This window comes from Marivita sp. S6314 (genome assembly GCF_023015985.1).
In the GTDB taxonomy this organism is placed as follows: Bacteria; Pseudomonadota; Alphaproteobacteria; order Rhodobacterales; family Rhodobacteraceae; genus Marivita.
The window spans coordinates 115,343-339,457 of record NZ_JALKAO010000002.1 but is presented as its reverse complement, the minus strand read 5'-3'; the positions used below and the strand labels follow the sequence as shown (position 1 = coordinate 339,457).

Genomic DNA, 224,115 nt, shown 5'->3' with positions numbered 1-224,115 from the left:
CCTTGTTCGCCGACCTGGGTCACGTTCCCCCAGATCACATCCTCAACCGCGTGGCCCTCAAGCCCGTTGCGATCCTTCACCGCGTCCAGCACCTGTGCGGACAGGCGCACGCTGGTCACTTCATGCAGGCTGCCGTCTTTGCGGCCCTTGCCGCGCGGCGTGCGCACCGCGTCATAGATATAAGCTTCGGTCATTGTGCTCTCCGTCTCAGGCCCGATCCGCAGGGGATCCGGGCATCAGGTCATAAGGGTGTTTCCAGCCGGGTGTCGCTTCGATGTTCGACAGCCAGCGGTCGATATTGGGCCAGTCCGCGCGGTCGAAACCGAACGGTTCGGGATAGAACAGGTATCCGCAACACGAAATGTCGGCATTGGTGATCCCGTCCCCGACAATCCAGTCGCGCCCTTCAAGATGCGCGTCCAGAACCGAATAGGCTGCTTTGAGCCGCCCTTGCATGAAGCCGATCACCTCGACCGGGCGTTTGTCTTCGGGCAGGAAATTCATCAGAAACCGCGTCATGCCGGCCTGAGACGACAGCTTGTGGTTGTCCCAGAACACCCAGCGCATCACCTCGCGCGCCTCTTCCGGTGTCGCGCCGCCAAATTTGCCGGATTTCTCACTGACATACATCTGGATCACACCCGATTGTGTCAGCGTTTCGTCGCCATCCACCAGCACCGGTGCTTCGCCCATCGGGTTGATGTTGGTGCGATACTCCGCACTGCGCGTCTCTCCGCCGAAGAAATCCACCTTCACAGGGGCCCAGTCGAGCCCGCTCAGTTCCAAGGCCAGCGCCGCCTTGTAGGCATTGCCCGACTCGCCAAAGCAATAGAGTTGAATGGTCATAGGGGGGTCCTTTGTGATGAACGGGGCAGGGGGCCAGCATCCTCGGCCTGCGGCCTCACCCCCGCGGTATTTGTCAAACAGAGACGATAAGCGCGCGTCCCGTGCTTCTTTGGTTCAAAAATACCTCCGCCGGAGGCTCCCTCAGATGCCACACGCGGTGCCGTCAGACACATCACAGCGCCCTCGCAATCAGTTCTTTCATGATCTCGTTGGTGCCGCCGTAGATCCGCTGCACGCGGGCGTCGGCCCACATTTCGGCAACCGCGTATTCCTGCATGTAGCCGTAGCCGCCGTGCAATTGCACGCACTCGTCCAGCACCTCGCCTTGCGTGTCCGACAGCCAGTATTTCGCCATGGCGGCCTTTTCGACGGTCAGTTCGCCGCGCAGGTGTTCTTCCATACAATTGTCCAGAAACGCACGCGCCACGGTGGTCTTGGTCTGGCATTCCGCCAGCTTGAACCGGGTGTTCTGAAACTGCGTCAGTGGCCCACCAAAGGCCTCGCGTTCCTTGCAATAGGCGATCGTGCGCGCGACAGCGCCTTCCATCGCGCCCACCGCGCCGCAGCCGATGATCAGCCGTTCCTGCGGCAGCTGCTGCATCATCTGGTAGAAGCCCTTGCCTTCCTCCCCGCCCAGAAGGTTCTCCGGTGCGATCTCCACATTGTCGAAGAACAGCTCCGACGTGTCCGCCGCGTGGCAGCCGATCTTCTCAAGGTTGCGCCCACGCTGGAAGCCCTCTGCGCCATCGGTTTCCACGACGACCAAAGACGTTCCTTTTGATCCTTGGGCGGGATCCGTCTTGGCCGCCACGATAATCAGGTTCGCGTGCTGGCCGTTGGTGATAAACGTCTTTTGCCCCGACAAACGGTAGGCGTTGCCGTCCTTCACCGCGCGCGTCTTGATGCCTTGCACATCCGATCCGGCGGCGGGTTCCGTCATCGCCAAAGCGCCAACCAACTCGCCCGTCACCATCTTGGGCAGCCAGCGCTGTTTCTGATCTTCGGTGCCGTATTCGAGGATGTAATGCGCCACGATGCCGGAATGAATGCCGTGGCCCCAGCTTGCCAGATTGGCGCGGCCCGCTTCCATCAGGATCACCGCTTCATGGCCGAAATCGCCGCCAGCGCCGCCATATTCCGCTGGCACGGACGGGCAGAGCAACCCAAGCTCCCCGGCCTGCTGCCAGGTCTCGCGGTCCATCTGACCCTGCTTGCGCCACTTGTCATACAAAGGCTGCCACTCGGTCTCGATGAACTTCGCCGTCATCTCGGCAAGCATCTCGTGCTCGTCGGTCATCCAGTTTGATCGCATGGCTCCCCCCAAATCCCGCATTATCGTTTTCGCGCCTCCAACTCGCTGTTGAACAGGCGCAGCCGGTGTCCCAGCGCCTCGGAATCCGTGACGCTGTCGAAGTTTTCGAACAGGAAGGACAGCGCTTCCCCTTCGTCCAGACCCGCCTCGTCGGCAAACCGTTTGAGGCGACGATAGCCATCCTCGGTCATCGCGGCCGGAAATCGGCGGGTCAGGCGAAAGCGTTTGGGCATCTGTCCTCCCGGACCTTAGAAGTTGGCCGCCTCCAGCGCCATCACGGACTCGGCCCCGGTCTCGATGCGCGCGAGGTGCATCTTGGTGGCGGGCAATTGGCGTGCCATGTAGTAGCGCCCGGTGGCCAGCTTTGTCTCGTAGAACGCCACGTCGGATGCGCCGTCTTTCAATGCCTTCGACGCCGCAAGACCCATCCGTGCCCACATGTAGCCAAGGCAGACATGGCCGAACATGTGCATGAAATCATACGACCCCGCCAGCGCGTTGTTCGGGTTCTTCATGCCGTTCTGCATGAAATACATCGCCGCCGCCTGCAGGTCTTTCGACGCTGCTTTCAAAGGCTCAAGGAAGTCGCGGTCAAACGCCTCGTCCTGGCCTTTGTTGTCCGACGCAAACGTCTTGATCATGTCGAAGAACGCCATGACATGTTTGCCGCCATCCTGCGCCAGTTTGCGACCCACAAGGTCCAACGCCTGAATGCCGTTTGCACCTTCGTAGATCATCGCAATTCGTGCGTCGCGGGCGAACTGGGACATGCCCCATTCTTCGATGTAACCGTGGCCGCCATAGACCTGCTGGGCGTTCACTGCCATCTCGAAGCCCTTATCGGTCTGGAAGCCCTTGATGATCGGGGTCAGCAGGGAAATCAGGCCGTCGGCGTCCTTGTCCGAGTTCTTGTGCGCCCGGTCGATCAGGTACGCGCCCCAATAGGTGAACGCGCGCGCGCCTTCGGTAAAGGACTTCTGATCCATCAGGTTGCGGCGGATATCCGGGTGCACGATGATCGGATCGGCGGCCTTGTCGGGCGCCTGAGCGCCAGTCACGTCGCGGCCCTGCAAACGATCATTCGCATAGGCCACGGCGTTCTGGTAGGCCACTTCGGCCTGCGCATAGCCCTGAAGGCCCACGCCCAGACGCGCTTCGTTCATCATGGTGAACATGGCGCGCATGCCTTTGTGCATCTCACCCACCAGATATCCGGTCGCCTCGTCATAGTTCATCACGCAGGTCGAATTGCCGTGGATGCCCATCTTTTCTTCGATCTTGCCGACAGACACGCCATTGCGTTCACCCAGGGACCCGTCTTCGTTGACAAGGAACTTCGGCACGATGAAGAGCGACACGCCCTTGATGCCGTCCGGCCCGCCGGGGATTTTTGCCAGGACAAGGTGAATGATATTGTCCGCCATGTCGTGATCGCCGGCCGAGATGAAGATCTTCTGACCTGTCACCTTGTAGCTGCCATCGTCCTGCGGCACGGCCTTGGTGCGCATGAGGCCCAGATCGGTGCCGCAATGCGGCTCGGTCAGGTTCATTGTGCCGGTCCACTCGCAGGTGGTCATCTTCGGCAGATAGGTCTGCTTCTGTTCGTCCGAGCCATGAAAGTAGATCGCTGAATACGCGCCATGCGTCAGGCCCTGATACATGTTGAACGCCATGTTGGACGACACGAATGGTTCCTGCGCCGCCGTGTGCATCACGTAAGGCAGGCCCTGACCACCATATTCCGGATCGCAATCCAGCGCGGTCCAGCCGCCGTCGCGCATCTGGTCAAACGCTTCCTTGAAGCCGGTCGGCGTGCGCACAACGCCGTTTTCCAGAACGCACCCTTCGGTATCGCCCACCGCGTTCAGCGGCATAAGCACTTCGGAGGCCAGCTTGCCCGCTTCCTCGATCACCGCGCCGGTGAAGTCGCGGTCCAACTCTTCATAGCCGGGGATATCCTGCTTTGATGCTTCCAGAACATCGTGCAGGATAAACTGCATGTCTTTCACGGGTGCGGTATAACTTGGCATGTTGGGTCTCTCCTAAAACCGAATGGCTTATTCAGCCGCCTTTTTGGTCTGATCCATCGACGCGAGCATCTTCTCGCCCCAACGCATCTGTTCTTTGAGTTCTTCAATCGCCTGGTTCAGCTCGTCGCGCTGGTTTTCCATCTCGGTCAGGCGCTGTTTGGCGATTTCGTAGGTGCGGGCCAGCTGCGTCTGCTGCTGATCGCCCATGTGATAGAGGTCCAGAAGCTGGCGAATCTCCTCAAGGCTGAAGCCAAAACGCTTGCCGCGCAGGATCAGCTTGAGCCGCGCGCGATCGCGCTTGGTGAACAGTCGCTTCTGGCCGTCCCGGATCGGGAACAGCAATTCCTTCGATTCGTAAAAACGCAATGTGCGTGGTGTGACGTTATAGGCGTCGCACATTTCGCGGATCGTCATGATGCGGTCATCAGTCATTCTCGTTTCCTCAGTTCGGTGCCGTCATGACATCGAAATGCGAAGGCTGGGGCTTTCATACAATGGGAATTTACGTTGACGTAACTCAGACGCCACGTCACTTTTTCGTTGACGTAAGATCATTCCACGTCAGGTGCGGGGCAGCGAAACTATCTTTCAAAGCGCTTTGAGGGGCGTTCACATATTCGGTATGGAATATCTTACCCGGAATCGGTGTATCCGGGGTTAATCACTCTGCTGTGTCTGAAAGCCGCTTCAAAGCCTCAGGCCCGGGCGTTGACGAAGCTTCAGTTGCCCAGGCTTGCAGCGGTATCGTCGCGCAGTTGCCGAAGCTCTGAAATCGCCTCGTCCAACTGTGCGCGCTGCTCGTCCAGTTCGGCCAATTGTCGATCGGCCAGTTCGATCCAGGCCTGCATCTGGGCTTCGGTGCCTTCATGTTCGTAGATCAGAAGCCACTGCCGGATGTCTTCAAGCTGGAACCCGAACTTGCGTCCGCGCAGGATCAGCGTCATGCGCGCAACTTCCTTTGGCCCGTACCAGCGCGAACGGCCATCCCGCTCGGGCTGCAAAAGCTCGATATATTCGTAATACCGCAACGTGCGCGGCGTCACATCGAACTTCGCGCACATTTCCTTGAAGCTGAGCTTTTGGTCGCTCATCCCGATCTCCTCGCCTTGGGTTGACCATAGGGTCACCTCCGGGGATCGGCAAGTCGGCTCCCGCTCATGCGGCGCACACCCTCCAGCAGATCGTCGGAAAGATGCGCGCCATGTAAAACCGAGATGTCACCGGTCGTTTCCAGCACCACGGCGCGCACCTCGTGGAACGCCAGAACGTTCGCTTCGCGCAACTTCGTGATCAGGTCCGTCCGCGCAACGCGCGTTTTCGCCAAAGCGACCTCATCAATGGTCCCGTTTTCCATGAGAAGAACCGGATCGTTCTGCATCAGGCGACGCGCGCGCGGTGACACCCGACGCGCCATCTGCAATCCAACCTGAGCCCCCATCAGACCGGCAATCGCCGCGTTCGCCGTCAGAAAGGCCGACAGGTCAGACGCCTGACCGGCCCCGGCCAACAGCGACCCGGTGGCCACTGTGACCACGAAATCAAACGATGTCATCTTCGAAAAAGACCGTAAGCCCACCACGCGCACGAGCAGAATGACCCAGATCAACGCGACCGCGGACAGGCTGACGGCTTTCAGAACCGTCCATGTCATATCTTCAATCATGTAAGGTCCCTTCAGGTGATGCCCGCGCATTGCGGTTGAAGGGGAAACGTCTGCGACCACCGCTGGTTCCCCAATGGCTCCGGGCCTCTGGCCTTCGCGCGCTGGCAGGCGTAAGCCTAGGGCGCAGTGCAGGAGCCACCATGACCGCGAACAAAGCCCAGATCGCCAAACAGTTCATTGCCTTTCTTCCCCATGCCAAGGCGCTGGGGATGGAAATCGTCGAGATCGGTGATGGCTCGGCAGAGATCACCATGCCCTATGCCGACCATCTGGTTGGCGATCCGAAAACCGGTGTGATCCATGGCGGGGCCGTGTCAGCACTCATGGACACCTGCGGCGGCGCCGCAGTGATGTCCCATCCGGATGCGCCCGCAGGCACCGCCACCATCGACCTGCGCATTGACTATATGCGCGGCGCGACCCCGGGGCAGGCGATCACCGCCAAGGCGCATGTGTATCACATAACCCGGACGGTTGCGTTTGTCCGGGCCACGGCCTGCGACGAAGACACGGATCGCCCTGTTGCCTCGGCCACAGGTGCCTTTACCGTGGAGGGCCGCTGACATGGCCCGCAAAACGCCCGAACCCGTCCAGATCGTCAAGCAGCGCCGCGATGCAGCCCTCACCGCGCTGGTGAGCGGTGTGCCCTATATCACCTTCATGGGCATCAGCTTTGACCGCAGAGGCGATGAGGTGACCGCGATCCTGCCCTTTGCCGAGAAACTGATCGGCAATCCGACCCTGCCCGCGATCCATGGCGGCGTGACCGCGGCGTTTCTTGAAGTAACAGCCGTGATCACTCTCAGCTGGGCCTATATCTGGGAAGACCTTGAAAGCGGCGCGCTGGATGTCGAAGCGCTGGCGGCCGGGGATCTGCCCCGATTGCCCAAGACCATTGATTTCACCGTCGACTACCTGCGATCCGGCCTGCCGCGCGACGCCTATGCACGTGCGACCATCACCCGCGCCGGACGCCGTTATGCGTCGGTCCAAGCCGAAGCCTGGCAGGACAACCGGGACCGCCCCTTTGCACAGGCCACGGCGCATTTTCTCATGCCGCGGAATGACTGACACAGCCGACGCGCGGTCCGGGATCACCAATCGACGAGTCCTCAGGATCGCGCTGCCGATTGTGCTGTCCAACGTCACCATCCCGATCCTCGGGGCGGTGGACACGGGTGTGATTGGCCAGATGGGCGAAGCCGCCCCGATTGGCGCGGTGGGGCTGGGGGCCATTGTCCTGTCGGCGCTCTACTGGGTGTTCGGCTTTCTGCGGATGGGCACCACCGGGCTGGCGGCGCAGGCGAAAGGGCAGGGCGATCACGCCGAGGTCGCCGCGATCCTGACCCGCGTGCTGATGATCGGCGTTGTCGCCGGAGTGGCGATCATTCTGCTGCAAGGACCGCTGATCTGGGCCGCTCTGTCGCTCGCACCGGGAAGTGCGGCCGTTGAAACGTTGGCGGCGCAGTATATGGCCATCCGGGTCTGGTCTGCGCCTGCGGCCATTGCGGTGCTGGGCATCACCGGCTGGCTGATCGCGCAGGAACGCACCCGCGCAGTGCTTGTGCTGCAAGTGGGGATGAATGGTGTCAACGTGGTGCTCAGCATCTGGTTTGTGCTGGGTCTGGACCTTGGCGTTGCCGGGGTGGCTTTTGCGACCGTGCTGGCCGAATGGGCGGGCCTCGCCATGGGGCTCGTCTTGTGCCGCGCCGCCTTTGCCGGGCCGGGCTGGCGCTCCTGGCATCGCGTGTTCGACCGGATCAAGCTGGTCCGCATGGCGCGGGTCAATTCCGACATCCTGATCCGGTCCCTGCTGCTGGAAGGGATGTTCCTGTCGTTCATGTTTCTGGCTGCGGATTTCGGCGATGTCACGCTGGCGGCCAACCAGATCCTGCTGCAATTCCTGCACGTCACCGCCTACGCGCTCGACGGGTTCGCGTTTTCCGCAGAAACGCTGGTGGGGCAGGCGGTGGGCGCACGAGCGCTGCCCACGCTCAGGCGGGCCACGCGGGTTGTCAGCCTCTGGGGGCTCGCAACAGCGGTCCTGCTGGCGGTTGGGATCTGGGCGCTGGGTCCGCAGGTCATCACGGTGATGACAACGAACGCCGATGTGCAATCCGCCGCCACCAGCTTTTTGCCCTGGCTGATCGTCACCCCGGTCGTGGCGCTGGCGTCGTTCATGTTTGATGGCATCTTCGTCGGGGCCACACGCACCGCTGACATGCGCAACATGATGATCGTCTCGGCGGTGATCTACGCCTGTGCTGTTGTGGCTCTGGTGCCGACATGGGGCAATCATGGCCTCTGGGCTGCTTTGACCATTTCGTTCCTGGCGCGCGGGGCAACGCTCGCGCTACGCTATCCGGCGTTGGAACGCTCTGTCAGCCGTTAACCGGGTCTTCACCTTGTTCTGCGACTGTGCCGCCATGCCTGGACTGCCCGACCACCTGACACCCGAAAAATGGCTCACCCAGATGCTGACCTCGGCAGAAGCGCGAAAGGGCGGTGTCGTCAAGCGCCAGATCCGCGATGTCGAACGGCTTGTCGGGTATGACGCGTTTATCCATGCGGTTCAGGCACGGGGATTTCAGGCGGTCCGCAATGGCCGCCACTATGTTGTGTTCTGCAACGACCAACCGATCCGCCGGGTGCGATAGAAGCGGCTTCGAAGCCGCTTGCCCAAGCGCCTTCGAAGGCGCTTCCCCTTGCCCCGACCGCCACACCTCGCTACCTGTGTCGCGTTCGATAGATGAGGCGCGCGATGAACGATCTTTTTAACTCTTTTATGACTGGTCCCGACGAAAAGGGCCGCTTTGGGATTTTCGGGGGGCGGTTCGTCTCTGAAACCCTGATGCCGCTCATTCTCGAACTGGAAGAGCAATATGAACGCGCCAAGACCGATGACAGCTTCTGGGAGGAAATGAACTTCCTCTGGAAGCATTATGTCGGCCGCCCCAGCCCGCTTTACCACGCCGAACGCCTGACCGACCATCTGGGCGGCGCGAAAGTCTACATGAAGCGCGATGAGCTGAACCACACCGGCGCGCACAAGATCAACAACGTTCTGGGCCAGATCATCCTCGCCCGCCGCATGGGCAAGACCCGCATCATCGCCGAAACCGGCGCGGGTCAGCACGGCGTGGCCACTGCCACCGTCTGCGCCAAGTTCGGCTTGAAATGCGTGGTCTACATGGGCGCGCATGATGTCGAACGCCAGCAACCCAACGTGTTCCGCATGAAACTGCTCGGTGCTGAGGTGATCCCGGTGACCTCCGGGCGCGGCACGCTCAAGGACGCGATGAATGACGCCCTGCGCGACTGGGTCACCAATGTGCGCGACACGTTCTATTGCATCGGCACAGTGGCCGGTCCGCACCCGTACCCGGCGATGGTCCGCGATTTCCAGTCGATCATCGGCAAGGAAGCTAAGGAACAGATGATGGAGGCCGAGGGCCGCAACCCAGACACCATCATCGCGGCCATCGGCGGTGGCTCGAACGCGATGGGCCTCTTCTATCCGTTCCTCGACGACAAGGAGGTCAACATCATCGGCGTCGAAGCCGGCGGCAAAGGTGTGAACGCCAAGATGGAGCATTGCGCGTCCCTCACCGGCGGCCGCCCCGGCGTGCTGCACGGCAACCGCACTTATCTGTTGCAGGACGACGACGGTCAAATCCTCGAAGGCTATTCCATCTCTGCGGGCCTCGATTACCCCGGCATCGGCCCCGAGCATTCCTGGCTGCACGAAATCGGCCGCGCGCAATACGTTGCCATCACCGACAAGGAAGCACTTGAGGCGTTCCAGCTCTGCTGTGCCACCGAGGGCATTATCCCGGCGCTTGAGCCGTCCCACGCCTTGGCCCACGTGATGAAGATCGCCCCCGATCTGCCCAAGGACCACATCATCTGCATGAATATGTGCGGTCGCGGCGACAAAGACATCTATTCGGTCGCGCGCCATTTGGGAATCGATATGGGCGAAGAAGGCCGCTGACGCCTAAACGTCTGTTTTCGATCAAGGGGCTGAGCACGGCGGACATCGCGGCGTTGCGCAACACGTCCGAAGGCACTGTGAAAGCACAGACCAACGCGATTTATCGCAAGGCGAACGTGTCAGGGCGCCCGCAGCTATTAAGCCTGTTCATTGATGAGTTGATGTCGGACGCATTGCCCGTTGCGGGCGCCAATGTCGCGCCCCGGATCGACAAGGCATCCTGAGCGGGCTTACTTGCCCGATGCCGTGATGTTGTGTTCCTCCAACACGTCCAGCGGCACAATTTCCAGCGCGCGCTTATGCGTCGCCTCAAGGTTCACCTTGGGTGCGCAGCCTTCGTCATGGGCTTGCAGGAACCGCCCGGCGCACAGGCACCAGCTATCGCCGGGCTTCAGCCCCGGAAAGCGGAACTGGGGCATGGGGGTGCTCAGGTCATTGCCGACATATTTGGAAAACGCGAGGAACTCTGCCGTCATTACGGCACACACGGTATGGCTGCCCTGATCGGCGGCACAGGTGTTGCAATGCCCGTCGCGGAAGAACCCGGTCAAAGGGTCGGACGAGCAATGGGCCAATGCGCCGCCCAATACGTTAACGGATTCGTCTTGTTCCATGGTGTGATCTCCTGTTGCACCGCAACTTAGGTGGGATCGCCCTGCCAATCCACCCAACGGCCATGGAAATCGGCACGTCCCAGTGCAATGTAACGATCCCCGGGCCAAACCCGTGCAGTCAAAGCGGCCCCGCGTGTGCCGTCATCGGCTTCCATGCGCAGCCATGCCAACGGGGTCACTGCGGTGGCCCGCGCGCCTGCCGCCTCGATCAAAGCGGTGCCTTTGGCCTGCCGTTCTGCCGGAAAGTACTGCCAAGCGATTGTGTGGGTGATCAGATGCGTCCGGCCCGCCGGTGCGGTCGCAAGACGCCGTTCCAGCCAGTCCACCGCATCGCCGCGATCCACAGCCGCCGCGCTTGCCGCGAGGGCCGCTTCGGTCAACGCAAGGCGGTCTGGCTGGTCGGCCCAAAGATAGGCCCGCAATCGCAGCGCATCCGCCGGATCACGCGGGTTGAGCGGGTTCAGATCGACACCGCGTCGGTCCTGCATGGTAAAGCCAGTCAGCTTAGGCAAGGGGCCGGACCAGTCCGGCGTGAGTGTCAGGGCAGGGGTGTCTGGCCCCAACCGCCCCTGCGCTGTCTCTAACGCGTATTGGTCGAACATCAGGTTCAACCCACCACTTGCCCCCAGTTCGGACAAGTGGATCTCCGGCACCCGGGTCATGGCGACAATCGCATGCGTGCCCGCGATCAGGGCGGCACTCCGGCGCACTTCGTTAGTCTGCGGTGGTGAGGTGATCCAGTTGCGCAGGAACGGGCTATGCGTTTGCAACGCGTCGGACAGTGCTGCTTGCAACGCTGCATCAGACACCGCGTTCGGCGGATAGGCGGCGATCAACGCGGCGTCCTGCCCGGTGAGCACGAGCGCATGTAACCCCGATGCAAGGCGCAGCGGCAGGGAATGTCCCTTTGGCCCAATGTCGCCCTGATAGGCCTGAATATCCGCGTCCAGATCAGACCCATGTGGCCAGACCTGCGCCAGCAACGGCAACATCCGCGCCATGAAGGGCGATCCCAGAGCCGCGCAATGACCCGCCTGCGCCATCAACGCAATGGCGAGGCTCACCGAAACTTGTCCATCAGCTTCTGCATCGCGCTGCGTGTGTCCGGTTCGGGGTCAGCCTTGGGCGCAGATTTCGGCAGGTCCGCCTTTTCCGTCTTGGGTTTGGTCGTCGAAGACCGGGGCGGGTTCACCCGCAACGCAACCGCGTTCATGAACTTGCCAGTGTCGCCATCCGCCAGATGTGCAGCGCCATCCGAAATCCCGCGCAGCAGGTCGTCCAGCCACTCCGCATCCGCCTTGGGAAAATCGTTGAGCACATATCCCGCGACCTTGTCCTTGTGTCCCGGATGCCCGATGCCCAGCCGCACGCGCCCATAGGCCTCACCGATATGCCCGTGGATCGACCGCAGCCCATTATGCCCGGCATGCCCGCCGCCCTGTTTCACGCGGCATTTGCCGGGGGCGAGGTCCAGCTCATCGTGGAACACGGTCACATCGCCGGGGACGAGTTTGTAAAACTGCATCGCCGCCTGAACCGACTGGCCGGACCTGTTCATAAAGGTCTCGGGCTTGAGCAGCAGCACCTTGTCAGACCCAAGACGCCCTTCGGTCACCTGTCCCTGAAACTTGGCTTTCCACGATCCAAACCCGTGATCCGACGCGATCTCGTCCAGCGCCATGAACCCGATATTGTGCCGGTTCTTGGCGTATTTCGCACCGGGATTGCCGAGGCCTACAAAGAGTTTCATCGTGCTCTGCCTTTGTCGTTTCGGCCTCTTTAGGCGAAACTTCTGACAAGCGCAAAATCGGGAACTGCTACACCGCCGCGCCCAAGGCCAGAGCCACACCCGCCGAGACCAGCAAAACCCATCCAATCGCCATGCGCACCCGCAAGAGCAACACCGCCGCCACGGCGATCAGCACCAGCGCCTGCCATTGCACCATCGCAGCTTCGGGCCACCAAAGCCGAACCACGCCGATCCGCGTTTCGGTCACGGTTGCGAACACCACATGCAGCGCGAACCACAGCGACAGGTTCAGGATGACGCCGACCACCGCCGCCGTGATCGCCTTTAGCGCGGCGTTCAGGCGGGGCTGGGCCGCGATCCAGTCCAAGTATGGCGCGCCTGCGAAAATCCACAGAAAGCAGGGCACAAACGTCACCCAGAGTGTGACCATCCCACCTGCAAAGGCCAGCCTGTATCCGCCTTCGCGGAAGGCCGCGAGATAGCCGACGAACTGCGTGACAAGGATCAACGGCCCCGGCGTTGTTTCGGCAAGCCCCAGGCCGTCCATCATCTCGGTCGCGGTCAGCCAACCGAAATCAACCACGACATCCTGCGCCATGTAGGCCAGCACCGCATAGGCCCCGCCAAAGGTCACAACCGCGAGTTTGGAAAAGAACAATCCGATGGCGGTCAGGATCGACCCGCCGACCAGCGCGTCAAGGATCAGCACAGGCAATCCCCAGATCACCAGACCGATCAGCACAGTCATCAGCGTGCGCCCTGACGACACGGCCACAACCGGTGTCGGCGCGTCATCGTCCAGTGAAGCCAGGGACATCGCGCCGATGGCCCCTGCGGCCAAAACGATCAGCGGAAAGGGCACGTCAAAAAAGAAGATCCCGACAAAGGCCAGCCCCGCCAGCGCCCAATGCGCGCGCCCGATCAGCGCGCGGTTTGAGACCTTCAGCAAGGCCTCGATCACGATGACCACGGCCACCGCCTGCACGCCCAGAAACAGCGTATCGACCAGCGGCACATCGCCATAGGTCACGTAAAGCGTCGCCAGCGCAAAGATCACCGCCGCCCCGGGCAGCACAAACAGCAGCCCGGCGATCAAACCACCAAGGATCCCGTGCAGCCGCCATCCCGCATAGGTGGCCAATTGCATCGCCTCGGGTCCGGGCAAGAGCATACAGAAGCTAAGCGCGTTCAGATATTGCTTTTCGCTCAACCAAGCCCGCTCATCCACCAGCACCCGGTGCATCAGGGCAATCTGCGCCGCAGGGCCGCCAAAGGACAGCAGGCCGATTTTCAGAAAGACGGCGAAAAGCTGTGACAGCGGAACGTTCATCCCGCACCGCTCGGTGTTGGCCATGTGTGCGTTTCGGATGTCGCGTCGCGGGCCCAGCGGTAAAACGCGTCGTAAAGGCCCAGACCCGCCTCAAGCTGCGCAAGATCATCGCGGTACATGCGTGACAAGCCCAAAGATACCGCCAGCAGCCCTGCCGCTTCGGGCGCAAGGTCGTGCCGATTTGTGTCAGCACCGCGAACAAGGGTGGCAAGCCTGTCCAACGCGTCGAATGACAGGCCAAACTCGTCCAGCATCGTGTCAAAGGTGCACCTGTCTCCCCGATGGCTCCAGAACACGTCTTCCACGTCAAATGGCGTGGCGTCGAATTTCTCGGCGACCACCATCACCTGCGACGGTTCGACAAACAGGAATTGTGCGTGCGGATCGACGAACCGCCGGATCAACCAGGGACAGGCGATGCGGTCCACCTTGGGCCGGTGCCGCGTGACCCAAAGCGTTTCACCCTGCGCGTTAGGTTTTGGCAGTTTCGACGCCGTCACCATCGGCAACCCGGCATCCCGCCATCCGAATTGACCGCCCTGCAGCGTTTCGGCCGTGATCCCGCGCGCGCGCAGCAGCGCCGCAGCACCTTGGCTGATCTTGAACCCCTTCTGGCAATAAAGAACGGCGCTTCGCCCTGCCAAGACCGGTAAAAGGGCGTCGGTGTCACGATAGTGGTGCCGAACCGCTCCGGGGATCGGGCGGGGATCGCCGGCAAAATCCTCATCCGTGCGGACGTCGATCAGCACAGGCGCGTTGGGCGTTCCGATCAGTCGGACAAGCTGGGCAGGGGTGATTTCAGTTGGTGAGGCCATGGCGGCATCCTTCCCGGGAAACAGGTTATCAGGATGCGGGTCTTGGGCTGTCGCCTCACGAGGCGTCCGCGGCCCCATGCCTGTGTACGTGCCAGATGGCAGCCAACCAAGTCAAGCCAGCGGTCTATCCGCAGGATTGGCTGTTGCGGCGCGCGGTGTCAAAAATCCAGTCGGGTTTGTAGCCGAAATGCCCGGTCAGATTGCTGTGCCGCGTCCAGCCGTCAAACTCACCGTCATCGTCGATATCGACCTGCGCCAACTGCTCTGTCATGTCGCCGATCCGCGCGGCATTGGCATAGTCGATCTTTGGCGGCACCTTGAGCGCCTTGCCGCCCTTACACTGCGTGGCCTGCAGCAGGTCAGACGCGGATGAGCCTTTGTCCCGGCGCACCACCGCGTCACCGTCACAGGCAAAGCGGCGGGTCGCAAAGATATCGAAGGTGCGGTCTTCGGGCACGACATACCGTTCGCCCGGACGCCAGAACCCGATATCGGTGTCGGCAAACATGTTTTGCACATTGGTGTCCAGAGGCAGGCCATGGGTGCAGCCGCCGCCCGACCGGGGGGTGCCGAACCATTCGCGATCCACCTGGTTCTGGAACAGGTGCCAGTCCCCGGACCGGTGAAGCGCGCTGGAGCGGGAAAACGACCGCGAGGCCGAAATCCAGGAATAGTCGATCAGCCCGGCCTCTTTCAAAATCTGATGGGCATGCCCGCTGCCATAGGCCCCGGTTTTGTACCCGGCGGCATCCATCCGGTCCTTGATCACGCGGAAATAAGCGACCATGGCATTGATCGTGTCGCGGTCATTTTCGGTAAAGTTGAAATCCACCCCGAAATAGATCGCTGTACCACGCGGCTGGCCGACCGCCTGCGCCTGTTCGATGGCGGCGGTAACATCCAGTCGGGCTTCCTCGGTCACGCTGCGGGCGGCTCCGGTCCAGTTGCAATTGGCATCCGGCAGCGCCTTGCCGTCGCGGTTCTGGCCGCGAAACTTGTTGGGCGTGTTGCTGTAATACTGATAGATCGACAGAACCGCGAACCCCTTGGCAAAGATCTGTGCCAATTCGCTGCCCTGGTCGCGGGGCAGGCCCTGATTGATCATCTTCTTTTGCGTCAGCCCGTATTCCGGCTGATCACATCGGGCATAGTAGCGCCCGATCACCGTCACACCGCGCTCTTTCAACCGGTCCAGATAGGGGCGGGTATCATAGGCCGTGTCGATGATGGCCACGCGGGTGTCGGATTGGGCGCTGACCGCAGATGCAAGACACCCAAGGACGGCCATCACAAATACAAAAAACGGGTGCGACATGGCGGGCATCTCGGACACAATGGGACATATAAAAACGTCCCATCAGCATAGCAGAGGTTCGGCGCAGATCAGAGAAAAACCTGAGGTGGTGTCATCACTGGTCCCGCGCAACGGCGTAAAACAGATGCGCCAATGTTCCGACGACGGCAAAGGCGATCAGTCCCAACGCCCGTTCGTAGAGCCCGTCGACAGAGGTCGGCAGAAAGAAGAACACCGGCGCTGACAGGCACCACAGGACCGACAAGACGATCAGGGCGCGGCCGTGCGCAGGGCTGACCTGTCGGGCTCCGTGCGCCATCAGGGCAGGGGCCGCTGCCATCAGCAGTCCCAGCGCATAGACAAGGTAGCGATGGATCACCACGCCGTCCTGATCGCTGTCGCCGTATTCATTGCGTGCGCCGACCAAGAAGACGATCAGTCCCAATATGGCGAACGCGACAAGACCCGCGCTCCAGCCGGTGCCGCCCAGATGGTGATGCGCGGCCAGAAGAGCGATCGCGATCAAGGACGCGGAAAAAGCGTAGATCCCGATATCAACGATGTATTCGTACTTGCCGGCCCCAAGATCGCTGATCGTGTCGGCGATCCAGTCGTGATCCGGAACAATCCAGTCCGCAATCAGAATGGACAGACCGAAGATCACACAGCCCAGAACCGCGTATCCCGCAAGAGCGCGCATCAGTCGGGGCTGTTGTGTGGCGCGGTGCGGGTGTGTCTGAGGGTGCTGCATACCCGGTCAACGCCTGTCGTGCCGATTGGTTCACATTTTGCATCCGCGAATCAAAAACGGCCCCGCCCGAGGGGGCGAGGCCGTTCGAACCAGTCGGTCCGGCGATGATCAGTCTTCGGACTGTTCGATGGCCGGAACTTCATCTGCCTCGGTTTCGTCTTCATCTTCGTTGTCAGACGACCGCAGGCCGGATGGCGCAGAGATGTTGCCGATCACGAAGTCACGGTCGATGGTTGGCTTCGACCCGCTTGGCAGCGTAATGCTGGAAATGGTGATCGTGTCGCCGATGTCGAGGCCGGTCAGATCCACTGTCAGCTTCTCGGGGATGTCACCTGCGGTCACAACCAATTCCACTTCGGGACGCACAACCGTGAGAACACCGCCGCGCTTGATGCCGGGGGCTGCGTCTTCGTTCAGGAATTCAACCGGGATGAACAGGTTGACCTTGGACGTCCGGCGCAGGCGCATGAAGTCCACGTGTGTCGGAAGGTCCTTGACGACGTCGCGCTGCACATCGCGGCAGATCACACGCACATCGTCGTGGCCCTCGACCTTCATGTTGAACAGGGTCGACTTGAAGCGGCCTTTGCGCAGGCGCTTGAGCAGTTCGTTGAACGGGATGTTGATCGGCAGCGGATCGTTGTCGCCACCAAATACAATGCCCGGAACCATGCCATCGCGGCGTGCCTGACGAGCGGCGCCCTTGCCTGTCCCCGTCCGTTCCGTAGCTACGAGATCAGGAATCTCTCCAGCCATGATATATCTCCAAATTGTAAGGGCGGGATGCCTCCAAGGCTGTCACCCCGCGTGAAGGCGCCCGCGTAGACCGGATTGGCGTGCGGGGCAAGGCATTTGAACACCGTTTTGACAGGTTTTCTGCGGTTTGTGCACTGGACGATGCCAAAGTCCCGTGGCAATGGCCCGATATGGAGCTTTTACGCGATCTTCACCTGAGCCGTGGCCCCGCCGCCGCCTTTGCCGCCGTGGGCCTGTTCTGGGGCGCGTTTGCCGCCATGGTGCCGGAACTGAAGCCACAGGTGGGGCTGTCGGACGGGCAGTTCGGTCTTGCCCTTCTGGTCGCCTCTGGCGGGGCGGTGATGGCGATGTGGCTGGCCCCTCTGGCGGAACGGGCGCTGGGAGCGCGGGTGCTGACGGTGCTGGCCGCGCTGTTGGCGATGGCCACGATGATGCCCGGGCATACCCAGACAGGGTTGGCATTTACCGCAGCCATGCTTGCCGTGACGATGGCCACTGGCACGCTCGATGTGGCGATGAATGCCCGGGTGAGCGTGCTTGAAGCGCGCGAGAAGCGCAGTTTGATGAACCTCAACCACGCGGTGTTTTCGATTGCTTACGCGGTCTGCGCAATCTGTACCGGACTTGCCCGCGAAGCCGGTTTTGGCCCTGCCGCGATCCTGACCTGCGTGTCCGTTGCGATCGCGGCGCTGATCCTGCAAATCGCGGCGGCGCCGGTGGCGGACCCGGACCCGCAGGACGGCGACGGTGATGCCGCCCCGCTGCCGTGGTCGTTGCTGTTGCCCGGCGGGTTGATCATCCTGATTGCTTTTATGTCCGAACAGGCGACCGAAGGCTGGTCGGCGCTGCACCTTGAACGCAACCTTGGGGCCGGGGCCGCACAGGGCGCGATTGGCCCGGCGATCCTTGGGATCACGATGGCGATTGGACGCTTGGCAGGACAGGTTGTCGCCAACCGGGTCTCTGAACCTGTCGTGATCCGCTGGACCGCTGCCACTGCCGGGATCGGCGCCATCATCGCGGCCACTGCGCCAACGCTCTGGATCGCGTATCTGGGCTTTGCCATTATCGGCCTTGGCGTGTCGGTCGTGGCCCCGATGGCCTATGCGTGGATCGGGCGCATGGTGCCCAACAGCCACCGCAGCCACGCTATCTCGCGCATTTCGGTTGTGGGCTACACCGGGTTCTTCATCGGCCCGCCGATGATGGGCTTTTTGTCCGAAGGCTTCGGCCTCTGGGCGTCGTTCCTGACCATCGGCCTGATCCTGTTTGTCGTGCCGCTGGTGCTGGTGCCGGTTTTGTCGCGAAGGGCCACCGCCTGAGGCGTCATTTGTGACACAAAACACACGCTAGCCTTATGTCAAGAGCAGGTCTTTCGAGACTGAGGTAAATTTCATTTTTTTGAGACACCGGATTTCCCGGTTTTGTCACCAGTAATCTTGGGATGCTCAGATTAGTTTGAAGAGCATTGGCACCAGAAAAAGAAAGGAAGCTGACCGATGGCAAAACATGATGATGACAACCACGCAAATCAGATGAACCCCAATAATGATGCCTACTGGGAAAGCCGGGGTTACGATGATCGTCCTGACGACTGGGATGACCACCGTGACGAGCAAGACGATCTTTATTTCCATCCTTGATAGCAAGGTGGCGATTGGCTTCGGCATAAATTGATACCTATAGGGCTGACTGATCAGTCAGCCCTCGATGTAAAGAGGTCATAAACGGCTTGGGAGGGTCTCTCTGGAATGCCACCGATCTTTTTGATCGACCGTGCAGAATTGACCGTCAGAAGGACAAATCGTAGTCCGAGCTCGCGCTGTTCAAGCTCGGCCCTCCATTTTCCTTTCTCATTTATGTTCGTGTCCTGGCAAAGAGATCGCAGGCAAGTGCGCGCCGTGGCAAACGATGGAATCTGGTCGCCGTTGCGATACCTGCGCGGATTGCGAAGTAGATTTCTCTGGTCCTGTTCTGACTGTGCTTCGGCATTTCGATTTGGCTTCACGAAGCCGTCCAAGAGCAATCTATCTTTGGTATATCCTGTCCGGGTCTCAATCCGATCAAGCCAATGGGAGAAAGACCTGAGTGGATTGACGCGGCCTTGATCAGCCGCAAACAGCTCGGCCAAGCTGTCGCGCGTGGCTTCGACGGAGTGGTCATTTTCAAGCAGGAAAACGGTAGCAATCAATAATGCTCCGAATGCGGCCAGTTCGACCTGTGCGATATCCTCTTTCCCTTCTTCGATCAGCACGGCCATCTCGTCGAGGAAGCGGCTTTGGGCGAGTCCTGCTGATGGATGTTGCCTGAAATTCTTCAAAGTAAGGGCGAAAGCTTGAATCCCGCCGTTCCGGTAGACCTGGTGCAGCTGTAGGGACTTCTGGACGAGCCCTTCAAGAAGATTGCGGGTGGCTCTACGCTTCTTTGGCAGGTTCTTTGCCAGAAAGCTCCAAAAGACTAATGCGCTCTGCCAGTCAAAGCCGTCCTTGTTGTAGGGCGCATCACGGTGCGGCGATTCCAAAGATAGTTTATCAAAATCCATGTGGAACGCAGCATCGTTTGGACGCCATTTTGAAATAATAGCTACAAACAACTTTTCGATCCGCACGGAAGAAACACTTTTCCCGCACCGCAAATCCATCAAGATTTTGTGCTCGGTGACGTGCGTTTCCCTGTCATGGGTCGCCTTGTCCATAAGCAAGGCGCCGAGTGATTTATGACCGACCCAATTCGGAAGGACGTCTAAGTCTGGAAGCAACATGAGACCTCTATTAGCCATGGTCATTACGCAACGAAAACGGACCCCATAGCCGCCTGCAATTTTTGCGAAAAGGTCAGCGCACCTGAAGCAAAGTATAGGTTTATTATCGACATTCCAACAATGTGAATTCACCTGATCTGTGTTGTTTCTGGCGCAGCAAATGGCCGGCTTGCCGGGCTGCACTGCAGCATGAAAACCGTGCAGTGAATGGCAGTTTCTGGGAACGCGCCGGGACTCCTTCTCTTGTGACCGCAAGTGCAGTTTCGTGCGCACATCGCTTCTCCACGGCAACGACGACCGAACTTATGATTTTCCGCTCATTAACGGTCGATGATCCATGCCGCACCACACAAAAGCTTTTGAGCGGGAAGGGTCACTCCTATGCCGCGACACACGACGTTGACACCCTCTCACATGCCGGAAGGCTGACCATGAGAGACCGGTCTGAACAGGCTCTGGCAACCCCGGAGTACAGGTCGCCCGTTTAATCGGGGACGATGAGAGAACGGTCAGCACCACGAGCGGCGCCACTTCTTTCCATGAATTCCACGGGTCCAGCGACCTGATGCCAAATAACCCCGACCGGATCAGATCCGGTGCGGGGCGTTTGGCGTTGTCAATTGGCCCAATCGCCGGAAAAGCCTTTGGGGATCATCAGGATGTCGCGGTCCACGCTGTTGATGTCGGTGCGTCCGCACAGCCCCATGGATTTTTCCAATTCGCCATGGATCACGTTCAGTGCGTCAGTCACCCCCTGCTGTCCATTGGCCCCCAGACCATACACGTAAGCCCGTCCAATATAGGTGCCTTTTGCGCCCATCGCGGTTGCCTTGAGCACGTCCTGACCCGACCGGATCCCGCTGTCGAGATGCACCTCGATCTTGTCGCCCACCACATCCATGATCGGCTCCAAGGCCCGGATCGAGGACAGCGCACCGTCAAGCTGCCGCCCGCCATGGTTCGACACCACGATGGCATCTGCGCCCACGTTCAATGCCTCAAGCGCGTCGCGTGGGTCCATGATGCCCTTGATGATCAGCGGGCCGTCCCACATCTTGCGAAACTCGCGGATGCGGTCCCAGTTGAGCGACTGGTCAAACGCCTCGGCGGTCCAGGTGCTGAGCGAGGAGGGGTCTTTCACCCCTTTCGCGTGGCCCACGATATTGCCGAAGAACCGGCGTTTCGTTTGCAGCATGCCAAGGCCCCACTGCACCTTGGTCATCATGTTGGCAACCGAGGCCGGGGTCAGCTTGGGTGGGGCGGACAGGCCGTTTTTCAGGTCCTTGTGCCGCTGGCCCAGCAATTGCAGATCGACGGTGATGATCGCGGCGGAACACTTGGCGTCCTTGGCGCGGTCAAACAGGCGTTGCATGAAATCGTCGTCTTTCAGCGTATAGACCTGCATCCAGAACGGTTTTGTCGTGTTCTCGGCGACGTCTTCGATCGAACAGATCGACATGGTCGACAGGCTGTAGGGCACACCGAATGCCTCGGCGGCCTTTGCGGCTTTGATCTCACCGTCGAAATGCTGCATGCCAGTCAGCCCAACCGGGGCCAGGGCCACCGGCATCGCCACGTCCTGACCGATCATCTTGGTTGCGGTTTTGCGGCCTTCCATGTCGATCGCCACGCGTTGGCGCAGGTAGATCTTGTCAAAGTCCGACGAGTTCTCGCGGAAGGTCTGTTCCGTCCAGCTGCCCGACTCTGTGTAGTCAAAGAACATCTTCGGCACGCGGCGTTTGTAGATGCGGCGAAGGTCTTCGATTTCGGTGATCACGGACATGGTCAGGCCTTTCGGTCATATTGGTTAGTTTTCTTTACCAATGTGCGAAATTTGATGCAACGCGTCATTTTGGACTTGATTGGTTCGATATCGCACTAAATAGTCCGATATCGAGCCAATGGAGATTCATATGACCCTGTCCCGACGCAAGACACTTGGATTGATTGGTGGTGGTACGCTTGTTGCTGCGGCCTCTGGATTTGGGGTGTTCGCCAACACCCGCACCCCGACCAAGGCGCTCGCGCCCTGGGATATGGCGGGCGATTATGCAGATGCGCGGATGCGCGCCATGTCCTACGCGCTGCTGGCACCGAACCCGCATAACCGCCAACCCTGGGAGGCCGAACTGATCGGGGACGATACTGTCGCCATCTGGCGCGACCCAGACCGCAACCTGCCGGTCACCGACCCCTTCGCGCGGCAATTGACGATTGGCATGGGCTGCTTTCTGGACCTGATGCGCATGGCGGCAGGGGAAGACGGGTACGGCATCGAACAGACGCTTTTCCCGCAGGGCGAAGACGGCCCGGTTGCGATCTGTCGCTTTGTGCCGGGGGCCGGGGCACCCGATCCGCTCTTTGCCCATGTGATGGCGCGGCGGTCGCACAAAGAGGCGTTTGACGGCACCGAGGTCGGGCCCGACGCGCAGGCCGTCCTTGCGCCGTTCGCGCAGGTGTTCGCAGGCACAGATGAGGCCCGTGCCCTGCGCACCCTGGCCGAGGAAGCCTGGTTGATCGAAGCCAGCACCCAGGAGGCCTGGCAGGAAAGCATTGACCTCTTGCGGATCGGCAAGGCCGAGATCAACGCACAGCCTGACGGTATTGATGCGGGCGGAACCCAGTTGGAGCTGCTTGCGGCGGCGGGAATTTTCACCCGGGACGCGGCCTCTGACCTGAACAACCCGGGGTCACGAAGCGCGATCGAAGAGACGCGCAACGCGATTGCGACAGCGCCCGCGATGATCGTTCAGACCACGCCATCGAACAGCCGCGAAGACCAGATCGCGGCCGGGGCCACCTGGTTGCAATTGAACCTTGCCGCCACCGGGGCCGGGCTCGCGGTGCGACCGGTCAGCCAAGCGTTGCAGGAATATCCGGAAATGGCCACCGTCTACACCGCGATGCAGTCCACATACGCGCCGGACGGCGGGACGGTTCAAATGCTGGGACTTCTGGGCTACGCTCCGCGCACGCCCCGCACGCCGCGGTGGCCGATTGATGCCCGGATGAGGTCCAAACCCAAGAATGCCTGACGACCAGCCAGACGCCCTCACGGGTCTCTACTTTCAACTGTTCAACGAGATCGGCATCATCAGCCAGCTAAGCCGCGCCCTGTTCGAGGCGCGGCTGCCCGATGGTCTGCTGTTGCCGCATTTCACCGTTGTGAACCACTTGATCCGGGTGAAGGATGGCCAGACGCCGTTGACCCTCGCGCGGGCGTTTCAGGTGCCCAAGACGTCGATGACCCATACGCTGGCCGGGCTGGAAAAGCGCGGGCTGATCGAAATGCGCGCCAATCCCGACGACGCGCGCAGCAAGCAGGTCTGGCTGACAGAGGCGGGGCGCGCGTTTCGGGAAACGGCGATTGCGGGTCTCGCCCCGGAGATAGGGGATCTGTCGGACACGCTGCCGGAAGAGGAGGTGCGGGAGGTGGTCGCGCGTCTGGAGGCATTGCGCAAACGGCTGGACGCGGCGCGGGACTGAGGCGGCTGTTTCGGAGGTTTGCGCTGGTCGATGCGGTGACGCATCGACATCTTTCCGTCGACGGAAAGACGCGCCTCGTGATCGTCAGGTGAACCTGACCTCCAGCCCCTTGAGCAAGGGGGTGTCGAATGTGGTTCGCCACGTCTGGCCCACCGCAATCGGGCGCGCGTCGGTCAATGTGCCGGTGGTCACCACCTCACCCGGCTGGATCGGACCTGCGCCGGGCATGCGGTCGATCTGGCGGACGAGGTATTGCAGGGCGGTCAACGGCCCCCCCAACACATCGCTGCCGGACCCCTGATGCAGTTCCTCTGGCCCGGTCATGGTGAGCGCACAGCGGGCCAGCGCGTCCAGCCGGTCCGGCGTCGGCTCCATCCGGTCGCCGACCCACAGCGCCCCGTGCATGGCGCAAGCGGCCACGCTGTCGGGTGCGGAAAACCGCCAGTCGGGATAGAGCGACATGACAATCTCGATCCCATGCGCCACCCAGTCCACGCAGTCCGCGATTGCCGTCAGATCCATGTCGGGGTCGGGCGTTTTCTTGAAGCCGAAGACGATCTCGGGCTCGATCCGGGGCTCTGGTACGGCGGGCAGGGGGATCACGCCGTCTGCCGGGATATCGTGAACGGTGTTGGTATACATCCAACCCCAGACGGGCGCATCGACGTTGTAGATCGGCCAGATCGCCCGGTTGGTGAACCCGATCTTGCGCCCTGCGACCACATCGCCATCGTGTACACGCAGCGCATGAAGATCCGCGGCAATACGATAGCCGTCATCCAGCGTCAGGCCGGGCCGCATGCCGTCGGTCAGCGGCGGCACCTGGGTGATGCCGCGCAACGCGCTGTAGAGCACGTCGGCTGGATCGGTGTCAGGCACGGTGCGCGCCGTCAGCAAGGGATTTCACAAAGGCCAACACATCGGCCACGGGTTTGCCGTCGGCCAGTTCCGACACGATGGCCGACCCGACAACGCAGCCATCGGCCACGCTGGCAATGGATTGTGACGCGTCGGGTGTCTTGATGCCAAAGCCCACGATCACCGGCAGGTCCGTTTGCGACTTGATCCGCGCGACCTCTGGACCGACATCCGCTGCCTGTGCCTCGGCGGCACCAGTGATGCCCGTGATCGACACGTAATACACAAAGCCGGAGGTGTTTTCCAAAACCTTGGGAAGGCGTTTATTGTCGGTTGTCGGCGTGGCCAGACGGATAAAGTTCAGCCCCGCAGCCTGCGCCGGGATGCACAGCTCGTCATCCTCTTCGGGGGGCAGATCGACGATGATCAACCCGTCAATGCCCGCCTCTTTGGCTTGCTCCAGAAACCTGTCGACGCCGCGCGAATAGATCGGGTTGTAATAGCCCATCAAAACGATGGGCGTCGTGTCGTCATCCTGACGGAAGCGGCGCGCCAGGTCCAATGTGCGATCCAGCGTCATGCCCGCGTCAAGCGCACGCTGACCGGCTAGCTGAATGGTGCTGCCATCCGCCATCGGATCGGTGAAGGGCAGGCCCAGTTCGATCACATCGACTCCGGCGTCGGGCAGGCCCTTGAGCAGCTCCAGCGAGGTGTCGAAATCCGGATCACCGGCCATCACATAAGCCACAAACGCTTTCTGGCCTGCGTCACGCAGCGCGGCGAATTTGGCATCGATCCGGGTCATGTCTGTCTCCTCACTCAGGTTCGGCCCGGATTGCCTGACGTCAGGCGGAAAATCAATGGCGCACACCGGGGAAATAGCCGACAGGTTTTGATGCGTGTCAAAGAATGCTGCGCCTGCATGGTTTAAAGTCACCGCAATCACACACCTTTTTGGGAGCCTTTCATGACCGCCAGACCCGCCGCTGTTGCCTCGAACGCCAACGCAGAGCTTAAAGACATCCCCGCCCCCCAGCGGGCGGTTGCCGCAGAAGACGTGCGTCGCGCGTTCGAGACGGGTAAGTATCCCTACAGCAAACGCATGGGCCGTCGCGCCTACGAGGCCGAGAAGGCCGCGTTGCAGGCCGAATTGCTGAAGGTTCAGCTTTGGGCGCAAGAGACCGGGCAGAAATTCGTGATGCTGTTTGAAGGGCGCGATGCCGCGGGCAAGGGCGGCACGATCAAGCGCTTTACCGAACACCTGAACCCGCGTGCCGCGCGCGTCGTTGCGCTGAACAAACCCACCGATGAAGAGCGCGGCCAGTGGTATTACCAGCGCTATATTCAGCACCTGCCGACATCGGGGGAAATGGTGCTGTACGACCGGTCCTGGTACAACCGCGCGGGTGTGGAACGGGTGATGGGGTTTTGCGAACCCGGCGAATACCTTGAGTTCATGCGCCAGACGCCGGATTTCGAACGCATGCTGACCCGATCGGGCATCCGGCTTTACAAATACTGGTTCTCGGTCACCCAGGAAGAACAAAAACGCCGCTTTGCCAGCCGCGAAACAGACCCTCTTAAACAGTGGAAGCTGTCGCCGATTGACAAGGCCAGCCTGTCGAAATGGGACGATTACACCGAGGCCAAGGAAGCGATGTTCTTTTACACCGACACTGCGGATGCGCCTTGGACCATCGTGAAATCGAACGACAAGAAACGCGCGCGCCTGAATTGCATGAAGCATTTCCTGTCCACGCTGGATTACCCCGGCAAGGATTTCGACATCGCGCAGGCACCCGATCCGTTGATCGTGAATGGGGCCGGTCACGTGATCAGCAGTTCGGACCACATCCTTGGGACCTCGCTGCACCCTGGACAGCGCAAGGCTTAGTCCAAGTGCACCACGACCCCCGGAAGAACCCAGTACAAGACCCGTCCGGGGGTCGTCGCGAAATCTGCCATCGATCAAATATGTCGACCTGTCGTGTGCGACGCGCTAGGGTAGCGCAGCTTTACGCAGCGTCAATCTTTTGGCGCACGGGGTGCCGCGTGAGGCAGGAGCAATAGTGCTGAGACCTGAGCGCCCGTATGGGGACGACCGATGGCATTCAGATTGCTCGCGGAACGGAAGAGAACCGCATTCCACCTTGCAGAGCAAATGCTCTATTTGCAGCTTGCCGATGGAACCTTTGGCACGCGCAGGCGCAGGTCCCGGACAAACTGGAACACCGTTCATCGAAATACGTTGATCAACGTGGTCGGGACCGCGCACCATTTTGATGGTCCGGTCACGAACAGCACGACCTTTGGTGGCCAAACTGCGCGCGCGCTCAAGAAACAACAGCGTGCGGACGACGCCTATCTGTTGATCAACACGATCTACCTGACCTGTAAGTACGAAGTTGACGAAGATATCGTTCCGATCCTGAAATTGTCCAAAGCGGTCAATCAGGTTGGAAGCCGTGGGATGAAATTCTGGTCTCCGGGGATGGGGTTGGGCGATGTGTGCAACACTGCTTTTGGCGAAGTGATCGGGGCTGTGACCGGTGGCACAAACGATATGCTGATTATCGGGGGAAGTGCGGCACCCGGCGGGACATATGGTGCGGTGGCCGATTTGATGAAAAAGACCGGCGGCAGTGTCGGGGCGTTGAAAGACATCGGAACAGGCCAAAGCACGGGCATCACGGGATTGTTGGACGTGCTGTCTCCGATCAGAACCGAAATCACGTCGGAGCAGCAGTTTATCGCGATAAGACGGTGCAATCTCATTCTGACGGGTGGTCGAGGGAATTCCGGCAGAATGCGGGCCAGCGCGACATGTAATGTCCATGTCGGCCCGACATCTCGGGCGCTGGCTCTGGCGGTAACCGACAGCGACGATCCGTTGCGCAATCGCACGAACTATATCACCAACCCGTTTTCCGATGATCCAACGTTCGTTCCGAACCAAAGGGTCAGGATCGAGCGCGCGGGGCTGCCAACCGGCTATTGGATCAATGAACAAATGTTCCATGCGCGCCTGTCAAACGGACGGCATGGGTGGGTCAAGCATTCGGATACAGAGAAAACCGGCGATGATCGCAATTTTCTTGTGTCCCAAACGCCGCCACCGGCATTCAATTTCACCCGCGCAAGCACGCGCGTGCAGGAGGCCTTTGAATCCGCAACCCGCCCCAGTTCTAAGGCGGCCGACAGTGATGACGGGTTCAGCGACCTGTTCAGCGGAAGCACCGAGAGCCTGTCTGCCGGTTCTTTTTCCGACAGCTACAGCGCGTCGTCGAGCGACAGTGCCCGATAGGAATAAAGACAGCGTGTCGCGAAACAGATATTTCCGGAACAGCGCTGGTTTGGCCCCCTGTCGTCCTTGCTTTGTGATCTGACGCGACTTACCTGCACACGTGATGAAACAGTTTGTCTTTGCCCTGACCTTAGGATGTCTGGCCGCACCGCTTGGCGCGCATCCGCATATTTTTGTCGACACGGCGCTGCGGTTCGAAGTCAATGACGCGTCCGAGGTGACGGGTGTTACGGTCACCTGGACCTATGATGATTTCTTCACCCTGCTGATTTTCGAGGATATGGGGCTCGATCCGGACGGGGACGCAGTGCTGACCGAGGCGGAACTGGAGCAGCTGTTCGGGTTCGATCTGGTCGAATGGCCGCCCGGGTTCGAGGGTGATCTCTACGTCTATTCGAACGGCACCAAGATCGAGATGCCGCGCCCGCGCCCGATCGGGATTGCGGTCGAGGACGGGCTGATCACCGCGACCCATTTCCGCAAGATCCCGCCGGTGCCGGTTGAGGGGCTGACGGTTCAACAATATGACCCGACCTATTACGTGGCCTATGATGTGTCGCAGGGGGTGAGCTTCACCAATCCCGAGTGCAGCGCCACGGTCACGGACCCGGATGTGGCCGCCGCACAGGCGGTGATCGAGGAAGAGGTCAATGGCAACATGGAAGACATCTTCAACGAGATGAAGGTCGGGGTGCATTTTTCCGACCGGATCGAGATGACATGCGCGTCGGCCTCCAACTAGCCGCACTTGGCATTGTTGGACTGGCCGTCTGGCTGTGGATGTTCGATGGCGCGTTCTGGCTTGAACGCTGGGCCGCCGAAGGTCAGCGCGCGGCGCAAAACGGCATGGCGCGCGGGTTGCGGGCGCTGCGGGCGCAAGAGCCGGGTGCGCTTCTGACATTGATGGCGGTGTGCTTTGGCTACGGGTTCTTTCACGCCGTCGGGCCGGGGCATGGCAAGCTGCTGATCAGCGGCTATGGCGTGGCCAAGCGGGTGGCGCTGACACGGTTGTCGGTGCTGGCGGTGTTGTCGAGCCTTGCGCAGGCGGGAACGGCGATTGTGCTGGTCTATGGCGGGGTGTGGCTGTTCGGGCTTGGCCGCGAGGCGATGGTGGGGGCGGCAGAAGACTGGTTCGCGCCGGTCAGCTATGCCGCCATCGGTGCAATCGGAGTCTGGCTGGCGCTTCGGGGGGCGGTGAAACTCTGGACTTTGCGAAAGGCACCGGCCGAGGCGCATCACGACCACGATCACGACCACGATCACGCGGACGGCGTCTGTTCGTCCTGCGGTCATGCGCATGGGCCAACCCCGGACCAGGCGGCGCATATCCGGTCGCTGCGCGATGCGCTGATGCTGATCGGGGCGATTGCGATCCGCCCCTGCACCGGCGCGCTGTTCCTACTGATCCTTGCCATTCGTATGGATATCGATCTGGCGGGGATCCTTGGCACGCTGGCGATGGGGCTGGGCACGGCCAGCGTTACCGTGGCGGCGGCGGTGGCGTCCGTGACGTTCCGTGAAGGCACGATGGCGCGGCTTGCCGGGGGGCCGCAGGCGGTGCGGGTGATGGGGCTGATCGAAACCGGCGCGGGTCTCATTATTGCAACCCTTGCAGCGCAATTCCTGATGCGGGCGCTTTGACCGGCGCGGGGGGGGGTAAATTCCCTTGCCCCGGCATTTTGCCAGCGCTAAGCGGGTTTCATGCACACAACTGTGATGTCATATCCGGCCCATGTCAGGGCCGTTCTTGTGCTTGGCATGCCGCTTGTCGGCGGCCACCTGGCACAGATGGCCATTGGCCTGACCGATACCATCATGGTCGGCTGGTACGGGGCCGAGGCGCTGGCCACGGTGACGCTGGCCAACACGCTGTTCTTCACGGTGTTCCTGGTGGGTGCGGGCTTTGCCATGGCGGTGATGCCGATGGTGGCCAAGTATCAGGCCGAAGGCGACGACCAGAAAGTGCGACGGTCGACCCGCATGGGGGTCTGGCTGTCCGCGATGTACTGCGTCGGGGTGTTCCCGCTGATGTGGTGGTCGGACGCGGTGTTGCAGGCGCTGGGCCAAACGCCCGAGATTTCGGGCGACGCGCAGATCTATCTGCGCGTTCTGGCGTTCGGCGTTCTTCCGGCGCTGATCACCATGACGCTGAAAAGCTACCTTGCGGCGCTGGAAAAAACCCAGGTGGTGTTCTGGGTGACCGTGGTGGCGGTGCCGTTCAATGCGGTGGCGAATTACGCGTTGATCTTTGGCAATTTCGGCTTTCCGGAACTGGGGCTGAAGGGGGCGGCGATTGCGTCGCTCAGCACCCATATCTTTTCCTGCGCCGTGGTGATCGGGTATATTTCGGTCTTTGTCACGCAACACGCGCTGTTCCAGCGGTTGTGGAAATCCGACCCCGACATGCTGTCCGAGGTGTTCCGGCTGGGCTGGCCCATCGGGTTGACCCTGCTGTCCGAGACCGGCCTGTTTGCCGCGTCAGCCATCATGATGGGCTGGCTGGGCACGGTGCCGCTGGCGGCGCATGGCATCGCAATCCAGTTGGCGTCGCTGACCTTCATGCTGCATCTGGGCCTGTCCAACGCGGCCACAGTGCGCGCAGGCAATGCGCTGGGGCGCAAGGACGTGTCGCATCTGGTGCGCGGGGGGATCGTGGCGCTGGTCATGTCTGTGCTGATCGCACTGGTCACCGTGGTGATTTTCGTGGCCTTTCCCGAGGCGCTGATTTCCATTTTCCTCGATCCCGATGATCCGGCACGGCCACAGATCATCGTGGTGGGTGTGGTTCTGTTGATCATCGCCGCGGTGTTTCAGCTCATGGACGGGGCGCAGGTGATTGCGCTGGGCTTGCTGCGCGGGGTGCAGGACACGCGCATGCCGATGGTCTGGGCGGCTGTGTCCTATTTCGGGGTCGGATTGCCCGCCGCCTATATCTTCGGGTTTGTCCTGAACTGGGGCGGACCGGGCATCTGGGGCGGGCTGGTGCTGGGCCTCGCGGTTGCTGCGGTGTTGCTCAACCATCGGTTCTGGGCGCTGATTGTGCCGGGGGTGGCGCGGCGCGTGGGCGAGTCCGCGTCCTGAGCGTACGCCGCCTTGCGGCGCTCGCCGCGAGCGCATAGAAGCAGCCCGAATTTGCGCGCTCAGGAGGCGGAGAGATGGGTTTCAAAGTTGGTATCGTGGGCTTGCCCAATGTCGGGAAATCGACGCTGTTCAATGCGCTGACCAAGACCGCTGCCGCGCAGGCGGCGAATTTTCCGTTCTGCACGATTGAACCCAATGTCGGCGATGTGGCGGTGCCCGATGACCGGCTCGATAAGTTGGCCGCGATTGCGGCGTCCAAGCAGATCATCCCGACGCGCATCACCTTCGTCGATATCGCGGGCCTCGTGAAAGGCGCCTCCAAAGGCGAAGGCCTTGGCAACCAGTTCCTGGCCAATATCCGCGAGGTGGACGCGATTGCCCATGTGCTGCGCTGCTTTGAAGACGGCGATGTGGTACATGTCGATGGTCGGGTTGACCCTGTGGCCGATGCCGAAACCATCGAAACCGAACTGATGCTGGCCGATATCGAAAGCCTTGAGAAGCGTCTGCAGAACATCGTCCGCAAGGTCCGTGGCGGTGACAAGGACGCGGTGCAGCAGGAGCGCCTCATGCGCGCGGCGATGGCTGCGCTTGAGGATGGCAAACCCGCGCGCGTGGTCGAGGTGGATGACGAAGACCGCAAGGCGTGGGACATGCTGCAACTGCTGACCACCAAGCCGGTGCTTTATGTGTGCAACGTGTCTGAAAGTGACGCGGCAGAGGGCAACGCAATGTCCAATGCGGTGGGCGAGATGGCCGCCGCGCAGGGCAACAGCCATGTCGTGATCTCGGCACAGATCGAGGAAGAGATCAGCCAGCTGGACGCCGAAGAGGCGCAGGAATTCCTGTCGGAAATGGGCCTCGAAGAACCCGGTCTCGACCGCGTGATCAAGGCGGGCTACGCATTGCTGCAGTTGGAAACCTATTTCACCGTTGGCCCGAAAGAGGCCCGCGCCTGGACCATTACCAAAGGCACTCTGGCCCCGCAGGCGGCGGGCGTCATTCACGGGGACTTTGAAAAGGGTTTCATCCGCGCCGAAACCATCGCCTATGACGATTACATCACCTTGGGCGGTGAAAACCCGGCCAAGGAGGCGGGCAAAATGCGGGCCGAAGGCAAGGGCTACACCGTCAAAGACGGCGACGTGTTGCACTTCCTGTTCAACACCTAAGGCTTTGTGCGGCGTCAGACCCCGAACACCATCACCGCGATGGGCACCGGGGACACGGCGACGGCAATGGCGATAAAGGTCTGAACCGGGGCGAAGATACCGCTCATCCCGGCCATCATCATGATCCCGCCGCCGCCGCCGATGATCGCATTGCCGGGCGTGTTCACCAGCACGGCCAAGGCAATGTAGCGATGCTGCAGGGCAAGGCTGACCGTCTTTGGCGGAGATCCGTCCAATAGCAGCGCCAGTCGGTCTTTCGGGGGCAGGGCGGCGGCGCGTGTGATCAGGTCTGCCGCCTTGCGCATCCGCAAAAGAGACAACAGCCACGCCAAGGTTGTCCCGGGCAACAGCCGCCCCAAAAGAAAAGCCAGCATCATCGCAAGTACCGTGGCGGCATAGATCAAGGGCGCAATCGCCGCGCCGAACACGGTCAGCATCGCGATTCCGATCTCGGCCCCCGGCACAAAGGGCAGCGCCAGCAAACCAATATAGGCGACCGCGCCCAGCATCAGCAGGCGGTGCACCTGCTTTTCGTTGTTGGGCATGAGCGTCAGGTTCAGCGCCTCTTTCAGAGCATGCGCGCCCCAGGTGGCCAGAATGACAATGATCAACAACGCCGCAATGCGCAGGGCGATGGCCCCGGCCGGCATCGGGTGTCCGGGCGTCACCCGGAGACTGAACCGTCAGTCGCAGGCAGACGTGTGCCCTGTGCCATGCCGGTGATCTGATGCGTCCAGTACCATCGCCGCGTGGTCCAGCTCATCTCGACCGTGACCGCGTCGCCGATCACCTGTCCATGCCACACCACCCGGTGCGGTGCAGTGGGGCAGGTGGCGACGGTGGTGAAATGGATCACGTCGCCCTCGACCCAGGTCTGGTAGTCCGAAAACCCGAAGTCGCAGTATTTCTGGCAATCCATCGACATGAATGCGCCGTCCTTGAACACCAGCGTATCGGTTTCTCCCTCGGCCCCGTTGTCGAGCGTCGCCTGAATGAAAAACGATGCGCCATCCAGATCACGCCCCGGCTCCCACGCCACCTCGGGCACGGCCATGTCGGGAATGTCTTCGTTCATGACAGACACAGCAGCGGCCCCCGTTCCCAAGGTAATGCAGGCAATGGCAGCGGCTTGGGTAATCGGCGTCATAAAGATCGCTCCAGCATCGGAAAGACGATGTAATGCCTTAAGACTAGCGCAATTGCCGGCACAGGCATAGCAAAGACGTGCGCGGAGTGCTGAGCTTGTCCGGTCAAGCCCGGTTTTCAGGCGGAAAATGTCGTGCATTCCATGTGATTTGGCCTTGTCCCCGCTTTCACACGCCCTTAAACGGGTCGACGGAGACGTGGCCGAGTGGTCGAAGGCGCTCCCCTGCTAAGGGAGTAGGCGGGAAACCGTCTCGAGGGTTCGAATCCCTTCGTCTCCGCCACCTCACATTTTTCGTGGGTTTGAATGGGTCGCCGTGGGCGGCCTTTTTCCCTTGTTTGCAGGGGCTTGATGTTCTCCGTCGTTTGTCTTGAGTTTATTTCGATGTTGTCTATATCTGTTTCTTGAGTGGTACGGAGTGTGGTATTTTTGGAATGGCTCTGTCAGGCAAGCTGACCAAGAAGCTGGTTGAGAACCTGGGCGCTGGGCGTCATGGCGATGGCAACGGGCTGTACTTGGTTGTCGATCCGTCTGGCGCGCGACGCTGGATTGTTCGGGTGGTGGTCAAGGGCCAGAAGAACAGGAACGGCGCACCGCTTCGTACGGACTTCGGATTGGGTGGCGCTGACATAGTAACATTGAATCAGGCCCGAGAGCGTGCGTTGGAGTATCGCCGTATGGCCAAGCAGGGGCTGAACCCCCGTTTCAACGCACGGCAGGAAATACCGACATTCGCGGAGGTTGCTCAGCAGGTGCACATTGAGCGGATGCCAACCTGGAAGAACGCCAAACATGGTCAGCAGTGGATCAACACCTTGCGCGACTATGCCTTCCCCAAGATCGGGCGGATGCCGGTTGACAGCGTTGGACAACCCGAAGTGATGATGTGCCTCGCCCCTGTCTGGACGGAAAAGCATGAAACGGCGAAGCGACTGGCGCAAAGGATCAAAACGGTGCTCGATGTGGCGCGATCCAAAGGGTTTCGGTCCGGTGAAAATCCGGTCACGGCGATCAAGGACGCCGCCGTGCTTCCCAAGGTCAAAGCCAAGCCTAAGCATCACAAGGCGATGCACTGGAAAGATGTGCCCGCGTTCTATGCTGATCTGAAGGCTCGAAACGCGATGGCCGCCAAGGCGCTGATGTTCACTTGCCTCACGGGGTCGCGAACCGGGGAAGTCTTGGGCATGCGCTGGGCGGAGATAAACTTTGAAGAGCGGCTTTGGACGTGCCCGGCAGAGCGCATGAAAACAAGCGAGGTCCACCGCGTCCCGCTGACGGAGGAAATGCTTGGCATCATCGAGCCGTTGAAGGCAATGAAGTCGGAGTATGTCTTCGAAGGTCAGAAACGGCACAAGCCACTGTCAAACATGTCGATGCTGATGCTGTTGCGCAGGATGCAGGTCGAGGGCGTTACCGTTCATGGTTTCCGTTCGACATTTCGGGATTGGGCAGCTGAGGTGGCAGATGTGCCGCGTGAAGTTGCGGAAAAGAGCCTGGCACATTCGGTCGGCTCCGATGTCGAGCGGGCGTATGCGCGGTCGGATTTGCTGGAAAAACGGCGAGACCTGATGGAGCACTGGTCCTCGTTTGTTGCTTCCGGCAGCGGGAGTGGACTTCAGTGAGCCATAAGGTGGCCGTCAACGAGATCGAATTGAAGTTCATCGAGCTATTTCGTGTCGCCTTGAGTGTTCCGAAGCATGAGGAAAGGCTCGCAGCAATCCGATACGTAAGACACGAAGTGATCGCATCCCGTTTGCATGAGATCAACAAGAAGCCCGGGCCTGACTGGGTTCACGATGAGAACAACCGAGAGCTTGTCGCGTGGGTCGCGGCAACTGCTGGAGAACGTGAGGAGGCGATTTACGAATTCAGCCGGGTTTGCCAGGCTTATGACGTCAGATTCGAGCGCCCTCTCAACGTCGCAGAACAGGTCGGGAAAATGATTTGTTTATCGATCCACGATGGCAAGTTCGAAGGTGTTCAAACGCCTGGTGGTATCCTCTATCAGGTCAGCAAGCAGGGAAGAGAGCACGGAATTTCCGGTGCAAGAGACAAGGATGTCGTTCGGAAGGCTTGGCGCGATTACCGTGGTGTCGTTCATTTGGGGATGGCCCTAGACTACTGTGAAGAGCGTTCCACGCCTCCTGAAGATGTCTTTAGGGTTGCTGAGAACTACAGGAGAATGCTGTCACTAACGTGCCCGAAAGGAGCAAAAAAGCCTTATGTTGAGGCGGAGAGACAAGTTTGTTTTTCATATGAATCAGATATTTATGGTCCCCGATTGTTAAATCGGGGACTGCCCCTCACTGTCAAAGACTGACCATTTGTGCCCTGCAACTGAATGCAGCGGAGTAAAAACAAATGGCGTCCAAAACCTTTGATGATGACCGCAACTATGTCTTGGGCGATCCCGAGCTGGGTCTGATCGGAAGCCGCGAGAAATTGGCCCAATGGCGGCACAGGCGCAAAGGTCCGCCGTTCTACAAGCTTGGTCGCAAGATTGTCTACCGAGGCGCCGACTTGAACGCGTGGCTTGCTAAGAACCGTACGGAGCCCGAAAACGGCTGACCGCTTCAAACGGCCAACATTTTTCTCGCTCTGCCAGTACTTCTCCCGATCTGGATTTCTTGCCATGTCACGCGCGTACAAAGGTGTCCGCCTGAAGAAGAACCGCGTCTACACGGTCCCAGAACTAATGGACGCATTTAAGGTAAGCAAAAACACGGTTTCGAACTGGGTGACCACTGGATTGCGCCCATCCGATGACAACTGCCCGTACGTTTTCCGGGGTGCAGTTGTAATGACCTATCACGCTGAGCGCCGGGCGCGGCCGCGCCTTCAACTGCGCTTAGGCGAGTTCAAATGCAGCTCCTGCAAGATGGCGGTTTTCCCCAGCGAGTACACCGTTGATCCAGTGCCAACCAAGAGCGGTGCGCCGTTTATTCGAGGCACTTGTCCAGAGTGTGACCCAGCCCCCTGATCCGGGCCGTTCAGGTGTAGAATCCGTTCCTGTTTCTTTCTGTTGATATGGTTGCGGTCAAGGCCTGCTGAGCGGAGCCCTTGCGTAGCTCAAGCGAGGCGGGCCGGGTGGCACGGTTGAGATTGGCGAAGACCGCCGGAGCTAGTCCGCCAAGCGATGTGTGTGGTCGTTCTGTATTGTAATCGATCCTCCATGTTTCAATGATCTTGCGTGCCTCTGCGAGGTTGCCGAAGATATGTTCATTCAAGCATTCATCCCGAAGCCTGCCGTTGAACGACTCGACAAAGGCGTTCTGCATGGGCTTCCCTGGCGCGATGTAATGCCAACCGACACCCGTTTCCTGACACCATCTCAGCACGGCATGAGATGTCATTTCCGTGCCATTGTCGGAGACGATCATGTCAGGCTGACCGCGCTGTCGCATCAGGTCATCCAGTTCACGCGTCATCCTCGCGCCGGACAAAGAACGATCCACGACAGTTGCCAGTGCCTCTCGCGTGCAGTCATCCACGATGCACAAGACACGGAACCGCTGGCCGTCTGCAAAAGCGTCCGAAACGAAGTCTAATGACCAACGCTGATTAGCTCGATCCGGCACCAGGATGGGTCTGCGCGTGCCCAGAGCCCGCTTGCGAGAGCGCCTGCGCCGCACAGCTAGCCCTTCTTCGCGGTAGAGCCGGAACAACTTCTTATGGTTCACTGCAAAGCCCTCCCTGGCCAGCAAGATGCCAAGCCGCCGATACCCAAACCGGCGGCGCTCGTTTGCCAATTCACGCAATCGCTTCCGTAGGACGTCATCGCCCTGCTCCTGCTTTTGATATTGAAAGACCGATCGATGCAGATCCGCCAACTCGCACGCCCGACGCTCGGACAAACCGTGCCGATCCATCACGTCCGACACGGCTCGCCTTTTTACATCGGGCGTCAGTAGTTTTTTGTTGCGAGATCCTTCAGTGCGGCGTTGTCCAGCATCGCATCTGCCAGCATCCGCTTCAGACGATTGTTCTCGTCCTCAAGCGCCCGCAACTTCTTGGCATCCGACACGTTCATCCCGCCGAATTTCGCCTTGTACTTATAGAAAGTCGCATCGCTGATCCCGTACTTTCGGCACAGCTCCTGCGCTTTCACGCCAGCCTCATACTCTTTGATCATCCCAATGATTTGTTCGTCGCTAAATCTGCGTTTCATAGTCCATCCTTTTCTTGGATGGATTACTAGCACCTCAATGGCCTGAATTCAGGGGGCTGGGTCAATACCCTTTCACTGCGTTGGAGATTGCCGCTTCGGTTGATGAGGAGCAGGTGGCGGATATCTTCGTTCGCATCAAAAGCGAAGGCGTGAAGCTTAACCAAGCCGATTTCATTCTGACTCTTCTTTCGGTGTTTTGGGAGGACGGACGCCGAGAGCTTGAGCAGTTCTGCCGCGCCTCACGTGCTGTTTCTTCTGCTGCGAACAAGGCGTCGCCATTCAACCATTTCATTCAACCAGATCCGGACCAGTTACTCCGTGTGGCGGTTGCTTATGGATTTGGAAGCGGTCGCTTGAAGAGCGTCTATCAGGTTCTCAGGGGCAAAGACCCTGACAGCGGGAAATACAGCTCTGAGCGTAGAGACGCGCAGTTTGAAATTCTGAAAGGCGCTCAGGACAACGCCCTGAATCCAACTTACTGGCACCAGTTTCTAAGTGCGCTTGTCGGTGCAGGCTTCCGAAGCAAGGAGATGATCTCCTCAAACAATGCCCTTCTGTTCTCTTATGCTTTTTACCTCATGGGACGTGTGCGCTATCAAGTCCCGGAACACGTCCTGCAAAAGACGATCGGCCGTTGGTTCTTCGCGTCCTCCCTGACTGGCCGCTACACGTCTTCGCCCGAGACGATCCTCGATGCCGATCTGGCGCGCTTCCGTGCGGTCAAGGACGGCGAGACGTTCCTGTCTATCCTTGACGGCATTCTAAGCAGTGAGCTCACGAATGACTTCTGGGAAATCAGCCTTCCTGCGAACCTTGACAGCTCATCTGCCCGCAACCCTGAACTCTTTGCCTATGTAGCCGCGCAGAACAAGCATGGCGCTCCAGTTCTCTTCTCCCACAAGAGCGTGCGCGACCTGATTGACCCTGCAATCCAGTCGAAGAAGAAGGCGCTAGAACGCCACCATCTGTTCCACCGCGCCTATCTTGAGCGCAACGGCATCACGGAGCGACGCGCCATCAACCAGATGGCCAACTATGCTCTTTTGGAGTGGCCGGACAATCTCGAAATTAGCGACGATGATCCGAAGGACTATGTTCCTGAGGTTGCGAAACGCTTCAGCCAGAAAGATTGGAACGCGATGCACGAATACCATGCTCTTCCTGAGGGCTGGGAAAACATGAACTATGACGATTTTCTCGATGCACGCCGCAAGCTTATGGCAAGCATTATTCGCCGTGGGTATGAAAAGCTTCTATGAATCTATTAGCGTGCAGAAATCAAGAAATTTGCACGCTCGCGGACGTTCGCTGCGTGGCGCATGAACTCACACAATGCGGGACAGAGTGAACTTTCGCCACAACTGCGCCAATGACCGGTTTGGGAGATTGGCGCAGAGCGGTTCAAGTTTGATCGACGCTAGACCGGAGCTTCTTTTGCCCCCGTCATAAACGCAACCGCGTCCGACATTGTGTAGTCTTTCGGGTCGATCACGCACAGACGTTTGCCAAGACGGTGAACGTGGATGCGATCAGCAACTTCGAACACGTGCGGCATGTTATGGCTGATCAGAATGATTGGAATGCCACGTGAGCGGACATCAAGGATCAGTTCCAGCACGCGGCGGGATTCCTTGACGCCAAGCGCCGCTGTGGGCTCGTCCAAGATAATCACCTTGGATCCGAATGCGGCCGCTCGCGCCACCGCCACACCTTGCCGTTGGCCACCCGATAGCGTCTCGACCGCTTGGTTGATGTTCTGGATCGTCATCAGGCCCAGCTCTGACAATTTGTCACGCGCGACCTTTTCCATTTTCGGGCGATCCAGCTGACGGAGCCATTTGCCACGAAAGCCGGGTTTGCGGATTTCGCGCCCCATGAACATGTTGTCAGCGATGGACAAGGCGGGCGACATGGCAAGGGTCTGGTAGACAGTCTCTATCCCCTCTTTGCGGGCATCAATAGGTGACGTGAAGTGCACCGGTTTGCCTTCAAGAAAAACTTCGCCTTCGTCGGGGATGACGGCCCCGGATACAGCTTTGATCAAAGAGGACTTACCCGCACCGTTGTCGCCGATCACCGCCAGAATTTCACCGGGGTAGAGATCGAAATCGCAGTGGTCGAGGGCTGTGACTTTGCCATAACGCTTAACCAAGCCACGGCCTTTGAGGACGGGTTCAATCGACCCATTGGCGATATTTTCCATCAAAGTCATGCTGAGACCTTTCTGATCCACTGATCTACTGCGACGGCACCAATGATGAGTGCGCCGATAAGGAGGAATGTCCATTGCGCGTCCGCACCTGCAAGGCGAAGGCCAAGAGTGAAGACACCAACGATGAGGGCACCAAATAACGGCCCCATGATCGACCCGCGCCCACCGAAGAGTGAGATACCGCCGATCACGACAGCCGTGATGCTTTCGATGTTAAGCAGTTGACCAGAGGTCGGGCTGACAGAACCGATGCGGCCAATGAGGGCCCAGCCTGCGATGGCACAGATGAAACCTGTGACGGCATAGACAGAGATCAGCGTGAATCTGACGTTCACACCCGAAAGCTGAGCTGCTTCGGGGTCATCGCCCACCGCATAGATGTGGCGGCCCCAAGCGGTGTGTTTGAGGGCATAGGCAAAGAAGGCAAAGATCAGGACCATTGCGATCACGCCATAGGTGAATGTCGCACCGCCCCTTCCATCCGCGCCTGCGCCGACTTTGAATGTCGTCCCCAGGAACTGAAGCAAGGGCGCATTTTCCTCGATGTCCTGCGCACGGATCGTTTCGTTAGCAGAATAGAGGAAATTTGCAGCCAGAACGATCTGCCACATGCCGAGGGTGACAATGAAAGGGGGGAGCTTCATCACCGCCACGAGCCAGCCGTTGAACATTCCGATCAACGTCCCGAACGTCAAGCCAATCACAACGGCGATTTCAACAGGAATCCCGTAGCGGAACGTGAACTGCCCCATGATGACGCTGGACAGGACCGCGACAGCACCGACGCTGAGATCGATACCAGCGGTGAGGATGACAAGGCTTTGAGCTGCAGCAACGATGCCGACGATCTGCACTTGTTGAAGGATCAGTGTCAGCGCGAAGGGAGAGAGGAACCTCGATCCTAACAAAAGCGCGAACAGGATAATTGAGACAAGGAGGACGAACAGCGGCACAAGCGCAGGGTTCACATGCAAGGCGTGTTGCAACTTGGCCAGAAAGCCTTTGCGTTCGCTGAACGAAGCAACTGTGTCTGCTGCAGATGGCTTGATGGCGGCTTCAAAATCGTCGGCGTTGCCAGACATTGTTCGATCCCCTCGTGGTGAATTGGATATCATGCAGGATCATATCCCACTTTGGAAAAGGGGCGGGAAGAACACCCGCCCCTTGTAGTGCACCCAAGATAAGATGCGGGAGGTTGGATTTAGCCCCAGCAGAGTTCTGTGCCTTCGGCAACAGAGATGCTTTCAACACCGTCAGCTGGCTGGTCGGTGACCAAGGCAACGCCGGTGTCAAAGAAGTCCTTGCCAGGGGTGTTCTCAGGCAATGTGCCATCTGCGGCGTATGCTGCAATTGCTTCGATACCAAGGGCCGCCATGCGCAGTGGATACTGCTGGGACGTCGCGCCAATCACACCGTCAGCGATGTTCTGAACACCAGGGCAACCGCCATCGACGGATACGATCAGAACATCGTCTTCACGACCAATGGAACGTAGGGCTTCATAGGCACCCGCTGCGGCCGGTTCGTTGATTGTGTAAACGACGTTGATTTCTGGATCGACGGCGAGCAGGTTCTCCATCGCAGTGCGCCCGCCTTCTTCGTTACCGGCTGTTACGTCGTTACCAATGATGCGCGGATCTGTTTCATCGCCCCACTTGTTCGGGTCGCCCAGATCAATGCCGAAGCCTTGCAGGAAACCTTGGTCACGCAGAACACCAACGGTTGGCTGGGACACCGCAAGATCGAGCATTGCGATCTTTGCGTTTGCAGCGTCGTCACCAAGTGTTGCCGCAGCCCACTGACCAATCAATTCACCAGCCAAGAAGTTGTCAGTCGCGAACGTCGCGTCGGCCGCATCAATCGGGTCGAGCGGCGTGTCGAGCGCAATGACCAACAGGCCAGCTTCGCGGGCCTGTGTTACAGCGCCAACAATAGAAGATGTGTCGGACGCAGTGAGCAGAATACCGGATGCACCGTCCAGAATGCATGTCTCAATCGCGGCCACTTGCGTTTCGTGGTCCCCATCGACCTGACCCGCAAAGGAACGCAGCGTGATGCCCGCTTCAGCGGCCGCTGCTTCTGCGCCTTCACGCATTTTGACGAAGAATGGGTTCGTGTCAGTTTTGGTGATCAAACACGCAGAAACAGCGTGGCCGTCAGCCATAGCGGAACCAGCGGATGTAATGGCAGCAAGAGCAGTGCCGATGAGCAACTTTTTCATGATGTCCTCCCAGACAATTGGTGTGTCAGAGCCTCCACCCCGACGTTTATGCGACCGGCAATTCCCCATCGCTTGACCCTAGGTGACGTGATTCTCGTTCACCTGTCAATTAATTAGTTAAGTTTTTTTATTAATTTGTTTACCTGCATTATATGGCTGTTATGGTGCAAGTCATGGAAGATGGACTCATCAGATCAATCAGCACCGGCCTAAGCCAGAAGGGCGTTCGCGATCACAACGAACGGCTTCTGCTATCGCTGTTGCAGCGCAATGGTCCGATGCCGGGAAGCGATCTCTCCAAGCTGGCCGCGCTATCTCCGCCCACGGTCTCAAGCATTCTTCGACGCCTTGAAGGTGAAGGGATTCTTGAACGCGGGGACCCTGTACGTGGCAAGGTCGGCAAGCCGTCGATCCCGATGCGATTGGCATCGAATGGCGTGTTCTCATTTGGCCTCAAGATCGGGCGAAGATCGACTGATCTGGTACTGATTGATTTGAACGGCGAGTTGCGTGAAGAACGGCAGCTTACCTACCCCGTTCCTGTTCCCGCCGACATTTTTGCATTCCTTGAGGACGGCGTCCGCAGCATCACGGAAGCGATGGACCCCGAGCATGCGGAGCGCATTTGCGGCATCGGGATCGCGGCCCCGTTTGAGATGTGGAACTGGCCAGACCCAGCCATGGACATGTCGGCAGCAATCGCACCTTGGGAAAGCATCGATCTAAGGGCAGAAGCGCAGTCACGAACACAACTTCCGGTGCTCCTACTGAACGACGCAACCGCCGCCTGTCAGGCCGAACACACCTACGGTCGCGGCAAAGAATTTCGGGACTATGCCTATTTCTTTATCGGCGCGTTCATTGGCGGTGGAATTGTTCTGAACAACTCCGTCTTTGAAGGACGCCAAGGCAATGCAGGCGCACTTGGATCACTGCGTAGCATTGGCCCCCACGGTGAAAGTATGCAGCTGGTCGATATGGCATCGATCCATCAATTAGAATTGAGGCTTCGCGAGGTCGATCTCGATCCACAGCAATTGTGGTCTGACCCCGATAGCTGGCACAACTTAGCACGCTACGTTGATCCATGGCTGGGCCAGACTGCCCAGGAATTGGCCAAGGCCGCACTGTCCACGTGTTCTGTCATCGACTTTGAAGCCATCCTCATCGACGGTGCCTTCCCTGCCAGCGTCCGCGACGATCTTGTCAGCCGCGTCCGCCGATACGTCGTGACACAAGACACCCGTGGCCTGATCCAACCGCGCATTGAAGGCGGAAGCATTGGTGGCAAGGCTCGTGCAATCGGAGCCGCCACGCGACCTATCGGTGCCCAATTCATGATGCAGTCAAGTGTTGGTATGACGGCCTGATCGGAAAGACATTGCAGAAGCAGCCATCTGTGCACCGTGCAGCATCCGTTAATGTGGGCTCGTTCCCCCAATTCGCTGCGCAGGGCACGAACGGCCGCCGTCGGATATGAGTCAAGTAAGCTCGATCCTCATTGGCTTTTCCTGCGTCGCAACGTTGCCATTTTTTGCACGCAACTTATGCACGCAGTAAGTGCCTGATATGAAAGAGACGGCTTAGGCGTGCAAAATTCGTGATTGTTGCACGGTTGGCTAAAGGCCGCCGTTCAAATAGATCGCGGCGAATTCGGGCAGAGAGCCCGAAACGACTAATGCTGCACTTTGCATGAATGTCTGATTACGAGTTTGAGTACATAGTCATTCGTCCGTTTCATTGCCTGCGGCAACGGCTCTTTCATGAATCGTTTCGTACGCCGCAATCACGAGGGACCTGAGCCACTTGCCGCCCGGGTCCTGCGATAGGCGCGCGCTCCAAAAAAAGCGGAAGGTTATATCAGGAAGATCAACCGGCGGGCGTTTGGCAAGAAGACCGTAGGTTCGCGTGTCTTCGACCATGAAGAGTTGAGCGGACGTTCCCAACATGTTTGTCCGTGCCAGGAGCGGTGCAACACCGGAAAACTCAGGAAGATGCGCTCCGATACGGCGCTCCATACCGTCGCGGGCAACCCGGTCTTCGACGGTTTGGCGCGCCGCATTAGACATGCCCACCATGACATGCGGCCAGTCGAGCCATGCCTGCTTGTTCCAGTTTTCAGCCGCTGGATGTCCTCTGCGCATGTAGGTGTAGCGTTCAAGGGTTGGCATTTTCTGTTCCATCAGCCCTTCTGGCAGGGGTTTGTCCGCGCCAAGCAGCGCAAGGTCGATCTCCTCATCGGCCACGGCATCGTACAGATGCGGGCCAAGGTTAACCCATTCCAGTGACACGCCGGGAGCTGCCTGATTGATCCGCGCGAAAACCTCGGCGATTAGCGCCGTGATCGCGGGCACGGCAATCCGGAACGTGCGGGTGCTGGTCGCTGGATCGAAGGGTTCAGGAGGCGTCACCACACGTTGGATTGAACGCAGGATCGGCCTGACATCCTCGATCAAGGTTTCGGCAAAGGGCGATGGCTGCATCTTGCCCCCGACCTTCACCATGAGCGGGTCACCCACCTGTTCTCGGAGACGTGCGAGGGCATGACTGACAGCCGAGGGCGTCTTGTTCAGCCTTTCCGCGGCTTTAGCGACAGAGCCCTCGTCCATCAGCGCCTCGAAGGTCACAAGCAGATTGAGATCGAGCCGGTGGAGGGGTGTCATGCCATTGTCTCCTCCCCCAGACGCGCGGTCACGAGCGCTGTCGCGTCTTCGTGCGCGACCCGGTAGGCATCCAGAACGATTTCTCTGATCCATACGAGTGCCGGGTCATTGGCCATACGTGACGACCAGAAGAACCGGACGTGAAACGGGTCCATGCGCATGAGTGGCCTTAGTGGTACAAGCCCGTAGGTTTCCATAACCGATGCCATAACTACTGGCGGCAATGTCACGATCAAATCACTCTCCGCAACCAATGGCCCGACAGCTGAAAACTCGGAAATGCGGGCGGCAATGCGCCGCTCGGTGCCTGGTTTGGGCGCGACTTCATCCACGGGGCTGCGAATGTCCGTGGCGACCGAGGCCACCTTGATATGCCCGTGACGATACCACGCCTCTTCCCCCCAATCCGCAATTGCGGGATGCCCATTTCGGATGAAGGAAATAAACTCCATCGGCGGCATTTCCGCCCAATCCAATCCATCGGGAAGCCGCCGCTCACCGCCGAGATGCTCCAGATCGATATGGCCCTCGGATACTGCCGCATAGACCTCTGTTGGGGTCTGAAGCCAGTCAATGTTTATCTTGGGTGCAGCCAACTGCACGTTGTTCATGACCGTGGACAAAACCGTCGCCGAAATCGGACAGGCAATACGGAACGTGCGTGCGGTGGAGGCCGGATCGAACGGTTCGGGCAACCGCAGCACCCGCTTGATACTGTTCAGGATGGGCCGCACGTCGTCGATCAGTTGCAAAGCGAAAGGGCTCGCCTGCATCTTTCCACCGACCTTCACCATAAGCGGATCGCCCACCTGATCGCGCAGTCGAGCAAGAGCATGACTGACCGCGGACGGTGTCTTGTTCAGTTTGACGGCCGCGCCCGCGACGCTGCTCTCCACCATGAGCGCCTCAAACACGACCAATAAATTCAGGTCGATTTTATGCAGCTGAATTTCGTTCATGACGGCTGAAATCGTTTCGTTAGGGTTCCGCTGCGTCACAGTGAATACTTTTGTTATCGAAACCACAAACAAAGAGGACACGAAAACGATGTTTTACAAGAGTTTTAAAACCGTAGGTCGCAGCACGGCGGCTGCTATCCTGGCCGTCGGACTATCCGCACCGGCCTTTGCAGAGGACAGGGTCGAAGCCGTCTCTGACGCCTTCTATGGCTTGCTGAATGAAATGATGGTCGGCATACCCGTTGCAGACCGGATCGCGCCACTCTGGCTTGATGCGGCGGGCGTAACAGCCATGCACCCCATCGGCGGCCGGGATGCCGGTCTGGAGGCCCTATCGGGTGCCTTTGACGGCGTGGCCAGCTTGGCCACCGGTGGCGATATTCGCATCGACGATCAGGCCATCGCTGTCTTCGGCGACACCGCCATCGAGACCGGGGTGGAGCGGGGCCGCGCCGTGCTGTCGGGCGAGGAGATCGCGCTCGAATACCGCGTGACCAACGTCTACTTGCGCACCGAGGACGGTTGGCGCATGGTGCACCACCACACTGACCTCTCCACACCGATCATCGACCTGCTCGCCCGCCTCGACGGCTGAGCCAAACCGGCGGCGACGCCGAACCTTCCCAACAAACCTAAACCGCAGACCGTAGGGCACTGTTCCGCGACCGGGAGAGGCATGTCCCACGGCCTGCATTCAGAAAGGAAAAAACCATGTCTCTCAAAGTCATCGGATCGGGCTTCGGCCGCACCGGAACCATGTCCACCAAACTCGCCCTCGAACAGCTCGGCTTCGGTCCTTGCCACCACATGACCGAAGTCATGGGAAATCCAGAACAGCCCGCCTTCTGGAAAGCACATGTGGATGGTGTGGAACTGGATTGGGCGGAGGTGTTCGCCGAATACACCAGCCAGGTCGATTTCCCAGGTGCGGCCGTCTGGCATGAGCTGTCAGTCGCTTTTCCTGACGCGAAGGTCATTCATACCGAACGCCCTGAAGAAGACTGGTGGGCCAGTTACTCGGCGACCATCGGGAAATTTTTCGAACTCCGTGAGAGCTTGCCCTTGCCGTCGCCGGTCGCGGCCATCTTCGAAACCATGGACAAACTGCTGATCCAGAGGGTCATGGGAGGCCTCGACAAAAACAGCGCTATTTCGGCCTATCGACGCAACAACGAAAAGGTTCGCGCGACCATCCCGGCAGACCGTTTGCTCATCTTCACACCGTCGGACGGTTGGGGTCCGCTTTGCGCATTCCTCGGCGTCGAGGAGCCGGAAGGAGACTTCCCGCGCAGCAACGCGCGCGACGAGTTTTGGGCACATTTTGGAGGAGAGCCGGTCACAGCATAGGACCGCTGCACCATCTGATACCTGCCATTCGTCCGGGTAAGGCGAGTGGCAGGTTTGTCCCGCATTGTGTGAGTTCGTAGGGCGCGAAATGAACGGCAGTTTGTGCAGTCTACGCGCAACCGTAAATAATCAAGACTTATGCACACCTTTCTGGAACCAATGATATCAATCGCTTGGAGCGTGCAGAAATCGCGTTCATAATGCCTGCATGACTTCTATCGGCTACGCGCGCATTTCCACTTCCGGCCAGACCCTCGATGCTCAGCTTGAACAGCTTGGCGCGGCAGGGTGCGATCCCGTGTTCAAAGAGACGATGAGTGGGGTGCGGAGCGATCGACCCGAGCTGAGGAAAGCCTTGGCCACGCTCTCCGAGGGGGATGTGCTGGTTATCACGCGCCTTGATCGGTTGGCCAGGTCAACACGCGATCTTCTGGATATCGTCCACGAGATCGAAACCAAGGGCGCGAAGTTGAAGGCGCTGACGGATTCATGGGCGGACACCACCACGCCCACCGGTAAACTCATTCTCACCGTCCTGGGCGGTCTTGCAGAATTCGAGCGATCCTTGATTGCCGAACGTACTGCCGAGGGCCGCGAACGTGCCAGACGGGCAGGGCGCAGGCTAGGCAGACCTCCAAAGCTTTCTCAGTATCAGCGCGAAGCGGTTCTCAAGATGCGCCGTGAGGGACAGGATAATGCCGAGATTGCGCGTGTTCTCGGGGTGTCCCGCCCGACGATCTCCCGCATCAAGTAACTTCAGCGCCGCTGATCCCCTGACTTTTGAATAGCTTCTTCGTGTCCGCTTTGCGGGGCGATTTTCTCCTGTTCTCGCCAAGAGTTTTGAGCGCGCCAGTCACGGCCTTCTTCTGGGCATCCATGGCAGACCCCCTCAGCCCTCGCAACGGCATACGCCGTCTTTTCGCTTTGCCCGCCCCTTCGGGGTGCAAGGGCTGTTTGGTCCTGCCTCACCGGTCGCCATCAGGCCGCGACAGTCGCGGCTTTCAAACGGCGAAAGGAAAAAGCTCATGGCCCGCAAGACACAGAAATTCGATATCCATCAGGAGATCACCACCCGCATCGTCGATGCGATCGAAACCGCCGGAGACTTCCGGCTTCCCTGGATCACGAACAAAGGCGGCAGCTTCGAGCGTCCTGTCAACATTGCATCCAAGAACCCCTACAACGGCATCAATGTCCTGAGCCTTTGGGTGTCCGCCCTGGCCTGCGAGTTTCCTTCCAATGTCTGGGGCACGTATCGCCAGTGGCAAGAGAAAGGCTGCCAGGTGCGCAAAGGCGAAAAATCCTCGCTCGTCGTCTTCTACAAGACCTTTGAAGTCGAAGACGTGAATGAAGAAACCGGTGAAGCTGAGGCAGGTGAGCGCATGATGGCTCGCGCCAGCCGCGTCTTCAACGCCGCCCAGGTGGAAGGTTTCGAAGTGGTGGTCGAAGAGCTTCCAGAAGAACCGACATTCGACTCGATCCAACGCGCGGAGGACTTCGCGCGCACCACGGGCGCACAGATCGAAGAGGGGGGCGATAAGGCATGTTTCATCCCGTCTCTGGACGTGATCCGCATGCCCGAGCGTCGTCGCTTCACGGGCACCGAAACCACAACCCCGGCCGAGGGCTTCTATTCAACACTTGCGCACGAGCTGGTGCATTGGTCGGGCGCTGAAAAGCGGCTCGCCCGCGATCTTTCAGGGCGCTTTGGCGATGAATCTTACGCGATGGAAGAGCTCATCGCCGAGCTCGGTGCCGCATTCATCTGCGCCGATCTCGGGATTACACCCGAGCCGCGTGACGACCATGCCTGCTACATCAAGAACGGGCTGCGCGTCCTGAAGAACGACAAGAAAGCGATCTTCAGCGCCGCCGCCAAGGCATCCCAGGCATCGACCTGGCTCCTCGCTCACGAGGACGGTGCGGCGTGAGCCGCACCTATTCCATCCCGCCCTTGTCCTTCATGAAAGGCGCTTTGCATGCAAGCCGCCGCGCCGTTCTTGAAAGGGCGCTTCGACCCCTCTGGGGTGTAAGGCAGATACCGGGGAAAAACGTGTCAGAACCTCTGGGGTTTTGCCCAGGGTTTGTGACACGTCTAAGTCATTGATTTCAGGAGAGCAGGGCAGGGTGGTCAGAACCCACCGTTTCTGGCAAACCGCCTTTCCTCGTCATTCGTTTCAAAGGCTATAGCCTTTGATTACGTTGCAAGCCATCATCAACGTAGTTGGCAGGTAAAAGCGGGATCGAGGATTGAAAGAGTTTATCGAAGCTACAATGCGCTGTGCAACAATGCCGGAGCAGTGGGACTACGCACTGGATGAGTTCAATGCCGCCTTTGGTATTTCCGCGTCATGCATGTTTTCCATTCACGAGTTCGAGGACAATCGCGCAGATTTTACGTGGAGCAAGTTTTTCCGAAACAAGCATCACGACGGAGTAGAAGCATTCATGCAGGCAGGGGCAGACGCGGATGATCGTCCTGCCTACGAGAATCTGTTCAGGTTGCAGCCTCAGCAGTTTTACGAGGAAATGGTCACCTTCGGGGTCGACACATATGATGACTTGCCGCCATCAAAGGTTCGAAACCTGACCGAAGGTTGGGGTTTCGTGATGCGTACCGCCGCTGCAGTGAATGCAACGGGCCCTTGGATTGATACCCTGCTATGCCAACACAGAGATCAGGATGAGTGGCAAAAACTGCTGAGGAATCGCAATGCTCAGATCGCCTTGCCGATCTTGGCGAACAGTCTCTCCCTTGGCCGCACGATCAGGGCACTACGCTCCCGATTCAACGCAGCCCTGGCCGTTTTGGATGCATTAGGACTCGGTGTGTTTCTAGTCGATGCAAAGCACAGCGTCATTGACCTGAACAAAGCCGCTGAGTGCATTTTGGATGCAGCAGACGGCATTCGCCTAAGCCCTAAACGTCAGCTCCTTCTCAGCAGTCCGGAAGCAGAGCAGAAACTGCGCACGCTGGTCGATGGGGCAAATGGCTTGTTGAACGGTGAAGTCGGACAGCTTGAGACCGTGATGGCAGTGCGCAAGCAGTCGGGCCGATACGACTACCTGCTGTCCGTACAACCGCTGAACGATGCAGAGGCTGAGTTGGAGGTCGGTCTGCGCTGCGCCTTCGTGACGATTATCGACCCGGCACGACATGGTTCATTGTCGATCGAGGGCCTACAGGCTTTGGGCCAATTGACAACCTCGGAGGCCGATGTCGTGCGCCTTTTGGTCAAAGGATACCGATTGAGTGAGGTCGCTGAGAGACGGGATGTCAGCATCAATACAGTAAAAACGCAGCTGAAAGACATCGTTCAAAAGCTGCGATGCTCGACCCAGAGTGACGTTATCCGCTTGGCAGCGGCAACTAGAATTCCGATGCGCGATCACCCGAACGGGTGATCATTCGCATGAGCGATCGCAATATGGTTCGCCCGTAGTCTTCTCTAGGAATCGAAGCTCATAACAACGAATAATGCCAAACGCGGAACTTCTTTGAATACATAATGAAAAAACAGATTGAAAATTTAAACTTGTCGCGCCGCGCGTTTTTCCCGACACTAGGAGTCGCTACTGTCTCGTTAGCATCTTGCCAAATAACTGAGACAACAAGCATGAATTCTACCTCGCAATCCCCCCCTAGACAGCGGCAGTCTTTGAGAAGGATTTCAGAAGCACCATTACCCAAAACACTAACTACCCAAACGCAAGGTTTCACACCACAGTTTGCAGATGGCAGCAACAATACTCCTCAATTAATCGAAATTGGTTACTCCTTGCACTGTGGAGGTACACGAGAATGGCTGCGCAATAATGGGAAAAAACTTGCATCCGACTTGAGATCAGGCAGAAAAGCAGCACTATTCTCTCATGTGGTCCGGTCTGAAACCGAATTATCGGTGGGAATAGAAGTGATGCGTGTTGGGCAAGAAAGATATCCCGAAGCAGTTTACGCAGCTTTCGGATTAATCCTAGCATTGAATAGACCTGTAAGCGCTCAAGAAATGCGTCAGTTTTTACGAGATTCTGGCTTTGGCGCTGCGCGAGGATTTTCTGAGCAGAATGCCGAGGTAGCACTTATAGGAGTGCTGAAGGCTTATCATGATGGACTAGGCAAAAGAAGTACGCCGATAATTTTAAACTCACAGGTAGGGTAATTATGAAGAAAAGAGTTGCAGTTCTTATGCTATTTTCCGCACTCGTTTCACCAAAAACTGCTTTGGCAATCAATTGCAACTTGTCTGATCCCGACGGTATAGCGCGTAGCTTTGGCTACAATCTGGCGGTTGGCGCGATCAAAGGAGCCGTTCTAGGGGGAATAGCTGCAGCGGCAACTTTTGCACTTATTCCTTCAACTGGTCTTGCCTTCACTGTCTTTGCAGGAGTAACTTTATATACTGGTGTATGGCCTGCGATGCGCTCGAACGTTTCTAACTCAATGGATTTTCTCGATGCTGCAGTTAATAATTTCTAGTAGACTACAGACGCTTTTTTTCGCAACCTTCGTCTCGTTGAATGCAAATTTTGCATATGCGCAAAGCACATTTGGACTCTGCGATACTCCTTCAGTAGAAGATTTTAACGCCAAGGCTCCAATTTCCTCATCAAAAGATAGAATTTCTAATATTGCAAAAGCTAAGTTTAGGCAGCTTAGTGGCGCACCGCGCATAACGAACACAGCCTTTAAAGAAGCGCAATCTAGGGCAAATCGTGGATCAATATCAATCTCTGCTGGTGATCTTTTGACTTCTGTTGGAGAAGGCGCATCTGTATTTAATGAATCGCGCCCAACCTCTTCTTCAAATACTCAGCCGCAATCCACTGGCCGAGCTCAAAATTGCGAATGTGATAGCGGCGATTTGCGTGATTGTTCATATGAGCTTTCAGGTATTCAAGAGCCAATCTGCTATTGAGGTTATAATATGAGAAGTATGATTTTTTTTACTATGGGCTCAGTTATGTTGACAGCTTGTTCTGAGGCTGGATGGGAGGGTTATGGTCCACGTAATCAGGGTGCAATCGGCAGAGCCTACGGATACTCAGATCGTAAAATCTCTGAGAATACCTTCTACGTAGACTACGTTGAAGCACCAGGATTTGCCACGGATGCTAGAGAGAAAGCGAAACGTCGTGCAACGGAGCTCTGCATCGAAAGTGGTTTTGTTCGTGCTGAATTTACGCCTCAGTTTCAGAATCAAGGCGATCTTATAATGGCATATGGAAATGCCACATGCCTTTCTTCTGGCGATCAAGTGATACAACTCACAGAAAAACAGCGAATTGAGCGTCGAATTCGCGAAATAGATGCAGAAATTGCATCATATAATACGTCAATTGCAGCCTCCAATGATGGACAAGCAATTTTTATTGATCCGACCCTGCGCACAATCGATGCTATCACTTCAGGTCTGTTTTCTAGAAGCGATCAGAATAATATAGCAAAACTACAGGCAGAACGTGCTCAATTGGTGAGTAGACTTCAATCTTTGTAGACTGACGTTGCTCGTCCTGATTATTGTGCGAAGGTTCGCTAAGAATCTGATATTGCAGTAATTTGTTTTCGCATAGCGAGATATTATATTCCGTGCCCGGTTAACAGGCCGTTAGGCCCCGGGCATCGCCAGACCGCCCGACAGGGCTGGCGATTTGGCTGGGCTTGGTGCTTGGAAAATTCGGAAGATGTCTTGGCTGCAATAAAGCGCTGTCGAACAGGTGTTGGGTCGCCATCCCGCGGTCTGGCGCTCCCCTTTCGATTACCCATCTACATACCATAAAACGTGTGTGGATGCCCCGTTTACTGTGAGTGAATTCAAAGTCTTGGAACGCCTGATCGGGTGCAGTCATGTGTCCGGCCTCTGGTGTGCCGCGACATGCACGGCGGGCCCTTATGGAGATGCGAGGCGCGGGCCCCAATCACATTAACGGGCTCGAAGGCCGCCGTTTTATCCTGGTTTTCCCGCTGCCGATCTCATGATCGTCGTGTTCCGTAACTTGTCCTTCGTCCTCTCAGTCCTGCCGGTATCCTGACTGCGCCGACTTAGGCGGCAGCCCGAATGTCGTAGTCGCATCTTTTGGTGAGCATTGCCCAAAGCTGTCGCGCCATCCGATTGGCCAGGGCAACGGCCACCACCATGCGTGGTCTTCTCGCAAGCATACGGCCGAGCCAGGGATCATCGCAATGGCCTTTGCGTTCGCTTGCACTGATGACGGACATCGCGCCGATGATCAGGAGTTTTCGCACGTCGCGCTGACCCATTTTCGTGATCCGCCCAAGCCGCTCCTTGCCGCCTGTTGAATGTTGTCGCGGCACCAATCCAAGCCAGGCGGCAAAATCCCGACCTTTGCGGAAATTCTCCGTCGGGGGACAAAAGGCTTGAATGGCCATCGCTGACATGGGGCCGATACCTGGCATGGTTTGCATGCGCCGAGCCTTTTCATTCCGCAGCGCCCCTTTCTTGATCTTCACATCGAGCGCAGCAACCTCCGTATCGACACTCTCGATCTGGCGCAGATACGCCTGCACGGTATTCGCGACGCCAGAGGGCGCTGCGTCCAATTCGACCCGGCAGCGTGATGCGAAGGCGTGCCCGTTGCGACGCTGCTGGGGCAAGATGATCCCGTATTCTGCCAGATGGGCACGTACCGCATTGATCAATTGAGTGCGTTGCCGCACGAAAAGTTCGCGCGTGCGAACGAGCACCGCCTGCGCTTGCTGGTCTTCGTCCTTCACGGCGACCGTTCGGATCGACGGCCGGGAGGTCGCTTCAGCAATCGCCTCTGCGTCAATGGCATCGTTCTTGTACCGCTTTACAAACGGTTTGACGTAAAGCGGTGGGATCAAGCGCACGTCATGACCGGCAGCGCGGGCCATGCGGCCCCAGTGGTGAGCCGAGCTGCACGCTTCCATGGCAACGATGCAAGGCGGCAGGTCTGACAGCATTTTCTCGAATTGCGGCCGGGTCAGTTTCTTCCTGAATATAACATAACCATCATTACACGTGCCACAGGCCGCGAACGTCCGCTTGGCCAAATCCACGCCCAAAATATGAAGCTCCGACATTGGTTTCCCTCCTTCTTTCTCAACCGATTCCATTATGAACCGGCAGGAGGGGCATCCAATCCATCGCATTATGGTTCAAGTATCGCTGTAGCCGCAAAGCTAAAATGTCACCCATGAGCAATTCAGGAATGTCACTCTGCCCTCAAAAATCAATGAGGGTGAGCGGACATGGGATGGGTGATTATGAGCGCGCGCGAGTTGAACCGCGTGGAGGTGCTGGCGCAGGTCGATGATGGTCGGCTGACGGTTGATAATGCAGTGAACATGTTAGACCTGACGCGTCGGCAGATTTTCCGACTGTTGAAGCGGTATCGTCAGGATGGCGCATCGGCAATCCGGCATAAGGCGCGCGGCAAGCCTCCGAACAACCGCATCCACAAAGCGAAGCGCGACTATGCTCTAAGCCTCATCAAAGAGGATTACGCGGATTTCGGGCCGACATTGGCTGCTGAGATGCTGGCCGAACATCATGGGCTCAAGGTGTCGCGCAAGACATTGCGCAAATGGATGGTCGAGGACGGGATTTGGTTGTCACGCAAGCAGCGACGCACATTTCACCAGCCGCGTTTGCGCCGGGAGTGCTTTGGTGAGTTGATCCAAATCGACGGCTCAGATCACAGATGGTTCGAAGATCGGGGTAACCCCTGCACCCTGCTCGTCTTCATTGACGATGCGACAAGCACATTGATGGAACTGCGCTTCGTAAATTCCGAGAGCACCTTCAGTTACTTCGAAGCCTTGGAAAGTTATCTGTTGAAGCATGGCCGCCCGGTCGCGTTCTACAGCGACAAACACACCGTCTTCCGCGTTCCAAAACCGAACGAGCACATGACCGGCATGATCCAATTCGGACGCGCCCTGGCTGAGCTGAACATCGAGATCATCTGTGCCAACAGTTCTCAGGCCAAAGGGCGTGTCGAACGCGCGAACCGAACGTTGCAGGACAGGTTGGTCAAGGAACTGCGCATTGCGGGTATCACCAACATGGAAGATGGCAACGCATTCCTGGTGGGCTTCGTTGAACGCTATAACGCGAAGTTTGCAAGGGCACCCGCCAAGCCAGATAACCTGCATCGCGCTTTGAACATCGAGCCGGATCGCCTCGCGGAAGTCTTTTGTCTGCGCGACAAACGCTATGTCACCAAGGATTTGACGCTGAAGTACGACCGCAAGCGCATCCGGCTGGAGGTCAACAACCTGACGCGCGGTCTCGTCGGCAAGTACGTGGACGTGTACGAGATGCCAGACGGGCGTATTCAGGTCCGCGCCAAAGGCGTCGCCGTGCCCTGTAGCATCTTCGACCCGCATCAGCAGCGGGTCACCCACGCAGCGATCACAGAGAACAAACACCTCAGCGCTGTGCTGGCGCATATCAAGAACGAGCAGGAGAAAGCCGCGTCTCCGCCGAAGGTCAAACCAATCAGCGCGAAGAATAATTACAAAAAGACTGGGCGTCGGAACACGGGCTGGAACACACTGGCTGACCGCAAACGCATCGCCGAACGCAAAGCCAGCCAGGGCTGCGATAGCTGAGGTCTCCGCCCTGTCAGGCTTTGCTCCCGTCATCGCCCTTGGTGACACTTCTACTTTGCGGACCGGGTGACATTTCTACTTGGTTGCAACATATCGCTCACATCGTGCCAATCTCGAAGCCAGGCAAGTCGTTCATGCGGTGTGGTGCATTGTGTGGTATGAAATTCTCATTTGAGTATAGATGCTCTATATAACAAATAATTACGAGAAATATTCGTAGGACTTCGTCTCCGCCATTATTCTGATGTCCTCAAAAGTGTATTACCCCTCGGCGCGCGGGCTCTGCTGATTCCCCTCAGCGACATCCGCGATGCGCTGCTGGGTAGGCGCAAAAAACCCCGCGCATTTGGGATGCGCGGGGTGTTCGGGCACGGTGGCTTAAATCTTGGCCAAAATGCGATCGATCGTGTCGCGGACGTCGTCCTTGGTTTCGCCCAGTTTTTGCTGAAGCTTTCCGATCAACTGTTCCCGGTCCCCCTTGGCTTCTTCGATGTCGTCATCGGTCAGGTCGCCGTAGGATTCGCGCAGTTGGCCTTTGATTTCTGTCCATTTGCCGTCAATGCGATCTTGGTCCATGACATGTCTCCTTTTGAGTTACGTGGGATTCGAATTGCGTTAGTTCGATGCGATGTCTTCGTCTTCGGTTGGCGGTGTGATCTCGACGGACGGAACAGTCACAGTGACCTCTTCTTCGGTGACGGTCACATCGCCCATTTCCGCGTCGAATTCCGGCAATTGGCCGCCTTCGATGTTGACCTCTGGCAGTTCGGCCTGCTGGGTCTGGTCGATGTCGATCATGTACACGCCAAAGGCGACGGCGATGGCGGCGATAACGGCTGCGATGGCAATTCCGATTTTCATAACAAGTCTCCTTCTTCTGACAGACAAACCCGTTTGAGGTGCGTGGGGTTCCCGGAATTTCTTGAAAACCCCGACATTTTGATTTGGCGCTGCACGCGCGTGGGGGTCAGGCGTCGCTGCGTGCGTCGCCCAGATTGTCGGCCTTGTATGCGCCGCGTTCGCCAAGCGGGCGGTGTGCGCCGATGGTGCTGTCGCGGGCGGTTTGGGCTTCGAGTTCGGCATCCAGAAGAGCCCCGAGAAGCACAACGAAGGCGGACAGCCACAGCCATGTGAGCAGCACGATCACGCCGCCCAGGGCGCCGAAGGTTTCGTTATAAGTGCCAAAGGACTGCACATAGGTGCTGAACGCGATGCTGCCTGCGACCCATAGCAGACAGGCGATCACGGCCCCCGGTGTCAGCCAGCGCCATTTGGCGGCGCGTCGGTCCGGGCCGTAGCGATACAGGACGGCGATACAGGCGACGCCGACACAGAACATCAGCGGCCAGCGTCCCAGCAGGATCAGGTCGGACAGGAACGGCGTCACACCGACAAAGGCGGCTATGGCGGGCAGGATGGCGACGACACCCAGGGCAAGGATCAGCGAGCCAAGCGTGAATGCGGTCAGGCCGAGGGTCAGCGCCTTGAGCTTGAGAAAACCGCGGTCCTCGTGTTCTTCATAGACGATGTTCAGCCCGGAAATCATGTTGGCGATGGCCTTGGAGGCCGAGTACAGCGCGAGCGCCAGCGCAAACAGGGCGGCAAATCCAAGCGCGGTTTCGTCGGCGGACGCTACGTCCCGCATTTGGCCGAGGATGATGTCCTGTGCGGCGTTGGGCAGCACGGCGGCAAATTCGGACGAGTTTTCTACGATCACGTTGCGTTCCATGAACAATCCCGCCAAGGCGACGCCGGATGTGATGGCCGGAAACAGCGAGAGGAGGCCGTAAAAGGCGATCCCGGCGGCGATCAGGCCAAGGTTGGCGGTGCCTTGCCTGTTCCAGATGCGCATGGCGACGTCCAGAAGGCCCTTGGCTGGAATCTCGGATGGTCGCGTGGCGGTGCGTCCACGGGTCATGGTGCTCTCCCTGTTGCAACGTCGGTTTGGGAGGTAACCGATGACGGGCCGGTTTGGTTCCGGCGGCGCGCATGGGAGTGCGTGCTGGCCCAGCCGGATTTGGCGGGTGATTTACACCATATCCTCGGTCACGCCGGGCAAGGGTTGGGCGAGATCTGCGTGGTTTTGCAGATCGTGTGGCACGAGGAACCCGGTGCGGTTTTCGGGGCGGACCACGCCGTTTCGGGAGATGCTGCTCTGCCAGTGTTGCTGCAAGGACGTGATCGACAACGCGTCGGGGGACAGGGGGTCGAACCACCAATGCTGGCAGAGCTTGTGGCGGGTATGGGCCACGCGCTCCGGGTCCGTCGTGTCAATTGCTGCCTCGGTGTCCCAGCGCAGGGAGCGGCCGTTGAGATTGCCGGACCCGATCATCGCATAGGTGTCGTCAACAACCAGCACTTTGTTATGGACGTGGATCGTCGGCGAGCCGCAAAGCGTCAGCGCGCTGGTGCGATCCGCAAGCACCGGACGCACCGGTGTTGTCAGCGTCAGGCGATCGCCAAATCCGTTTCGGATGGTCTCAAGCGCGGTGTTCTGCAGGGCCATGCCGTAGCGCGTGTCGAGACCGTCATTGTCTTCGATCGTTAACGCCTCGGGCAGGGCGGGCAGAATGATAATCGCACGCAGGTCGGGCGTTTTCTGTGCCGCCTCGGCCAGCGCTTCGGCAATCGGGGTCGAGCGTACGTATTGGGTTTCGATGTGGATCAGGTGCCGGGCCTGGGCAAAGGCTTTGAGATGCGCGTCTTCGATCTCGGTCAGGACCGAGCGTGGCGACAGGAACGGGAACTGGATGCGCCGCGGTGTGGACAGGGTGCGTTTGAGATGGCGCGCAGCGGAGGGGGGCTGTTTGCCGGTACAGGCCTGCGCAAATGTCTTGAGGTGCGCGCGCGCTTCGGCCACTTCGGGGCCGCGCATGAGGACTTGCACGTCCGACCAGGTTTCCGTTGCCGGAAGATCGTGGTCTTTCGTGTCCCAGCGCCGTTCATTCAGATCAAGCCCGCCGATATACAGAAGATCATTGTCGATCACCGCCAGTTTCTGATGGTGGGTGACCGTGTTCATTCCGGGCAGATCGTCAGACCGCAGGCGGACAGCCTGACGTTCCAGTTCCTGTGGCGACAGATCGGCCAGCGCGGCGTTCCGGCGTTTCAGCACATTGGGCAGAAAGGTCAGCCACGGCAGGCCGCCCGCCTTGGCGGCGTGCATGTCGGCGGTCACGGACACGCGGCCCGGCGTATCGCGGGTGACTTCGGCCAGCGCCACGCCCTGGCGCACGGTCATCCAGGCCAGTTCGTGCAGCGCGGTGCCGACCACGGGGTCGAAATCGCTGACCGTCAGTTCAAAATGCACACCTTTGGACACCACATGGGCCAGCAGATCGAACCAATCGTCACCCACGGCGCGAGCCTCGGCAGAGCGCAGCTTGGTGCGCATGTCGAAGATGCGAAACCCGGCGACGATTTCGGATTTCGCGTTGAGAATCGCCTTTTCAAACGCGGGCCACGCCTCTTCGGCTGTCACGAGAACTTCGAAATCATGCGGCATCGGCGTCACTTTCGAAATTTCGGCGCTCGAAGGTGATTTCGAACACGAACTGGTCGCCGCGCACGCCCGAATGCGCGGTGCCGTCCAACTGGCGAATAAAGGCCTTGAGCAGTTGCGAGCCAAGCCCGTCGCCGGGGCCATCTGGCTGGATCGCGTCCGGGTCGCCAACGGGGTTGGTGATCATCAATCGCGCGACGTTGTTGCCGTGCTCTTCAAGAACCACGCGCACCGGATCGGCCCCTTCGGCGGACGATGAATACTTGAATGCGTTGGTCAGGGCTTCGGCGATCATCATCGACAACGGCACGGCCTGATCGGGATAGAGCGGGAACGAGACCAGATCGGTCTCGACCTCCATCTGGTGATCCGGGATCAGGTTCGACGCATCCGCAACAACGGTGTTGATCAGATCCTCACTGTCAATCGTGGTGACATCCGTCGTCGTATAAAGGGTTCGGTGCAGCATTGCGAGCCCGCGCACGCGCTGTTGAAGGCCCGACAAGAGCTGTTTTGCCTCGGTGGTGGTGGCCCGCCGCATCTGCATGTTCATGATCGACGCGATCAGTTGCAGGTTGTTCTTGACCCGGTGGTGGACCTCTCTCAGCAACACCTCCTTGTCGCGCAGATCGGTTTCCTGCCGTGCTTCTGCCTCGGACAGGATCAGCGTCATGCGGTTAAACGCGCGCTGGGCTTCTTCGAATTCCTGCGGTGGATTGTCTAGATCAAGCGGCGTGGGTTCGCGCGTGCCCAAGGCGAACTGCCGCATCCCAGAGCGCAGTTCACGCAAATGCCGCAGAACAAGATGTTGAACGCCAAGAACTGCTACGCCCAGACCGGTGAGCCACATCAACGCGGGGAACAGGATCGGTACGATCGACGAAAGTCCGTTGCTGCCTCCGAACGTCGGGCTGACGGGCCAGCTTCCCACCAGGAACAGCGTGTCTTCCACCAAGGGTGCAACGGCAAAGAGCCTGTCGCGCCCGTCCCTCGACTTGGATCGGAACGTCTCACCCGTCCTTAAAGCGAGGTCTTTCAGATCCATGTTTGCAGGCAGATACCCATCGTTGTCATCAGAGCCCAGCGTCGCGGCGATCAGATCGCCTTCGGAGTTAAAGGACGCCACCTTGAGACCCATCATTTCGGTCCCCGCGGTCTCTAGCGCCAGGGTGTGCGGGATCGAAATCGACACGCGCCCCAGAAGGCCGGCAGGCCCCTGCACCGGCTGGGATACGATCACAACCGGTCGTCCTGTCACCGCTCCCTGTAAGTTGACTTCGACAAAGGGCCCTTCGCGTTGGATCGCTGTCTCGAAATCCGGCATTTGCGACAGGTCGATGGGCGCCCCGTTCGTGCTGCAGGTCATGATGCCATTGCGGGGCAGGAACCCGGCAAAGATGTATATCGGACTGGATCTGACCATGTTTTGCATCGCGGCATTACATTGCGTGTCGTCCAGTGACGTCACGATGCTGGCCAGGCTTTCGGCGGCGCCGAGCGCCTGCTGAACAAGGCGGCGTTCCTGATCCGCGGCTTCCTTGGTCTGTGCCAGCAGCGCAGCGCGAGACACCGCTTCGGCCTCTTGCACAACCACGCGGGTTTGCCAGATGGAGATTAACCCAAGCGGCAGCAAGGCCAGTGTCATAAGTAACACCAGCCTTGTGATCAGACGTTTGGGCAAAAACTGCGCGATGGTCATAGAGTTAGGGTCAAGCGACGTTTTTTTGTGCTGCAACAATGCCTGCGGTGACGCTGTCGGTCATTTCAATCGCATCGTCTTCGTCGATGGACATCAGTTCGGCCAGACGCGCCCGTGCACGGTTTACCCGGCTTTTGATGGTGCCCACGGCCACGCCGCAGGTTTCGGCAGCTTCTTCATAGGAAAACCCGGCCGCGCCAACCAGCACCAGCGCTTCGCGTTGTTCGTCGTTCAATTTGTCAAATGCGGTGTTGAAATCGCGCATTTGCAGACGTCCGTCATGGTCGGGTTTCTGGGCCACGGCTTCGGACATCACACCATCTACATCCGCCACTTCGCGACGCGCCTTGCGGTGGTGCGAATAATAGGTGTTGCGCACGATTGTGAACAACCACGCACGCATGTTGGTGCCCGGTTCAAAACTTTCGATTTTCGTCCAGGCCTTGACCAGTGCGTCCTGCACCATGTCATCGGCCAACGCGGAATTGCGGGTCAGGCTCATGGCGAATGCGCGCATGGCCCCCAGATGCTCGACCAGCTCATCGCGGGGTTCAATCGTCATTGCGGGACTCCTGCGACGCTTTCGACTTTTCGGCGTTACGAAGCTGGGCCAGAAGATCGGTGAACCGATCCGGCACTTCTTCGCGGCTGACCTCATCGAAGGCGCGCTTTAAATTTGCCTCTATATCGTCTGAGAAACTTGATCTTGATTTATGTTGGTTCATTTTTCTCACGTGAAAACTGTTGTCGACTTGGAACCTAACGCGGTTTTGTGCGTTTGGTTCCCGATGTGGGAAAAAAAATTCGAGGGAGTTCCAATCATGACTATCACCGGATCCGCTGAGATCTCAGATCGCATCGGCGAAAACCTTCCGTACCTGCGCCGCTACGCGCGCGCGCTGACGGGTTCGCAGGACGAAGGGGACCGCTATGCCATCCTGACACTCGAGGCGATCCTCGCCGATCTGAGCCTGTTCGAAGAGGGCCTGTCGCCGCGCGTGGCACTGTACAAGGTGTTTCAGAGCATCTGGTCGACCAGCGGTGGCCAGTTCGAACCGGAAGAGGGCGGCGTGAGAAATCGCGCGTACAAGCATCTTGCCGGTCTGACGCGGGACACGCGCGAGGCGCTGTTGCTGCACACGATTGAAGAGCTGTCGCATGACGATGTGGCCACCGTTATGGGCCGGTCCGTCGAGGAAGTGCGCGAACTTGTGGATGTCGCCTACAAGGAAATGGCGAAATCCGTTTCGGGCAAAGTGATGATTATCGAAGACGAAGCGATCATTGCCATGGACCTTGAAGCCATTGTCGGAGAGATGGGCCATCAGGTCACCGGCGTGGCGCGGACGGAAACCGACGCATTGGAGCTGTTCGAGAAGGAAACGCCGCATCTGATCCTGTCCGATATCCAGTTGGCCGACAATTCAAGCGGTGTGGACGCGGTGAACAAGATCCTGACGGATGCGCCGGATATTCCGGTGATTTTCATCACCGCCTTCCCGGAACGCCTGTTGACGGGCGAGGGGCCGGAACCCGCGTTCCTGATTTCCAAGCCGTACACCGAGGATCAGGTCCGCTCGGCTGTCAGCCAAGCGATGTTCTTTTCGTCAACCGAGACATTGAAGGTATAAAGTAAAAAGGGGCAGTGTTCGCTGCCCCTTAAATTGCGAACAGTGGTTCGATCTGGACACCTGTGACTTCTCTGAGGACATGGGTTTTCCCGATTAATCAGCAATAATCACAGAGCTGCGCCCGACTCTGGGTGGGCGCGGGGCTGGTCGCCTCGCGCCAAAGGCGTTCCGTTCCGTTATGCCGCCAGTTTGGCCGTCGGCATGCCGCCATTGGACGCATAATCGACGCGCACGGACACAAGCGTCGGCCCTTCAGCCGTCAGGCCCGAGCGCAGCAGTTCCTGTACCTCCTCAAGCGTCGCGGCATGGGCATGTGTCCAGCCAAAGGACGACGCCAGTTTTGACCAAACCGGATTGTTGAAACTGAACTCCGGATGCGCGTCCTCCTGATGTTCATCAATCAGACCGTACCCGCCATCTTCCCAGACCATCACCGTCAGGCGTAGGCCCAGCCGCGCGGCGGTTTCCATTTCCTGAATGTTCATCATCACATCGCCGTCGCCACAGATCGCCAACACGCGGCCCTGGTCCTGAAGCCGTGCGGCGGCGATGGCTCCGGGCAGGGCGAGGCCCATTCCGGCAAGCCCATTGGGCACGATCACCTGTCCCGCGCGTTTCGCGATCACCTGTCGGGCGATCCAGAGCTTGTGCAGGCCAACGCCGGACAGCACCGTGTCTTCCGCGCGGATGGTGTTCGAAATCGCGGCGCACAGATCATGCGGCGACACCGCGCCGTCACGCGACGATCCGGCGGTCCGCGACAGGTGGCGGCGCATTCCGTCGCGCACGGCTTCGAAGGTTGGGCAGGGATCCCATGTGATGTCGTCCAGAGTGTCGGCCAGGACATCAAGTGCCTGCGTCAGATCCCCCACGGCTTCGGCGGCGATGTGCCATCCGCTGTCGAGCGGCGCAGGGGTCAGGGAGAGGGCGACAACGGGTGTGTCGCCTTGGGTCAGGTTGGATGTCGCGTATTCGATCGGGTCAAAGCCGACGGTGACAATCAGGTCCGCGGCTTCAAGCGCCAGATCGATGATGTCGTCCTCGGGCTGGCCCACGGTGAACAGCGTTTGCGGGTGATCGGGTGCAAGAATACCCTTGGTCATAAAGGTTGTGGCCAGTGGCATGGCGGTTGCATCCACAAAGCGTCGCACGGCGTCGACGGCGTCGCCGCGCAGGACACCGGCCCCTGCGATCAGAACGGGCCGTTTTGCGCGGCGCATCTGGTCGCTTACGGCTGACAGGCTGTCCTGATGAGGCCGGCCAAACCGTTGCGGTGTCGCGGGAATGATCGGTGCATCTGTCGTTTCCGCCGCCACATCTTCGGGCAGGCACAGATGCACGGCACCGGGTTTTTCGTGGGTGGCACGGCGCACGGCCTCGGCGGTTGAGGCGGGAATGTCATCGGCGGTGATCAGCGTGCGGCTGAACTTGGTCACGGGCGCAAACAGCGCTTCGAGATCAATGACCTGATGGCTTTCGCGTTTGAGCCGCCCGCGTGCGGCCTGACCTGCGATGGCGATCAGGGGGACGTGATCAAGATGGGCATCGGCCACACCTGTCACCAGATTGGTCGCCCCCGGTCCCAGCGTCGCCAGACAAACCGCAGGTGTGCCGCTGATGCGACCATGCACAGAGGCCATGAAGGCCGCCGCCTGTTCGTGGCGACACAGGACAAAGTCCAGATCGCTGTCGTGGATGGCGGTCATGAGATCGGTGGTTTCTTCGCCGGGAACACCAAAAACGGTGGTGATGCCTTGGGCGGATAAAGCTTCAAGAAGGGCTGCAGCGCCGGTGCGGGACTGGGTCATATGAATCCTGTGATTAAAGAATGCCTTGGGCGACGATGGCTTTTGCCAAACGTCGGTAGCCTGCAATATTGGCCCCGGTGACATAGTCGATCCGGTCCCCATTGCGGCCTTCCTCGGCAACACGTGTGTGAATGTCGGTCATGATGGATTGCAGGGCCGAGTCGACGGTGTCGGCGTCCATGAACCTGCGGTGGCTGTTCTGGCTCATTTCGAGACCGCTGACGGCGACCCCGCCTGCATTGGCGGCCTTGCCGGGGATATGAAGGATATCCGCCTCGCGCAGCGCGGTTGCGGCGTCATCGGTGAGCGGCATGTTCGCGCCTTCGGCAAGACAGAGGCATCCCCCGTCGATCAGGGTTTGCGCCATGTCGCCATCCAGTTCGTTCTGCGTGGCGCAGGGCAGGGCGATGTCGGGTTCGGTGTCCCACGGCGTCGCGCCGGGTTTGAACGTCGCGCAATAGGCGGCGGGTGGGGTATCAATTCCCGCGCCTTGTGCCTTTTGCGCCTGAACCCATTGCACGGCGTCGTGGGACAGCCCGTCTTCGCAAATCAAGGCACCCGAAGTATCGGACAGGGCGACCACCCGTGCGCCCAGATCAATCGCCTTGATCGCCGCATGCGTGGCCACGTTGCCTTTTCCGGAAATGGCCACGCGTTTGCCGTCGAACGATGTGTTTTGTTCGGCCAGAGCGTGTTGGGTGAAATACACCACGCCAAAACCTGTCGCTTCGACCCGCATCTCGGATCCGCCATAAGACAGACCTTTGCCGGTTAACGCGCCGCCGTAAATCCCGGCCTGTTCGCGCCATGCGCCGAACAGGTAGCCGATTTCGCGCGGGCCTACGTTGATGTCGCCTGCAGGCACATCGCGGTCAGGTCCGATGAAGGGGGCAAGTTTGCGCATGAAGGCCTGGCAAAACCGCATGATTTCGGCCTCGGACCGGCCCGTTGGATCAAAGTCGGACCCCCCTTTCGCGCCGCCGAGCGGCAGGCCGGTCAGCGCGTTCTTGAAGCATTGCTCAAAGGCAAGGAACCGCAGGATGTCTTCGTTGACCGACGGATGAAAGCGAAGCCCGCCTTTGTAGGGTCCGATGGCCTGCGAACCCTGAACGCGCCAGCCCCGGTTGACCTGCACCTCGCCATTGGCGTCTTCCCAAGCGACGCGGAACGACACGATCTGGTCCGGATCAACAAGCCGGCGCAGCACGCGGGCCGCAGCAAAATCGGCGTTGTTCTTTTCAACGGTCAGTACAGCCCGGGCAATATCTTCGACGGCTTGCACAAGGTTGGGATGGCTGTCGGTATCAAAGGGAAGGTCACTTAGAAAGGCGTGGGTCAGCGCGTCGCGGCGGTTCATGAAAGCTCCTTTAAAACGTCAAAACGCCGGAGCGATGGCGCTCCGGCGTATGAAAAGTTGATATTGTTTAGGGTGAGCGTCCGCGCAGGGCGCGTACCACCATCGCGACGATAAAGAGCACGATGAAGATAAAGAACAGGATTTGCGCGATGCCTGCAGATGCAGACGCAATGCCGCCAAATCCAAAGAGGGCCGCAATCAAGGCGACGACCAGAAACAGAATTGCCCAGTAAAGCATGTGTTTTCTCCGTCAAGTGTTTCGATTGACCGAACAACGTGGGTGGAGGGTAAAGGTTCCAAGGAACTTTTTCGGTGTGCTGCGTGTTGGGCAGTCAAATCACACACGCAGGAGGCTACAATGTCGAATACGATTACCCACTCTCAGCCCGACACCACAAACAATGGCGCTGGCAAAGAGGCGCTGCGCGACAAGGCCGAAAAATTCGTTGAAGCTGCTACCGATGCCGTCGGCACAACAACCGAACAGGCGCGTGTTCATAGCGAGAAGGCCATGGAAGAGGCGCAACATGCGATTGAAACCGTCCAGGACAGCGCAATCGCCGCCGTTCGGAAAAACCCGACTGCGGCGCTTATCGGGGCTGTTGGGGTTGGCGTCCTGCTGGGAATGGCACTTCGCGGGCGGGATTAAACCGAGCTTAAGTGCGCGTGTCTGAATGCCAGTTGCAAATCGTCCAAGGTGAAGGGTCTGCTTAGCTTGAGGGCGGTGTCCACGACGCCGCCCACATCCGCATTGTCGATCAGAACCACAGCGGCACCAGATGCGTTGCAGGCTGAGATACACGCTTCGGTCTCGCCGCGGGTCAGGGACCTCCCGATGATCACCAGACGCGGACGCACCTCTCCCTCGGTCATCAGCGTCACCAACGATCCCGATTTCCGCAGCAGAAGCGACGGACCGTGACCGTTGGCGTTCGCCATATCCGCCATGTCCATGCCTTCAATGGGGCTGTCGGTCAAAATGACGATTTGCGCATCTTCCAGCCAGAAACTGTCAGTCATGAGTTACTCCTGCTTGTGCAGCACCTTCTCATGTCCGGTAGTTTGGTTCATTAAACTGTGACATAGCGAAACGGAAAACATGACAATTAAATGTGACAATTGCCCACTCCGCGCGCTTCCAATGTTCGATGATGTAACGAAAGAGGAGCTTGCGTTCCTGCAGCGGTTCAAGACCGGCGAACTGGTGGCCGAACCCAAGTCGGAGATCCTGGCAGAGGGCGCGTCTTCGGCACAGCTTTATACCGTTTTGAGCGGCATGGGGGTGCGGTACAAGTCGGTGCCTGACGGGGATCGGCAGGTCGTGGGTTTTGTCTTGCCGGGGGATTTCGTCGGGCTGCAAAGCGGCGTGATGGGCGAAATGCAGCACACGGTTGAATCGACCACGCTCATGACGCTGTGCGTCTTCAACAGGTCCGAGCTTTGGTCGCTGTTCAAATCGCAGCCCGCGCGGGCGTTTGATCTCACACATCTGGCAGCGACTGAAGAGCATTTGCTGGGTGAAGCGCTGACCGCCGTGGGGCAGTTGGAGGCAATTGGCAAGATCGCATGGCTGTTGCACCGGTTTTTTGCCCGGCTGACAGCATTGCGTCTGGCACGGAACGATGGGGTTCCCTTGCCGTACAGACAACAGGATTTCGCCGATGCGCTGGGGTTGTCGCTTGTGCATACCAACAAGACATTGGGCAAGCTGCGCGATGACGGCGTCGCGGATTGGACGGATGGTCGCCTGATCGTGCCGAAACCTGCTGAGCTGGCGCGTCTGGCACAGATTGGTCCGGATACGAAGCCATTGCCACGACCGCTGATCTAGGGCGCGGTCGGGCAGGTCAAAGGGACGAAATCCGCCTTGGCCGCAAAGGTCCCGGGAACCAATACACCTCTGCCCGCGTTAAAGTGGAAACGTAAGGAGGTGGCTATGACCCGCTTGGACGACATGCGAAAAACCGAAAACCTTCAACGGCTTGTCGACACTTTAATTGATGTGGGCGAAGGCTATGACGTCATGCTGTCGCGTGGTGACGCGGATCTGCGCAAGCATGTGAAACCCATTGCCGACCTGCATGCCGAACATCTGGTCGCGCTGAAGGACGCCATGTCCGCGCGCGGTGACGCGCCCGATACATCGGGGACCGCGATGGGGGCCGTGCATAAAACGGTTGTCAGCTTTCGTGACATGATTGGTGGGCTTGATGACGATGTTCTGGATGCGGTCCAGCGCGGTGAACAGCGCGTACTATCGGCCTATGATGACGCGCTCGAAGACCTTCGTCAGGACGATCCGACTTCCGATCTGATCGCCAAACAGCGCCAGGCGCTGTCGAAAGAAATCAAGGCGCTTGACGCTGCAGCCTGAAAACAGGAGTTCACGATGACCAAGACAACGATCAGCGATCACGCCCGCACCGCCGCAGACACGGCGAAAGAGCAGGCGAAAACCGTGGTGCAGGACACCGCAGAGGACATTCAGGACCGCGTGCTGGACGAAACGCAGCAAACCGCTGACGCGGCGCAGAACGCGGCCGACACGTTTGACCAGGGGTCCTTGCAGGCCATTGCCTTGGGGCAGTTGGCGCAGGGTCTTGAGGGGTTTTCACAATCGCTTCAGGAGCGGTCCATCGAAGGTTTGGCCGATGATGTCGCCGTCTTCGCACGGAACAACCCGCTGTTGTTCCTCGGAGGGGCTGCACTGGCCGGTTTTGCCGCCGCCCGTTTCCTGAAGGCATCGCCGCGTCACGTCGACCGCGACGATGATCCGTGGATGAACCACCTCTCCGGGACCGAGGGGGTATAAACATGACCCATCACACCGACCCCAATCTGACACAAGCACCGAACCTTGTGCGCGAATTTCTGGCGCATTTGCGCGGATTGTTTGTCACGGAAGCGCGCATCGCCAAGGAAGAACTGTCGGAGGCGGTGAGCCGTGCCGGCACCGGGGCCGTCTATCTGGCCATTGCGTTGCTGTTCGCGCTTGTCGCGTTCCATGCCCTGGCACTGACCGGCGTTCTGGCGCTGGCTGCGCTGGGCATCCCAATGGTGTGGGCGGCACTTGCCACCAGCGTGCTGGTTCTGATCGTTGCGGCGATCTTTGCATTTGCCGGCTCGCGCTGTCTGAAGAAAAGCGCGCTGGCTCCGAAACGGACCCTGGCGCATCTGCGCTCTGACCTGTCATCTTTTGAGGAGGCGACCCGTGTCTAAGAATCTGAAATCCCTTGAAAATCAAGCTGATCACCACCGCACGCAGGCTCATTCCGCGCTTGCCGGGCTGCTGAGCGCCTTTGCGCCAGCCAAGCTTGGCAACCAGGCGGTCGAACGCGCTGCAGGTGCAACCGATGATCTGGCGCAGACTGCGCTGCATCATGCAAAAGCAAACCCTGCGGGACTGGCGCTGATGGGGGTCGGGGCTGCGCTGATCGCGTTGAACCGTCCGAAGCCGAAACCGCAGGCGGTACATGGCAGCGAAGCAGACCGCATTGCGCGGGCGGATGCGCAGCTTCAGGCCAAGGCCCGTGTGAGGGCAGGCGCGTCGCCGCAATCGGCGTCGAAAATGCGCAAGATGCTGGACGCAGGCCTTGATCAACTGCCACCCGAAGCGCGCAAACGCGTGATGGACGCACGGCTTCAGGCCATTGATGCGCAGGAAAAAGTAGAACGCGAGGCGCGCAAGCTGGCGGCGCAGGCCAAGGATGCACATAATGCGCAGCCCTTTGTCACCGCGCTGGCCGCTGCCGGTGTCGGCGCCCTGATCGGGAGCTTGCTGCCATCAACCCGAACCGAGGGTGCGATGCTTGGTGCGAAACGCGACCAGTTGATGCGGTCCGCCGAAGCGGCGCTGCGGTCCGAGATCGCCGACCTCGAGGCGCGCAGCAAGGCTGCTGTCGCCGCCGCTGCCGAGGAAGGGCGCGACGCCTTTACCGTGGATCGAGCGACCGCCTGATGCAACGTACACCATCCTCTCCGGTGGGTGTGGGCTGGTCATTGCTGGTGATCGCAATCATTGCCAGTGTTGCCGCCCTGAAGCTGGCCAAAACGCTGCTTGCGCCCATCGTCTTGGGGTTGGTGATTGCGGTGGTTCTTGCCCCCTTGATCAAAAAGCTTAGCCGCATTGGCATTCCGGTTGTCGTCAGCGCGTTTTCCGCGTTGGTGATGTCCGGCGTGCTGATCGCGGTTCTGTTGCTGGCCCTTGGGCCGGTGATTTCGGAACTGATTGATCAGGTCCCGCGCATCCAATGGGAATTGCGGGGTTGGCTGCAAGAGCTGATGATCCGGTTCCGGGGGACCGAGGCACTTGGGCAGAATATTGGGGAATCTCTGGGACTTGAGGGGGGCGATGCGGTGGAATCCGCGATGCCAAGCGTGATTGACGCTTTGTGGATGGCCCCTAACTTTATGGCGCAATTGCTGGTCTTTGGCGGGACGCTGTTTTTCTTTCTGCTGACACGCGACGACATTTACGCGTTGGCCGAACACAACACACCTGCGTTGCGTCAGGCGGACCGCGCTGTGTCGCATTACTTCGTGACGATCACCGCGATCAACGCGGGGTTGGGGTTGGCCGTCTTCGGTGTCATGTCGCTGATTGGCTTGTCCAACCCGGTTCTTTGGGGCGCAGCGGCGTTTCTGTTGAACTTTGTGTTGTACCTGGGACCCATTTCGCTGATCGCCGCGCTTGCGGTGGCAGGGTTGATCCAGTTCAACGGCGCGATGTCTTTGGTGCCGCCGTTCCTGTATTTCCTGCTCAACCTGACCGAGGCGCAGTTTGTGACCCCGTCGCTTGTGGGGCAACGGTTGCGGATCAATCCGCTTTGCGTGTTCCTGAGCATTCTGTTCGGACTGTGGCTGTGGGGGCCGACCGGTGGGATCGTGTCGCTGCCGGTGCTGGTTTGGGTGACGGCGCTGACCACGGCGCTGCGGGATACGTCGCCAGATGTGCCGGATACCACACTGAAAGCCGCCTGAGGTCGGAACCATTCCTGCACCCCGCGCGTTCTGCTGTGAACCACGTCACAGGAGACCTACATGCACGCCGTTCACGGCTTTGCCCCGCTGCCCCGCCCCAACACCCAATCTGGCGAGCCAAGACGTACCGGTGTTGAGGTCGAGTTCTCGGGGCTGACCATGGAAGACACCTGTCGCACCATCACGGATCACCTTGGGGGTGACGTGGTGGCGCAGGACGCATTTCTTGTTTCGATCAAGGACACAGAAATCGGCACCATCACCGTCGAACTGGATACGCCCGCGCGGCATGCCAGCGACAATCGGTTGGTGAAAAAGGGTCTGGAAATCGCCCAGGCTGTTGTGCCGCTGGAGATCATATCAGAGCCGCTTGAATTATCCGGGCTTGAGACCTTCAACACCGTGATCGGAGTATTGCGGCGGGCCGGTGCCGCAGGATCGCGGTCGGGTGCGCTGTTGGGGTTTGGTGTGCATCTGAACCCCGAAGCAGTTGACCCGAATGGCGCATTCACCGTCGCCACCTTGCGCGCCTATGCGCTTCTTGAGCCGTATCTGCGCCATATCGAAGATCTGGACCTGACGCGGCGCGCCTTGCCCTTCGTGCAACCGTGGCCGGATGCGTTTGTGTCTGATCTCGTGGCGAGCCCTGCAACGTCGCTGAGTGACCTGTTCCCGCTGATGGCGGGGCATCTGACAACGCGCAATCATGGGTTGGATGTGTTTCCACTGCTCAAGCATGTCGATGAAGCGCGGTTTGCGGCCAGCTTTCCGGACGACAAGACCAGTGCGCGACCAACTTTTCACTTTCGTCTGCCGGATTGCCGGATTGACGAACCCGATTGGGACCTGACCCAACCCTGGGCGCTGTGGCATCTGGTGGAAACTGTGGCCGATACGCCCGACCTTTTGAACGATCTGAGCACGGCTTGGTCTGAACGACGGGCCCGCTTCTGGCGGAGCGATGACTGGATCACAGACGTTGCCGCCCTTCTTGAAAAACATAATCTGGGAGAAGCTGCATGAGCCGCCCTCTAATTGGCGTCAGCGTGTCGAAACGCACTGGCTGGCGTGTCTTTCCATTGATCGCGTTCAACGTCTGGATCACCGGCGGTCGGGCCGTCCGGTGGGACGCAACCCGCGACTTTGATCTTGACGCGGTGGACGGTGTGATCATCGGCGGCGGCGATGATGTCGGGCCTGAGCTGTATGGCGGCAAGCTTGGGATCTCCGCGCGGCTTGATCCCGCACGCGACCGGTTCGAGATGACGCTGGCGGAAAGCGCGCTTGGCCAGAACATCCCCGTGCTTGGCATTTGCCGGGGATCGCAGATGCTGAACGTGGCCCTGGGGGGCACGCTGGATCAGGACGCGTGGACCACGTTTTCCGCTGCGCGCAAGATCACCACGATCCTGCCCAAGCGCGAGATCTGTATCGAGGAAAATACCCGGCTTGCGCAGCTGAGCGGCGAAGCCCCGATGATGGTCAACGCGCTGCATTCACAGGCGGTCAACGTCTTGGGCCACGGGCTGCGCGTCGCCGCGCGGGACACGCATGGCATGATCCAGGCCATCGAACGGGTGCGCGATCCTTTTGCGCTGGGCGTGCAGTGGCACCCCGAACATCTGTTTTATGCCCATCGACAGCGCGCCATCTTTCGCGCGCTGGTCAATGCGGCGCGTGCCTATGCCAATGACAGGCAGCAGCTGCGCGCCGCCTGTGCGGATGCGCAATACGCCTAGCCGGATTGGGTGTGGACGGGGTTCAGCCCCGTCCGCCGCGCACACCAGAAGGCCCCACCGACGGCAAACAGGTTGGCAAGCACCGCTGCCCCCAGAATGCCCGGATATCCAAAGAGCATCAAACCGGCCCATGCCATTGGCACGTACACCGCAAAGATCCGTGCAAGGCTTAGCCCAACCGAGTAACCCGCTTTCGAGCGCGCGTTCATCGCAGCGTTGGCGGTGACAAGGATGCCGTAGCCAAACAGGCTCCACCCGACGATGGACAGATATTGCGACGCATATGTGCGGGCGTCTTCGCTTTCGATGAAAACCCCGGCCAGCGGGTCGGCAAAGGCTGTGAGAAGCACGGCAAGAACGATGCCGTAGCCCCCGCAGAAAATCCATGCGTCCCGCATCCCGGCACGGGCGCGGTCTTTCTTGTCGGCCCCCCAGTTTTGTCCGACCACCGGACCGATGCCCGACGACAGCGCGAACAGCGGTACAAGCGCCACGGACTGGACCCGGGTGGCGGCGCCAAATCCTGCAACCGCCGCATCGCCCAGTGTGGCCACGGCCGCCGTCACCAGCGACATGCCCGCAGGGTTGATCGCGTTGGAAAACGCGGCCGGCACGCCGACGGTGAGAACCTGTTTCACAGAGCCGAGCAGCCCCGACAGCTTGTTGGGACAGCGGGTCAGGACGCCGGTGTGATAGGCATATCCAATCGCCGCCACAGCACCGAATGCGCGTCCGATGGCGGTGGCGATTGCCGCGCCCTGGGTGCCCAGGTCAAAGGTAAAGATCATCAGCGGGTTCAGCGCGATATTGATCACGGCGGCCAGCACCATGATGGCCGCCGAGGTGGCCCCGTCGCCATGCGCACGGAACGCCGCGTTGGTGACCATCATCAGCACAAGAAATGGAAATGACAGCGCCCAGAATGGTGCATAGGACTTGGCTTCGGTCAGGGCGGCATCGCTTGCGCCCATCAGGCCGAAAATCGTCCCGGCCAGTACCCAGAATGCCAGCGCGACCAGAATGGCCAGACACAGGCCCAGACCCAAGGCGTGCAAGGCAAGCCGGGCCGCGTCGTCATCGTCGGCCCCTTCGCCAATAGTTTGGCTGACCGCGGCATTGGCACCGGCAGACAGGCCGATGGACAGCGACGTGATCGCGGTGGTGACAGGGTAGACAAACCCGATTGCCGCCAGCGGCGCTTCGCCAAGCTGGCCAAGGAAATACGCGTCCGCCAGGCCAACGCTGAGCACCGCAAGGATGCCAAAGGACATCGGGGCAGACACCCGCGCCAACGCGCGCCAGACGGGGCCTTGTGTCAAATCTTTCTGAGCCAAAACACATCTCGATCTATGAAACAACAAAACGGGGCCGCCTGATGGCGACCCCGGACGTGGGAAGAGGGTGGGGTTAGGATGCGAAGCTCGGCATGGATTCGAGCTCTTCTTTGGAGACGTCGACATAGACGCGCATTTCGTCACCATCTTCGGCCTGTTTGATTTTCAGACTGTCGAAGGACACAAGCACGTCCTTTTCGCCGACCCCGAGAAAGCCGCCAACCCCCAGAACGGCGCCTTCAAGTGTGCCGGATTGCGAAATCACCACGTTGTCGACTTCGCCGATCCATGTGTTGTTGGCATCGTAAAGCGGCATGCCGGTCAGCTCTTCTGCGGTGAATTGCGCATCGGTCTCGGTCCAGCCGTCCATTGCCAGATTGCTGGCATCAAACTCTGCCATATCCCAGGTTTCATCCATCGAAAGCGGGGCAGGCGGGGTCGAAGCCGCATCGGCAGAGGCGGTGACCTCGGCATCGGTTTGCGATGACATCACGGCGGTGTTCGTTGCCGTCTCGTCGGATGCTGCAAAAGCTGTGCCAGCGGTAAAGGCAAGGGCGGCGGTCGTGATCAAAAGTGGTTTCATCGTGTCCTCCGTATTGTTGCGTTTCGCGTCGTCCGTGACGCGCTGTGCAGTGCTAATGCGCAACCGGTCGCTGCGGTTCCCGGCAGGCTCATGAAATTTTTGTTGGAACAATTTTTGTCCTGCGGGTGTTGGGCTGTCAGATAACGAAAGGAAAGTTCATGTCTGCTGAGACAACGAATATCGACAAACAAGCCAAGCGCCATCGCCCGGCATTGTGGGGCATGGGCCTTGCTGCCACCGCTGTCGCGCTCTTGTTTATCGCGTTCCTTTTTTCCGTTGGAACGCCCGAAGATGACGTGAAGCAGGCGATCACACCCGAACAGACCGGAGATTGACCATGGATGTCTTTACAGTTGTGCCGACGCTGTTTCTTTTGACCGCAAGCGGCGTGATCATCTTTGCGCTTTGGAGCAAAGAGCGCACCGAACGCCGCCGTCAAGACGAGACAGCGCCGAAAAGCACCCTTGCCGCAGATGGACCAGATACCCGCTGAGATCGTCCCTCATATCAGCGATCCGGGGGCAACCCCGGCGAAGCCACTGCGGTCCTGCCACCGCAGTGGCTTTTTGATTCAAGGAGACCCAAATGACCCGCATTGCCACAGCTTTCGTTCTTTCTTTAATCGCCAGTTCTGCCTTGGCCGAGGTGGACTGGAAACTTGAGATGCAGTTGGAGCAGTACTTTGAACAGGTCAACATGACCGCCCTGCCGGAACCTGCACGGGAAAAGGCGTGGGATGTGCTGACGGAAGAGGCGTCTTATGAACAGACATTCTTCCGTCTGCATTCGCTTCTGGATCGGCACGACGCGCTGGTGCATGTCGATATGCACGGAGCGACCCATGCCCAGATCGCCGACAATCGTTAATCCTCGACCTCTGGCTTGATCTGCGCCCAGGCAAGCACGGTAAAGATCACGGTGCCCCCGACCACGTTGCCCAACAGCACGGGAAGGAAAAACCCGAACAGCGCTTGCGGGGCAGAGATCAGGCCCTGAACCGCCAGAAAGGCCATTTCGACGGATCCCGCAACAATATGGGTGAAATCGCCAAGCGCGATCAGCCACGTGAACAGAACGATGATCGCCACCTGGTTATGTTCGCTCCCGGGCAACATCCAGACCAAAGCGGCAATCAGCACACCCGCCGGAATACCGCGCAGGAACCCTTCCATCGCGGGCATGCCGGTGGCGTGATACGACAGATCGGTAAACGCGCTGCGCACATCGTCGGCGAGCACGGGGCCGTAGGCAAAGAATGCCGCCACGGCGAATGCGCCGATTACATTTGCAATCAGAACTATCCCCCACAGCCGCGCGGTGCGTCCGAATGCGGACCGGGTGGGGTGGATCATCACCGGAACAACGGTGGTGATCGTGTTTTCTGTAAACAGTTGCATGCGGCCAAGAATGACGAGCAGAAACCCAAAGGTATATCCCGCGTTTTCAACGATATAGCGCCAGTCTGCATCGGGCAGGTAGGCGCGTAACACCGCTTCGCCCAGGACCGAAAAGGAAATCAGGATACCTGCGGCGATACCGGAATACCACAGCGCGCGCATCGGGCGCTCCAGTTCTTCCTCGCCGCTGCGGCGGATGGCCTCGAACATCAATCGCGGCGACAGATGTGCGGCCTCTTCAACCGCGTGCTCCTCTTCACGTTTTTCGATCAGATCGGGGCTTTGGGGGTTGGACATCGGGTGCTCCATTAAACTGTGACATACCAATGCGCGGGTCTGTGAATGGTTCCTCGTGCGGGAACCGAAAGCGGTGTCGTGCGTTTGGCTGCATGGAACAGATCACCAGTGTACTTGCGACATACCTTCCCGAAGAAATGGCCACACAGATCGCCGGATGGTGGCAGGCCCTATTGGCCGCTACACCGCGCGTTGTCATCGCGATTGTGGTCATTGCGCTGACGGCGGTGGTTGTCTTGGGGGCGCGCGCCGCGATTGGCAGCCTTGCGTCCCGGGCCAGATTGCGGCGCAACCTGATCGAGGTGCTGCAGCTTTTGGCGAGCACGATTTTGTGGCTTGCCGGGGCCTTGATTGCGCTGACCATCGTGTTCCCAAGCATCACGCCGGGGCGCGCCCTGACCACGCTTGGCTTGGGTTCGGTCGCCATCGGATTCGCGTTCAAGGACACGTTTGAGAACTTTCTTGCCGGTATCTTGCTGCTGCTGCGCGAGCCTTTTGCACTGGGCGATCATATCGAATGTGACGGGGCCGAGGGGAAGGTGGAGGCCATCACCATCCGCGATACCCATATCCGTCAGACCGACGGTCAGCTTGTCGTCGTGCCCAATGCGCAGCTCTTCCACAACGCCGTGACCGTGCGCACCGACAGGGAACTGCGCCGGGCCGAGATTATCTGCGGTGTGGCCTATAGCGAAGACGTGGATCATGCGCGTGACGTGATCGCCAAGGCGGTGCGGGAGGTCGACATGGTGCGGGACGATGTGCGCGATGTCGAAGTATTTGCCAAAGCCTTTGGCGCAAGTTCGATCGATTTCCAGATCACGTGGTGGACCGGGTCGCAGCCTGTCGATATCCGCGCGAGCCGCGATCAGGTGGTTGCGGCGATCAAACGCGCGCTCGACGACGAAGGCATTGAAATTCCATTCCCGTACCGCACCCTGACCGTGAACGAACCCGTGCCAGTGCGCGCCGTGCAAGATAACGGCTGACCCATGGTCACGCGACCGGCCGAGGGCCAGGGCTACGATACACTGTTGCTGCGCGCGCGTCCCAAGGTGGTCGCGGTTACGCTGGCGAAGCATGGCGGGCTGACGCTGCTGCTGTTCGGCCCGCCGATGGTCTGGGCCATATTCGAAGCCGGTTGGTCCTTGGCGACGGCATTGGCGGTCGCGGCGTTTGTCGGCGTTGTACCGATGGCGCTGGTGTGGCGACAGCCATTGTCCAAGGACCTGCGACAGGTCGAGGCCATGGTGTCGTTCGCGCTGGTGTTTTTGCTGGCCGCCTTGTTGTCCATTCCGGCGTTCCTTGTTCTGGACATGCCACTTGCCGCTGCCGCGTTCGAGGGGATGAGCGCCATCACCACAACCGGTCTGTCCGTTGCCGCCGACCCGGATGCGTGGCCTTTTGCGGGGCACGTCTTGCGCGCCTGGATGCAGTGGTGCGGCGGGTTGGCCATGGCGACGGCTGTGCTTGCGCTGGTGCTTGGCCCCGGTCCGGCATCGCGCAGGTTGGGGCAGGCGGGCATTGATCAGGGCGACCGGATCGCCTCAACCCGCAAACAGGCGCGACAATTGCTTGCCGCCTATGTCGGTCTGAGCCTTGCCGGTGCTGCGATCCTTGCGATGACAGCGCCGCGTTGGAGCGAGGGTATTGTGCTGGCACTGGCCGCCGTCTCTACCGGAGGCTTCGCGCCGCGCTCCGATTCATTGGCGGGTTACACGACGCTGACGCAAACCCTTGTCATCTTTTTTTCGGTTCTTGGGGCCATGTCCCTTTTGACCTTGGCGCTGCTGTCCAAGGGTGATGCCAAAGGCGCGTGGGCGTTGGGGTCGGTCCAACGGGTCACGCGGGCCTGCGTCGGTGTCTCTGTGCTCTATGCGGTCTGGCTGTGGGGTACCGGGGCCGACGCGATCTGGCCAAAGGTTCTGGACTTGCTGAGCGGGCTGAGCACCGCCGGGTTTTCCACCGGGGCGATGCCGGTGGCGGGTCCGGTGCTTGTGCTGTTCCTTGTGGTGATGATCATGGGGGGCGACGAAGGATCAACCGCCGGGGGCCTCAAGCTTGCGCGGATTGGCCTGATTGCCCGGGGTGCCCGACATGCCTTGGCCTTGCCACGGCTGCCGGACAAGACCGTGGCGCCGCTGCGCATGGAGGGCCGTCCCGTAACGGACCGCCGCCTGATCGCGCTTCTGGCCTTGGTTTCGCTTTATGCCACCACGGCCGTGATTGTGTGGACCTGGATGCTGGCACACGGCTATGCTGCGGGGCCTGCGCTGTTTGACACGGTTTCCGCGCTGTCGACGGTTGGTCTGTCAGCCGGCGTGGTCGGGGCCGACATGCCGGTCGATCTAATGGTTTTGCTGACACTGGCCATGTGGCTTGGCCGGCTGGAATTCATTGCTGTGCTGGTGCTGATTTTGCCCCGCACCTGGCATCACCCGAAAAAGGATTAAACCATGCGTATCGTCATTGTTGGCGGATCGAAATTCGGCACCGCCACTGCAGAACAGCTGATCGAGCACGGCCACGAGGTTGTCATCATAGACCGCGACCGTGCGCGGCTGGAACGGCTTTCGGAAACGCTTGATTGCGGCATGATTGAAGGGGACGGCACATCCCCAAGCGTTTTGCGGGATGCGCAGGCGGGTGATGACGATGTTCTGATCGCCCTGACCAATGCGTCGGACGACAACATCCTTGCGGCACTTGTGGGCCGGTCGGTCGGCTTTGGCCGGGTCATCCCGCAGATCATTTCACCGGAGTTGATGGAGGTCTGCACAGAGCTTGACCTGACCGATACCATCACGCCGCACGCCACCGTCGCGCGCAGCCTGTGCCGCGCGTTGGAGGACAAGGCAGAGGTGTCCGAGACGCTGAACCTGTCGCGGGAACTGCGGCTGAAGCGGCTTGTTGTGCCGGAGGATTGGACCGGGTCAGGGCTTGGTGATCTTGAACTGCCGACCTCCTGCAAAGCCATCGCCCGCATTCGGGACGATACCGAAGTGCTGGTGTCACAAGACACAAACCTGTCCAGCGGTGATGAGCTTTTGATTGCGGTCGAGACAGATGCGATCGGGGCGCTGGAAAAGATTTTTGACACCGGGAACCTTTGACCCGCTGGCGCGTTAACACCGCAACACAGGAGCATGTTATGCCGAAAGATCATGGCCCCAGCATCAAGGACGACGCCACGTACGAGGCGCTGCGCGACGATGGGTACAGCAAGACCAAGGCTGCACGTATCGCAAACGCGCAAGCCAGTGATGACCAGAACCCATCGGAAAAGGGCGGCAAGGCGGACGCTTACGAAGACTGGACCAAGGATGATCTCTATGACCGCGCCAAGGAACTGGATATCGACGGTCGGTCAGACATGACCAAAGACGAATTGATCAGCGCGTTGAGGTCGCAATGACAGCGATTTCCATAGGCGATCACGTGAAGTGGGAGTGGGGCGACGGGACCGGAACCGGGAAAGTGACCCAGATCTACACGCAGAAGATTACAAAAACCATCAAGGGCACCGATGTGACGCGCGATGCCAGCGATGAGGAACCCGCCTATCTGATTGAACAAGACGATGGCGACACTGTGCTCAAGAGCTGCACCGAAATCGAGCAAGCCTGAGCAGAACCGTAGGAGGTTATCATGGGAATTGAAGTTACAGGAATTGGCGGGCTGATCCTGCTCGCATTGAACATCTGGGCGTTGGTGTCGATCATCGGCTCTGGCGCGTCGACAGGGGCCAAGGTTGGCTGGTCTTTGCTGGTGCTGATCCTGCCATTGCTTGGGTTCATCATCTGGCTGGTCGCCGGTCCCCGGTCGAAATCGGCACGCGCCTAAAATTCAGGACACCCAATGCGAAGCCCGCTTTTCGAAGCGGGCTTTTTTGTGCGCCTGATCGGCAGAGGCCTAACACGCTATGGTGTAAGCGGGTTTGCCGCTGACAGAAGGATGGGCTGGCCGTGCGGCGTGTTGCGCGCGGCCTCTTGCCATTGCGCGGTGACGGATCGAATGACCGCGCCCTCGGCCATGCCCTTGGTCTCCAGCAGGATCGTCAACGCGTCAGACCAGATGTGCCAATACACATCCGCGCCCTGGGTCTGCACCATTGGGCCGAATACCTCGGACCATTCGACCCAGGTGAAATGTCCGGCCTCGTTCAGTGCGACGGTGAGCGCGAAAAGCTGGGCTTGCCAGGGTTCCTCGAACGGGGCGTCAGGCGTGGTCAAGATACGGCTCCCATGCGTCGATACTGACGGTCAGCGTTGGATCGGCGTCGTCGCCATATAGTTCCTGGGCGGTGAACCGCACGGTGTAGAGCGGACACGGCTGTTCGCCTTTGAAATGCGCGTTGGTGTCGGGATAAACATGCGCGCCATGCAAGGCGGTGACAACGCCTGTGCGTTCTCTGGCATAGCTGGGCAGCCGGGTATGGCCCGCCGGTTGGTGATTGCGGGTGCGCACCCTGTCGCCGACCTTGAACAGCGGGGCAGGACCGGGGCGGTCTGACGGTCCACCCGCCTTGAGCACCTGCGGCACGGCCTGCGGGGCAAGACACCGATCCGCCCGGTGGCCCGGTTTGAGTGCTTGACCCGTGGCAAGTTCTTCGCGGGTGAGTTCACCGGCGTTTTCCAATAGAGTTTCCAGCGCGGTCATCCAGATCTTGTAGTAGCTTGATCCGTAATACACCGCCGGTGGCAGGCTTTCGCGGGCATGGCGCGACGCGTCGATGTTCCAATACCCCAGCGCGCCCGCCGCAAGGGTCAGCCCAAGTGCCCGGCGTTCCCAATCGGCGTGAAAGCGGATGTGTTCCTCTTCTGCGACCACTGGGCCAAAGCCGTGGCGACCACCGACATCTTGCGGGCCGTTCATGTGGCACCGGGCCGTTTTGCGACGCCGCAGCCGATCATGCTGTCGCGTGTCACAAGGTCGGCCAGCGCGGCGGCATTCAGACCCTCGGTTCCGGCGGGCCGTTCGGGGATCACGAGGTAGCGCAGTTCGGCGGTCGAGTCCCAGACCTGGATTTGCGTGTCGGGTGCAAGCGTCACACCGAATTCCGCCAGAACCGCGCGTGGCTCGCGCACGGCGCGGGCGCGGTAATCGGGAGCTTTGTACCACGCCGGGGGCAGGCCCAGAACCGGCCACGGATAGCAGGAACACAGGGTACACACGACAAGATTGTGGGTCTCGGGCGTGTTGAACACCGCGTGCATGTGTTCGCCCTGTCGGCCTTCGAATCCCATCGACGCGATTGCCTCAGTGGCGTCGCGGCGCAGCCAGTCGGCAAAATCCGGATCGCTCCAGGCTTTGGCGACGACGGACGCGCCGTTTCTGGGGCCGACCTTGTTTTCGTAAGTGTCGATGATGGCATCCACGGCTGCCGGATCGATCAAGCCTTTTTCGACCAGAACCGTTTCAAGCGCGCGGACCCGCGCGGTCATTTCGTCAAGTTCGTTGTCGTGGTCGTGGTGATCGTGCATGGGCGGCCTCGCTTTGGGTCAGTATGCGCGCAGCAATTGTGAACGCAAGGCGGCTGATGGGGTGGGGCGTCAGGCGGGCACCGCGTCACCTGAGGGTGGCGCGATGACCGTGTCACGCGCCATTTCGCGCAGGTGGCATCCCAGCATCATCAGCGCGGGCCACAAAAGATAGGCTTCGATTTCGATGTTTTCGCCAAAGGACAGCAAAAGCATCGTCATCAGCAGCCCCAGGGGCAGCCGTCCGCGCGGGTGATGCACGGCGTCGATCAGAACCACGATCAGATGCGCCACGAAGGGGATCAGGAACGCCAGGAACCCAACCAGCCCTTTCACGAACAACAACCCGTACCACGTGTGATGACTGCCGATGGGCATGTATTCGACGATATGCGCGCCGGGTTTGACGGTGCCATGTCCGAACCAGAACGCATCCGATTGCCAGCGGTCATAGGCGATGCGCTGCAACGTTTCGCGCACGCGGGTGCTGTCGGCGCGGGCGGATTTGAACCCCTGAATGCCCGCTTTGCCCAGATCCAAGGCGGTGGTGCCCCAGATCGCGGCACTTGAGGCGATGGCAGACACCGCCATCCACGCCCAGGTCCGCGCGATCAGCGGCAGCATCCTTGGGCCCAATGTGCAGGCCACCAGCCCGACCAGCCCCATGCGGGATTTCGAGGCAAGGATCATCAATACCCCCGCGGCCAGCCCGGCGGCCATCCATCCGCGGTGTTTTTCTTCCAGCGCAAAGAGCACCATGATCACGCCAAGCAGGGCTGCAAAGGGCGACCAGGGTGCAAAGAACTGCCAGCGCGGTGTCCAGCTTGCCGGGTCAAAGGTGAACAGGTAGACCGAAAAATACTCGGGGCCCGGGCCGCCAACCGCCTTGAGCGGCGAGGTGAAGATGCGTTCGGGCAGACCGACATAGGGCGCGACCAGAAGCAGCGGCGCGATGATCAGGGTCCAGAGGCCCACGATACATTGCGCGCGGATCAGCACGTCGCGCCGGATCGGAAGAACCGCGCCAATTAAAGGAAACAGCGCCAGAAGCGCCCAGCCCTTGGCCCAGCCGATGCTTGATTTTATGGTCTTTTTCGCACCCAGGCCCCAGTCCAGATGACCGGCCCAAAGCGCGATGAGCATCACCGCCATCCCGGCAAACCACAGCCAGATCAATCCGGGCACCGGCCCAGTCGCGCGCAAATCCTGCCGGATGGCGGGCCCTAGATAGAGCGACAGCGCCGCCAACCCCGCGAGGACCCATGCCAGGATCGGGCCCACCACGTATAGCGCTCCGATGGCATATAGAGGCCACGTCCAGATCAGCGTCGTCCAGACGATCTTTTCGGCGGGATTGGCAGGTGTGACGGTCATTCCGAGCGACCTTTGCCCGGTGCGATCAGCCGCGAGATGATGGGTTGGCGCACCCATGCGAGTGTCAGGCCGATCAACAGCATCAGCGTTGCGGCGATCCCTGCGGCGATCGCCAGCTTGCGGCGCGGTGACGAGGGGCTGTCGGGGCGGGAGGGGTCTTCGAGCACCTGAATAAGCGGGTAAGAGGCATAGACATCGGTTTTCGTCGATTCAGCGCGCGCGATGGCTGAGGCAAAGATCGCCTCGGCCACGGCAAAATCGCGCTGTTTGTCTTCCAGCTCGGCTGCGATCACGGCCAGTTTGCGCAGGCGACTGTCTTCGTCGGCGACCTGTTTTGACATGGCGTGATATTGCTGCTGCAGGCCGGTGCGCGTTGCGCTTTCGCGGACCAGTTCGCTTAGCAGCGTGGCGCGTTGGCCTTCGGGCGCGCGGTCCAGCGCGCGAACGTGGTCTTCGCTCAAACCGGTCACCTCGATCGCGCGGGCAATGGCGGCGCGTTGGCTGTTGTCATGCGCGTCGTGCGCGGCGAGCCGGATCGGGTGTTGTGCGCCATAGGTGGCCTTGGCCTGCGCGAGATCAGCGGCGTGGATCGCAACCTCCTCAAGCAGGGACAGGTATTGCGCATCGGCGTAAAGTTTCAGGGTCACGGCTGCGGAGTTCGGCGGCAGTCCAAGCGCAGTTTCCAGCGCGCGGACCTTGTTGTCTTGCTGGGCCACGTCGGCTTGCAAGACGCGCAAGTCCTGCATCCTTTGGTCATGCGCCGCCACCTGATCGCGATATTGATCGGCAGACAACAGCCCGCTGCGCGCTTGCAGGTCCGATATCTCGCTGCGCGTTTTCTGAACCGATGCGGTGTATTCCTTGATCGCGCCTGTGCCGCTGGCCTGACGCGTGTCGATCTCATCAGCGCGCAGGGCATCAATTTCCTGAAAAAACGCGGTTAAAAGGGCGTCACTGTAGCTTTGGGCGGTCTCGGGACTGCGGGATTTCACCTCGATATGCATCAGGCTGGTTTGGTCCACCAAGGTGATCCGTGGCTGGCCCAGCGATTTTCTGTCCACCCCAAGGGATTTGGCGGCAGCATCCAAAATGCGATCCGCCCCCAGAAGCCGTTTGTAGGTTTCGGTGGGGCTGACCGAGCCGTTGGAAAAGGCGGAGTTGGCAAAAGACGATGCCTGACCGATGTCGCTTAGATTGACAGACGCGGACGCGCCGGACCCGGGAAGGATCAGTGACGCCGAAGACGTGTATTGCAATGGGGCCGTGGTCAGATAGCCGACGATGGGCGCCCACAACCCGCTGGCCGCGAGCAGAAAAATGGCAAGATAGCGGGGCAGGCGGCCCAGATCCGAAAGGCGTCCGCCCACCAGCAGGCGTTTGAACCCCAGCCTGCGCAGCGGTGTGCGATGAATGCGCAGCCAACCCAGACGAGACCGGGTCTGGGGGGCGTTTGGAAGTGTCTGTGCATCAAACATGCGTAAATCCCTTGCTTTGAAAGGGGTTTACGCCGCCGTTTATTGGTGGTCATCCGCGCGCTTGGTTAGGATCAATCGCATTCGGGTGACGGCCTATCCCAACGGATAGGATCAGAACAATCCCGCCTCGCGGGCGATCAAGGCGGCCTGCGTACGGTTGCTTGCACCAACCTTGCGGTAGAGTGTTTTGACGTGCAGCTTGATCGTGGGTTCGGACAAATCCAGATCGCGCGCGATCTCTTTGTTGGACTTGCCTTCGGTCAACCCCTTGAGCACCTGACGTTCGCGTTCCGTCAGTTTTTGCGCCAGCGGGTGTTTGTCTTCGGCGGTTTCAGCCGTCATGAAACCGGCGGGCAGGTATTGTTCGCCCATCGCCATGAACTTGATCGCATTGACCAGCGATTTTGCCGGCAGGGTTTTCGGCACAAAGCCAGCCGCCCCCAGTTCAAGCGCTTTTTCCGCCAGAATGCGCGACGCCTCACCGGTGATCAACGCAACGTGCGCAGCGTTGTCCATCGCGATGGCCTTTTGCAGCCCGTCCAGTCCGTTCATGCCGGGCATGTTGAGATCCAGCAGAACGAGATCGAACGGACCGTCGGTTTTGATCTTGGCCTCGGCTGTCGCAAAGTCCGGTGCGGTGGTCACGTCAATGCCGCCATCGGTTTCGATAAAGGCCACGAGCGTGTCCAGAATCAGTTCGTGATCATCCGCAATCAGTACTTTCATTTGGCACCTCCAATGCGCCAGCCACCCACACGCGCCCATACTTAGCGGTCTGGTCCGGGACGCGAAAGTCCCACAATGGGACAGGCGGTCCTATCCGTTGGAATAGGCGCGGTGCCAATCGCGCCGGGTCTGCCTCCCGATTGGCACAATCGTCAGCCGAAAGCTCCTGAACCTGTCCCGACGCCCGTCTGCCGCGATGGCGTATTTGCTGTCACACCTGTTGGCAGAAAACGACCACAAGCTGCTGGATATCACGACATGAAATTCGAACCGACCCAGACGATGCTGCAAGATGCGCACCCTGCCGATCTTGTTACACCCGCCCTGCCAACCCTGCGCGTTCTTGGCCTGCCTTTGGTGAATGCCAAGCCGAACACAGTGATCGACGCGATGCTGACATCGCCGCGCAAGACCGTCAGTTTCTTCAACGCCCATTGCGCCAACACGCGGGCCGCGTCCCGCGCCTATGCAGCCGCGCTCACGCGCTCTGACTACGTGCTGCCCGACGGGATCGGGATCGAGCTGGCGGCCAAGATGACCGGCCAGCGGCTTGTCGCCAATCTCAACGGAACGGATCTGGTCCCGCAGATGTTGCGCGCCGCGGCGTCGCGCGGATTGTCGGTGTTCCTTCTGGGGGGCAAGCCCGGTGTTGCCAATGCCGCCGCCCAGCGGTTGTGCATGGACATTCCCGGCCTGCGCATTGTTGGAACCCGTGATGGGTTTGAAGAGGCGGAACGCACGGTTGATGTGATCGCGGATATCAATGCCTCCGGCGCCGACATCGTTCTTGTGGCAATGGGCGTTCCGCGCCAGGAGCTTTGGATTGATGCGCACCGCGATCTGATCGCATCCCGTCTCGTCATGGGGGTGGGCGCGTTGTTTGATTTCCTCGCAGGCGAAGTGCGCCGCGCGCCGAAATTCGTCCGGTCCTGCCGGATGGAATGGGGCTGGCGGCTTGCGATGGAGCCCCGCCGGATGGCGCGTCGCTACCTGATTGGCAACGTCACGTTCCTTGCACGCAGCGCGCGTCATGCCTTTGCGACCCGTGACCGGACGCGGGTGAAACAGCGGGCGCTGGACCTTGCCATCTCGGTCAGCGCCATCGCGGTGCTCGCACTGCCGATGCTGGCGGTTGCGGCGCTGGTCAAGCTCGACAGTCGCGGGCCGGTCCTGTTCAAGCAGACGCGGATCGGCAAGAACGGTCAGCCGTTCCCGGTCTATAAATTCCGGTCGATGTACATGGATGCCGAAGCACGTCGTGCAGCGTTGCTGGCGACGTCGGACCGGGAAGGTGTATGTTTCAAGTCGAAAAGCGATCCGCGGATCACCCGGGTCGGCAAGATCCTGCGCCGGTTGTCGCTTGATGAGCTTCCGCAGATCCTGAACGTGATCAAGGGCGAGATGTCGATCGTCGGTCCCCGTCCGGCCTTGCCCGAGGAAGTCGCGGCTTATCCAGAACACGCGCTGGAACGGCTGGCGGCCAATCCCGGCATCACCGGCCTGTGGCAGGTCTCGGGCCGGGCCAATATCGGCTTCGACAAAATGATCGACCTTGACGTGGCCTATGTGCGGTCCCGCTCGGTTCTGCTCGACCTCATCCTGATTGCTTTAACCTTCCGCGCGGTCGTGTCTGGCCGTGGCGCTTACTGATCCCCTTTCGAAAGGACACTGACATGAAACCCGTTCGCAAAGCCGTCTTCCCTGTTGCCGGTCTTGGCACCCGCTTTTTGCCCGCCACCAAATCCGTTCCAAAGGAAATGCTGCCCCTGGTGGACCGGCCCCTGATCCAATACGCCGTCGACGAAGCGCGCGCGGCAGGGATCGAGGAATTCATCTTCGTCACTTCGCCCGGAAAATCGGCGCTTGAAAACTACTTTGGCGCGCTGCCCGCATTGGAACGCACGCTCGAAGAAAAGGGCAAAGATGATATCCTGTCCGCATTGCGCGGGTCCAAGCTGCCCGAAGCGTCCTACAGCTTTGTGCGCCAGGACGAAGCGCGTGGTCTGGGGCATGCGGTGTCACTGGCCCGGCGGCTGGTGGGCGATGAACCCTTTGCCGTGATCCTGCCCGATGACGTGATCCGTGCGCGCCAACCGGCGCTGGCGCAGATGGTGACGGCATTCGAACAGTCGCGGGGTCACATGGTGGCGACCGAGGCCGTGCCAACCGAGAAACTGTCGTCCTACGGTGTGGTTGACATCAAGTCCCAGACTGGCCGTGTGCAATCGCTGAAAGGGCTAGTCGAAAAACCAAGCCCGGCGCGTGCGCCGTCCCGGTCCGGCATCGTGGGGCGCTATATCCTTGAAGCCAGCATCTTTGACTGGCTGTCCTCGTTGGCGCCGGGGTCGGGTGGAGAGATCCAGTTGACCGACGCGATTGCCGCCGATCTGGGGCGCACGGGCGTCAATGGGTTTGCCTTCGAAGGCGAACGGTTCGATTGCGGCTCGGTACAGGGGTTCGTGCAGGCGACAGTGGCCTTCGCACTGGATCGTCCAGATCTGGGCGCAGAGCTGCAGAACTTCGTCACCGCGCGCACGGCACCGCTGCAAAAGGCGGCGTGACCCGGAGGCCTATCCTTTCGGATAGGTCGCTATCCTCATGCCCGTATTCCCTTGAACGCGGACCGCGCGCATAAGGGTCACAACACTCTCACGGAGGACGATATGCGAAAATTCATTGGTCTCGTTGCATGCCTTTACACGCTTTTCGTTGGCGCAGTCTGGGCCGACCCTCTCTCCCCGCCCACGGGGGACGTCGTTTTGACGGTCTCCGGGCAGGTCGGTGTCACCAATCAGGATGGTGCGGCTGTATTTGATATGGATATGCTCAAGGTCATGCCCGCAGGCACATATCAGACCAGCACCATTTGGACCGAAGGCGAAAAGACATTTGTGGGCGTCCCGCTCAAGGCCTTGCTTGAGGCCGTCGATGCGGATGGCAAAACCGTGCTGGCCAGTGCCATCAATGACTACACGGTCGAGATCCCGGTTGAAACGGTGACGGAGTCCGCTCCCTTGATCGCCTACGAAATGGACGGGGCCGCAATGTCCCGCCGCCAGAAAGGGCCGCTTTGGATCGTCTACCCCTATGACAGCGACCCGGCATTCCGGGCCGAGGTGATCTACTCGCGCAGCATTTGGCAACTCGACAGGATCGAAATCGCCGAATAGCGTCCGGGGTCGGAGACCCGAACAACAAGGGGCCGCAGACGATGGCCAAGTCTTCTGGGTACAAACGCAAACGCCGGTGGGTCGCAGGACTCATCGGCTTTGGCCTGTTTGCGACATTTGTTGTGACGCTGTTTCTGGGGCGCGAGGTCATGCTGGACCTTGAACAACAACGCTCAGCGAGTTCGGACAACGTGCAATGGACGTTGACACAGGTCGAGGTGGAATACCTGTCCTTTCTCAATGCGGCAGAGCATATCGCGCATGCGGGGATTGACCCTGAAACGCGGGCTGATGATCTGAATGCGCTGCGCTTGCAGTTCGACGTGTTCTACAGCCGCATCGACACGCTGCGCCAATCGCAGCTGTTCGCCAATCTTCGGCAAGACCTTGCATTTGCAGAACCTTTGGGATGGGTCACCGGGTATCTTGACCAGACGATCCCGCTTATTGATGGGCCTGACGCGGTTTTGGCGGCTGAGGCCGAAACCCTTTGGCAGCAGGCCGACGCCCTGAACGAAGATGTCAGGGCGCTGTCGGTGTCGGGCCTGTCGTACTTTGCCCGTCTGTCCGATGCGCGCCGTTTGGAAACCAGCGACACGCTGGCACGGTTGGCCATTCTGACGTTCGCCTTGTTCCTCGCCCTGGCCGCGCTGAGCGTTTACCTGCTTTACATCAACCGGATCATCCAGAAACGCAGCAGCCAATTGCGGCAATCAAACCACCGGATCAATACGATCCTTTCAGCGTCGCTGGACGCGGTGATCGTGGTGAATTCCAAAGGTCATGTGATTGAGTTCAACGCCGCGGCGGTGTCGATTTTCGGGTATGATGTCGAAGAGGTTCGGGGCAAGCCAATCGGGGATCTGATCGTGCCGGACCATTTGCGGGACGCGCATAATACGGGCATGGAGCGCATGCAGCGCGGCGGGGACCGTCATGTTGTGGGCAAGGGGCGGGTTCAGCTTGAGGCGATGCGCGCAAATGGCGATATTTTTCCGGTGGAACTGGTGCTGCAATCGGCCTTTGACGGCGACGCAGAGATTGTCATCGGGTTCATCCGGGACACTTCGCATCGCGTGAAGGCCGAACAGGAACTGATTTCGGCCCGCGACCGGGCGCTTGCGGGCGAAAAGGCCAAGGCGGATTTTCTGACGGTGATGAGCCACGAAATCCGCACCCCGCTGAACGGGTTGTTGGGAAACCTGTCGCTTCTCAAAAATTCGCGGCTGACCAAGGAACAGTCCCGATTTGTCCATAACATGGGCATCTCGGGCAATGTGTTGCTGAAACACGTGGATTCCGTGCTGGATATCGCGCGTTTCGAGGCGGGCAAACTTTCCATTGTCGCACAGCCTTTTGATCTGAACACGGTGCTGCAGGATCTGGTTGACGGTCAAAGCGGGCACGCTGCATCGCGCGGAACGGTTATCGAATGGCAATGGCTTGGTCCGGTGAAACCGTGGGTCTCTGCCGACAAACAGCGGTTGGAGCAAATCCTGCTGAACCTTGTCGGGAATGCGATCAAATTCACTGAAAACGGGCGCGTGACTCTGGAAGTCGAAGTGTCCGAGAAGGTCGCGGCGCACACCTTTATGTATGAGTTCCGCATCATCGACACCGGTGTCGGGATTGCCGAGGCTGATATCGAGCGGGTGTTTGACGACTTCCACACCCATGACGCATCCATCGGGCGCAAGACCGAAGGCACAGGTCTGGGCCTTGGCATCGCGCGTCGGTTTGCCGATGCCATGGGCGGGGAACTGGGGGTCGAAAGCGAACTGGGGGAGGGCAGTGTTTTCTGGGTGCGCCTTCCGTTCAAACAGGTTGCCGCGCTGGAAGACCACGATGCTGGTCAGGATGTATCGACCGATCAGGCGGCGCTTGATCTCTTGGTGGTCGAAGACAACGAGATCAATCTCGAAGTCATTTGCAACATGCTGGAACTGGACGGGCATTCCGTGACAACGGCACAGAATGGCAAGGCGGGTGTAGACGCCGCGCAGGCCCGCCGGTTTGACGCCATCCTGATGGATATCAGCATGCCGGTCATGGATGGCCCAACAGCCACGCGCAATATTCGGGCGGGGGATGGCCCGTCGCGGGACGTGCCGATCCTGGCGGTGTCTGCCAACGTGCTGCCCGATGCGGTGGATGGGTTCAGGGCGGCGGGTATGGATGCCTTTGTCGGCAAGCCGATTTCAATCGACGCGCTGCGGCAGGCGCTGGCCGAGGTCACGCATCGGTCCGGGCCTCGCACTGGGACCACCATGCCGGTGTCCGAACGGGCTGTAATGCGTCAGAACCTTGGGGACGCGGCCTATGACCGGTTGCAATCGCGCTTCCTGAAAGAGGCAGAGGCCCTTGTCCATGGTCTGGACGCGCGTTTGCAGGACGCGGACCTCGGGTCGCTTGCCGCAGAGGCGCACAAGGTTGCGGGCAGTGCGGCGGTGTTTGACGCGCTGGCGTTCCGCGACGCGTTGATCGCTGTTGAGACGACGGCAAAGACCGGCGACCGGGACGCGCTGCGCGACGTGGTTCACCGTCTGCAGGCGGTTTGGGACAGTACCAAATCGACCATCGATTCCTGAACACGTCCCTGCATGGGAAAGTGGCGGCACACCCGCCGCGCCTTTCCGGATTGATCTGCTATCCCTTGGGATAGGTCGCTCTCCTAACTGGGGCCCAAACTGTCCGGAGGCGCAGGCGACGCGGATCGCGGTGGAGCATAGAACAGGCGGCGAAACCGACCTCACCGCTTGGACCCGACATGATCGCCTTTGCCAGACCTTCAGAATTCACAGCTCAGCTGATTGCCTATGCGGCGTCGGAAGCTGCCGCAAAAGCATCGCGCCTGTTGGTGGTAATCGCCGTCGCCCGCACGATGAGCCCCGAGGCCATTGGCATCGCGGCTGCTGCGTTGGCGTCGGGGGATATCCTGAAGGCGCTGACAGAAAACGGCGTTGGCCAGAAGATCATTTCTGCCAGTGATGACGCGCTGGAGCGCACATGTGCCACAGCGCGCCGGATCTTCTTTGCGTGGTGTGGCGGGCTGTTTGTACTGCAATGCCTGATCGCCGCCGCGCTGGCCTTTTTCGGCAATCCGATGCTGGGCGCGCTGCTGGCGCTTCTGGCGCTTGAATACCTGTTCATGCCGGCCGGTCTTGTGCAGGCGGCGCTGGCGATGCGCGAAGGCAAGCTGCGCCAGACCGCAGCGATTGCCGGAGGGCAGGTGGTTGGGGCCAATGCGCTGACCGTCGTGCTTGCGCTGGTCTGGCCATCGCCGTTGACCCTTGTGCTGCCGCGCGTTCTGTCGGCCCCGATCTGGCTGGTCCTGATGCGCAGGCTGCGCCCCTGGACACCTGTGGCCACGGCTGGACATGCCCCGATCCGACCCTTTGTCACCTATGGCTGGGCGGTGCTTGGCACAGAGATGGTCAAGGTGTTGCGGTTGCAGTCCGACAAGCTGATTGTCGGCGCGCTTCTGGGGGCGGAAAGCCTGGGCATCTACTTCATGGCCTTCAACGCGGGTCTGGGTCTGGCCACCTCGTTTACCCAGGCGTTCTCCGTGGTCCTTTTTCCGCACCTGTGTGCGTCCGGAAACCGCGATGAAGCGGTGCGCCAGTCGCTTGGTGTCTCTCTCTTGATGCTCACGCCGTTGGTTGTGGCGCAGGCGGTTCTTGCGCCGATCTATGTGCCGCTTTTGCTGGGGCCGGAATGGACCGACGTGGCGCATGTGGTGTCGATCCTGTGCCTTGCCGCGCTGCCCACGGTGATCTGGTCGGCAACCGCAGGCTGGCTGCGCAGCGAAGGTCGGCCGCAGCAGGAGCTTTTGGTCAGTGCCATTCTGGCGGCCGCCCTCGCGATCAATACAACGCTGCTTGCGCCGTTTGGGCTGACCGCGATTGCCATCGGCTACCTGTGTGTGTCGACGCTGATCATGCTGTCCGCGGCCCTTGTCATGCTGCCGAAATCAACCGTCCCTCAAACCGTGGAGCTTTGAAATGCCAAGGTTTTCAATCATCCTGCCCTTTTACAACGCCGCCCAAACGCTTCAGGCAACGCTGGACGCCCTTCAGGCGCAACGCTTTGACGATTGGGAAGCGATCTGTGTTGATGACGGATCAACCGATGCGTCCGCAGAGATCGTGGCCCGCATGGCCCAAAGCGACCCACGGTTTCGGCAGATGTCCAATCCGGGTAAGGGGCCAAGTGACGCCCGTAACCATGCAGCAGACCTTGCGCGCGCCGATCTTCTGGCCTTTTGCGATGCGGATGATCTTTGGCACCCCGAAAAGCTGGCGCAGATGGCACAGCATTTCGACAGGGCCAGCACCGATGCCGCCTATGGGCAGATCCGGTTTTTCCAGGACCAGCCCGGCGATTGCCCCACTGTGTCGCAGGTGCGGCCCGATGCTCTGACGATCCTTGATCTGCTGTCGGAAAACCCGGTCTGTACGATGTCCAACCTCGTGGTTCGGCGTGATGCCTTTCTTGAGGTGGGCGCGTTTGATCCGTCTTTGGTCCATAACGAAGATCTGGACCTGCTGATCCGACTGGTCGGGCACGGCAAACGGATCATCGGACTGGACGCGCTGCAGGTCTGGTACCGGACCAGCGCGACGGGCCTGTCCTCTGATCTGCACGCGATGCGTCGTGGGCGCGATCAGGCGATTGCCACCGCCGCCCGGTTCGGCGTGACCCCAACACCCAAAGCAGAGGCCGTCTACATGCGGTATCTGGCCCGCCGCGCGTTGCGGCTTGACGCGCCCAAGGCGGCCGCCTGGGGATACACCCGCGAAGGGGTGCGCCACAGCGCATCCGGGTTCCTGTTTCCGCTGCGCCGGGGTGCTGCGACGGCTGCGGCCTCTGCTGTCGCGCTGGTTCTTCCCTCTTCTTTCCGCCGCGCGTTGTTCGCGCGCTGATCTGCTCTGACCCAAGGATTGTCCGATGCCTACCGCTTCTGTTGTTGTCCCTGCTTTCAATGTTGCCAAGACACTGCCTGCCACGCTTGAGGCGCTTCTGGCGCAAAGCTTTGAGGATATGGAGATCATTATCGTCGATGACGGATCAACCGATGACACCGCACAGATCGCGGCGCAATTTGCCAGTTCACCGCGCATTCGCGTTGTGACACAGGCCAACCGGGGTCTGGCAGGAGCCCGCAACACCGGCATTGCCGCCGCGCGGGGGATCTATGTCGGGTTCTGCGATGCCGATGATCTGTGGGTGCCGCACAAACTTGCCACGCATGTTGCCCATCTTGAGTGCGCACCGGATGTGGGGATCAGCTATTCGGGCTCCGAACTGGTCGATGACGATGGACAGCCGACGGGTGTGTCCCAGCGTCCGGCGTTGCAGGGCATCACTGCCGCCCGTGTGTTCAAGCGCAATCCGATTGGCAACGGTTCGGCAGCGGTGTTCCGCAAGGCGGCGCTGGACGCGATCGCGTATCGCCCAGGCTTTGAGACCCAGCGCAACTGGGTGTTTGATGAAACCTTTCGTCAATCCGAAGATATCGAATGCTGGATGCGGCTGGCCCTGACGACCGATTGGCTGTTCGAAGGCGTGCCCGGCCTGCTGACGCAATACCGCGTCAACGCGGGTGGTCTGTCGGCCGCCCTGGACCGTCAATTGGCAAGCTGGGAACGTATGGTGACCAAGCTGCGCCCGCTGCATCCGACCTTTTTTGACCAACACGAAGATGCGGCGCGGGCCTACCAGTACCGCTATCTTGCGCGTCGTGCGGTCAGCAGCCGTGACGGCAAAAACGCATGGGCACTGGCGACCCGCGCCTGCGTCACGTCGCGCCGACCATTGATCGAAGAACCCCTGAAGACCATCGTGACCCTTGCCGCCTCTGCCGTGCTCAAGGCGCTTGGTCCTGCTCCCATCTCATACGCGTCGCGTCTGCTCGCGCGCTAATCCTGCTGTTCGAAAGGCTTTCCCATGACCACTCAGAAAATTGTCCATCTTGTCGACGATACCACCGCAGGCGGCGTGATGCGCATGCTTGACCACCTGCTTGGCCTGCCGGGCCTGGCGGACGCCGCGGATCAACAGGTGATGCGGGTCAACCGCACAGCCTTGTCCTTTGGCCGGATTGATGCAGATGTGATCGTGTCTCATCTGACGCTAAGCTGGCGCGGGCTGCCAGCGCTGGTCACGCTTCGCGCGATGCACCCATCCGCCCGGATCCTGCATATCGAACACAGCTACACCCGCGCGTTCACCGCGTTGAACGTGTCTGCCAAGCGGCGGTTTTTCGCGATGTTGCGCGTGGGCTATGCGCTGTTTGATCAGGTGATTGCGGTCAGCCATACGCAGGCCAACTGGTTGCAGGAACGGCGTCTGGTCAACACAGCCGCGCTGCGTGTGATTCAGCCTGAAGTTGACCTGACTGATTTTCGCGCCTTGCCAGCCCCCACAGGGACGGCGCGTGTGATTGGTGCCGTCGGGCGGCTCGACCGGCAGAAAGGCTTTGATGTTCTGATCAAGGCGTTCCGCGACACCAAACAGATGGATGCACGGTTGCTGATCTTCGGCGACGGGGAAGAAAAGGCGGCGCTGCAGGCCTTGGCTGGCGACGACACGCGCATCGAGTTTCGCGGTCATTGCACCGATCCGATCGCGGCCTTTGCAGAGGTTGATATCGTGGCGATCCCGTCCCGCTGGGAAGCCTTCGGGATCGTTGCCCGCGAAGCGCTTGCGGCGCAACGCACTGTCCTGATGGCCGATACGGACGGTTTGCGGGACATGTCGCACGGAACGGTTGTCAACGGTTTGCAGATCAAATCATGGATCACGGCGATGGAGGACGCGTTGGGCAAGCAATTCAGTGCGCCGACCCCAGCGGAGGCTGTTTATGACGGTATGGATTACGCAACCAAGTGGAAAGACGTGTTCTTCAACGACGGCACACCGGCGCCGTCAGGGGCGGTTGCATCCTTTGTCGCCAACCATCAACGCGCCGCTGTCTGACCGGGCGGTGTGCGTCCGACCTCACGAAACGTTGCGGCGCTTTGGCAAGAGTGCGACATGTGATGGGTGCCAACTTCAAAGGGGCGATCCATGACCGATCTGACAACACGCAGAGCACGCGCCGAAGACATCAGCCAAGCCGCTGGTCAACACGCGCTTGCGTTTTTTCGCAACCTCTCGGATCTGGAGGTTTCGAAGAAAGGTCGGCAGGACTGGGTCAGCGAGGCCGATAAATCCGTCGAAGTGTTTATTCGGGACGCGCTGGCCGATGCATTTCCCGAAGACGGGATCTACGGCGAAGAACATGCGCCAAAGCAAGGCACAAGCGGCTTTGATTGGGTGATTGATCCCATCGACGGGACCACGAATTTCGTAAACGGCATTCCGAGCTGGACAATTGTTCTGGCAGGCGTGGCGCAGTCGCAAACCCAGATCGGCGTCATTCATGACCCGCTTGTGGGGGAAACCTACGCGGCAACGCGCGGGCAGGGCGCGCTGTTGAACGGTGCGCCGATGGCCGTGAATACCAGCACGGAACTGGCGTCGGGAACGGTGGCGGTTGGCTATTCCAACCGGGTAGAGGCGCGCAATGTCCTGCCCGTGATCGAGGCCTTGATCGACCGGGGCGCGATGTTCCACCGCAACGCGTCAGGCGCGTTGTCGCTGGCCTATGTCGCGGCGGGGCGGTTGCTGGGCTACATGGAAGAGCACATGAACGCGTGGGATTGTCTGGCCGGTCAGCTGTTGATCGCAGAGGCGGGCGGCGTGGTGGAAGACCAGGACGCGCAAGAGATGATCGCGCAAGGGGGACGCGTGCTTGTTGGCGCGCCGCAGGTGTTTGACGCATTGAAGGGCATCGCGGATGCGGCCTGGGGGGCTGGACCCTCAGCCGATTGATTGCCACGCGTGCAAGGGGGCAAAGGTCGAGCGATCCGCAATCCAGTAATGCCCCTGATGCGGTTGGTCGTGCATCCGGTCGATGCGGGTGCCCGAAAGGTGGCAATACAAAAGCGTTCCCACCGCCCCATGGGACACGATCAGTATGTCGCCCGGCCCTTGCGTTTTGCAAAGCGTGGTGACGGCCAGGACAATCCGCGCCTGCGCGGCGCGTGCGGTTTCCCAACCTTCGAAGCTTTGATCCGGCTGCGCGAAAAACGCGTCGGCGGCGGTTTCGAAGTGATCCGGTGGTAAAAAGCCGGTGGCGCTGCGATCATTTTCCCCAAGCTTCGGATCGGTTTGAACATCCACCCCCAAAGCCGAGGACAGGATCGCGGCGGTGTCCTGCGCCTTGCGTTCCGCGCTGGACCAGATGTGCGCGACGTCGCGCAGAACCTCTGATCGGGCAAAAGCCTGTGCGCGGGCGATTCCGCGCTGGCTGAGCGCCCATTGGGTGACCGGGACATCCGGGTCAACGGCAACCTCTGGATGCGTCACAAAGATCAGGCGGGCCATAGGTGGCTATTCCGGCAAGAGTACCGGGCCCTTGGCGGCGAATGACATGTGAATGTCCGACCCGACCTCAAGCGGCTCATCCACATTGTCCTGCACCGCGAAGACCTGACCGAACCCGCCTTCCAGCGTATATTCCATGCGCACGCCCACATAAGTCGCCTTGGCAATCCGCGCGGGAATGCCGGGGCCGTTCGCGATCACGATGCGCGACGGGCGCACCGCAAGGGTGGCGGGGCCAATCGGCAACCCACGCGAGGGCAGGGTGTGCGTGAACCCTTCGATGCTGATCGTGGCCTGGTCGCCGTTGATCTCTGTGATCTCGCAGGTGATCAGATTTGCTTCGCCGATGAAGTCGGCGACAAAGGTGTCGGCGGGTTCGTCATAAAGCGCCCGGGGTGTGCCGATCTGCGCGATAGAGGCGTTGCGCATGACCACGATTTCGTCTGACACGGCCAGCGCCTCTTCCTGATCGTGGGTGACGTAGACGACGGTGAGGCCAAGGTCTTGCTGAATCGCCCGGATGTCTTCGCGGACCTGACGGCGCAGTTTCGCGTCGAGGTTGGACAGCGGTTCATCGAAGAGGAGCACCTGCGGTTCAAGCACCAGCGCACGGGCGACGGCGACGCGTTGTTGTTGGCCGCCGGACAATTCGCTGGGCAAGCGGGCGTCGAACCCTTTGAGGCCGACAAGGTCCAGCCCATGCAAGGCCCGCGCGCGCGCCTCGTCTTTCTTGAAGCCCGAAAACGTCAATCCGTACATCACGTTTTCCAGCACCGACATATGCGGGAACAGCGCGTAGGACTGGAACACCATCGACACGTCGCGGTCGGTGGCGGGCAGTTTGGTCACGTCCTGATCGCCGATCAGTATGCGACCGGAACTGGCCATCTCAAGCCCGGCGATCATCCGCAGCGTCGTCGTCTTGCCGCAGCCCGACGGACCCAACAGCGTGACCAGCTTGCCAGCGCCGACATGCAGGTCGATGTTGTCGACGGCAACCACGTCTTTGCCGAAGACTTTCGAGACACCGTCGAACCGGACGGGGGCCGCTTTTGAGCCGATCTTGGGGGCGCTCATGTTGATCTCCCTGTTCCGATTTGAGTGCGTCGTCCGATCTGAACCCGTCCGACAAGGAATTGCAGCAAGCCCACCACGCTGAGCATCACGAAGATCAGCGTCGTCGAATAGGCGATGGCGAGGCCATAGTCGTTATTCTCGACCCGCCCGATGATGTAGCTCGTTGCCATGTCGTATTCTGCCGAGACGAGGAAGATCACGGCAGAAATCGCCGTCATCGCGCGGACAAAGCTGTAGACGAGGGCTGCGAGGATCGCGGGGCGCAGCAGCGGCAGGATCACCCGGCGGAAAGTCTGCCACGAGTTTGCTCCGAGGGTGAGCGACGACTCGTCCAGTGACTTGTCGAGTTGGCTCATGCTCGCGATCCCTGCCCGCACACCCACCGGCATGTTGCGGAAGATGAAGCTGACGACAAGGATGATGCCCGTGCCGGTGATCTCAATCGGTGGGACGTTAAAGGCGAGGATATAGCTGACACCGATCACGGTGCCGGGGATGGCGAAGGACAGCATGGTGCCGAACTCGAACGCATTCTTGCCCGCAAAGCTTTGTCGGGTCAGCAGGTAGGCCGTGACCAGACCCACAGCCGCCGTCAACGGTGCTGCGATGGCCGCGATGGTGATGGTCGTCCAGAAGCTGTCCCACGCGGCGCCGGTCCAGCGGATTCCTTCTTCCTCAAAACGGACGCTGAAGGCGGTGACGTAGTGCTTGAAGGTGAGCGAATTGTTCACGCCCCAGAGTTCAACAACGCTGCCATAGATGATCATGCAGTAGACCACAGCGGTGAAAAACGCCCAGCCGATGGCGATGACGAGCACCGGGATCGACAGGCCCTTGGGCATCAGCGGATGCACACCCGCATCGCCTTTGCCGGACACGGTGGTGTAGCTTTTCTTCCCCAGCCAGACGCGCTGGGCGTAAAAGGCAGAGAGGGTGAAGAACAACAGCACCATCGCCAGCACAGCGGCGCGGCTTTGGTCATATTGTGCGCCGACGATGGCAAAGAAAATCTCGGTGGACAGCACGTCGAAATTTCCGCCCAGCACAAGCGGGTTGCCAAAGTCAGCCATGCTTTCGATGAAGCCCAACAGAAAGGCATTGGCCAAACCGGGCCGCATCAGGGGCAGGGACACGGTGCGGAAGGTTTGCCAGCGGTTCGCGCGCAGCGTTTGGGAGGCTTCCTCCATCGACGGGGACACGCCTTCGACCACACCTATGAGGACGAGGAAGGCGATGGGGGTGAAGGCCAGCGTTTGGGCGATCAGGACACCCGGCATTCCGTAAAGCCAGCGGGTGGGTTGCACGCCGAACAGGTCGGCGATGAAGACAGTGACTGTGCCAGAGAGGCCAAAGAGCAGGATCAGCGCGAGGCCGATGACGAAGGGCGGCGTGATGATCGGCAGAACCGTCAGCGCGCGCATCGCTTTTTTATAGCGGAACCCCGAACGGGTGACGGCCAGCGCAAAGGCGAGGCCCAGAACGGTGGTGATGAACCCGACGCAGATGGCAAGGAACAGCGAATTCCACGCTGCACCACAGCGGCCACCGGACAAGCAGCCGAGGCCCCAGAGGCGGTCGTCAAAGAATTTGGAAACAAATACGCCAACCGAATAAGAGCCATCTTCAGTGACAAAGGCGGCAAACAGCATCTTGGCGATGGGGAAGAATACGAATGCCGTGACAATGGTGATCACACCGCCAATGGCGCTGACGACAAACACGTCGCCATTCACAGCCCCGCGCGCGGCGATGCCTTGGGTGAGCAGGAACAGGAAGGCGGAGGCGACCAGCATGGCACCGTAGCCCATGCCGAACTGGCGGTCTCCGAGATCGCCGAAGACGGCCTTCATCCAGTCGTAGTTGAAGCCGCGAATGCCGATGGAAAAGCCCTGGATGATCAGCCAGCCAAAACCCAACGCGCCTGCAAGCACCAGCATCCGCGCGTAGAGCGGATCAGATTTGACTTTGCGCAATACGAGCAAAGGCAGGATCAGCGGGATCAAAAGCGGGGCCAGCCACAGCTTTTCCCCCTGCATGATCAGGAACAGGGCAGGGGCGTAATCGCTGTCAAACGGGTAGCCGTCAAACAGCCATTGAAACGACCACAAACCGTCCTCCACCCCGTACCAGGGCAGAAGACAGTAACCGACCCATCCGGCCACGACCCAGAAGGTCAAGACCGGATGAGACGTTGAGTCCTGGCTGGATCCGCGCACAGGTTACTGCGGCAGGACCGAGACTTCTTCGTCCCACTTCTGCAGCAGACGCTTGCGTTCGTCGGACGATCCGTACTTTTTGAAATCGTAGTCGATCAGCTTGATCGTGCTCATGTCAGGTGCAGACGGGGATGTTTCGGCACCCTTGTTCGATGGCACCTGGAACGCGTTCACTTGCAGGGCAAGGTTCTGTGCCTCAGCCGACAAGGCCCAATCGTAGAACTGCTTGGCCTCATCCAGATTGCGCGCGCCGTCGATGATGGACATAGAGCCGATCTCGTAACCGGTGCCTTCGCAGGGCGCGACCACCTTGATCGGGAAGCCAGACACCGCTTGCGCCACAGCGTCGTGCATGAAGACGATGCCGATAGTGTTCTCACCACGACCCGCTGCCTTGATCGGGGCAGAGCCTGACTTTGTGTACTGGTTGATATTGGCGTGCAGGCCTTTCATGAATTCAAAGCCTTCGTCTTCGCCAAAGATCTGCACCATGGAGGCCAACGTGGTGTAGGCCGTGCCCGAGGAATTCGGGTTCGCCATTTGCACATGGCCTTTGTATTCCGGCTTGAGCAGGTCTTTCCAGCAGGATGGTTCCGGCAAGTTGTTGGCCGCAACGAGGTCTGTGTTGTAGCCATAGCCCAAAGCGCCCGAATAGATGCCGATGGTCTTGTTGCCCGCGCTTTCCGCCTGGCTGATCGCCCACGGATGCAGTTGATCGCGCATCGGCGAGACGTATTCCATCGTCAGGCCTTCCTCGGCTGCTTGCAGGTGCGGGTCCCCGGTGCCGCCCCACCAGACATCGCCACGCGGGTTCGAGGATTCGGCGCGGATTTGCGCAAAGGTTTCGCCCGAGGATTTGCGAGTCATGCTGACATCGATGCCGGTGGCGTCCTGAAAGCTGTTGGCCATCAACTGGCACCAGTCTTCCTGCGCGCTGCAATAGAACGTCAGTTTGTCGGCCTGCGCCGCCGTCATGGATGCGCCAAGCGCAAGTGCTGACGATAGAAGCGTTGTTGTAAGTTTTTTCATGGTGTCCTCCCTAGGTGTCTGTCTTTGCTCGACATTGCCGATCCGGCCAATTCCCTGTGCCTCATGTCATCGCCGTAATCCGGTGGCGCATGGGGTTCTGTTTGGCTCTTGTGTCTAAGTCGTAGCCGATCTTTTGCGGCGCGGTCACCAAAAGAGTTCTCTGGCCGAGCCGAATAGTCGGGGTGGTGACCCGGATGTGGCGGGGTGCCCGGTCAATCATGCGGCGGGGCCTTTCGCGATCCGCCGCGTCCGCACGCAACAGCACGCAGTACCCAGCAGGTTTAGCAGCCTGTCCTTGCGCAGATGATGGGGTTTTTCGTCGTGCACCGGTCGCATCAATCCTTGTCTTGCCCCAAGCATCACCACCAATCCGAGGCATAAGCAACAAAATTAGTTGCAATACAGGTGGAAAAGCCACAATCCTTGCTCAAACTTGTTGCCATCGGAACAAATGCCAAAAGACAAGCTGCGCAAATTTCAGGATCCGGACGGGTCGCGGCGGCTCAAGAAATCTGACCGGCGTCGGCAGATTCTTCTTGAGCTGAAGCTGAGCCCGCATGTCCGGATCAGTGAGATGTCGAAGCGGTTTGGCGTGTCGACCGAAACAATCCGGCGCGATATGGATTCCTTGGCTGAAGACGGGTTTATCAACCGGGCCCATGGTGGCGCGTCGGCGCCGTCACAGGGCCATTACCCCAGCCTTGACGAACGGGTGAACGCCCGCACGCGCGAACGCGAGCGGATCGGGCTGGCTGGGGCGCGCCTGATCAATGCGGGCGAAACCGTGATGATCGATTCGGGGGCGACCACGATCCAGATGGCGCGGTCACTGGCCTATCTCGAAACGCCCTGCACCGTGGTGACCAATTCGATTCCCGTTGCGATGACGCTGGGCCACGGGGTGTGTGACGTGTTGCTGTGCCCCGGCCAGTACCTACCCGCCGAATCCGCCGTGATCGGCACCGAAACGCTTGAGTTCCTGTCGCGGTTTTATGTCGATCACGCGATCATCGGCGCGTCCGGTCTGACCGAAGAAGGCCCCTGCGAGTCAGTGACCGGCTTTGCGGCGGTCAAGCGGGTCATGCTGCGTCGGGCGTCGCACCGGCATCTGCTGATCGATTCTGAGAAGTTCGGCAAAAAAGGACTTGCGAGCGTGAGCGCACTGGAAGACCTTACAACGATCATCGTGGATCAAAAGCCAAGCGGCGCTTTGCTGGCGGCACTGGACGTATCGAACGTAACCCTGGAGACCGCCGACTGACATTCACACGACTGTAACACGGACCATCCAATAAAATGGCGAAAACGCCGTATCACCCGGGAGGAAAGACCAATGAAAATCAATTCGAAACTTGTGCTGAGCGCGTCTGTTGCAGCGTTTATGGCCTTTGGGGGCGCAGCCTCTGCGCAGGATTGCCCGCGCGGCGATCTGGACGAACGCTATTGCGACGTCGACGGCGATCTTGTGGCCGATATCCCAACGGATGCGTCCGAACTGGTCGATCCGGACACACTGGTGTTTGCCTACACCCCGGTGGAAGACCCGGCCGTTTACGCCGCGGCTTGGGCAGATTTCATTGACCACCTGTCGGAAAAAACCGGCAAGGATGTTGTGTTCTTCCCCGTGCAAAGTAACGCAGCCCAGATTGAAGCGATGCGGTCGGGGCGTCTGCATGTTGCGGGCTTCAACACAGGATCCAACCCGCTGGCCGTGAACTGTGCGGGGTTCCGTCCATTCGCGTTGATGGCGGCGACCGATGGCAGCTTTGGCTACGAGATGGAGATCATCACCTATCCGGGCTCTGGTATCGAAAAGGTCGAAGACATCAAGGGCGGACAGATGGCGTTTACCTCGCCGACATCGAATTCAGGTTTCAAGGCACCGTCCGCGATCCTGAAAAGCGAATACGGGATGGAAGCAGAGGTTGATTTTGAACCGGTCTTTTCCGGCAAGCACGACAACTCGATCCTGGGTGTTGCGAACAAGGACTACCCGGCAGCGGCCATCGCGAATTCGGTTCTGCACCGCATGACCTCGCGGGACGTTGTGTCCGAGGACCAGATCGTTTCGATCTACACCTCGCAGACCTTCCCGACGACGGGCTATGGCACGGCACACAATCTGACGCCGGAATTGCAGGAACAGATCCGTGATGCGTTCATCAACTTCCCATGGGAAGGCACGTCGCTTGAGGAAGAATTCTCGAAGTCCAACGAAGGTCAGTTCCTTCCGATGAACTACAAGGAATTCTGGGCGGTGATCCGGCAGATCGATTCTGCCAATGGCGTCAGCTACGCCTGCGAATAATCGCGTTGTTCTGAAACGACAGGCCCTGCACGGGGCCTGTCACCCACCCTTACGAGGGGCATGATATGCTGCGCCTAAACAAGCTGGTTAAGACCTATAAAACAGGTGACCAGGCCCTGAAATCCATCGATCTCGAAGTGCCGAAAGGCCAGGTTCTGGCTCTGATCGGCCCGTCGGGGGCCGGGAAATCGACGCTGATCCGGTGCATTAACCGGTTGGTTGAACCCACCGGGGGCGCGATCCTGCTGGATGATGTGGACCTGTCGAAGCTCAGTTCCGGCGCATTGCGCAAAGCCCGGCGCGAAATGGGCATGATCTTTCAGGAATATGCGTTGGTCGAACGGCTGACGGTGATGGAAAACGTGCTGTCGGGGCGACTGGGCTATGTCGGCTTCTGGCGGTCCTTCCTGCGGCGATACCCGCAATCGGACGTGGACGAGGCGTTTCGCCTGCTGGACCGTGTGGGTCTGTTGCACATGGCCGACAAGCGCGCGGACGAATTGTCCGGCGGGCAACGTCAGCGGGTCGGTATTTGCCGGGCGCTGATCCAGAACCCCAAGCTGTTGCTGGTGGATGAGCCCACCGCATCGCTTGATCCAAAAACATCGCGCCAGATCATGCGCCTGATCACCGAGCTGTGTCAGGAGCGCGGACTGGCGGCGATCATCAACATTCATGACGTGGCGCTGGCGCAGATGTTCGTGCCCCGCGTTGTCGGCCTGCGCTTTGGTGAGATCGTCTATGACGGTCTGCCCACAGGTCTGACACCAGACAAACTGACCGAGATTTACGGCGAGGAAGACTGGGAAGCCACGATCGAGAAGATCGAAGACGAAGACGATATCGAGGCCGCGGAATGAGCCATCGTGAACTGGACGATATGTTGGGCACGAAATGGCGCAAGCCGAGTTTCGTCCCGAACCCGACCCTGCGCTGGACCCTGATCATCGGGTTCGTCGCGTATCTGATCGCCTCTTTCATGACGATCGATGTGAACTGGTCCCGGGTCTATGAAGGCCTTGATCGGGGCGCACAGTTTGTCCTTGCCTTCACCAAGCCGGATTTCGTGTCGCGGGCTGGTGACATCTGGGGCGGGCTTTTGGAAAGCATCGTGATGACGGTGGCCGCATCGGTTGTGGGGATCCTGATCTCGATCCCCATTGGTCTTGGTGCGGCGCGTAACATCGCGCCTTTGCCCGTCTATATGATCTGCCGGGGCATTGTTGCGGTCAGTCGCGCGTTGCAGGAAATCATCGTGGCGATCCTGTTGGTTGCGATCTTCGGGTTTGGCCCCCTGGCCGGTTTCCTGACGCTGTCGTTCGCGACCATCGGCTTTTTGTCGAAACTGTTGGCCGAAGATATCGAGTCCATGGACAAGGTTCAGGCCGAGGCCATCAAGGCGTCGGGCGCCAAATGGATGCAGTGGATCAATTACGGTGTGCAGCCGCAGGTCATGCCGCGTCTGGTGGGGTTGTCCATGTACCGGATCGACATCAACTTCCGCGAGAGCGCAATCCTGGGTCTTGTCGGGGCGGGGGGCATCGGCGCGACGCTCAATACCGCCTTTGACCGCTACGAGTACGACACCGCAGCGGCGATCCTGCTTTTGATCATCGGCATCGTTATGGCGCTTGAATACCTGTCTGGTGTCATCAGGGCGAGGGTTCAGTAATGCCGATCATTGAACGAGACGAAGGCATCAACTGGCGCCGTCGCACCCCACGCGAAAGCCTTGTGCGCTGGTTTGGCTGGCTTTTGGGGCTGGCAGTGTTTCTGGTGTGCTGGCAGCGGATTTCGGAATCGACCACGTGGTTCTTTGTCTGGGATGCCCCGCGCATTGCCGAAGACATCTGGACCCGGGCGACACCGCCGCGCTGGGAATACATCACGCAACTGGGACGCCCCATCTGGGACACGCTGAACATCGCCACATTGGGCACGATCATCGCGTTGTTTCTTGCAGTTCCCGTGGCATTCCTGGCCGCGCGCAACACAACGCCGTCGGCCTTGTTCATCCGGCCCATTGCACTGTTGATTATCGTGTCTACACGGTCGATCAATTCGCTGATCTGGGCGCTGCTGTTGATTGCCATCATCGGGCCGGGTGTGTTTGCCGGGGTCATCGCGATTGCGATCCGCTCTATCGGGTTCTGTGCGAAGCTGCTTTACGAGGCGATCGAGGAAATCGACGAAAGCCAGGTCGAGGCGATCACCGCAACCGGCGCGTCCCGCTGGCAGGTCATGGCGTATGGCATTGTCCCGCAGATCATGCCCGCCTTTGCCGGCATCGCGGTGTTCCGCTGGGACATCAATATTCGGGAATCTACCGTGCTGGGCCTTGTCGGGGCCGGCGGGATTGGGTTGCAATTGTCCGCCTCACTTAACGTGCTGGCATGGCCGCAAGTCAGCTTGATCCTGCTTGTCATTCTTGCCGCCGTGGTGCTCAGCGAATGGGTTTCTGCAAAAGTGCGGGGTGCCATCATTTGATCTCGATGACGGTCGATCAGGCGTTTGCCGAGTATGAAGCGGTCCGGGACGTTTTGCCGGACGTTGCGTCTGCGCGGGCCGAGCCGGTCTATCGCGAGACGCTGGCCGACCTGAGCGATGAATTCGATGTATTTCTGCTGGATGCCTTTGGCGTTCTGAACATTGGCGAACGCGCCATTCCCGATGTTCAAGGCCGGGTCGAAGACCTGATCGCGGCGGGCAAAACGGTGCTTGTGGTGTCGAACGCGGCAAGCGTTCCGTTGTCGTCGCTGGTGACCAAGTACCGCCGCCTTGGCTATCCCTTTGGTCCGGTCGATATCGTCACCAGCCGCCAATCGCTGACCACGGCGCTGGGCACGCAGGACGACCGGCTATGGGGCGTCATGGGCGGAGATGCCGACGGGTTGGAGGACTTGGGCCCGGTGCGCACGATTCAGTTGCTGGATGATCCCGATGCCTATCACGCGGCAGAGGGGTTCCTGCTGATCGGCAGCGCGACATGGACCGAAGATCGGCAAGCCCGGCTTGAAGCAGCACTGGCCGCGCAGCCACGGCCCGTTCTGGTGGGCAATCCGGACATCGTCGCGCCCCGCGAGACGGGATTTTCGGTTGAACCGGGGTATTTCGCGCACCGGTTGGCCAAGACGACGCCTGTGTCGCCGCAGTTTTTTGGCAAGCCTTACCCCAATATCTACGATCTCGCGTTCGCCCGTCTGGGCGACGTGGACAAATCCCGCGTTGTCATGGTGGGCGACAGCCTGCACACTGATATTCTGGGCGCGCATGCGGCAGGAATCGCGTCTGCGCTGATCGCCGGGTACGGGTTTTTTGCCGAAAGCGATGTTCCAAGCGCCATCAAGGCCTCTGGAATTGCGCCAAGTTACGTTTTGACACGTCCCTGAGGTGCCCGATGGATCAAGGCATGTGCAGGGGGCGGATCAACTGGTCGAAAGGGTTTGAAAACGATGCAAGTCCGACCAACTCTATCGTGGACGCCTCGCGCGGCCACATATCACGGGCACCACTTGCCCGACATCAACAGCGCCCGGCAAAAAGGGCGCATGGGAGGAAACATGAAAAAAACGTTGATTGCAGGGCTGGCCCTGTCCAGCACGGTTCTCACACCTATTGCGGCCTCGGCTGCAACCGAGGTGCAATTCTGGCACGCCTTCACCGGTCGTCTGGGCGAATTGGTGGCGGCACAGGTCGAAGAGTTCAACGCCAGCCAAAGCGACTATACCGTCGTTCAAAGCCACAAGGGCAACTACTCCGAAACGCTCAACGCAGGGATCGCCGCGTTCCGCGCCGGTGAACAGCCGCATATCCTGATGGTGTTCGAGGTTGGCACCGCAACGATGATGGCGGCCCAAGGCGCGACGAAGCCGGTGTTCGAAGTGATGGCCGAAAGCGGCGCGACCTTTGATCCGGATGCCTATATCGGATCGGTCAAGGGGTATTACACCACCACAGATGGCGAGATGCTGTCACTGCCGTTCAACTCATCCACACCGGTGCTGTGGGTGAACCGCGACGCGATGCAAGCGGCCGGCGTGGACCCGGACTCCGACCTGTCGACATGGCAGAATGTCGGTGCGGTTCTGGATCAGCTCAAGGCCGGTGGCGAGGAATGCCCGCTGGTGACTGCATGGCAAAGCTGGATTCACCTTGAGAACTTCTCGGCCTACCACGATGTGCCATTTGCATCGCAGGACAACGGGTTTGCCGGTCTCGATACCGAACTGATGCTGAACGGCGAAGCACAGGTCGCGCATCTGACGGCGATGGGCGAATGGGCGCAGGACGGCAAGTTCATCTATACCGGTCGTCGCAACGAAGGCGGTGCCAACTTCCGCGCGGGCGAATGCGCGCTCTTCACCGAAAGCTCGGCAGGCTATGCCGGGATCAAGGCCGAAGCAGAGTTCGACTTTGACGTACGCCCGCTGCCCTACTGGGAAGGCGTCGGCAACGCGCCGCAAAACACCATCATCGGTGGCGCGTCGCTCTGGGTTCTCGAAGGGCATGAGGCCGAAGAGTACAAAGGTGTTGGCGAATTCCTGGCCTTCCTGTCTTCCTCGGACGTGCAGGCGAAATGGCACCAGGACACCGGGTATCTGCCGATCACCACAGCGGCGGGCGAGGCTACGCGCGCGTCCGGGTTCTACGATGAAAACCCCGGGACAGACATCGCCGTGATCCAGATGACGGCGAAGGAGCCGACGGCAAACTCCAAAGGCCTGCGCCTTGGATCGTTCGACCAGATCCGCGGCATCATTGATGAAGAGCTGGAAGCAATCTGGGCCGGTGACAAGACAGCCCAGGAAGCGATGGACAGCGCGAAAGAGCGCGGCGATGCGTTGCTGCGCCGGTTCGAAAGCGCCAATCGCTGATCAAAACATCGGGGGCGACGGTTAGCTGTCGCCCTCATCTGCCAAACGCGACATCATTCTATCCAGATGGTCCTGACCGCCATGGAAAATCCCCAGAACACGCAGCACCTTTGCCGTGTCGTCCAGCGCAAACCAATAAATCGCGCGGTCGATGGTGACGTGCCGATAGGTGTGGCCTTTGACAACATGGCGCGTACCGATGTGTGGGGCCTTGAGAAGGCGTTCGCGGTTCACATAGATGTTGCCCACACGTTCATTCGCACGGTTGAACGCACCTTCAAACGGGTCCCCGAACCCCAGATAGCTGTTCAACAGATGATCAAAAATTGCATCGAGGTCAGATGTGACGGCCGCAGCGTCATCAAGCGTCCAGGCCATACTGCCTGCGTTTTTCTGCAATCATCTCATCAAACGCCTTCTGCGACTCCTCGGCGTTCAGGAACGGGCCTTTCTCGCGCTCGGCCAGCATGTCGAAGAAGCCGTCTTTCCACTCCTGATACTCTTCATCCTCGCGCCGCTTCGCCTCAAGCGCTTGCTGGATCACGGCAGATGTCGACGACGCGCGGCCTTCCTCGACCTGTTTGCGGGCGTATTCGGCTTGTTGATCGGTCAGCGAAATGGACAGTTTGACAGTCATGGCATGTCTCCTTGCGTATATGGTACGACCGGGTAGCACCAATTTCAAGGATGCAATCTGATGGACAAACGTGTCACGTTCAAAGGATGGTGGCTGCCGCTGCTGTTGATCGCGCCGCAGGTTGTGATCTCGGCTGTGTTCTTTTTCTACCCGGCGGGGCAGGCGATCTGGCAGTCGCTGTTTATCCCTGATCCGTTTGGCCTGTCCTCGCAATTTGTGGGACTCGGCAATTTCGAATTCCTGCTGGGTGACCCGTTCTACCGCGCGTCATTTGTCACGACGGCGGTGTTTTCGATCCTTGTGACGCTGTGTTCGATGATCCCGGCCTTGTTCCTTGCGGTCATTGCGGACCGGCTGATCAAGGGATCAGGTGTCTACCGCACTATGCTGATCTGGCCCTACGCGGTCGCCCCGGCCGTCGCGGGCGTGCTGTGGCTTTTCATGTTCAACACCCGCGTTGGGGTGATCTCGTGGTATCTGGGCCAGTTCGGCTATGACTGGAACCACGTCTTGAACGGGGGGGAGGCGATGGGGCTTGTCGTGGTCGCGTCTGCCTGGGGGCGGATCAGCTACAACTTCCTGTTCTTCTTTGCCGCCCTTCAGGCCGTCCCGCGTTCGGTGATCGAAGCCGCCGCCATTGACGGCGCGCGGTTCTGGCGGCGCTTCTTCACGATCGTATTGCCGCTGCTGTCACCAACCACGTTCTTCCTGCTGGTCGTGAACATCGTTTACGCGTTCTTTGAAACCTTTGGCGTGATCCATACGATCACCGCAGGGGGGCCGCAGCAAAGCACCACGATCCTGGTCTACAAGGTGTTTTCAGACGGCTTTGTTGGCCAGGACCTTGGCTCGTCCTCGGCACAGTCGGTGATCCTCTTGGTGGTTGTCGGACTGCTGACGGTGATCCAGTTCAAATACCTTGAAAAGCGGGTGCATTACTGATGGCGCGCGAAACACATGGCATGGTCGAAAAGCGCGGCGCGGGGCTGTGGTTGACGCATGTCTTCATGATCCTTGGCGTGCTGGTGATCTTCTTTCCGATCTGGCTGGCCTTTGTGGCGTCCACCGTGACCCAGCCCGAGATTGTGCGCCCGCCGATGCCGCTCTGGCCGGGCGATCAGTTCTGGGAGAATTATTCCGCTGCGCTGTTTTCGGGCGTGAACGTGCCTGTGGCCACAATGCTGTTCAACAGCCTTGTGATGGCCATCGGCATCGCGGTGGGCAAGATCATCATCTCGCTGCTATCCGCCTTTGCCATTGTCTATTTCAAATTCCCGTTCCGCACGGCGTTTTTCTGGATGATATTCCTGACGCTGATGCTGCCGGTCGAAGTGCGGATCGTGCCCACGTTCGAAGTGGTCGCAGGGTTCGGGATGCTCAACAGCTATCAGGGCCTCATCCTGCCTCTCATCGCGTCTGCTACAGCGACGTTCCTGTTCCGGCAGTTCTTCCTGACCATCCCCGATGAGCTGGCCGAGGCGGCGCGGGTCGACGGTGCGAAACCGATGCGGTTTTTCTGGGACATCGTTGTTCCGATGAGTCGCACGAACATCGCAGCGCTTTTCGTGATCCTGTTCATCTACGGCTGGAACCAGTATCTCTGGCCGCTGCTGATCACGACCGACCCCGAGATGAACACCATCGTCATGGGCATCAAGCAGATGTTCCCGTCGGGGGATGATGTGGCAGATTGGCCGGTGATCATGGCGACCTCGATCCTGGCGATGATCCCGCCGGTGATCGTGGTCATTTCGATGCAACGGCTGTTCATTCGCGGCCTCGTAGACAGCGAGAAATAGGTTATGGCGACAGTTGCTTTGCAGGGCGTGAAGAAAAGCTTTGGGCCCACGGATGTGATCCACGGGATCGACGTGAATATCGCAGATGGCGAGTTTATCGTCATCGTCGGCCCGTCTGGCTGTGGCAAGTCCACACTGTTGCGGATGGTGGCGGGGTTGGAAACGGTCACGGCAGGTGACGTTCTGATCGGTGGCACCCGTGCCAATGACAAGGAACCGATGGACCGCGATATCGCGATGGTGTTCCAGAATTATGCGCTTTATCCGCATATGAGCGTGCGTCAGAACATGGGCTACGGGCTCAAGATTGCGGGACTTCCGAAAGACGAAATCAACGCAAAGGTCCAGAACGCGGCCAAGCTGTTGCAACTGGATGCTCTGCTCGACCGCAAACCCCGTGAATTGTCAGGTGGTCAGCGCCAGCGTGTCGCCATGGGCCGCGCCATTGTGCGCGAACCGGCGGTGTTTCTGTTCGACGAACCGCTGTCGAACCTCGACGCCAAGCTGCGGGTCCAGATGCGGCTTGAGATCAAGCAACTGCAATCCGAGCTGGGGATCACATCGCTCTATGTGACACATGATCAGGTCGAAGCGATGACCATGGCGGACCGCATGATCGTGATGAATGGTGGGATTGCGGAGCAGATCGGGACACCGCTTGAGGTCTATGAGACCCCGCAAACCTTGTTTGCGGCGCAGTTCATCGGAAGCCCGGCCATGAATATTCTTGATGCAGAGCTGCGCGATGGGCAGGTGCAGATTGCCGGTACGCCGATAGCACAGGCCTCTGGCCCGGACGGACCTGTCAAACTCGGGATCAGACCCGAACACATGGACGTAGATCCCGACGGCCCGATCAAGGTGACTGTTCACCTAACCGAACCCTTGGGGGCCAACACGCTGTTGCACGGCAAGATCGCGGGCAGCCCGGATCAGTTCACCATCAGTCTACCGGGTGTGCATCCGCTTGAGCGTGTGGGTGGGGAGCGGAATTTCCGTGTTCAGGACGGGCAGGCGCATGTGTTTGATCCGGTGACCGGACGCCGCAAGGCCTGAGGATTGGACTAGAGAGCCCATTCCACCGGAAGCCAGCTGATCAGCGTGACAAAGGCACGTTCCAAGAACGTTGTGTTTGGCTCTTTGTGATGAATTCTGATCTCACCGGTATTCAGCGTTTCCTCCCACTGGATGTTGCCGTCCGGACCGACCGTGACTGCATATACGGTATTGCGATCGTCCATTGACCGCGCAAGTGCTGTTGCAATTGTCGGGCTTTCGATCAGAAAGCCCATCTCGGTATTCAGTTGTGCCGATCTCGGGTCAAAGTTGAACGACCCGATGAAAATCCGCTCTTCGTCAATGGCAAAGGTCTTGGCATGCAAGCTGGATTGCGACCCTGTCAGCATCTGGGCCAGCGTCGTATCCGAGTCGAGCTGTTGTTGAGAGCGCAGTTCGAAGACCTCCACACCCGCGCGCACCATTTGATCGCGATACCCCATCCACGCGCCGTGAACGGGCATCACATCATTGGCCGCCATAGAATTGGTCATCAGACGAGTTCGAATGCCGTTTTGCGCATAGCCTTCAAACATGGCCGCGCCCTTTTTTCCAGGGATCAGGTAGGCTGAAATCACATCAACACTTTTGACCGGCGTGGTGAGCAAAGCGGGCAGGCGTCCAATCAGAAGGTCATCGTTGCCCGCATCGCCTAACCCTTTGGACGGATCGTCGCTCACCAAGGTGACATCCGTCCATTCAAGACTGGCCGTGCCATCCAAAAGGCTGGACATCAGAGGCGAGGATTTGATTGTTGCGATATAGCCCGACCCCCGCGCGCCGGCACGTGCCGCTTTTGCAGCGGTGGCGAGTTCGTCAAGGCCCGAGGTGGATGCAGGAAGCACGTCCTTGGCCGCATAAGAGGACCCACTGGTCCAATAGGCGTCGAAGTTTTCAGACACGTCTACGGCGGCCTGACCCACTGCTAAAACATCAAGGTCAATAAAGGTGACACCGTCGCCATAGGCAAAGTAGATGTCGCCGATATTGCGCCCGCCAATGATTGTCGCCGCACCATCGACGGTCATGGATTTGTTGTGCATCCGCCGGTTCAGGCGGAAGAAGTCAAATCCGTAAGACAGCAATTTCGGTTTGCGCAGCGTGAATGGGTTGAAGATGCGGATGTCCATGTTTGGCAGCGTGTTCAACTCCGCCAACACGGAATCCAGCCCCGGAATGCCGTTGTCGTCCAGCAGCATCCGTACCCGCACGCCACGTTCTGCCGCTGCGCGCAATTCATCCAGCAACAGCCAGCCCGTCGTGTCCGTTTGCCAGATGTAATACTGGACATCGATGCTTTGCTCGGCGGCGCGCGCCAGAAGGATGCGTGCGGCCAGCGCGTCGCGCCCGTCAAACAACGGCACAACGCCGCTGTGCCCGTCATGCTCAGCGATCATCCCAAGCGTGGCATTGCCCAGAGACGTGTCGGCACTCAGCGGAATCGCAGATGCGCTGTTGTCAGATGGCAGGTCCGGAAGCGGATTCAAAATGCGCAGCGTGACAATCGCAAGGGTGGCAACGATGGTCAGGACAAGCAGAAGCCGAACAAAGCGCACAGGGATTTCCTTCGGTCCGGGCAAAAGAAGCCAAAGGATGCACGTGATCCCGGACCAGCGCAAGATCGGCGGCCGTGCTTTAGGGATGGCGCTTCTTCGGGTAACCTCCCTATCATCCAAAGCAGCCAGCGGGCGTCTGTCGGACCGGCCCGCATTTTAGGAGGTCTGCGTGACTGTAACCCTGTCCGTCCTTGCGCTTTTGGCGCTACAGGTGCTTGCCGTTTTGTGTGCCTGGCGCGCCATTCAGGGCGCGCGCACGCCGCAAGGGGCCGTGGGCTGGGTGGTGGCGCTTCTGGCGGCCCCTTATGTCAGTGTCCTGATCTACCTGTTTCTGGGCCACCACCGGTACCATGCGTATCTGGTGTCACGCCGTTCAAGTGCGCGCGTTATTGATGCGGTCAAACAGTTTGCATTGGCGCGCGGTCCGTCGATCCGGCCCAGCGTGAATACGGAACCCTTTGAGAAGATTGCAGCACTACCGGTTGTTGGGGGCAATGCCCTGATCCCGCTGATCGACGGGGCCGAGACCTTTGGCGCGATTTTCGACGCCATTGATCAGGCGGAACGTTATGTGCTGGTTCAGTTTTTCATCGTGCACAATGACAGGATCGGTCAAAGCTTCTGTGACAAACTGAGTGCCGCCGCGCAGCGGGGTGTGACGGTTCGGTTTATGACCGACGCGGTGGGCAGTAAGGGGCTGAGCCACTCGTTCTATCAAACCCTGCGCGCGGCCGGGGTCCAGGTGGCTGACCCGCGCCCGAAACACCGGTTTGCATTGAATTTCCGCAATCACCGCAAGACGGTGATCGTGGACGGGGTCGTTGGCTTTACCGGCGGTTTGAATGTTGGCGACGAATATATGGGGCGCGATCCGACGTTCGGGGCGTGGCGCGACACCCATGTGAAACTGGTGGGGCCGGTCGTTTCGCAGTTGCAACTGGCCTATCTTGAGGATTGGCACTGGTCGACCGCAGAGCAGATCGCATCAGAGCTGAACTGGGACGCGCCCCTGTCGGACGCGGACATGGCCGGGTTGGTGGTGCCAACAGGACCGGGGGACGAGTTAGAGACCGGCGGGCTGTTCTTCTTTTCGGCCATCGCAGCGGCACAGGAGCGGATCTGGATCGCCTCGCCCTATTGCGTGCCGGACACCGATATCCTCAGCGCGCTGAAACATGCCGCCCTAAGCGGGAAAGACGTGCGCCTGTTGGTGCCCGACGTGATTGACCATTACATCCCCTGGCTGGCGGCGTTTGCCTATTTCGACGAGCTGCGCGAAGCCGGGGTGCAGATCTGGCGGTACACCGAAGGGTTCATGCACCAAAAGGTGGTCTTGGTGGACGATACCTTTGCGGCGATCGGCACGTCGAACCTCGACAACCGGTCCTTCCGGCTGAATTTCGAAGTGATGGCGGTCGGGTTTGACACCGCATTCACCGCGCAGGTGGCCGGGTTTCTGGAACAGGATTTCGCGCGCGCGCATTTGCTTGAAAAGGACTTGTCTGAACAACCCTTGCGCATCCGCGTCGGGGCACCAATCTCGCGGCTTTTTGCGCCTCTCTTGTGATGTTGGAGGCCGTATCCAGACCGTGGACGTTGCGGTGTTGCGGGTGATTTGATGCCGGTGGGTTTGGCTCGGGGAATTGGTGAGAAATGAACGGATTGCGACACAACTGTGCCTCTATGTCGACCCCGGCGCGCGGGATCTTGTCATGGCAGGCAACGTCCTGCGGTGTGGGGTGGGCCCTGATGGTCGGTCTGTGGCTCACGATGGCCCCGGACGGTGGCTGGGCCGCTTCTGACGACACCCAACGCGGTGTCAGCTATTTGACGCAGCGCGACCGGTCAGGTTCACCCGATCCCGAGACATTCTACAACGGTGAACGCGGGGCCGAAATTGCCGCCGGGTTTTGCGCGATCGAGGACCAAAGCCTTGATTTTCTGTCTTCGGTGGCGGAAGCGGCGCCATTCCGCATTCCCGACGAAATCCTCAAGCTGCATTCGGTGCAGGAAAGCGATGTGCGTACCGTGTTTGACGGGCTGGTTGCGTCCAGTGCGGGCGCGGCCCCGACGCTTTATACTCACGGGTTTTTCATTGACTTCGAAAAAGGCTGCCGCCGCGCCACGGTTTTTCAGGAAAATGCGAACCTGGTGGGCCGGTTCTTGTGGTTCAGCTGGCCATCGAACGGGGAGCTGACAAATTACACCCACGACGAAGCCGATCTGCACTGGAGCGTGCCCGATCTTGCCAACGCCATTGCAAGACTGGATGCGACCTTCGGCAAGGGCCAGTTCAACATCGCCGGTCACAGTATGGGCGGGCGCGGCATGGCGCTTGCGCTGTATGACGTGGCGGTCCGGCATCCGGATGTGCGTGTGGGGCATGTTGCCCTGCTGGCACCCGATATCGACTTTGGGTTGTTCGCGCGCCTTGTGCCGCGGATCCGACCCATCGTCAAAAGCCTGACCATCTATGTCGCAGAGGCGGATCGCCCGTTGGCCCTGTCAGAACAGGTGCATGGCTATCCCCGGCTTGGACAGGCCGGCAATGATGTGGGCGTTCTGGACGGGGTCGAGGTCATTGATCTGAGTGACCTGCCAGTGCGCAGTCCCAGCGGGCATCTTTACCACATCTACAACACCGAAGTTGGGGACGATCTGAACCAGCTTCTCAACAGCGACCTGCTGGCTGGCGACCGGCGCAATCTGGTCCGGACAGGTGACAATCTCTGGCGATTACAGCGGCAGGACGATCAGTAATCAGCGCATCACCCGACAGTAAACATCGCCGGAATTGGCGTCGCCGGGAAGCGCGTGCAGGATCGCCGCCATCGCATCGGCGTCACACCAGTCTGGCAGGCGCAGGTGATGATCTTCGCCAAGACTATAGTTGAACTGGTAAGCCCCAATGGCGGTGATGCGGGCCACGCAGGCCAACGCGATGTCTTTCTGTATGGTGGTAAACTCGAAAGACAGCGCGCGGACGGGCCTGTCCAGACCGTTCAACACGTCCAGTTCGTGCCCTTCGACATCAATCTTGATGAACTCGGGGGGGCCGTTGCGCCGGATCAATGCGGTCAGGGTTGTCACGGGCACGCGGATCGTTTCGTCCCAGTGTTGTCCATGCCAGTTCGCGTCCTGTGACGCCGCCGCAATCATATCGCGCGACACGGTCGATACGGTGGGGTTCCTGGTGTTGACGTGCAGATCCAGCCATCCGGTGGCGTTGCCAACAGCGGCGCAGTGCAGGTCCACCAACGGATCGCGCCCGTGAATCAGGCGCAGGGCGCGGAAGACCCGAGGCTGCGGTTCGACCGCCACAACAGATGCGCCCAAACGCCGGAAGCTCGCGGTGCGATCCCCGACATGCGCGCCGATGTCAAAGGCCCGGTCTCCGGGACCCACGAACATCGCGTTCAACCTGTCCATACGCGCCGCGCGGTCCGCGTCACGGTAATAGACGTCAAAGGATCGGCGAAGTGAGAGGCGGGCTGTCATCTCAGACCATTCAGAACGCGGCTGGCAATGCGCGCCGTATCCATCCACCCGGGCAGGTCGGCCCCATGCCGTGCGGCAGCATCGGCGAGGGAGGTCCGCTGGTCTGTCTGTGTCAGAAGTCTTTGCAGCGCGTCGGCAAAGGCCGGAACATCGTCGGGCGCAACCAGCAGGCCCGCATCCGCTGGCACGGTCTCCGGCACTGCCCCGGTCCGACAGGACACAATCGGCAGGCCCCAGGCAAGCGCATCGTTGAAAACGATGCCATACCCCTCGTACAGGGTGGCAAGCGCAAAGAGCGACGCCTCGGAATAGAGCGCGTTAAGGTCATCCTGACCAATCTGCCCGGTCAGCGTCACGCGCTCTGTGAGGTCAAGCGCGGCCACAAGCCTGTGGAGCTCTGCGCTGTAGGCCGCATCATAGGCGGACCCGACAACGGTGGCTTGCCACTCCAGATGCCGGATATCTGCCAGCGCCCGCAGCAAAATGTCATGCCCCTTGCGAGGGTGCTGAATGCCAACCGACAGGATCAAGGGCGGAACTTGTGGCGACCGGGGTATCGTGGGCTGCACGGTGCCCGGTCGCGCGATGGACATGCGGGATCGCGGCACGTCGTATGTCGTTGCCAGAATATCGGCGGTGTGTGGGCTGGGCACCAGCACGTGTTGGGCCAAGTCCAGATTGTCCTTCTCTGTGCGGAACAGGTGATCCCGCAGGTCAGCGTCCAGACCGGTTTCCAACGCCAACGGATGGTGGATCATCGCCACAATCGGTGCGCGCACGGCGGCCAGTCCGGCGGTGTCGATTGCGCCGTACACCAGCCCGTCCAGAATAAGCGGGCGGTCCTTGGGCAATGCGATCAGCGCGTCGATGGCGTGGCGCATATCGGTTGGCGTGGGGGTCGGGAACGTGCCGCCAAGCGGAATGTGTTGCACGTCATGCCCAAGGGCGCGCAGGTTCTCAAGCAACAGGCGCTCATAAATATAGCCGCCGGTGACGGTGTTGATGTCACCCGGAATGGCAAAGGCGGCCTTGCGCAGGGTCATGCCAATTGTTCCGGCGCATAGGTGCGCAGCACCCGTTTTTCGATCCAGCCGACGCCTGCATAGCCACCTGCCGACAACAGCGCGACGATGACCACCGAACTCCACAACATGTCGTAATCCGAGAGCGAAGCCGACAGGGCCATGACACTGCCGATGCCCTTGCCGGTGGCCAGCCATTCAACAACCGTGACCGCCAGAACCGATGCCGGAACATTCATGCGCGCGGCGGCGAAGAACGCGGGCAGCATTGCCGGGATGCGCACGCGCAGAAGCTTCTCAACCGGCCCGGCCGCGTAGCTGTCAAACACATCCAACACGCGCCCAGGTGCCTGCCGCAATCCATGCAAGCACGCGACGAAGGTTGGGAAAAACACCATGATCGCCACCAATACAACGGTGCCGACCGCCCCGCGACCGAGGAGCAGGACAACCAAGGGCGCGGTCGTGATGATCGGCACGGATCTGAGCGCGATGGCAAGAGGCATGGCCGTGCCCGCGAGCGCTGGAAACAAGACGATCAACATTGCAAGCACCGCGCCGCTGGCCAAACCGGCGACATAGCCGGGCAGAAGAAAGATCGCCGTTTCCGACAGCGCCTGCATTAACGTCTGGCGCGTCTCGGCGGCATCTGCCGATGTGATCAATGCGGACCAGACCTCCGCCGGTCCTTTTGCAAAAAACGGGTTGAGGTTCAGCCCCGTGATCATCGCCCACCACAGGATCAGCGCGGCAAGGGCGATGGTGATCAGGTTGGTCACGCCGGTCAATCGACGGGCTTGGCCCTCGGGCGTTGCTGGTGGCGCAAGGATGATCGGGGGGTCTTGCCGCAAGGCGCGCCGCGCCAACCACCCGATGGCCAGGTAACTCAGGACAGCCACAGCCGTTGCCACGGTGGCCAGCGCCCATGTCATGTCAACGTTCATGCCCCGCATCGCGCGGATTGTCAGAACCCCCATGCCGCGTTCCGCGCCGGTAAATTCGCCCACCATGGCCCCCAGAAACGCGGCGGGTGCTGCGATCTGCAACCCGGCAACCAGATAGGGCAACGCCGCATGCGCCCGGACATGCAACAGCGCCGCAACGCGACCGCGCCCGTAGCTGTGAACAAGATCAAGCCACCCCGACGGCACCGCGCGCAAGCCGACCAGAAGCGGGATCAAAGTTGTGTAATAGACGGCCAGTGCGGCCAGCGTGATCTGGGGCCATGGTCCGGGACCAAAGATCACGCGCAAAATCGGGCCCGTGGCGACAAGGGGCAGGCAGAACACCAGCAGTGCCAGCCCCCGGATCAGCGCCTCGCTGCGCGGCACCACGATGGCGGTGGTGGCCAGAACGATGGCCACGGCATTGCCAATGGCAAACCCAAGCACCGCGTTGGTGAGCGTGGCCCCCAAGGCGCGCCACACCAGCCCTGCGTGTTCCACAAGGTAAGACAGGATCGCGCTTGGACCGGCGAGGACAAACGCCCCGTCAAGGACGCGCGCCAACACTTCCCACGCCAGCAAAACCAGCACCGGGCCAAACAGCCCCGCACCCCAAGTCCGGTCGCGGGACGGGGCAGCCGCAGCGGCGATCATTGCGCGGCTTTTGGCAAGGTGTGACCGACCCCCACCGCCAGCGCGGCCGAGACCTGTTCGACGATGCTGGCGAATGTGTCGGACTGGGTGACTTCGGGCTGCCTTGGGCGCTCAAGCGCCACGTCGATATCGGCAACCACGCGCGCGGGCCGGGGTGACAGGACAATCACCCGGTCCGACAGGGTGACCGCTTCGCTGACCGAATGGGTGACCAGTAGCGTGGTGGTGCCGCTGGCCTCCCAAATGCCGGGCAGGTCATTGGCCAATTGTTTACGGGTCAGTTCATCTACCGCGCCGAACGGTTCATCCAGCAGCAAAAGCTTGGGACGGGTCGACAACGCCCGGGCAATGGCTGCCCGTTGCCGCATTCCGCCCGACAGTTCCGCCGGGCGCGTATCGGCAAACCCGTCCAACCCGACCAGATGGATCAATTGGTCGATCTGGTCGGCGCGTCGGGGCAACCGGGCAAGATCCAGCGCCAGTTCGATATTCCCGCGCACGCTGCGCCACGGCAGCAGCGACGGGTCCTGAAACGCAACCGACAAACCGGCATTGCGACGGATCTCTGCAGGCGGGTGGCCGTCTATGGCGATCTGTCCCGAACTGGGTGTCTCAAGCCCCGCGATCATCCGCAGCAACGTGGATTTTCCACATCCCGATGGTCCGACCAAAGCCGTTGTCTGACCTGCTTCGAAAGACAGCGTCATGGGCGTCACCGCTTCAACGGCTCCGCGAAAGGTCTTTGCGACGTTTGTGCAGACAACAGGAACGGACATCAGGTGGTCAGGATCCGTGAATGTCTTCGAGGATCGACCGGTCCCACAGATCGGCTGTCACGGTGCGGCCCAACAGCTTGAGCGTTTCAATATTGTCGGCCACCGTGTCATCGGTCCACCAGCCAAAGCCGTTCGCGTCTGTCAGATCAGAGAACATCAGAGGCACCTGACGGGCCGCCTGCAAGCGCTGGGTCTCCAGATCAAGCCCCGCATCAGGGAACATCTGCAGAGTCAGGTCGGTCGCGGCATCGGTATCTTCGCGATAGGCATTCCATCCACGCACTTCGCCCGCCATCAAAGCCACGATCTCGTCGCGGCGATTGGCAAGGCTGTCTTCGGTGGTGATATAGGTTTGCGAATGCACGGCGTAGCCGTGATCGGCCATCAGCATCGTTGTGTTTTCAACGCCCTGTACGGTCATTGCGACGGGCAGGTCGGTTTCCCAGCTCAGTAGGCAGTCCACTTCGCCCGCGACAAGCGGTTGTGGCGAATACTGCGTCGGGACAATTTCGATCGCGTTGAAATCCACGTCGTTCAGGGTGCAAAGGGCTTGCAACACCGGGGTGTTGGCCAAGGCCATACCGATCTTACGCCCCTCCAGATCGGCTGGAACTGTCACTGGATTGGCCGCAAGGGAGGTGATGGCAAACGGGTTTTTCTGCATAGCCACAGCGATGATCTTGAACGGCGCGCCCTGTTCCACGGCCGCCGCGGTGTAATCCGCAGCCGATATCCCGACGAGGGCCGTTCCGGATACCACGGGAGGTTCCACAGGCGCGTTGGGTCCACCTTGAAGCAGCGTGACGTCAAGCCCCGCGTCTGCCCACCATCCCCGGTTCTGGGCAATGTAGCTGCCCGCAAACTGTGTCGAATGGAGCCACGATAATTGCAGGCTAACGGGCGTGTTGGCCCATGCGCGTTGCGGCAGGCCACCAACAGAGGCCGCGCCAAGCGCCGCCGCGCCGGTTGTGAGAAACGAACGCCGCGTCGGGTTAAAGCGAGATGTCATATGAACAGTCCTTGCGTCGAGAGATATGGGCCAGAGATGCGATAGGCTCACATCCGGATTGAGGCGGTATGGTAGATATGTAGGTCACGGTTGCTCCGGGACAGGTGCAAGTGGTCGCAGCCATGTCAGAATAAGCCCGGGCAGGACCGTGAGCATGAACGCAATCCCAAAAGCGACACTTGCCGCCAGCCCTTCGGAGGCTGTGGCGCCGATCACCGGGAATAACAAAACGGCCGCGCCTTCGCGCAAACCCCACCCGCTGATCGACAGCGGGATCACCATCGCAAACAGTATCAACGGAACCAGCGTTGCAACGACCAGTAGGGGCAGGGGAACGCCGATGGCCGCTGCGCAACAGGCAAAGGCGGCGATGTTGCAGATGGCGGTGGCAAGGCTGAGAGCGATTTGCTGTCCCACCACGCCGCGCGCGGCAACGGCGCAGACAAAGGATCGAACGGTTGTCTTGATCGGGTGTGTTTCCGTCGGGATCAAGCGCATGGTCAGAGCCACGGCAAAAGGCAGCGCTATCAAAACGGAAAACGTTGTCGCAAGCGGCCCGATCACCCAAACCGGCCAGTCGAACCCGACAGGCACCACCAATGTGAGGGCGAGTCCGATCCCCAGAACACAGAATAGTCCTATCTGCCCAGCCAGACGTTCGAAAATCACGGCCTGGCTTGAGATCAGCAACCCGGCGGCTTTGCGCGCGCGCACAGCGCGTCCTGCATCGCCGATAACGCCACCGGGCAAAGACTGGTTGATCACCTGCGCGAGGTAATATTCGCGGATCGCGTCTCCCAGCGGGAGCGACAGGCCCAGCTGTGCCGCCGTCACCCGCCACCGCTGCGCCGACAGCAGCGTTTGCAGGGTCAACAAAACCACCGCCAGGATCAACCAGCTTGGTGAGGCAGTCTGCAACAGGTCGAGCGCCGCCGCGCCATCCGCCGCGTGCCACAACAGCGCAACAAGACCGAGCAGGACAAGAATCTGCACAATACGCGTCACGTTGGCGGGGAGGGCAGGAAGCGATGGCATGCTCAGTTGGCGACCTCGGTCGATGGGGGTGTCGTGTATGCTTTCAACAAGATGTCTCGGACGCTGTCCATAGCGATCACCGGAACGTCATCGGCCGGGATCAGCCCATCGGTGGGCGCCAGCGCCGACAATGGGGCAACAAGATGCCGAGGGCCGATCACGTGAACCGGCACGTCAGACCTGTGATCCCGGGCAATCAGTTCCGCCGCCTGATGGTCGCCGATCACAATCATCAGCGGTGGGTCTGCGGCGTGCAGCGCGGCATATTCAAAAACCGTTTGAAGTGAATAGTTTACTGCCAGTTTGTACTGCAATCGCACGCGCTCCCGGTCGCGCCAGACCACATCTGGCGGATCACCTGAAGTGGCCGCGTCGTTATAGATCGTCCCATCGCCGATATCGTCCCACGCAATCACGTCTGGCACCGGGGTCCACGGTGCATGGGACGAGGCCAGCGCCACTTGGGCAAAGACATGCCGATCGGCCACTGTTTCGCGCAACAGGCGGTCCAATGCGGCAAGGGTGAACTGGTCTGGCATCGTCACCCAATTGAAGGGCAGACCTTTGTATCCAAGGTCTTTGGCGGGCAGTACCGTGTCAAACCCCATCCGGTCGGCTTCGGGCCAGTCCAGTGTGATTTGCGGCATTACCGCGCCCGTGTGAAAGCCATTGCGCTGCGCGTGATGATACAACGTTTGCCGCCCGCTGGTCAGCGCCGCGCCGTAGCGCACCTGATTGTCGATCCATAATCCGTTGGCGATGCTGGCATGTGCCAGCCAGCTTTGACCCCCTTTGGTGGGGGATTTCAGGATGCCAGAGCGCATCGACAAACCCAGTTCACGCAATTCGGTGTCATAGGTCGCAAGGGTTTCGCGGTGCAGGTCGGCAAAGAACGGGATGTCGATGCTTGTGCGCCCGTAACTTTCGATGAAAATGACAAGCACGTCACGATCGATGGCGGTGAACAGGTTGCTTGCGTCGGCAAAGGGGTCTTGCTGAACCGCCACGTGGAAAGCGCGCAATTCAGCCAGCGTGTTGCGGACCATGACCACTCGTTCGACCCCGACCCGCGCGGTGAATGCCGCTCCCGGCGGATTGGCAGTCAGGGACCAGCGACCCATGACATGTCCGATCTCGGCGATGGCAATCCCGGTCGCGCACACCGCGATCACCGCCGAAGCCTGCCGACCAGCGCGCGGCACCATGATCCCGGCCCAGATGCCTGTTGCCCACCATAAAATCCAGGCTACCATTCCAATTGCCGCCAGTGCGGCGATGCAGGCCAGCACGGTCAGCACCGGCCCCAGTGCGCCCAGCAGCAGGCGTCCGAATGCGGTGATCAAGGGGAAATCGGCAACCGGATTGAAGCCGCGCGACAGCGCGTTGAAACTGACGAAATCCGCCGTCTTGAGCACGACAATGGCGGTCAGGCTGACCACCAGAATGCCGCGAAACACACCAGAGGCGCGGGTATGGCCAAGGGCGATCAGCGCGCAAATCAGGGCAGGCAGTTCAAGTGGAAACAGCAGCAATGCGCGCCACGTCATCGCCGCCGGGTGATTGGGTTGGATCAGCACAATATGCAACACCAACGTGGCAAGGCACAGCACAAGCACGCGGCGCAGCGTGGATCTGGTCATGACCGATGTCGCCACAGATACCGCACATCGAGCCAGAACGACCAGATCAAAGCAACCGTCACCCCGATCACCGCAACTGTTACAAGACCCGGCGGCGCAGGTGGCAAGATGGCAAAGATCAGGACAGAGATTTGCATCACGCAGACAAGCTTGCGACTGAACCGGGGCGGCAGGTCGCCCGCCAACCACGGCAAGGGGGCGTGAAGAATGAAAAAGATGTACCGGGGTAGGCCAAGGATCAGCACAATCGGTCCCACCGACCCGGCAAGATAGGCATGCGCGGCCAACACAAGGGCGAGCAGGGAATCCACCTCCATGTCGAACCGCGCGCCGAAATCGGAAACATAGCCTTCGCGGCGCGCCAGCCAGCCGTCAACGCCATCAAGGCCCAACGCCAGCGTGGCAATCGCAAACACGACCCACGGCGAAAATGGCGCGGACACAAGCCAACTCACCAGCAAGGCCGTCAGCAAAAGCCTGAATACGGTGACCGCGTTGCACCAGCCAACGTGCGCATGCGGGTAGCTGCGCACCATCGCGCGCCCCGCCAGTCCGGTTGCGATCAGATAGGTCAACGCCCCGAAACACACCGCGATCAGCGACGCGTCAGGACTAAATCCCCAAATCGCAACACCATGTCCAACCCCGCAGAGCACGGCGAGCATCGCGAACTCGGCTTTGGTCCCGGACGCGCCCGTGCGGGATGCCGACAATGTCGTCGGTGCCATTCCGCCTGCGCCTTCTGATGTCTTGCCTGAAACCGCCATAAACTGTGCCGGGAAATCTACCCTTGCTTCGATCAAAGGATTGGACTGAAACTGTCTTGCAGGAGCAAAGCGCCCATTTGACCGCTCCCATTGATTTAAGCATAGCGGGGACACCCAGAATGACAATTCCAACGCACAGTTACAAAGCGCCAGCCCGCTGGCTTCATTGGTCAATGGCCATCCTCGTGCTGCTGATGATCCCGGCCGGTTTCATCATGATCCGCGAGGGCATCAGCCGACCGTTGCAAAACAACCTGTTTATCTTTCACAAGAATGTGGGCGTGCTCTTGCTGATCCTGATCGCGGTGCGGTTGCTGTATCGCTGGCGCAATGCTCCGCCGCCCGAACCGTCGCATTTGCCCGACTGGCAGCTCAAGATCGCGGGCCTGACCCATGGTCTGCTTTACGCGCTGTTGGTGATCATGCCGATTGCCGGATATGTCCGGGTGCGCGCCGGGGGCTTTCCCATTGAAACGCTGGATGCGCTGGGCATCCCGGCGCTGGTGCCAAAGTCCGAAGGTCTGGCCGACTTTGCCAAGGCGATCCATTTCTACGGCGGCTGGGCGATTGCGATCCTTGTCGCCATGCATGTCGGCGCGGCCCTGCAACATGGGTTGATCAAGAAAGACGGCGTGTTTTCACGTATGTGGCCGGGGGCGTCCTGACCGGCTTCGCATGCAGGAACGCCCGATGATCACCCGCCGGTCCGTTCTGGCGATGCTCACCGCCAGCACCGCGGTGTCACCCGGTTGGGTACATGCCAGCGCGGGGGCAGAGGAGTCGTTGCTCGACACCGCCAAGGCGCTTGCAGCGCGGCCTTACGTGCCACCCTCCCGCGATTTGCCACCCCCCTTTGCCGGTCTGGACTACAATGCCTATCGCGGCATCCGGCCCAAGGCGGGGCAGGCGGCGATGTTGCCGCAAGGCGATGGGTTCGCGGTCGATTTCCTGCCGCCGGGACTGTATTTTCCAGACCCGGTTGCCATTGAACGCACATTGGCAGGCACGACGCAGGATCTGGCGTTTTCGCCGTCGCTTTTCACGTTTGAGCCACGCTATTTCGACGACATTCCCGCCACGTCGCCGGCGGGCGGATTTTCCGGGTTTCGTCTGCGGCACCCGCTGAACACCCCCGACGTCATGGATGAGGTCGCGGTGTTTCAGGGTGCCAGCTACTTCCGTGCCATTGGGCGGGCGATGTCCTATGGCCTGTCGGCGCGGGCTGTGGCCTTGGGAACGGGCGGCCCGACGCCCGAAGAGTTTCCGCGTTTCACGCGCTTTCGGCTGCATGAGGGACAAGGCGACCGCATCCGTGTCGAGGCGGTGATCGACAGCCCGTCCCTGGCGGGCTATGCCGATATGACCCTGATCCCCGGCACGGGCACGGTGATGGATATCGCGATCACGCTGTTCCCGCGGGTTGAGATTTCCGACATCGGGATCGCACCGCTGACATCCATGTATCTGAAAGGGCCAATGCACGCGGCGGTGTCTGACGATTTTCGCCCGCGCGTGCATGACAGCGATGTGCTGGTCATCGAAAACGGTGCAGGCGAACAGCTCTGGCGTCCCATCGGCAATCCGGCGCGGGTTGAAACCTCGGCGTTTGCAGATCACAATCCCGCACGGTTCGGCCTGTTCCAGACCGCCCGCGCCTACGAGGATTTCGAAGACACCGAAGCGCAGTATCAGAACCGTCCGTCCGCATCGGTCGCGCCAATGGGCGATTGGGGGGCAGGGGCGGTTATACTGGTCGAAATCCCGACCGGTACGGAGTTTCTGGACAACATCGTCGCGTTCTGGCGACCGGAGGCCCCGTTGCAGGCCGGGGGGCAGTACAGCTACCGGTACCGGCTGACCTGGACCAAATCAGACCCGCAACTCAGCGTGCCTGCCAAGATCTTGCAGTCGCGCAGCGGGCGTGAACATGACCGGCCGGGCAGTCGCCGCTTCGTGGTGGATGTCTCAACGCTGCCCAACGGCGTCACACCGGACCTGTCGGTCTCGGGCACGCCCGCCGAGGCGGTGTTTGGTCTCAGCCATTTCGCCTTGCCCGATGGGCGTGGGTCACGGGTGACGTTCCTGTTTGCCCCCGAAGAGGCCGAGGCCGCAGAGCTTCGGCTGGTCCTGCGGGACACGGATGGCCAGCCCGCAAGCCCGGTGTGGTTGCACCGATGGACGCGCAAGCGGGACGGAGGTGTCTGACAAGCCGTGCAGTCAGGCGGCTTGTCGGGAACAACGCCGCGCGGCGAGGCCGCCGTCATCCCATTGACCTAAAGCTCGCCTGCCTCCTCCAACACTTTGCGCGCGGCGCGGAAGCACTCAAGCGCTTGCGGGACACCGCAATAGATGCCGATCACGTGAATAATCGCGCGGATTTCTTCCTTGGTGACCCCGTTGCGCAAGGCCCCCCGGCAGTGCAATTCCCATTCGGTCATCTTTCCCAAAGCGCCGATCATCGACAGGTTCATCATGGAACGTGTCTTGGCGTCGATAACATCGTCCCCCCAGCCAAACCCCCAACACCACGCCGTCATCGCCTCTTGAAAGGGGCGGGTGAATGCGTCGGCCTTGGCCAGGTTGCCTTCGACATACTCCGCGCCCAGCGTCGCCTTGCGCTGTTCCATGCCCTTGAGAAAGAGGTCTTCATCGAAAGTGCTCATCGCGCGTCCCTTTTGTTGCGTTTGGCAAAGAGTGTGTCACGCCGCATCCATGGGCAAGCGAGGTTCTGTACGGTTGGGTGATTTTGTGGCTCTAACCGCGTTCTGCGGTGTCCGGGCCTTCTTGGGAAACGCGTCATCCACCCAGAATCGTGAACGCGTCCCGGATCCGTTGGTCCTGTTCTGCGCTCAGGTAGGTCGGATGATGTTCCTCAAGCACGCTGCGCGCCTTGGCCTTTGCTCGGTCCCATGCGTCCTGTGACCCGGCCTCTTCCCATGTCCGGGGCTGTTCCCGATCCGCAAGGTTGGGATAGACATAATCCCGCTCCATCGCCTGATAGGTCTGGTCCGCACCCAGAAAATGCCCGTCCCCCAGGATGGCCGCGCAGATTGCGTCAAAACCAAGCGTGTCTTCCGACACTTCGATCCCGCGCAGGGCGCGGTAGGTCATGGCGTGCATTTCGTCATCCAGTATGAACGCCTCAAAGCTGGCCCCAAGCAAAGCCGCCATCATCCCAGAGCTTTCGTAGATCAGGTTGCCGCCCGCAAGCGCTGCGGCAAGGCTCGTCATGCCCTTCTCAACGCCGTATTGCGCGTCAATCGCCTTGGCGTCGGTCATTGAACAGGCCACGCCGGAGGGCAGGCCAAGCCAGTTCGACAGCTGCGCCGAGGCCGCGTTCAACACCGTGGTTTCACCGCCACCGCCCGCAAACGCGCCGCTGCGCAGATCGATCACCAGTGGCCAGTTGGAAAAGACCATCGGAAAGCCGGGGGCGATCACGTTGACCATCACAAGGCTCGCCAGGGTTTCGGCCAATGACTGCGCCAGAAACCCGGCCAGCGTGGCAGGTGCCGTTGCACCGGCCTGTGCCGCCGTGATGCAGGACATCGGGATGTTGTGTTCGATACATTTGTAAACCACGTCCACCGCATCTTCGCCGAACCGCATGGGCGAAATCACCGGGCTGATATGCGCTTTGAGAAAAGGGCGTTTTGCAAAAGCCCCGTCGCCCCCTGCGGCAATGTCCAGCATCTGCACAATCGGGTCCACATGGTCGGCCAGGGTAAAGGCCGTGGCAACCGGTTTGGTGGTGTTTTTCAACAGCGCATACGCCGTGTTCACGTCAAGATCGAACGGGTCCGGCACATCGGTTGCAATGCAGCAGCGGGTGAACCAGGCCACGTTGCCAAGCGTGTCCTGCAAGCGGGTAAAATCGTGCAGGTCCTGCAATGTCGATGGACGGTACAACCCGCTGTCCAGATCAAGCGTGTTCACCGCCGCACCGCCGGTCCCGAAATACACATGCGAGCCGCCCACCTCGATCGACCGATCCGGATCGCGGCCGTGCAGGGTAAACCGTTTTGCCGCCCGTGCGATGGCATCCTCGACCAAGGCGTTCGGAAAACCGATCCGCGCATTGCCCAGGTCAACCGCGCCCGCCTGTAGCAGATCATCCCAAAGCCGCGCGGGCACCTCGCCCATCCCCAGGTTTGCCAGAAGGTGCAATGCGGCGTCGTAGATCTGGCCCATATCCGTGTCGGACAGCGGACGGTACTGGCCGCCAATCTGGCCTGGCGGCGCAGGGTTCACCTTGGGCGGTGCCGCGCGCTGGATCAGCCGCGACTTGCGGCCCGAGCGACGAGGTTTTGCAGAAGCGTGCGTCATGTCCGTAAAGGACACCGCACGCCCGCTTCGCGCAATCGCAAATCCGCGATCCGTTGAAATAAGCGTTGCCCTTGGACAATCCGGAAACGCGCTTTGGTCTTGCAATGCGCAGCAGACTCCGCCTCAGTCTGTACAGCCAAATGGGAGGCAACGCATGAAGTCACAAACGCGCGTGGTGGTGATCGGCGGCGGGATCGCCGGATGTTCAACGCTCTATCATCTGACCCAAGAGGGATGGAGCGATGTTGTTCTGGTGGAACGCGATGAACTGACCTCTGGCACCACCTGGCATTCCGCGGCGCAAGTGACCAACTTTGGCATGAACCAGACGATGGTGGGCCTCAAATCGCATTCCATCAAACTCTATAGGGAATTGGCGGACGATCCGGATTATCCGATCAATTACCACCACGGCGATGGGGGCATTCGCCTTGCCAACACAGACGCCCAGATGGATGGCTACCGCCATTTCGCGTCAATGGCGCGGGGGATGGGTGTGGAATACGAGGTGATCGACGCGCAGGAATGCGCACGGCGGCATCCGCTGATTTCGACCGATAACCTGCTGGGTGGCCTTTGGGATGGGCAGGACGGCGACATTGACCCCGCGCAACTGTGTCAGGCGCTGGCGCGCCGTGCCCGCAAAGCGGGGGCCGAGGTCTATCGCAACACGGCCGTGACTGGTCTGACCCAGCACAAGGACCACAGTTGGACCGTGCACACTGAACACGGCGACATTGACTGCGAGAGTGTCGTGAACGCCTGCGGCTACCGCGTGAACGAAGTGGGCGCGATGATGGGGGTGCATCACCCCGTCATGTCGATGGAGCACCAATACCTCGTCACCGAAGAAATCCCGGCCATCGAAGAGGCCGGCCACCGGATGCCGCTCTTGCGGTGTCCGATCAGTGATTATTACTGCCGTCAGGAAAAGAACGGGCTGCTGGTCGGGTTCTACGAACAGGACTGCAAGACCTGGGGTATGGACGGGATTGATGCGCATTTCGTGAATGCGCTTTGTCCGGATGATCTTGACCGGATCACCGACGTTCTGGAGGGCGCGTTTGCGCGGATGCCCGCGCTGATGGAAGTGGGGATTCACACGGTGGTGAACGGACCCATCACCTATACCATCGACGGCGCGCCGTTGGTGGGGCCGATTCCGGGCAAGCGAAATGCGTTTTGTATCATTGGCTTGCGCGCCGGTCTTGGTGAAGGTGGCGGGCATGGCTGGCTGCTGGCGCAACAGATCGTGCATGGAGAGGCGTGTTACGACACTTGGCCGCTCGACCCGCGCAGGTTTGCCGGGCACACCAATGTCGAACTGACCGCGCTGAAGGCGATCGAGGACTACCAGAACGAATTCCGGTTTCATTTCCCGAACGAGCACCGCCCGGCAGGTCGGATGGCAAAAACCACGCCACTCACGCCGGTTCTTGCCGCCGAGGGGGCTGCGTTCACGGTTGTGAATGGCTGGGAGCGGGCCGAGTATTTCAAGCCGTCGCCTGAGTTCAACGTGACCCATGGTTTTCGGTTTGATGAGACCTTCGATGTCGTCGCGCAAGAGGTGGCGGCGGTACAAAACGGGGTTGGTTTGTCCGAGGTCAATGGCTTCAACCGGTTGGAGATCACCGGGGCGGATGCCCGGAGTTTTCTTGATCGCATGATCTGCGGACGCCTGCCGCGAACGCCGGGAAATGTGGGGCTGGCCTATCTGCTCAATCACCACGGGATGCTGAAGAGCGAGGCGACGATCGCACACCTGCCTGCCTCGGATCGTGGACCTGAACGGCTCTGGTACGGGTCTGCGGCGGCGTCGGAGTTGCACGATTTGGATTGGCTTGGTCAGCATGTCAGGGATGACGAAGACGTGCAGATCCGGTCGCTGACCAATGACCAGACAATCCTCGTGCTGGCCGGTCCAAAGGCGCGACAGGTTCTGTCTCAGGTCAGTCGCGCGGATTGGTCAGCAGCGGCGTTTCCCTGGCTGTCGGTGCGCGAATGCTTCGTCGGGATTGCGCCCGCGACCGTCATGTCGGTCAGCTTTTCCGGAGAGTTGGCCTATGAAATCCACGTCCCCAACGCATCGCTTTATGCCGCCTATGTCGCGCTGCGTGCGGCGGGGGCGGACCATGGGCTGCGACTGTTCGGTGCGCTGGCCATTGACTCCATGCGGCTGGAAAAAGGCTACCTGCATTGGAAAGCGGACGTCCTGACCGAATTTGATCCGTATGAAACCGGGCTGGACCAGTTCGTGCGCCTGGACAAACCAGAATTTGTCGGCAAAGACGCCTTGATGGCGCGCCGCGCAAACGGGCCCGCGAAACGGCTGGTGACGCTGATCGTCGACAGCACGGAGGCTGCGGCGCATGGCGGCGCGTCCGTGATGATTGGGCCGGATGTTGTTGGGACCGTGACTTCCGGCGGGTGGGGACATCGCGTCGGCAAGAACATCGCATATGCGTTTGTTAACGCCGATGTGTCCGCGTCGGGTCAACGCTTTGAGATTGACTGCCTTGGCACGCGGGTGCCCGCCCATTGCGTTGATCCGGGCCTCTACGATCCCGATATGCGCCGCGTGCGCGGTTGACGGCGACGGGGGCTGGTTAGAGGGTTATTCGGCAGCCTGAACCTTGTGCATCTCACGCCAGCGCGTCGCGTCTGGAAGATGGCGCCAGCCAAAGGCGTGATCGCTGTCGCCATTTGCATTCAGATGATCAAGCCGTGCCACGGCCTCGGCAAGGGATGGCTGGCTGCCGGGTGTCACCCACCACATGGCAAAATGCATGCTGTCCATCACGTCGAACCAATCCTGCCGTTGCTGAAAGAACTGGCGGTGCAGCGTGTCGAACACAAACCGCTCAAGCGTCTGGGCCGATTCCCAGACCGAGACTGTGGCGATCAACCGGTCGTCGCCCAAGATCGGGTCTTTGGTTTCTTCGGCATTGCGCCACTGAAATCCAACCGAACGATCCGCAATGCCATTGATCCGGTCGATATTGTCGATGAATTTCGCAACGCGCGCGTCGTCGGCGTCATATTTCAATCGGGCGACGTTAATTTCGGCAAGATGTCGTGTCATGCCGAAACCTTATCAGCGCCGCACCGGGACGTATAGATTGATGTGGTGATCACACGCGCCGGGCAAAGATCACCTTTCCCAACCCGGCTTTCAGGCTATGATCGTTGTTCAAGGAACTCAGGGACAACGCACATGACCACACCAATCATCGCACAACCATCGCCATTTGCCGTCGAGGTCGAAGAGGGCAAATCCTATTTCTGGTGCGCCTGCGGTCAAAGCAGCAAGCAACCGTTCTGCGATGGAAGCCACAAGGATACAGGGATTGCGCCGGTGAAATACACGGCTGAGGCCAGCAAGCGTGTGTTCTTCTGCGGGTGCAAGCACACCGGCAAGGCACCGCTGTGCGATGGCGCTCATAGCAAGCTGTAAGTGCTGGGCACGTTGACGTCGGTCTGGAGGGCCAGAACCCGCGGCCGTGCATCGGCGTCGTCGTGGAAACTCGAAGGCGAAAAAGTGGTGGCGTGGGGGGGACTCGAACCCCCGACCTAACGATTATGAGTCGTTCGCTCTAACCAACTGAGCTACCGCGCCACGGTGGGCGGGTGCTATGACAGTGGCGCTACGTCGTCAAGTGGAATCGGCCAAAATTCAAAGCTCTACAGCCCAATTTTTCGAGGTCGTTTTTTTCCGGTCAAGACCAGCAGGCGGACCCGCTATTTGACGATGTGTTCGTCCTTTACAAACATGTTTGCCCAGGCGCGATCAATCAACTCGGGCGTCATCTTGTAAGGCCAGCCTTCAAAGTCACAAACCGCGATCATCTGGTCGATCAGGAAGACCGGCTGATAGTTGGCGTACACGTTTTTGATCGTCGGATATTTGACTTTCAGAAGATGAATCAGCGACTTCTCGCAAAGCTGCATCTTCTTTTTCTTCGCCACCATCGAGAAGATCTTGAGGAAGTTGGCCTGATCCGGGCCGTCGATCTTGATCTTGAAGAAGATACGACGCAACGCGGCGGTGTCGAAAATCTCGTTCGGATGGAAGTTGGTCGAAAAGATCACCAGCGTATCAAACGGCACTTCGAATTTTTCGCCCGATTGCAGCGCGAGAATATCGCGCGCTTCTTCAAGTGGAACAATCCAGCGGTTGACCAGCTTTTGCGGCGGTTCCGCCTGACGGCCAAGGTCGTCCACGATAAAGATGCCGCCGGTTGATTTAAGCTGTAGCGGGGCCTGATAGGTCCGCGCGGTCGGGTTGTAGACCAGATCCAGCATATCCAGCGACAGTTCCCCGCCGGTGATCACCGTGGGGCGGTCGCACAGCACGTAGCGGGTATCGAACCGGTTGGTGAGCCGCAGGCCAGAGCTTTGAGATGCGCCTTCGGCGGCGGAATGGACAATCGGGTCATAGACCGTGATCACCTGCCCCGCGTATTCGATGGCGTGGGGGATGTAGATCTTGTCGCCCATCGCGTCGCGGATGCCGTTGGAAATCGACGATTTCCCGTTGCCGGGGGGGCCGTACATCAGGATTGACCGTCCCGCGCCCACGGCAGGGCCAAGATTGCCCAAAAGATCTTCGGGAAGCACCAGATGCCCCATGGCCCCGACCAGTTGCTCACGGGTGATATGGATGTTGCGGATCGACTGGCGTTTGACCTGTTCGGCATAAACCGCCAGCGGAACCGGCATCGCGCCGTAATACTCCGACTGTGCCAGCGCATCGAGCGCGCGTGCCTTGCCCGCATCGGTCAGCTGATAGCCCATCTCTGACCCGTTATTGGCGTTCAGAGTACCGGTTGCTTCCAGCAAAAGCTGACCACGGGCATAGTCGATCAGTTCTTGTGTGATCGGCACGGGAAGGCACACGGACCGCGCGACATCGGATGCGGTTGAGACGTTCTTGCGAAAGATCGTCTTGAGCATGATGTCACGCATCATCACCGGTTGAAGATGCATGTCTTCCATGCGCTTCGGTGGAGAAGGCGCCATCACGGCGTTGGTCTGCATGTTCATCGTGTGCCCCGGTTCTGAATTGCCAGATACAGTTGCCGGAACTGTGTCAGGTCAATGTGGCAACAGAAGGGCTAGGGCGGGACCGGTTGTTGGCGGATTACTTGCCGAACCAGACCCCAAGACCCAGGTAAAGCGCCAGTGTGCCGCCCAGTGCCAGACCCATCGGGAACTTGGCATTTGTCCAGCTTTCCCAATGCGGTGCAACGTTCTTGAGGGCGGTATATTTGCCGATACGATGCGTGACAAAGGCCGCCAGCAGGTTGGCGGCAAAGAGCGCCACCAGGAACCGCACATCACCCAACTGGATAAAGGGTGCTGCGGCAGCGGCAAACTTGGCGTCCCCGGCCCCCATCACACCCCCGGCATTCAGGGCAATCCCGGCGACCAGCACCACGATCACATGCACATAGCGCCACGCGTAGACATCAAGGGGCAGGGCAATGAGACCCACCACCGCGAAGACAAGGAACAGCAACACCACCATCTGGTTCGGAATGCGCATGTCGCGCATGTCCGAAAAGGCCACATAGATGCAGATGGGTAGCGCAAACGGCAGGAATAGCAATGCGGAATAGGCCGAGATATCCATCAGGACGCTCAGTTCACGACATTGGATTCAAGCGCTTTCAGACTGCGGGCGGCGGCTTCGAAGTGTTGCGGATGCGTTTCAATGGCTTCGCGCATCAGGCCTTGCCCGGTGATCACATCGCCACGTTTGACGGCGGCCAGACCCATGGAGTGCAACAGCTCTGCCCGTTCGACCTGTGACATCGGAATGACCGGCAGCACGTAATTGCCCTGCGCGCCGCGCGCCAGAACCATGTTGTTCTTGGCGGTAAATAGCGTGGGATCGTTCTGGATCGCTTGCGCAAACAGGCGCTCGGCACCGGCAGAGTCGCCGCGTGTCAGTTTCGAAAAGCCCCAGTTGTTCATCACCGAAGCCGGTTTCGTGGTCAGCCCGACAGCGGTTTCGTAAAAGCTGTCGGCCTTGTCCCACTGTTCGTTGCTGTCTGCGATCATCGCCTCAAGGCGGTAGCGCTTGTAGGTTTCATGGGTCGGCGGGATCGCGTTCAAAACGGTTTCCGCGCGGTCCCATTCGTTGTTACGGATCAGTGCATCCGCCAGTTCAACCCGGTCATCGTTTGTCGCGTCGTCATGTGCCACGACGCGTGCCCAGGCCGAGACACCTTCGGTATGGCGCTTGGCACGCACCAAAGACAGCGCCAGCCCCCGCATCAGATCAATGCGATCGGGGTCAACCTTGTCTGCGCGTTGGAAATAAGACACGGCTTCGTTGGGGTCTGAAACCGTCAACATCACATCATTCAGATTTGTGCCGTCAATCGCGTTGACGCCCTGAAATTCGCGATCGACCGCTTCGCTATCAATGCCTTGCTCACATCCGGCAAGGACAAACGCCCCTGTCACACACAGGGTCACGATAAAGGGATGGCGCATTTTTGCGTCCTTTTACTGCTCTGCCTCTTTACTGTGTCGGACGGACCAAGAAATCACTTCGACCGCGCCGCACAAGCTTATATTGTTGTTCTTCTTCGACGTTATACTGCGAATTTTCCATTTTTGCGAGTGCCAAGCGAAGATTATCGCGAATTGCAACACTTTCGCCATTATCCAAGGCAAATGCGCGACGAAAGACCTGTGCCGCTTCGGCCGTTTGGTTGCGTTCGATCAGCACAACACCAAGATTATTCCACGCATCCGGCGTTTCGGGGTCTTCCTTGACCGCACGGCGCAGCAGCTCTTCCGCCTGGTTCAGACGCCCCAAGGCAAGATTGACAGATCCAAGCGATGTGATGATCTCGGGTGTTAACCCTTGTTCTGCGGCAGCCAATCGAAAGGCGCTCAGGGCAAGTTCGTATTCCTGTGCGGCCATCAGACGATGGCCAACGGTCAACTGATCCACTTGTGTGCCGCGCGGATCAATGCTTGGCGCGAAAACCGGATCATCAGACGTGGAAAAGCCGCCCGGTCCACAGGCGGCAAGTCCCAGACTTAAACACAGGGCCCATACACGGCCTAGTTTCATAGGGTTACGGCCCTGTCATTTGTCCCAATTGCTGGATGCCCATCGCCGAAGGACCCACAAGGATGATCAGCAGCGGCGGCACCGTCAGCATCATAGTGCACAAAGTCATTTTGGTGGGCAACTTGTTTGCCTTCTCTTCCGCACGCATGACCCTTTTGTCACGCATTTCGGCGGCATACACCCGCAGCGCGTCTGAAATCGGCGTACCGAAGCTTTGGCTTTGGTTCAACACTGTGACAAAGGACATCACGTCCTGCACGCCGCAGCGTTCGCCCATGTCATTCAGAACTGACGACTTGTCTTTACCGGCCTTCATCTCGTAGCTGACCAGTTCAAATTCTTCGGCAAGGCTGGGGTAAGAGGCGCGCAGTTCGCGGCTCACCCGGACGATCGACTGGTCCATGGATTGCCCGGCCTCGACACAGACCAGCATCATGTCAAGGCTGTCGGGAAAACCGCCCTCGATCTCTTCCTGACGTGTTTGCACCCGTTTGGTGATCCAGTATTTCGGGAACATGTATCCCAAAGCACCGGGGCCAAGCGTGTACATCAGCGTTTGCTGCGTCGTGGCTTGCGAGGAATCCATGATCAGCGTGAAATAGGACACGCCCAGAATGAGCCCGCCAATTCCCAGCGCGAACTGCAGAAAGTAGAAATACTGCACCGCGTCCTTGCCACGATAGCCCGCCTGCAAAAGCTTCATCCGGATATCGGACAGCTCTTTTTCGTTCTGCGGTTCAAGGAAATGGGCGTATTTGTTCAGCTTTTCGTTCTTGCGTGTGTCACGCAGCACCGCCCGTGTTTCGGCATCCAGTTTCTGCCGTCCCGACTTGTTGTCCAACCGATCCATCGGGTTCGGTTTGGAGACAAAGAACATCGGAATGGCCAGAAGCAACAGCAGGATACCCAGACCGGCAATCGCGATCATCGGTCCAGCGGGCCCCAGGGCATTCACCATAATGGCGTTGAAAGTTTCCATATCCGGACCTCAGACTTTGATGTTCACGAGCATGCGCATGACGAACAGGTTGACCGTCAGGAACCCGCCCACCAGGAAACACGCGGGGATAAACCACGGGTGGTCCATGACCTCGTCATAGTAATGCGGGTCGTTCACCTGAATGACGATCAGACACAGCACGGGGAAGCTTGACAGGAATTTGCCCGACCACTGCGCTTCGGCGGTGATCGCCTTGACGCGGCGGAACAGGCGGAACCGCGCACGGATCACCTTGGCCAAACCTTCAAGGATCTCGGCCAGGTTACCACCGGATTGCTGCTGGATCGACACCGCAACCGCCAGAAAGCGCATGTCCTGCATGTCCAGACGTTCGGCCATCGCCTTGAGCGCCTCACCGATGTCCCGTCCATAGCTGGATTCGTCCGAGATGATCCCGAACTCCGTCGCCAGAGGGTCTTTGATTTCCTTCGACACAATCGAAATCGCCGAGGAAAACGGGTGTCCAACGCGCAGCGACCGGACCATCAGTTCAACCGCGTCGGGCAGTTGTTCCTCGATCATCGCGATGCGCTTCTTGGCCTTGTTGTTGACCCACATGAACACGCCACCGACACCCATGCCGATGCCCATCACGATGCGCACGGCCAGTCCGGATTCCGTCCCGATGGTCAGCCCGACAAACGACACAAAACTGACCGCGATCATGATCAGGATCAGTTGTTTGGGTGTAAACGCGATTGCGGCTTTCTGTGCCCGATCCGCAAGGATCGAATAAAGCGGCATCCCGCGCGAGGACATGTGTTGGTCCATCTCCTTGCGGAGTTTGGCCAGCACCTCTTCGCGCTTGGTGCCCTTGTCGAGCATCTCAAGCCGTCGGTTGACGCGCTTGTTCAGGCTGATCGATTTGCCAAAGGCAACAAGATAGACGCCTTCGACAAGGACCAGTACGGCCACGAAGATCAGGCCATAGACGATGGGTTCTGCACTCAGGGTCATGGTCAGTGGTTCCCGTTGAAGGGTTCATAGATAGACGGCGGCAAATCATAGCCCCACATCTTGAAGCGCTCCGAGAAGTTGGAGCGCACGCCGGTCGCGGTGAAGTGACCGATGATCTTGTTTTCTGGCGTCAAACCAACACGCTGGAAGCGGAAGATTTCCTGCATGGAGATCACCTCGCCTTCCATCCCGGTAATCTCTGTGATGGAGGTCATGCGACGCGACCCGTCCTGAAGGCGCGAGGCTTGCACGATCAGGTTCACAGCGGAAGAAATCTGCGACCGCATCGCCTTGAGCGGCATCTCGATCCCGGCCATGGCGATCATGTTTTCCAGACGGCTCACCCCGTCGCGGGCGCTGTTAGCATGGATCGTGGTCATGGACCCGTCGTGACCGGTGTTCATGGCCTGCAACATGTCGATGACTTCCTCGCCACGCGTTTCCCCAACGATGATCCGGTCAGGACGCATCCGCAGGGCGTTTTTCAAACAGTCGCGCGGCGTGACCGCCCCCTTGCCTTCAACGTTGGCAGGGCGGCTTTCCATCCGGCCCACATGTGTCTGTTGCAGCTGAAGTTCCGCCGTATCCTCGATCGTCAGGATGCGTTCCGCGTCATCGATAAAGGATGACAGGGCGTTCAGAGTGGTCGTTTTACCGGAACCGGTACCGCCCGACACGATGATGTTCAGGCGGGTGGCGACTGCGGCTTGCAGGTAGACGGCCATTTCCTCGGTAAAGGCGCCGAAATTAACAAGGTCGTCGATGCTCAGCTTGTCGGTTTTGAACTTACGAATGGAGACAAGACTGCCATCCACCGCAATCGGCGGCACCATTGCGTTGAAACGCGATCCGTCCTGCAAACGGGCGTCCACATACGGGTTGGATTCATCAACTCGACGTCCCACAGCAGACACGATCTTGTCGATGATCCGCATCAGGTGCTTTTCATCTTTGAAGGTCACGTCGCTCAGTTGCAGCTTGCCTTCGCGTTCCACGAAGATCTGCTGCGGGCCATTGACCAGAATATCGCTGACGGTTTCATCCTTCAGCAGGGTTTCGAGCGGACCAAGGCCCTTGACTTCGTCATACAGCTCCTGGTTCAGCGACGTACGCTCTTCGCGGTTCAGGACCATGCCTTTTTCCTGAAGGCTTTCGGTCGTGATCGCGCTGATTTCTTCTTTCAGTTCGGCTTCCGTCGCCTGATCCAGGGCGGCCAGGTTCAGGTTGTCCAGCAGCGCCCGGTGCAGTTCCAGCTTGATCTCACTCAACCGTTCCTTGCGCTTTTTATCGCGATCCACGGTGCCGGCATCGGCAGCCTTTTTAACAGGCAGCACACGGCGTTTGACCCTGTTTGGGTCAACGGAATCCGGTGGATTGGCCGCTGCAGAAGGTGCAGCTTTGGCCGCAACGGCAGCAGCCGGGGCGTCGGCAGTCTTTTTATAGCGCGAGAACATACACGTTTTCCTTAGGCTGCTTCAGCGTCGGACTGACCGACTTCGAACAATGATTGCGCAAGTTTGGCGATCTCCTTGCGGAGCGGGTTCTTGGGTTGCTGCAAGCCCAGAGGCTGACCATGGTCACCGGCTTCGGCAACCGCCTTGCCGCCATCGGGCATTTGCAAATCAACCGAAATTTCAAGGCTTTCCTGCATGCGCTTCAGGCGGCTCTTGCCTTGAAGATCGGTAAAGCGGGGCGCCCTGTTCAGGACAAAGCGGATTTTTTCAAACGGCAGGTCTTCGGATTGCAACGCGCGCTTCAGACGGTAGGTGTTTTGCGCGGACCGCATGTCCAATTCGATGACACCGAAATAGACCTGCGCGGCGTACAGTACGGTTTCGGACCACTGCACGAGGCTGGGCGGCATATCCACCACGACAAAATCGAAATGGCGCGCTGCAGTGTCCAGCAATTGCTGGATTTCGGCCTGACCGACGATGTCCAAAGGCGGCAGGTCCGCCGGGGACGTAAAGACCTGTAGCCGGTCCTCAAAGGTCTCCAGCGCTTGCGCAAAGCTGTCGTCATCCATCGTCTCGATGTCTGTCAAAAGCTCAAGCACGGATTCGCGACGCTGCACATCAAGATAGGTGGATACCGCCCCGAACTGCAGGCCCAGATCAATGATGCAGACTTTGGGGTTCGTTTCCTTTTTCTTGCCAACGGTGGCCAATTCCCAGGCCAGGTTGGTGGCAAAGGTGCTGGCGCCACATCCGCCTGCCATGCCTTGCACGGCAATGATCACCCCGTCGCCATCATGCGACAGCGTGACGGCCGATCCATCGGCACCTTGGGCCTGGGGCAGGGAGGCCGTGCGCATCCGTTCGATGGCGGCGTCCAGTTCACCTTCGGGAAGCGGGTAGGGGACAAATTCGTCCGCACCCTGACGCAGCAGATGATGCAGCGCCGACGGCGTGACATCATGCGCGATCAGGACAACCTTGATCTGACGCGCTTTGGCCGCCGCGATGATCGCGGACAGATGATCCACGTTGGCTTCATCTTCTTCGTCAATCGCAAGAGCTACGAATTCAAGCTGTTCACCGTCTGGCTGCGAAAAGAAATGCAGGGCTTCATCAAATCCCAGATCGCCCCAACCTTCGCCAAGCACGGCTTCCATGTCTTCGATCAGAAGATCAAACTCCTGCACATCCCGGCTGATTGTGCACGCAACAAGCGGCGCCGGTTCAGGGGTGCTTGGTAGGATACTCGTCATTTGCCTCGTTTCCTCTTACTTTCCAGCGCCGGTCAGATGCGTTCTGCATATCGCGGACGATGGTCCCGACTCGGTCGGGATGGACTGCTACGGTCCGAAAGTCGGTGGAAAACTTGGCAACATTGGGGCCGAATTACCGAAATTGTACGGTATTTCAGGCCGATGGGGCGGTCCCCGCAGGGACCACGCCTTTATTCTTCGGTGGCAAAGTCGCTGCCTTCGATGCCGGTCAGACGGCTTCTTGGGATCGCGCTGTTGATGTATTCGCGGTAAATGATCTCGGCATATTTGCCTTCAAGAACCGTTGGATGCGACCCGACAAAGCCCGAAACTTCGGTCACGGTGCGCCGATTGCGGCGTTCGCGGCCTTCGGTCACGATCAGCGGCTGGGTTTCCCCAAAGGACACCACCGCCTCAAGCCGCGACTTGGAAATACCTTGCGATGCAAGGAAGTTCACAACCGCATGGGCCCGGTTCAGACCAAGACGCTTGTTATAGGCTTCGCTGCCCACGGCATCGGTATGACCATAGACACGGAACCGGACTTCGGGGAACTGGCGGATCCAATGCGCCTGTTCGCGCAACGTGTCCCGCGCACCGGAATCCAGCACCGCGCTGTTGAATGCAAAGTTGACGGTTGTCATCACTTCGCCGGCAAATCGTTGCGACAAATCATAGGCATAGCGCTTTTCGCCATTCATGATCTGCGTGTTGTTCATGGTCGCGTTGCCGAAGTTGCCGGTATCGACAAGGGCACCCGCCTCGCGATTGAAGGCGCTGTAGACCGGATCATTTCCCGCACAGGCGGCAACAAAGGCCAATCCGGTCAGAACGGCAGGGATACGGAGGTTTTTCTGAAGTGCCATCGCCTCAATCCATCACATAGCCATAAGACCCGCTAAAGTCTTGTTTGGCAACTTCCCCGGCGGCGCCACGCAACGGGCGTGTGTCATTCGCAACGCGCCCGAACAGGAACAGGTCTTTTTCCGAGGGTGGACGCACCCGATCCGTGGGCAAGGCCAGCGCTTCGCCGCGGGTCGGTGTGACCAGATGCGGAGTGACGATGATCACAAGCTCTGACTGTTCGCGCTGGTATTCCGCACTGCGGAACAATGCACCCAGGACGGGGATGTCCCCAAGCCACGGCACCTGACCATTCAGATCGCGGAAGTCATCCTGCAACAGACCGGCAATCGCAAAGCTTTCACCATCGCGCATTTCAACGGTTGTCGACGTTTCGCGGCGGGAAAACCCGTCGATGCGAATAGAGCCGATATCGATCCCGCTATCCGGATCAAGCGAGGAGACCGCCGCCTCCAGCTCAAGATTGATCAAGTCCTTGTCGACGACCCGCGGGATGAAGTTCAATTCAACACCAAAGGGTTTGAACTCGACCGAGATGCGGCCGTTTTCCTGTGACACCGGCACCGGATACTCGCCACCTGCGAGAAACTTCGCTTCCTGACCGGACAACGCGGTCAGGTTCGGTTCCGCCAACGTGCGGACAACGCCTTTGGATTCAAGGGCTTCCAGAAGGATGCCAACCTCAAGTCCGCCAGATGTAAAGCCAAACAGGATGCCGCCTTCGGTCCCAGGCGACACGGTCACCGGTGATCCCAATGTGTTGCCACTGTCGATCCAGGTCCCGGTTTCACTGCCGATCCCAAGATCGCCATCCAGAACCGTGCCGCCCAGCGACACCGAGGATTTCAGCGCCTTGGAGACAGACCGCTGCATTTCGGCAAAGCGGACTTTCAGCATGACCTGCTGCACACCGCCCACCGACATCAGGTTCGACACGCGTTCCGGGGCGTAGCGTTCCGCCAGTTCCAGCGCGCGTTGCATGCGCGCAGTGCTGGACACCACACCCGACAGGACGATCCCGTCATTGGCCGACCGGACCTCGATCTTCTCGTCCGGAATGATCTGACGCAGACGTTCTTTGAATTCGCTCAGGTCAGGGGCGACCTTGACATCGACATTCGTAATCAGCTGACCGTTCCCATCAAGGATGGTCAGCGTGGTTGTCCCCGGCGTCTTGCCAAGAACGTAGATGCTGCGATCCGACAAGGAAGAGATGTCCGCGATCGACGGGTTCGCGATGCTGAGTTCGGCGAAGGGAACTTCGCTTTCAACCACCACCGCCCGGTTCATCGGGACGTTCAGCGCGGATTCCGTGTTTTTTCGAATGACACGCAACGTGTCGGCTGCGACCGACTGCGCGATTGGGGTAAGGGCAAGAACCGCACCCAGAAGGGCGGCCTTGAAGGGACTGCTCGTGTACATGTGACCTGCCTTTCGGATCACGCCTCGGAAGTGGGTCTTTTCGCCCAATATTCGGTACAGGGTGCGTCAAGTCGCGTTTTATTGCAAGAATCAATGATTTCAGTGCAACGCTTCATGTGGATAAGGCGCAACAATCCGTTGCGCCTTTCCAAATTGCTGAGTGTCGTTCCGGACCACATAGAGTGGACGCAGCGTCAATTTGTACAAGGGATTGGGATTTCCATCACCTCACCGCCTTTGCGGGTCCGGATCGAACAGGATTGCTCGGCCTTGGGCATGACCCGCTCTTCGGCTTTGGTGATGCCCAAAAGTGACATCTGGTTGACCTCAATGGCTTCCGCGACGGTGTCGTCCTGGCGGCCAAGCAGCGACAGGGACAACCGCCCGGTCGATTGCGCTTGAGCCAATGCTGCGACCTGCTGTGGGCTGGCCGATACGGTGACCGTCCGCGCAATGGTGGCGCTGTTGGCATCCACCTGCGAAGTCTGGTCAATCGCGATCAGCTTCACACCGGTCTCGATCAGTTTTGTCACATCGCCATCGGGCATGTCGGTGTCGATGCTCTTGACGCGACCCGTCCAGTATACATCCACCCGGTCCCCCGGCCGTAGGAAACCCGACACGCCAGAGGCCACGTCCACCTTGATTGCAAAGGCCCGCTGACCGCGGTCCAGACGCGACGTCAGGCCCGCATCCCCGCCCGGTTCGCTGACCTTGGCTGTCATGAACGCTTCGTTCAGCTCAATCCGCCGCAGGGCCACGCGCAATTCATCGCCTTCGACAACGATGGGGGTTGCCTCGTCGAAAAAGTCTTCGGGAAGTGTTTGTTTCGGCCAATGAGCCAGTTTCACATCTTCCGGCTGGATCAGCTCGCCATATTCGATCGCACGTGTCGCAACATAGATCTGTTGCGTTGGCACAGCCTCGGTTGCGCGATCGCGCTCTTGTTGAAGCGCGTTTTCATACGCACCGATGTAGTTCTGGGCCATGTAAACCGCGAACCCTGCCAAGCCCAAACCGGCGATCAGTACCAGTCCAAAGACGATACGCATATTGCCTCCTTTCAAGACCCGGTCAGAAAACCTGCCCAGGAACCCTATTGTTTCCAATCTTGTACAGCCCGATTGTGGCGGCTCCTTGGATCAATTGTGACCGAAGCAAGAAATCGTCACGCCACAACAGAAAGAGGCGCCGCAAAGGGCGCCTCTTCATGACTGATCGACCTATCCCAATTGAAAAGGGAGCGCCGAGGCGCACCCTGATCAAAGCCAAGAGCTTTTCGCTTAGCTTCCGAAGCCGTCGTTTTGGCCGGCAACGGCACCACCTGCGGCGCCAATCAGACCAACAGAGTTGGTTTCGATTGTCGTCCAGGCAGCAACTGCCAACCCTACGACCGCGGCGGTAAGAACAACCCAGTCAACTGTGACTGCGCCGTCTTCGTCCTTACGGAATTTATTCAGAAAACTTGTCACGCTATACTCCTTCGTATTAGGCGGCTGGGAAAGGCGCAATTGGCGCACCTTTCCCGAGGGATATTTCTATCCTAAGGAGCTATTAGCTGCCGAAGCCGTCGTTCTGGCCAGCAACCGCGCCACCTGCAGCACCGATCAGGCCTGTGGTGTTGCCTTCGATTGCTGTGTAGGCTGCAACTGCGAGGCCCACGACCGCGGCTGTCAGAACAACCCAGTCAACTGTTACGGCGCCGTTTTCGTCTTTGCGGAAGTTTTTGATGAACTTGATCATGTTAGTCTCCATTAGTCCTAGTTTTGCTCACGTTGGCCAAGTCCGGAACTTTGTGTTGAGCGCTCTCTCTTTCGCTCCATCCCGTCTTGGATGAGTAGTTTTTGACCTTGGATTGGGGCAGCAGTTTGACGCGATTGGTCCGATTTTGCAGCCTGCGAAAAAAGCGACCTATTTTCGCCCAACACATTGTTTTAAAACGCTTAAAAAAAATCAATTAAGCTAACTTTTCATTAATACCGGCTTTTTTCGGGGGTTTCGCGAATTGCATTGAAGCCGGAATAGAAACGAAATGGCTTTGACGTGCAGATTGTGCGATAATTCGGAAAAACGGGTATCGAGCAGGAACCTGACAATGAATCGATTTTTGATCATGGCGGTCTGTGCCATGTCGTTCTGTACGACCGGCGCATATGCAGAACCGGCCCCATTTCCCGAATTTTCCGCCAAACGCGTCAAGCCACCGTCATCGGGAGCCAAGAAACGCATCACCGTCCAAATCGCCCCGCAAGCGCCTCGCGTGGCTGCAGCACCCGCAACCCCGGCCGCGCAACCGCGGGCCGGTGGTGGCGACACCTATTCGTGGTTCTGGGGCGACATTTCCCCATCTCTTGATGCCAAGGGCCCGGGGCGTTTGGGGCCCGCCTTAGTGCGTCTGTCCAATCCACCGGCAGGGCAAGGCGTTGCTGCCCCACGTTTGCAGGACCTGCAGAACATCGCCGAACAACATGGGCGCGAGATCCTGATGACCACCGTGGGCACGCGTGTATCCCCAGCATTGGCGCTTGCCGTCATCGCGGTTGAATCGTCGGGTCGGCAGGACGCCCAAAGCTCTGCCGGGGCGCAAGGGCTGATGCAGCTCATGCCCGCCACCGCCGAACGCTTTGGCGTTCAGGACCGCCTGTCCCCTGCGCAGAACATCAAGGGCGGCGTGGCCTTCCTCGATTTCCTGATGGAGACGTTCGACAACGACGTCATTCTTGTGCTGGCCGGGTACAATGCCGGGGAAAACGCCGTGCTGCGCAACAACGGGGTTCCCGACTATGCCGAAACGCGCGCTTACGTGCCCAAGGTGCTGGCGGCGTTCCAGACCGCCAAGGGCCTGTGCCTGACGCCGCCACAGCTTGTCACCGATGGCTGTGTGTTCCGCGTCGCATCACGGTAGCACGGCACCGGGGTTCATGATGCCCTTGGGATCCAGCGCGTCCTTGATGGCCCGCATGCTTGCCAGTTTGACCGGATCGCCATAGCGGGCCAAATCGGCTTTCTTCAGGCGGCCAATGCCGTGTTCGGCACTGATCGATCCGCCAAGATCATGTGTGATGTCATGCACCACCCGTTTGATCCGGTCGCGTTCCTCAAGAAAGTCATTGCGCGACTGTCCGGGCGGCGGAAAGACATTATAGTGCAGGTTGCCATCGCCCACATGGCCAAAGCAATTCACCCGGAACGCCCCGATTTCGGAAATCGCCTGTCCGACACGGGAAATAAACACCGGCAATTCGCCCAGCGGCACAGACACATCATGGCTTGAGACCGATCCGATCCGGCGGTTGGCCTCGGGGATGTGTTCCCGTACCGACCAGAATTCGGTCCGTTGCGCTTCGGATTGCGCGATCACGGCATCGTTGGAAATGCCCTCGGCTTCTGCGCTCATGAACAGGTCTTCAAGTGCCGCCTGCGGATCAAGTCCGCGCGGCAGCCCGATATCAATCAACACCATCCATTCTGGCGGCTGCCCGGAAAACGGTTGCCGGATGTCCGGCAGTTGCTCGGTCAGAAAGTCGAGGCCCGTCTTATGTATCAACTCAAAGCCACTGACGCTCTCTCCCAACTGCGCGCGCGCCAGGGACAACAGCTCAAGCGCGGCAGTGGCGTCGCGGATGGCAAAAAACGCGGTGCCCTGGCTTGCCGGTTTCGGAAAAAGCTTGAGCGCCGCGGCGGTGATGATCCCCAAGGTGCCCTCTGCCCCAACCAGAAGATTGCGCAGATCGTAGCCGGTGTTGTCTTTGCGCAGACGCTTAAGCCCATGCCAGATCGATCCATCCGGCATCACCGCTTCCAGCCCCAGACACAGGTCACGCGCATTTCCGTAGCGCAGCACGTTCACCCCTCCGGCATTTGTGCTCAGCAACCCGCCAATCCGGGCCGACCCTTCAGAGGCCAGCGACAAGGGGAACAACCGATCCTGCTCTGCCGCCGCTGACTGGATATTGGCCAGGATGACCCCGGCATCGGCGATCAGAACGTTCTCTTGCGGATAGACCGCGCGGATGTTCGTCATGCGCTCCAGCGACAGGATCAGCGGCGTCTTGGCATCGCTGTCCGGTGCGATCTGGCCGCCGACAAGCCCGGTGCCACCCCCATAGGGCACAATACCAATCCCTGCGTCGCCACAGGCTTTGACCAAGGCGGCAACCTCTTGCGTTGTGCGCGGGCGCGCAACAAATCCGCCAGCGCCCTGCCAGCGGCCACGCGGTTCTTCAAGGTAGGATTGCTCAGCCGGTGCAAACATATCGGCTGTAAAATGCTGAGACAGCGTGTCGATGAAAGAACTGTCAGCAGAATCGCGCGGCATGAATCGTCTCCGGATCAAGGGTCTTGGGCATCTCTCAGCCATTGCGGCTGCAGAACCACCACCGTAGGCCGCGACGGCAAATCCCGCAATGACAGCTCCAGGAACGCGCTGTCGCGGCGGTCGATGATGAAACTGTCCTGCACCTGTTCCAGAAAGGCATCGAGCGCAAACCCCGAAAACCAGTGCATCGGGATCACAACGCTGGACTTGAGCCGCTCCACGATCCGCACCATCACCTCGCGGGGCAGGGTATAGCCGCCGTCCACCGGCACCATGACCACATCCAGCCGCCCGATCGCGGCGTATTGCTGTTCATTGGGTTCGTGATGCAGGTGGCCCAGATGGCCGATACACAGGCCTTCAACTTCGAAGATAAAGATCGAATTGCCGTTTTCCTCGGTCCCGCCCATGCGCGACCGGATATCGGTCGAGACGTTGCGCACAAGCATCTCGCCCAGGTCAAGGTGATGCTCAATCCCTTCCCCGAACGGCCCCCAGCCGGGCAGAACATGCTTGATGGCCGGATCGGGATAGGCGGTCCAATGGGTCTCGTGCGCGTGGTTCATGGTCACGACATCCGGGATCATCTGCGTGTTGCCCAGGAACCCGGTGAAATCCGTGGCAACGTTCAAGCCGCCCGGTGTCTGCAACAGAAAGGTTGCATGCGCGACATAGTGAAGACGGACGCTGAACTCGGGCACCGGTTCGGTCCAGGACGCTTTATGGATATAGGCGGCACCGGGAGTGGCGTCAGCGATGGCAAGGCAGTGGCTTGCCCGGCGCGTCTCGGATTGGGCCATTGCGGCTCCGGCAACGCAAGTCAGGCAAAGTGTGAACAGCAGCTGGGCCAATCTCATCGCAATACCTCCTGCCGAAAAGGTAGCTCAGCGCCGGGACGGTGCAAGCCTCTTTGAAGAGGCTTGATCAAGGCCGTTCGAACGGCCTTTTACCCGGCATCCGTCCGTCCGCGCCGGTCCAGCCGCAGTTGCGCGTAAAGGACATGCGTGCGCCAGCGTCCGTCGATCTGCAGATAGCTTTGCGCCACACCTTCGTATTTGAACCCGGATTTTTCCAGCAACCCGCGCGAGGCCTGGTTTTCCGGCAGACAGGCGGCCTCGATCCGGCTCAGATCCAGGCGATCAAAGGCATAATGCACCACCGCCTCGATGGCTTCGCGCATATACCCTTCGCGCGCGAAGGGCTCGCCAATCCAGTAGCCCAGCGTGCCCGCCTGTGCCGGACCACGCCGGATATTGTCCAGCGTGATCGCGCCCAGAAGCATATTGTCCTCGCGCCGCAACAGGAACAACGGCACCGCCGTCCCGCTCGAAATTGCGCGATTGGCCCAATACACCCGGTTGGTAAAAGCTCTCCGGCTCAGATGGTCTTCGGCCCAGCTGGGTTCCCACTTGGCCAGAAAGGCCTCGCTGTCGCGCCGCAGGGCACTCCACGGATTGAAATCGCTGTGCATCGGTGGCCGCAGCACCATCCGCTCTGTATCCAGCCGGAGTTTGCGCCGCAGTCCGAGCATCAGGCCACGCGACGTTGATGCAAAGCGTCCAGATCCGGTGCGGCGTCCACAGGGCCATAAAGCGCCAGTGCAGCCGGGGCTTCGCGCACCAGATGATCGGCAAACGCCCGCACGTCCCCGGTGGTCACGCTGTCGATGCGCGACACGGTGTCTTCCAGCGCCGGAACCTCGCCCCAGATCTGGGTCATACGCGCCAGCCGTTCACAGCGCGACGACGGGCTTTCCAGCCCCATCAGCAAGCCCGCCTTCATCTGCGCCCGCGCCCGCGCCACCTCGGCAGGGGACATGTCGTCTGCGGCGCGTTTCATCTCGTCAACGGTCAGATGCGCAAGATCGTGGATCTCGTCCCCGCTGGTCCCGGCATAAATCGTTGTCATGCCTGTGTCGCTATAGGCGCCGGTCTGGGCAAATATGGTGTAACAGAGCCCGCGCTTTTCGCGGATTTCCTGGAACAGACGGCTCGACATGCCGCCGCCAAGTGCCACCGAATAGACCTGTGCGGCATAAAACGCCGGATCGCGGTATCCCGGCGATTCAAACGCCAGCGCGATATGGGCCTGTTCCAGATCCTTGACCTGACGGCTTTCGCCGCCTTCAAACTGCGCACTGTCGGCGGAAAGCGCAGGGCGGTTGGGCATATCGGCAAACAATGCTTCGGCCTGCCGCACAACCGCCTCGTGATCAACCGCACCGGCCGCTGACAGGATCATCTGATCGGGGCCGTAATGCTCGGCCACAAAGGTCCGAAGGTCGGCTTCGGAAAAGCGCGATACGCGGTCGGTCTCGCCAAGGATGGTGCGGCCAAGCGCCTGATCGGGATAGGCGCGCTCTTGCAGCCAGTCAAAGATCACGTCGTCCGGGGTATCCAGCGCTTGCCCGATTTCCTGCAGGATCACGTGGCGTTCCACCTCGATCTCTTTGGGGTCAAACACAGGGTTACGCAAAATGTCCGCGATCACATCCAGCGCCAGCCCGGTATCGCTGCGCAGCACACGCGCGTAATAGGCTGTGACCTCGCGCGACGTGTAGGCGTTGATATACCCGCCCACATCCTCAATCGCCTCGGCGATCTGCAACGCGCTGCGCGTCTCGGTCCCTTTGAACGCCATATGCTCCAGGAAATGCGCGATGCCGTTCTGCTCGGGGCGCTCGTGCCGCCCGCCTGCGGTCACCCAGATCCCGATAGCGGCGCTTTCCAGACCGGGCATATGCTCGGTGACGATGCGAAAGCCGTTTGAAAGCGTGGCGGTCTGGACGGTCAAGAGGCGATCCGATCTTTGATAAGCGTTTCAAGTTGGGCAAGGTCGTTGGGCACCCGCGTCAGCCGTTCGTCACGGTCAAACAGGTCCGCCATCCGCTCGGGCAGGGGCGGGCGGATGCCGCTGGCCTTTTCAACCGCGTCGGGGAATTTGGCGGGATGCGCGGTGGCGAGGGTGATCATCGGCACGCTCGGGTCCTTCAACTTTTCCGCAACCTGCACACCGATCGCCGAATGTGGGCAAAGCAACTCGCCCATATGCGCGTTGGCATGTGTGATCATCGCAAGTGTTTCCTCCTCGGACACGCGCCCGCTGTCATAGTGTTCGCGCAGCACCTGCATCGCGCCTTGGCTGACGTGGAAGCCACCTGCTTTGAGTTCACCCATCAGTTGCGCCACCGCATTGCCATCGCGGTCATAGGCATCGAACAAGGCGCGTTCAAAGTTCGACGACACCTGAATGTCCATCGACGGGCTGATCGACGGGGTGACGCTGTCGGTCACATAGCCGCCCGTGCTCAGGCAGCGGTGCAGGATGTCGTTCTGGTTCGTTGCTACCACCAGCCGGTCAATCGGCAGGCCCATGCGCTTGGCGATATAGCCTGCGAAGATGTCCCCGAAATTTCCGGTCGGCACCGTGAAGCTGACTTTGCGATCCGGGGCACCCAAAGACACGGCAGACGAGAAGTAGTAAACCACCTGCGCGAGAACGCGGCCCCAGTTGATCGAGTTCACACCCGCCAATTTGACCCCATCGCGGAAGTCGAAATCGTTGAACATGTCCTTGAGCCGCGCCTGACAATCGTCAAAGTCGCCCTCAAGCGCCAACGCGTGCACGTTGGATTCGGTCGGCGTGGTCATCTGGCGGCGCTGCACTTCAGACACGCGGCCATGCGGGTAAAGAATGAACACATCCACCGCGTCCAGACCCCGGAATGCTTCAATCGCGGCAGAGCCTGTATCGCCCGACGTCGCCCCGACGATGGTCACACGCTTGCCAGAGCGCGAAAGCGCCTCCTGAAACATCTGACCGATCAGCTGCATCGCAAAGTCTTTGAAGGCCAGCGTCGGCCCGTGGAACAGCTCCAGCAGGAAATGCCCCGATCCCAGTTGCACCAAAGGCGCGCGGGCGTCGTGGCCGAACGTGGCATAGGCCTTGGCGATCAGGTCCGCGAACACCTCATCGGTGAATGCGTCACCCACAAACGGGCGCATGACGCGGTAGGCGATGTCCTCATAGGGCAGGCCGTGCATCGCGCGGATGTCGTCGGCAGACAGCGTCGGGATCGTTTCGGGCACATAGAGGCCCCCATCGCGGGCGAGGCCCGACAGCATCGTGTCTTCAAATCCAAGCGCCGGGGCTTTGCCGCGGGTCGAGATGTATTGCATCAGGCCGTGCCTTCCTTGCCTTTGCGTTGCCGCCAGATAAACGTGCCCGTCATCACCACCCAGATAAAGGCGAGCGAAAACCACGTAATCGCGTATTGCAGGTGATCGTTTGGAATCCCGCTGGTGTCCACCGGCAGGGGCGTCACACCGGGATCAGGTGGCGACATGTTGCGGGCAATCACCAACACCGGTTCTGTGCCCAGCACCTCTGACATCTGGTCGATGTCCCGCGCAAACCATGTGTTGCCCGCGATGTCATTCTCGGGTGTCGAACTGTTGCGGTCATCCGGCCAGTGCAGATTGCCCTGCACCTCCACCGTCTCGCCCAGCCGCGTACGGTCGGCGTCGCGCTGGTCCACGGGGATAAAGCCCCGGTCCAACAGGACGCGCCGCCCGTCATTCAGCGTGTAGGGCGAGATCACGCGGTATCCCGCGCCGATCCGTTTTTGCGACACCAACACCAGCGCTTCCTCTGAACCGATCTCTCCGATCAGCGCGACGGGCTGGTAGCGGTCCCGGTCAGGCATCACCACAGACAGGGGTGGGATCGCTTCGAACGGACCGCTGATACGCTCTTCAATCTCGGCCAGAACACCGCGCTTCCACTCAAGCCGCTGCATCTGCCATGTGCCCAGCCACAGCAGGATCGCGGTCCCGATCAGACCAAACAGCAATGGGACGATATGTCGGGACAATTCGGGCTCCGGTACATGACAAAGGCGCGCCGGTGGGGCGCGCCTTGCTTTATCCTTGGTGGTCGGCCCGGTTCAAGCCGGAACCGACGTGCCGGTCTTACTGACCCCAGACATAGATCGCGGCGAACAGGAACAGCCAGACCACGTCAACAAAGTGCCAGTACCACGCAGCCGCTTCGAACCCGATATGCTTGTCCTGGGTAAAGTGCCCACGACGCAGGCGCAGGTAGCAGACAAACAGGAAGATCGTGCCGATGATCACGTGCGCGCCGTGGAAACCGGTCGCCATGAAGAAGTTGGCGCCATAAATGTTGCCAGCAAAGCCAAAGCCCGCATGCGTGTATTCATAAGCCTGCAGGCCTGTGAAGATCACACCCAGACCAATCGCGATGATCAGGCCCCACTTCATGTCTTCGCGATTGTCCTCATGGACCAGCGCGTGGTGGGCCCATGTGGCGGCCGCACCCGAGCACAGCAGGATCAGCGTGTTGATCAGGGGCAGGTGCCACGGATCGAACGTCTCGATACCTGCCGGAGGCCAGACACCGTCAATCGCCGGGCTGTCGGGGCCCATCGGGTACATCGCGTGCTTGAAGAAGCTCCAGAACCACGCGGCAAAGAACATCACTTCGGACATGATGAACAGGATGAACCCGTATTTCAGACCGATCCGCACCACCGGCGTGTGATCGCCAACGTGGCTTTCCGTGACAACGTCTGCCCACCAGCCGAACATGACGTAAAGAACGCCAACCAAGCCGATAAGGAACATCCACGGGCCACTGCCGTGCATCCAAAGTACGGCCCCGAAGAGCATCACGAACCCTGCGACTGCGCCGATAAATGGCCAGACTGAGGGGTTCAGAATGTGATAATCATGATCTTTTGCGTGCGCCATGTGTAGTCCCTCGTGGCTATGCGTTAGTTCAAAGAACCGCTGTCAGATGCGTCAACGTCGAGCATGGCCTGCATTTCTTCAGACATCTCGATCTCGTGGAACGTATAAGACAGGGTGATGTGTTTTGCGTGTTTTGCGTCAGCGTCGTTGATGATGTCAGGATCAACGAAGAAGCTGACGGGCATCTCAACCCGTTCACCGGGCATCAGGATCTGCTCTTCAAAGCAGAAACACGCGATTTTCGAAAAGTAGAGCCCCGCGCCAAACGGCGCGACATTGTAGCTGGCCGAGCCTGCGATCGGCTTGTCGGTCGGGTTGTAGGCCTCGTAAAAGGCCAGACCTTCTTCGCCTAGGCGCAGTTCCACCTCAAGCTGCATGGGCTTGAATTCCCACGGCATGCCGCGTTCAAGCGACGCGTCGAACCGCACCTTGATGGTCCGGTCCAGAATTTCCGTGCTGCCCGCTTCGGCAACATTCGTAGAGCCGCCATAGCCGGTCACGCGGCAAAACCAGTCATAAAGTGGCACCGACGCCCAGGCCATCGCCCCCATGAAGAGAACAACGCCAAACCCCTGGAGAGCCGTCTTGGTCTTCGGATCAAGTGTCTTCATTGTGTCACCGTTTGTGTCGAGGCAGGTTCATAGTCTCCGCGCGTGACTTTCACGACGGTTAGTCCAAAAACGATTGCGATCACACCAACCAGAACCAGTCCGACACCCACGTTGCGGCTGTATCGGCGCGTGTGAAGCTCGTGTTGTTTTGACAGGCTCATGCCCACACTCCGAACTTGTCGAAACCGGCTTCCACCAGGATCGCACCGAAATGGGCGAAGAGGTAAAGCAACGACAGTTTGAAGAATTTGCGCTCGACAAGGAAATTGTCCTCTTCCGACATATCCTCGTCGCGCTTCCAGATCTGCACCGCGCCCCGCAGGAACAATACGTTCAGAACCACGGCAACCGTCAGGTAGATCGGCCCGCCGATAGAGGTGAACCCGGCTCCAATGGCCAGAACGGCCAGCAGCACAGTGTAGACCAGAATGTGAATGCGGGTGGAGCGACGGCCATGTGTGACCGTCAGCATCGGAACATCCGCGTTGTCATAATCCTTGCGCATGAACAGCGCCAGCGCCCAGAAATGCGGCGGCGTCCACATGAATGTCAGGCAGAACATCAGCACCGATTCAACGCTGATCCCGCCGGTTGCCACCGCCCAGCCGATCATCGGAGGGAACGCGCCTGCCGCGCCACCGATCACGATGTTCTGCGGTGTCCAGCGCTTGAGCCACATCGTGTAGATCACGACGTAAAAGAAAATGGTAAAGGCCAGAAGCCCTGCAGCCACCCAGTTTGAAGCCAGCCCAAGGAACACAACCGAAAAGGCCGACAGTGCAATACCGATGGCAAATGCCTCATCACCGGTGACCTTGCCCGCAGGAATCGGACGGCGCTGCGTGCGCTTCATCACCGCATCAATATCGGCATCCCACCACATATTCAGCGCACCAGACGCGCCGCCACCGATGGCAATAAACAGGATCGCACAGAAGCCGATGAACGGGTGTACCGGTGTCGGTGCGGCCAACAGACCGACAAACGCTGTGAAAACAACCAACGTCATCACGCGCGGTTTGAGCAACGCAAAGTAGTCGCTGAACTGCGCTTCGGTGTCGTGGCTGTGTGCTTGGGTGTTGATGCTTGTATCGGTCACGAGTGTCTCAACAAAGTTGGGGCAGGGGGGCCGTGCAGGGATCACGGCGCGCGGTCGATCCCGCGCGCCTGTGTCAGGTTCAGTTGGTCAGAACAGTCCGAACGTCGACATATTCGCCGGCGTCCTTGGAGGCAGCCAACCAGGCATCATAGGCATCCTGGCTCACCACTTTGACGGTGATCGGCATGTACGCATGTGCAAGACCGCAGAGTTCCGAACACTGGCCGAAATAGATGCCTTCCTGCTCCGCGTTGAACCACAGTTCCGCCAGACGGCCGGGAACCGCGTCCTGCTTCACGCCGAACGCCGGGATGGTCCAGGAATGGATCACGTCCGCGGCAGTGACCTGCATCACGACGGTTTTGCCAACCGGAACAATCACGGATGTGTCTGTCGCCAGAAGGAAGTCTTCCTTCGTGAAGCCTGCCTCGATCAGCTGGCCTTCAACTTCAGGGGACATGCGGTTTTCGCCACCGGTGAAGGGCGATCCGATCATGTAGGAATCATAGGCCACGTCTTCACCGACATATTCGTAGCCCCAGTACCACTGGTATCCGGTGACCTTGATGGTCAGGTCGCCTTCGGGGATTTCCTGCTGCTTGAACAGAACGGGCAGCGAAAATGCACCAATGAACACCAGAACAAGAATGGGACCCACGGTCCATGCAATCTCGATCGGGCTGTTATGGGTGAAGGTGGATGGCGTTGGGTTGGCTTTGCGGTTGTACCGTACGACGCAATAGGCCAGCAGCGCCGTCACAAAAAGCACGATGACGGTGATGATCACGAGGATCAGGCCGTCCAGCCACTGAAGGTCCCGCGCGAGTTCGGTTACGGCAGGCTGAAAGCCGGTGCCCGAATCGACCGGACGGCCAATTGTTTCCAGTGTCTGCTGTGCAAACGCGGGTGCGGCACCAAGAGCGGCGGTCAAGCCCAGGAGCAATGATTTGAGTTGCATGTCTTACCCTGATCGGTTGCGAGTTTGTTCGAGTTCGGGGAAAACAGTCACCTCGCATCCCGCGAGTCTGCACGCCCCGTTGTCTTGGCGACGGTTAAAACCATATTCTGTGCATCAGGAAAAGCAGCTTGCTTGCGGCAAAACCGCACTTTCTTTGATCTAGATCAACAAAGCCCCCCGGAGGTTTCATGTCAGAGTCGTCATTCCAGCCGTTTGAGACGCATTTGGATCAGGACAGAGCGCTTTCGCTGCTCAAAGAGGCCGTGGCCGGGGCCGAGGATGGGGAGTTGTTCCTGGAACGTCGCCGGTCCGAGGTGCTGGTGTTCGATGACGGGCGTGTCAAGACGGCCAGCTATGACGCTTCCGAAGGGTTTGGCCTCAGGGCTGTGCGCGGCGAGGTCGCGGGATACGCGCATTCCACCGATATCTCCGAAGCGGCGATCAAACGGGCCACGGAAACTGCCCGGCTGGCTGTGGGCGAGGGGGGCGGCACCCTGGCCGACCGGCCATCTGGCACAAACACAAAGCTCTATACCGATGCCGATCCGATTGCCGGGCACAGTTTTCCCGTCAAAGTCGACACCCTGCGCGAGATCGACGCCTTTGCCCGCGATTTGGACGCGCGGGTGGTTCAGGTCAGCGCGACCATCGCGGCGTCCTTGCAAGAGGTCGCCATCCTGCGCCCCGAAGGCACATTGGTGTCCGACACCCGCCCGATGACCCGGGTGAATGTCAGCGTGATCGTCGAACAGAACGGCCGCCGCGAATCGGGAACGGCAGGCGGTGGCGGGCGCGTGATGCTGGATGGATTGCTCGATCCGTCCGACTGGCAGGACAAGGCCCGCGAAGCGTTGCGCATTGCGCTGGTCAACCTTGACGCCGTGCCCGCCCCGGCCGGGGTGATGGACATCGTGCTTGGCCCCGGCTGGCCCGGGATCCTGTTGCACGAAGCTGTCGGGCACGGGCTGGAGGGCGATTTCAACCGCAAAGGCAGCTCGGCCTTTGCCGGGTTGATGGGCCAGCAGGTGGCCTCCAAGGGGGTGACGGTGCTGGATGACGGCACGATCCCCGATCGCCGCGGGTCGATCACCGTAGATGACGAGGGCACACCGTCGGGCAAGAACGTGCTGATCGAAGACGGCAAACTGGTCGGCTTCATGCAGGACCGCCAGAACGCGCGCTTGATGGGAGTGGCCCCAACCGGCAACGGGCGGCGTGAAAGCTACGCCCACATCCCGATGCCGCGCATGACCAACACCTATATGTTGGGCGGTGATGCCGATCCGGGTGAAATCGTTGCGGATCTGAAGGACGGCATCTGGGCGGTTGGCTTTGGCGGTGGCCAGGTCGATATCACCAACGGCAAGTTCGTGTTTTCATGTACCGAAGCCTACCGCGTCAAAGACGGCAAGGTCGGCGCCCCGGTCAAAGGCGCCACATTGATCGGCGACGGGGCCACCGCCCTGAAACAGATTCGCGCGCTGGGCAACGACATGTCGCTTGATCCCGGCATGGGGAATTGCGGCAAACAGGGTCAATGGGTGCCGGTTGGCGTTGGTCAGCCCACCGTGATGATCGGAGGTTTGACCGTCGGCGGGGCTCAGGCGTAAAAATTTTCCATTCGAAAACAATGGTATATGGCGCGCGCTGCCGATTTGTCGCACGAATCTCGATTGGGTTTACGCCTGATTAACCAGTGAATGGCTATTCCTGTTCCTGCAAGCAGACGGGGACAGGATGCCATTGGAACACAACTCTTCCACTCACCCCCTAATCCCACCCACCACGGAAGACCAAAAGGTCGACTGGCTCCGTCTCTTGCGCTCCCGACGTGTCGGGATCAGCACGTTTTACCGCCTGATGGGCGAATACGGCTCTGCCGCAACAGCGCTGGATCATCTGCCCGAAATTGCCCGCGCAGCCGGGGTCGAAAACTACGCGGTTTGCCCCGAAGGCGTCGTTCAAGCCGAACTCACCGCGGCCCGCCAGCACAGTGCGCAACTGCTCTGTCGCGGCGATGACAACTATCCCGCGTCTCTGGCGGAACTTGACGATGCGCCGCCCTTGCTCTGGGCCATCGGTGCCGTCGAAACTCTGACCAAGCCAATGATCGCCCTTGTCGGTGCGCGCAACGCGTCGTCTCTGGGCACCCGCATGGCGCGATCACTGGCAGGCGGATTGGCCGAGGCTGGCTTTGTAATCGTCTCCGGCATGGCGCGAGGCGTCGATACGGCGGCGCATCTGGCGGCACTCGACGCGGCAACCGTCGCGGTTCTGGGCGGCGGTGTCGACGTGATTTACCCAGCCGAAAACACGGCATTGGCGCAGGACATCGTGACCAAGGGCGGTGTCCGGCTGAGTGAACAACCCATGGGCCTGCACCCGCAGGCGCGGCACTTTCCGGCCCGCAATCGCATCATTTCGGGGCTGGCCAAAGCCGTTGTCGTGGTCGAAGCGGCGGCAAAATCCGGGTCTCTCATCACCGCGCGCGCCGCATTGGATCAGGGGCGCGATGTGATGGCTGTACCCGGCCATCCGTTCGATGCGCGGGCAGGGGGATGCAATATGCTCTTGCGGGACGGCGCGCGCCTTGTGCGCAACGCCGAGGACGTGATCGAAGCCCTTGCCCCGATTGCCGAACCCGCTCCGGAATTGCCGCTTGCACCGCCGCCGCAACCGCGCAGCCTGGCGCAAACGGCCCGGTTGCATCAGGATATCCTGAACCGGCTTGGCCCATCCCCCGTGGGGGAGGACCAGTTGATCCGCGATCTGGGTGCGACATCACGTGCGGTGTCTCCGGCCCTGACGGACCTGGAAATGGAAGGGCGGGTGCATCGCCATCCGGGGGGGCTCGTTTCGCGCGTCAGCTAGGTTGTAAGCCCATGGTAAAAAACGTTTTATCAGTGCAGAGAGCGCGCATGAGACACCGTTTCCCCCCGTGCTGCCGCTTTTGACGCGTCCCGGCACATAAGCGGCGTCACGCTCTGCGACCGATTGACAATTCGCGCTTGCACACCACATCTTGCGCCGCCATATGCGGTCCACCCGGGCCGCTTCCGGGCTGTATAAAAAGGGTAGCGCGCAATGCCAGTAGTTGTTGTCGAATCTCCGGCCAAAGCCAAAACGATCAACAAATATCTGGGGTCCGATTACACTGTTCTGGCGTCTTACGGGCATGTGCGGGACCTGCCGCCTAAAGACGGATCGGTCGATACGGACAACGAATTCGAGATGAAATGGGAAGTCGGCGCTGATTCCCGCAAACATGTCGCGGCCATCGCCGATGCGTTGAAAAACGACGACGCCATCATTCTTGCGACTGACCCCGACCGCGAAGGCGAAGCGATTTCCTGGCACCTGAAAGAAGCGTTGACCAAGCGCCGGGCGATCAAGAAATCCACCGATGTCAAACGCGTCACCTTCAACGCCATCACCAAGGCCGCCGTGACCGAAGCGATGGCCAATCCGCGCGATATTGATGTGCCGCTGGTGGATGCGTATCTGGCCCGCCGCGCGCTTGATTACCTTGTGGGTTTCAACCTGAGCCCGGTGCTCTGGCGCAAACTTCCCGGCGCGCGCAGCGCGGGTCGTGTGCAATCGGTCTGCCTGCGCCTGATTGTCGAACGTGAGATGGAGATCGAAGCCTTCAAGGCGCGCGAATACTGGTCCGTCAAGGCGCTGCTGGCAACACCGCGCGGGCAGGAATACGAAGCTCGGTTGACGGTGCTCGCGGGCAATAAGCTCGACCGCTACGATCTCGAGAACGAAACCCAGGCGGAACTGGCCGTTCAGGCGATCAGCAGTCGCGATTTGACCGTGAAATCGGTCGAGGCTAAGCCGGGCTCCCGCAACCCGTCGGCCCCCTTCATGACCTCGACGCTGCAGCAGGAAGCCAGCCGCAAATTCGGCATGGGTGCGCGCCAAACAATGAACGCCGCGCAGCGCCTCTACGAGGCCGGGCACATCACCTATATGCGGACCGACGGGATCGACATGGCCCCCGAAGCCGTGGAAGAAGCCCGCGCCGCAATCAAGGATCGCTATGGCGACTCCTACGTGCCCAAAAGCCCGCGGATCTATAAAAACAAGGCCAAGAACGCACAGGAAGCGCACGAATGTATCCGCCCAACGGATATGTCCAAGGATGCCGCCAGCCTGAAAATCAGCGAACCGGACCAGCGCAAGCTGTACGATCTGATCTGGAAGCGGACGCTCGCCTGCCAGATGGAATCGGCGCGTCTTGAGCGCACCACCGTGGATGTAGGTAGTGACGACGGTCAGGTTGTGCTGCGGGCCACCGGTCAGGTCGTGCTGTTCGACGGGTTCCTGCGGGTCTACGAAGAGGGCCGCGATGACGCCGTGGTCGATGACGATGACAAGCGCCTGCCTCAGATCGCCCAGGGCGAACCGGCCCAAAAGCGCAGCATCACGCCTGACCAGCATTTCACCCAGCCACCGCCCCGCTATACCGAGGCAACGCTGGTCAAGCGGATGGAAGAACTGGGCATCGGTCGCCCCTCGACCTATGCCAGCATCATCACCACGATCCAGGACCGCGAATATGTCCGCAAGGATCAGAACCGCCTGATCCCCGAAGACAAGGGCCGGATCGTTACGATCTTCCTGCTCAATTTCTTCAAACGCTACGTGGAATACGATTTCACCGCCGCGCTTGAAGCCGAACTGGACGATGTCAGCGCCGGAGAGAAGGACTACAAGGTCCTGCTCGACCGCTTCTGGCGCGACTTCTCGGCAGCGATTGGCGAAACCTCGGAACTGCGCATTACCGAGGTGCTCGACGTGCTGGATGATGCCTTGGCCCCGCAACTGTATCCGCCACGCGAAGACGGAAGCGATCCGCGCACCTGTCCGCTGTGTGGCGAAGGGCAGCTGCATCTCAAGACCTCGCGCACCGGCGGGTTCGTGGGCTGCGGTCGCTATCCCGAATGTCGCTACACCCGCCCCATTGGCGGCGATGCGGCCGAAACCGGCGACCGCGTGCTGGGCGAAGACCAAGGCGACGAAATTTCCCTGCGCTCGGGGCGGTTTGGCCCCTATGTGCAGCGCGGTGAAGTGACCGAGGACAACAAGAAGCCCAAGCGCGCCAGCCTGCCCAAGGGCTGGCAGGCCGATGAGATGACGCTGGAAAAGGCACTCACCTTGCTCAGCCTGCCGCGGGTGGTTGGTGAACACCCCGAAGGCGGCGCGATCAGCGCCAATTTCGGACGGTTTGGCCCGTATATCATGCACAAGGGACCGGAGGACGCGAAACCGGTCTATGCCAACCTCAAGGATCCCACCGATGTGTTCGAGATCGGGATGAACCGCGCGGTGGAACTGCTGGCCGAAAAACGCGCCAATCCGGGTCGCGGACGCGGGGCTGCGGCCAAGCCATTGAAAGAGCTGGGCGAACATCCCGAAGATGGCGGAATGATCGCGGTGATGGACGGCCGCTATGGGCCGTATGTAAAATGGGAAAAGGTCAATGCGACCTTGCCCAAAGACGTAGAGCCGGACGCCGTCACAATGGACATGGCGCTGGCGTTGATCGCCGAAAAAGCTGCCAAGAAGACCACCAAGAAGAAACCTGCGAAAAAAGCGGCAGCAAAAAAGCCCGCGGCCAAGAAATCAGCCGCGAAAAAACCAGCCGCCAAGAAACCGGCCGCCAAGAAATCCGCGTCCTGACGGGCAAATCGCACAGCACCGCGCGGCCCCATCCGGACGCCGCGCGAACCATCACGCCACGCGTGCCATGCTGCACGACCCACCACTGCGGTGGGTCACCGTCCCAAACGCAGCCCCCTCAGACATAAAACGCACAATTAATAGGCAGATGTTGACCAATCACCCGCCTGAAAGTGTCAACCTTTTCAATGTCGTGACAAGTTGACAGTCGCGGGAAGCGCACGCGCAGCCGTTGACTTAATCGGTCCGACACGCCACAAGCAGTGCGATTAGGACGATAAGGGGAATGTCGATGAAAAAGGTCTACGGATCGGCGGCCGAGGCACTGGATGGGGTCCTGACGGACGGGATGCTGATCGCAGCAGGCGGATTCGGTCTCAGCGGCATTCCGGAACTGCTTTTGAATGCCATCCGCGACAGTGGGGCTAAGGATCTGACCTTTGCCTCCAACAACGCGGGTGTGGACGATTTTGGCATCGGGATCCTGTTGCAGACCCGCCAGGTCAAAAAGATGATCAGCTCTTACGTGGGGGAAAACGCGGAATTCATGCGTCAGTACCTGTCCGGAGAGCTGGAGCTGGAATTCAATCCGCAAGGCACGCTGGCCGAACGCATGCGCGCCGGTGGGGCCGGGATCCCGGGCTTTTACACCAAAACCGGTGTTGGCACGGTGATTGCCGAAGGCAAGGACCACCGCGACTTCAACGGCGAAACCTACATCATGGAAGAAGGCATCTTTGCCGACCTGTCCATCGTCAAAGCCTGGAAAGCCGACACAACCGGCAACGCGATTTTCCGCAAGACCGCGCGCAACTTCAATCCGCCGGCGGCGATGTGCGGCAAGGTCTGCATCATGGAGGTCGAAGAGATCGTGCAACCGGGCGAACTGGACCCGGATCACATTCATCTGCCGGGTATCTACGTGCACCGGATCATTCAGGGTGACCATGAAAAGCGCATTGAACAGCGCACCACCCGTCCGCGTCCGGCGGCGTAACAAGGATTTAGATCGAACCCGTGGAACGCGTTGCGGAGAAGCGTAAGCTGACATCTGTGCTTGACGACAGTCAGGCCCTGGCCGGGTTTTCCCGACTCGATGTCTCTATGGTCATCACGAACCCGAACTCCCGCGACAACCCGATCGTCTACATCAACGACGCGTTCGAACGCACAACCGGCTATCAGCGATCCTCGGTCATCGGCCGCAATTGCCGGTTCCTGCAGGGGCCGGATACCGACCCCGACACCGTGCGCCGGATGCGTTCCGCAATCGAGGCGCTGGAAGACATAAGCGTCGATATCCTGAACTACCGCGCCAATGGTGAGCCGTTTGTGAACCGCCTGCTGATGGCACCGATTCTGGATGCGCAGGGCAAGCCGGTCTATTTCCTCGGCATCCAGAAAGAGCTGCGCGACGAAGAGCAGGATCAGGCCAATGACGCTGCGCGTCTGCATCTTGATTCGGTCTGTTCACGGGTCAGCAAGGATCTGGGCCTGATTGTCAGTTCGCTGGTCGACAACCGCGACCGCACGATGCCCAAATCCGAAGAAGACCGGGTTCGGCTGCTGCGCGCCCTTGATGTGTTGCCGCGCCGTCTGGAATGCCTGCAATTCGTCTACGAAGAAATGCAGCTTGCCGATGAACAGTGGAATCGCGACGGCATCGACCTCGGGTCGCTCCTGTCGCGGATCTCGCACACCATCGCCCATAACGAAGGCCGCCCCGGCGTGCGCTTCGTGTCTCTGGTCGAACCGCTTGAGGTGAACCTGGAAACCGCGATCCGCGTGGCGCTGATGACCTTCGAACTGGTGTCGAACGCGTTTCAGCATGCGTTTGACGGGTTGGATCAGGGCTATCTCGAACTGCGCGTCAACCGGCTGGCGGCGGGCGGTCTGCGGATGACGATTGCCGATGACGGTGTGGGCATTCCATCAAAACACGCGTATCCCTCCAAGACATCTGTCGGAGGACTGCTGGTGACATCGCTTCTCGACGGTCTGGACGCGACGCTGAACGTGGCGCGCGGGGCTGCCGGAACCGTGATTATGGTCGACGTGCCCGTCGGCTTTACCGATATCAAAGATTAACGCCGCACATCTGTGCGCTGAAGACAAACGAAGGGACGACCAATCATGGCATGGGACCGCAATCAAATGGCCGCACGCGCCGCCCAGGAACTGCAGGACGGTTGGTATGTGAACCTCGGCATCGGGATTCCGACGCTGGTGTCCAACCACATTCCGGATGGTGTTGAGGTGACCCTTCAATCCGAAAACGGCATGTTGGGCATGGGTCCGTTTCCCTATGAAGGTGAAGAAGACCCGGACCTGATCAACGCGGGCAAGCAGACCATCACGGAATTGCCGCAGACCTCGTATTTCGACAGCGCGACCAGCTTTGGCATGATCCGCGGCGGCAAGATTGCCATGGCGATCCTCGGTGCGATGGAAGTCGCGGAAAACGGCGATCTGGCAAACTGGATGATTCCCGGCAAGCTCGTCAAAGGCATGGGCGGCGCAATGGACCTTGTCGCCGGTGTGGGCCGCGTGGTGGTTGTGATGGACCACACCAACAAGCATGGCGACAGCAAGGTGCTCAAGGAATGCACGCTGCCCCTGACCGGCAAGGGCGTGGTGGACCGGATCATCACCAATCTGGGTGTGCTGGATGTGGTGGACGGCGGTTTGAAAATCGTTGAGACCGCAGACGGCGTGACCGAAGACGAACTGCGCGCCGCGACGCAGGCCACACTTGTCTGAGTTCGACATCACCCGGGAAGAGGACGGCGCCAAGGGCCGATACGTCATTCAACTCGACGGGGCAGAGGCGGAACTGACCTATTCGATCGCATCCCCCAAGATGCGGATTGCGGATCACACGGGTGTCCCGGATGCCTTTCGCGGGACCGGGGCCGGGGTGGCGCTGGTCACACGGATGGTCGCGGACGCCCGTGCCGAGGGCTTCAGGATCGTTCCGCTCTGCCCGTTTGTGAACGCACAGCGCCGCAAACACCCGGACTGGGCCGACGCGTTTAACGTCTGACGCGTCGACACGGTGCCAGTTGGGCGGTCTGCCTCAGCGTGCGCCCCCACAAACATAACGCACGTAATTCTTCCTTAAATGCGCGGGTTCAAGGCCGCAGGCCGCCGCGCATCGCCGACGCGCCCCCACGCGGCGGCGATTGGGTGTCGTCAGCGCAATGCCTTGAGGTCACACGGATTTGGCAAGCATTAAGCGCTCATCTCTAAGGTCGTATCGCCACCGCGCGCGTCGTCAATGCGCAGCTTGTGCTCAAGGTCCGATCCGCCCAGCAAGACGGTCATTCAGTCGCCAAGGCCAAATGCTCTGACGATTGCTACACAGCGTTTGGTTTTGGCGTCCTGATTAGGATCAAAGCCCCTCAAACGCGCAAAGCGCGTGCACATCCATGCCCATCGCTTCCAGCTTGGCGCGCCCGCCCAGTTCCGGCAGGTCGATCACGAACGCGCAGCCAATGGTCTCGCCACCCAGCCGTTCGATCAGTTTCAGACCGGCCTCGGCGGTGCCGCCCGTCGCCAGAAGGTCATCCACCAGCAGGATCTTCTCACCGGCCTGAATGGCGTCGTCATGCACCTCCATGATGGCTTCGCCATATTCCAGTGAATATTCTTCCGAAATCACCGCGCCGGGCAGTTTGCCTTTCTTGCGGATCGGCACGAAGCCCACGGACAACTGGTGCGCAATCGCGCCGCCAAGGATAAACCCGCGCGCCTCCAGTCCGACCACCTTGTCGAACCGCACACCGGCATAGGGGTGCAGCAACTGGTCAATCGCCATGCGAAACCCGCGCGGATCCGCGAAAAGCGTGGTCACGTCGCGGAACATGATCCCTTCATGCGGAAAATCGACAATGGTGCGGATGTAGTCTTTGACGGTCTTGGTCGGGGTCATAAAATCCTCAGGTGCTGCGACGCGCCATGGCGGTCAGCGCGCCCATGGCAATCAGGGTGGCCCCGCCTGCGCGGGTCAGCCAGGTGATGACAGAGGTCTTGCCGATCCAGCCCCGCAACCGGTCCGCGGCCAGCGCATAGGCAAAGGCATTAAGCGCGGCGAGACCGACAAAGGTGGCGATCAGGATGGCAAACTGCGGCCCAAGCGGCGCGTCGGGTGTGATGAATTGCGGCACGAAGGCAATAAAGAACGCGATGGATTTCGGGTTCAGCGCCGTGACCAGGGCCGCATGGGAAAAAACGTGGCGCGCATGGGACGCCTGCGCGGTATCCGGCAGACCGGCGGCAGGGGCCGACCGGATCAGCTTGATCCCAAGCCACACCAGATACACCGCCCCAACCCATTTCAGAACGGTAAACAACATGGCCGACGCCATCACCAGCGCCCCCAGACCCGCCAATGACAGGCTCATCGCGATCAGATCCCCCAGCGCCACGCCGCTGGCCGACGCCACGGCCACCCGTCGCCCCTGGCTCAGCGCGTAGGAGAGCACCAGCAGCACGGTGGGTCCCGGGATCAACAGCAACGCGGTTGATGCCGCCACAAAGGTCAGCCAAAGGTCAAACGGCATAAAGGTGTCTCCGGTCAGTCAGCCGTCCCAGAAAGCACGCGCCCCGCCACCGCGTCCAGCTTTTTGAGCATCCTTGGGTCGCGGGCCTCGGGGGCGGTGATCAGCGCATGTTCCAGCGCGGTGTCACAGCCGTGCGGGCAGGGCGCGTGCTCCGTCCCCAACAGCGCCGGAAGCGCCGCGATCATCGCCCGGGCCTTTTCGGCGTTTCCGTGTAAAACTCGAATGATATCAGTCACCTGCACGGCGTCGTGGCGCGGATGCCAACAATCGTAATCCGTCACCATCGCCACACTCGCGTAGCACAGCTCGGCCTCCCGGGCGAGCTTGGCTTCGGGCATATTGGTCATGCCGATCACCGCGCATCCCCACTGGTCACGATAAAATTGCGATTCCGCCATGGTCGAAAACTGTGGCCCCTCCATCGCCAGATAGGTCCCGCCGTCGTGGACAGTCACCCTCGCGCCCCGCGCTGCTGTGGCACAGATTGCCCCCAATCCACCACAGACCGGATGCGCCATCGACACATGCGCCACGCAGCCGGTGCCGAAAAAGCTCTTGTCCCGCGCCACCGTGCGGTCGATGAACTGATCCACGATCACAAAATCCCCCGGTGCCATGTCGTCCCGAAACGACCCGCAGGCGCTGACACTCACCACATCCGTCACCCCCAGCCGCTTCAAAGCATCGACATTCGCGCGGTAGGGCACATCGGACGGGCTGTGCACGTGGCCGCGCCCGTGCCGGGGCAGGAACACCACCTCCAAGCCGTCCAGCCGCCCACAAAACAGCGCGTCCGACGGTGCCCCCCAAGGCGTGTCGACCGTGATCCACTCCGCGTCCGCCAACCCAGCGACGGAATACAGACCGGACCCCCCGATCACCCCAAGTTTGCGCTGAACCATATCCTGCCCTTCCCAAAGGTGACGCCAGTTTTGCAGTGCGCCCGCCCCACATCAACCGTGACATGCAGGCAACGCATGTCGGTTGCGCAAATGGGGCAATGGTCATTTGACCGCGAACCGATTATCCGACCCCTCTGATCCCAAAGCCCCCGAGAGAGCGTATGCCCAAAGGTTTGCTGGCCTCCTTTGCCAACCGTCTTGCCATTCCTGACCTCAGCCTGATGCCCAAAGAGCGCCTGACCCCGGCACGTATCCGCATCGAACTGCTGTCCGGTCTGACCGTCGCGCTTGCGCTGGTGCCCGAGGCGGTGGCCTTTGCCTTCGTCGCCGGTGTGCACCCGTTGGTGGGGCTGTATGCTGCCTTCCTCGTCGGCCTGATCACCGCGCTGATCGGTGGCCGCCCCGGCATGATCTCGGGCGCGACCGGGGCGCTGGCGGTTGTCATGGTGGCTCTCGTTGCCCAGCACGGGGTCGAATACCTCTTTGCCACGGTGGTGCTGATGGGCATCCTGCAAATCACCGCGGGTGCGCTGCGATGGGGCAAGTTCATTCGCCTTGTGCCGCACCCGGTGATGCTGGGCTTTGTGAACGGTCTGGCGATCGTGATTTTCCTCGCCCAGCTGGGCCAATTCAAAGTGCCTGGGACAATGGAAAACACCGGCCACGGCGTTGGTGGCGGCGAATGGCTGTCGGGCATGCCGCTTTACCTGATGCTGGGCCTCACGGTGCTCACAATGGCGATCATCTGGGTCATGCCCCGCATCAGCCGTGTCGTCCCTGCGCCGCTTGTCGGGATCGCGGTTGTCGCGGCATTGGTGATCGGCTTCAACCTCGACGTGCCACGCGTCGGCGACCTGGCCTCCATCCAGGGCGGCTTGCCGAGCTTCCACATCCCCACTGTCCCGCTCACATGGGAGACGTTCCAGATCATCCTGCCCTACGCGGTGATCTTGGCCGCCATCGGCCTCATCGAATCCCTGCTGACCCTGAACCTTGTGGGTGAGATTACCGGCGAACGGGGCGGCGCGTCTCAGGAATGTATCGCCCAGGGCATCGCCAACACCGTGACCGGCTTTTTCGGCGGCATGGGGGGCTGTGCGATGATCGGACAGTCGATGATCAACGTGAAATCGGGCGGGCGCACCCGCGTTGCAGGCATTGCCGCCGCGCTGTTTCTGCTCATCTTCATCATGTTTGCGGCACCCCTGATCGAACTGATCCCGCTCGCCGCGCTGGTTGGCGTGATGTTCATGGTGGTGATCGGCACGTTTGCGTGGAACTCGCTCACCATCCTGCGCAAAGTGCCGCTGACCGACGCTTTCGTGATCCTGCTCGTCACCGTTGTGACCGTGCTCGAAGACCTCGCCGTGGCGGTGGTTGTCGGCGTGATCGTCTCGGCGCTGGCCTATGCCTGGAACAACGCCCGCCGCATCCACGCTATCACCCGCGAAAGCCGGACGGAAACAGGCGCAAAAGTCTACGAAATTCAGGGGCCTCTGTTCTTTGGCTCATCTGATGGATTTACCGAACTCTTTGACGTGGCGGGTGATCCCGACCTCGTGATCGCCGATTTCGCGCAAAGCCGCGTCGTGGACCAATCGGCGCTTCAAGCGATCGAGGCCGTGGCCGGCAAATACGAAGCCGCTGGCAAACAACTCCAGCTCCGCCACCTGAGCCGCGATTGCCACAAACTGCTGTCCAAGGCGGGCCACCTTGTTGTCGAAAACGACGACGATCCCGACTACGCGCTGGCAGTGGATTACGGTGTCAAAACCGGAATTCTGGGCGATCACTGACGAAAAGGGACAGGCCAGCACAGGCCTGTCAGACGGTGATGATCGGGTCTTTGCCCCCCGCCTTATGAGTATCAGACGGGACCACCGTCTGAAAAATCGGCACGTCTTTGTTGTTCGGGTTGGGTTTGCAATAGACAAACAGGCAGTTCATCGCGGCTGCGTGACTGCCTGCTGCGCGATGCACGTTGCCGGTGCCGATGCTGGCTGAAAAATTGACATGGACCTTCATGTCGCCACCACCATCCAATGTCGCGAGATGCGCCTGCATCGGGTCGCTGTTCAAGGCATTGACAAGCGCCGGTGCCATGTCTTGCACGTCCAGCGTTGAATGCGTTCCAACCTCCGCCTTTGGCAGCGGATTGGCATGACGGGTCTTGCTGTTGTTTGTCCAACTGCCATCGCTTTCCTTGGTGTGAAAAGACGCGTTGGAATCCTTGGCGTTGTCGGTATGCACCGTGGCGGTCACTCGCGCCCGTTGAAACAACGGGTGGTTGGCAAGCTCTCCGGCGGTGGCGTGTTTTGACGAATGCGCATGCGGTCCGGCAGCGGAGTGCACCGGGTTTGACAAGGCAATTGAAACTTCGTGGAGTTGCCAGTTCTTTCTCGCGTATGGCATCGTGACGTCCTTCCCTGGGCTTTCGGTGACCGATCATTCGGCAAAGGGAGTGCCTGCCGATATTGACCTTACGTCAAGCGAACCATGAACGCGTGTCTCGGGTCAAGACGTGGCTGTTGCACAAGGCTTGTGGCGCAAACCTGTGTTTTGGGTTGAGTGCCGGTGGCCAAGGCCCCTAAATCGCAACCGATCAGGCGTCAGCGGCCGTTTGACTGGGCAAAAACGCCTCAACCGCAGCCGTCGCAATCACAAGCGTTTTGCCGGTGTCCGGGTTGGTCACATTTAATCCGCCCTCGACCGCCTGCACACTGGCCCGGCCGCGCGGCAGGTTTTCTGCCAGGGCCGCGCAGTCGACTTGCGATGGATCAGCCACCCCCACTGTCACCTGCACCCGCATCTGGTCATGTGGCACGCTGGTGGCCTCGAACAGCGGGATGGACGAATGCCGGATCGCGTCCTCGATCGCGCGGGCGGCGGCTTTGGTATAGTCCATCCCGTACTGATCGTTGCCCATCCCCATTTCGATGATAAAGCGCTGGTCGCTCATGCCGCGCCCTCCACATCCAAAGCGACCGAGATCGCGACGTTTGCAATGACCGTCGGTTTGCCGCCATCTGAGCGCGGCACGTCCAGACCACCTATGCGGGGCACCACGGTGACCTGACCGTACGGGAACAGCGTACGGATCGTACCGGTGTCGACCTGGTCAGGCTGCTGCACGCCCACCTCAACCGTGATCTGCATCTCGGATTTGTCCTTGCCGTAAAGCTCGGCCAGATTGATCGAATTGTGCCAAAGTGCATCCCGGACCGCGCGCGAGGCCGCTTCGGTATAGTCCTGCCGCCGCAGCGATGATCCCATGCCGAATTCGGTCAGAAGTCGTTTGAGTGCCATGTCGTATTAACCTTCTCTTAAAGGACCGGATCGGACCCAATGTTTCGCGCGCGAAACATTTCGAACCGGTTGTGCCGCTCGCACACAAACCATCCGGGGGATGCTTTGAGGTGAGAACGAGCGGAGCCTTGGGAATGCATGCTGACCTATTCTCCGGGCCGTTTGAGGCTGAATTTCTCGCGGATCACCGAATAATCGCGGTAGCCCATGCGGGTCAGGGGATTAAAGCTCAGCACATCAAAGATCCCGTCCTTGATGCAGTCATCACGCATATGCACACCGGTGACTTCACCAAAGACCGCGAAATTCGCGTCACCGGGTAGTTTCACGATCTGCGTCAGCTTGCATTCCAGCGTCGCAGGCGCCTGCGCCACGCGGGGGCAATTGATTGTGTCGCATTCCGCCTTTTCGATCCCGGCCAGTTCGAATTCATCCACATCCTTGTCCCATGGGCCGGACGACTGGTTCATCACGTCCCGCATGGCGTATTCCACGATGTTCACCGCGAACACACCCGTGTCCCGGATCTGCGCGACGCTGTCTTTCGTGTCGCCCCTGTCTTCCTTGGCCGAGGTCGATGCGAACATGACCTGCGGCGGCACGTAGGCGACCGCGTTGAAAAACGAGTAAGGCGCAAGGTTGTCCTGCCCATCCGCGCCGCGTGTTGAAATCCAGCCAATGGGGCGGGGCGTAACGATGGCGTTGAATGGGTTGTGGGGCAGGCCGTGGCCGTCTTCGGGACGATAGAACATGAGGTGTCGGTTCCGTGTTTGCCGTGGAATTGTTCGCGTGATAGGCCGTTTCGAAGCGGAATGCACGGGGGTGCGCACGCGTCAACAAAGAGCAGCGAGATGTTCACCCTAAGCGCGGAAACCCAAGACGACTGGTGGGAGGTGGAAGCCCTCTATGACCTGTGTTTTGCACCGGGTCGGGAGGCCCTGTCGTCTTACCGGCTGCGCGACGGGGTTGCGCCGGTTGCGGCCCTGTCGCGGGTGGCACGGGACGAGCAAGGCATTCTGGGCGGGGCCATTCGCTACTGGCCGGTTCTGGTGGGCGGCGCACAAACCCTGTTGCTGGGCCCGGTGGCGGTGCACCCGACGGCGCAAGGCGAAGGTTTGGGCGGCGCGTTGATCCGTGACAGTCTTGAACAGGCGCGTCAGGAGAACTGGGCGCGGGTGCTGCTGGTGGGGGATGCGCCCTATTACGCGCGGTTTGGATTCGCGCTGTTGACCGATGTGAACATGCCGCCTCCGACCAACCCGGCGCGGGTGCTGGGGCTGGAACTGCGCCCCGGCGCATGGCGCGGGGTTCGGGGCGACGTGACGCGCGACGCTTGAAGAGCGGCGTTTGAATCCCAATCTTACTGATATGACCGGAAGTGATCTTGTCCCGATGGACACCCAAACCGCCATTGCCAACCTCGCGCGCCGTCACAAGGCGGCGGGGGGTGTGGGGATGCAAGTCCTGAACATGGTTGGCGGACGTGCCGAAAACCTGTTGGAACGCCTGCCTGATCCCGTGAAACTGGGCTTGGAAGGCGCAACCGAACGGGCGCTGAAAGTGGCGCTGTACGCTGCGAAACATTCGCGCGGCGTGGTGCCGGACCAGAAAGGATGGCTGAACACCGCGCTGACCACAACCATGGGCGCGGTCGGAGGGGCGGGCGGTCTGCCCACTGCGCTGGCCGAGTTGCCCGTGACCACCACGGTGCTGTTGCGCGCGGTGCAGGGGATCGCCGCGGAACACGGGTTTGATCCGAATGATCCGGACGTTCTTGGCGATTGCCTGACGGTGTTTGCCAGCGCGGGTCCGCTGGCAGAGGATGACGGCGCGAACACGGCGTTTTTCAGCACGCGGGTGACCCTGACAGGGGCGGCGGTGCATGGGATCCTGAAATCGGTGGCCCCCCGGCTTGCCACCGTGTTAGGCCAGAAACTGGCGGCGCAGACCGTGCCGATCCTTGGGGCTGCGGCAGGGGCTGCAACGAATTATGCGTTTACCAGCTACTATCAGGAAATGGCGCATGTGCATTTCGGGCTGCGGCGTCTGGCCATCGATTCCGGCCAATCAGAGACATTGTTGGTGGAAGACCTCAAGCGCGCGATCAAAAACGTGTAGACCGCGTAAATCGTCCGATCTCTTCACCTCTTCTTAAGGTTAACCGGTCAATTTGTCGGTGTTTCGGATATCGCGCCGAAACGTGACCGGACGGGGGCAGGGCGGACCAATTATTGATCCGGCACGGAACGCCTTGTTCCCGTCTGTGCAACGCCAATGCGGGTCGGGCACCGGACAATCCGGACCGAATGTGGCCAGAACGGCCAGACGCCATGCCCGTAGCGAAATGACGGTCCTGACCAGCGCAAAACGTGGTGGTCAGGCCGTTTGCGCCAAAGCGGTTCCGGGGATCAGGTCAGACTGCGCAGGTATTCCATCACGGCCGGGCGCGCGCTTTGATCGCCTGCATCCCGGCTGGCATGGATGACGGCGCGCACATCGTCGAGATTGCAGCGGCGTAACAGGTGTTTGACCGGACCGATAGAGGCCGGGCGCATGGACAGCGCGTTGAGGCCGAGTGCGGTCATACACAAGGCTTCGACCGGACGTCCCGCATCTTCGCCACAGAACGACAAGGGCGTGTTGGTGGCGGCGCAGCGGGTGATGATGTCTTCGAGAAAAGTCAGGAAGCTGATGTTCAGCGTGTCATAGCGGCGGCGCACGCGTTCGTTTTCGCGGTCTGCGGCAAAGAAAAACTGCTTGAGATCGTTGCCGCCAATCGACAGGAAATCGACCTCTTCGTAGAACTTCTTGCAGGCAAAGGCGAGCGACGGGGTTTCCAGCATCGCGCCGATTTCCAAGGTTTCCGGGATCCGGTGGCCCAGTTTCAGTTCCCGGGCAATGGCCTTGTCGACCTCGGCGCGGGCCAGGCGGTATTCGTCGTATTGCGCGATGAAGGGGAACATCAGCGTCATCGGACGACCGTTCGCCGCGCGCAGGAGGGCCTGCAACTGCATCCGCATCACACCCGGTTTGTCCAGCCCGACGCGGATCGCGCGCCAGCCCAGGGCCGGGTTCGGTTCGTCCTGCGGTTTCATGTAGGGCAGAACCTTGTCCGACCCGATGTCGAGCGTGCGGAAGACCACGCGCTTGCCCTTGGCGGCGTCAAGGACGCGGGCATAGAGTTCGGCCAGTTCGGTGCGACGCGGCATCTGGTTGCGGACAAGGAACTGCAATTCCGTCCGGAACAGCCCGACACCTTCGGCCCCCGAGCTTTCCAGCGATGGCAAATCCGCCATCAACCCTGCGTTCATGTCCATCCGGATGGTTTTGCCACACAGGGTGGTGGCCGGTTTGTCGCGGATCGACGCATAGCGTTCCTGCGCCTTGGCCTGCATCGCCATCTTGTCGCGGAAGGCGGCGACGACGGTGTCATCCGGGCGAAGATGCACGATCCCCTGATCCCCATCGACCATGACGTGATCGCCATTCAGCGCTTCGTTCTGGATGCGCTTGGTGTTGATGACCAATGGAATGGCAAGCGCGCGGGCAATGATGGCGGCATGGCTGCCGACCGAGCCTTCCTCAAGAATGATCCCGCGCAGTTTACGACCGTATTCAAGCAGTTCGCCGGGGCCGATGTTCCGCGCGACGAGAATGGGGTTTTCGGGCAGTTCCGCGCCGGTTTGAACGCCTTGCCCGGTCAGAATGCGCAGCAGGCGGTTGGACAGGTCGTCCAGATCCTGCAGGCGTTCGCGCAGATAGGCATCATTGGCCTGGGACATGCGGGCGCGCACATCGGATTGTTCTTTTTCGACTGCGGCTTCGGCGCTCAGGCCGCGATCGATGTTTTCCTCCATGCGCCGGAGCCAGCCCTTGGAGTTGGCAAACATCCGGTAGGCTTCGAGCACCTGAACCTGTTCGGCATCTTCGACCGCGCCGGCCAGAAGCTGATCGACGCTGATGCGCAGGTTTTCGATGGCGTCCAGCAGCCGTTTGCGTTCGGTTTGCGGATCGTCCCCGACAAGGTTGGTCACGATGACGCGCGGTTCATGCAGCCAGACGTAGCCTTCGGCCGTGCCTTCCTGCGCGGTTGAGCCGCGCAACAGGACGGATTCGGTGTGACGGGCGCGCAGGGCGGCGCCTTCGCCAACGAACGCGCCAAGTTCCGTCATTTCGGCAAGGACCATCGCAACAACTTCAAGCGCGTAAACCTCGTCAGCGCTGAATTGGCGGGCCTCTTTCGATTGCATCACCAACACGCCAAGCTTTTCGCCAAGCCGCTGGATCGGCACGCCAAGGAAGCTGGAGTAAATCTCTTCGCCGGTTTCCGGCATATAGCGGAAACCGTGGGCAGACGGCGCATCGGCGGTGTTGACGATCCGCCCGGTGCGCGCGACCCGACCCACAAGGCCTTCGCCCAGCTTCATCCGGGTCTGGTGCACCGCTTCGGCGTTCAGACCCTGCGTGGCGCAAAGCTCAAGGGTTTCGTCGTCGCGGAACAGGTAGATCGAGCACACTTCGGTGCCCATCGAATCCGCGGTCAGATGAGTGATCTGGTCGAGCCGTTCCTGACCCGCGGCTTCGCTTGCCATCGTGTCGCGCAAGCGCCCCAGCAGCTTGCGGCTTTCACTTTCCGCGCGCTCAACCATAGTCTGCCCCTCAAGCACCGCCCCGGGTGACGGTGTCCGTCACGAGCTTAGGCGGCTTTTTCCAGTTCAAAGGCATCATGCAGCGCTTGCACCGCAAGTTCCATGTATTTCCGGTCGATCAGAACGGATATTTTTATCTCGGAGGTTGTGATGACCTTGATGTTGATCCCCTCACGCGAGAGTACCTCGAACATTTTGGCCGCGACGCCTGTGTGGCTTCGCATGCCGATGCCCACCACCGAGATCTTGGCGACGGCGGTGTCGGCAACGATGTCGTGGAAGTTGATGTCTCCGCGCTCTTTCGCGTCGATCATGGATTTCTCGGCGCGTTTCACCTGATCGGTCGGGCAGGAGAAGGTCATGTCGGTGCGGCCGTCTTCCGAGATGTTCTGCACGATCATGTCCACATTGACGCCCGCCTCGGAGAGCGGGGTGAAGATGGCGGCTGCGATGCCAGGGCGGTCGGCGACTGACACCAGCGTCATCTTTGCCTCATCGCGGGAATAGGCCACGCCTGCGACTACATTGCTTTCCATGATGTCCTCCTCGTCGCAGACCAATGTGCCTGCGTCGTCTGATTGTTCCTCGAAACTGCTGAGCACGCGCAGTTTCACCTTGTAGCGCATTGCGAGTTCGACCGAGCGGGTCTGCAGCACTTTTGCACCCAGCGACGCAAGTTCAAGCATTTCCTCGAACGCGATCTTGTCCAGCTTGCGGGCCTTGTCGCAGATGCGCGGATCGGTGGTGTAGACGCCGTCCACGTCGGTGTAGATGTCGCAGCGCTCCGCGTTGAAAGCGGCAGCAAAAGCGACGGCAGTGGTGTCGGACCCACCGCGCCCCAGCGTGGTGATGCGGCCATCCGGGCCAATGCCCTGAAAACCAGCGACAACAGCGACTTTCATGCCTTCGCTGAACTTCTGCAGGATGTTGGCTGGTGGGATATCTTCGATCCGCGCGGCGGCGTGGGCATCGGTGGTTTTCACCGGCACCTGCCAGCCCTGCCAGGAGCGTGCGGGCACGTCCATTTCCTGCAAGGTCAGCGCCATCAGGCCCGCGGTGACGTTTTCGCCCGAGGACACAACCGCGTCGTATTCGCGGGCGTCGAACAGTGGCGATGTTTCGTTGACATAGCCGACCAGTTTGTTCGTCTCACCCGACATGGCCGAGACGATGACGATGACGTCATAGCCCTTGGACACTTCAACGCCGACGCGTTTGGCCACGCGCTTGATCCGGTCAAGCGTCGCGACAGATGTTCCGCCGAATTTCATCACGAGAATGGGCATTGTGGCCTCCCCGGGGTCAAACTTGCCGGTCCTTTACGTGTGGGAGCGTGAGGGTGCAAGGGGCGTGTGCCGCGAAGCGGTTTCAGCGCGGGCGGTAGTCCACCGGCTGGAAGGTCTCGGCGTTCAGAAGGGTTTCCTTGCCGGGCACCACATCGGTGTTTTGCGCCGTGACCGCCACCCAGCCTGAAGGCGTGTGTTCAAGCACGAATACAAGGATCGTGCTGCGATCTTTTGCGGGCGACCCATCGGGAGCCGTTTGCCCGGCCAGATGAAAGCGGCAGTGAACAACCGCGTGCTCTGCACCCAGCATGCGGGTGGTGATGACGCCGGGGGTGAGTGTTGTTTGCGCGAAGAACGATTTCAGCGCGTAGTCATGGGCTTTGGCAATGGCATTGCGGTTGCGCCACCACAGACCGGTGACATTGACGAAATCGGCGTCGGCGGCAAACAGGGCGGCAATCGCCGCGCCGTTGCGGGTGTGCCACGCTTTTGCAAAGGCATGCGGGAAATCGGCAGGTGTTGCGACGGTCAAAACGGCATCGGGTCGCCGTTCCACATCTCGAAGCAACCGGTGGTTTTCAGGGACAGGTGATCGAACCGGTCCAGCAAGCCGGGCGCAGAGTCTTCAGTGCCGATGGCGGCGGCGCTTGAACCCATGTCGGTGCGCACCCAGCCGGGATGGTAGATGCCAACTGCGATGTTCTTGGGTTTCAGATCGACGGCAAGGTTGCGCCCCAGATTAAGCGCGGCGGCCTTGGAGGCGCGATAGATGTAGGCTTGTCCCCCGGCGCGTTCGCTGGATCCCATCTGGGACGAGATGATCGCGATCTTGGGGGTTTGCGACAGCGCCAGGTTGGGCAGGAACGCCATCGCCGTGAGGTAAACGCCGGTCACGTTGGTCGCAAAGGTGTCGGCCCACAGCTGCGTGTCGGTCAGCCCGGTCACTGGCAGGCCCTTTTCAAGATACACACCGGCGTTGCAGACCAGAAGGTCGATGGGCGTGTCCTTGAGCTGCGCGGCAAGGGCGCTGGCGCTCTTTGGATCGCGCACGTCCAGCGGCAGAAGCTTGGGATCGTTGCTTGCGCGCGTGGTGCCGTACACCGAATGCCCCCTCGCTTCGGCTTCGGAGACAAGGGCCGCGCCGATGCCGCGATTGGCACCGGTGATCAGGATGTTCATCAGTTGGACTTTCGTGTGGGCGTGAAAGGAAGCGGTGCGACGGGAACGCCGTCTTCGATCAGCTTTTTGGCCTCATCGCCGCGTGCTTCACCCCAGATCGGGCGTTCGGGCGCATCGCCGGAATGGATCGCGCGTGCCTCGGACGCGAAGTTCTTTCCGACGTAGTCCGAGTTCTTTTCGACGTGCTTTTTCAACTCTGCCAAGGCCTGTTCGGCGGGGCTGGCGGGTTCGGACAGTTTTGGTTTGGCCGGAACGGGCGCGTCGCTGTCCTTGGTGCTGACGCGGGGGGCCATCATGGCCTTGGCCACATCCGAAGATCCGCACACCGCGCAGGTGACCATGCCCGCAGACAACAATTTGTCGAATGCATCGCTGGACTGGAACCAGCTGTCGAACCGATGGTCTTTGTCGCATTTCAGTGTGAACTGGATCATATCCGTGTCTCTGTCGTAAGCCCGGCCTGATTATTTTCGTGACCTAACAAGGATAAGCTCCTTCGCGCGGACATCAAGCGCCAAGTCGGGAGCAAATGTCGCGCATCAGCGCATCCAGATTGGTGTCCTGATGCAGCGCGCGCCGTGCGGCTGCGGCGAATTCCTTTTGGCGCGCGGGGTTGGTCAGGTCTGTAACTGCAGTTGCGATCTCGACCGCATTGGCCGCCTCGATCGCGGCCTTTGCATCCCCCAGACGCTGGTAGGCGGCGCTGAAATTGCCGGTGTCCGACCCGTGGATGATCGCGGAGTCGAACGCAGCGGGTTCATAGGGCGTATGACCGCCGCGGTCGGTCAGTGATCCGGCCACGAAGGTGGTGCCGGCCAACTGATACCACAGCGGCATTTCTCCCAACGTGTCGACCAGGTAAACGTCGACACCGTCCGGCGTCTCGCCCCGGCTGCGGCGGGCAAAGGATAAACCGCGCGCTTGCAGGTTTGCGATGATCGCGTCGGCGCGTTTCGGATGGCGCGGGGCGAGGATCAGCTTGAGGTCGGGGATGTCGGCCTGTGCCCGTTTGTGGGCATCAAGAAGCAGCGCGTCCTCCCCGCCATGCGTGGAGGCAGCCAGCCACGTCGTTGTCCGGTCGAAGTGCTGCGCCAGCTCTGCCGGGACGGGCAGGGTGGGCGGGGTGTAGAGCGCCTTGAGGTCGAACACCGGGCCAACGGCGGTGTGTGGCAGTCCAATATCGCGGAAGCGGGCCAGTGACCGGCTGTCCTGTGCCGATAGATATGACACCCGGCTCAGAACGCGTTTGGCAAATCGCGGAAATCTGGCCCACCCCCGCGCCGTGCGCTCCGTCAGGCGGGCACCGATCAACAGGACCGGACCGGGGCAGTTGAGAAAGCGATGTGGCCAGATATCGGATTCGACCGTGATATAGCCGGTGACAGACCACTGCCGCATCATGCGCCGGGTGACGTGGGACAGGTCAAGCGGGGCAAGGCGGATGTCGGTGTTGGGCAGCGACCAGCCCTCTGCCATGTCGCGGGCGCTTTGCGTGTTGACGGTGATCAGCAGCCGCACCCCACGATCCAGCAGCGCCGACAGAACCGGCTTTACCGAGGTTAGTTCCCCGTTCGAGGCCGCGTGCATCCACACCCGCGCGCCGGGATCCGTTGGACCGGTTCGGGCCAGCCGATCCGATAGCGTGGCCCAGTCCCGCCGGAGGCAGAGTTTGACCACGATCCCGCATGCCAGCAGGCCAACAACAAGGCGGTAGAGCAGCATCAGACGCCTCGCATCACGCCGAGATCATGCCGCAGAGGACGCGGACAGCGTGTCGCGGATCCGCTGTTCCAGGATCCCGAGCAGCACCTCATTGTCGAAGCGGTCTTCGGCGGTTTGCCGCGCGCGTTGTGACATTGCGCCGGGATCCTTGACCGCGATGGCCTTGGCGATGGCATCTGAAAACCCGGTCTGGTCGTGTTCTTCGACCAGAAACCCGGTTTCGCCTTCGTTAATCGCTTCGGGGATACCGGCATGGCGCGTCGAAACGGTAATGCACCCACAGGCCATCGCTTCCTGTATGGCGGTGGGCAAGCCTTCGGTGTTGCCATCGCGCGCGGTGACGGAGTGTTGCAGGAAAAACTGTGTCCGCTTTAGCGTGTCCCGCACGGTATTGTGCGGTTGCGCGCCGTGAAAGCGCAGCTTGTCCTCGACCCCCAATTCCGTCGCAAGCGCGCGGGTGGCTTCAAGCAGCGGGCCGTCGCCGATGAAATCCAGACGCGCATCGGGGTAGGCGGTTGTGGCGTCGGCAAAGGCACGTAGCGTGATGTGCGGTGCTTTCTTTTCGACAAAGCGGCCGACGGCAAGAAAGCTGAGCGGGATCTTGGCCTCTGGTGCGAATTTGCGCACGTCGACGCCGGACGGGATGACGTTGCTGTTGGGGTGCGAAATGCCGTGCCGGTGCAGGTTGTCGAGCAGGAACCGCGAGACCGAAAACACCCCCGCCAGCCGCGGCATCATCTTGCGATAGGCCGCGCGCATGCGTTCGGTACGGATGGCCTTGGACGCATCGGTGCCCCGGAAATAGGTAAAGATCGGAATGCCAAGGCTGTTGGCCAGCGGTGCCAGTGCCAGCGCCTGTGTGCCAAACTCGGCCAGAATGACCTCGACCTGTTCGTCCCGAAGGAATTTCGTCAGCGCGTCCTTGGCCTCTCCGAAGGGCAGGCGAGATGTGCCGTGTTGCATGCGGTTGCGCAGCAGCCACCATGGGGCCACCAGCACATCGCGGCCTGATAACCGGTCGCGGCGCACGAAATAGGATTTGCCGTAGGGGTTGTCGCCGTGAAAGCGGCCACAGACGACAACCGTATTGCCACCGAACAGATGCTCGATGTGGCGGTTGATGAAAGTTTCACCGCCAAGATGGTATTCGCCGGTCGCAATCGCTGCGCGCATGAAAAAGGGTCCGATCAACAACACGCCGTAGGTAACAGCGCAGCGTGGTGCCAGCAAGGCCGCTGCTTGCGCGGGACGTTTGGTCAGGTGTGGTTCACCCGAAAGACAGCGCCGGTTTCTGAACGGCCACCACGGTGCCCATGACCGGTTTCTGCATCTCGTTCCGAAGACGCGCGCGGCGCAGCAGTTTGGGTTTGGGAAAGCCGACGCGGGACAGGGTTTCCAGCAAATAGGGTTCCGAATGCTTGTGCCGGCCCGATGGATAAAGCTTGAACCCGGTTCGGAACGCGGTGTCGCTTTCGTCTTCAACTGTGAACACCAGCCAGCCGCCCGGAGTCAGGATGTCGAAAAAATTCGTAAAAACCGTGTCGAGCGCGCCGAAATAGACGAGGACATCCGCGCAGACCACCATATCGTACCGGCCTTCGGGATAGGTTGCGCGGATCGACAGATCGGTCCGCGCAAGCAGGTCGTAGACCTTTCGGGCGCGCGATTTTTCAAGCATCGCAACCGAGATATCGACGCCCATCAGGTGTTTGGCATACCGGCGCAGAAATCCGGCGCACAGCCCGGTGCCGCATCCCGCATCCAGAATACGGCGTGTCTTTTTCTCGGGCAGTTTCAGTTCCTGAAGCGCGGCAAACACCATGGCCGGGCCATTGTTTTCCAGCACTTCGAGCTTTTCGTCATAGCTGTCGGCAAATCCATCAAAAATGCTGACCGCCATGCCATGCTGATCAAGCCCGGGCACACGGACACCATTGGCCGCGCGAAGATAGTCGATCTTGGCTTTTTCGGTCTTGTCCTTGCATTGCGTTTCGGCACGTTTCAGCAATTCCAGCGCGTAGTCCCGTTCGCCCAGATGGGAAAAGATCGTGGCCATGTGCAGAAGAACGTTGAATTTATCGCCATTGCGATTGCAGTAATCGGTCACCACTTGCTGCGCGTCGGTCAGCCGTTCCAGATTAATCAGCAGTGACACGTAGGTGTTCATCACCTCTTCAACATCCGGCGCACGGTCGTAGGCCAGTTTGCAAAGGGCCACCGCCTCGTCGAACGCTTCTAGCGCCACCAGGATTTCTGCGCCCGCGACAAAGGTGTTGGGCAGGTCCGGGTCGGTTTGCGCCTGAGTTTGCACGGCGTTGATCAGCGTGTTGCGCACGGTGTCAGCGGCGTCGGTCTGGCCAAGTTCGCGCAGCAATACAGACAGAACACAGGCTTCGCTGACGGACAGGTCCTGTTTGATGTATGTCTCGCAAATTTTGGCGGCTGCGGCTTTGTCGCCGTCTTTGAGCAGCGTGCGCGCCCGTTCCAGTTCCTGTTCCGCTGCGCTGGCTTCCGTGGCTTCAAGGGATGTCGTTTGCATTGAAATTGCGTGTCCAAAATAACCTGCCCCGATCATGCGGCGCGGATTTGAACAAATCCAGCATTTTACGCGGGGTGGCGCACTTGATGTCCCACGCGCGACTGATCCGGGTCGGGCCGGGCAGGATGGTACGACGATTTATGTGGAAATGGTGCTGCTGGAGAGAATTGAACTCTAGTTTCTATCTTTTAGTATGTTGTTATATATAGATAAAAACGTATTTATTGCAAGCGCTGTGTAGGAGTCTTGTGGTGACTAGCGCTGGCGCGATGCGCGTTTTGAGTTCTTCCTCGTGTTGTTCCTTGCGACCCCGGACTCTCACCGGGGTGCAAATATCAAAGGCGTTCTGGCGTCCGCTACCTATGCAAATTGCACTGTCAAGGTGTGCATAGCGGTGGCAAGATGAAGCCTCACCAATGCTGTTCTGCGATGCGTTTCTCGTCCTCGGCGGTCATGGGCCGCTCGAACTCGTCCGGTGTCATTTGCAGTTCAATTTCACCATCGCCATCCAAGTCAAATATATAATCGGCAACGGCTCTAAGTTGTCGTTGCCCCAGCGCTTGTGAGAGGGCATCTGCGATGATGCTATCGTCACTGGTGCGGTTTTCCCTGATCGCATTCTTTATCCCCGTCGCAATCGCATCGACGATGATCTGACGTTGTTCGTCGGTCGGTTCTTCCCAATCGTTCTTATCTGGAAATCTCCTGTCTGTTGACCAGTTGCCGCTTGGGGCCGCTTCAAGCTCGTCGAACTTCCGTAGTTGCGCCCGCATGTATGCGATGGTTCGTTCTGCAACCCCGGAAGCGCGGGAAAGCCGTGATTTAGAGATTTTCATTCGGTGTCGACGAACCAATAGCCAAGCGGCGTTTGCGCGCTCTTGGGCTGACAATGGCAGGACATCCTTTGAGTTCGCCGCTAGGGCAGTCAAAGCGGCGTCCATCGCGTCGCATTTGAGGATGAACGCGGGGATGCTTTCGGCGTTCACCGTTCCTTTTCCATGTTCCGCACGGTATGCGCCGAACCGGTAGTGACCGTCGATCAACACCAGACGTCCGGTTGGTTTTGCGTTGGCATCAACCTCTTGCCAAACCATGATCGGGTCCAGCTTTCCGGTGTTCCTCAGAGTCTTCCTGAGGGATGCCAGATGGGTTTCGCTGTCGCGTTCGGAGCGGAACCGGAAATTGTGATCGAGTTCGACTTGGCGATGGTCGATTGTTGTGAGGGTTTTTGACGATTGATTTGCCATGGTTCTGTTTCCGTTAGAGAAGCTGTTGGCCGTAGTCGCGACCGAATAACACTGATCACACCCTTAGGCTCGGACGCGCTCAGTTTTTGCTGTTATGTGCTATGGTGTGGGTGCATCAGATCGCCGTGAAAGGCCAGTCTGACCCTGCGTATATCGCTGTTTTCAAGCGGAATACTGCCCGCTTTTCATGCCGCCGCTGCTAGCCTGTCCAGCACGCGCTTGACCTGTGCGGGTTGCCATAGCCCGCCACGTGCGGTCGGCACACCGGATGAATTGAGCGCTTCGGCAATGTCCCTGAGGCTGGCCCCGCTGGCCCTCAAGGGCAGCACCGTTTTGGCAACCTTGTTGGCGCGTGCCGTGGCGTTGGCTTGGACCGCCTTGTTCCGTTTCATGGTGGCGTCCCGTAGACCGCCCAGCTTGCTGCCGTTCGCCTTCGCCTCTGCCAGTGCGGCTTTGGTTCTGGCGGATATGAACTCGCGTTCCTGTTCGGCAAGCGCGGCATAGACATGGAGTTGGAACTTGCACGCTTGCGGCATGGACGCTACCCGCAGTTTCACCTTCGGGTCATCCATGAGGGTCGCGATGAAGGACACCTTGCGGCTCAGGCGGTCGAGTTTGGACACCAGCAATTCCGCCCCGGTCTTGCGCACCAGTTCGAGCGCCAGCGCAAGTTCCGGCCTGTCGTCATTCTTGCCGCTGAGATGGTCCTCGAACTCGTCTATCACGACATAGTCGCCGCCCGAATAGCTTTCGAGAAACAGCCGAATGTCGCGGTCCTGTGCGGCTAGGCCGTGTCCTGACTTGCCTTGGTCGGCTGTGCTGACCCGCCGATAGATCACATACTGTTGCATCTGACTGCTCCCTCAACATCGTCTTTCAGGTAGATATGAAGGAGTGTTTCAAATGTCAACGATGGTTGTGGATGTTACAAACTGAATGCAAACAGCTTGGGGCAGGGCGGGCGATCATCCCGGTAAGCGTCGAACGCTTGGGCCGCGCTGGGCGACTGCGTGTTGCCGGGTGTCGGATGCCTTCGATCATTGTCATGCTTTAGATTTCGGACGTTTAGTCGGAAGTCTGTTCAACAACATTCCGCCCCCCCCACCGGGGGAATGCGCGCACAGCACTATCTATCTTTGGCAGACAGAAATTTGTGGTGAAATTTTATGGCCCGCTCTTGGTGCGGTAACGGTTTCCCGCTGGGTGGCACTTGAACAGTCCTTTGCGGGAAGCCGATTGGATGGCTACGCCTTTGCCGTGCTGGCGGGCTTCTTTCGGGCTGGCTTTGCTTTGGGTTTGGCGGCCTTCGCCTCGGCCTTGGCGCGCTTTTGGTTCAGCTTGAACAGGCGGGCCAGGATTTCGTCTTCGGTCAGCACGCCCGCACGCCAGAGTTCGCCCCAGCCGTAAGCCTCGGCCACCGCTTCGTCTAACGCCTTGTGGGCGTGGTCGAGCCATGCGGGGCGGGCGTTGTAGAGGTTCGTCAGGGTGCGTTTCTTGAGTTCCTTGGCGGCGGCGTCGTTCTTGGGAAGGATGCGGTCGGGGTAGCCGGGAACGACCTCTGGCACGCGGTCCACCAGATCGGCGGGGTTGAGCCAGTTTTCCCGCAACTCGTTCAGGCGCTGGGCGGCGGCGGCGATTTTGATAGCGCGGGGGTCATCGGCGTAATCGGCGGCAGGGATGTTGGGGGTGAGACCTTCGGGGAAGGGGAAGGTTTCGAAAGTGGTGGAGGGGGTGTAGCGGGGGTCGTTTCCTACTCCGAGAAATGTTCCCATCCTTAGAGACCAAATTTCGTGCATGAGCGAATGAACAATGCCAAAAGAGGTATCGTCATCACGGGTAATCGCCGCAACTGCGGAATCTGCCACAACTTTCGAATGCCGCCACACAAATAGTCTATATTTTGAAACACGTGGCGTGATGATGTATCGGTCCCCTCGCGATGCCAGTCTTCTCATTTTCCACTGTGGCTCTTGGAACTCCCACCATATTTCCCGATACTTCTTGCGGCGAAGCACATCTCTTTTGGGCTTAACTTCCCGCAGAACGTGCTCGAAAGGCACTTCGTAAAGCGCGGCGTCCTCAACGGAAGAACCTTCCTTGAATGCGATAATCCATTGATTTGATGAGCGCCGCGTGATGTCCATTCCGTTTGTCCATGGGAACAAAACATCAGAATTTGGGCGTCCATTTGGATTGATTGCGCAGTTCAGCCAGTCCTGTGCCGTTTCGTAAGCAATGTTGAATGCCCCATTCTTCATTGTGCCTATGAAGCAGGTTTCCGCATTTTCTTTTATTCTCTTGCAGTCAGTCAGATCGAAATCCAACAGGTTCGAAGTCAAATCGGAGTGTATGACATCGACTGGCTTTCCGTTTAGTTCGACTTTCTCGAAACGCCCTCCTCCAAAGCATAGAAGCGAGACCCTGACTGATGCGCCATCGACAGTCCAAGCTTCGTCCGAGTAGGCAGAAAAAATACATCCTTCTTTCACGATTTCCTTGACGACTTTTCGATTTGCACCGCCCCGAATGGAATTAGTCGCGACGAGACCCGCCAACTTGGCATTACCACATTTGATTTGCTCCCAAGCCTTCGAAAACCAATAACAAACTAGGTCTGCGCCTCCGGGGACCAGTTTCGCATACGCGTCTCGCAGGGCAAAAGTATAGTCTTCACCCAACTCAGCTATCATTTTGCGGTCACCTAAAAACGGCGGGTTGCCCACAATCACATCCGTTTTCGGCCAGTCCGCCCGCGTCCCGTCCGGGTTCAACACCGCGTCCCGGTTTTCAATCGTCTTGAGGGACCGCAAGATTGGGTTCTTTGCCGCTTCGAACCCGTTGCGGCGCATCCACTGGATTTCGCCAATCCAGACCGACACGCGGGCGAGTTCTGCCGCATAAGCGCTGAGTTCGATGCCCAGCACCACCTCCGGGCCAATCTGCGGAAACCCTCGGGGCAGGCCCAGCGCTTCGGCCTCAAGGTTCACCCGGTGTTCGATGTTCTTGAGTTCCAGAAGCGCGATGTAGAGGAAGTTGCCAGAACCGCACGCCGGGTCCAGCACGCGGAACGCCTTGAGCCGTTCGATAAATCCAAGGTGCAACGCCTCGGCCTTGTCCAGCGCACGGGTCGCGGTCGCCTTTTGGCGGGACGTGAGCAGCTTGTCCTTTGTGGCTTTGGGGGCTTTGTCCAGTTGCGCTTCGATCTGGGCTTTCACCTCGGCCCACTCGGCCAAGAGCGGTTCCACAATCACCGGGTTCACGATCTGCATGATCTTGTCACGGTCGGTATAATGCGCGCCCAACTGGCTACGCTTGGCCGGGTCCAGACCACGTTCGAACAGGGTGCCAAGGATGGACGGGTCAATGTCGGACCAATCCAGATGTGCGGCGCGAATGAGGTCGTCGAGGTCTTCCCATTCCAGCGGCAACACATCGTCGTTGTCGAACAGCCCGCCGTTGAACCAATCAACCGACTCAAAGCCCACCATGCCGCCGTCTTTCATCGCCCCAAAGAGCGCCTTGGCGTGCATCGCAAAGGTGTCCGGTTTGGGCCGCGCGGCCTTGATCATTCGCTCGAACATCTTGTTCGGTAGCAATTCCACATCCTCGGCAAACATGCAGAAGACCAGACGGTTTACGAAATGCGCAACCTGTTGGGGTTCGTGACCGCGTTCCCGAAGGCGCTGGGCGAGATTGGCAAAGTTCTGTGCGGCCTGTTCGGTGACCAGTTGCCGGGTTTTGGTGGGTTTGAACGTCTCTGGGTTGAGGAAGGCGTTGCGCAGCTTGTCGCGGTTGGCAGCGTCCTTGAGGTCGTCCAGATGCAGCGTGTGGACCTGTTGAACGGTGTTGGTCCAGTTGGTGTGAATGCGTATCACGTCCATGTCGGACACGATCAACAGGGGCGGGTTTTCCAGCGCGATGGCGTATTGCAGTAGCTGGTCAAACGCCTTGTCCAGATTGGCGCGCTTGCCCTTGTATTCCCACGCAAAGCAATCCTTGCGCCACACATCCGCCCAGCCTTCGCCGCCACTGGTCTTGGACGCGCCTTTCTCGAACGTGAACCATTCGCCTTTACCGTCTGCGGTCGTCGGGTCGTCCAGTTCCAGCAAGCGGCACAGGTCGTTGAAGTGCGACTGGGATGCGGACCGTTCCTTGAGTTCGGTGTTACGCCATTTGGTGATGAAATCTTGAGGCGTCATGGATGGTCCTAGCTGTTGCACGCCCACCCAATAGACGTCTGGCGCGCCCCAAGGTCAACCTTAAGGCTTGCTCCTTTTGGCGTGAGCGTGAATTGTCATTGGACTTCGATACGGGGCAATTTGCAGACTTCGCGGTATAGAGTCTCAGCCGTGTATTCACCGTAGCTTTCTGCTGCTGTGCCTCCTGCGTGTCCTTGGATGGCTCGAATGTATTCCGGCGCAATACTTGCGTTGAGAGCCAAGGTTCTGAACCTATGCCGCCATGCGTGGTTTGGCTGTAAGCGTTCATCAGTGATACCGGCGCTTTCCCTGACCCAGACTGCAATCTTGTCTCTGGCGTTGCCTGAGCGTTTCAAGGCTTCCGCCGGTGTGGAACTGCCTGTGTGGAAAAGATACCCGCTTTTTGCGCTTCTGATGAAGTCGAGAAGACCAATCTCTTGCAGATGAGGGTGCACGGGGACATCCCGATATATACCGGCTTTGACGCTCCCGGCCTCTGGCGTGATGGTGATTTGCGGAATGCCGTTCAAGACAGTCAAGTCTTCCTTGCGAAGTTGGGTAATCTCGCCAGCCCGCGCTCCCGTGTAGGCACAAATCCAAGGCACCGAGCGGCAAGCCAGTTTGTTGTGGTGTGCCATGTTGGAGTGCTGGTCGAAGACTTTGTTCGACGCAGACAAGACAAGCTTGGCCTCCGTTTCGGTGAAGCCGGAAGACCGTGACTTCACCTTTGCGGGAATCTTCACGCTGACGCTTTTCGTAGGGTCACTTTCGATCAAGAACTTGGAGCGGGCCAGTCGGAAGACAGTCTTGACCGCAGCTAGATATTTTCCACTGACAGTCTTAGGTGTCAGGCCTAGTTCATGCCGAAGGTGGTCGGTCCATTCGGAGATTTCACGCGGTGAAATGTGTTCAACATCTTCATGACCCAGATACTCTTTGAGCGCGTCGAACTTCTGCGCGAAATCCTTGACGGTGCGTTCTGATTTCCCGTTGGCGAGGTGATCTTTTTTCCAACGGTTGAACAGGTCTGAAAGTATCGGTCCAGCGGATGCCGACGGTTTCCCTTGCGGTGTCCATTCCGGGAACCGATTGGCATTCGGGTCAGGTGAAAAATCGCCCTGTGACCGCTTGTGCTGTTGTTCGGTCGCTTGCTCCCAAGCGCGCTTGGTTTCCGTGATCAACCGCTTTCGGGTCGCCTGATCAATGGCGATGCCCTCTTCGATTAGGATTTCGTCAACAGTTGGTCCATACCATTGTTCTAATGTGCTTTCGTCGCGCGTGGCCTCTTTGTTCAGTCGGGCAACGTGTTCCCAAATTAACGACTCGCCGGGTTCAACTTCGAGGGTTGCCATCAAGCGGTGATAGACACGTCCCGCCAAGCTGACGATCTGTTTGAGGGGCAGCGGTGCGGGGGTGGCCCGTAGCGCAGTCCAGCGACGTTGGATGGCCGCATACTCAACCGCAAAACGTTCCTTGGCTTCGGAAGGTTCGCGCGTCCGCAGCGATTTCGACACCTCGGTGCGCCCGAAGGAGGCCTTGAGGTCAGCCGGGACGCGGACGCGGATGTAGTAGATTCCGCTCTTTGGGTCTTTGACGGGGTGGGGCATATTTAGGGACACTGTGTAGGACTCCTGTGTAGGAGTCGGCAAGTGTAAGGCGCTGATTTAGCGCAACTATCTGTGTTTATTAGGGTTTTCATGGTGCTGCTGGAGAGAATTGAACTCTCGACCTCTCCCTTACCAAGGGAGTGCTCTACCTCTGAGCTACAGCAGCGCCGGACGCGGTGATTTGCGTGGCGGGTGAGTAGACGCAAAACTGAAACGGTGCAAGGGCAATCTGGACCCTTTTTCGCCTCTGCGATAGGAAGGCGGCATGACACAGAAATCTTCATCCGGAAAATCCAAAGCCGACGCGCGCGAAGACAGGCTGAAAGCAGCGCTTAAGGCGAATCTGGCGCGGCGCAAAGCGCAGGCGCGTGCGCGGTCGACGGATGGCACGACAAAGACCACAGGCACCAATAACAAAGCATCGAGCGAGGGCAGTTAACCAGTATGGACCAGATTATTGTGACAGGGAACGGGCCGCTGAACGGCCAGATTCCCATTGCGGGCGCCAAGAACGCCTGCCTGACGCTGATGCCGGCCACCTTGCTGAGCGAAGATCCCCTGACGCTGACCAACGCGCCGCGGTTGAGCGACATTCGCACGATGACCACGTTGCTCCAGTCCCTGGGGGCCGAGGTTCAGGCGCTTCAGGACGGTCAGGTGCTGGCGATGTCGAGCCATGATCTGACCTCGCAGCGGGCGGAATACGACATCGTGCGCAAGATGCGGGCGTCGATTCTGGTGCTGGGGCCGTTGCTTGCGCGGTTTGGACATGCCGAAGTGTCCTTGCCCGGCGGATGTGCCATCGGCGCGCGACCGGTGGATTTGCACCTCAAGGCGTTCGAGGCGATGGGGGCCGAGTTGGACCTGCGCGATGGTTATGTGCACGCCAAGGCGCCAAGCGGCGGATTGCGCGGCGGGATTGTGGAGTTCCCGTTCGTGTCGGTCGGTGCGACGGAAAACGCCTTGATGGCGGCGACCTTGGCGAAAGGAACAACCGTTCTGAAGAACGCCGCGCGAGAGCCGGAGATTGTTGATCTGGCGCGTTGTTTGCAAAAGATGGGGGCGCAGATTTCGGGCGAAGGCACGTCGGAAATCACCATTCAGGGTGTCGACCGTCTTGGCGGGGCCACGCACCGGGTTGTCACCGACCGGATTGAGCTGGGCACCTATATGTTGGCCCCGGCGATCTGCGGTGGCGAAGTGGAGTGTCTTGGCGGCACGATCAACCTGCTGGCCGCGTTCTGTGAGAAGCTGGATGCGGCCGGGATCAGTGTGGAAGAGACGCCGAACGGGCTGAAAGTGGCGCGCAGGAATGGGCGGGTGTCCGCAGTGGATGTGACAACCGAACCGTTCCCGGGCTTTCCGACCGATCTGCAGGCGCAGATGATGGCTTTGCTGTGTACGGCGGACGGGACCAGCGTGTTGGAAGAGAAGATTTTCGAAAACCGTTTCATGCACGCGCCAGAACTCATTCGCATGGGGGCGCAGATTGATGTGCATGGCGGACACGCGACGGTGACAGGTGTTGACCGACTGCGCGGCGCGCCGGTGATGGCGACGGATTTGCGGGCGTCTGTGTCATTGATCCTTGCAGGTCTGGCGGCGGAGGGTGAAACCATTGTCAGCCGGGTGTACCACCTTGACCGAGGGTATGAGCATGTGGTGCGCAAACTGTCGAGCGTGGGGGCCAAGATCGAACGGGTGAAAGAACAGTGAGTACGGACGCCACATTCGAGGACGGCGCGGAAAAACCGCTGCGGCTTGTCGCGATGGATGCGGAGGACGTGCAGGTGCTGTCTGCGCTGTGTCAGGACGCGGTGTTTCCCGCGACTGAAATGCAGTGGCAGCCCAAGCAGAAGCGGTTCGGGATGTTGCTCAACCGATTCCGCTGGGAGGATGTCCCCAAGGCGGATCGCGCCCATCGCAAGCCCGAACGGGTGCAGTGTGTGTTGTCGGTCGAGAACGTGTCGCGCGTGGCCAGCCAGGGTGTGGACCGGACTGATGGCGATACGATCCTGTCGCTGCTTTCGGTGACGGTTGAGGATGACGCGGTGTTGCTGACCCTTGCGGGCGACGGCGCGATCCGGTTGCAGGTTGACGATCTGGAGGTCGCGTTGCGCGATGTGACCCGCCCTTATACGGCGGTGTCGGGCAAGGTGCCGGGTCATCCCGAGTGACGCCGCGATGAGGATCGAACGGCTGACACCGAAAGAGCTGTCGGCCTTTCGGGCGCTTTGGGCGGAAGGCCTGATGCGGGTGCCGTCCGCGTTCCTGTTCGGGGCCGAAGAGGTGCGGGCGATGCCCAATGCGGATGTCTCGCGGATGCTTGAGACGACGCTGACGCTTGGAGCTTACAATGACAGCAACCGGCTGGTCGGGTTCATCTCGGCCCGGCGCGGTGGGCCAAAGCGCATGCGCCACATGGCGGATGTTGGCCCGCTTTATGTCAGGCCGGATGCCGAAGGGCAGGGCGTTGGCGGCGCGTTGATGCAGGCGGTTTTGGATGAATTGGTCAAAGTCGGGATCGCGCAGGCCGAGCTGTGTGTCGATGTGGAAAACACCCGTGCGCGCGATTTGTACGAAAGGCTGGGCTTCCATGTTTTCGGACGCCGCCCCCGGTCGGTGCTGATCGACAGCGTGCCGCGCGACGATTTCCTGATGATCAAGGCGCTGGATGGGGCTGATTTGACGCGCAATGCTTGAGGGTTGGCGCGCTGCGGTCTAAGTGTCGGGCCAGCCAGTATCGGAGCGGTCCATGCCTCAGTTTCTATCCACCACAGACGCGGATTTCGAAGCGTGCTTTCAGGCGGTGCTTGGGGCCAAGCGTGAGGACAGCCCGGATGTGGATGACGTGGTCGCAGGCATCATTGCCGATGTGCGCGCCCGTGGTGATGCGGCGGTGCTTGACCTGACGGCCAAGTTTGATCGGCTGGAATTGACAGCAGACCGGTTGCGCGTGTCCGAGGCCGAGATTGACGCCGAGATCGCCAAGGTGCCCGAAGCGGAGCGCATCGCACTGGAAACCGCGGCGGCGCGTATTCGGGCCTATCACGAACGGCAAATTCCGAGCGATGAGATGTGGACCGACGCGCAGGGGGCAACGCTGGGGTGGCGCTGGACGCCCGTGTCGGCGGCGGGGCTTTACGTGCCGGGGGGATTGGCAAGCTATCCGTCCTCGGTCCTGATGAACGCGGTGCCTGCCAAGGTGGCGGGTGTGGGCCGTCTGGCGATGGTTGTGCCGACGCCCGACGGCGTTGTGAACCCTTTGGTGATGATGGCTGCGCGCATTGCCGGGGTGGACGAGGTCTACCGCATCGGCGGCGCGCAGGCGGTGGCGGCATTGGCCTATGGCACGCAGACCATTGCGCCGGTGGACAAGATCACCGGGCCGGGCAACGCCTTTGTTGCTGCGGCGAAACGGCGAGTGTTCGGCAAGGTCGGCATCGACATGATCGCGGGTCCGTCCGAGATTTTGGTGATCGCGGACGCGGACAATGACCCAGACTGGATCGCGCTTGATCTGATGAGCCAGGCCGAACATGACGAAAGCGCGCAATCGCTGTTGATCAGCACCGATGCCGCGTTTGGGCGGGCGGTCGCGGAGGCGGTGGAAAAGCGGCTGGAAACGCTTGAGCGTCGCGCGATTGCAGGGGCAAGCTGGCGTGATTTCGGGGCGATTATCACTGTGCGTGATCTGGAGGAGGCGGCCCAATTGTGCGACCGCATTGCGCCGGAACACTTGGAGTTATGCGTTGCGGACCCCGATGCGTTGTCCGAGAGGATCACACATGCGGGCGCGATTTTCCTTGGGCAGTGGACGCCAGAGGCCATCGGAGACTACGTCGGTGGGCCGAACCACGTGCTGCCCACAGCGCGGTCTGCGCGGTTCTCATCCGGGCTGTCGGTGCTGGATTTCCTGAAGCGCACCACCTTGGCCAAGATGTCGCCCGATGCCTTGCGCGCGATTGGACCGGCGGCGGAAACGCTGGCGACCTCGGAATCGCTTGAGGCGCATGGGTTGTCGGTCACTGCACGTTTGAGAAAGTTGAACGCATGATTCCGGTTCAGGGGGTTGACGGGCAAGAGGTTGCTGTCCTTGGGTTGGGCCGCTCTGGTCTTTCGGCCGCGCGGGCTTTGCGCGAGGGCGGAGCGGTGCCGATCTGTTGGGACGACAATCCCAAGGCGCGGGAGGCGGCAGAGGCGGAAGGGTTCGAGACACGAGACCTGTCGCGGGATGGCGCGTTTGATCATCTTGCCAGCCTGATCGTCAGCCCCGGCATTCCGCATTTGTATCCCACTCCGAACCCGGTGATCGCCAAAGCGTGGGACGCTGGCGTGCCGGTGGACAACGACATTGGCCTGTTCTTCCGGTCGCTGGCGACCCGCGATTGGGACCAATTCGACACGTCGCCCCGTGTGATCACGGTGACCGGGTCGAACGGGAAATCAACGACCTCGGCCCTGATCCATCACATCCTTGAAGAAACGGGCTTCAACAGCCAGTTGGCGGGCAATATCGGGCGCGGCGTGCTGGACATTGATCCGCCGAACGATGGCGGTGTCGTGGTTTTGGAATTGTCCAGCTACCAGACCGATCTGGCCCGCGCGTTGACGCCCGATATTGCCGTGTTCACCAACCTGTCGCCGGATCATCTGGACCGACACGCGGGCTTTGGTGGCTATTTCGCGGCCAAGCGTCGGCTCTTTGCCGAAGGCGGGCCGGATCGTGCGGTGATTGGTGTGGACGAAAACGAAGGTCGGTACATCGCCAACCAATTGTCCGAAGGGGCCGGGGATGATCGGGTGATCCGGGTGTCGTCTGGCACCAAGCTGTCAGGTCCGGGCTGGTCGGTGTTTGCCAAGAAGGGCTTTCTGGCGGAATGGCGCAAGGGGCGGCAGGTGGCGTCGATTGACTTGCGGCCCATCAAAGGATTGCCGGGGGCGCACAACCACCAGAACGCTTGTGCCGCTTATGCCGCTGTGCGCGCGCTGGGTGTGGCACCGCGCCAGATCGAGGCCGCGCTGGGCACGTTCGGCGGATTGCCCCATCGCAGTCAGATCGTGGCCGAAGCGGGTGGCGTCACGTTTGTTAACGACAGCAAGGCGACGAATGTGGATTCGGCGTTGAAGGCATTGTTGGCTTTCAAGAATATCCGCTGGATTTGCGGCGGTTTGCAGAAAGAGGGTGGCCTTGACGGGCTTGCCACGGGCTTTGACCACGTGCGCAAGGCGTATGTCATCGGGCGCGAGGCGGACAGTTTCGCGGTGCAGTTGACAGGTCTTGAAACCGAAGCCTGTGGAACGATGGAGATCGCCGTGCAGCGCGCCTTGGCTGAGGCGGAAGCGGGCGATGTTGTGTTGCTTGCCCCTGCAGCGGCCAGTTTTGACCAGTATGACAGTTTCGAAAAGCGCGGTGACGATTTCGTGGCGCAGGTGCAAGCCACGCTTGAAAACGCTTAACCGGGCGGTTTGCGCAGTTCTTTCAGAACACCCGAGGCGACTGCGTCGGGATGGATCACGCCCAGTTGCGCCGGGACCTTTTCAAGGTCGAGGATATAGGCAATCGCAAAGCGGTGCATGCCGCCGCCATCCCGCAACGGTGTGCCGTCGCGCGCGATGTGCACCAGAATACCGCCATGTTCGCGCCGCGTGTCGTTGACTGACCCGTGCGGGCGCAGACGGCGGGTGCGCTTGGTTTCCTCGAAAATCCGGTCAAGCCGTTCGTAGCGCGCGATGAGATCCTCGCGGGTGTAGCAGCCATCGATCCGCCCGTGGGTGTCGATCTCTTTCAGCATCCAGGCAAAGAGGTTGGTGTCCTCCCACGGCACACCTTCTTCGAAATGCTGGCGAATGCTGTTGAGCTTCAGGTGGCTGCCGAACGGTTTGGTCGAGCGGTCCCAATCGCCGGGGGCCACCATGCCGGAATGCCGTCTGCGAAAGCGGGGTGCGCCGTTTTGAGGGTCGGGCTTGTACCAGTTGACCACATCGCGGGGATGGACCCAGATCAGTTCATCGCTTTGCGGGGCGTCGGGGCCATAACGCAGGCGGTTGGTGATGTCGCGCAGGATCTTGACATGCACGCCTGCGCGGATCGCGTTCTTGAGATGGGTCATGCGGCGTCCCTGTAGCGGGCAAGATGCGGCGCACCTTCGGGATGCACGACACCCAATTGCGCCGGGATGCGGGTCAGGCGCAGGGCGCGGGCGATGCCGATGCGGTGGTTGCCGATGGCACCGAAGATTGGATCGCCGGTGCGGTCGATATGAATGAACACCCCTTCGGGCAGGCGCGGTGTGCCGCGTTTGATGACGGTGTCGTCGCGGAAACCGTCAGTGCGGATCGCGTCGAACAGGAGGTCGATTTGCGCGTAGCGGGTGAGGATGTCTTCCATGGTTCGGCAGCTGTCGAACTGTCCCCGCTCTGCAATCATCGCTGTCATGTGGTCATAGACGCCGGTGTCGGACCAGGGCGCTTGGTCACGGAAATGGGCAAGGCAGGCGGCGATTTTCCATGACTGGTCAATCGGTTCAACCTTCAAATCCCAATCGCCGTCGATCACCATGCCCGAATGCCGCCGCTTGAAATCGGGGGTTTCTGCCGGATTGCGGGTATAGATGCGGGTCAGGCGCGACGGGTCGATCCAGATCCGTTCCTGTGACTTCGGCGCAGCGCTGCCTTGGCCCAACTGGTTCGCAAGGTCCCGCAACGCTCCGCGCAGGATCGGGGTCGGGGCTTTGGGTGCTGTCATAGACGCGCTCGGCATGGGAGGCAGATGTGAAACACATTGCGGGGGGATTCAAGATGACGCAACAATCGCCTGACCTGCTGCGACGCCGGAACTCCAGGCCCACTGAAAGTTGTACCCCCCCAGCCAGCCGGTGACGTCCACCGCTTCGCCGATCATGTAAAGCCCGGGGACATCGCGTGACATCATGGTTTTGCTGTCGATGCGGTCGGTTGCAATGCCGCCCAGCGTGACCTCGGCTGTCCGGTAGCCTTCGCTGCCCGAGGGGGTCAGGGACCAGTGTTTGAGGCGTGCGGCGATGTCTTCGATGCGCTTGTCGGACAGGTCGGCGACATTGCCGCCAAGTGGCAGGTCCTCGGCCAGAAAGCCAACAAGCCGTTCGGGAAGGATATCGCCAAGCGCGGTGGTCACGTTGCGTTTGCCGTGGGTTGTGCGTGCGGACTTCAACGCGCCGGGCAGGTCTGTGTGGGGCAGCAGGTCGATGGTGATCGGGTCGCCTTCGGTCCAATAACTTGAGATCTGCAGCACCGCCGGTCCGCTCAGGCCGCGATGGGTGAAGAGCATGGCCTCTTCAAACGCGGTGCCATTGGCCTGTGCGACCACGGGTGTGGCAACGCCGGACAAGGGTGCAAAGCGTTGGTCGGTGAAGGTGAGCGGGACAAGGGCAGGGCGCGTGTCCGTCAGCGCATGCCCAAAGCGTTTGGCGATGTCATAGGCAAGGCCCGTCGCGCCCATCTTGGGGATCGACTTACCGCCTGTCGCCAGCACCAGATTGCGCGCGGTGACGGTGTGGCGCGCGCCGTCACGGTCGAGAGTGGCTTTGTACTGCATGCCATCATGGTCGAGATCGACCAGCGATGTCTTGAGCCAAAGCTCTGCCCCGGCCTTGGTAAGTTCGGCGCGCAGCATGTCGATGATCTGGGTCGCCTTGTCGTCGCAGAACAACTGACCCAGCGTCTTTTCGTGCCAGGCAATTTTGTAACGGTCCACGAGATCCAGAAAATCCCATTGCGTGTAGCGTTTGAGGGCCGATTTTTGGAAATGCGGATTGGCCCCCAGGAAACGGGCGGGGTCGGTGTGCATGTTCGTAAAGTTGCACCGGCCACCGCCAGAGATCCGGATTTTTTCGCCCGGCGCCTTTGCGTGGTCGATCACCAATGTCGACGGACCGGCTTGTGCGGCGCACATCATGCCCGCGGCTCCGGCCCCAAGAATAAGCGTGTTTACCTGCATAACATGCTCCCATCACGGATCGGGGTGACGCGCAAGTGACAGGACGTCCGAATCATTCCACTGGATTGGGCGAATCATATGCGTTAGACTGGCCGGATAGACCCGGGACAACCTGGGCGATTGAGGCAGATGTAGCGGTGAACCCATGACAGAGATGGTCTATGGCGCAGTCCCCACGCGTGTGGGCGAACCTGTTTTGCCCAAGTGGTGGCGGACGGTCGACAAGTGGTCATTGTCCTGCATCCTGATCCTGTTTGGGATCGGGATATTGCTGGGGCTTGCGGCCTCTCCGCCGTTGGCGGAACGCAATGGATTCGCCGCGTTTCACTACGTCCAGCGGCAGGCGTTCTTTGGCGGTGCGGCTTTGGTCGTGTTGATCATCACTTCGATGCTCAGCCCGGTGGTTGTCCGCCGCTTTGCGGTGATCGGGTTTATCTTTGCCTTTATCGGATTGTGTTTGCTGCCTTTTTTCGGAACCGATTTCGGGAAAGGTGCGGTGCGGTGGTATTCGCTGGGGTTCGGATCCCTGCAGCCATCCGAATTCCTGAAGCCGACTTTCGTCATTATGGCCGCGTGGCTGTTGGCGGCGAGCCAGGAATTGGGGGGACCCCCTGGCAAAACCTTGTCCTTTGCGCTGACGATCAGCATCGTTCTGATGCTCGCGCTTCAACCGGACTTTGGGCAGGCGTGCCTTGTCCTGTTCGGGTGGGGGGTGATGTATTTCGTCGCCGGTGCACCGATGTTGCTGCTGATCGGAATGGCTGGTCTGGTGATCTTTGCCGGAACCGTGGCCTACCAGAACTCCGAACACTTTGCCCGCCGGATTGATGGCTTTCTGAGCCCCGAAGTCGATCCGACAACGCAGCTTGGCTATGCCACCAACGCGATCCGCGAAGGCGGGTTCTTTGGTGTGGGTGTCGGGGAAGGTCAGGTGAAATGGTCGTTGCCGGATGCACATACGGATTTCATCATTGCGGTGGCGGCCGAGGAATACGGGCTTGTTCTGGTCCTGATCATCATCGCGCTTTACGCGACGATCGTGGTCCGGTCGCTGTTGCGGCTGATGCGCGAACGCGATCCATTTATTCGCCTGGCGGGCACCGGGTTGGCCTGCATGTTTGGCGTTCAGGCCATGATCAACATGGGGGTTGCGGTGCGTCTTTTGCCCGCAAAAGGCATGACCTTGCCCTTTGTCAGCTACGGTGGGTCGTCCCTTATTGCGGGGGGCATCGCCGTTGGCATGCTCTTGGCCTTTACCCGCACGCGACCGCAGGGTGAAATCGGCGACATATTGCGAGGTCGGTTGCGCTAAGGACATCATCTGGGGTGTTTCGCGCGGCGCTTTGTTGACAAATCAGCGGTCAGAGGGTCTTGGTCAGCCCATCCATGGGGGCAATCATGAGCAAACCATATCTGGTCATTGCAGCAGGCGGCACGGGCGGACACATGTTCCCGGCGCAAGCTTTGGCAGAGGTGATGCTGCGGCGCGGTTGGAGGGTCAAACTGTCCACCGATGCGCGCGGCGCGCGCTATACCGGCGGGTTTCCTCATTCCACCGAGATTGAACAAGTGACCAGCGCGACGTTCGCGCGCGGCGGGATTTTCGCCAAGGCGCTGGTGCCGGTGCGTGTGGCATGTGGCGTTTTGTCGATGGCCCTGCGCATGCTGCGCGACAAACCGGATGTGGTTGTGGGATTTGGCGGCTACCCGTCGATCCCTGCGCTGGGCGCGGCTTGGTTGTTGCGACGCCCGAGGATGATCCACGAACAGAACGGCGTTCTGGGGCGCGTGAATGCGCTATTTGCAAAGCGGGTCGATCAGGTCGCCTGCGGGACGTGGCCAACAACCTTGCCGGACGGGGTTGAGGCCGTGCACGTGGGCAACCCGGTCCGGTTGGCGATCAAGGAGCGTGCCGGGGCGGCTTATATCGCTCCGGGCGACTATCCGATGTCGATCCTTGTCATTGGCGGGTCGCAGGGCGCGCGGATCTTGTCTGATGTCGTGCCCCCGGCGATTGCGGCGCTGCCGCTGGAGACGTTGAAGCACCTGCGCGTGAGCCATCAGGCGCGCGATGAGGATGGCGACCGGGTGGCGGCCTATTACGCGGAAAACGGCGTCAACGCCGAGGTGCAATCGTTCTTCAACGATGTCCCGAACCGGATGACCGAAGCACAGCTTGTGATTTCGCGCTCCGGGGCGTCGAGCGTTGCCGACATTTCGGTCATTGGTCGCCCGTCGATCCTTGTGCCCTATGCCGCCGCGACAGCAGACCACCAGACCGCGAACGCGCAAGGTCTGGTGGATGCCGGTGCCGCGATCCGAATTCCGGAAAGCCAGCTGACTGTCGACAGCCTGAGCGAACAAATTTCGGCTGTGCTGACGCACCCTGACGCTGCCCTGAAGATGACGCAGGCTGCCATTCACTATTCGAAACCCGACGCCGCCGAGGACCTTGCGGCGATGGTCGAAACGCTTGCCGGGATGGACCGGCCCGACCCAGAAGGAACAGACGCATGAACGCCGCCACCAAACTGCCCGTCGATATCGGCGCCATCCATTTCGTCGGGATCGGTGGGATTGGCATGTCCGGCATCGCGGAAGTGTTGGTGAACCTTGGATATACCGTGCAGGGGTCGGACCTGAAGGCCACGAAAATCACCAACCGGCTGGCAAAGCTGGGCGCGCGCATTTTCGAAGGGCAACGTGCCGAGAACCTGGATGGGGCCGAGGTGGTTGTCGTCTCTACGGCGATCAAACCCGGCAACCCCGAACTGGACGAGGCTCGCTTGCGGGGCCTGCCCGTTGTGCGCCGCGCCGATATGCTGGCCGAACTGATGCGGCTCAAGTCGAACATCGCGATCGCGGGAACGCATGGGAAAACCACCACCACCACGATGATGGCGGAATTGATGGTGGCGGGTGGGTTTGATCCAACAGTGATCAATGGCGGGATCATCCACGCTTACGGGTCCAATGCCCGGATGGGGCAGGGCGAATGGATGGTGGTCGAGGCGGATGAAAGCGACGGGTCGTTCAACCGGCTTCCGGCGACCATTGGCGTTGTCACCAATATCGACCCCGAACACATGGAGCATTGGGGCGACTTCGACCGCTTGCGGCAGGGGTTTCAGGATTTTGTATCGAACATCCCGTTTTATGGGCTGGCGGTGTGCTGCACCGACCATGAAGAGGTACAAAGGCTTGTTGGCAAGGTCACGGACCGGCGCGTGGTCACCTATGGGTTCAACGCGCAGGCTGATGTGCGGGCGGTAAACCTGACCTATCAGAAAGGGATCGCGCATTTTGATGTGGCCTTGCAGGCCGAAGACGATGTGATCGAAGGCTGCACCTTGCCGATGCCGGGGGATCACAACGTGTCCAACGCGCTGTCCGCCGTTGCGGTGGCTCGGCATCTGGGAATGAAAAAGGCCGAAATCCGCGAGGCGCTTGCGGCCTTCGGCGGGGTGAACCGGCGGTTCACCAAGGTGGGGGAATGGAACGGGGTCACCATCATTGATGATTACGGCCACCACCCGGTCGAGATTGCCGCTGTGCTCAAGGCCGCGCGGCAGGCGTCCGAGGGTCGGGTGATCGCGGTTCATCAGCCGCACCGGTATTCGCGGCTGTCCAATCTGTTCGAAGACTTCTGTGCCTGCTTTAACGAGGCCGACGTCGTCGCGATTGCGGATGTCTTCGCTGCGGGCGAAGACCCCATCGAGGGCGCATCGCGGGACGATCTTGTTGCTGGATTGATCCGGCACGGCCACCGCCACGCGCGCGCAATTCTGAACGAGGACGATCTGGAACGGCTTGTCCGTGAACAGGCCCGCGACGGAGATATGGTTGTGTGCCTTGGGGCCGGGACCATTTCGGCCTGGGCCAACGGTCTGCCAGAGCGGTTGGGCGGTTAAGCCCGCCCATCGCGCGGCGCGCTTTCTTTACTGTAAATTTCCCCATCTTGACGCACCGCAAAGACGGTTGCGCGGATTTCGGCTTTGATCCGAAGCTGAGGCGTCTGCGAGGGGCATATGGCGGAAGAACTGAAGCGGCGTATCGGGTTGCCCTTGCTGACGGCCTATGGGGTCGGCGTCATGGTGGGCGCAGGCATCTACGTGCTGATCGGGGCGGTCGCTGCCGAAGCGGGTGTCTGGGCCCCGCTGTCGTTCTTTGTCGCCGGATGCATCGCGGCGCCAACGGCGTTGAGCTATGCCGAATTCTCGTCTCGTTTCCCGGATTCTGCGGGTGAGGCGCGCTACGTGGCCCATGGGTATGGCAGCGAGGCATTGGGGGCGTTGGTAGGTCTTGCGATTGTCGTGGCGGGCACGGTGTCAGCCGCCGCGGTTTTGCGGGGCGGCGTCGGATATCTGGCCGCGATTGTCCCTGTATCGCCAAGCATATTGATCGTCCTGCTTGGAGGCGTCTTGGTTGCCGTTGCTGTGCTGGGCGCGCTGGAGAGTCTGAGCGTTGCGGCGGTGTTCACGGCCATTGAACTGATCGGTCTCGCGCTGGTGGTCTGGGCTGGATTTTCTGTCCCGGCCTTGCCGGTTCTAGATGCTGCGCCACCGCCGGTCTGGGGTGGGGTCATGGCCGGGGCCGTGTTGGCCTTTTTCGCCTTTATCGGCTTCGAAGACATCGTGAACATGGCGGAAGAGGTGAAAAATCCGACGCGCACGTTGCCGATTGCAATTGTCTCTGCCCTGCTGGTCACAAGCGTGATTTATGCGGTGGTTGCCTTTGCCGCGATCCGGGGCGTGGCGGTTGACGCGCTGTCGCAGTCCGAGCAACCGCTTGCGTTGGTCTGGCAGACGGCGCGGGGCACAGAAGGCGCATTTCTGTCCGTGATCGCGGTGTTCGCGGCGTTGAACGGCGTGCTCGCGCAAAACGTGATGGCCGCGCGCGTGCTGTTTGGCCTCGGCCGACGGACACCACTTTTGGCGGGCTTTCACCACGCGCATCACCGCTTTGGCACACCGGTGCGGGCGACATTGCTTGTCGGTGCCTGTGTTATTGTCGGCGCGTTGCTGTTGCCGGTGGCAACCCTGGCCGAGGTCACGTCGACGGTGCTCCTCGGCGTGTTTGTTCTGGTCAATGGTGCGCTGATCTTTGCGAAACGACGCGGATTTGAGAAACAGGGATTTTCGGTTCCGATGGGCGTTCCGGTGCTTGGACTGGTCTTGAGCGCTGCTGCCCTGGTCGTTGGATTTGTCGCAGGATAATCATCCGCGCGCCCAGAATTGGCCAGATTGCGACGGTTAATCTCTGCTCCAGATCGAGCAACGCATTTGGAGACAGGTCAGCGTGGTGTTGTGGCTTTGCATTCTTTGGGTATTCGCGTCGACGGTCGTCGCGATGCTGCCTATGCGGTGGCAATACGTGCCCGGCGTGGCGTTGTTGCTGGCCGCGCCGGTGCTGATCGGGCTGATTGGCCAGGCGGTGGGCATCTGGCCTGCGCTTGCCGGGCTTGCGGCCTTTGTGTCGATGTATCGCAATCCGTTGAAATATTTCTGGAAAAAACTGACCGGACAACAGGTGGAGCTTCCGCAATGACGATGTCCATGAGTGCCGCGTGCTGCTGGATCATCCTTGCCGCAATCCTTGCGGCGTTGCCGTCCAATGACAATCACTGGCGGCGGGCGTATTTCCTGATGGCGTTGGGTGCGCCATTGCTGGTCTGGGTCTACGTCGAAAACGGTATTCTGGCCGGGCTTCTGATCACGGCAGCGGCGACCAGCGTGTTTCGATGGCCCCTGCGTTACCTGCTGGCGTGGGTGCTGCGACAGGTCTCGCGGCGCGCGGAATGAGGCTTTACGCACCGCGTTTGTCGAGGCACAACGCGCGGCATGACACAGCTACCAGACGTTCGGGGCACTCTGATCCCCAATAAACCCCTGTCAGACCTTACATGGTTGCGCGTAGGCGGGCCTGCGGACTGGCTGTTTCAGCCTGCTGATGCTGAGGATCTGAGCAGTTTTCTGCGCGATTTGCCTGTCGATATCGCGGTGTTTCCGATGGGTGTGGGATCGAATTTGATCGTGCGCGATGGCGGGTTGCGGGCGGTGGTGATCCGCATGGGGCGGGGCTTTAACGGCATTTCCGTTGAAGGCACGCGGGTGACCGCAGGGGCGGCGGCGCTGGATGCGCATGTTGCGCGCAAGGCGGCGGACGCGGGTGTTGATCTGACGTTCCTGCGGACCATCCCCGGCGCCATTGGGGGCGCGGTGTGCATGAATGCGGGATGCTACGGGTCTTACGTCGCCGATCATTTGATCAGCGTGCGCGTGGTTCTGCGCACTGGTGACATCGTGACCCTCGACGCGGCAGAGTTGCATCTGGCGTACCGTTCCAGCGCCTTGCCCGAGGGGGCGGTGGTGGTTGAGGCGCTATTTGAGGGCATTTTGGACGATCCCGAAACCCTGCATGCGCGGATGGCCGCGCAGTTGAAAAAGCGCGACGAGACGCAACCCACCAAGGATCGCACGGCGGGCAGCACGTTCCGAAACCCAGCCGGGTTTTCGTCGACCGGCAAAGCCGATGACGTGCATGACTTCAAGGCGTGGAAGGTGATTGACGACGCCGGGATGCGCGGGGCGACGCGGGGCGGGGCGCAGATGTCGCCCATGCATTCGAACTTTCTGGTCAATACCGGCGGGGCCACGGCGGCGGACCTCGAAGGATTGGGCGAAGAAGTGCGAAAAAAGGTTTTCTTGCACTCTGGAATAGAGTTACAATGGGAAATCAAACGTGTCGGGGATCCAGCGTGATATCCGACGCCGTCTGACGAAGGACAAACCTTCGCGGATTGAGGCGGTGCAGCGAGCAGGTTGCACAAAATCATAAGGGCCAAAGGCCCAGGCAGAAACGGGGGCACGCCCCTGATTTGAGGCGGTTTTGGGTATGTCGAGCAGGACAAGCCCGAAAGTGGCAGTATTGATGGGTGGCCTCTCGGCTGAGCGCGAGGTGTCCCTGTCATCGGGGCGCGAATGCGCCGCCGCTTTACGGGGTGAAGGGTATGAGGTTCACGAGGTCGATGCCGGCCGTGATCTTGCAGATGTCCTGACAGCGCTTTCTCCGGATGTGTGTTTCAACGCGCTCCACGGTCGGTGGGGTGAGGACGGGTGCGTGCAGGGCATGCTGGAATGGATGGGGTTGCCCTATACCCATTCGGGTGTGCTGTCCTCGGCCCTGGCGATGGACAAGGAGTTGTCCAAGGACGTGTATCGCCGCCATGGGTTGCCCGTTGTGGACAGCGTTCTGGCGGCCAAGAAAGACGTGTCCCGCGCCCATGTGATGGCGCCGCCCTACGTGGTGAAGCCGAACAATGAAGGGTCTTCAGTGGGCGTCTATCTGGTGCACGAGGCCGCCAATGCACCACCTGTGCTGTCGGACGACATGCCGGACACCGTGATGGTCGAAGCGTTCGCGCCGGGGCGGGAATTGACGACGACTGTGCTGGGTGACCGGGCTTTGTGCGTCACCGATATCCTGACCGACGGCTGGTACGATTACGACGCGAAATACAAAACGGGCGGGTCGCGCCACGTGGTGCCGGCCGAGATCCCGGCCGAGATCACCGAAGCCTGCCTGGGCTACGCGGTCCGGGCACATCGGGCGTTGGGGTGTCGCGGGGTGACGCGCACGGATTTCCGCTGGGACGAGGCGCGTGGCCTTGAGGGGCTGATCCTGCTCGAAACCAATACGCAACCGGGCATGACGCCCACATCGCTGACGCCCGAGCAGGCCGCTTATGTGGGCATGAGTTTTGGCGCGCTGTGCCGCTGGATGATCGAGGACGCGTCATGTCACAGATGAGCGTCCGCCCCGATCCCGCGCCATCGCGCCTGAAGTACCGGATGGAGCGGCTCATGCTGACGCCGCTGTTCCGGCTGCTGCTGCGCTTCGGGTTGCCCTTCTTTCTGACCTTCAGCCTGGCGACCTGGTGGCTGTCGGTGGAGGGCAATCGCCAGCTGATCGTCGACACCTACACGGAATTGCGGTCCGACGTGGAAAGCCGCCCGGAATTCATGGTCAACATGATGGCTGTGGACGGGGCCAGCGATCTGGTTGCGGAAGGTGTGCGGGAATTGCTGCCGGTCGATTTCCCGGTCAGTTCTTTCGATCTTGATCTCGAAGCCATGCGCGAAACGGTCGCGTCTCTGGACCCGGTGAAATCTGCGCGGCTTTACGTGCGGCAGGGCAATGTGCTTCAGGTTGATATCGTGGAACGGGTGCCGGTGGTGCTGTGGCGCAATGACCGGGGGTTGCAGCTTCTGGATGACGAAGGTGTGCTTGTGGGTCCGGCGTTTCTGCGGGCCGATTGGCCGGAATTGCCGTTGATCGTGGGCGACGGTGCGAATGTACGCGTCGAAGAAGCGCTGGATTTGATGCACGCGGCAGCACCCTTGGCAGACCGGTTGCGCGGATTTGTGCGGATGGGCGAACGGCGGTGGGACGTGGTGCTGGACCGGGATCAGCGGATCATGCTGCCCGAGACCGGCGCTATCGAGGCTTTGGAGCGCGTGATCGCGATGGATCAGGCGGTCGACATGCTGGAGCGGGATATCGTGGGCATTGATCTGCGACTGCCCGCCCGACCGACACTTAGAATGACAGACGGAGCGGTGCGCGAGTTGCTGCGCATCCGTGCGATTGAGGCAGGGGAACCAGTAGAATGATCGAGCTATACGAGTCTCAACGGGCCATGCGGAACATCCGGCGGGTGGCGATGCAGCGGGGTGTGATTGCGATCCTCGATATCGGCAGCTCCAAGATTGCCTGTCTGGTGTTGCGGTTCGATGGCACGGATCGCGGGTTGGAAAGCGATTCCATCGGGTCTCTGGCCGGACAGTCCGGGTTCCGAGTCATCGGGGCAGCGACCACGCGATCGCGCGGCGTCCGCTTTGGCGAGATCGATTCGATGGGCGAAACCGAACGTGCGATCCGCACGGCGGTTCAGGCGGCCCAGAAAATGGCGCAGATCCGGGTGGATCACGTCATCGCCTGTTTCGCCGGGGCCGATCCGCGCAGCTATGGATTGGCCGGGAAAGTCGAGGTGGCAGGGACCACGGTGGACGAACAGGATGTGGCCCGCGTGTTGTCAGCCTGTGACGTGCCGGATTTCGGACACGGGCGCGAAGTGCTTCATGCGCAGCCAGTCAACTTTGCACTGGACCACCGCAGCGGGTTGATTGATCCGCGCGGACAGATCGGCCAGGAACTGGCAACCGATATGCACATGCTGACGGTGGATGCGCTGGCGGTTCAGAACCTTGCGCATTGCATGAAGCGGTGTGATCTGGAGCTCGCAGGCGTTGCGAGTTCGGCCTACGTGTCCGGCGTTTCGGCGCTAGTGGAAGACGAACAAGAGCTTGGTGCGGCCTGTGTGGATATGGGCGGTGGATCAACGGGCCTGTCTATCTTTATGAAAAAGCACATGATTTATGCCGATGCGGTGCGCATGGGTGGGGATCATGTGACCAGCGACATTTCCATGGGGCTTCAGGTTCCGATGGCCGTGGCCGAACGGATCAAGACGTTTCATGGCGGGGTTGTCGCGACCGGAATGGATGACCGCGACATGATCGAAATCGGTGGCGATACCGGCGATTGGCATCATGACCGACGCTCGGTCAGCCGCGCGGAGCTGATCGGCATCATGCGCCCCCGTGTCGAAGAGATCTTGGAAGAGGTGCGCGCGCGGTTGGATGCGGCCGGGTTCGAACACCTTCCCAGCCAGCAAATTGTCCTCACAGGCGGGGCCAGCCAGATCCCCGGACTGGATGGCCTTGCGACGAAAATTCTGGGCCAGCAGGTGAGGTTAGGCCGTCCGATGCGGGTGCATGGCCTGCCGCAGGCTGCAACCGGACCGGGATTCGCAAGTGCGGTTGGTTTGTGCCTGTTTGCGGCCCATCCACAGGACGAATGGTGGGACTTTGAAATCCCCGTAGACCGCTATCCCGCGCGTTCCCTCAAGCGGGCGGTCAAATGGTTCCGTGATAACTGGTGATCGCAAGATGTTGACGTTTCGACAAAATCCCGTTTCGTCCCTTTTGGGAATGAGCAGATTTTGTGCCGAAACTGTGGATAACAAAGGTTTTTACGTGACCTTCGGGCGGTTGCCCGGTATTAATTACGCAATAGGTGCAGAAAAAGCTCTGAATTGAGCGCTAGTAGCAGGCGGACAGACACATGACATTGAACCTTTCGGTGCCCGGACAGGAAGAATTGAAACCTCGCATCACCGTATTCGGTGTCGGTGGTGCTGGTGGGAACGCGGTCAACAACATGATCGACAAGGCGCTGGAAGGCGTCGACTTTGTGGTTGCAAACACCGATGCGCAGGCCCTTCAGCAAAGCCAGTCGCAAAGCCGCATTCAGCTTGGTGTGAAAGTCACCGAAGGTCTGGGTGCCGGAGCGCGCGCGACAGTGGGTGCCGCTGCGGCCGAAGAAAGCATTGAACAGATCGTGGATCACCTGGCGGGCGCACATATGTGCTTTATTACCGCTGGTATGGGCGGCGGCACCGGGACGGGGGCCGCGCCGATCATCGCGCAGGCGGCACGGGAACTGGGTGTTCTGACCGTTGGTGTTGTGACCAAGCCATTCCAGTTCGAAGGCGGCAAGCGGATGAAGCAGGCCGAAGACGGTGTCGAGGCGCTGCAGAAGGTGGTCGATACGCTGATCATCATCCCGAACCAGAACCTGTTCCGTCTGGCCAACGAAAAGACAACCTTCACCGAAGCGTTCTCGATGGCGGACGATGTTCTTTACCAGGGCGTAAAGGGTGTCACCGATCTGATGGTGCGTCCCGGTCTGATCAACCTCGACTTTGCGGACGTGCGCGCCGTGATGGACGAGATGGGCAAAGCCATGATGGGCACCGGCGAGGCCGAGGGCGAAGATCGCGCGGTTCAGGCGGCAGAGAAAGCCATCGCGAACCCGCTGCTGGACGAAATCAGCTTGCGCGGCGCGAAGGGCGTTCTGATCAATATCACAGGTGGTCACGACCTCACGCTGTTCGAACTCGACGAAGCGGCGAACCGCATTCGCGAAGAGGTCGACTCGGATGCCAACATCATCGTGGGCTCCACATTGGACGACGGCATGGCGGGCATGATGCGGGTGAGCGTTGTTGCAACCGGCATCGACGCCTCCGAGGTGCACACAGATATCCCGGTCCCGCGCCGGTCGCTGGCAACACCACTGACGCAGGTCACGCAGGTGGAAGAAGATGCGCGCTCCGAGCGCGATGAGCCGATGCCAGAGCCTGTTGCGGCGCGCGTTGCAGAAGCTGCAGAAGAGCCATCGCTGTTTGGGTCCATGAACGCAGAGCGTGCAGCGGCCGAAGAGCAGATGGAAACCATCTTCGACACTCAGGACGCTCAGGCCGACGACGCTATGGATGACGACGGATTGCCCGCACCAGCCTACCGGCCGCAGGTTGCCGAGTTCAGCCCGAGCGAAGACAGCATAGAAGCGGACCCCGAGCAGTTCGTTGCGCCACGCGCACCGGCACCCGGCACACCAAGCGCCGAGGCTTTGGCCCGGTTGCAGGCCGCCGCATCGCGCGCGCGTCCCTCTGCACATTCGGCCCCGGCCGAGGCAGAGCCAGCCGATGCGGAACGCCCGCGTTTCGGGATCAATTCGCTGATCAATCGCATGACCGGGCACGGTCAGGAAACACCGGTTCGCCGGACAGCCCAGCCCCCGGTTCAGAGCGGTGCAGCCGCTCCGGCGGCGGAACCTGAGGCGGATGCGGATCAGGAACGGATCGAAATACCGGCCTTCCTTCGCAGACAAGCCAACTAAAAACGCGACAATCCGCGTACAGGACGCCTCCGGTTTTCGGGGGCGTTTTTGTTTTTGTTCAAGGGCTTAAACGTAATGGCGAGATTCCGCCGATCCTGAGAAGCGCCGTGTTTCAGCCCGTTACAATCTTTGATTTGAGGCCAAACCGGTCCGTTTGTATTACCGTCCTCGAAGTGCGCTACTGGGGGGTGCGCACGTTATCGCTTGAGGTCAGCTTGCAAACAACGGTTCAATCATTTGTTCGGTTCGAAGGAACCGGTTTGCACACGGGCCTTCCCGTGTCGATGGTTGTTTGTCCGGCACCCGCGGACCACGGCATTGTGTTTCAGCGCACCGATATCCGCCTTGGCAACGCGCGCATTCCGGCGCTGTTTGACCATGCAGAGCAATCCCCGCTGTGTACATTGATCGTGAATGATGCCGGTGTGTCGGTGTCGACAATCGAACACATCATGGCGGCGCTTGCCGGATGTGGCGTGCACAACGCGCTGATCAAGATCGACGGACCCGAGGTGCCGGTGCTTGACGGCAGCGCGGCCCCGTTTGTACGCAAGATCATGGCAACGGGCGTGAAACCATTGTCTGCACCGATCCGTGTGATCGAGGTTCTGAACACCGTTGAAGTCCATACTGCCCAAGGCTGGGCGCGTCTTGGTCCGGGCACAGGTCTGACCATGGATTTCCATATCGACTTTGCAGACAAGGCGATTGGCAAACAAAGCAAGTCTTTGAACCTCGCCAATGGAACCTTTGTGCGCGAATTGTGCGACAGCCGCACGTTCTGCCGCGCGTCCGATGTCGAAGCGATGCGCGCTGCGGGCAAGGCCCTTGGCGGGACGATGGACAATGCGGTCGTGGTGGATGGCGACACGGTACTGAGCCCCGGTGGGTTGCGCCATGCCGACGAAGCTGTGCGGCACAAGATGCTGGACGCTTTGGGTGATTTGGCATTGGCGGGCGCTCCTATTCTTGGCCATTACGAAGGTCACAAGGCCGGGCATACGCTGACCAACATGTTGTTGCGGGAACTCTTCGCAACCAAGGATGGCTACCGGATTGTCGAATCCGATGCATCTCTTGCGGCGCGTTTGCCGGGTGCGGGCGTTGAGGCACACGAAATTCCCGCCGTTGCCTGAGCAGTTGCGCCACGCATTCCAAGCTCTCAAACTATTGCACTCCAAAGGCGTTTTGCCTTGGGATTTTCTGTGCTAGGACCAAATGCAGACAAGTGGCACATATAGCCACGGCGGTTTTACGAAGGTGACGGGCATGGCAGCGGGCAGATACGCAAGAGCTGTGATCGGAGCGGGGCTCTTGGCGGTGACGTTGAGTGCTTGCAGCAATGGAGAACGTCCGGGCTTTGGGCCGGGTGGCGTACCGATTGAGAATTTCACTGCCGAACAGATCTTTGAACGCGCCGAATTCGAACTGGATCGCAGCGATCCCGAGGATGCCGCGTTTTACTTTTCCGAGGTCGAACGCCTGTATCCCTATTCGGAATGGGCGAAACGTGCGGTGATCATGCAGGCCTATGCGCATCACCAGAACAAAGACTACGAAAACAGCCGCAGCGCGGCGCAGCGGTATATTGATTTTTACCCCACTGACGAAGACGCGGCCTATGCCCAGTACCTGTTGGCGCTGAGCTACTATGACCAGATCGAAGAGGTGGGGCGCGATCAGGGGCTGACCTTCCAGGCGCTGCAAGCCTTGCGCACGGTGATTGAACGGTACCCAGAGAGTGAATATGCGCGGTCTTCGGTGCTCAAGTTCGATCTGGCCTTTGACCACCTTGCTGCGAAAGAGATGGAAATCGGGCGCTACTATTTGCGCCGCGACCATTATCCAGCGGCGATCAACCGGTTCCGTGTTGTGGTTGAGGATTTCCAGACGACAACCCATACCGCAGAGGCGCTGCACCGTTTGGTTGAGGCGTATCTGTCGCTTGGTCTGACCGACGAGGCGCAGACAGCGGGGGCGATTCTGGGCTTTAACTACCAGTCGACCGATTGGTACGAAGACAGCTTCAAGCTTTTGACCGGGCGGGGCCTTGAGCTGAAGGCGACCGGCGACAACTGGTTGCGTCAGGTCTATCGCCAGATGGTCAAGGGCGAATGGCTTTGATCGGAGAGTGGTGCGGGTGATCCCGCACCCGACGGCACAGAATGCTGCGCGCGCTTGAAATCAGAGACATGTTGATCATTGACCGGCTGGAGCTTGAGTTCCAGCCGGGTCTGAACGTGCTGACCGGTGAAACCGGCGCGGGCAAGTCGATCCTTCTGGACAGCCTTGGCTTTGTGCTGGGATGGCGCGGTCGGGCGGAGCTTGTCCGCAGCGGTGCGTCGCAGGGCGAAGTGACGGCGGTGTTTGATCTGCCGCAGGCGCATCCGGCACGGGGCGTTCTGACGGATGCCGGGTTTGAAGACAGCAATGAACTGATCCTGCGGCGGGTGAACACGGCGGACGGACGCAAAACCGGTTGGGTCAATGACCGCCGGGTCAGCGGCGAAATGTTGCGGTCGCTGTCGGACACGCTGGTTGAATTGCACGGCCAGCACGATGATCGCGGTCTTCTGAACCCCAAGGGACACCGCGCGTTGCTGGATGAGTTTGCGGGTCACGATGATCTTTTGTCAAAGGTCAAGTCAAGCTGGATCGCGATGGCGTCTGCGCGCAAGGCCTTGGCTGCGGCTGAAACGGCGTATGAGGCGGCACAGGCGGAAGAGGATTTCCTGCGCCATTCGGTTGAGGAACTGGACAAGCTGGCTCCTGAAGCGGGCGAGGATGCGGACCTGGATGCGAAGCGGCGCATGATGCAGGCCGCAGAACGGATTCGGGACGATATCTCGCGCGCGGCGCAGGTCATGGGGCAGGATGGGGCAGAAGGGTCCTTGTCGGATGCGTTGCGGTGGCTTGAAGGGGTCAGCGACGCTGCCGAGGGCCGTTTGGATGACCCGCTGGCGGCCCTGGCACGGGCGATGGCCGAATTGGACGACGCGGCGCGGGGTGTGTCGGAATGTTTGAATGCGCTGGATTTCGATCCCTATGAGCTTGAGTCCACAGAGGAACGCTTGTTCGCGCTGCGGGCTTTGGCGCGCAAACACAACGTGGCCGCCGATGAATTGGCGGGTCTTGCCGAAACGCTGCGGACACGATTGGCGGCATTGGATCAGGGGGCAGACCGCATGGTTGCGCTTCGGTCTGAGCTGTCATACGCCGAAGCGACTTATGCCGAAGCGGCAGAGGTCTTGCGCAAGAGCCGCGTTGCGGCAGCAGCGCGGCTGGATGCGGCGGTCTGTGCTGAACTCGCCCCGCTCAAGATGGAGCGTGCGGTGTTTGTCACGGATATCTCGGACGGCACACCCGGCCCCGACGGCGCGGAAGCGGTGGCATTCACAGTGGCGACCAATCCGGGCGCACCTGCCGGGCCGATTGGCAAGATCGCATCCGGCGGGGAACTGAGCCGGTTCTTGCTGGCATTGAAGGTTTGCCTGTCAGAACAGCGCGACGCGGGGCTGACCATGATCTTTGACGAGATTGATCGCGGGGTTGGGGGCGCGACGGCCGATGCGGTCGGGCGGCGTTTGGCGGCCTTGGCGGATGGCGGGCAGGTTCTGGTGGTCACGCATTCGCCGCAGGTGGCGGCTTTGGGGGCGTATCACTGGCGGGTCGAAAAGCGTGTGTCGGAGGCGCAGACCACGTCAACCGTTGTGCCGCTGGATGCGCCAGCCCGAGAGGGCGAAATCGCCCGGATGCTGTCGGGCGATACGGTCACAGAAGAGGCCCGCGCGGCGGCGCGGGCGCTCTTGACCGGTTAGAGCTTCATCAATCCTACGCCAGCCAGAGCAAGCGTGATGCCGCTGAATACCGTTCGAATGATGTTGTACATCTGCCAGTCACCCGAATACGCGGTCCAGATATCCTGCGCAGCGGTCACATCCGTTGGCACAACGATGCCGGCGAGGGCTTCATTCATCGGGACATTTATCGACATGGTCAGCACGATACCGCCCACAGCATAGATCAGTCCCCCCAAACCAAACGCCAGCGCGGCGCTGCCCGTGTTCACGCGCCATGCGAAGATCGCTGCAATCGCCATGAAGACCGGCGTTCCGAAGAACGCAGGTGCAAAGACAGCGTTGCGGACCGAGGCGTTCATCGCTTGCATCGCTTCAATGGCGACACGCGGATCGGCGGCGTCCAGTCCCCACATCGTTGAACAGATCCACGCATAGAAAAACCCGAAGATCGCACCGCTGGAGATAAGCGCACACAGCGCTGCAAAACGCGCTGCAAACTGCGTTGCGTGTTCGAAACTGCGGGGTGGGGCCTCGTAGGCCGAGGGCAGGGACATCATTTTCAAACTCCTGTCAATATCCGTAATTAAGTGTACGCCTTTACATATCCGTACATTTGATTACGGATAGCTGTCAAGCCTCAAACGGAGAATGAGTTTTGCGAGACACGGCACGGACGGCACGCAAGGCGGAAATCGAAGCAGCGGCGTATCGCGTGCTGGCGGACAAGGGCTTTCAGAACATGTCGATGCTGGCCGTTGCGAAAGCAGCCAAGGCGTCGAATGAAACGTTGTACCGGTGGTATGGGGACAAAACCGGTTTGTTTGAGGCGCTGATCATTTCAAATGCAGAGCGCGTTGCGGTCGAATTGCAAACCTATCTGGATGGGGCTGCAACGCCGCGCGCGGCGCTCTCGAACCTTGGTCCTTTGCTGCTTGAGATGCTGTTGAGCGACCGTGCCATTGCCCTGAACCGCGCCGCCTGCGCCGATGCGACCGGTGCGCTGGGACAGGTGCTGGCGCAAGAAGGGCGCGGGAGGGTGTTTCCGTTGATCGTGCAGCTTTTCGAACTCTTGCAGGCCCACGGTGTTGTCAGGGGAACGCCAAATGAAAACGCCCGTCTGTATGTCGATCTGCTTCTGGGGGACCTGCAAATCCGGCGCGCGACCGGTGCGCTTGAAATGTTGACCAAGGATGCTGTGACGCAACGCGCGAAACAGGCCGAAGCCCGGTTTCTCGCGTTGGTAGGGGGTGTTGACACTGACGGTCACAAGCTTTGATCGCCAAAGGGTTGGAGCCAGACACCGCTTCGGCTAAGCGTTGAAAAACACAGAGTTCGTGGCGTCGCTGCGCCTGTCGAAAGGACCGCCCGGCATGCCGTCGCTGCTGAAAGCGCAATTGCAGGAAATGAAGAAACAGTGCGGGCGCGGCTGGGATTTGCTGCGGCACAAGGGGCCGTCGCAGTTTCAGTTCTGGTTGATCGCGTTGTTGATCGGGATCGCGGCGGGACTTGCAGCGACGGGATTCCGTCTGGCGATTACGTTCCTGCAAACCACGTCTTACGGCACACCCAGCGTGACCGAGATCCACAGCTATGCCGCCACGTTGCCGTGGTGGATGCTGTTGGTGATCCCAACGCTTGGGGGGCTGACGGTTGGTGTGATCCTGCATTATTTCACGCCGGACGGGCGGGTGCGGTCGGTGTCGGATGTGATTGAGGGCGCCGCGCTGAACGATGGTCGCGTGGAAAAGAGGGCCGGGATTGCCTCTGCGGTGTGTTCGTGGATCACCTTGTCCACGGGAGGCAGTTCGGGGCGCGAAGGGCCGGTTGTTCATATCGCCGCGATGATGTCATCGTGGGTGTCGAACGTGATCCGCGCGGATGGGATCACCGGGCGCGATCTGCTGGGATGCGCCGTGGCGGCGGCGGTGTCGGCCAGCTTCAACGCGCCCATCGCCGGGGCCTTGTTTGCGCTTGAGGTGGTGCTGCGGCACTTTGCGGTGCATGCCTTTGCGCCCATCGTGGTGGCCAGTGCAGCCGGGACAGTGATCAACCGGCTGATTTTCGGAGACGTGACCGAGTTTACCCTGCCGGGCACAACAACGGTGGAATTCTATCTGGAACTGCCTGCATTTTTCCTCCTTGGCCTTGTCTGTGGATTGGTGGCGGTTGCCATGATGCGCGCCGTGTTCCTTGCCGATGATCTGGGGTCGCGGGTGCAACACCGGCTTGATCTGCCGCATCTGCTGCGCCCGGCGGTGGCGGGTGTGATGCTGGGCGCCTTGGCGATCTGGTTCCCGCATATTATCGGCGTCGGGTATGAAACGACGTCGCGCGCGCTGACCGGCGCGCTGCTGTGGCACGAGGCGATTGTGTTTGCGATGCTCAAGGTTGTGGCTGTGGCAATCACGCTGGGCGGGCGCATGGGTGGCGGGGTGTTTTCGCCCTCGCTGATGCTGGGCGCGTTGACCGGGCTGGCCTTTGGCCTGATTGCGACAGGATTGTTTCCGGAGAATTCGGGGGCATCGACGCTTTACGCATTGGCAGGCATGGGCGCTGTGGCGGCCGCTGTGCTGGGTGCGCCGATATCCACGACGCTGATCGTGTTTGAACTCACAGGTGACTGGCAAACCGGGCTTGCGGTGATGGTGTCGGTGTCGATGTCGACAGCGGTGTCGGCGCGACTGGTGGATCGGTCGTTCTTTCTGACGCAACTGGAACGGCGGAACGTCCATCTTGCCGCCGGACCGCAGGCGTATCTGTTGGCGATGTTCCGGGTGCAGGGGGTGATGCGCAAGCCAACCGATGCCCATGCCGCAGACGAGGCAGCGTGCCTCACGATGATTGAACAGGGACTATACGTGCAAGCGCAGGCAACGCTGGAAACCGCTTTGCCGTTGTTTGACAAATCCGGGGTCGCGTTCCTGCCGGTTGTTCGGCTGGAAGGCCCCGACGACACTCCGGTGCTGCAAGGGGCGTTGTTCCATGTGGATGCGCTCAAGGCCTATAACCGCGCGCTGGCAGCCACCGCTGAGGAAGAACACAGCTAAGGAACAACGCCGCGACGCTACACCTGTTCGACGGCGACCCCATCCTGCAGAGCAAAGGCAAGGTGGCCCTTGATCTCTGACACGTCGTCCTTGGGGGACTCGTAACTCCAGACGGCGTTCTCGTAGGTCGAACTTTTGGAGACGATATCGTAGTAGCTGGCTGTGCCCTTGTGGGGGCATTCCGAGCTGTGATCCGAAGTGTCGAGGAACGCCATCGCCACATCCCCGCGCGGAAAGTAGATGACGCCGGGACGGTCGCCTTCGGTCAGTTCAAGGGCGTTCTTGCTTTCTGCAATCACGGCACCGCCAGCGCGCACGACCCATGTGCCGTCGGCTGGTCTGATTGTTATGTGTTTATGCATAGTTCCACCCCCTATTTCTGTGCGATGTAGCGGAGTTACAGAGCAATTGTAAGCGGTTGTGATCAGATCGGGGCACAGGCGCTTTCCAGCCAGCGGTGCACGGCACCGTCAACCAGCGGACCGATCTGGTCCAGAACCTGCGCGTGATAGGCGTTGAGCCAGGTCCGTTCGTCCTGCGTCAGAAGCGCAACGTCGACCAGACGCGTGTCGATCGGGGCAAAGGTGATCGTCTCAAACCGCAGCATTTCGGGAACCGATTGGGTGTCGAGCCGGGGGGCTTCTTCGACCACGATCAGGTTTTCAATCCGGATGCCGAACGCGCCTTCTTTGTAGAAGCCGGGTTCATTGGACAGGATCATACCCGGCATGAACGGCACGGTGCCCGCGCGCGCCAGCCGCTGTGGGCCTTCATGTACGCTCAGATACGAACCGACGCCGTGCCCTGTGCCATGGGCGTAGTCCATGCCATGCGCCCACAACGCAACCCGCGCCAGCGCGTCCAGATCACGGCCGGCAAGGCCCACGGGCCAGCGCAGGCACGAAATGGCGATCATGCCCTTCAACACAAGCGTGAAAGCGCGGCGTTCCTCGTCACCCACGGTTCCAATGGCAATGGTGCGGGTGATGTCGGTCGTGCCGTCGACATACTGCCCGCCGCTATCGACCAACAGCAGCCCGTCCTCGACCGTGCGGTTTGTCTTTTCCGTCACACGGTAATGGACGATTGCGCCATTCGGCCCTGCGCCCGAGATCGTGTCGAAGCTGATGTCCCGCAGCGCATTTGTTGCGGTGCGCTCGGCTTCCAGTTTGGTCACAACGTCAATTTCGCTGAATGTGCCCGGGGTTTGCGTGTCAAGCCAGTGCAGGAACCGCGCCATGGCTGCCCCGTCGCGCAGATGTGCTTCGCGCGCGCCCTGCAACTCTGCGGCTGTTTTGCAGGCTTTCGGCAACGCGCACGGGTCTTGCGCTTCCTTGATCTCAAGCCCCGCCGCAGAAAGCGTGTCCGCAACGATCACGGGGCAACTGGCGGGGTCGATCTGCACTGTGCCTTCAAGCTGAACCAGCGCGGGGAGAAAATCTGCAATCGGCTGCAGGGTCACTGAGGACCCAAAGTGATCCCCCAGCCCTTCGCATTTCTTAGGATCCGCAAACAATGTAACCGACCCCGTGGCATGCAGGATTGCAAACCCGTGCATGAACGGCGTGCGCGGCACATCTTCGCCGCGGATGTTGAGCAGCCAGCAGATGCTGTCAGGCAGTGTCAGAACAGAGTGCTGCGCTTTGCCCAAGTCGTTCGCCAGACGCGCGATCTTGCGATCATGGGCCTCGCCGGTCAGTTCAACAGGTTGCACAAAGGCCGGCGCGCGTGGCGGCGCGGGTTGGGTTTGCCAGATCCGGTCCACCAGGTTGTCGACCCGCCGCAAGCTCACCGAGCCGGAGGTCTTTTCCAGCTCGCGCAACTGGCTGACGGTATGCAGCCATGGGTCGAACCCGACCACCCCCTCTGACGGCGCGTTGTCTGCGATCCATTCGCCCAGACCGGTTTCGGGCCAATGGACCGGGGTATAGACATCGGCCACCTGGGCCTGCACCTGCACGCGGTAGCGCCCGTCGACGAACACGCCGGCCTTGTCACGCAGCGCCACGCAAAACCCGGCCGATCCGGTAAATCCTGTCAGCCAGGACAGACGTTCGTCCCTTGGGGCCACGTATTCCCCCTGATGCGCATCGGCGCGGGGGATGATGAACCCGTCAAGACCTTCGTCTGTCAGAACAGCCCGCAATGCGGCCAGCCGGGCCGGGCCCTGGGCGGGAGAGGAGGTTTCCGAAAAGCTTTGAAACATGGCGGTGGCCTTTTTCGTCATTCCTTTTGCCGGTCACAGCATCAGAGGTCGCACACCCACGGAACCGGTGTCTCAGACGGCGCGCTTGATCCCCATCAGACGCGCGCGGGCGCGGGGATCGCTGTCAAAGAGCGACGCAAGCTGTTCGGTCATGGCACCCGCAAGTTGTTCGACATCAGTGATGGTGACCGCGCGTTCGTAGTACCGGGTCACGTCATGGCCGATCCCGATGGCCAAAAGCTCGACCTGTTTGCGGCGTTCCACCATGGCGATCACATCGCGCAGATGCTTCTCAAGGTAATTGGCCGGGTTCACCGACAATGTGCTGTCATCTACGGGCGCACCGTCCGAAATCACCATAAGGATCTTGCGCGCCTCGGGACGGTGGATCATCCGCTTATGCGCCCATTCAAGCGCTTCGCCGTCGATGTTTTCCTTGAGCAGACCTTCTTTCATCATCAACCCAAGATTGGGCCGCGTGCGCCGCCACGGGGCGTCGGCCCCTTTGTAGATGATGTGGCGCAGGTCGTTCAGGCGTCCGGGTTGCTGTTCGCGGCCTTCGTTCAGCCATTTCTCACGCGCCTGTCCACCTTTCCAAGCACGGGTGGTGAAGCCAAGGATTTCCACCTTGACCGAACACCGCTCCAGCGTGCGTGCCAGAACATCGGCACAGATGGCGGCAATCGAGATCGGGCGCCCGCGCATGGACCCGGAATTGTCCAGCAGCAGCGTCACAACCGTGTCGCGGAATTCGGTGTCTTTCTCGACCTTGAACGACAGCGGCGTCGTCGGGTTGGCGACGACGCGCGCCAGTCGCCCGGCATCCAGAATACCTTCCTCAAGATCAAACTCCCAGGATCGGTTCTGCTGCGCCTGTAGACGACGCTGAAGTTTGTTCGCCAATCGGCTCACAGCACCCTTCAAGGGCTCAAGCTGCTGATCAAGATAGGCGCGCAAGCGTTCCAACTCGACCGGCTCGGCCAAATCTTCGGCGAGGATTTCCTCGTCATGGGTGGCGTCGAACACCTTGTAGTCCGGATCGGCCTCAGAGACCGGGGCAGGGGGCGGCGGTTCAAGCGGCGCTTCGCCCTCGGGCATTTCTGTTTCTTCGCCCATCTCCTGATCGGCCATCTCGTCCATCGAGACCTGTGCCTGCGACGGATCCTGTGTGTCTTCCTGGCTCGATTCGGGGCTGGCTTCGGCATCCTGATCCTGATCGTCATCCTGACCGGTGCTGTCAGGTTCCTGTTCGTCGTCAGCCCCGTCCTCGGCCTGATCCTCGGCCTCGTCATCCAGTTCGTCCGGATCATCGCCAAGCTGATCGCCATAACCCAGATCGGTGATCACAGCGCGGGTGAAGCGGGCAAAGGCGGCCTGATCGTCCAGTACGTCTTGAACGTTTTCAAGCGTTCCACCCGCTTGGTTTTCGATAAAGCCGCGCCACAGCTCCATCACGTTCTGTGCGCCGTCAGGAAGGTCGCGTCCGGTGGCCAGATGCCGGACCAGATATCCGGCAGCCGCCGATAGCGGCGCTTCGGAGGCCTCCTTGATGGTGTCATACCCCCGCCGCAGCGCGTCGTGGCCGATCTTGGCATCGATATTGCCAGCCGTGCCGGGCATATCCCGCGCGCCCATCGCCTCGCAACGGGCGGTCTCCATCGCTTCATACAGCTCTCGGGCCATGTCGCCCTGCGGCGCATAACGCGCATGTGTGCCTGCATCGTGGTAGCGACGGTTCATCGCCAGCGCGTCAGCGGTGCCGCGGGCCAGCATCACCTCGTCACGGGTCAGCCGTCGGCTGACCTGCGGCAGGCGCATGGCATCCCCCGACAGGCCGGATGGATCCACCGAATAGCTGACGCTGAGTTCAGGATCGTCCGCCAGAACCTTGGTCGCCTCGGCCAATGCCTTTTTGAACGGATCGGCGGGATTGTCTGTTGGCTTGTTCATAACGGGTATCGTTTCGCAAAGCAGGCAGCGCCACAAGACGCAAGTTCAGCCATCCCCAATGGATCGCTGCAGTGCATCTTCTTTTTCCAAATATGCATATCGCGCGCGCCGCAGGCGCGCGCGGATCGGATCGGCGCAGCCGATCCGACGCCCATCAGGCGATGCTCAGGCTGGCAGCACTTTCGGGCAGTTCTTCGTCAAAGCATCGCTGGTAGAACTCCGCCACGGTCTGGCGCTCAAGCTCGTCGCATTTGTTGAGGAAGGACACGCGGAACGCATAACCCACATCGCGGAAAATCTCGGCGTTCTGTGCCCAGGCAATCACCGTCCGGGGACTCATGACCGTGGACAGATCGCCCGACATGAACGCGGTCCGGGTCAGGTCCGCGACCGTCACCATCTGGCGTACGGTCTTGCGGCCCTTCTCGGTGTTGTAATGCGGTGCCTTGGACAGCACGATCGAGGTTTCGGCGTCAATCGACAGGTAGTTCAGCGTAGCCACCAGCGACCAGCGGTCCATCTGGCCCTGGTTGATCTGCTGGGTGCCGTGATAGAGGCCGGTCGTATCCCCAAGGCCCACGGTGTTGGCCGTGGCGAAGATGCGGAAGTACTTGTGCGGGGTCAGAACGGCGTTCTGGTCGAGCAACGTCAGCTTGCCGTCGGTTTCCAGCACGCGCTGGATCACAAACATCACGTCGGCGCGGCCGGCGTCGTATTCGTCGAACACGATGGCGGTGGGGTTGCGCAGCGCCCAGGGCAGGATGCCTTCCTGGAACTGGGTGACCTGTTTGCCATCCACAAGCTTGATCGCATCCTTTCCGATCAGGTCGATGCGGCTGATGTGACTGTCGAGGTTGACGCGCACACAGGGCCAGTTCAGGCGGGCGGCGACCTGTTCGATATGGGTCGACTTACCGGTGCCGTGATAGCCTTGGATCATCACGCGGCGGTTGTTGCGGAAACCGGCCAGGATCGCCATCGTCGTGTCGGGGTCGAACTTGTAGGTGCTGTCGATATCCGGCACGCGCTCTGTGCGCTCGGGGAAGCCGTGCACAATCATATCCGTATCGATGCCAAAGACCTCGCGAGCCAGTATTTCCTCGGTCGGTTTGGCGTTGATGTCGATCGTCCCGTCGGCCATGTTGCGGACATCCTTCTGTACTGGGCGTGTTGCGCGTGTGTGGTGCAACATAATTGCGGAAGGAGCAAGGGAAAGGGCGCGTGAATTCACTCATGAACTTGCCGGACCAGATTGACGCGCTGATGGCACGGGTGGCGATGGCCGACCGGTCGGCGTTTCAGCAATTATATGACCTGACCGCGCCGCAGCTCTTCGCCGTGGCGCTGCGCGTTCTGGGGGATCACACCGAGGCAGAGGATTGTCTGCACGAATTGTTTACAGCCCTCTGGGACGATGCCGACCTGTTTCGCAGCCCGGACCTGTCGCCAATGGCGCGGGTGGTGACCGATATCCGGGCAGCGGCGATCGCAAGAAAGCGTGTGCGCTATAGCGCGCCAGACCGGGTCGATACGCGCGAACTTTTTGGTGTGGCGGGACTTTCGGATGCTCCGACAGAGCAAGACAACAGCCTTCAAGCCAGCATTTCGGCGCTGCAACCGGCCCGCGCCACGCTGTTGCGGCGGGTGTGTCTGAACGGGGACGGGTATGACGATCTGGCGCGGGCGTCCGACGTGGACGCGCCCACGGTGCGGCGGTCGTTGCAAAAAGCGCTGCAGACCATTGGGTGTTCTTTGATGACCGAAGATCAGCCGTCTGTTCCAGCCGCGGAATACGCGCTGTGTCTGCTTCCGGAGGACGAGGCGGTCATGTTTGAAGCGCAGATGTCCGATGACGCGGATCTGGCCAGGCAGGTGGCGGTTTGGCACGCGGGCCTGTCCGATTATCTTCGGGCTTCAATCCCGGAAACGCCTCCTCCGGCGCAATTGGCGCGCAGGTTGCAGGCCAGCCTGTTCAGCGAGCGGCGCGAAACGCTTTGGCAGCAGCTTTGGCCCTATGCCATTGGCGGTATTATTGCTGCGCTCGTGTTGTGGTTCGCGGTGTCTACGGATGTGCTTGTTCCGCTGCAGTGACCACCGGTTCAGATCGCGCAATTGTGTGCAGGGTTTGCTTGCGATCACGGGGGCGCAGCACCCATGTTGGACCTGCCACAGGAGGATCCGATGATCAGACGCCAGTTTTTGCAAACCGCCGCCGCCGCTTTGGGCTTTTCGGCATCCGCCAAGGCGGTGTCCGCATCCAAAGGGTCTTTCGAGATCACACGCTCGGACGCGGAGTGGAAGGCGATGCTGAACGCGGCTGAGTACCGAGTGATGCGCGAACACGGCACCGAACGCGCGTTCAGTTCGCCGCTCGACCGGGAAACCCGCCGCGGCATGTTTCATTGCAAGGGGTGCGACTTGGCCCTGTATTCCTCGGAACACAAGTTCGACAGCGGCACGGGCTGGCCCAGCTTTTGGCAGGCGCAGGCCAATGCGATTGGCACCAAGCAAGATCGGTCGTTTTTCATGTTGCGGACCGAGTGCCATTGTCGCCGATGCGGCAGTCATCTTGGCCATATCTTCGACGACGGCCCGCAACCGACCGGAAAGCGGCATTGCATCAATGGCGTCAGCCTGACCTTTCGCGCGGCTTAACGCGCGCCCAGTCCCAGCTGCATCAGCGTCTTGCGGACAGGTTTGAGCGTGTACAATGCGTCCAGACCCTTGGCCCGCAGATCCCGCAGCGGTTGCGCGCTGAGCATGGACGTCCGATTTAGCAAGGTGATCCCGGCAACCCGCGCCCGGATATCGGCAATGCGTTTCTGGTGGTAGGCATCCAGCATCTTGCGCGATCCAAGCTCCGCACCGTCGAGGCGCGCAAGATCGCGCAGAACGCGGATGTCTGTCAGGCTCATGTTCAGACCCTGTGCCCCGATGGGCGGCACGACATGCGCGGCCTCGGCGACAAGCGCGATCCGTTCGCCGCTCAAACGGTCGGCTTGCTGGCTGATGATTGGCCAGATTGTGCGCCGCGAGGCCAGTTTCAGGGGGCCGAACAGGTGACAGGACCGCTGGTTCATTGCGTCTTCGAACGCGTCCACGTCGAGTGCGGCAAGTGCGTCGGCCTTGGGGCCTTCTTCCATCCAGACGATGGCAGACGAGGGGGATCCATCCAAGTCTGGCAAAGGTACAAAGGTAAACGGCCCTCCGGTGCGGTGGATTTCAGTCGAAACATTTTCGTGCGGGATCGGGTGCGTTACCGCAAAGGCCAGGGCTTTTTGACCGAAACGGGTGGTTTGCACGTCGATCCCCGCAGCGCGGCGCATCGGGGAGCCGCGCCCGTCTGCGGCGATCACCAGTCGGCACCTGACCTTTGAGCCATCGCTGAGCGTGACCCGCGCTTCGGCGTTGCGCGTGAACAGCGCCGTGGTGCCTGTTCCGGGGCGGAAGGTCACGGAGGGCAGTGCGTCAAGATGCGCGACAAATTCGCGGCGCAGCAGCCAGTTCGGCAAGTTCCAACCGAAAGGCAGGTCAGAAATGTCAGAGGCGTTGAACGCTTTTGTCACCCGTGGCTCTGCCGTTTCGCCGCCTGCATCGACGATCCGCATCACCTGCAAGGGCATGGCATGCTGTTCCAGACGCGCCCAAAGGCCGATCTCGTCCAGAAAATCGCGCGCAGGCTGCAGGAACGCCGTTGTCCGCAAATCCGCGCCGTCGTCATCGCGGCGTGTCACCGGTGGGGCCGGGTCAAGGCACAGCACCGTGTATCCTTCGGCACCAAACGCGGCGGCCGCCGCAAGCCCGGCGATGCCGCCTCCTGAAACAACGATGTCGTAGTCCATGTCTGTCCTCGGATGTAGCGCGTCGTTGATACCTGATTTAGCGCGAACGCGGGGGAAGGGCGATGCGGCAGGTTTCCCGGTGGCTTACTTTCCGACCGTGATCAGGATCAGGGTCACCATGACAATTGGCACAAAGGCCAGCGCGGTCATCGCCAACGCCACCACGCCCCATGTCATAACGGCCATGACAAGCAGCGACAGAAACGCGGCCAGCAGGAGGTAGATGGCACCCGGTGTGCCGTCTTTTACCGCCTTAAGCGCGTCTGCAAATATCGGCGTGCGCGTGGTGGTCAGGTTGGGATCGGAAACAGACATTTGAAACTCCTCTTTATGTACTTGGGAGGTAAGTTCGAAATGCCTGACAAAAACTGTCAAATTGCCGCAATGCGGCAGATTGTTATCGCATCAGCCGTTCAAGAAAATTGTTCAGGTCATCCGTGTGGTGATGAATGTGAGGTGCCTTAACCGCTTCGTCGGCCACGTGCACCGTGCGCATCCCCATCTCGTGGGGGGCCGCAAGATTGCGCGGGTCATCCTCAAACATGGCCGCTTCGGACGTCGTCACGCCGTCCTTGCCAAACACCGTTTCAAACGCCGAGCGTTCCGGCTTTGGGTGAAAGTCCGCGTGTTCCACGCCGTAGATGGCATCGAACAGCCCATCCAGCCCGCGCGCGCGCAGCACGCTTTGGGCATAGGGGGCTGACCCGTTGGTATAGACAATCTTGCGGCCCGGAAGGTCTTTGATCAGCTCAGCCAGATGCGGGTCTTCGGGAAGGACCGAAAAGTCGATGTCATGCACATCATGCAGATACGGTGCAGGGTCGACGTCGTGTTCGCGCATGAGTCCGGCAAGGGTTGTCCCGTATGCGTGCCAGTATTTTACACGCAGCGCATCGGCTTCATCCCGATCCACCCCGACGGAGTCCATGACGTATTGGGTCATGCGCAGCTCGATCTGATCGAAAAGACGCACCGCAGGGGGATACAGAGTGTTGTCGAGATCAAACACCCAATGACGGACGTGATCGAAAGCTTCTTTTACCATGCGTGGCAACCTAGGGTCGCGACACCGGCGCGGCAATGGGGTTGCTTGCGTCTTTTGTCCCGAGGGCGCTATCGTTCTTCAAATCAGAAAGGAAGCCGCGACATGAAAGATGCAAAAGCGCCTCAGAAAGACGCGTATTCCTCGATCCTTGAGGCGATTGATGTCGGTGTGTACCGCCCCGGGGATCGGCTGGTTGAAAGCGATCTGGCGGAACGGTTTGGCATGTCGCGCACGCCGATCCGCGAAGCGCTGCAACGGCTGGAGACGCAGTCTTTGCTCACACGTGACGGACGGTCACTGATCGTGGCATCGCTGGACCACAACCAGATGGCGGAACTCTACGTCGTGCGCACCGAACTTGAAGGCCTGGCCGCGCGTTTGGCGGCCCGTCACGCCACCGAAGAAGAGGTTGAGGTGCTGCGCAGCA

Annotated in this window: 233 protein-coding genes, 3 tRNA genes and 1 pseudogene (2 of these 237 only partly in view); 113 read left to right on the top strand and 124 right to left on the bottom strand. The window is 60.1% G+C overall.

The features are described from left to right. From MWU54_RS06095 to MWU54_RS06060, 8 genes are all read right to left on the bottom strand, one after another. Window positions 1–194, bottom strand: the 5' portion of a protein-coding gene (locus MWU54_RS06095; protein ID WP_247081505.1) for an acetyl-CoA C-acetyltransferase. It extends 1,018 nt beyond the left edge of the window; 194 of the gene's 1,212 nt are visible here — the first part of the coding sequence; the start codon lies at window positions 192–194; the stop codon falls past the left edge of the window. A 13-nt stretch (window positions 195–207) separates the two neighbouring features. After that, window positions 208–846 (bottom strand): glutathione S-transferase family protein, encoded by a 639-nt coding sequence (locus tag MWU54_RS06090; protein WP_247081504.1) that lies wholly within the window; start codon window positions 844–846, stop codon window positions 208–210. Between the two features lie 172 nt (window positions 847–1,018). Further along, complete coding sequence (locus MWU54_RS06085) at window positions 1,019–2,158, bottom strand: acyl-CoA dehydrogenase family protein (protein ID WP_247081503.1); 1,140 nt, start codon at window positions 2,156–2,158, stop codon at window positions 1,019–1,021. Window positions 2,159–2,178: 20 nt separating this feature from the next. Next, window positions 2,179–2,391: a hypothetical protein gene (locus MWU54_RS06080; RefSeq protein ID WP_247081502.1), complete on the bottom strand. Its 213-nt coding sequence runs from the start codon at window positions 2,389–2,391 to the stop codon at window positions 2,179–2,181. A gap of 15 nt (window positions 2,392–2,406) precedes the next feature. Continuing rightward, on the bottom strand, window positions 2,407–4,188 hold the full coding sequence (locus tag MWU54_RS06075) for an acyl-CoA dehydrogenase C-terminal domain-containing protein (protein ID WP_247081501.1): 1,782 nt from the start codon (window positions 4,186–4,188) through the stop codon (window positions 2,407–2,409). Window positions 4,189–4,215: 27 nt separating this feature from the next. Next, entirely contained in the window at window positions 4,216–4,620 is a 405-nt protein-coding gene (locus MWU54_RS06070; protein ID WP_247081500.1) for a MerR family DNA-binding transcriptional regulator, read from the bottom strand. 287 nt (window positions 4,621–4,907) lie between these two features. Continuing rightward, window positions 4,908–5,279: a MerR family DNA-binding transcriptional regulator gene (locus MWU54_RS06065; RefSeq protein ID WP_247081499.1), complete on the bottom strand. Its 372-nt coding sequence runs from the start codon at window positions 5,277–5,279 to the stop codon at window positions 4,908–4,910. A gap of 32 nt (window positions 5,280–5,311) precedes the next feature. After that, window positions 5,312–5,851: a YetF domain-containing protein gene (locus MWU54_RS06060; RefSeq protein WP_247081498.1), complete on the bottom strand. Its 540-nt coding sequence runs from the start codon at window positions 5,849–5,851 to the stop codon at window positions 5,312–5,314. A gap of 140 nt (window positions 5,852–5,991) precedes the next feature. Here MWU54_RS06060 and MWU54_RS06055 point away from each other — a divergent pair, with 140 nt between their 5' ends. From MWU54_RS06055 to MWU54_RS06030, 6 genes and pseudogenes are all read left to right on the top strand, one after another. Next, window positions 5,992–6,414: a PaaI family thioesterase gene (locus tag MWU54_RS06055; RefSeq protein ID WP_247081497.1), complete on the top strand. Its 423-nt coding sequence runs from the start codon at window positions 5,992–5,994 to the stop codon at window positions 6,412–6,414. Window position 6,415: 1 nt separating this feature from the next. Further along, complete coding sequence (locus MWU54_RS06050; protein ID WP_247081496.1) at window positions 6,416–6,922, top strand: PaaI family thioesterase; 507 nt, start codon at window positions 6,416–6,418, stop codon at window positions 6,920–6,922. Next, complete coding sequence (locus MWU54_RS06045; protein WP_247081495.1) at window positions 6,915–8,243, top strand: MATE family efflux transporter; 1,329 nt, start codon at window positions 6,915–6,917, stop codon at window positions 8,241–8,243. Before MWU54_RS06050 ends, MWU54_RS06045 begins: the two co-directional genes overlap by 8 nt. A 34-nt stretch (window positions 8,244–8,277) precedes the next feature. Then, a complete protein-coding gene (locus MWU54_RS06040) occupies window positions 8,278–8,508 on the top strand; it encodes an N-(5'-phosphoribosyl)anthranilate isomerase (protein WP_247081494.1) in 231 nt (76 codons plus the stop codon). Window positions 8,509–8,612: 104 nt separating this feature from the next. Then, window positions 8,613–9,845, top strand: coding sequence for a tryptophan synthase subunit beta (gene trpB, locus MWU54_RS06035; protein ID WP_247081493.1), 1,233 nt, complete (start codon window positions 8,613–8,615; stop codon window positions 9,843–9,845). A gap of 11 nt (window positions 9,846–9,856) precedes the next feature. Continuing rightward, a pseudogene (locus MWU54_RS06030) lies at window positions 9,857–10,069 on the top strand (LuxR C-terminal-related transcriptional regulator); the annotation flags it as partial. A gap of 6 nt (window positions 10,070–10,075) precedes the next feature. On the opposite strand, the gene MWU54_RS06025 reads toward MWU54_RS06030, so the two are convergent. The 8 genes from MWU54_RS06025 to MWU54_RS05990 form a co-directional block, all read right to left on the bottom strand. Next, window positions 10,076–10,459 (bottom strand): DUF2237 domain-containing protein, encoded by a 384-nt coding sequence (locus tag MWU54_RS06025; RefSeq protein ID WP_247081492.1) that lies wholly within the window; start codon window positions 10,457–10,459, stop codon window positions 10,076–10,078. Window positions 10,460–10,485: 26 nt separating this feature from the next. Next, window positions 10,486–11,523 (bottom strand): DUF2332 family protein, encoded by a 1,038-nt coding sequence (locus tag MWU54_RS06020; protein ID WP_348647612.1) that lies wholly within the window; start codon window positions 11,521–11,523, stop codon window positions 10,486–10,488. Then, window positions 11,520–12,209, bottom strand: a complete 690-nt coding sequence (gene pth / locus MWU54_RS06015; RefSeq protein WP_247081491.1) for an aminoacyl-tRNA hydrolase — start codon at window positions 12,207–12,209, stop codon at window positions 11,520–11,522. The genes MWU54_RS06020 and pth overlap by 4 nt, the downstream gene beginning before the upstream one ends. A 67-nt stretch (window positions 12,210–12,276) precedes the next feature. Continuing rightward, the gene (gene chrA / locus MWU54_RS06010) at window positions 12,277–13,563 is read right to left on the bottom strand and encodes a chromate efflux transporter (RefSeq protein WP_247081490.1); all 1,287 of its coding nucleotides are present in this window, start codon (window positions 13,561–13,563) and stop codon (window positions 12,277–12,279) included. Then, window positions 13,536–14,354, bottom strand: coding sequence for a sulfurtransferase/chromate resistance protein (locus MWU54_RS06005; protein ID WP_247081489.1), 819 nt, complete (start codon window positions 14,352–14,354; stop codon window positions 13,536–13,538). Before MWU54_RS06005 ends, chrA begins: the two co-directional genes overlap by 28 nt. Window positions 14,355–14,478: 124 nt before the next feature. Beyond that, on the bottom strand, window positions 14,479–15,669 hold the full coding sequence (locus MWU54_RS06000; protein ID WP_247081488.1) for a glycoside hydrolase domain-containing protein: 1,191 nt from the start codon (window positions 15,667–15,669) through the stop codon (window positions 14,479–14,481). A gap of 94 nt (window positions 15,670–15,763) precedes the next feature. After that, window positions 15,764–16,348, bottom strand: a complete 585-nt coding sequence (locus MWU54_RS05995) for a DUF998 domain-containing protein (RefSeq protein ID WP_247081487.1) — start codon at window positions 16,346–16,348, stop codon at window positions 15,764–15,766. A gap of 159 nt (window positions 16,349–16,507) precedes the next feature. Continuing rightward, window positions 16,508–17,155, bottom strand: a complete 648-nt coding sequence (locus MWU54_RS05990) for a 50S ribosomal protein L25/general stress protein Ctc (protein WP_247081486.1) — start codon at window positions 17,153–17,155, stop codon at window positions 16,508–16,510. A 170-nt stretch (window positions 17,156–17,325) separates the two neighbouring features. Here MWU54_RS05990 and MWU54_RS05985 point away from each other — a divergent pair, with 170 nt between their 5' ends. Further along, a complete protein-coding gene (locus MWU54_RS05985; protein WP_247081485.1) occupies window positions 17,326–18,477 on the top strand; it encodes an MFS transporter in 1,152 nt (383 codons plus the stop codon). Window positions 18,478–18,654: 177 nt separating this feature from the next. Continuing rightward, window positions 18,655–18,798 carry a hypothetical protein gene (locus MWU54_RS05980; protein WP_247081484.1) on the top strand — a complete coding sequence of 48 codons (144 nt, stop codon included), beginning with the start codon at window positions 18,655–18,657 and terminating at the stop codon, window positions 18,796–18,798. A gap of 53 nt (window positions 18,799–18,851) precedes the next feature. Here the strand turns inward: MWU54_RS05980 and MWU54_RS05975 are convergent, their stop codons facing one another. After that, window positions 18,852–19,916 carry a hypothetical protein gene (locus MWU54_RS05975; RefSeq protein ID WP_247081483.1) on the bottom strand — a complete coding sequence of 355 codons (1,065 nt, stop codon included), beginning with the start codon at window positions 19,914–19,916 and terminating at the stop codon, window positions 18,852–18,854. 616 nt (window positions 19,917–20,532) lie between these two features. Continuing rightward, window positions 20,533–21,699, bottom strand: coding sequence for an alpha-hydroxy acid oxidase (locus MWU54_RS05970; protein ID WP_247081482.1), 1,167 nt, complete (start codon window positions 21,697–21,699; stop codon window positions 20,533–20,535). A gap of 130 nt (window positions 21,700–21,829) precedes the next feature. Here MWU54_RS05970 and MWU54_RS05965 point away from each other — a divergent pair, with 130 nt between their 5' ends. Both MWU54_RS05965 and MWU54_RS05960 read left to right on the top strand, forming a co-directional pair. Continuing rightward, on the top strand, window positions 21,830–22,951 hold the full coding sequence (locus tag MWU54_RS05965; RefSeq protein WP_247081481.1) for a twin-arginine translocation pathway signal protein: 1,122 nt from the start codon (window positions 21,830–21,832) through the stop codon (window positions 22,949–22,951). Further along, window positions 22,944–23,402: a MarR family transcriptional regulator gene (locus MWU54_RS05960; protein WP_247081480.1), complete on the top strand. Its 459-nt coding sequence runs from the start codon at window positions 22,944–22,946 to the stop codon at window positions 23,400–23,402. The genes MWU54_RS05965 and MWU54_RS05960 overlap by 8 nt, the downstream gene beginning before the upstream one ends. Before the next feature lie 84 nt (window positions 23,403–23,486). Here the strand turns inward: MWU54_RS05960 and MWU54_RS05955 are convergent, their stop codons facing one another. Then, the gene (locus MWU54_RS05955) at window positions 23,487–24,281 is read right to left on the bottom strand and encodes a hypothetical protein (RefSeq protein ID WP_247081479.1); all 795 of its coding nucleotides are present in this window, start codon (window positions 24,279–24,281) and stop codon (window positions 23,487–23,489) included. Continuing rightward, window positions 24,274–25,065, bottom strand: coding sequence for a tryptophan synthase subunit alpha (gene trpA, locus MWU54_RS05950; protein WP_247081478.1), 792 nt, complete (start codon window positions 25,063–25,065; stop codon window positions 24,274–24,276). The genes MWU54_RS05955 and trpA overlap by 8 nt, the downstream gene beginning before the upstream one ends. Before the next feature lie 162 nt (window positions 25,066–25,227). On the opposite strand from trpA, the gene ppk2 reads away from it, so the two are divergent. The 6 genes from ppk2 (at window position 25,228) to ychF (ending at window position 31,817) form a co-directional block, all read left to right on the top strand. Then, complete coding sequence (gene ppk2, locus MWU54_RS05945; RefSeq protein WP_247081477.1) at window positions 25,228–26,154, top strand: polyphosphate kinase 2; 927 nt, start codon at window positions 25,228–25,230, stop codon at window positions 26,152–26,154. A 210-nt stretch (window positions 26,155–26,364) separates the two neighbouring features. Beyond that, a complete protein-coding gene (locus MWU54_RS05940) occupies window positions 26,365–27,564 on the top strand; it encodes a hypothetical protein (protein ID WP_247081476.1) in 1,200 nt (399 codons plus the stop codon). A gap of 103 nt (window positions 27,565–27,667) precedes the next feature. Further along, window positions 27,668–28,306 carry a DUF1007 family protein gene (locus MWU54_RS05935; RefSeq protein WP_247081475.1) on the top strand — a complete coding sequence of 213 codons (639 nt, stop codon included), beginning with the start codon at window positions 27,668–27,670 and terminating at the stop codon, window positions 28,304–28,306. Continuing rightward, window positions 28,285–29,205, top strand: a complete 921-nt coding sequence (locus tag MWU54_RS05930; RefSeq protein ID WP_247081474.1) for a hypothetical protein — start codon at window positions 28,285–28,287, stop codon at window positions 29,203–29,205. The genes MWU54_RS05935 and MWU54_RS05930 overlap by 22 nt, the downstream gene beginning before the upstream one ends. Window positions 29,206–29,280: 75 nt before the next feature. Next, window positions 29,281–30,645 (top strand): MATE family efflux transporter, encoded by a 1,365-nt coding sequence (locus MWU54_RS05925; RefSeq protein ID WP_247081473.1) that lies wholly within the window; start codon window positions 29,281–29,283, stop codon window positions 30,643–30,645. Between the two features lie 74 nt (window positions 30,646–30,719). Then, entirely contained in the window at window positions 30,720–31,817 is a 1,098-nt protein-coding gene (gene ychF / locus MWU54_RS05920; RefSeq protein WP_247081472.1) for a redox-regulated ATPase YchF, read from the top strand. Window positions 31,818–31,831: 14 nt separating this feature from the next. On the opposite strand, the gene MWU54_RS05915 is transcribed toward ychF, so the two are convergent. Both MWU54_RS05915 and MWU54_RS05910 read right to left on the bottom strand, forming a co-directional pair. Beyond that, entirely contained in the window at window positions 31,832–32,467 is a 636-nt protein-coding gene (locus tag MWU54_RS05915) for a hypothetical protein (protein WP_247081471.1), read from the bottom strand. A gap of 14 nt (window positions 32,468–32,481) precedes the next feature. Next, the gene (locus tag MWU54_RS05910) at window positions 32,482–32,964 is read right to left on the bottom strand and encodes a hypothetical protein (RefSeq protein WP_247081470.1); all 483 of its coding nucleotides are present in this window, start codon (window positions 32,962–32,964) and stop codon (window positions 32,482–32,484) included. 190 nt (window positions 32,965–33,154) lie between these two features. On the opposite strand from MWU54_RS05910, the gene MWU54_RS05905 reads away from it, so the two are divergent. The 4 genes from MWU54_RS05905 to MWU54_RS05890 all read left to right on the top strand — a co-directional run bounded on the left by MWU54_RS05905 (window position 33,155) and on the right by MWU54_RS05890 (window position 35,529). After that, a tRNA-Ser gene (locus MWU54_RS05905) sits at window positions 33,155–33,244 on the top strand. A 151-nt stretch (window positions 33,245–33,395) separates the two neighbouring features. Beyond that, entirely contained in the window at window positions 33,396–34,583 is a 1,188-nt protein-coding gene (locus MWU54_RS05900) for a site-specific integrase (protein WP_247081469.1), read from the top strand. Next, on the top strand, window positions 34,580–35,281 hold the full coding sequence (locus tag MWU54_RS05895; protein WP_247081468.1) for a hypothetical protein: 702 nt from the start codon (window positions 34,580–34,582) through the stop codon (window positions 35,279–35,281). Before MWU54_RS05900 ends, MWU54_RS05895 begins: the two co-directional genes overlap by 4 nt. Window positions 35,282–35,322: 41 nt before the next feature. Beyond that, window positions 35,323–35,529, top strand: a complete 207-nt coding sequence (locus MWU54_RS05890) for a helix-turn-helix domain-containing protein (RefSeq protein WP_247081467.1) — start codon at window positions 35,323–35,325, stop codon at window positions 35,527–35,529. Window positions 35,530–35,951: 422 nt separating this feature from the next. Here the strand turns inward: MWU54_RS05890 and MWU54_RS05885 are convergent. Further along, window positions 35,952–37,129 (bottom strand): IS3 family transposase gene (locus MWU54_RS05885; protein WP_247081466.1). Its coding sequence is split into 2 segments (ribosomal slippage): window positions 35,952–36,880 and window positions 36,880–37,129, totalling 1,179 coding nucleotides; the frame shifts between segments, so codons are not numbered across the junction. An 80-nt stretch (window positions 37,130–37,209) separates the two neighbouring features. Between MWU54_RS05885 and MWU54_RS05880 the strand changes: the two genes are divergently transcribed. Then, the gene (locus tag MWU54_RS05880; protein WP_247081465.1) at window positions 37,210–38,388 is read left to right on the top strand and encodes a hypothetical protein; all 1,179 of its coding nucleotides are present in this window, start codon (window positions 37,210–37,212) and stop codon (window positions 38,386–38,388) included. A 158-nt stretch (window positions 38,389–38,546) separates the two neighbouring features. Here the strand turns inward: MWU54_RS05880 and MWU54_RS05875 are convergent, their stop codons facing one another. From MWU54_RS05875 to MWU54_RS05865, 3 genes are all read right to left on the bottom strand, one after another. Next, entirely contained in the window at window positions 38,547–39,341 is a 795-nt protein-coding gene (locus MWU54_RS05875) for an ATP-binding cassette domain-containing protein (protein ID WP_247081464.1), read from the bottom strand. Further along, window positions 39,338–40,423: an ABC transporter permease gene (locus MWU54_RS05870; RefSeq protein ID WP_247081463.1), complete on the bottom strand. Its 1,086-nt coding sequence runs from the start codon at window positions 40,421–40,423 to the stop codon at window positions 39,338–39,340. The genes MWU54_RS05875 and MWU54_RS05870 overlap by 4 nt, the downstream gene beginning before the upstream one ends. Window positions 40,424–40,542: 119 nt before the next feature. Then, window positions 40,543–41,562, bottom strand: coding sequence for a sugar ABC transporter substrate-binding protein (locus tag MWU54_RS05865; protein ID WP_247081462.1), 1,020 nt, complete (start codon window positions 41,560–41,562; stop codon window positions 40,543–40,545). A gap of 173 nt (window positions 41,563–41,735) precedes the next feature. Between MWU54_RS05865 and MWU54_RS05860 the strand changes: the two genes are divergently transcribed. Continuing rightward, on the top strand, window positions 41,736–42,932 hold the full coding sequence (locus MWU54_RS05860; RefSeq protein ID WP_247081461.1) for an ROK family transcriptional regulator: 1,197 nt from the start codon (window positions 41,736–41,738) through the stop codon (window positions 42,930–42,932). Between the two features lie 354 nt (window positions 42,933–43,286). Here the strand turns inward: MWU54_RS05860 and MWU54_RS05855 are convergent, their stop codons facing one another. Further along, window positions 43,287–44,225, bottom strand: coding sequence for a LysR family transcriptional regulator (locus tag MWU54_RS05855; RefSeq protein WP_247081460.1), 939 nt, complete (start codon window positions 44,223–44,225; stop codon window positions 43,287–43,289). Beyond that, complete coding sequence (locus tag MWU54_RS05850; RefSeq protein WP_247081459.1) at window positions 44,222–45,265, bottom strand: LysR family transcriptional regulator; 1,044 nt, start codon at window positions 45,263–45,265, stop codon at window positions 44,222–44,224. The genes MWU54_RS05855 and MWU54_RS05850 overlap by 4 nt, the downstream gene beginning before the upstream one ends. A 7-nt stretch (window positions 45,266–45,272) precedes the next feature. Between MWU54_RS05850 and MWU54_RS05845 the strand changes: the two genes are divergently transcribed. The 3 genes from MWU54_RS05845 (at window position 45,273) to MWU54_RS05835 (ending at window position 47,285) form a co-directional block, all read left to right on the top strand. After that, window positions 45,273–45,779: a DUF4440 domain-containing protein gene (locus MWU54_RS05845; protein WP_247081458.1), complete on the top strand. Its 507-nt coding sequence runs from the start codon at window positions 45,273–45,275 to the stop codon at window positions 45,777–45,779. A gap of 116 nt (window positions 45,780–45,895) precedes the next feature. Beyond that, window positions 45,896–46,531, top strand: coding sequence for a sulfotransferase family protein (locus MWU54_RS05840; protein ID WP_247081457.1), 636 nt, complete (start codon window positions 45,896–45,898; stop codon window positions 46,529–46,531). Between the two features lie 208 nt (window positions 46,532–46,739). Beyond that, window positions 46,740–47,285 (top strand): recombinase family protein, encoded by a 546-nt coding sequence (locus MWU54_RS05835; protein ID WP_247081456.1) that lies wholly within the window; start codon window positions 46,740–46,742, stop codon window positions 47,283–47,285. Here MWU54_RS05835 and MWU54_RS18715 read toward each other — a convergent pair. Further along, window positions 47,278–47,409 carry a hypothetical protein gene (locus MWU54_RS18715; protein ID WP_281495991.1) on the bottom strand — a complete coding sequence of 44 codons (132 nt, stop codon included), beginning with the start codon at window positions 47,407–47,409 and terminating at the stop codon, window positions 47,278–47,280. The two genes, MWU54_RS05835 and MWU54_RS18715, sit on opposite strands and share 8 nt — an antisense overlap. Window positions 47,410–47,556: 147 nt before the next feature. On the opposite strand from MWU54_RS18715, the gene MWU54_RS05830 reads away from it, so the two are divergent. The 6 genes from MWU54_RS05830 (at window position 47,557) to MWU54_RS05805 (ending at window position 52,026) form a co-directional block, all read left to right on the top strand. Next, window positions 47,557–48,462, top strand: a complete 906-nt coding sequence (locus tag MWU54_RS05830; RefSeq protein WP_247081455.1) for a zincin-like metallopeptidase domain-containing protein — start codon at window positions 47,557–47,559, stop codon at window positions 48,460–48,462. Window positions 48,463–48,781: 319 nt separating this feature from the next. Continuing rightward, window positions 48,782–49,936 carry a helix-turn-helix transcriptional regulator gene (locus MWU54_RS05825; protein WP_247081454.1) on the top strand — a complete coding sequence of 385 codons (1,155 nt, stop codon included), beginning with the start codon at window positions 48,782–48,784 and terminating at the stop codon, window positions 49,934–49,936. A 104-nt stretch (window positions 49,937–50,040) separates the two neighbouring features. Then, entirely contained in the window at window positions 50,041–50,691 is a 651-nt protein-coding gene (locus MWU54_RS05820) for a hypothetical protein (RefSeq protein ID WP_247081453.1), read from the top strand. A gap of 2 nt (window positions 50,692–50,693) precedes the next feature. Further along, complete coding sequence (locus MWU54_RS05815; protein WP_247081452.1) at window positions 50,694–51,008, top strand: hypothetical protein; 315 nt, start codon at window positions 50,694–50,696, stop codon at window positions 51,006–51,008. Next, on the top strand, window positions 50,986–51,447 hold the full coding sequence (locus tag MWU54_RS05810) for a hypothetical protein (protein WP_247081451.1): 462 nt from the start codon (window positions 50,986–50,988) through the stop codon (window positions 51,445–51,447). The genes MWU54_RS05815 and MWU54_RS05810 overlap by 23 nt, the downstream gene beginning before the upstream one ends. Before the next feature lie 18 nt (window positions 51,448–51,465). Beyond that, complete coding sequence (locus MWU54_RS05805) at window positions 51,466–52,026, top strand: hypothetical protein (RefSeq protein ID WP_247081450.1); 561 nt, start codon at window positions 51,466–51,468, stop codon at window positions 52,024–52,026. 545 nt (window positions 52,027–52,571) lie between these two features. On the opposite strand, the gene MWU54_RS05800 is transcribed toward MWU54_RS05805, so the two are convergent. After that, on the bottom strand, window positions 52,572–53,594 hold the full coding sequence (locus MWU54_RS05800) for an IS110 family transposase (RefSeq protein ID WP_247082186.1): 1,023 nt from the start codon (window positions 53,592–53,594) through the stop codon (window positions 52,572–52,574). A gap of 168 nt (window positions 53,595–53,762) precedes the next feature. Between MWU54_RS05800 and MWU54_RS05795 the strand changes: the two genes are divergently transcribed. Then, window positions 53,763–55,127, top strand: coding sequence for an ISNCY family transposase (locus MWU54_RS05795; RefSeq protein WP_247081449.1), 1,365 nt, complete (start codon window positions 53,763–53,765; stop codon window positions 55,125–55,127). Between the two features lie 378 nt (window positions 55,128–55,505). Here the strand turns inward: MWU54_RS05795 and MWU54_RS05790 are convergent, their stop codons facing one another. The 7 genes from MWU54_RS05790 to MWU54_RS05760 all read right to left on the bottom strand — a co-directional run bounded on the left by MWU54_RS05790 (window position 55,506) and on the right by MWU54_RS05760 (window position 61,053). Further along, window positions 55,506–55,703 carry a CsbD family protein gene (locus MWU54_RS05790; RefSeq protein ID WP_247081448.1) on the bottom strand — a complete coding sequence of 66 codons (198 nt, stop codon included), beginning with the start codon at window positions 55,701–55,703 and terminating at the stop codon, window positions 55,506–55,508. 39 nt (window positions 55,704–55,742) lie between these two features. Further along, complete coding sequence (locus MWU54_RS05785) at window positions 55,743–55,988, bottom strand: hypothetical protein (RefSeq protein ID WP_247081447.1); 246 nt, start codon at window positions 55,986–55,988, stop codon at window positions 55,743–55,745. Between the two features lie 106 nt (window positions 55,989–56,094). Continuing rightward, window positions 56,095–57,045, bottom strand: a complete 951-nt coding sequence (locus MWU54_RS05780; protein ID WP_247081446.1) for a YihY/virulence factor BrkB family protein — start codon at window positions 57,043–57,045, stop codon at window positions 56,095–56,097. Between the two features lie 111 nt (window positions 57,046–57,156). Next, window positions 57,157–58,632 carry a phospholipase D family protein gene (locus tag MWU54_RS05775; RefSeq protein WP_247081445.1) on the bottom strand — a complete coding sequence of 492 codons (1,476 nt, stop codon included), beginning with the start codon at window positions 58,630–58,632 and terminating at the stop codon, window positions 57,157–57,159. Next, a complete protein-coding gene (locus MWU54_RS05770) occupies window positions 58,622–60,274 on the bottom strand; it encodes a sensor histidine kinase (RefSeq protein WP_247081444.1) in 1,653 nt (550 codons plus the stop codon). The genes MWU54_RS05775 and MWU54_RS05770 overlap by 11 nt, the downstream gene beginning before the upstream one ends. A 64-nt stretch (window positions 60,275–60,338) precedes the next feature. Then, entirely contained in the window at window positions 60,339–60,890 is a 552-nt protein-coding gene (locus MWU54_RS05765; protein ID WP_247081443.1) for an RNA polymerase sigma factor, read from the bottom strand. Continuing rightward, complete coding sequence (locus MWU54_RS05760) at window positions 60,880–61,053, bottom strand: NepR family anti-sigma factor (RefSeq protein ID WP_247081442.1); 174 nt, start codon at window positions 61,051–61,053, stop codon at window positions 60,880–60,882. Before MWU54_RS05760 ends, MWU54_RS05765 begins: the two co-directional genes overlap by 11 nt. A gap of 96 nt (window positions 61,054–61,149) precedes the next feature. On the opposite strand from MWU54_RS05760, the gene MWU54_RS05755 reads away from it, so the two are divergent. Next, window positions 61,150–61,959, top strand: coding sequence for a response regulator (locus MWU54_RS05755; protein WP_247081441.1), 810 nt, complete (start codon window positions 61,150–61,152; stop codon window positions 61,957–61,959). 176 nt (window positions 61,960–62,135) lie between these two features. On the opposite strand, the gene MWU54_RS05750 is transcribed toward MWU54_RS05755, so the two are convergent. From MWU54_RS05750 to MWU54_RS05740, 3 genes are all read right to left on the bottom strand, one after another. Then, a complete protein-coding gene (locus MWU54_RS05750) occupies window positions 62,136–63,767 on the bottom strand; it encodes an acetolactate synthase large subunit (RefSeq protein ID WP_247081440.1) in 1,632 nt (543 codons plus the stop codon). A 13-nt stretch (window positions 63,768–63,780) separates the two neighbouring features. Next, window positions 63,781–65,124, bottom strand: a complete 1,344-nt coding sequence (gene gdhA / locus MWU54_RS05745) for an NADP-specific glutamate dehydrogenase (RefSeq protein ID WP_247081439.1) — start codon at window positions 65,122–65,124, stop codon at window positions 63,781–63,783. A gap of 67 nt (window positions 65,125–65,191) precedes the next feature. Then, complete coding sequence (locus MWU54_RS05740) at window positions 65,192–65,362, bottom strand: DUF1328 domain-containing protein (protein WP_247081438.1); 171 nt, start codon at window positions 65,360–65,362, stop codon at window positions 65,192–65,194. Between the two features lie 120 nt (window positions 65,363–65,482). Here MWU54_RS05740 and MWU54_RS05735 point away from each other — a divergent pair, with 120 nt between their 5' ends. Then, window positions 65,483–65,773 carry a hypothetical protein gene (locus MWU54_RS05735; protein ID WP_247081437.1) on the top strand — a complete coding sequence of 97 codons (291 nt, stop codon included), beginning with the start codon at window positions 65,483–65,485 and terminating at the stop codon, window positions 65,771–65,773. Here MWU54_RS05735 and MWU54_RS05730 read toward each other — a convergent pair. After that, the gene (locus MWU54_RS05730) at window positions 65,770–66,144 is read right to left on the bottom strand and encodes a hypothetical protein (protein ID WP_247081436.1); all 375 of its coding nucleotides are present in this window, start codon (window positions 66,142–66,144) and stop codon (window positions 65,770–65,772) included. The genes MWU54_RS05735 and MWU54_RS05730 overlap by 4 nt on opposite strands. A 79-nt stretch (window positions 66,145–66,223) precedes the next feature. Between MWU54_RS05730 and MWU54_RS05725 the strand changes: the two genes are divergently transcribed. From MWU54_RS05725 to MWU54_RS05690, 8 genes are all read left to right on the top strand, one after another. After that, the gene (locus MWU54_RS05725; protein ID WP_247081435.1) at window positions 66,224–66,955 is read left to right on the top strand and encodes a Crp/Fnr family transcriptional regulator; all 732 of its coding nucleotides are present in this window, start codon (window positions 66,224–66,226) and stop codon (window positions 66,953–66,955) included. 105 nt (window positions 66,956–67,060) lie between these two features. Beyond that, complete coding sequence (locus MWU54_RS05720) at window positions 67,061–67,498, top strand: DUF2383 domain-containing protein (RefSeq protein ID WP_247081434.1); 438 nt, start codon at window positions 67,061–67,063, stop codon at window positions 67,496–67,498. A 15-nt stretch (window positions 67,499–67,513) separates the two neighbouring features. Continuing rightward, a complete protein-coding gene (locus tag MWU54_RS05715) occupies window positions 67,514–67,936 on the top strand; it encodes a hypothetical protein (protein ID WP_247081433.1) in 423 nt (140 codons plus the stop codon). Between the two features lie 2 nt (window positions 67,937–67,938). Further along, the gene (locus tag MWU54_RS05710; protein WP_247081432.1) at window positions 67,939–68,343 is read left to right on the top strand and encodes a phage holin family protein; all 405 of its coding nucleotides are present in this window, start codon (window positions 67,939–67,941) and stop codon (window positions 68,341–68,343) included. Then, window positions 68,336–69,082: a hypothetical protein gene (locus tag MWU54_RS05705; RefSeq protein WP_247081431.1), complete on the top strand. Its 747-nt coding sequence runs from the start codon at window positions 68,336–68,338 to the stop codon at window positions 69,080–69,082. The genes MWU54_RS05710 and MWU54_RS05705 overlap by 8 nt, the downstream gene beginning before the upstream one ends. Next, window positions 69,082–70,104, top strand: a complete 1,023-nt coding sequence (locus MWU54_RS05700; RefSeq protein WP_247081430.1) for an AI-2E family transporter — start codon at window positions 69,082–69,084, stop codon at window positions 70,102–70,104. Before MWU54_RS05705 ends, MWU54_RS05700 begins: the two co-directional genes overlap by 1 nt. Before the next feature lie 60 nt (window positions 70,105–70,164). Next, window positions 70,165–71,127 carry an amidoligase family protein gene (locus MWU54_RS05695; RefSeq protein ID WP_247081429.1) on the top strand — a complete coding sequence of 321 codons (963 nt, stop codon included), beginning with the start codon at window positions 70,165–70,167 and terminating at the stop codon, window positions 71,125–71,127. Beyond that, complete coding sequence (locus tag MWU54_RS05690; protein WP_247081428.1) at window positions 71,124–71,843, top strand: gamma-glutamyl-gamma-aminobutyrate hydrolase family protein; 720 nt, start codon at window positions 71,124–71,126, stop codon at window positions 71,841–71,843. Before MWU54_RS05695 ends, MWU54_RS05690 begins: the two co-directional genes overlap by 4 nt. Here the strand turns inward: MWU54_RS05690 and MWU54_RS05685 are convergent. Both MWU54_RS05685 and MWU54_RS05680 read right to left on the bottom strand, forming a co-directional pair. Next, a complete protein-coding gene (locus MWU54_RS05685; protein ID WP_348647610.1) occupies window positions 71,840–73,162 on the bottom strand; it encodes an MATE family efflux transporter in 1,323 nt (440 codons plus the stop codon). The two genes, MWU54_RS05690 and MWU54_RS05685, sit on opposite strands and share 4 nt — an antisense overlap. Before the next feature lie 88 nt (window positions 73,163–73,250). Then, a complete protein-coding gene (locus MWU54_RS05680; protein WP_247081426.1) occupies window positions 73,251–73,760 on the bottom strand; it encodes a PRC-barrel domain-containing protein in 510 nt (169 codons plus the stop codon). 158 nt (window positions 73,761–73,918) lie between these two features. On the opposite strand from MWU54_RS05680, the gene MWU54_RS05675 reads away from it, so the two are divergent. The 3 genes from MWU54_RS05675 (at window position 73,919) to MWU54_RS05665 (ending at window position 74,627) form a co-directional block, all read left to right on the top strand. After that, a complete protein-coding gene (locus MWU54_RS05675) occupies window positions 73,919–74,095 on the top strand; it encodes a hypothetical protein (RefSeq protein WP_247081425.1) in 177 nt (58 codons plus the stop codon). A 2-nt stretch (window positions 74,096–74,097) separates the two neighbouring features. After that, complete coding sequence (locus tag MWU54_RS05670) at window positions 74,098–74,253, top strand: hypothetical protein (RefSeq protein ID WP_247081424.1); 156 nt, start codon at window positions 74,098–74,100, stop codon at window positions 74,251–74,253. Between the two features lie 92 nt (window positions 74,254–74,345). Then, a complete protein-coding gene (locus MWU54_RS05665) occupies window positions 74,346–74,627 on the top strand; it encodes a hypothetical protein (RefSeq protein WP_247081423.1) in 282 nt (93 codons plus the stop codon). On the opposite strand, the gene MWU54_RS05660 is transcribed toward MWU54_RS05665, so the two are convergent. Beyond that, a complete protein-coding gene (locus MWU54_RS05660) occupies window positions 74,624–75,454 on the bottom strand; it encodes a formate/nitrite transporter family protein (protein WP_247081422.1) in 831 nt (276 codons plus the stop codon). The genes MWU54_RS05665 and MWU54_RS05660 overlap by 4 nt on opposite strands. 137 nt (window positions 75,455–75,591) lie before the next feature. On the opposite strand from MWU54_RS05660, the gene MWU54_RS05655 reads away from it, so the two are divergent. The 6 genes from MWU54_RS05655 to MWU54_RS05630 are packed head-to-tail and all read left to right on the top strand — an operon-like array spanning window position 75,592 to window position 79,297. Next, a complete protein-coding gene (locus MWU54_RS05655) occupies window positions 75,592–76,443 on the top strand; it encodes a mechanosensitive ion channel family protein (RefSeq protein ID WP_247082184.1) in 852 nt (283 codons plus the stop codon). Between the two features lie 3 nt (window positions 76,444–76,446). Next, on the top strand, window positions 76,447–77,907 hold the full coding sequence (locus MWU54_RS05650) for a potassium transporter TrkG (RefSeq protein ID WP_247081421.1): 1,461 nt from the start codon (window positions 76,447–76,449) through the stop codon (window positions 77,905–77,907). 3 nt (window positions 77,908–77,910) lie between these two features. Next, window positions 77,911–78,567 carry a TrkA family potassium uptake protein gene (locus MWU54_RS05645; protein WP_247081420.1) on the top strand — a complete coding sequence of 219 codons (657 nt, stop codon included), beginning with the start codon at window positions 77,911–77,913 and terminating at the stop codon, window positions 78,565–78,567. Window positions 78,568–78,605: 38 nt separating this feature from the next. Then, the gene (locus MWU54_RS05640; protein WP_247081419.1) at window positions 78,606–78,869 is read left to right on the top strand and encodes a Rho termination factor N-terminal domain-containing protein; all 264 of its coding nucleotides are present in this window, start codon (window positions 78,606–78,608) and stop codon (window positions 78,867–78,869) included. Beyond that, window positions 78,866–79,081, top strand: coding sequence for a DUF2945 domain-containing protein (locus MWU54_RS05635; protein ID WP_247081418.1), 216 nt, complete (start codon window positions 78,866–78,868; stop codon window positions 79,079–79,081). The genes MWU54_RS05640 and MWU54_RS05635 overlap by 4 nt, the downstream gene beginning before the upstream one ends. Window positions 79,082–79,102: 21 nt before the next feature. Further along, window positions 79,103–79,297 (top strand): PLDc N-terminal domain-containing protein, encoded by a 195-nt coding sequence (locus MWU54_RS05630; protein ID WP_247081417.1) that lies wholly within the window; start codon window positions 79,103–79,105, stop codon window positions 79,295–79,297. 77 nt (window positions 79,298–79,374) lie between these two features. Here MWU54_RS05630 and MWU54_RS05625 read toward each other — a convergent pair whose 3' ends face one another. From MWU54_RS05625 to MWU54_RS05600, 6 genes are all read right to left on the bottom strand, one after another. Next, window positions 79,375–79,686: a nitrile hydratase accessory protein gene (locus tag MWU54_RS05625; RefSeq protein ID WP_247081416.1), complete on the bottom strand. Its 312-nt coding sequence runs from the start codon at window positions 79,684–79,686 to the stop codon at window positions 79,375–79,377. Further along, window positions 79,673–80,329 carry a nitrile hydratase subunit beta gene (gene nthB, locus MWU54_RS05620; protein ID WP_247081415.1) on the bottom strand — a complete coding sequence of 219 codons (657 nt, stop codon included), beginning with the start codon at window positions 80,327–80,329 and terminating at the stop codon, window positions 79,673–79,675. The genes MWU54_RS05625 and nthB overlap by 14 nt, the downstream gene beginning before the upstream one ends. Further along, window positions 80,326–80,937 (bottom strand): nitrile hydratase subunit alpha, encoded by a 612-nt coding sequence (gene nthA, locus MWU54_RS05615; RefSeq protein WP_247081414.1) that lies wholly within the window; start codon window positions 80,935–80,937, stop codon window positions 80,326–80,328. The genes nthB and nthA overlap by 4 nt, the downstream gene beginning before the upstream one ends. Window positions 80,938–81,006: 69 nt before the next feature. After that, window positions 81,007–82,308 carry an O-antigen ligase domain-containing protein gene (locus MWU54_RS05610; protein ID WP_247081413.1) on the bottom strand — a complete coding sequence of 434 codons (1,302 nt, stop codon included), beginning with the start codon at window positions 82,306–82,308 and terminating at the stop codon, window positions 81,007–81,009. Further along, on the bottom strand, window positions 82,305–83,783 hold the full coding sequence (locus MWU54_RS05605; protein WP_247081412.1) for a hypothetical protein: 1,479 nt from the start codon (window positions 83,781–83,783) through the stop codon (window positions 82,305–82,307). The genes MWU54_RS05610 and MWU54_RS05605 overlap by 4 nt, the downstream gene beginning before the upstream one ends. Before the next feature lie 111 nt (window positions 83,784–83,894). Beyond that, window positions 83,895–84,509 carry a response regulator transcription factor gene (locus MWU54_RS05600; protein WP_247081411.1) on the bottom strand — a complete coding sequence of 205 codons (615 nt, stop codon included), beginning with the start codon at window positions 84,507–84,509 and terminating at the stop codon, window positions 83,895–83,897. Window positions 84,510–84,767: 258 nt separating this feature from the next. Here MWU54_RS05600 and MWU54_RS05595 point away from each other — a divergent pair, with 258 nt between their 5' ends. From MWU54_RS05595 to MWU54_RS05555, 9 genes are all read left to right on the top strand, one after another. Beyond that, the gene (locus MWU54_RS05595; RefSeq protein ID WP_247081410.1) at window positions 84,768–86,159 is read left to right on the top strand and encodes a WecB/TagA/CpsF family glycosyltransferase; all 1,392 of its coding nucleotides are present in this window, start codon (window positions 84,768–84,770) and stop codon (window positions 86,157–86,159) included. Window positions 86,160–86,182: 23 nt separating this feature from the next. After that, window positions 86,183–87,070, top strand: a complete 888-nt coding sequence (locus MWU54_RS05590) for a UTP--glucose-1-phosphate uridylyltransferase (RefSeq protein WP_247081409.1) — start codon at window positions 86,183–86,185, stop codon at window positions 87,068–87,070. 102 nt (window positions 87,071–87,172) lie between these two features. Next, complete coding sequence (locus MWU54_RS05585) at window positions 87,173–87,679, top strand: molybdopterin-dependent oxidoreductase (RefSeq protein WP_247081408.1); 507 nt, start codon at window positions 87,173–87,175, stop codon at window positions 87,677–87,679. A gap of 41 nt (window positions 87,680–87,720) precedes the next feature. Then, the gene (locus MWU54_RS05580) at window positions 87,721–90,267 is read left to right on the top strand and encodes an ATP-binding protein (protein WP_247081407.1); all 2,547 of its coding nucleotides are present in this window, start codon (window positions 87,721–87,723) and stop codon (window positions 90,265–90,267) included. A 179-nt stretch (window positions 90,268–90,446) separates the two neighbouring features. Next, window positions 90,447–91,679, top strand: a complete 1,233-nt coding sequence (locus MWU54_RS05575) for an oligosaccharide flippase family protein (RefSeq protein WP_247081406.1) — start codon at window positions 90,447–90,449, stop codon at window positions 91,677–91,679. A gap of 1 nt (window position 91,680) precedes the next feature. Continuing rightward, on the top strand, window positions 91,681–92,601 hold the full coding sequence (locus tag MWU54_RS05570; protein WP_247081405.1) for a glycosyltransferase family A protein: 921 nt from the start codon (window positions 91,681–91,683) through the stop codon (window positions 92,599–92,601). 25 nt (window positions 92,602–92,626) lie between these two features. Then, the gene (locus MWU54_RS05565; protein ID WP_247081404.1) at window positions 92,627–93,601 is read left to right on the top strand and encodes a glycosyltransferase family 2 protein; all 975 of its coding nucleotides are present in this window, start codon (window positions 92,627–92,629) and stop codon (window positions 93,599–93,601) included. Between the two features lie 24 nt (window positions 93,602–93,625). Continuing rightward, window positions 93,626–94,657, top strand: a complete 1,032-nt coding sequence (locus tag MWU54_RS05560) for a glycosyltransferase (protein WP_247081403.1) — start codon at window positions 93,626–93,628, stop codon at window positions 94,655–94,657. Window positions 94,658–94,747: 90 nt separating this feature from the next. Then, window positions 94,748–95,554 (top strand): inositol monophosphatase, encoded by an 807-nt coding sequence (locus MWU54_RS05555; RefSeq protein WP_247081402.1) that lies wholly within the window; start codon window positions 94,748–94,750, stop codon window positions 95,552–95,554. Here MWU54_RS05555 and MWU54_RS05550 read toward each other — a convergent pair. Genes MWU54_RS05550 through MWU54_RS05535 form a run of 4 tightly spaced genes read right to left on the bottom strand, consistent with a single transcriptional unit; the run spans window position 95,543 to window position 100,431 of the window. Then, window positions 95,543–96,109 carry a histidine phosphatase family protein gene (locus tag MWU54_RS05550; RefSeq protein ID WP_247081401.1) on the bottom strand — a complete coding sequence of 189 codons (567 nt, stop codon included), beginning with the start codon at window positions 96,107–96,109 and terminating at the stop codon, window positions 95,543–95,545. The two genes, MWU54_RS05555 and MWU54_RS05550, sit on opposite strands and share 12 nt — an antisense overlap. Window positions 96,110–96,115: 6 nt before the next feature. Further along, the gene (locus tag MWU54_RS05545) at window positions 96,116–97,186 is read right to left on the bottom strand and encodes an ABC transporter ATP-binding protein (protein WP_247081400.1); all 1,071 of its coding nucleotides are present in this window, start codon (window positions 97,184–97,186) and stop codon (window positions 96,116–96,118) included. Further along, on the bottom strand, window positions 97,183–99,402 hold the full coding sequence (locus MWU54_RS05540; protein WP_348647609.1) for an iron ABC transporter permease: 2,220 nt from the start codon (window positions 99,400–99,402) through the stop codon (window positions 97,183–97,185). The genes MWU54_RS05545 and MWU54_RS05540 overlap by 4 nt, the downstream gene beginning before the upstream one ends. 3 nt (window positions 99,403–99,405) lie before the next feature. Beyond that, entirely contained in the window at window positions 99,406–100,431 is a 1,026-nt protein-coding gene (locus MWU54_RS05535) for an ABC transporter substrate-binding protein (protein ID WP_247081398.1), read from the bottom strand. Between the two features lie 451 nt (window positions 100,432–100,882). On the opposite strand from MWU54_RS05535, the gene MWU54_RS05530 reads away from it, so the two are divergent. The 7 genes from MWU54_RS05530 to ugpB all read left to right on the top strand — a co-directional run bounded on the left by MWU54_RS05530 (window position 100,883) and on the right by ugpB (window position 107,613). Further along, the gene (locus tag MWU54_RS05530; RefSeq protein WP_247081397.1) at window positions 100,883–101,692 is read left to right on the top strand and encodes a DeoR/GlpR family DNA-binding transcription regulator; all 810 of its coding nucleotides are present in this window, start codon (window positions 100,883–100,885) and stop codon (window positions 101,690–101,692) included. A gap of 72 nt (window positions 101,693–101,764) precedes the next feature. Continuing rightward, window positions 101,765–102,739: a phosphate/phosphite/phosphonate ABC transporter substrate-binding protein gene (gene phnD, locus MWU54_RS05525; RefSeq protein ID WP_247081396.1), complete on the top strand. Its 975-nt coding sequence runs from the start codon at window positions 101,765–101,767 to the stop codon at window positions 102,737–102,739. Between the two features lie 65 nt (window positions 102,740–102,804). Next, window positions 102,805–103,599, top strand: a complete 795-nt coding sequence (gene phnC / locus MWU54_RS05520; protein ID WP_247081395.1) for a phosphonate ABC transporter ATP-binding protein — start codon at window positions 102,805–102,807, stop codon at window positions 103,597–103,599. Beyond that, on the top strand, window positions 103,596–104,411 hold the full coding sequence (gene phnE / locus MWU54_RS05515) for a phosphonate ABC transporter, permease protein PhnE (RefSeq protein ID WP_247081394.1): 816 nt from the start codon (window positions 103,596–103,598) through the stop codon (window positions 104,409–104,411). Before phnC ends, phnE (MWU54_RS05515) begins: the two co-directional genes overlap by 4 nt. Next, window positions 104,411–105,226 (top strand): phosphonate ABC transporter, permease protein PhnE, encoded by an 816-nt coding sequence (gene phnE / locus MWU54_RS05510; RefSeq protein WP_247081393.1) that lies wholly within the window; start codon window positions 104,411–104,413, stop codon window positions 105,224–105,226. Before phnE (MWU54_RS05515) ends, phnE (MWU54_RS05510) begins: the two co-directional genes overlap by 1 nt. Window positions 105,227–105,231: 5 nt before the next feature. Continuing rightward, on the top strand, window positions 105,232–106,128 hold the full coding sequence (locus tag MWU54_RS05505) for an HAD hydrolase-like protein (protein WP_247081392.1): 897 nt from the start codon (window positions 105,232–105,234) through the stop codon (window positions 106,126–106,128). Window positions 106,129–106,299: 171 nt separating this feature from the next. After that, a complete protein-coding gene (ugpB, locus tag MWU54_RS05500) occupies window positions 106,300–107,613 on the top strand; it encodes a sn-glycerol-3-phosphate ABC transporter substrate-binding protein UgpB (RefSeq protein ID WP_247081391.1) in 1,314 nt (437 codons plus the stop codon). 21 nt (window positions 107,614–107,634) lie between these two features. On the opposite strand, the gene MWU54_RS05495 is transcribed toward ugpB, so the two are convergent. Further along, window positions 107,635–107,991 (bottom strand): type II toxin-antitoxin system RelE/ParE family toxin, encoded by a 357-nt coding sequence (locus tag MWU54_RS05495; protein ID WP_247081390.1) that lies wholly within the window; start codon window positions 107,989–107,991, stop codon window positions 107,635–107,637. Next, window positions 107,975–108,250 carry a hypothetical protein gene (locus MWU54_RS05490; protein ID WP_247081389.1) on the bottom strand — a complete coding sequence of 92 codons (276 nt, stop codon included), beginning with the start codon at window positions 108,248–108,250 and terminating at the stop codon, window positions 107,975–107,977. Before MWU54_RS05490 ends, MWU54_RS05495 begins: the two co-directional genes overlap by 17 nt. A 60-nt stretch (window positions 108,251–108,310) precedes the next feature. On the opposite strand from MWU54_RS05490, the gene ugpA reads away from it, so the two are divergent. Genes ugpA through ugpC form a run of 3 tightly spaced genes read left to right on the top strand, consistent with a single transcriptional unit; the run spans window position 108,311 to window position 111,105 of the window. Continuing rightward, window positions 108,311–109,192, top strand: coding sequence for a sn-glycerol-3-phosphate ABC transporter permease UgpA (ugpA, locus tag MWU54_RS05485; protein ID WP_247081388.1), 882 nt, complete (start codon window positions 108,311–108,313; stop codon window positions 109,190–109,192). 20 nt (window positions 109,193–109,212) lie between these two features. Next, complete coding sequence (gene ugpE / locus MWU54_RS05480; RefSeq protein WP_247082182.1) at window positions 109,213–110,049, top strand: sn-glycerol-3-phosphate ABC transporter permease UgpE; 837 nt, start codon at window positions 109,213–109,215, stop codon at window positions 110,047–110,049. 3 nt (window positions 110,050–110,052) lie between these two features. Further along, window positions 110,053–111,105, top strand: a complete 1,053-nt coding sequence (gene ugpC, locus MWU54_RS05475; RefSeq protein WP_247081387.1) for a sn-glycerol-3-phosphate ABC transporter ATP-binding protein UgpC — start codon at window positions 110,053–110,055, stop codon at window positions 111,103–111,105. An 8-nt stretch (window positions 111,106–111,113) separates the two neighbouring features. On the opposite strand, the gene MWU54_RS05470 is transcribed toward ugpC, so the two are convergent. Then, a complete protein-coding gene (locus tag MWU54_RS05470; RefSeq protein ID WP_247081385.1) occupies window positions 111,114–112,661 on the bottom strand; it encodes a phospholipase D family protein in 1,548 nt (515 codons plus the stop codon). 169 nt (window positions 112,662–112,830) lie between these two features. Here MWU54_RS05470 and cls point away from each other — a divergent pair, with 169 nt between their 5' ends. Both cls and MWU54_RS05460 read left to right on the top strand, forming a co-directional pair. Beyond that, window positions 112,831–114,228 carry a cardiolipin synthase gene (gene cls / locus MWU54_RS05465; protein ID WP_247081383.1) on the top strand — a complete coding sequence of 466 codons (1,398 nt, stop codon included), beginning with the start codon at window positions 112,831–112,833 and terminating at the stop codon, window positions 114,226–114,228. 116 nt (window positions 114,229–114,344) lie between these two features. Further along, window positions 114,345–115,421: an alpha/beta hydrolase gene (locus MWU54_RS05460; RefSeq protein WP_247081381.1), complete on the top strand. Its 1,077-nt coding sequence runs from the start codon at window positions 114,345–114,347 to the stop codon at window positions 115,419–115,421. Here the strand turns inward: MWU54_RS05460 and MWU54_RS05455 are convergent, their stop codons facing one another. The 8 genes from MWU54_RS05455 to MWU54_RS05420 all read right to left on the bottom strand — a co-directional run bounded on the left by MWU54_RS05455 (window position 115,422) and on the right by MWU54_RS05420 (window position 123,967). Continuing rightward, window positions 115,422–116,159, bottom strand: coding sequence for an FkbM family methyltransferase (locus MWU54_RS05455; protein ID WP_247081379.1), 738 nt, complete (start codon window positions 116,157–116,159; stop codon window positions 115,422–115,424). It lies immediately after the preceding gene. Further along, on the bottom strand, window positions 116,156–117,202 hold the full coding sequence (locus MWU54_RS05450; protein WP_247081378.1) for a glycosyltransferase family 4 protein: 1,047 nt from the start codon (window positions 117,200–117,202) through the stop codon (window positions 116,156–116,158). Before MWU54_RS05450 ends, MWU54_RS05455 begins: the two co-directional genes overlap by 4 nt. Then, entirely contained in the window at window positions 117,199–118,779 is a 1,581-nt protein-coding gene (locus MWU54_RS05445; protein ID WP_247081376.1) for an ABC transporter permease subunit, read from the bottom strand. Before MWU54_RS05445 ends, MWU54_RS05450 begins: the two co-directional genes overlap by 4 nt. Then, the gene (locus MWU54_RS05440; protein WP_247081375.1) at window positions 118,776–119,555 is read right to left on the bottom strand and encodes an ABC transporter ATP-binding protein; all 780 of its coding nucleotides are present in this window, start codon (window positions 119,553–119,555) and stop codon (window positions 118,776–118,778) included. Before MWU54_RS05440 ends, MWU54_RS05445 begins: the two co-directional genes overlap by 4 nt. A 7-nt stretch (window positions 119,556–119,562) precedes the next feature. Beyond that, window positions 119,563–120,564: an ABC transporter substrate-binding protein gene (locus MWU54_RS05435; RefSeq protein WP_247081373.1), complete on the bottom strand. Its 1,002-nt coding sequence runs from the start codon at window positions 120,562–120,564 to the stop codon at window positions 119,563–119,565. A gap of 84 nt (window positions 120,565–120,648) precedes the next feature. Next, entirely contained in the window at window positions 120,649–121,569 is a 921-nt protein-coding gene (locus MWU54_RS05430; protein ID WP_247081371.1) for a lysylphosphatidylglycerol synthase transmembrane domain-containing protein, read from the bottom strand. Between the two features lie 32 nt (window positions 121,570–121,601). Then, window positions 121,602–123,239, bottom strand: coding sequence for a sulfatase (locus MWU54_RS05425; RefSeq protein ID WP_247081370.1), 1,638 nt, complete (start codon window positions 123,237–123,239; stop codon window positions 121,602–121,604). Continuing rightward, on the bottom strand, window positions 123,236–123,967 hold the full coding sequence (locus MWU54_RS05420) for a CDP-alcohol phosphatidyltransferase family protein (RefSeq protein WP_247081369.1): 732 nt from the start codon (window positions 123,965–123,967) through the stop codon (window positions 123,236–123,238). Before MWU54_RS05420 ends, MWU54_RS05425 begins: the two co-directional genes overlap by 4 nt. 158 nt (window positions 123,968–124,125) lie before the next feature. On the opposite strand from MWU54_RS05420, the gene MWU54_RS05415 reads away from it, so the two are divergent. Beyond that, complete coding sequence (locus MWU54_RS05415) at window positions 124,126–124,671, top strand: cytochrome b (RefSeq protein WP_247081367.1); 546 nt, start codon at window positions 124,126–124,128, stop codon at window positions 124,669–124,671. A 25-nt stretch (window positions 124,672–124,696) separates the two neighbouring features. After that, a complete protein-coding gene (locus tag MWU54_RS05410; protein ID WP_247081366.1) occupies window positions 124,697–126,211 on the top strand; it encodes a glucan biosynthesis protein in 1,515 nt (504 codons plus the stop codon). A gap of 68 nt (window positions 126,212–126,279) precedes the next feature. Here the strand turns inward: MWU54_RS05410 and MWU54_RS05405 are convergent, their stop codons facing one another. After that, window positions 126,280–126,669 (bottom strand): carboxymuconolactone decarboxylase family protein, encoded by a 390-nt coding sequence (locus tag MWU54_RS05405; RefSeq protein ID WP_247081365.1) that lies wholly within the window; start codon window positions 126,667–126,669, stop codon window positions 126,280–126,282. A 133-nt stretch (window positions 126,670–126,802) separates the two neighbouring features. Next, entirely contained in the window at window positions 126,803–128,332 is a 1,530-nt protein-coding gene (locus tag MWU54_RS05400; RefSeq protein WP_247081363.1) for a trimethylamine methyltransferase family protein, read from the bottom strand. Window positions 128,333–128,486: 154 nt separating this feature from the next. Between MWU54_RS05400 and MWU54_RS05395 the strand changes: the two genes are divergently transcribed. Then, window positions 128,487–130,922 (top strand): FAD-dependent oxidoreductase, encoded by a 2,436-nt coding sequence (locus MWU54_RS05395; protein WP_247081361.1) that lies wholly within the window; start codon window positions 128,487–128,489, stop codon window positions 130,920–130,922. A 24-nt stretch (window positions 130,923–130,946) separates the two neighbouring features. Here MWU54_RS05395 and MWU54_RS05390 read toward each other — a convergent pair whose 3' ends face one another. Then, entirely contained in the window at window positions 130,947–131,414 is a 468-nt protein-coding gene (locus MWU54_RS05390) for a DUF3291 domain-containing protein (RefSeq protein WP_247081359.1), read from the bottom strand. Between the two features lie 132 nt (window positions 131,415–131,546). On the opposite strand from MWU54_RS05390, the gene MWU54_RS05385 reads away from it, so the two are divergent. Continuing rightward, window positions 131,547–131,786 carry a CDGSH iron-sulfur domain-containing protein gene (locus tag MWU54_RS05385; RefSeq protein ID WP_247081357.1) on the top strand — a complete coding sequence of 80 codons (240 nt, stop codon included), beginning with the start codon at window positions 131,547–131,549 and terminating at the stop codon, window positions 131,784–131,786. Window positions 131,787–131,871: 85 nt separating this feature from the next. Here the strand turns inward: MWU54_RS05385 and MWU54_RS05380 are convergent. From MWU54_RS05380 to MWU54_RS05315, 14 genes are all read right to left on the bottom strand, one after another. Beyond that, a tRNA-Met gene (locus tag MWU54_RS05380) sits at window positions 131,872–131,948 on the bottom strand. Between the two features lie 122 nt (window positions 131,949–132,070). Next, window positions 132,071–133,375, bottom strand: a complete 1,305-nt coding sequence (locus MWU54_RS05375) for an ATPase (RefSeq protein WP_247081354.1) — start codon at window positions 133,373–133,375, stop codon at window positions 132,071–132,073. A 97-nt stretch (window positions 133,376–133,472) separates the two neighbouring features. Continuing rightward, window positions 133,473–133,964 (bottom strand): prepilin peptidase, encoded by a 492-nt coding sequence (locus MWU54_RS05370; protein WP_247081351.1) that lies wholly within the window; start codon window positions 133,962–133,964, stop codon window positions 133,473–133,475. Window positions 133,965–133,972: 8 nt separating this feature from the next. Further along, a complete protein-coding gene (locus MWU54_RS05365; protein ID WP_247081348.1) occupies window positions 133,973–134,833 on the bottom strand; it encodes a tetratricopeptide repeat protein in 861 nt (286 codons plus the stop codon). Between the two features lie 28 nt (window positions 134,834–134,861). Next, window positions 134,862–135,299, bottom strand: a complete 438-nt coding sequence (locus MWU54_RS05360) for a tetratricopeptide repeat protein (RefSeq protein WP_348647606.1) — start codon at window positions 135,297–135,299, stop codon at window positions 134,862–134,864. A gap of 127 nt (window positions 135,300–135,426) precedes the next feature. Continuing rightward, entirely contained in the window at window positions 135,427–136,401 is a 975-nt protein-coding gene (locus tag MWU54_RS05355) for a type II secretion system F family protein (RefSeq protein ID WP_247081344.1), read from the bottom strand. 9 nt (window positions 136,402–136,410) lie between these two features. Next, a complete protein-coding gene (locus tag MWU54_RS05350) occupies window positions 136,411–137,379 on the bottom strand; it encodes a type II secretion system F family protein (protein WP_247081342.1) in 969 nt (322 codons plus the stop codon). Between the two features lie 2 nt (window positions 137,380–137,381). Continuing rightward, window positions 137,382–138,833 carry a CpaF family protein gene (locus MWU54_RS05345; RefSeq protein WP_247081340.1) on the bottom strand — a complete coding sequence of 484 codons (1,452 nt, stop codon included), beginning with the start codon at window positions 138,831–138,833 and terminating at the stop codon, window positions 137,382–137,384. Window positions 138,834–138,844: 11 nt separating this feature from the next. Beyond that, complete coding sequence (locus tag MWU54_RS05340) at window positions 138,845–140,089, bottom strand: AAA family ATPase (protein WP_247081338.1); 1,245 nt, start codon at window positions 140,087–140,089, stop codon at window positions 138,845–138,847. Between the two features lie 191 nt (window positions 140,090–140,280). Beyond that, window positions 140,281–140,955, bottom strand: a complete 675-nt coding sequence (locus MWU54_RS05335; RefSeq protein ID WP_247081336.1) for an OmpA family protein — start codon at window positions 140,953–140,955, stop codon at window positions 140,281–140,283. Window positions 140,956–140,959: 4 nt separating this feature from the next. Continuing rightward, entirely contained in the window at window positions 140,960–142,375 is a 1,416-nt protein-coding gene (locus MWU54_RS05330; protein ID WP_247081334.1) for a type II and III secretion system protein family protein, read from the bottom strand. 194 nt (window positions 142,376–142,569) lie between these two features. Next, the gene (gene cpaB / locus MWU54_RS05325) at window positions 142,570–143,427 is read right to left on the bottom strand and encodes a Flp pilus assembly protein CpaB (protein WP_247081332.1); all 858 of its coding nucleotides are present in this window, start codon (window positions 143,425–143,427) and stop codon (window positions 142,570–142,572) included. A 231-nt stretch (window positions 143,428–143,658) separates the two neighbouring features. Continuing rightward, window positions 143,659–143,847, bottom strand: a complete 189-nt coding sequence (locus tag MWU54_RS05320) for a hypothetical protein (protein WP_247081330.1) — start codon at window positions 143,845–143,847, stop codon at window positions 143,659–143,661. An 82-nt stretch (window positions 143,848–143,929) separates the two neighbouring features. Beyond that, window positions 143,930–144,118 (bottom strand): hypothetical protein, encoded by a 189-nt coding sequence (locus MWU54_RS05315; RefSeq protein WP_247081328.1) that lies wholly within the window; start codon window positions 144,116–144,118, stop codon window positions 143,930–143,932. A gap of 352 nt (window positions 144,119–144,470) precedes the next feature. Here MWU54_RS05315 and MWU54_RS05310 point away from each other — a divergent pair, with 352 nt between their 5' ends. Next, window positions 144,471–145,280 (top strand): lytic transglycosylase domain-containing protein, encoded by an 810-nt coding sequence (locus MWU54_RS05310; RefSeq protein ID WP_247081326.1) that lies wholly within the window; start codon window positions 144,471–144,473, stop codon window positions 145,278–145,280. Here the strand turns inward: MWU54_RS05310 and MWU54_RS05305 are convergent. The 11 genes from MWU54_RS05305 to coxB all read right to left on the bottom strand — a co-directional run bounded on the left by MWU54_RS05305 (window position 145,272) and on the right by coxB (window position 155,132). Beyond that, window positions 145,272–146,693 (bottom strand): FAD-binding oxidoreductase, encoded by a 1,422-nt coding sequence (locus tag MWU54_RS05305; RefSeq protein WP_247081325.1) that lies wholly within the window; start codon window positions 146,691–146,693, stop codon window positions 145,272–145,274. The two genes, MWU54_RS05310 and MWU54_RS05305, sit on opposite strands and share 9 nt — an antisense overlap. Before the next feature lie 14 nt (window positions 146,694–146,707). Beyond that, entirely contained in the window at window positions 146,708–147,550 is an 843-nt protein-coding gene (locus MWU54_RS05300) for an MBL fold metallo-hydrolase (RefSeq protein WP_247081323.1), read from the bottom strand. An 89-nt stretch (window positions 147,551–147,639) separates the two neighbouring features. After that, window positions 147,640–148,224 carry a GNAT family protein gene (locus tag MWU54_RS05295; RefSeq protein WP_247081321.1) on the bottom strand — a complete coding sequence of 195 codons (585 nt, stop codon included), beginning with the start codon at window positions 148,222–148,224 and terminating at the stop codon, window positions 147,640–147,642. Further along, window positions 148,224–149,486, bottom strand: a complete 1,263-nt coding sequence (locus MWU54_RS05290; protein WP_247081319.1) for a pitrilysin family protein — start codon at window positions 149,484–149,486, stop codon at window positions 148,224–148,226. Before MWU54_RS05290 ends, MWU54_RS05295 begins: the two co-directional genes overlap by 1 nt. Next, complete coding sequence (gene thrC, locus MWU54_RS05285; protein ID WP_247081317.1) at window positions 149,483–150,871, bottom strand: threonine synthase; 1,389 nt, start codon at window positions 150,869–150,871, stop codon at window positions 149,483–149,485. The genes MWU54_RS05290 and thrC overlap by 4 nt, the downstream gene beginning before the upstream one ends. Next, a complete protein-coding gene (locus MWU54_RS05280) occupies window positions 150,871–151,566 on the bottom strand; it encodes an SURF1 family protein (protein WP_247081315.1) in 696 nt (231 codons plus the stop codon). Before MWU54_RS05280 ends, thrC begins: the two co-directional genes overlap by 1 nt. Window positions 151,567–151,663: 97 nt before the next feature. Beyond that, the gene (locus MWU54_RS05275; protein ID WP_247081313.1) at window positions 151,664–152,464 is read right to left on the bottom strand and encodes a cytochrome c oxidase subunit 3; all 801 of its coding nucleotides are present in this window, start codon (window positions 152,462–152,464) and stop codon (window positions 151,664–151,666) included. A gap of 23 nt (window positions 152,465–152,487) precedes the next feature. Next, on the bottom strand, window positions 152,488–153,075 hold the full coding sequence (locus MWU54_RS05270) for a cytochrome c oxidase assembly protein (protein WP_247081311.1): 588 nt from the start codon (window positions 153,073–153,075) through the stop codon (window positions 152,488–152,490). Further along, complete coding sequence (locus MWU54_RS05265) at window positions 153,072–153,236, bottom strand: hypothetical protein (protein WP_247081309.1); 165 nt, start codon at window positions 153,234–153,236, stop codon at window positions 153,072–153,074. Before MWU54_RS05265 ends, MWU54_RS05270 begins: the two co-directional genes overlap by 4 nt. Beyond that, complete coding sequence (gene cyoE / locus MWU54_RS05260) at window positions 153,233–154,174, bottom strand: heme o synthase (RefSeq protein WP_247081307.1); 942 nt, start codon at window positions 154,172–154,174, stop codon at window positions 153,233–153,235. Before cyoE ends, MWU54_RS05265 begins: the two co-directional genes overlap by 4 nt. 79 nt (window positions 154,175–154,253) lie before the next feature. Then, complete coding sequence (coxB, locus tag MWU54_RS05255) at window positions 154,254–155,132, bottom strand: cytochrome c oxidase subunit II (protein WP_247081305.1); 879 nt, start codon at window positions 155,130–155,132, stop codon at window positions 154,254–154,256. 188 nt (window positions 155,133–155,320) lie between these two features. On the opposite strand from coxB, the gene tldD reads away from it, so the two are divergent. The 7 genes from tldD (at window position 155,321) to MWU54_RS05220 (ending at window position 163,860) form a co-directional block, all read left to right on the top strand. Further along, entirely contained in the window at window positions 155,321–156,742 is a 1,422-nt protein-coding gene (gene tldD / locus MWU54_RS05250; RefSeq protein ID WP_247081303.1) for a metalloprotease TldD, read from the top strand. A 127-nt stretch (window positions 156,743–156,869) separates the two neighbouring features. Further along, entirely contained in the window at window positions 156,870–158,003 is a 1,134-nt protein-coding gene (dprA, locus tag MWU54_RS05245; RefSeq protein ID WP_247081301.1) for a DNA-processing protein DprA, read from the top strand. Window positions 158,004–158,216: 213 nt separating this feature from the next. Beyond that, entirely contained in the window at window positions 158,217–160,817 is a 2,601-nt protein-coding gene (gene topA, locus MWU54_RS05240; RefSeq protein WP_247081298.1) for a type I DNA topoisomerase, read from the top strand. 292 nt (window positions 160,818–161,109) lie between these two features. After that, on the top strand, window positions 161,110–161,814 hold the full coding sequence (locus tag MWU54_RS05235; RefSeq protein WP_247081296.1) for a CoA transferase subunit A: 705 nt from the start codon (window positions 161,110–161,112) through the stop codon (window positions 161,812–161,814). A gap of 20 nt (window positions 161,815–161,834) precedes the next feature. Beyond that, complete coding sequence (locus MWU54_RS05230; RefSeq protein ID WP_247081294.1) at window positions 161,835–162,905, top strand: PAS domain-containing protein; 1,071 nt, start codon at window positions 161,835–161,837, stop codon at window positions 162,903–162,905. A 45-nt stretch (window positions 162,906–162,950) separates the two neighbouring features. Beyond that, a complete protein-coding gene (locus MWU54_RS05225; RefSeq protein WP_247081292.1) occupies window positions 162,951–163,577 on the top strand; it encodes a CoA transferase subunit B in 627 nt (208 codons plus the stop codon). Continuing rightward, window positions 163,570–163,860 (top strand): GNAT family N-acetyltransferase, encoded by a 291-nt coding sequence (locus MWU54_RS05220; protein WP_247081290.1) that lies wholly within the window; start codon window positions 163,570–163,572, stop codon window positions 163,858–163,860. The genes MWU54_RS05225 and MWU54_RS05220 overlap by 8 nt, the downstream gene beginning before the upstream one ends. Before the next feature lie 348 nt (window positions 163,861–164,208). Here the strand turns inward: MWU54_RS05220 and MWU54_RS05215 are convergent, their stop codons facing one another. From MWU54_RS05215 to MWU54_RS05205, 3 genes are read right to left on the bottom strand one after another with little or no spacing between them, the layout of a single operon-like run. Further along, window positions 164,209–164,748, bottom strand: coding sequence for an adenine phosphoribosyltransferase (locus MWU54_RS05215; RefSeq protein ID WP_247081288.1), 540 nt, complete (start codon window positions 164,746–164,748; stop codon window positions 164,209–164,211). A 7-nt stretch (window positions 164,749–164,755) separates the two neighbouring features. After that, window positions 164,756–165,379 (bottom strand): LysE family transporter, encoded by a 624-nt coding sequence (locus MWU54_RS05210; protein ID WP_247081286.1) that lies wholly within the window; start codon window positions 165,377–165,379, stop codon window positions 164,756–164,758. 14 nt (window positions 165,380–165,393) lie between these two features. Next, window positions 165,394–166,281, bottom strand: a complete 888-nt coding sequence (locus MWU54_RS05205; protein ID WP_247081285.1) for an S-methyl-5'-thioadenosine phosphorylase — start codon at window positions 166,279–166,281, stop codon at window positions 165,394–165,396. Window positions 166,282–166,442: 161 nt separating this feature from the next. Here MWU54_RS05205 and MWU54_RS05200 point away from each other — a divergent pair, with 161 nt between their 5' ends. Beyond that, on the top strand, window positions 166,443–168,077 hold the full coding sequence (locus MWU54_RS05200) for a SulP family inorganic anion transporter (RefSeq protein ID WP_247081284.1): 1,635 nt from the start codon (window positions 166,443–166,445) through the stop codon (window positions 168,075–168,077). A 28-nt stretch (window positions 168,078–168,105) separates the two neighbouring features. Here the strand turns inward: MWU54_RS05200 and MWU54_RS05195 are convergent, their stop codons facing one another. The 4 genes from MWU54_RS05195 to MWU54_RS05180 form a co-directional block, all read right to left on the bottom strand. Then, window positions 168,106–168,693, bottom strand: coding sequence for a hypothetical protein (locus MWU54_RS05195; protein ID WP_247081283.1), 588 nt, complete (start codon window positions 168,691–168,693; stop codon window positions 168,106–168,108). A gap of 190 nt (window positions 168,694–168,883) precedes the next feature. Beyond that, window positions 168,884–169,240, bottom strand: coding sequence for a Lin0512 family protein (locus tag MWU54_RS05190; protein ID WP_247081282.1), 357 nt, complete (start codon window positions 169,238–169,240; stop codon window positions 168,884–168,886). Further along, entirely contained in the window at window positions 169,237–169,587 is a 351-nt protein-coding gene (locus MWU54_RS05185) for a Lin0512 family protein (RefSeq protein ID WP_247081281.1), read from the bottom strand. The genes MWU54_RS05190 and MWU54_RS05185 overlap by 4 nt, the downstream gene beginning before the upstream one ends. Before the next feature lie 146 nt (window positions 169,588–169,733). Next, complete coding sequence (locus MWU54_RS05180) at window positions 169,734–170,339, bottom strand: flavin reductase family protein (protein ID WP_247081280.1); 606 nt, start codon at window positions 170,337–170,339, stop codon at window positions 169,734–169,736. Between the two features lie 99 nt (window positions 170,340–170,438). Between MWU54_RS05180 and MWU54_RS05175 the strand changes: the two genes are divergently transcribed. Together MWU54_RS05175 and MWU54_RS05170 are read left to right on the top strand one after the other, a co-directional pair. Continuing rightward, window positions 170,439–170,924, top strand: coding sequence for an N-acetyltransferase (locus MWU54_RS05175; protein WP_247081279.1), 486 nt, complete (start codon window positions 170,439–170,441; stop codon window positions 170,922–170,924). 31 nt (window positions 170,925–170,955) lie between these two features. Then, entirely contained in the window at window positions 170,956–171,705 is a 750-nt protein-coding gene (locus tag MWU54_RS05170) for an EcsC family protein (protein ID WP_247081277.1), read from the top strand. Between the two features lie 290 nt (window positions 171,706–171,995). On the opposite strand, the gene ptsP is transcribed toward MWU54_RS05170, so the two are convergent. The 8 genes from ptsP to MWU54_RS05130 form a co-directional block, all read right to left on the bottom strand. Beyond that, window positions 171,996–174,236, bottom strand: a complete 2,241-nt coding sequence (gene ptsP / locus MWU54_RS05165) for a phosphoenolpyruvate--protein phosphotransferase (protein WP_247081275.1) — start codon at window positions 174,234–174,236, stop codon at window positions 171,996–171,998. Window positions 174,237–174,283: 47 nt separating this feature from the next. Continuing rightward, window positions 174,284–175,522 carry an aspartate kinase gene (locus MWU54_RS05160; RefSeq protein ID WP_247081273.1) on the bottom strand — a complete coding sequence of 413 codons (1,239 nt, stop codon included), beginning with the start codon at window positions 175,520–175,522 and terminating at the stop codon, window positions 174,284–174,286. 82 nt (window positions 175,523–175,604) lie between these two features. Next, entirely contained in the window at window positions 175,605–176,078 is a 474-nt protein-coding gene (locus MWU54_RS05155) for an SgcJ/EcaC family oxidoreductase (protein WP_247081271.1), read from the bottom strand. After that, window positions 176,051–176,701, bottom strand: a complete 651-nt coding sequence (locus MWU54_RS05150) for an SDR family oxidoreductase (RefSeq protein ID WP_247081270.1) — start codon at window positions 176,699–176,701, stop codon at window positions 176,051–176,053. The genes MWU54_RS05155 and MWU54_RS05150 overlap by 28 nt, the downstream gene beginning before the upstream one ends. Continuing rightward, the gene (locus tag MWU54_RS05145; RefSeq protein ID WP_247081268.1) at window positions 176,701–177,135 is read right to left on the bottom strand and encodes a DUF1178 family protein; all 435 of its coding nucleotides are present in this window, start codon (window positions 177,133–177,135) and stop codon (window positions 176,701–176,703) included. The genes MWU54_RS05150 and MWU54_RS05145 overlap by 1 nt, the downstream gene beginning before the upstream one ends. A 73-nt stretch (window positions 177,136–177,208) precedes the next feature. After that, complete coding sequence (locus MWU54_RS05140) at window positions 177,209–178,423, bottom strand: glycosyltransferase N-terminal domain-containing protein (RefSeq protein WP_247081266.1); 1,215 nt, start codon at window positions 178,421–178,423, stop codon at window positions 177,209–177,211. 24 nt (window positions 178,424–178,447) lie between these two features. Further along, on the bottom strand, window positions 178,448–179,596 hold the full coding sequence (locus tag MWU54_RS05135; RefSeq protein ID WP_247081265.1) for a glycosyltransferase: 1,149 nt from the start codon (window positions 179,594–179,596) through the stop codon (window positions 178,448–178,450). Between the two features lie 94 nt (window positions 179,597–179,690). Next, window positions 179,691–180,962, bottom strand: coding sequence for a methyltransferase domain-containing protein (locus tag MWU54_RS05130; RefSeq protein ID WP_247081263.1), 1,272 nt, complete (start codon window positions 180,960–180,962; stop codon window positions 179,691–179,693). Between the two features lie 34 nt (window positions 180,963–180,996). On the opposite strand from MWU54_RS05130, the gene MWU54_RS05125 reads away from it, so the two are divergent. Further along, on the top strand, window positions 180,997–181,140 hold the full coding sequence (locus MWU54_RS05125; RefSeq protein WP_247081261.1) for a hypothetical protein: 144 nt from the start codon (window positions 180,997–180,999) through the stop codon (window positions 181,138–181,140). 232 nt (window positions 181,141–181,372) lie between these two features. Here the strand turns inward: MWU54_RS05125 and MWU54_RS05120 are convergent, their stop codons facing one another. The 5 genes from MWU54_RS05120 to MWU54_RS05100 form a co-directional block, all read right to left on the bottom strand. Further along, window positions 181,373–182,209 carry a ParB N-terminal domain-containing protein gene (locus MWU54_RS05120; protein WP_247081259.1) on the bottom strand — a complete coding sequence of 279 codons (837 nt, stop codon included), beginning with the start codon at window positions 182,207–182,209 and terminating at the stop codon, window positions 181,373–181,375. 185 nt (window positions 182,210–182,394) lie between these two features. Next, window positions 182,395–183,060: a recombinase family protein gene (locus MWU54_RS05115; protein WP_247081257.1), complete on the bottom strand. Its 666-nt coding sequence runs from the start codon at window positions 183,058–183,060 to the stop codon at window positions 182,395–182,397. 393 nt (window positions 183,061–183,453) lie between these two features. After that, the gene (locus MWU54_RS05110) at window positions 183,454–186,408 is read right to left on the bottom strand and encodes a DNA methyltransferase (RefSeq protein ID WP_247081256.1); all 2,955 of its coding nucleotides are present in this window, start codon (window positions 186,406–186,408) and stop codon (window positions 183,454–183,456) included. Window positions 186,409–186,503: 95 nt separating this feature from the next. Next, entirely contained in the window at window positions 186,504–188,015 is a 1,512-nt protein-coding gene (locus MWU54_RS05105) for a site-specific integrase (protein WP_247081255.1), read from the bottom strand. Between the two features lie 91 nt (window positions 188,016–188,106). Beyond that, a tRNA-Thr gene (locus MWU54_RS05100) sits at window positions 188,107–188,181 on the bottom strand. Window positions 188,182–188,280: 99 nt separating this feature from the next. Between MWU54_RS05100 and MWU54_RS05095 the strand changes: the two genes are divergently transcribed. From MWU54_RS05095 to murD, 6 genes are read left to right on the top strand one after another with little or no spacing between them, the layout of a single operon-like run. Next, the gene (locus tag MWU54_RS05095) at window positions 188,281–188,454 is read left to right on the top strand and encodes a hypothetical protein (protein ID WP_247081253.1); all 174 of its coding nucleotides are present in this window, start codon (window positions 188,281–188,283) and stop codon (window positions 188,452–188,454) included. Window positions 188,455–188,459: 5 nt separating this feature from the next. After that, window positions 188,460–189,731 carry a UDP-N-acetylglucosamine 1-carboxyvinyltransferase gene (murA, locus tag MWU54_RS05090; RefSeq protein ID WP_247081251.1) on the top strand — a complete coding sequence of 424 codons (1,272 nt, stop codon included), beginning with the start codon at window positions 188,460–188,462 and terminating at the stop codon, window positions 189,729–189,731. Continuing rightward, a complete protein-coding gene (locus tag MWU54_RS05085; RefSeq protein WP_247081249.1) occupies window positions 189,728–190,192 on the top strand; it encodes a DUF2948 family protein in 465 nt (154 codons plus the stop codon). The genes murA and MWU54_RS05085 overlap by 4 nt, the downstream gene beginning before the upstream one ends. A 7-nt stretch (window positions 190,193–190,199) precedes the next feature. Further along, complete coding sequence (locus MWU54_RS05080) at window positions 190,200–190,718, top strand: GNAT family N-acetyltransferase (protein WP_247081247.1); 519 nt, start codon at window positions 190,200–190,202, stop codon at window positions 190,716–190,718. Between the two features lie 52 nt (window positions 190,719–190,770). After that, entirely contained in the window at window positions 190,771–192,072 is a 1,302-nt protein-coding gene (gene hisD, locus MWU54_RS05075) for a histidinol dehydrogenase (protein WP_247081245.1), read from the top strand. Further along, window positions 192,069–193,475, top strand: coding sequence for a UDP-N-acetylmuramoyl-L-alanine--D-glutamate ligase (murD, locus tag MWU54_RS05070; RefSeq protein WP_247081243.1), 1,407 nt, complete (start codon window positions 192,069–192,071; stop codon window positions 193,473–193,475). The genes hisD and murD overlap by 4 nt, the downstream gene beginning before the upstream one ends. On the opposite strand, the gene MWU54_RS05065 is transcribed toward murD, so the two are convergent. The 3 genes from MWU54_RS05065 to MWU54_RS05055 are packed head-to-tail and all read right to left on the bottom strand — an operon-like array spanning window position 193,472 to window position 195,993. Then, on the bottom strand, window positions 193,472–194,128 hold the full coding sequence (locus MWU54_RS05065; RefSeq protein WP_247081241.1) for a hypothetical protein: 657 nt from the start codon (window positions 194,126–194,128) through the stop codon (window positions 193,472–193,474). The genes murD and MWU54_RS05065 overlap by 4 nt on opposite strands. Continuing rightward, entirely contained in the window at window positions 194,125–194,763 is a 639-nt protein-coding gene (locus MWU54_RS05060; protein ID WP_247081239.1) for a hypothetical protein, read from the bottom strand. Before MWU54_RS05060 ends, MWU54_RS05065 begins: the two co-directional genes overlap by 4 nt. Window positions 194,764–194,811: 48 nt before the next feature. Then, on the bottom strand, window positions 194,812–195,993 hold the full coding sequence (locus tag MWU54_RS05055) for an NAD(P)/FAD-dependent oxidoreductase (protein WP_247081237.1): 1,182 nt from the start codon (window positions 195,991–195,993) through the stop codon (window positions 194,812–194,814). Between the two features lie 145 nt (window positions 195,994–196,138). Here MWU54_RS05055 and ftsW point away from each other — a divergent pair, with 145 nt between their 5' ends. The 14 genes from ftsW to recN all read left to right on the top strand — a co-directional run bounded on the left by ftsW (window position 196,139) and on the right by recN (window position 211,616). Further along, window positions 196,139–197,305, top strand: a complete 1,167-nt coding sequence (gene ftsW, locus MWU54_RS05050) for a putative lipid II flippase FtsW (protein ID WP_247081236.1) — start codon at window positions 196,139–196,141, stop codon at window positions 197,303–197,305. Window positions 197,306–197,391: 86 nt separating this feature from the next. Then, entirely contained in the window at window positions 197,392–198,510 is a 1,119-nt protein-coding gene (locus MWU54_RS05045) for a UDP-N-acetylglucosamine--N-acetylmuramyl-(pentapeptide) pyrophosphoryl-undecaprenol N-acetylglucosamine transferase (protein WP_247081235.1), read from the top strand. Then, window positions 198,507–199,904 carry a UDP-N-acetylmuramate--L-alanine ligase gene (murC, locus tag MWU54_RS05040; RefSeq protein ID WP_247081234.1) on the top strand — a complete coding sequence of 466 codons (1,398 nt, stop codon included), beginning with the start codon at window positions 198,507–198,509 and terminating at the stop codon, window positions 199,902–199,904. Before MWU54_RS05045 ends, murC begins: the two co-directional genes overlap by 4 nt. A 117-nt stretch (window positions 199,905–200,021) precedes the next feature. Then, the gene (locus MWU54_RS05035) at window positions 200,022–201,209 is read left to right on the top strand and encodes an amino acid permease (RefSeq protein WP_247081233.1); all 1,188 of its coding nucleotides are present in this window, start codon (window positions 200,022–200,024) and stop codon (window positions 201,207–201,209) included. 82 nt (window positions 201,210–201,291) lie between these two features. Further along, window positions 201,292–201,540 (top strand): DUF2484 family protein, encoded by a 249-nt coding sequence (locus MWU54_RS05030; protein ID WP_247081232.1) that lies wholly within the window; start codon window positions 201,292–201,294, stop codon window positions 201,538–201,540. Continuing rightward, on the top strand, window positions 201,537–201,794 hold the full coding sequence (locus MWU54_RS05025) for a DUF2484 family protein (RefSeq protein WP_247081231.1): 258 nt from the start codon (window positions 201,537–201,539) through the stop codon (window positions 201,792–201,794). Before MWU54_RS05030 ends, MWU54_RS05025 begins: the two co-directional genes overlap by 4 nt. Before the next feature lie 39 nt (window positions 201,795–201,833). Then, window positions 201,834–202,754, top strand: a complete 921-nt coding sequence (gene murB, locus MWU54_RS05020) for a UDP-N-acetylmuramate dehydrogenase (RefSeq protein WP_247081230.1) — start codon at window positions 201,834–201,836, stop codon at window positions 202,752–202,754. A 127-nt stretch (window positions 202,755–202,881) separates the two neighbouring features. Further along, window positions 202,882–203,802 (top strand): D-alanine--D-alanine ligase, encoded by a 921-nt coding sequence (locus MWU54_RS05015; protein ID WP_247081229.1) that lies wholly within the window; start codon window positions 202,882–202,884, stop codon window positions 203,800–203,802. Then, window positions 203,790–204,665 carry a cell division protein FtsQ/DivIB gene (locus MWU54_RS05010; RefSeq protein ID WP_247081228.1) on the top strand — a complete coding sequence of 292 codons (876 nt, stop codon included), beginning with the start codon at window positions 203,790–203,792 and terminating at the stop codon, window positions 204,663–204,665. The genes MWU54_RS05015 and MWU54_RS05010 overlap by 13 nt, the downstream gene beginning before the upstream one ends. Then, on the top strand, window positions 204,662–205,996 hold the full coding sequence (gene ftsA / locus MWU54_RS05005; RefSeq protein ID WP_247081227.1) for a cell division protein FtsA: 1,335 nt from the start codon (window positions 204,662–204,664) through the stop codon (window positions 205,994–205,996). Before MWU54_RS05010 ends, ftsA begins: the two co-directional genes overlap by 4 nt. A 182-nt stretch (window positions 205,997–206,178) precedes the next feature. Continuing rightward, window positions 206,179–207,798, top strand: coding sequence for a cell division protein FtsZ (gene ftsZ / locus MWU54_RS05000; RefSeq protein ID WP_247081226.1), 1,620 nt, complete (start codon window positions 206,179–206,181; stop codon window positions 207,796–207,798). A gap of 215 nt (window positions 207,799–208,013) precedes the next feature. Then, a complete protein-coding gene (gene lpxC, locus MWU54_RS04995) occupies window positions 208,014–208,934 on the top strand; it encodes a UDP-3-O-acyl-N-acetylglucosamine deacetylase (protein ID WP_247081225.1) in 921 nt (306 codons plus the stop codon). A gap of 133 nt (window positions 208,935–209,067) precedes the next feature. Further along, window positions 209,068–209,922: an outer membrane protein assembly factor BamD gene (locus MWU54_RS04990; protein WP_247081224.1), complete on the top strand. Its 855-nt coding sequence runs from the start codon at window positions 209,068–209,070 to the stop codon at window positions 209,920–209,922. A gap of 41 nt (window positions 209,923–209,963) precedes the next feature. After that, a complete protein-coding gene (gene recN, locus MWU54_RS04985) occupies window positions 209,964–211,616 on the top strand; it encodes a DNA repair protein RecN (protein WP_247081223.1) in 1,653 nt (550 codons plus the stop codon). Here recN and MWU54_RS04980 read toward each other — a convergent pair. Beyond that, complete coding sequence (locus MWU54_RS04980; protein ID WP_247081222.1) at window positions 211,613–212,155, bottom strand: anthrone oxygenase family protein; 543 nt, start codon at window positions 212,153–212,155, stop codon at window positions 211,613–211,615. The two genes, recN and MWU54_RS04980, sit on opposite strands and share 4 nt — an antisense overlap. Before the next feature lie 98 nt (window positions 212,156–212,253). Between MWU54_RS04980 and MWU54_RS04975 the strand changes: the two genes are divergently transcribed. Beyond that, entirely contained in the window at window positions 212,254–212,874 is a 621-nt protein-coding gene (locus MWU54_RS04975; protein ID WP_247081220.1) for a TetR/AcrR family transcriptional regulator, read from the top strand. Between the two features lie 127 nt (window positions 212,875–213,001). After that, entirely contained in the window at window positions 213,002–214,645 is a 1,644-nt protein-coding gene (locus MWU54_RS04970) for a chloride channel protein (RefSeq protein WP_247082180.1), read from the top strand. Window positions 214,646–214,662: 17 nt separating this feature from the next. On the opposite strand, the gene MWU54_RS04965 is transcribed toward MWU54_RS04970, so the two are convergent. From MWU54_RS04965 to cobS, 4 genes are all read right to left on the bottom strand, one after another. After that, window positions 214,663–215,007, bottom strand: coding sequence for a DUF427 domain-containing protein (locus tag MWU54_RS04965; RefSeq protein WP_247081218.1), 345 nt, complete (start codon window positions 215,005–215,007; stop codon window positions 214,663–214,665). A gap of 62 nt (window positions 215,008–215,069) precedes the next feature. Next, a complete protein-coding gene (locus MWU54_RS04960; protein WP_247082178.1) occupies window positions 215,070–216,851 on the bottom strand; it encodes an aminopeptidase P family protein in 1,782 nt (593 codons plus the stop codon). Between the two features lie 72 nt (window positions 216,852–216,923). Continuing rightward, window positions 216,924–218,801: a cobaltochelatase subunit CobT gene (gene cobT, locus MWU54_RS04955; RefSeq protein ID WP_247081216.1), complete on the bottom strand. Its 1,878-nt coding sequence runs from the start codon at window positions 218,799–218,801 to the stop codon at window positions 216,924–216,926. 154 nt (window positions 218,802–218,955) lie between these two features. Continuing rightward, window positions 218,956–219,942, bottom strand: coding sequence for a cobaltochelatase subunit CobS (gene cobS, locus MWU54_RS04950; protein WP_247081214.1), 987 nt, complete (start codon window positions 219,940–219,942; stop codon window positions 218,956–218,958). An 80-nt stretch (window positions 219,943–220,022) separates the two neighbouring features. On the opposite strand from cobS, the gene MWU54_RS04945 reads away from it, so the two are divergent. Then, complete coding sequence (locus MWU54_RS04945; RefSeq protein ID WP_247081212.1) at window positions 220,023–220,892, top strand: sigma factor; 870 nt, start codon at window positions 220,023–220,025, stop codon at window positions 220,890–220,892. Between the two features lie 90 nt (window positions 220,893–220,982). Then, window positions 220,983–221,456: a peptide-methionine (R)-S-oxide reductase MsrB gene (msrB, locus tag MWU54_RS04940; protein ID WP_247081210.1), complete on the top strand. Its 474-nt coding sequence runs from the start codon at window positions 220,983–220,985 to the stop codon at window positions 221,454–221,456. On the opposite strand, the gene MWU54_RS04935 is transcribed toward msrB, so the two are convergent. From MWU54_RS04935 to MWU54_RS04925, 3 genes are all read right to left on the bottom strand, one after another. Continuing rightward, complete coding sequence (locus MWU54_RS04935; RefSeq protein ID WP_247081208.1) at window positions 221,453–222,643, bottom strand: UbiH/UbiF family hydroxylase; 1,191 nt, start codon at window positions 222,641–222,643, stop codon at window positions 221,453–221,455. The genes msrB and MWU54_RS04935 overlap by 4 nt on opposite strands. Window positions 222,644–222,727: 84 nt before the next feature. After that, window positions 222,728–222,958 carry a hypothetical protein gene (locus tag MWU54_RS04930; RefSeq protein WP_247081206.1) on the bottom strand — a complete coding sequence of 77 codons (231 nt, stop codon included), beginning with the start codon at window positions 222,956–222,958 and terminating at the stop codon, window positions 222,728–222,730. 82 nt (window positions 222,959–223,040) lie between these two features. Next, window positions 223,041–223,688, bottom strand: a complete 648-nt coding sequence (locus tag MWU54_RS04925; protein ID WP_247081204.1) for a pyrimidine 5'-nucleotidase — start codon at window positions 223,686–223,688, stop codon at window positions 223,041–223,043. A gap of 102 nt (window positions 223,689–223,790) precedes the next feature. Between MWU54_RS04925 and MWU54_RS04920 the strand changes: the two genes are divergently transcribed. After that, window positions 223,791–224,115 carry the 5' portion of a GntR family transcriptional regulator gene (locus MWU54_RS04920; protein WP_247081202.1) on the top strand. Its footprint extends 320 nt past the window's final position, so only the first 325 of its 645 coding nucleotides appear in the window; its start codon is at window positions 223,791–223,793; its stop codon lies beyond the right edge, outside the window.

Coding starts and splice junctions, on each gene's coding strand:
- MWU54_RS06090 (WP_247081504.1), bottom strand. CDS start 846: ATGACCATTCAACTCTATTGCTTTGGCGAGTCGGGCAATGCCTACAAG.
- MWU54_RS06085 (WP_247081503.1), bottom strand. CDS start 2,158: ATGCGATCAAACTGGATGACCGACGAGCACGAGATGCTTGCCGAGATG.
- MWU54_RS06080 (WP_247081502.1), bottom strand. CDS start 2,391: ATGCCCAAACGCTTTCGCCTGACCCGCCGATTTCCGGCCGCGATGACC.
- MWU54_RS06075 (WP_247081501.1), bottom strand. CDS start 4,188: ATGCCAAGTTATACCGCACCCGTGAAAGACATGCAGTTTATCCTGCAC.
- MWU54_RS06070 (WP_247081500.1), bottom strand. CDS start 4,620: ATGACTGATGACCGCATCATGACGATCCGCGAAATGTGCGACGCCTAT.
- MWU54_RS06065 (WP_247081499.1), bottom strand. CDS start 5,279: ATGAGCGACCAAAAGCTCAGCTTCAAGGAAATGTGCGCGAAGTTCGAT.
- MWU54_RS06060 (WP_247081498.1), bottom strand. CDS start 5,851: ATGATTGAAGATATGACATGGACGGTTCTGAAAGCCGTCAGCCTGTCC.
- MWU54_RS06055 (WP_247081497.1), top strand. CDS start 5,992: ATGACCGCGAACAAAGCCCAGATCGCCAAACAGTTCATTGCCTTTCTT.
- MWU54_RS06050 (WP_247081496.1), top strand. CDS start 6,416: ATGGCCCGCAAAACGCCCGAACCCGTCCAGATCGTCAAGCAGCGCCGC.
- MWU54_RS06045 (WP_247081495.1), top strand. CDS start 6,915: ATGACTGACACAGCCGACGCGCGGTCCGGGATCACCAATCGACGAGTC.
- MWU54_RS06040 (WP_247081494.1), top strand. CDS start 8,278: ATGCCTGGACTGCCCGACCACCTGACACCCGAAAAATGGCTCACCCAG.
- trpB (WP_247081493.1), top strand. CDS start 8,613: ATGAACGATCTTTTTAACTCTTTTATGACTGGTCCCGACGAAAAGGGC.
- MWU54_RS06025 (WP_247081492.1), bottom strand. CDS start 10,459: ATGGAACAAGACGAATCCGTTAACGTATTGGGCGGCGCATTGGCCCAT.
- pth (WP_247081491.1), bottom strand. CDS start 12,209: ATGAAACTCTTTGTAGGCCTCGGCAATCCCGGTGCGAAATACGCCAAG.
- chrA (WP_247081490.1), bottom strand. CDS start 13,563: ATGGCCAACACCGAGCGGTGCGGGATGAACGTTCCGCTGTCACAGCTT.
- MWU54_RS06005 (WP_247081489.1), bottom strand. CDS start 14,354: ATGGCCTCACCAACTGAAATCACCCCTGCCCAGCTTGTCCGACTGATC.
- MWU54_RS06000 (WP_247081488.1), bottom strand. CDS start 15,669: ATGTCGCACCCGTTTTTTGTATTTGTGATGGCCGTCCTTGGGTGTCTT.
- MWU54_RS05995 (WP_247081487.1), bottom strand. CDS start 16,348: ATGCGCGCTCTTGCGGGATACGCGGTTCTGGGCTGTGTGATCTTCGGT.
- MWU54_RS05990 (WP_247081486.1), bottom strand. CDS start 17,155: ATGGCTGGAGAGATTCCTGATCTCGTAGCTACGGAACGGACGGGGACA.
- MWU54_RS05985 (WP_247081485.1), top strand. CDS start 17,326: ATGGAGCTTTTACGCGATCTTCACCTGAGCCGTGGCCCCGCCGCCGCC.
- MWU54_RS05980 (WP_247081484.1), top strand. CDS start 18,655: ATGGCAAAACATGATGATGACAACCACGCAAATCAGATGAACCCCAAT.
- MWU54_RS05975 (WP_247081483.1), bottom strand. CDS start 19,916: ATGTTGCTTCCAGACTTAGACGTCCTTCCGAATTGGGTCGGTCATAAA.
- MWU54_RS05970 (WP_247081482.1), bottom strand. CDS start 21,699: ATGTCCGTGATCACCGAAATCGAAGACCTTCGCCGCATCTACAAACGC.
- MWU54_RS05965 (WP_247081481.1), top strand. CDS start 21,830: ATGACCCTGTCCCGACGCAAGACACTTGGATTGATTGGTGGTGGTACG.
- MWU54_RS05960 (WP_247081480.1), top strand. CDS start 22,944: ATGCCTGACGACCAGCCAGACGCCCTCACGGGTCTCTACTTTCAACTG.
- trpA (WP_247081478.1), bottom strand. CDS start 25,065: ATGACCCGGATCGATGCCAAATTCGCCGCGCTGCGTGACGCAGGCCAG.
- ppk2 (WP_247081477.1), top strand. CDS start 25,228: ATGACCGCCAGACCCGCCGCTGTTGCCTCGAACGCCAACGCAGAGCTT.
- MWU54_RS05940 (WP_247081476.1), top strand. CDS start 26,365: ATGGCATTCAGATTGCTCGCGGAACGGAAGAGAACCGCATTCCACCTT.
- MWU54_RS05935 (WP_247081475.1), top strand. CDS start 27,668: ATGAAACAGTTTGTCTTTGCCCTGACCTTAGGATGTCTGGCCGCACCG.
- MWU54_RS05930 (WP_247081474.1), top strand. CDS start 28,285: ATGCGCGTCGGCCTCCAACTAGCCGCACTTGGCATTGTTGGACTGGCC.
- MWU54_RS05925 (WP_247081473.1), top strand. CDS start 29,281: ATGTCATATCCGGCCCATGTCAGGGCCGTTCTTGTGCTTGGCATGCCG.
- ychF (WP_247081472.1), top strand. CDS start 30,720: ATGGGTTTCAAAGTTGGTATCGTGGGCTTGCCCAATGTCGGGAAATCG.
- MWU54_RS05915 (WP_247081471.1), bottom strand. CDS start 32,467: ATGCCGGCCGGGGCCATCGCCCTGCGCATTGCGGCGTTGTTGATCATT.
- MWU54_RS05910 (WP_247081470.1), bottom strand. CDS start 32,964: ATGACGCCGATTACCCAAGCCGCTGCCATTGCCTGCATTACCTTGGGA.
- MWU54_RS05900 (WP_247081469.1), top strand. CDS start 33,396: ATGGCTCTGTCAGGCAAGCTGACCAAGAAGCTGGTTGAGAACCTGGGC.
- MWU54_RS05890 (WP_247081467.1), top strand. CDS start 35,323: ATGGCGTCCAAAACCTTTGATGATGACCGCAACTATGTCTTGGGCGAT.
- MWU54_RS05875 (WP_247081464.1), bottom strand. CDS start 39,341: ATGACTTTGATGGAAAATATCGCCAATGGGTCGATTGAACCCGTCCTC.
- MWU54_RS05870 (WP_247081463.1), bottom strand. CDS start 40,423: ATGTCTGGCAACGCCGACGATTTTGAAGCCGCCATCAAGCCATCTGCA.
- MWU54_RS05865 (WP_247081462.1), bottom strand. CDS start 41,562: ATGAAAAAGTTGCTCATCGGCACTGCTCTTGCTGCCATTACATCCGCT.
- MWU54_RS05860 (WP_247081461.1), top strand. CDS start 41,736: ATGGAAGATGGACTCATCAGATCAATCAGCACCGGCCTAAGCCAGAAG.
- MWU54_RS05855 (WP_247081460.1), bottom strand. CDS start 44,225: ATGACACCCCTCCACCGGCTCGATCTCAATCTGCTTGTGACCTTCGAG.
- MWU54_RS05845 (WP_247081458.1), top strand. CDS start 45,273: ATGTTTTACAAGAGTTTTAAAACCGTAGGTCGCAGCACGGCGGCTGCT.
- MWU54_RS05840 (WP_247081457.1), top strand. CDS start 45,896: ATGTCTCTCAAAGTCATCGGATCGGGCTTCGGCCGCACCGGAACCATG.
- MWU54_RS05835 (WP_247081456.1), top strand. CDS start 46,740: ATGACTTCTATCGGCTACGCGCGCATTTCCACTTCCGGCCAGACCCTC.
- MWU54_RS18715 (WP_281495991.1), bottom strand. CDS start 47,409: ATGGATGCCCAGAAGAAGGCCGTGACTGGCGCGCTCAAAACTCTTGGC.
- MWU54_RS05830 (WP_247081455.1), top strand. CDS start 47,557: ATGGCCCGCAAGACACAGAAATTCGATATCCATCAGGAGATCACCACC.
- MWU54_RS05820 (WP_247081453.1), top strand. CDS start 50,041: ATGAAAAAACAGATTGAAAATTTAAACTTGTCGCGCCGCGCGTTTTTC.
- MWU54_RS05815 (WP_247081452.1), top strand. CDS start 50,694: ATGAAGAAAAGAGTTGCAGTTCTTATGCTATTTTCCGCACTCGTTTCA.
- MWU54_RS05810 (WP_247081451.1), top strand. CDS start 50,986: ATGCTGCAGTTAATAATTTCTAGTAGACTACAGACGCTTTTTTTCGCA.
- MWU54_RS05805 (WP_247081450.1), top strand. CDS start 51,466: ATGATTTTTTTTACTATGGGCTCAGTTATGTTGACAGCTTGTTCTGAG.
- MWU54_RS05800 (WP_247082186.1), bottom strand. CDS start 53,594: ATGTCGGAGCTTCATATTTTGGGCGTGGATTTGGCCAAGCGGACGTTC.
- MWU54_RS05795 (WP_247081449.1), top strand. CDS start 53,763: ATGGGATGGGTGATTATGAGCGCGCGCGAGTTGAACCGCGTGGAGGTG.
- MWU54_RS05790 (WP_247081448.1), bottom strand. CDS start 55,703: ATGGACCAAGATCGCATTGACGGCAAATGGACAGAAATCAAAGGCCAA.
- MWU54_RS05785 (WP_247081447.1), bottom strand. CDS start 55,988: ATGAAAATCGGAATTGCCATCGCAGCCGTTATCGCCGCCATCGCCGTC.
- MWU54_RS05780 (WP_247081446.1), bottom strand. CDS start 57,045: ATGACCCGTGGACGCACCGCCACGCGACCATCCGAGATTCCAGCCAAG.
- MWU54_RS05775 (WP_247081445.1), bottom strand. CDS start 58,632: ATGCCGCATGATTTCGAAGTTCTCGTGACAGCCGAAGAGGCGTGGCCC.
- MWU54_RS05770 (WP_247081444.1), bottom strand. CDS start 60,274: ATGACACTGGCCTTGCTGCCGCTTGGGTTAATCTCCATCTGGCAAACC.
- MWU54_RS05765 (WP_247081443.1), bottom strand. CDS start 60,890: ATGACGATTGAACCCCGCGATGAGCTGGTCGAGCATCTGGGGGCCATG.
- MWU54_RS05760 (WP_247081442.1), bottom strand. CDS start 61,053: ATGAACCAACATAAATCAAGATCAAGTTTCTCAGACGATATAGAGGCA.
- MWU54_RS05755 (WP_247081441.1), top strand. CDS start 61,150: ATGACTATCACCGGATCCGCTGAGATCTCAGATCGCATCGGCGAAAAC.
- MWU54_RS05750 (WP_247081440.1), bottom strand. CDS start 63,767: ATGACCCAGTCCCGCACCGGCGCTGCAGCCCTTCTTGAAGCTTTATCC.
- gdhA (WP_247081439.1), bottom strand. CDS start 65,124: ATGAACCGCCGCGACGCGCTGACCCACGCCTTTCTAAGTGACCTTCCC.
- MWU54_RS05740 (WP_247081438.1), bottom strand. CDS start 65,362: ATGCTTTACTGGGCAATTCTGTTTCTGGTCGTCGCCTTGATTGCGGCC.
- MWU54_RS05735 (WP_247081437.1), top strand. CDS start 65,483: ATGTCGAATACGATTACCCACTCTCAGCCCGACACCACAAACAATGGC.
- MWU54_RS05730 (WP_247081436.1), bottom strand. CDS start 66,144: ATGACTGACAGTTTCTGGCTGGAAGATGCGCAAATCGTCATTTTGACC.
- MWU54_RS05725 (WP_247081435.1), top strand. CDS start 66,224: ATGACAATTAAATGTGACAATTGCCCACTCCGCGCGCTTCCAATGTTC.
- MWU54_RS05720 (WP_247081434.1), top strand. CDS start 67,061: ATGACCCGCTTGGACGACATGCGAAAAACCGAAAACCTTCAACGGCTT.
- MWU54_RS05715 (WP_247081433.1), top strand. CDS start 67,514: ATGACCAAGACAACGATCAGCGATCACGCCCGCACCGCCGCAGACACG.
- MWU54_RS05710 (WP_247081432.1), top strand. CDS start 67,939: ATGACCCATCACACCGACCCCAATCTGACACAAGCACCGAACCTTGTG.
- MWU54_RS05700 (WP_247081430.1), top strand. CDS start 69,082: ATGCAACGTACACCATCCTCTCCGGTGGGTGTGGGCTGGTCATTGCTG.
- MWU54_RS05695 (WP_247081429.1), top strand. CDS start 70,165: ATGCACGCCGTTCACGGCTTTGCCCCGCTGCCCCGCCCCAACACCCAA.
- MWU54_RS05690 (WP_247081428.1), top strand. CDS start 71,124: ATGAGCCGCCCTCTAATTGGCGTCAGCGTGTCGAAACGCACTGGCTGG.
- MWU54_RS05680 (WP_247081426.1), bottom strand. CDS start 73,760: ATGAAACCACTTTTGATCACGACCGCCGCCCTTGCCTTTACCGCTGGC.
- MWU54_RS05675 (WP_247081425.1), top strand. CDS start 73,919: ATGTCTGCTGAGACAACGAATATCGACAAACAAGCCAAGCGCCATCGC.
- MWU54_RS05670 (WP_247081424.1), top strand. CDS start 74,098: ATGGATGTCTTTACAGTTGTGCCGACGCTGTTTCTTTTGACCGCAAGC.
- MWU54_RS05665 (WP_247081423.1), top strand. CDS start 74,346: ATGACCCGCATTGCCACAGCTTTCGTTCTTTCTTTAATCGCCAGTTCT.
- MWU54_RS05660 (WP_247081422.1), bottom strand. CDS start 75,454: ATGTCCAACCCCCAAAGCCCCGATCTGATCGAAAAACGTGAAGAGGAG.
- MWU54_RS05655 (WP_247082184.1), top strand. CDS start 75,592: ATGGCCACACAGATCGCCGGATGGTGGCAGGCCCTATTGGCCGCTACA.
- MWU54_RS05650 (WP_247081421.1), top strand. CDS start 76,447: ATGGTCACGCGACCGGCCGAGGGCCAGGGCTACGATACACTGTTGCTG.
- MWU54_RS05645 (WP_247081420.1), top strand. CDS start 77,911: ATGCGTATCGTCATTGTTGGCGGATCGAAATTCGGCACCGCCACTGCA.
- MWU54_RS05640 (WP_247081419.1), top strand. CDS start 78,606: ATGCCGAAAGATCATGGCCCCAGCATCAAGGACGACGCCACGTACGAG.
- MWU54_RS05635 (WP_247081418.1), top strand. CDS start 78,866: ATGACAGCGATTTCCATAGGCGATCACGTGAAGTGGGAGTGGGGCGAC.
- MWU54_RS05630 (WP_247081417.1), top strand. CDS start 79,103: ATGGGAATTGAAGTTACAGGAATTGGCGGGCTGATCCTGCTCGCATTG.
- nthB (WP_247081415.1), bottom strand. CDS start 80,329: ATGAACGGCCCGCAAGATGTCGGTGGTCGCCACGGCTTTGGCCCAGTG.
- nthA (WP_247081414.1), bottom strand. CDS start 80,937: ATGCACGATCACCACGACCACGACAACGAACTTGACGAAATGACCGCG.
- MWU54_RS05610 (WP_247081413.1), bottom strand. CDS start 82,308: ATGACCGTCACACCTGCCAATCCCGCCGAAAAGATCGTCTGGACGACG.
- MWU54_RS05605 (WP_247081412.1), bottom strand. CDS start 83,783: ATGTTTGATGCACAGACACTTCCAAACGCCCCCCAGACCCGGTCTCGT.
- MWU54_RS05600 (WP_247081411.1), bottom strand. CDS start 84,509: ATGAAAGTACTGATTGCGGATGATCACGAACTGATTCTGGACACGCTC.
- MWU54_RS05595 (WP_247081410.1), top strand. CDS start 84,768: ATGAAATTCGAACCGACCCAGACGATGCTGCAAGATGCGCACCCTGCC.
- MWU54_RS05590 (WP_247081409.1), top strand. CDS start 86,183: ATGAAACCCGTTCGCAAAGCCGTCTTCCCTGTTGCCGGTCTTGGCACC.
- MWU54_RS05585 (WP_247081408.1), top strand. CDS start 87,173: ATGCGAAAATTCATTGGTCTCGTTGCATGCCTTTACACGCTTTTCGTT.
- MWU54_RS05580 (WP_247081407.1), top strand. CDS start 87,721: ATGGCCAAGTCTTCTGGGTACAAACGCAAACGCCGGTGGGTCGCAGGA.
- MWU54_RS05575 (WP_247081406.1), top strand. CDS start 90,447: ATGATCGCCTTTGCCAGACCTTCAGAATTCACAGCTCAGCTGATTGCC.
- MWU54_RS05570 (WP_247081405.1), top strand. CDS start 91,681: ATGCCAAGGTTTTCAATCATCCTGCCCTTTTACAACGCCGCCCAAACG.
- MWU54_RS05565 (WP_247081404.1), top strand. CDS start 92,627: ATGCCTACCGCTTCTGTTGTTGTCCCTGCTTTCAATGTTGCCAAGACA.
- MWU54_RS05560 (WP_247081403.1), top strand. CDS start 93,626: ATGACCACTCAGAAAATTGTCCATCTTGTCGACGATACCACCGCAGGC.
- MWU54_RS05555 (WP_247081402.1), top strand. CDS start 94,748: ATGACCGATCTGACAACACGCAGAGCACGCGCCGAAGACATCAGCCAA.
- MWU54_RS05550 (WP_247081401.1), bottom strand. CDS start 96,109: ATGGCCCGCCTGATCTTTGTGACGCATCCAGAGGTTGCCGTTGACCCG.
- MWU54_RS05545 (WP_247081400.1), bottom strand. CDS start 97,186: ATGAGCGCCCCCAAGATCGGCTCAAAAGCGGCCCCCGTCCGGTTCGAC.
- MWU54_RS05535 (WP_247081398.1), bottom strand. CDS start 100,431: ATGAAAAAACTTACAACAACGCTTCTATCGTCAGCACTTGCGCTTGGC.
- MWU54_RS05530 (WP_247081397.1), top strand. CDS start 100,883: ATGCCAAAAGACAAGCTGCGCAAATTTCAGGATCCGGACGGGTCGCGG.
- phnD (WP_247081396.1), top strand. CDS start 101,765: ATGAAAATCAATTCGAAACTTGTGCTGAGCGCGTCTGTTGCAGCGTTT.
- phnC (WP_247081395.1), top strand. CDS start 102,805: ATGCTGCGCCTAAACAAGCTGGTTAAGACCTATAAAACAGGTGACCAG.
- phnE (WP_247081394.1), top strand. CDS start 103,596: ATGAGCCATCGTGAACTGGACGATATGTTGGGCACGAAATGGCGCAAG.
- phnE (WP_247081393.1), top strand. CDS start 104,411: ATGCCGATCATTGAACGAGACGAAGGCATCAACTGGCGCCGTCGCACC.
- MWU54_RS05505 (WP_247081392.1), top strand. CDS start 105,232: ATGACGGTCGATCAGGCGTTTGCCGAGTATGAAGCGGTCCGGGACGTT.
- ugpB (WP_247081391.1), top strand. CDS start 106,300: ATGAAAAAAACGTTGATTGCAGGGCTGGCCCTGTCCAGCACGGTTCTC.
- MWU54_RS05495 (WP_247081390.1), bottom strand. CDS start 107,991: ATGGCCTGGACGCTTGATGACGCTGCGGCCGTCACATCTGACCTCGAT.
- MWU54_RS05490 (WP_247081389.1), bottom strand. CDS start 108,250: ATGACTGTCAAACTGTCCATTTCGCTGACCGATCAACAAGCCGAATAC.
- ugpA (WP_247081388.1), top strand. CDS start 108,311: ATGGACAAACGTGTCACGTTCAAAGGATGGTGGCTGCCGCTGCTGTTG.
- ugpE (WP_247082182.1), top strand. CDS start 109,213: ATGGTCGAAAAGCGCGGCGCGGGGCTGTGGTTGACGCATGTCTTCATG.
- ugpC (WP_247081387.1), top strand. CDS start 110,053: ATGGCGACAGTTGCTTTGCAGGGCGTGAAGAAAAGCTTTGGGCCCACG.
- MWU54_RS05460 (WP_247081381.1), top strand. CDS start 114,345: ATGTCGACCCCGGCGCGCGGGATCTTGTCATGGCAGGCAACGTCCTGC.
- MWU54_RS05455 (WP_247081379.1), bottom strand. CDS start 116,159: ATGACAGCCCGCCTCTCACTTCGCCGATCCTTTGACGTCTATTACCGT.
- MWU54_RS05450 (WP_247081378.1), bottom strand. CDS start 117,202: ATGACCCTGCGCAAGGCCGCCTTTGCCATTCCGGGTGACATCAACACC.
- MWU54_RS05445 (WP_247081376.1), bottom strand. CDS start 118,779: ATGATCGCCGCTGCGGCTGCCCCGTCCCGCGACCGGACTTGGGGTGCG.
- MWU54_RS05440 (WP_247081375.1), bottom strand. CDS start 119,555: ATGTCCGTTCCTGTTGTCTGCACAAACGTCGCAAAGACCTTTCGCGGA.
- MWU54_RS05435 (WP_247081373.1), bottom strand. CDS start 120,564: ATGACATCTCGCTTTAACCCGACGCGGCGTTCGTTTCTCACAACCGGC.
- MWU54_RS05425 (WP_247081370.1), bottom strand. CDS start 123,239: ATGACCAGATCCACGCTGCGCCGCGTGCTTGTGCTGTGCCTTGCCACG.
- MWU54_RS05420 (WP_247081369.1), bottom strand. CDS start 123,967: ATGGCACCGACGACATTGTCGGCATCCCGCACGGGCGCGTCCGGGACC.
- MWU54_RS05415 (WP_247081367.1), top strand. CDS start 124,126: ATGACAATTCCAACGCACAGTTACAAAGCGCCAGCCCGCTGGCTTCAT.
- MWU54_RS05410 (WP_247081366.1), top strand. CDS start 124,697: ATGATCACCCGCCGGTCCGTTCTGGCGATGCTCACCGCCAGCACCGCG.
- MWU54_RS05405 (WP_247081365.1), bottom strand. CDS start 126,669: ATGAGCACTTTCGATGAAGACCTCTTTCTCAAGGGCATGGAACAGCGC.
- MWU54_RS05400 (WP_247081363.1), bottom strand. CDS start 128,332: ATGACGCACGCTTCTGCAAAACCTCGTCGCTCGGGCCGCAAGTCGCGG.
- MWU54_RS05395 (WP_247081361.1), top strand. CDS start 128,487: ATGAAGTCACAAACGCGCGTGGTGGTGATCGGCGGCGGGATCGCCGGA.
- MWU54_RS05390 (WP_247081359.1), bottom strand. CDS start 131,414: ATGACACGACATCTTGCCGAAATTAACGTCGCCCGATTGAAATATGAC.
- MWU54_RS05385 (WP_247081357.1), top strand. CDS start 131,547: ATGACCACACCAATCATCGCACAACCATCGCCATTTGCCGTCGAGGTC.
- MWU54_RS05375 (WP_247081354.1), bottom strand. CDS start 133,375: ATGAACATGCAGACCAACGCCGTGATGGCGCCTTCTCCACCGAAGCGC.
- MWU54_RS05370 (WP_247081351.1), bottom strand. CDS start 133,964: ATGGATATCTCGGCCTATTCCGCATTGCTATTCCTGCCGTTTGCGCTA.
- MWU54_RS05365 (WP_247081348.1), bottom strand. CDS start 134,833: ATGCGCCATCCCTTTATCGTGACCCTGTGTGTGACAGGGGCGTTTGTC.
- MWU54_RS05355 (WP_247081344.1), bottom strand. CDS start 136,401: ATGGAAACTTTCAACGCCATTATGGTGAATGCCCTGGGGCCCGCTGGA.
- MWU54_RS05350 (WP_247081342.1), bottom strand. CDS start 137,379: ATGACCCTGAGTGCAGAACCCATCGTCTATGGCCTGATCTTCGTGGCC.
- MWU54_RS05345 (WP_247081340.1), bottom strand. CDS start 138,833: ATGTTCTCGCGCTATAAAAAGACTGCCGACGCCCCGGCTGCTGCCGTT.
- MWU54_RS05340 (WP_247081338.1), bottom strand. CDS start 140,089: ATGACGAGTATCCTACCAAGCACCCCTGAACCGGCGCCGCTTGTTGCG.
- MWU54_RS05335 (WP_247081336.1), bottom strand. CDS start 140,955: ATGGCACTTCAGAAAAACCTCCGTATCCCTGCCGTTCTGACCGGATTG.
- MWU54_RS05330 (WP_247081334.1), bottom strand. CDS start 142,375: ATGTACACGAGCAGTCCCTTCAAGGCCGCCCTTCTGGGTGCGGTTCTT.
- cpaB (WP_247081332.1), bottom strand. CDS start 143,427: ATGCGTATCGTCTTTGGACTGGTACTGATCGCCGGTTTGGGCTTGGCA.
- MWU54_RS05315 (WP_247081328.1), bottom strand. CDS start 144,118: ATGATCAAGTTCATCAAAAACTTCCGCAAAGACGAAAACGGCGCCGTA.
- MWU54_RS05310 (WP_247081326.1), top strand. CDS start 144,471: ATGAATCGATTTTTGATCATGGCGGTCTGTGCCATGTCGTTCTGTACG.
- MWU54_RS05305 (WP_247081325.1), bottom strand. CDS start 146,693: ATGCCGCGCGATTCTGCTGACAGTTCTTTCATCGACACGCTGTCTCAG.
- MWU54_RS05300 (WP_247081323.1), bottom strand. CDS start 147,550: ATGAGATTGGCCCAGCTGCTGTTCACACTTTGCCTGACTTGCGTTGCC.
- MWU54_RS05295 (WP_247081321.1), bottom strand. CDS start 148,224: ATGCTCGGACTGCGGCGCAAACTCCGGCTGGATACAGAGCGGATGGTG.
- thrC (WP_247081317.1), bottom strand. CDS start 150,871: ATGCAATACATCTCGACCCGCGGCAAAGCCCCGGCGCTTGGATTTGAA.
- MWU54_RS05275 (WP_247081313.1), bottom strand. CDS start 152,464: ATGGCGCACGCAAAAGATCATGATTATCACATTCTGAACCCCTCAGTC.
- MWU54_RS05270 (WP_247081311.1), bottom strand. CDS start 153,075: ATGAAGACACTTGATCCGAAGACCAAGACGGCTCTCCAGGGGTTTGGC.
- MWU54_RS05265 (WP_247081309.1), bottom strand. CDS start 153,236: ATGAGCCTGTCAAAACAACACGAGCTTCACACGCGCCGATACAGCCGC.
- coxB (WP_247081305.1), bottom strand. CDS start 155,132: ATGCAACTCAAATCATTGCTCCTGGGCTTGACCGCCGCTCTTGGTGCC.
- tldD (WP_247081303.1), top strand. CDS start 155,321: ATGTCAGAGTCGTCATTCCAGCCGTTTGAGACGCATTTGGATCAGGAC.
- dprA (WP_247081301.1), top strand. CDS start 156,870: ATGCCATTGGAACACAACTCTTCCACTCACCCCCTAATCCCACCCACC.
- topA (WP_247081298.1), top strand. CDS start 158,217: ATGCCAGTAGTTGTTGTCGAATCTCCGGCCAAAGCCAAAACGATCAAC.
- MWU54_RS05235 (WP_247081296.1), top strand. CDS start 161,110: ATGAAAAAGGTCTACGGATCGGCGGCCGAGGCACTGGATGGGGTCCTG.
- MWU54_RS05225 (WP_247081292.1), top strand. CDS start 162,951: ATGGCATGGGACCGCAATCAAATGGCCGCACGCGCCGCCCAGGAACTG.
- MWU54_RS05215 (WP_247081288.1), bottom strand. CDS start 164,748: ATGACCCCGACCAAGACCGTCAAAGACTACATCCGCACCATTGTCGAT.
- MWU54_RS05210 (WP_247081286.1), bottom strand. CDS start 165,379: ATGCCGTTTGACCTTTGGCTGACCTTTGTGGCGGCATCAACCGCGTTG.
- MWU54_RS05205 (WP_247081285.1), bottom strand. CDS start 166,281: ATGGTTCAGCGCAAACTTGGGGTGATCGGGGGGTCCGGTCTGTATTCC.
- MWU54_RS05200 (WP_247081284.1), top strand. CDS start 166,443: ATGCCCAAAGGTTTGCTGGCCTCCTTTGCCAACCGTCTTGCCATTCCT.
- MWU54_RS05195 (WP_247081283.1), bottom strand. CDS start 168,693: ATGCCATACGCGAGAAAGAACTGGCAACTCCACGAAGTTTCAATTGCC.
- MWU54_RS05190 (WP_247081282.1), bottom strand. CDS start 169,240: ATGAGCGACCAGCGCTTTATCATCGAAATGGGGATGGGCAACGATCAG.
- MWU54_RS05185 (WP_247081281.1), bottom strand. CDS start 169,587: ATGGCACTCAAACGACTTCTGACCGAATTCGGCATGGGATCATCGCTG.
- MWU54_RS05180 (WP_247081280.1), bottom strand. CDS start 170,339: ATGTTCTATCGTCCCGAAGACGGCCACGGCCTGCCCCACAACCCATTC.
- MWU54_RS05175 (WP_247081279.1), top strand. CDS start 170,439: ATGTTCACCCTAAGCGCGGAAACCCAAGACGACTGGTGGGAGGTGGAA.
- MWU54_RS05170 (WP_247081277.1), top strand. CDS start 170,956: ATGACCGGAAGTGATCTTGTCCCGATGGACACCCAAACCGCCATTGCC.
- ptsP (WP_247081275.1), bottom strand. CDS start 174,236: ATGGTTGAGCGCGCGGAAAGTGAAAGCCGCAAGCTGCTGGGGCGCTTG.
- MWU54_RS05160 (WP_247081273.1), bottom strand. CDS start 175,522: ATGCCCATTCTCGTGATGAAATTCGGCGGAACATCTGTCGCGACGCTT.
- MWU54_RS05150 (WP_247081270.1), bottom strand. CDS start 176,701: ATGAACATCCTGATCACCGGTGCCAATCGCGGCATCGGCGCGGCCCTT.
- MWU54_RS05145 (WP_247081268.1), bottom strand. CDS start 177,135: ATGATCCAGTTCACACTGAAATGCGACAAAGACCATCGGTTCGACAGC.
- MWU54_RS05140 (WP_247081266.1), bottom strand. CDS start 178,423: ATGCTGCTCTACCGCCTTGTTGTTGGCCTGCTGGCATGCGGGATCGTG.
- MWU54_RS05135 (WP_247081265.1), bottom strand. CDS start 179,596: ATGCGCGCAGCGATTGCGACCGGCGAATACCATCTTGGCGGTGAAACT.
- MWU54_RS05130 (WP_247081263.1), bottom strand. CDS start 180,962: ATGCAAACGACATCCCTTGAAGCCACGGAAGCCAGCGCAGCGGAACAG.
- MWU54_RS05125 (WP_247081261.1), top strand. CDS start 180,997: ATGCGGCGCGGATTTGAACAAATCCAGCATTTTACGCGGGGTGGCGCA.
- MWU54_RS05120 (WP_247081259.1), bottom strand. CDS start 182,209: ATGGCAAATCAATCGTCAAAAACCCTCACAACAATCGACCATCGCCAA.
- MWU54_RS05115 (WP_247081257.1), bottom strand. CDS start 183,060: ATGCAACAGTATGTGATCTATCGGCGGGTCAGCACAGCCGACCAAGGC.
- MWU54_RS05110 (WP_247081256.1), bottom strand. CDS start 186,408: ATGACGCCTCAAGATTTCATCACCAAATGGCGTAACACCGAACTCAAG.
- MWU54_RS05105 (WP_247081255.1), bottom strand. CDS start 188,015: ATGCCCCACCCCGTCAAAGACCCAAAGAGCGGAATCTACTACATCCGC.
- MWU54_RS05095 (WP_247081253.1), top strand. CDS start 188,281: ATGACACAGAAATCTTCATCCGGAAAATCCAAAGCCGACGCGCGCGAA.
- murA (WP_247081251.1), top strand. CDS start 188,460: ATGGACCAGATTATTGTGACAGGGAACGGGCCGCTGAACGGCCAGATT.
- MWU54_RS05080 (WP_247081247.1), top strand. CDS start 190,200: ATGAGGATCGAACGGCTGACACCGAAAGAGCTGTCGGCCTTTCGGGCG.
- hisD (WP_247081245.1), top strand. CDS start 190,771: ATGCCTCAGTTTCTATCCACCACAGACGCGGATTTCGAAGCGTGCTTT.
- murD (WP_247081243.1), top strand. CDS start 192,069: ATGATTCCGGTTCAGGGGGTTGACGGGCAAGAGGTTGCTGTCCTTGGG.
- MWU54_RS05065 (WP_247081241.1), bottom strand. CDS start 194,128: ATGACCCATCTCAAGAACGCGATCCGCGCAGGCGTGCATGTCAAGATC.
- MWU54_RS05060 (WP_247081239.1), bottom strand. CDS start 194,763: ATGACAGCACCCAAAGCCCCGACCCCGATCCTGCGCGGAGCGTTGCGG.
- MWU54_RS05055 (WP_247081237.1), bottom strand. CDS start 195,993: ATGCAGGTAAACACGCTTATTCTTGGGGCCGGAGCCGCGGGCATGATG.
- ftsW (WP_247081236.1), top strand. CDS start 196,139: ATGACAGAGATGGTCTATGGCGCAGTCCCCACGCGTGTGGGCGAACCT.
- MWU54_RS05045 (WP_247081235.1), top strand. CDS start 197,392: ATGAGCAAACCATATCTGGTCATTGCAGCAGGCGGCACGGGCGGACAC.
- murC (WP_247081234.1), top strand. CDS start 198,507: ATGAACGCCGCCACCAAACTGCCCGTCGATATCGGCGCCATCCATTTC.
- MWU54_RS05035 (WP_247081233.1), top strand. CDS start 200,022: ATGGCGGAAGAACTGAAGCGGCGTATCGGGTTGCCCTTGCTGACGGCC.
- MWU54_RS05025 (WP_247081231.1), top strand. CDS start 201,537: ATGACGATGTCCATGAGTGCCGCGTGCTGCTGGATCATCCTTGCCGCA.
- murB (WP_247081230.1), top strand. CDS start 201,834: ATGACACAGCTACCAGACGTTCGGGGCACTCTGATCCCCAATAAACCC.
- MWU54_RS05010 (WP_247081228.1), top strand. CDS start 203,790: ATGTCACAGATGAGCGTCCGCCCCGATCCCGCGCCATCGCGCCTGAAG.
- ftsA (WP_247081227.1), top strand. CDS start 204,662: ATGATCGAGCTATACGAGTCTCAACGGGCCATGCGGAACATCCGGCGG.
- ftsZ (WP_247081226.1), top strand. CDS start 206,179: ATGACATTGAACCTTTCGGTGCCCGGACAGGAAGAATTGAAACCTCGC.
- MWU54_RS04990 (WP_247081224.1), top strand. CDS start 209,068: ATGGCAGCGGGCAGATACGCAAGAGCTGTGATCGGAGCGGGGCTCTTG.
- recN (WP_247081223.1), top strand. CDS start 209,964: ATGCTGCGCGCGCTTGAAATCAGAGACATGTTGATCATTGACCGGCTG.
- MWU54_RS04980 (WP_247081222.1), bottom strand. CDS start 212,155: ATGATGTCCCTGCCCTCGGCCTACGAGGCCCCACCCCGCAGTTTCGAA.
- MWU54_RS04970 (WP_247082180.1), top strand. CDS start 213,002: ATGAAGAAACAGTGCGGGCGCGGCTGGGATTTGCTGCGGCACAAGGGG.
- MWU54_RS04965 (WP_247081218.1), bottom strand. CDS start 215,007: ATGCATAAACACATAACAATCAGACCAGCCGACGGCACATGGGTCGTG.
- MWU54_RS04960 (WP_247082178.1), bottom strand. CDS start 216,851: ATGTTTCAAAGCTTTTCGGAAACCTCCTCTCCCGCCCAGGGCCCGGCC.
- cobT (WP_247081216.1), bottom strand. CDS start 218,801: ATGAACAAGCCAACAGACAATCCCGCCGATCCGTTCAAAAAGGCATTG.
- cobS (WP_247081214.1), bottom strand. CDS start 219,942: ATGGCCGACGGGACGATCGACATCAACGCCAAACCGACCGAGGAAATA.
- msrB (WP_247081210.1), top strand. CDS start 220,983: ATGATCAGACGCCAGTTTTTGCAAACCGCCGCCGCCGCTTTGGGCTTT.
- MWU54_RS04935 (WP_247081208.1), bottom strand. CDS start 222,643: ATGGACTACGACATCGTTGTTTCAGGAGGCGGCATCGCCGGGCTTGCG.
- MWU54_RS04930 (WP_247081206.1), bottom strand. CDS start 222,958: ATGTCTGTTTCCGATCCCAACCTGACCACCACGCGCACGCCGATATTT.
- MWU54_RS04925 (WP_247081204.1), bottom strand. CDS start 223,688: ATGGTAAAAGAAGCTTTCGATCACGTCCGTCATTGGGTGTTTGATCTC.